Annotated in this window: 216 protein-coding genes, 5 tRNA genes, 1 other RNA gene and 1 pseudogene (2 of these 223 cut by a window edge); 144 read left to right on the top strand and 79 right to left on the bottom strand. The window is 54.9% G+C overall.

Annotated features, from left to right (window positions below; translation table 11 throughout):
- Positions 1-16 carry the beginning of a protein translocase subunit SecD gene (gene secD, locus JRC49_07295; GenBank protein QTE72592.1) on the bottom strand. It extends 1,310 nt beyond the left edge of the window, so 16 of the gene's 1,326 nt are visible here — the first part of the coding sequence; it begins with the start codon at positions 14-16; its stop codon lies off the left edge, out of view.
- 108 nt (positions 17-124) lie between these two features.
- Entirely contained in the window at positions 125-928 is an 804-nt protein-coding gene (locus JRC49_07290; protein ID QTE72591.1) for a GNAT family N-acetyltransferase, read from the bottom strand.
- A 20-nt stretch (positions 929-948) separates the two neighbouring features.
- On the opposite strand from JRC49_07290, the gene JRC49_07285 reads away from it, so the two are divergent.
- From JRC49_07285 to JRC49_07215, 15 genes are all read left to right on the top strand, one after another.
- Entirely contained in the window at positions 949-1,023 is a 75-nt protein-coding gene (locus JRC49_07285) for a hypothetical protein (protein ID QTE72834.1), read from the top strand.
- A gap of 286 nt (positions 1,024-1,309) precedes the next feature.
- On the top strand, positions 1,310-1,828 hold the full coding sequence (locus JRC49_07280; protein ID QTE72590.1) for a peptidylprolyl isomerase: 519 nt from the start codon (positions 1,310-1,312) through the stop codon (positions 1,826-1,828).
- Positions 1,829-1,935: 107 nt separating this feature from the next.
- Positions 1,936-2,208 carry a cell division protein ZapA gene (locus JRC49_07275; GenBank protein QTE72589.1) on the top strand — a complete coding sequence of 91 codons (273 nt, stop codon included), beginning with the start codon at positions 1,936-1,938 and terminating at the stop codon, positions 2,206-2,208.
- A gap of 155 nt (positions 2,209-2,363) precedes the next feature.
- Complete coding sequence (locus JRC49_07270; protein QTE72588.1) at positions 2,364-4,799, top strand: U32 family peptidase; 2,436 nt, start codon at positions 2,364-2,366, stop codon at positions 4,797-4,799.
- A 51-nt stretch (positions 4,800-4,850) separates the two neighbouring features.
- Complete coding sequence (locus JRC49_07265) at positions 4,851-7,205, top strand: endonuclease MutS2 (protein ID QTE72833.1); 2,355 nt, start codon at positions 4,851-4,853, stop codon at positions 7,203-7,205.
- Between the two features lie 188 nt (positions 7,206-7,393).
- Positions 7,394-8,089, top strand: a complete 696-nt coding sequence (locus tag JRC49_07260; protein QTE72587.1) for a response regulator transcription factor — start codon at positions 7,394-7,396, stop codon at positions 8,087-8,089.
- Between the two features lie 152 nt (positions 8,090-8,241).
- Complete coding sequence (locus JRC49_07255; GenBank protein QTE72586.1) at positions 8,242-9,684, top strand: HAMP domain-containing histidine kinase; 1,443 nt, start codon at positions 8,242-8,244, stop codon at positions 9,682-9,684.
- Between the two features lie 161 nt (positions 9,685-9,845).
- A complete protein-coding gene (locus tag JRC49_07250; protein ID QTE72585.1) occupies positions 9,846-10,358 on the top strand; it encodes a shikimate kinase in 513 nt (170 codons plus the stop codon).
- A 22-nt stretch (positions 10,359-10,380) separates the two neighbouring features.
- Complete coding sequence (locus JRC49_07245) at positions 10,381-11,208, top strand: uridylate kinase (GenBank protein ID QTE72584.1); 828 nt, start codon at positions 10,381-10,383, stop codon at positions 11,206-11,208.
- A 31-nt stretch (positions 11,209-11,239) separates the two neighbouring features.
- Complete coding sequence (locus JRC49_07240; protein QTE72583.1) at positions 11,240-12,427, top strand: beta-lactamase family protein; 1,188 nt, start codon at positions 11,240-11,242, stop codon at positions 12,425-12,427.
- Between the two features lie 150 nt (positions 12,428-12,577).
- Positions 12,578-13,063 carry a CtsR family transcriptional regulator gene (locus JRC49_07235; protein QTE72832.1) on the top strand — a complete coding sequence of 162 codons (486 nt, stop codon included), beginning with the start codon at positions 12,578-12,580 and terminating at the stop codon, positions 13,061-13,063.
- A gap of 310 nt (positions 13,064-13,373) precedes the next feature.
- A complete protein-coding gene (locus tag JRC49_07230) occupies positions 13,374-15,923 on the top strand; it encodes an ATP-dependent Clp protease ATP-binding subunit (GenBank protein ID QTE72831.1) in 2,550 nt (849 codons plus the stop codon).
- A complete protein-coding gene (locus JRC49_07225; GenBank protein ID QTE72582.1) occupies positions 15,916-16,479 on the top strand; it encodes a thymidine kinase in 564 nt (187 codons plus the stop codon). The genes JRC49_07230 and JRC49_07225 overlap by 8 nt, the downstream gene beginning before the upstream one ends.
- Before the next feature lie 91 nt (positions 16,480-16,570).
- The gene (locus tag JRC49_07220) at positions 16,571-17,272 is read left to right on the top strand and encodes an L-ribulose-5-phosphate 4-epimerase (GenBank protein ID QTE72830.1); all 702 of its coding nucleotides are present in this window, start codon (positions 16,571-16,573) and stop codon (positions 17,270-17,272) included.
- Positions 17,273-17,620: 348 nt separating this feature from the next.
- Positions 17,621-17,899 (top strand): zinc-ribbon domain containing protein, encoded by a 279-nt coding sequence (locus JRC49_07215; GenBank protein ID QTE72581.1) that lies wholly within the window; start codon positions 17,621-17,623, stop codon positions 17,897-17,899.
- Positions 17,900-17,965: 66 nt separating this feature from the next.
- On the opposite strand, the gene JRC49_07210 is transcribed toward JRC49_07215, so the two are convergent.
- From JRC49_07210 to ruvC, 9 genes are all read right to left on the bottom strand, one after another.
- A complete protein-coding gene (locus JRC49_07210) occupies positions 17,966-19,144 on the bottom strand; it encodes a DEAD/DEAH box helicase (GenBank protein QTE72580.1) in 1,179 nt (392 codons plus the stop codon).
- A gap of 110 nt (positions 19,145-19,254) precedes the next feature.
- Positions 19,255-19,494 carry a TIGR03905 family TSCPD domain-containing protein gene (locus JRC49_07205; GenBank protein ID QTE72579.1) on the bottom strand — a complete coding sequence of 80 codons (240 nt, stop codon included), beginning with the start codon at positions 19,492-19,494 and terminating at the stop codon, positions 19,255-19,257.
- Between the two features lie 67 nt (positions 19,495-19,561).
- Positions 19,562-20,776, bottom strand: coding sequence for an elongation factor Tu (tuf, locus tag JRC49_07200; protein ID QTE72578.1), 1,215 nt, complete (start codon positions 20,774-20,776; stop codon positions 19,562-19,564).
- 73 nt (positions 20,777-20,849) lie between these two features.
- Positions 20,850-20,923, bottom strand: a tRNA-Gly gene (locus tag JRC49_07195).
- A 66-nt stretch (positions 20,924-20,989) separates the two neighbouring features.
- Complete coding sequence (locus tag JRC49_07190) at positions 20,990-21,919, bottom strand: helix-turn-helix transcriptional regulator (GenBank protein ID QTE72577.1); 930 nt, start codon at positions 21,917-21,919, stop codon at positions 20,990-20,992.
- Positions 21,920-21,937: 18 nt separating this feature from the next.
- Positions 21,938-22,966 (bottom strand): tRNA preQ1(34) S-adenosylmethionine ribosyltransferase-isomerase QueA, encoded by a 1,029-nt coding sequence (gene queA, locus JRC49_07185; protein ID QTE72576.1) that lies wholly within the window; start codon positions 22,964-22,966, stop codon positions 21,938-21,940.
- A 5-nt stretch (positions 22,967-22,971) separates the two neighbouring features.
- Positions 22,972-24,000 carry a Holliday junction branch migration DNA helicase RuvB gene (ruvB, locus tag JRC49_07180; protein QTE72829.1) on the bottom strand — a complete coding sequence of 343 codons (1,029 nt, stop codon included), beginning with the start codon at positions 23,998-24,000 and terminating at the stop codon, positions 22,972-22,974.
- Between the two features lie 54 nt (positions 24,001-24,054).
- Entirely contained in the window at positions 24,055-24,663 is a 609-nt protein-coding gene (gene ruvA, locus JRC49_07175) for a Holliday junction branch migration protein RuvA (GenBank protein ID QTE72575.1), read from the bottom strand.
- Positions 24,664-24,722: 59 nt separating this feature from the next.
- A complete protein-coding gene (gene ruvC, locus JRC49_07170) occupies positions 24,723-25,217 on the bottom strand; it encodes a crossover junction endodeoxyribonuclease RuvC (GenBank protein ID QTE72574.1) in 495 nt (164 codons plus the stop codon).
- 250 nt (positions 25,218-25,467) lie between these two features.
- Here ruvC and argH point away from each other — a divergent pair, with 250 nt between their 5' ends.
- Complete coding sequence (gene argH, locus JRC49_07165; protein QTE72573.1) at positions 25,468-26,847, top strand: argininosuccinate lyase; 1,380 nt, start codon at positions 25,468-25,470, stop codon at positions 26,845-26,847.
- A gap of 102 nt (positions 26,848-26,949) precedes the next feature.
- On the opposite strand, the gene JRC49_07160 is transcribed toward argH, so the two are convergent.
- The 3 genes from JRC49_07160 to JRC49_07150 form a co-directional block, all read right to left on the bottom strand.
- A complete protein-coding gene (locus JRC49_07160; GenBank protein QTE72572.1) occupies positions 26,950-29,082 on the bottom strand; it encodes a radical SAM protein in 2,133 nt (710 codons plus the stop codon).
- Positions 29,083-29,153: 71 nt separating this feature from the next.
- Complete coding sequence (locus JRC49_07155; protein ID QTE72571.1) at positions 29,154-29,543, bottom strand: hypothetical protein; 390 nt, start codon at positions 29,541-29,543, stop codon at positions 29,154-29,156.
- A 474-nt stretch (positions 29,544-30,017) separates the two neighbouring features.
- The gene (locus JRC49_07150; GenBank protein ID QTE72570.1) at positions 30,018-30,836 is read right to left on the bottom strand and encodes an HAD-IIB family hydrolase; all 819 of its coding nucleotides are present in this window, start codon (positions 30,834-30,836) and stop codon (positions 30,018-30,020) included.
- A gap of 126 nt (positions 30,837-30,962) precedes the next feature.
- Here JRC49_07150 and JRC49_07145 point away from each other — a divergent pair.
- The 19 genes from JRC49_07145 (at position 30,963) to JRC49_07055 (ending at position 43,912) form a co-directional block, all read left to right on the top strand.
- Positions 30,963-31,035 (top strand) — tRNA-Thr (locus JRC49_07145).
- A gap of 10 nt (positions 31,036-31,045) precedes the next feature.
- Positions 31,046-31,119: transfer RNA gene (locus tag JRC49_07140), tRNA-Pro, on the top strand.
- A 383-nt stretch (positions 31,120-31,502) separates the two neighbouring features.
- Positions 31,503-32,456 carry an aminoglycoside phosphotransferase family protein gene (locus JRC49_07135; GenBank protein ID QTE72569.1) on the top strand — a complete coding sequence of 318 codons (954 nt, stop codon included), beginning with the start codon at positions 31,503-31,505 and terminating at the stop codon, positions 32,454-32,456.
- Positions 32,457-32,559: 103 nt separating this feature from the next.
- Positions 32,560-33,180 carry a GNAT family N-acetyltransferase gene (locus JRC49_07130; GenBank protein QTE72568.1) on the top strand — a complete coding sequence of 207 codons (621 nt, stop codon included), beginning with the start codon at positions 32,560-32,562 and terminating at the stop codon, positions 33,178-33,180.
- On the top strand, positions 33,119-34,918 hold the full coding sequence (locus JRC49_07125) for a hypothetical protein (protein ID QTE72567.1): 1,800 nt from the start codon (positions 33,119-33,121) through the stop codon (positions 34,916-34,918). Before JRC49_07130 ends, JRC49_07125 begins: the two co-directional genes overlap by 62 nt.
- Positions 34,919-35,126: 208 nt before the next feature.
- Positions 35,127-35,618 (top strand): helix-turn-helix transcriptional regulator, encoded by a 492-nt coding sequence (locus tag JRC49_07120; protein ID QTE72566.1) that lies wholly within the window; start codon positions 35,127-35,129, stop codon positions 35,616-35,618.
- 3 nt (positions 35,619-35,621) lie between these two features.
- Complete coding sequence (locus JRC49_07115) at positions 35,622-35,864, top strand: hypothetical protein (GenBank protein QTE72565.1); 243 nt, start codon at positions 35,622-35,624, stop codon at positions 35,862-35,864.
- 143 nt (positions 35,865-36,007) lie between these two features.
- Positions 36,008-36,568: a Type 1 glutamine amidotransferase-like domain-containing protein gene (locus JRC49_07110; protein ID QTE72564.1), complete on the top strand. Its 561-nt coding sequence runs from the start codon at positions 36,008-36,010 to the stop codon at positions 36,566-36,568.
- Positions 36,569-36,589: 21 nt separating this feature from the next.
- On the top strand, positions 36,590-36,946 hold the full coding sequence (locus tag JRC49_07105) for a VOC family protein (GenBank protein QTE72563.1): 357 nt from the start codon (positions 36,590-36,592) through the stop codon (positions 36,944-36,946).
- A gap of 167 nt (positions 36,947-37,113) precedes the next feature.
- Entirely contained in the window at positions 37,114-38,100 is a 987-nt protein-coding gene (locus JRC49_07100) for an effector binding domain-containing protein (protein ID QTE72562.1), read from the top strand.
- A gap of 214 nt (positions 38,101-38,314) precedes the next feature.
- On the top strand, positions 38,315-38,833 hold the full coding sequence (locus JRC49_07095) for an NUDIX domain-containing protein (GenBank protein ID QTE72561.1): 519 nt from the start codon (positions 38,315-38,317) through the stop codon (positions 38,831-38,833).
- A 32-nt stretch (positions 38,834-38,865) separates the two neighbouring features.
- The gene (locus JRC49_07090; protein QTE72560.1) at positions 38,866-39,564 is read left to right on the top strand and encodes a metallophosphoesterase family protein; all 699 of its coding nucleotides are present in this window, start codon (positions 38,866-38,868) and stop codon (positions 39,562-39,564) included.
- A gap of 32 nt (positions 39,565-39,596) precedes the next feature.
- The gene (locus JRC49_07085; protein QTE72559.1) at positions 39,597-40,028 is read left to right on the top strand and encodes an NUDIX domain-containing protein; all 432 of its coding nucleotides are present in this window, start codon (positions 39,597-39,599) and stop codon (positions 40,026-40,028) included.
- Positions 40,029-40,169: 141 nt separating this feature from the next.
- Positions 40,170-40,607, top strand: a complete 438-nt coding sequence (locus JRC49_07080) for a GNAT family N-acetyltransferase (GenBank protein QTE72558.1) — start codon at positions 40,170-40,172, stop codon at positions 40,605-40,607.
- A gap of 18 nt (positions 40,608-40,625) precedes the next feature.
- Positions 40,626-40,934 (top strand): MGMT family protein, encoded by a 309-nt coding sequence (locus JRC49_07075; GenBank protein ID QTE72557.1) that lies wholly within the window; start codon positions 40,626-40,628, stop codon positions 40,932-40,934.
- Between the two features lie 29 nt (positions 40,935-40,963).
- A complete protein-coding gene (locus JRC49_07070; protein QTE72556.1) occupies positions 40,964-41,908 on the top strand; it encodes an aldo/keto reductase in 945 nt (314 codons plus the stop codon).
- A gap of 24 nt (positions 41,909-41,932) precedes the next feature.
- Positions 41,933-42,340 carry a DUF3795 domain-containing protein gene (locus JRC49_07065; protein ID QTE72555.1) on the top strand — a complete coding sequence of 136 codons (408 nt, stop codon included), beginning with the start codon at positions 41,933-41,935 and terminating at the stop codon, positions 42,338-42,340.
- A 46-nt stretch (positions 42,341-42,386) separates the two neighbouring features.
- On the top strand, positions 42,387-43,265 hold the full coding sequence (locus tag JRC49_07060) for a radical SAM protein (GenBank protein ID QTE72554.1): 879 nt from the start codon (positions 42,387-42,389) through the stop codon (positions 43,263-43,265).
- 98 nt (positions 43,266-43,363) lie between these two features.
- Positions 43,364-43,912 (top strand): DUF2441 domain-containing protein, encoded by a 549-nt coding sequence (locus JRC49_07055; GenBank protein ID QTE72553.1) that lies wholly within the window; start codon positions 43,364-43,366, stop codon positions 43,910-43,912.
- A 60-nt stretch (positions 43,913-43,972) separates the two neighbouring features.
- On the opposite strand, the gene JRC49_07050 is transcribed toward JRC49_07055, so the two are convergent.
- A complete protein-coding gene (locus JRC49_07050) occupies positions 43,973-44,572 on the bottom strand; it encodes a GNAT family N-acetyltransferase (GenBank protein QTE72552.1) in 600 nt (199 codons plus the stop codon).
- 249 nt (positions 44,573-44,821) lie between these two features.
- Here JRC49_07050 and JRC49_07045 point away from each other — a divergent pair, with 249 nt between their 5' ends.
- The 11 genes from JRC49_07045 to JRC49_06995 all read left to right on the top strand — a co-directional run bounded on the left by JRC49_07045 (position 44,822) and on the right by JRC49_06995 (position 56,084).
- On the top strand, positions 44,822-45,406 hold the full coding sequence (locus tag JRC49_07045; protein QTE72828.1) for a hypothetical protein: 585 nt from the start codon (positions 44,822-44,824) through the stop codon (positions 45,404-45,406).
- Positions 45,406-45,792, top strand: coding sequence for a hypothetical protein (locus tag JRC49_07040; protein ID QTE72551.1), 387 nt, complete (start codon positions 45,406-45,408; stop codon positions 45,790-45,792). The genes JRC49_07045 and JRC49_07040 overlap by 1 nt, the downstream gene beginning before the upstream one ends.
- 20 nt (positions 45,793-45,812) lie before the next feature.
- Entirely contained in the window at positions 45,813-46,448 is a 636-nt protein-coding gene (locus tag JRC49_07035) for a class I SAM-dependent methyltransferase (GenBank protein ID QTE72550.1), read from the top strand.
- A 510-nt stretch (positions 46,449-46,958) separates the two neighbouring features.
- Positions 46,959-48,485, top strand: coding sequence for an aminotransferase class I/II-fold pyridoxal phosphate-dependent enzyme (locus JRC49_07030; GenBank protein ID QTE72549.1), 1,527 nt, complete (start codon positions 46,959-46,961; stop codon positions 48,483-48,485).
- Complete coding sequence (gene speE / locus JRC49_07025) at positions 48,428-49,282, top strand: polyamine aminopropyltransferase (protein ID QTE72548.1); 855 nt, start codon at positions 48,428-48,430, stop codon at positions 49,280-49,282. Before JRC49_07030 ends, speE begins: the two co-directional genes overlap by 58 nt.
- Positions 49,279-50,133, top strand: coding sequence for an agmatinase (gene speB / locus JRC49_07020; GenBank protein QTE72547.1), 855 nt, complete (start codon positions 49,279-49,281; stop codon positions 50,131-50,133). Before speE ends, speB begins: the two co-directional genes overlap by 4 nt.
- Before the next feature lie 27 nt (positions 50,134-50,160).
- A complete protein-coding gene (locus JRC49_07015; protein ID QTE72546.1) occupies positions 50,161-51,420 on the top strand; it encodes a saccharopine dehydrogenase family protein in 1,260 nt (419 codons plus the stop codon).
- Positions 51,420-52,622 carry a carboxynorspermidine decarboxylase gene (gene nspC / locus JRC49_07010; protein QTE72545.1) on the top strand — a complete coding sequence of 401 codons (1,203 nt, stop codon included), beginning with the start codon at positions 51,420-51,422 and terminating at the stop codon, positions 52,620-52,622. Before JRC49_07015 ends, nspC begins: the two co-directional genes overlap by 1 nt.
- A gap of 120 nt (positions 52,623-52,742) precedes the next feature.
- Positions 52,743-54,446 (top strand): M3 family oligoendopeptidase, encoded by a 1,704-nt coding sequence (locus JRC49_07005; GenBank protein ID QTE72827.1) that lies wholly within the window; start codon positions 52,743-52,745, stop codon positions 54,444-54,446.
- Positions 54,447-54,470: 24 nt separating this feature from the next.
- On the top strand, positions 54,471-54,866 hold the full coding sequence (locus JRC49_07000; protein ID QTE72544.1) for a (deoxy)nucleoside triphosphate pyrophosphohydrolase: 396 nt from the start codon (positions 54,471-54,473) through the stop codon (positions 54,864-54,866).
- Positions 54,867-54,911: 45 nt separating this feature from the next.
- Positions 54,912-56,084, top strand: coding sequence for a GNAT family N-acetyltransferase (locus tag JRC49_06995; protein QTE72543.1), 1,173 nt, complete (start codon positions 54,912-54,914; stop codon positions 56,082-56,084).
- A gap of 10 nt (positions 56,085-56,094) precedes the next feature.
- Here JRC49_06995 and JRC49_06990 read toward each other — a convergent pair whose 3' ends face one another.
- Entirely contained in the window at positions 56,095-56,589 is a 495-nt protein-coding gene (locus JRC49_06990; protein QTE72542.1) for a DNA-deoxyinosine glycosylase, read from the bottom strand.
- A gap of 156 nt (positions 56,590-56,745) precedes the next feature.
- On the opposite strand from JRC49_06990, the gene JRC49_06985 reads away from it, so the two are divergent.
- Positions 56,746-57,345: a uracil-DNA glycosylase gene (locus tag JRC49_06985; GenBank protein QTE72541.1), complete on the top strand. Its 600-nt coding sequence runs from the start codon at positions 56,746-56,748 to the stop codon at positions 57,343-57,345.
- A gap of 20 nt (positions 57,346-57,365) precedes the next feature.
- On the opposite strand, the gene JRC49_06980 is transcribed toward JRC49_06985, so the two are convergent.
- The 4 genes from JRC49_06980 to JRC49_06965 all read right to left on the bottom strand — a co-directional run bounded on the left by JRC49_06980 (position 57,366) and on the right by JRC49_06965 (position 60,497).
- Positions 57,366-58,151 (bottom strand): ABC transporter permease subunit, encoded by a 786-nt coding sequence (locus JRC49_06980; GenBank protein ID QTE72540.1) that lies wholly within the window; start codon positions 58,149-58,151, stop codon positions 57,366-57,368.
- Positions 58,148-59,053, bottom strand: a complete 906-nt coding sequence (locus tag JRC49_06975; protein QTE72539.1) for an ABC transporter ATP-binding protein — start codon at positions 59,051-59,053, stop codon at positions 58,148-58,150. The genes JRC49_06980 and JRC49_06975 overlap by 4 nt, the downstream gene beginning before the upstream one ends.
- 36 nt (positions 59,054-59,089) lie before the next feature.
- Entirely contained in the window at positions 59,090-59,701 is a 612-nt protein-coding gene (locus JRC49_06970) for a TetR/AcrR family transcriptional regulator (GenBank protein QTE72538.1), read from the bottom strand.
- A 235-nt stretch (positions 59,702-59,936) separates the two neighbouring features.
- Positions 59,937-60,497: an NUDIX hydrolase gene (locus JRC49_06965; GenBank protein ID QTE72537.1), complete on the bottom strand. Its 561-nt coding sequence runs from the start codon at positions 60,495-60,497 to the stop codon at positions 59,937-59,939.
- A gap of 165 nt (positions 60,498-60,662) precedes the next feature.
- Here JRC49_06965 and JRC49_06960 point away from each other — a divergent pair, with 165 nt between their 5' ends.
- The 4 genes from JRC49_06960 (at position 60,663) to JRC49_06945 (ending at position 64,519) form a co-directional block, all read left to right on the top strand.
- A complete protein-coding gene (locus tag JRC49_06960) occupies positions 60,663-61,895 on the top strand; it encodes an SGNH/GDSL hydrolase family protein (GenBank protein QTE72536.1) in 1,233 nt (410 codons plus the stop codon).
- A gap of 22 nt (positions 61,896-61,917) precedes the next feature.
- Complete coding sequence (locus tag JRC49_06955) at positions 61,918-63,525, top strand: alpha-L-arabinofuranosidase (protein ID QTE72535.1); 1,608 nt, start codon at positions 61,918-61,920, stop codon at positions 63,523-63,525.
- A 7-nt stretch (positions 63,526-63,532) separates the two neighbouring features.
- A complete protein-coding gene (locus tag JRC49_06950) occupies positions 63,533-63,721 on the top strand; it encodes a hypothetical protein (protein ID QTE72534.1) in 189 nt (62 codons plus the stop codon).
- Positions 63,722-63,808: 87 nt separating this feature from the next.
- Positions 63,809-64,519 (top strand): GGDEF domain-containing protein, encoded by a 711-nt coding sequence (locus JRC49_06945; GenBank protein QTE72533.1) that lies wholly within the window; start codon positions 63,809-63,811, stop codon positions 64,517-64,519.
- A 26-nt stretch (positions 64,520-64,545) separates the two neighbouring features.
- Here the strand turns inward: JRC49_06945 and JRC49_06940 are convergent, their stop codons facing one another.
- From JRC49_06940 to JRC49_06925, 4 genes are all read right to left on the bottom strand, one after another.
- Positions 64,546-65,478, bottom strand: coding sequence for an HD domain-containing protein (locus JRC49_06940; GenBank protein QTE72532.1), 933 nt, complete (start codon positions 65,476-65,478; stop codon positions 64,546-64,548).
- A gap of 135 nt (positions 65,479-65,613) precedes the next feature.
- On the bottom strand, positions 65,614-65,973 hold the full coding sequence (locus JRC49_06935) for a winged helix-turn-helix transcriptional regulator (GenBank protein QTE72531.1): 360 nt from the start codon (positions 65,971-65,973) through the stop codon (positions 65,614-65,616).
- A gap of 19 nt (positions 65,974-65,992) precedes the next feature.
- Positions 65,993-67,879, bottom strand: a complete 1,887-nt coding sequence (gene cadA / locus JRC49_06930) for a cadmium-translocating P-type ATPase (GenBank protein ID QTE72530.1) — start codon at positions 67,877-67,879, stop codon at positions 65,993-65,995.
- A gap of 42 nt (positions 67,880-67,921) precedes the next feature.
- Positions 67,922-68,140 (bottom strand): heavy-metal-associated domain-containing protein, encoded by a 219-nt coding sequence (locus JRC49_06925; GenBank protein QTE72529.1) that lies wholly within the window; start codon positions 68,138-68,140, stop codon positions 67,922-67,924.
- Positions 68,141-68,622: 482 nt separating this feature from the next.
- On the opposite strand from JRC49_06925, the gene JRC49_06920 reads away from it, so the two are divergent.
- The 3 genes from JRC49_06920 (at position 68,623) to JRC49_06910 (ending at position 71,341) form a co-directional block, all read left to right on the top strand.
- Positions 68,623-69,474: a hypothetical protein gene (locus JRC49_06920; protein QTE72528.1), complete on the top strand. Its 852-nt coding sequence runs from the start codon at positions 68,623-68,625 to the stop codon at positions 69,472-69,474.
- 128 nt (positions 69,475-69,602) lie between these two features.
- A complete protein-coding gene (locus JRC49_06915) occupies positions 69,603-70,631 on the top strand; it encodes an ATP-binding cassette domain-containing protein (GenBank protein QTE72527.1) in 1,029 nt (342 codons plus the stop codon).
- On the top strand, positions 70,628-71,341 hold the full coding sequence (locus JRC49_06910) for an ABC transporter permease (protein QTE72526.1): 714 nt from the start codon (positions 70,628-70,630) through the stop codon (positions 71,339-71,341). Before JRC49_06915 ends, JRC49_06910 begins: the two co-directional genes overlap by 4 nt.
- A 50-nt stretch (positions 71,342-71,391) precedes the next feature.
- Here the strand turns inward: JRC49_06910 and JRC49_06905 are convergent, their stop codons facing one another.
- A complete protein-coding gene (locus JRC49_06905; GenBank protein ID QTE72525.1) occupies positions 71,392-72,411 on the bottom strand; it encodes a 2-dehydropantoate 2-reductase in 1,020 nt (339 codons plus the stop codon).
- A gap of 212 nt (positions 72,412-72,623) precedes the next feature.
- Here JRC49_06905 and JRC49_06900 point away from each other — a divergent pair, with 212 nt between their 5' ends.
- From JRC49_06900 to lepB, 4 genes are read left to right on the top strand one after another with little or no spacing between them, the layout of a single operon-like run.
- Positions 72,624-74,894: a DEAD/DEAH box helicase gene (locus JRC49_06900; GenBank protein QTE72524.1), complete on the top strand. Its 2,271-nt coding sequence runs from the start codon at positions 72,624-72,626 to the stop codon at positions 74,892-74,894.
- Entirely contained in the window at positions 74,891-76,033 is a 1,143-nt protein-coding gene (locus JRC49_06895; GenBank protein QTE72523.1) for a ribonuclease H-like domain-containing protein, read from the top strand. Before JRC49_06900 ends, JRC49_06895 begins: the two co-directional genes overlap by 4 nt.
- A gap of 4 nt (positions 76,034-76,037) precedes the next feature.
- Positions 76,038-76,853, top strand: coding sequence for a hypothetical protein (locus tag JRC49_06890; protein QTE72522.1), 816 nt, complete (start codon positions 76,038-76,040; stop codon positions 76,851-76,853).
- A 1-nt stretch (position 76,854) separates the two neighbouring features.
- Positions 76,855-77,562, top strand: coding sequence for a signal peptidase I (gene lepB, locus JRC49_06885; protein ID QTE72521.1), 708 nt, complete (start codon positions 76,855-76,857; stop codon positions 77,560-77,562).
- Between the two features lie 64 nt (positions 77,563-77,626).
- Here the strand turns inward: lepB and JRC49_06880 are convergent, their stop codons facing one another.
- Positions 77,627-78,760: a hypothetical protein gene (locus JRC49_06880; GenBank protein QTE72520.1), complete on the bottom strand. Its 1,134-nt coding sequence runs from the start codon at positions 78,758-78,760 to the stop codon at positions 77,627-77,629.
- A 219-nt stretch (positions 78,761-78,979) separates the two neighbouring features.
- Between JRC49_06880 and JRC49_06875 the strand changes: the two genes are divergently transcribed.
- From JRC49_06875 to JRC49_06830, 10 genes are all read left to right on the top strand, one after another.
- Entirely contained in the window at positions 78,980-79,399 is a 420-nt protein-coding gene (locus tag JRC49_06875; protein QTE72519.1) for a hypothetical protein, read from the top strand.
- 220 nt (positions 79,400-79,619) lie between these two features.
- Positions 79,620-80,309, top strand: a complete 690-nt coding sequence (locus tag JRC49_06870) for a F0F1 ATP synthase subunit A (protein ID QTE72826.1) — start codon at positions 79,620-79,622, stop codon at positions 80,307-80,309.
- A gap of 59 nt (positions 80,310-80,368) precedes the next feature.
- A complete protein-coding gene (atpE, locus tag JRC49_06865; protein ID QTE72518.1) occupies positions 80,369-80,656 on the top strand; it encodes an ATP synthase F0 subunit C in 288 nt (95 codons plus the stop codon).
- A gap of 125 nt (positions 80,657-80,781) precedes the next feature.
- Positions 80,782-81,276: a F0F1 ATP synthase subunit B gene (atpF, locus tag JRC49_06860; GenBank protein QTE72517.1), complete on the top strand. Its 495-nt coding sequence runs from the start codon at positions 80,782-80,784 to the stop codon at positions 81,274-81,276.
- Between the two features lie 25 nt (positions 81,277-81,301).
- A complete protein-coding gene (gene atpH / locus JRC49_06855; GenBank protein ID QTE72516.1) occupies positions 81,302-81,832 on the top strand; it encodes an ATP synthase F1 subunit delta in 531 nt (176 codons plus the stop codon).
- Positions 81,829-83,322 carry a F0F1 ATP synthase subunit alpha gene (locus JRC49_06850; protein QTE72515.1) on the top strand — a complete coding sequence of 498 codons (1,494 nt, stop codon included), beginning with the start codon at positions 81,829-81,831 and terminating at the stop codon, positions 83,320-83,322. The genes atpH and JRC49_06850 overlap by 4 nt, the downstream gene beginning before the upstream one ends.
- A 3-nt stretch (positions 83,323-83,325) precedes the next feature.
- Positions 83,326-84,135 carry an ATP synthase F1 subunit gamma gene (atpG, locus tag JRC49_06845; GenBank protein QTE72514.1) on the top strand — a complete coding sequence of 270 codons (810 nt, stop codon included), beginning with the start codon at positions 83,326-83,328 and terminating at the stop codon, positions 84,133-84,135.
- Between the two features lie 98 nt (positions 84,136-84,233).
- On the top strand, positions 84,234-85,637 hold the full coding sequence (gene atpD, locus JRC49_06840) for a F0F1 ATP synthase subunit beta (GenBank protein ID QTE72513.1): 1,404 nt from the start codon (positions 84,234-84,236) through the stop codon (positions 85,635-85,637).
- 11 nt (positions 85,638-85,648) lie between these two features.
- On the top strand, positions 85,649-85,897 hold the full coding sequence (locus JRC49_06835) for a F0F1 ATP synthase subunit epsilon (GenBank protein QTE72825.1): 249 nt from the start codon (positions 85,649-85,651) through the stop codon (positions 85,895-85,897).
- Between the two features lie 68 nt (positions 85,898-85,965).
- Positions 85,966-87,225, top strand: a complete 1,260-nt coding sequence (locus JRC49_06830) for a M18 family aminopeptidase (GenBank protein QTE72512.1) — start codon at positions 85,966-85,968, stop codon at positions 87,223-87,225.
- A gap of 78 nt (positions 87,226-87,303) precedes the next feature.
- Here the strand turns inward: JRC49_06830 and JRC49_06825 are convergent, their stop codons facing one another.
- Complete coding sequence (locus tag JRC49_06825) at positions 87,304-88,230, bottom strand: carbohydrate kinase family protein (GenBank protein ID QTE72511.1); 927 nt, start codon at positions 88,228-88,230, stop codon at positions 87,304-87,306.
- A 177-nt stretch (positions 88,231-88,407) separates the two neighbouring features.
- Here JRC49_06825 and JRC49_06820 point away from each other — a divergent pair, with 177 nt between their 5' ends.
- The 9 genes from JRC49_06820 to JRC49_06780 all read left to right on the top strand — a co-directional run bounded on the left by JRC49_06820 (position 88,408) and on the right by JRC49_06780 (position 98,659).
- On the top strand, positions 88,408-88,956 hold the full coding sequence (locus JRC49_06820; GenBank protein ID QTE72510.1) for a 5-formyltetrahydrofolate cyclo-ligase: 549 nt from the start codon (positions 88,408-88,410) through the stop codon (positions 88,954-88,956).
- 72 nt (positions 88,957-89,028) lie between these two features.
- Complete coding sequence (locus JRC49_06815) at positions 89,029-89,922, top strand: 4-hydroxy-tetrahydrodipicolinate synthase (GenBank protein ID QTE72509.1); 894 nt, start codon at positions 89,029-89,031, stop codon at positions 89,920-89,922.
- A complete protein-coding gene (locus JRC49_06810; protein ID QTE72508.1) occupies positions 89,919-90,656 on the top strand; it encodes a 4-hydroxy-tetrahydrodipicolinate reductase in 738 nt (245 codons plus the stop codon). The genes JRC49_06815 and JRC49_06810 overlap by 4 nt, the downstream gene beginning before the upstream one ends.
- Before the next feature lie 86 nt (positions 90,657-90,742).
- Positions 90,743-91,720, top strand: coding sequence for a diaminopimelate dehydrogenase (locus JRC49_06805; protein ID QTE72507.1), 978 nt, complete (start codon positions 90,743-90,745; stop codon positions 91,718-91,720).
- A gap of 234 nt (positions 91,721-91,954) precedes the next feature.
- On the top strand, positions 91,955-93,604 hold the full coding sequence (locus tag JRC49_06800; GenBank protein ID QTE72506.1) for an extracellular solute-binding protein: 1,650 nt from the start codon (positions 91,955-91,957) through the stop codon (positions 93,602-93,604).
- Positions 93,605-94,054: 450 nt separating this feature from the next.
- A complete protein-coding gene (locus JRC49_06795; GenBank protein ID QTE72505.1) occupies positions 94,055-95,722 on the top strand; it encodes a sugar ABC transporter substrate-binding protein in 1,668 nt (555 codons plus the stop codon).
- A 72-nt stretch (positions 95,723-95,794) separates the two neighbouring features.
- Positions 95,795-96,751 (top strand): sugar ABC transporter permease, encoded by a 957-nt coding sequence (locus tag JRC49_06790; protein ID QTE72504.1) that lies wholly within the window; start codon positions 95,795-95,797, stop codon positions 96,749-96,751.
- A gap of 27 nt (positions 96,752-96,778) precedes the next feature.
- Positions 96,779-97,687, top strand: coding sequence for a carbohydrate ABC transporter permease (locus tag JRC49_06785; protein ID QTE72824.1), 909 nt, complete (start codon positions 96,779-96,781; stop codon positions 97,685-97,687).
- A 66-nt stretch (positions 97,688-97,753) separates the two neighbouring features.
- The gene (locus tag JRC49_06780) at positions 97,754-98,659 is read left to right on the top strand and encodes a helix-turn-helix transcriptional regulator (GenBank protein ID QTE72503.1); all 906 of its coding nucleotides are present in this window, start codon (positions 97,754-97,756) and stop codon (positions 98,657-98,659) included.
- A gap of 116 nt (positions 98,660-98,775) precedes the next feature.
- On the opposite strand, the gene JRC49_06775 is transcribed toward JRC49_06780, so the two are convergent.
- Positions 98,776-99,708 carry an AEC family transporter gene (locus JRC49_06775; protein QTE72502.1) on the bottom strand — a complete coding sequence of 311 codons (933 nt, stop codon included), beginning with the start codon at positions 99,706-99,708 and terminating at the stop codon, positions 98,776-98,778.
- Positions 99,709-99,941: 233 nt separating this feature from the next.
- On the opposite strand from JRC49_06775, the gene JRC49_06770 reads away from it, so the two are divergent.
- Together JRC49_06770 and JRC49_06765 are read left to right on the top strand one after the other, a co-directional pair.
- Positions 99,942-102,359, top strand: coding sequence for a ribonucleoside triphosphate reductase (locus JRC49_06770; GenBank protein ID QTE72501.1), 2,418 nt, complete (start codon positions 99,942-99,944; stop codon positions 102,357-102,359).
- A 131-nt stretch (positions 102,360-102,490) separates the two neighbouring features.
- Positions 102,491-103,405 (top strand): FAD-dependent oxidoreductase, encoded by a 915-nt coding sequence (locus JRC49_06765; protein ID QTE72500.1) that lies wholly within the window; start codon positions 102,491-102,493, stop codon positions 103,403-103,405.
- 173 nt (positions 103,406-103,578) lie between these two features.
- Here the strand turns inward: JRC49_06765 and JRC49_06760 are convergent, their stop codons facing one another.
- From JRC49_06760 to ybaK, 5 genes are all read right to left on the bottom strand, one after another.
- Positions 103,579-104,034 carry an Hsp20/alpha crystallin family protein gene (locus tag JRC49_06760; protein QTE72499.1) on the bottom strand — a complete coding sequence of 152 codons (456 nt, stop codon included), beginning with the start codon at positions 104,032-104,034 and terminating at the stop codon, positions 103,579-103,581.
- A gap of 231 nt (positions 104,035-104,265) precedes the next feature.
- On the bottom strand, positions 104,266-105,393 hold the full coding sequence (locus JRC49_06755) for a DUF362 domain-containing protein (GenBank protein QTE72498.1): 1,128 nt from the start codon (positions 105,391-105,393) through the stop codon (positions 104,266-104,268).
- A 28-nt stretch (positions 105,394-105,421) separates the two neighbouring features.
- Positions 105,422-106,513: a prolipoprotein diacylglyceryl transferase gene (locus JRC49_06750; protein ID QTE72497.1), complete on the bottom strand. Its 1,092-nt coding sequence runs from the start codon at positions 106,511-106,513 to the stop codon at positions 105,422-105,424.
- A gap of 48 nt (positions 106,514-106,561) precedes the next feature.
- On the bottom strand, positions 106,562-107,569 hold the full coding sequence (locus tag JRC49_06745) for a phosphodiester glycosidase family protein (GenBank protein QTE72496.1): 1,008 nt from the start codon (positions 107,567-107,569) through the stop codon (positions 106,562-106,564).
- 92 nt (positions 107,570-107,661) lie between these two features.
- The gene (gene ybaK, locus JRC49_06740) at positions 107,662-108,135 is read right to left on the bottom strand and encodes a Cys-tRNA(Pro) deacylase (protein ID QTE72495.1); all 474 of its coding nucleotides are present in this window, start codon (positions 108,133-108,135) and stop codon (positions 107,662-107,664) included.
- Positions 108,136-108,271: 136 nt separating this feature from the next.
- On the opposite strand from ybaK, the gene JRC49_06735 reads away from it, so the two are divergent.
- The gene (locus JRC49_06735) at positions 108,272-109,996 is read left to right on the top strand and encodes a DNA mismatch repair protein (GenBank protein QTE72494.1); all 1,725 of its coding nucleotides are present in this window, start codon (positions 108,272-108,274) and stop codon (positions 109,994-109,996) included.
- Between the two features lie 58 nt (positions 109,997-110,054).
- On the opposite strand, the gene JRC49_06730 is transcribed toward JRC49_06735, so the two are convergent.
- From JRC49_06730 to JRC49_06690, 9 genes are all read right to left on the bottom strand, one after another.
- Positions 110,055-110,267, bottom strand: coding sequence for a DUF1858 domain-containing protein (locus tag JRC49_06730; protein ID QTE72493.1), 213 nt, complete (start codon positions 110,265-110,267; stop codon positions 110,055-110,057).
- A 222-nt stretch (positions 110,268-110,489) separates the two neighbouring features.
- Complete coding sequence (locus JRC49_06725) at positions 110,490-111,884, bottom strand: alpha-glucosidase/alpha-galactosidase (protein QTE72492.1); 1,395 nt, start codon at positions 111,882-111,884, stop codon at positions 110,490-110,492.
- Positions 111,885-111,980: 96 nt separating this feature from the next.
- A complete protein-coding gene (locus JRC49_06720) occupies positions 111,981-112,820 on the bottom strand; it encodes a family 43 glycosylhydrolase (GenBank protein QTE72823.1) in 840 nt (279 codons plus the stop codon).
- Positions 112,821-112,847: 27 nt separating this feature from the next.
- A complete protein-coding gene (locus JRC49_06715) occupies positions 112,848-115,094 on the bottom strand; it encodes an AraC family transcriptional regulator (protein ID QTE72491.1) in 2,247 nt (748 codons plus the stop codon).
- 4 nt (positions 115,095-115,098) lie between these two features.
- Complete coding sequence (locus JRC49_06710) at positions 115,099-116,646, bottom strand: extracellular solute-binding protein (protein ID QTE72490.1); 1,548 nt, start codon at positions 116,644-116,646, stop codon at positions 115,099-115,101.
- 116 nt (positions 116,647-116,762) lie between these two features.
- Positions 116,763-118,268 (bottom strand): extracellular solute-binding protein, encoded by a 1,506-nt coding sequence (locus tag JRC49_06705; protein QTE72489.1) that lies wholly within the window; start codon positions 118,266-118,268, stop codon positions 116,763-116,765.
- A 51-nt stretch (positions 118,269-118,319) separates the two neighbouring features.
- Entirely contained in the window at positions 118,320-119,225 is a 906-nt protein-coding gene (locus JRC49_06700; protein ID QTE72488.1) for an AraC family transcriptional regulator, read from the bottom strand.
- Positions 119,226-119,238: 13 nt separating this feature from the next.
- Positions 119,239-120,177, bottom strand: coding sequence for a carbohydrate ABC transporter permease (locus tag JRC49_06695; protein ID QTE72487.1), 939 nt, complete (start codon positions 120,175-120,177; stop codon positions 119,239-119,241).
- Positions 120,178-120,193: 16 nt separating this feature from the next.
- Entirely contained in the window at positions 120,194-121,147 is a 954-nt protein-coding gene (locus JRC49_06690) for a sugar ABC transporter permease (protein ID QTE72486.1), read from the bottom strand.
- A 242-nt stretch (positions 121,148-121,389) separates the two neighbouring features.
- Here JRC49_06690 and JRC49_06685 point away from each other — a divergent pair, with 242 nt between their 5' ends.
- Positions 121,390-122,838, top strand: a complete 1,449-nt coding sequence (locus tag JRC49_06685; GenBank protein ID QTE72485.1) for a hypothetical protein — start codon at positions 121,390-121,392, stop codon at positions 122,836-122,838.
- Positions 122,839-122,885: 47 nt separating this feature from the next.
- Here JRC49_06685 and thrH read toward each other — a convergent pair whose 3' ends face one another.
- Positions 122,886-123,485, bottom strand: a complete 600-nt coding sequence (gene thrH, locus JRC49_06680; protein QTE72484.1) for a bifunctional phosphoserine phosphatase/homoserine phosphotransferase ThrH — start codon at positions 123,483-123,485, stop codon at positions 122,886-122,888.
- 15 nt (positions 123,486-123,500) lie between these two features.
- A complete protein-coding gene (locus JRC49_06675) occupies positions 123,501-123,653 on the bottom strand; it encodes a rubredoxin (protein QTE72483.1) in 153 nt (50 codons plus the stop codon).
- A gap of 209 nt (positions 123,654-123,862) precedes the next feature.
- Here JRC49_06675 and JRC49_06670 point away from each other — a divergent pair, with 209 nt between their 5' ends.
- Positions 123,863-126,499: a TetM/TetW/TetO/TetS family tetracycline resistance ribosomal protection protein gene (locus tag JRC49_06670; GenBank protein ID QTE72482.1), complete on the top strand. Its 2,637-nt coding sequence runs from the start codon at positions 123,863-123,865 to the stop codon at positions 126,497-126,499.
- A gap of 6 nt (positions 126,500-126,505) precedes the next feature.
- Here the strand turns inward: JRC49_06670 and JRC49_06665 are convergent, their stop codons facing one another.
- The 5 genes from JRC49_06665 to JRC49_06645 all read right to left on the bottom strand — a co-directional run bounded on the left by JRC49_06665 (position 126,506) and on the right by JRC49_06645 (position 131,326).
- Positions 126,506-127,516: a prolipoprotein diacylglyceryl transferase gene (locus JRC49_06665; GenBank protein QTE72481.1), complete on the bottom strand. Its 1,011-nt coding sequence runs from the start codon at positions 127,514-127,516 to the stop codon at positions 126,506-126,508.
- A 21-nt stretch (positions 127,517-127,537) separates the two neighbouring features.
- Positions 127,538-129,379, bottom strand: coding sequence for a phosphodiester glycosidase family protein (locus tag JRC49_06660; GenBank protein QTE72480.1), 1,842 nt, complete (start codon positions 129,377-129,379; stop codon positions 127,538-127,540).
- Positions 129,369-129,554: a hypothetical protein gene (locus JRC49_06655; protein ID QTE72479.1), complete on the bottom strand. Its 186-nt coding sequence runs from the start codon at positions 129,552-129,554 to the stop codon at positions 129,369-129,371. The genes JRC49_06660 and JRC49_06655 overlap by 11 nt, the downstream gene beginning before the upstream one ends.
- 93 nt (positions 129,555-129,647) lie before the next feature.
- Positions 129,648-130,574: a hypothetical protein gene (locus JRC49_06650; GenBank protein QTE72478.1), complete on the bottom strand. Its 927-nt coding sequence runs from the start codon at positions 130,572-130,574 to the stop codon at positions 129,648-129,650.
- Positions 130,575-130,780: 206 nt separating this feature from the next.
- Complete coding sequence (locus JRC49_06645; protein QTE72822.1) at positions 130,781-131,326, bottom strand: NADH peroxidase; 546 nt, start codon at positions 131,324-131,326, stop codon at positions 130,781-130,783.
- 241 nt (positions 131,327-131,567) lie between these two features.
- Here JRC49_06645 and rpsB point away from each other — a divergent pair, with 241 nt between their 5' ends.
- From rpsB to JRC49_06620, 5 genes are all read left to right on the top strand, one after another.
- Positions 131,568-132,326, top strand: a complete 759-nt coding sequence (gene rpsB / locus JRC49_06640) for a 30S ribosomal protein S2 (protein ID QTE72477.1) — start codon at positions 131,568-131,570, stop codon at positions 132,324-132,326.
- A gap of 59 nt (positions 132,327-132,385) precedes the next feature.
- Positions 132,386-133,312: an elongation factor Ts gene (locus JRC49_06635; GenBank protein QTE72476.1), complete on the top strand. Its 927-nt coding sequence runs from the start codon at positions 132,386-132,388 to the stop codon at positions 133,310-133,312.
- Between the two features lie 83 nt (positions 133,313-133,395).
- A complete protein-coding gene (mtnN, locus tag JRC49_06630; protein QTE72475.1) occupies positions 133,396-134,076 on the top strand; it encodes a 5'-methylthioadenosine/S-adenosylhomocysteine nucleosidase in 681 nt (226 codons plus the stop codon).
- 272 nt (positions 134,077-134,348) lie between these two features.
- A complete protein-coding gene (locus JRC49_06625) occupies positions 134,349-135,050 on the top strand; it encodes a hypothetical protein (protein ID QTE72474.1) in 702 nt (233 codons plus the stop codon).
- Positions 135,051-135,067: 17 nt separating this feature from the next.
- On the top strand, positions 135,068-136,087 hold the full coding sequence (locus tag JRC49_06620; protein ID QTE72473.1) for a GGGtGRT protein: 1,020 nt from the start codon (positions 135,068-135,070) through the stop codon (positions 136,085-136,087).
- A gap of 87 nt (positions 136,088-136,174) precedes the next feature.
- Here JRC49_06620 and JRC49_06615 read toward each other — a convergent pair whose 3' ends face one another.
- A complete protein-coding gene (locus tag JRC49_06615; GenBank protein ID QTE72472.1) occupies positions 136,175-137,422 on the bottom strand; it encodes a glycoside hydrolase family 27 protein in 1,248 nt (415 codons plus the stop codon).
- Positions 137,423-137,625: 203 nt separating this feature from the next.
- On the opposite strand from JRC49_06615, the gene JRC49_06610 reads away from it, so the two are divergent.
- Both JRC49_06610 and JRC49_06605 read left to right on the top strand, forming a co-directional pair.
- Positions 137,626-138,447 carry an SDR family oxidoreductase gene (locus JRC49_06610; protein QTE72471.1) on the top strand — a complete coding sequence of 274 codons (822 nt, stop codon included), beginning with the start codon at positions 137,626-137,628 and terminating at the stop codon, positions 138,445-138,447.
- An 8-nt stretch (positions 138,448-138,455) separates the two neighbouring features.
- On the top strand, positions 138,456-139,436 hold the full coding sequence (locus JRC49_06605) for a phosphodiester glycosidase family protein (protein ID QTE72470.1): 981 nt from the start codon (positions 138,456-138,458) through the stop codon (positions 139,434-139,436).
- 257 nt (positions 139,437-139,693) lie between these two features.
- On the opposite strand, the gene JRC49_06600 is transcribed toward JRC49_06605, so the two are convergent.
- A complete protein-coding gene (locus JRC49_06600) occupies positions 139,694-140,278 on the bottom strand; it encodes a hypothetical protein (protein QTE72469.1) in 585 nt (194 codons plus the stop codon).
- A gap of 546 nt (positions 140,279-140,824) precedes the next feature.
- Between JRC49_06600 and JRC49_06595 the strand changes: the two genes are divergently transcribed.
- A complete protein-coding gene (locus JRC49_06595; GenBank protein ID QTE72468.1) occupies positions 140,825-141,313 on the top strand; it encodes a QueT transporter family protein in 489 nt (162 codons plus the stop codon).
- A gap of 239 nt (positions 141,314-141,552) precedes the next feature.
- Here JRC49_06595 and JRC49_06590 read toward each other — a convergent pair whose 3' ends face one another.
- Entirely contained in the window at positions 141,553-143,037 is a 1,485-nt protein-coding gene (locus JRC49_06590) for a DUF1846 domain-containing protein (GenBank protein QTE72467.1), read from the bottom strand.
- Positions 143,038-143,175: 138 nt separating this feature from the next.
- On the opposite strand from JRC49_06590, the gene ffs reads away from it, so the two are divergent.
- The 10 genes from ffs (at position 143,176) to JRC49_06540 (ending at position 153,758) form a co-directional block, all read left to right on the top strand.
- Positions 143,176-143,383: signal recognition particle sRNA large type (gene ffs / locus JRC49_06585), an RNA gene on the top strand.
- A 69-nt stretch (positions 143,384-143,452) separates the two neighbouring features.
- Positions 143,453-144,688, top strand: coding sequence for a serine hydroxymethyltransferase (locus JRC49_06580; protein ID QTE72466.1), 1,236 nt, complete (start codon positions 143,453-143,455; stop codon positions 144,686-144,688).
- Positions 144,689-145,100: 412 nt separating this feature from the next.
- Positions 145,101-146,696: a ribonuclease J gene (locus tag JRC49_06575; GenBank protein QTE72821.1), complete on the top strand. Its 1,596-nt coding sequence runs from the start codon at positions 145,101-145,103 to the stop codon at positions 146,694-146,696.
- A gap of 114 nt (positions 146,697-146,810) precedes the next feature.
- Positions 146,811-147,161 carry a YlbF family regulator gene (locus JRC49_06570; protein ID QTE72465.1) on the top strand — a complete coding sequence of 117 codons (351 nt, stop codon included), beginning with the start codon at positions 146,811-146,813 and terminating at the stop codon, positions 147,159-147,161.
- A 3-nt stretch (positions 147,162-147,164) separates the two neighbouring features.
- Positions 147,165-148,340 (top strand): endolytic transglycosylase MltG, encoded by a 1,176-nt coding sequence (mltG, locus tag JRC49_06565; GenBank protein QTE72464.1) that lies wholly within the window; start codon positions 147,165-147,167, stop codon positions 148,338-148,340.
- Positions 148,340-149,572, top strand: coding sequence for a U32 family peptidase (locus JRC49_06560; GenBank protein ID QTE72463.1), 1,233 nt, complete (start codon positions 148,340-148,342; stop codon positions 149,570-149,572). Before mltG ends, JRC49_06560 begins: the two co-directional genes overlap by 1 nt.
- A gap of 27 nt (positions 149,573-149,599) precedes the next feature.
- Positions 149,600-151,360 (top strand): VanW family protein, encoded by a 1,761-nt coding sequence (locus JRC49_06555; protein ID QTE72462.1) that lies wholly within the window; start codon positions 149,600-149,602, stop codon positions 151,358-151,360.
- A gap of 45 nt (positions 151,361-151,405) precedes the next feature.
- Positions 151,406-151,488: transfer RNA gene (locus tag JRC49_06550), tRNA-Leu, on the top strand.
- A 461-nt stretch (positions 151,489-151,949) separates the two neighbouring features.
- Positions 151,950-152,282: a hypothetical protein gene (locus JRC49_06545; GenBank protein QTE72461.1), complete on the top strand. Its 333-nt coding sequence runs from the start codon at positions 151,950-151,952 to the stop codon at positions 152,280-152,282.
- 114 nt (positions 152,283-152,396) lie between these two features.
- Positions 152,397-153,758, top strand: a complete 1,362-nt coding sequence (locus tag JRC49_06540) for a hypothetical protein (protein QTE72460.1) — start codon at positions 152,397-152,399, stop codon at positions 153,756-153,758.
- 86 nt (positions 153,759-153,844) lie between these two features.
- Here the strand turns inward: JRC49_06540 and JRC49_06535 are convergent, their stop codons facing one another.
- The gene (locus JRC49_06535; protein QTE72459.1) at positions 153,845-154,459 is read right to left on the bottom strand and encodes a helix-turn-helix domain-containing protein; all 615 of its coding nucleotides are present in this window, start codon (positions 154,457-154,459) and stop codon (positions 153,845-153,847) included.
- Between the two features lie 278 nt (positions 154,460-154,737).
- Here JRC49_06535 and JRC49_06530 point away from each other — a divergent pair, with 278 nt between their 5' ends.
- Positions 154,738-156,660, top strand: a complete 1,923-nt coding sequence (locus tag JRC49_06530; protein ID QTE72458.1) for a hypothetical protein — start codon at positions 154,738-154,740, stop codon at positions 156,658-156,660.
- 107 nt (positions 156,661-156,767) lie between these two features.
- Here JRC49_06530 and JRC49_06525 read toward each other — a convergent pair whose 3' ends face one another.
- Positions 156,768-157,544 (bottom strand): hypothetical protein, encoded by a 777-nt coding sequence (locus tag JRC49_06525; GenBank protein QTE72457.1) that lies wholly within the window; start codon positions 157,542-157,544, stop codon positions 156,768-156,770.
- Positions 157,545-157,762: 218 nt separating this feature from the next.
- Complete coding sequence (locus JRC49_06520; protein QTE72456.1) at positions 157,763-161,158, bottom strand: insulinase family protein; 3,396 nt, start codon at positions 161,156-161,158, stop codon at positions 157,763-157,765.
- A 466-nt stretch (positions 161,159-161,624) separates the two neighbouring features.
- Between JRC49_06520 and JRC49_06515 the strand changes: the two genes are divergently transcribed.
- The gene (locus tag JRC49_06515) at positions 161,625-162,044 is read left to right on the top strand and encodes a hypothetical protein (GenBank protein QTE72455.1); all 420 of its coding nucleotides are present in this window, start codon (positions 161,625-161,627) and stop codon (positions 162,042-162,044) included.
- Positions 162,045-162,071: 27 nt separating this feature from the next.
- Here the strand turns inward: JRC49_06515 and JRC49_06510 are convergent, their stop codons facing one another.
- Both JRC49_06510 and JRC49_06505 read right to left on the bottom strand, forming a co-directional pair.
- Positions 162,072-162,875, bottom strand: coding sequence for a helix-turn-helix domain-containing protein (locus JRC49_06510; GenBank protein ID QTE72454.1), 804 nt, complete (start codon positions 162,873-162,875; stop codon positions 162,072-162,074).
- Between the two features lie 261 nt (positions 162,876-163,136).
- Positions 163,137-163,640 carry a TetR/AcrR family transcriptional regulator gene (locus tag JRC49_06505; GenBank protein ID QTE72453.1) on the bottom strand — a complete coding sequence of 168 codons (504 nt, stop codon included), beginning with the start codon at positions 163,638-163,640 and terminating at the stop codon, positions 163,137-163,139.
- A 127-nt stretch (positions 163,641-163,767) separates the two neighbouring features.
- Between JRC49_06505 and JRC49_06500 the strand changes: the two genes are divergently transcribed.
- Positions 163,768-165,111, top strand: a complete 1,344-nt coding sequence (locus JRC49_06500) for a GNAT family N-acetyltransferase (protein QTE72452.1) — start codon at positions 163,768-163,770, stop codon at positions 165,109-165,111.
- A gap of 69 nt (positions 165,112-165,180) precedes the next feature.
- On the opposite strand, the gene JRC49_06495 is transcribed toward JRC49_06500, so the two are convergent.
- Positions 165,181-165,915, bottom strand: a complete 735-nt coding sequence (locus JRC49_06495; protein ID QTE72451.1) for a MerR family transcriptional regulator — start codon at positions 165,913-165,915, stop codon at positions 165,181-165,183.
- Positions 165,915-166,781, bottom strand: a complete 867-nt coding sequence (locus JRC49_06490) for a creatininase family protein (GenBank protein ID QTE72450.1) — start codon at positions 166,779-166,781, stop codon at positions 165,915-165,917. The genes JRC49_06495 and JRC49_06490 overlap by 1 nt, the downstream gene beginning before the upstream one ends.
- A gap of 190 nt (positions 166,782-166,971) precedes the next feature.
- Here JRC49_06490 and JRC49_06485 point away from each other — a divergent pair, with 190 nt between their 5' ends.
- The 3 genes from JRC49_06485 (at position 166,972) to JRC49_06475 (ending at position 169,758) form a co-directional block, all read left to right on the top strand.
- Positions 166,972-168,333: a peptidoglycan-binding protein gene (locus JRC49_06485; GenBank protein QTE72449.1), complete on the top strand. Its 1,362-nt coding sequence runs from the start codon at positions 166,972-166,974 to the stop codon at positions 168,331-168,333.
- Positions 168,334-168,611: 278 nt separating this feature from the next.
- The gene (locus tag JRC49_06480) at positions 168,612-169,211 is read left to right on the top strand and encodes a DUF1349 domain-containing protein (GenBank protein ID QTE72448.1); all 600 of its coding nucleotides are present in this window, start codon (positions 168,612-168,614) and stop codon (positions 169,209-169,211) included.
- A gap of 61 nt (positions 169,212-169,272) precedes the next feature.
- On the top strand, positions 169,273-169,758 hold the full coding sequence (locus JRC49_06475; GenBank protein QTE72820.1) for a GNAT family N-acetyltransferase: 486 nt from the start codon (positions 169,273-169,275) through the stop codon (positions 169,756-169,758).
- A gap of 145 nt (positions 169,759-169,903) precedes the next feature.
- Here the strand turns inward: JRC49_06475 and JRC49_06470 are convergent, their stop codons facing one another.
- From JRC49_06470 to JRC49_06450, 5 genes are all read right to left on the bottom strand, one after another.
- Entirely contained in the window at positions 169,904-171,652 is a 1,749-nt protein-coding gene (locus JRC49_06470) for a Na/Pi cotransporter family protein (GenBank protein QTE72447.1), read from the bottom strand.
- Positions 171,653-171,793: 141 nt separating this feature from the next.
- Entirely contained in the window at positions 171,794-172,390 is a 597-nt protein-coding gene (locus JRC49_06465) for an HD domain-containing protein (protein QTE72819.1), read from the bottom strand.
- A 56-nt stretch (positions 172,391-172,446) separates the two neighbouring features.
- A complete protein-coding gene (locus tag JRC49_06460; GenBank protein QTE72446.1) occupies positions 172,447-173,808 on the bottom strand; it encodes a PAS domain-containing sensor histidine kinase in 1,362 nt (453 codons plus the stop codon).
- Positions 173,798-174,475: a response regulator transcription factor gene (locus JRC49_06455; protein QTE72818.1), complete on the bottom strand. Its 678-nt coding sequence runs from the start codon at positions 174,473-174,475 to the stop codon at positions 173,798-173,800. Before JRC49_06455 ends, JRC49_06460 begins: the two co-directional genes overlap by 11 nt.
- Before the next feature lie 1,213 nt (positions 174,476-175,688).
- A complete protein-coding gene (locus tag JRC49_06450) occupies positions 175,689-176,570 on the bottom strand; it encodes a hypothetical protein (protein QTE72445.1) in 882 nt (293 codons plus the stop codon).
- Between the two features lie 265 nt (positions 176,571-176,835).
- Between JRC49_06450 and JRC49_06445 the strand changes: the two genes are divergently transcribed.
- The 5 genes from JRC49_06445 (at position 176,836) to JRC49_06425 (ending at position 181,300) form a co-directional block, all read left to right on the top strand.
- A complete protein-coding gene (locus JRC49_06445) occupies positions 176,836-177,189 on the top strand; it encodes a hypothetical protein (protein QTE72444.1) in 354 nt (117 codons plus the stop codon).
- 43 nt (positions 177,190-177,232) lie between these two features.
- Positions 177,233-178,162 carry a hypothetical protein gene (locus JRC49_06440; protein QTE72817.1) on the top strand — a complete coding sequence of 310 codons (930 nt, stop codon included), beginning with the start codon at positions 177,233-177,235 and terminating at the stop codon, positions 178,160-178,162.
- Between the two features lie 225 nt (positions 178,163-178,387).
- Positions 178,388-178,963 carry a DUF308 domain-containing protein gene (locus JRC49_06435; GenBank protein ID QTE72443.1) on the top strand — a complete coding sequence of 192 codons (576 nt, stop codon included), beginning with the start codon at positions 178,388-178,390 and terminating at the stop codon, positions 178,961-178,963.
- On the top strand, positions 178,950-180,656 hold the full coding sequence (locus JRC49_06430; protein ID QTE72442.1) for an AarF/ABC1/UbiB kinase family protein: 1,707 nt from the start codon (positions 178,950-178,952) through the stop codon (positions 180,654-180,656). Before JRC49_06435 ends, JRC49_06430 begins: the two co-directional genes overlap by 14 nt.
- 206 nt (positions 180,657-180,862) lie before the next feature.
- Complete coding sequence (locus JRC49_06425) at positions 180,863-181,300, top strand: Hsp20/alpha crystallin family protein (protein ID QTE72441.1); 438 nt, start codon at positions 180,863-180,865, stop codon at positions 181,298-181,300.
- 471 nt (positions 181,301-181,771) lie between these two features.
- On the opposite strand, the gene JRC49_06420 is transcribed toward JRC49_06425, so the two are convergent.
- Positions 181,772-181,847 (bottom strand) — tRNA-Val (locus JRC49_06420).
- A 200-nt stretch (positions 181,848-182,047) separates the two neighbouring features.
- On the opposite strand from JRC49_06420, the gene JRC49_06415 reads away from it, so the two are divergent.
- Both JRC49_06415 and JRC49_06410 read left to right on the top strand, forming a co-directional pair.
- Positions 182,048-182,743, top strand: a complete 696-nt coding sequence (locus JRC49_06415) for an AzlC family ABC transporter permease (GenBank protein ID QTE72440.1) — start codon at positions 182,048-182,050, stop codon at positions 182,741-182,743.
- Positions 182,736-183,059: an AzlD domain-containing protein gene (locus tag JRC49_06410; protein QTE72439.1), complete on the top strand. Its 324-nt coding sequence runs from the start codon at positions 182,736-182,738 to the stop codon at positions 183,057-183,059. The genes JRC49_06415 and JRC49_06410 overlap by 8 nt, the downstream gene beginning before the upstream one ends.
- Positions 183,060-183,135: 76 nt before the next feature.
- Here JRC49_06410 and JRC49_06405 read toward each other — a convergent pair whose 3' ends face one another.
- Positions 183,136-184,020, bottom strand: a complete 885-nt coding sequence (locus tag JRC49_06405; GenBank protein ID QTE72438.1) for a LysR family transcriptional regulator — start codon at positions 184,018-184,020, stop codon at positions 183,136-183,138.
- Positions 184,021-184,145: 125 nt separating this feature from the next.
- Between JRC49_06405 and JRC49_06400 the strand changes: the two genes are divergently transcribed.
- The 11 genes and pseudogenes from JRC49_06400 (at position 184,146) to JRC49_06350 (ending at position 193,097) form a co-directional block, all read left to right on the top strand.
- On the top strand, positions 184,146-184,376 hold the full coding sequence (locus JRC49_06400; GenBank protein ID QTE72437.1) for a hypothetical protein: 231 nt from the start codon (positions 184,146-184,148) through the stop codon (positions 184,374-184,376).
- 16 nt (positions 184,377-184,392) lie between these two features.
- Positions 184,393-185,388, top strand: a pseudogene (locus JRC49_06395) (alpha/beta hydrolase).
- Positions 185,385-185,927, top strand: a complete 543-nt coding sequence (locus JRC49_06390) for a flavodoxin family protein (protein QTE72436.1) — start codon at positions 185,385-185,387, stop codon at positions 185,925-185,927. Before JRC49_06395 ends, JRC49_06390 begins: the two are co-directional and overlap by 4 nt.
- Before the next feature lie 26 nt (positions 185,928-185,953).
- Entirely contained in the window at positions 185,954-186,661 is a 708-nt protein-coding gene (locus JRC49_06385) for a hypothetical protein (GenBank protein ID QTE72435.1), read from the top strand.
- 14 nt (positions 186,662-186,675) lie between these two features.
- A complete protein-coding gene (locus JRC49_06380) occupies positions 186,676-187,557 on the top strand; it encodes a hypothetical protein (GenBank protein ID QTE72434.1) in 882 nt (293 codons plus the stop codon).
- Between the two features lie 15 nt (positions 187,558-187,572).
- Positions 187,573-187,749, top strand: a complete 177-nt coding sequence (locus JRC49_06375; GenBank protein QTE72433.1) for a hypothetical protein — start codon at positions 187,573-187,575, stop codon at positions 187,747-187,749.
- A gap of 15 nt (positions 187,750-187,764) precedes the next feature.
- Positions 187,765-188,556 carry an EFR1 family ferrodoxin gene (locus JRC49_06370; protein QTE72432.1) on the top strand — a complete coding sequence of 264 codons (792 nt, stop codon included), beginning with the start codon at positions 187,765-187,767 and terminating at the stop codon, positions 188,554-188,556.
- A 346-nt stretch (positions 188,557-188,902) separates the two neighbouring features.
- On the top strand, positions 188,903-190,249 hold the full coding sequence (locus JRC49_06365; protein QTE72431.1) for an MATE family efflux transporter: 1,347 nt from the start codon (positions 188,903-188,905) through the stop codon (positions 190,247-190,249).
- A 34-nt stretch (positions 190,250-190,283) separates the two neighbouring features.
- On the top strand, positions 190,284-191,252 hold the full coding sequence (locus tag JRC49_06360) for an NAD(P)H-dependent oxidoreductase (protein QTE72430.1): 969 nt from the start codon (positions 190,284-190,286) through the stop codon (positions 191,250-191,252).
- Positions 191,253-191,338: 86 nt separating this feature from the next.
- Entirely contained in the window at positions 191,339-192,481 is a 1,143-nt protein-coding gene (locus tag JRC49_06355) for an aldo/keto reductase (GenBank protein QTE72429.1), read from the top strand.
- Positions 192,482-192,548: 67 nt separating this feature from the next.
- Positions 192,549-193,097 (top strand): flavin reductase family protein, encoded by a 549-nt coding sequence (locus tag JRC49_06350; GenBank protein QTE72428.1) that lies wholly within the window; start codon positions 192,549-192,551, stop codon positions 193,095-193,097.
- Between the two features lie 139 nt (positions 193,098-193,236).
- On the opposite strand, the gene JRC49_06345 is transcribed toward JRC49_06350, so the two are convergent.
- Both JRC49_06345 and JRC49_06340 read right to left on the bottom strand, forming a co-directional pair.
- Positions 193,237-193,983, bottom strand: a complete 747-nt coding sequence (locus JRC49_06345) for an IS3 family transposase (GenBank protein ID QTE72816.1) — start codon at positions 193,981-193,983, stop codon at positions 193,237-193,239.
- 64 nt (positions 193,984-194,047) lie between these two features.
- Positions 194,048-194,620, bottom strand: coding sequence for a helix-turn-helix domain-containing protein (locus JRC49_06340; GenBank protein ID QTE72427.1), 573 nt, complete (start codon positions 194,618-194,620; stop codon positions 194,048-194,050).
- A gap of 428 nt (positions 194,621-195,048) precedes the next feature.
- On the opposite strand from JRC49_06340, the gene JRC49_06335 reads away from it, so the two are divergent.
- Positions 195,049-196,074, top strand: coding sequence for a helix-turn-helix domain-containing protein (locus JRC49_06335; protein ID QTE72426.1), 1,026 nt, complete (start codon positions 195,049-195,051; stop codon positions 196,072-196,074).
- A gap of 67 nt (positions 196,075-196,141) precedes the next feature.
- Here JRC49_06335 and JRC49_06330 read toward each other — a convergent pair whose 3' ends face one another.
- A complete protein-coding gene (locus tag JRC49_06330; GenBank protein ID QTE72425.1) occupies positions 196,142-196,300 on the bottom strand; it encodes a hypothetical protein in 159 nt (52 codons plus the stop codon).
- 369 nt (positions 196,301-196,669) lie between these two features.
- Here JRC49_06330 and JRC49_06325 point away from each other — a divergent pair, with 369 nt between their 5' ends.
- From JRC49_06325 to JRC49_06315, 3 genes are all read left to right on the top strand, one after another.
- Positions 196,670-196,855 carry a hypothetical protein gene (locus JRC49_06325; protein ID QTE72424.1) on the top strand — a complete coding sequence of 62 codons (186 nt, stop codon included), beginning with the start codon at positions 196,670-196,672 and terminating at the stop codon, positions 196,853-196,855.
- Positions 196,856-196,908: 53 nt separating this feature from the next.
- Positions 196,909-198,177, top strand: coding sequence for a hypothetical protein (locus tag JRC49_06320; GenBank protein ID QTE72423.1), 1,269 nt, complete (start codon positions 196,909-196,911; stop codon positions 198,175-198,177).
- Between the two features lie 146 nt (positions 198,178-198,323).
- On the top strand, positions 198,324-198,659 hold the full coding sequence (locus tag JRC49_06315) for a hypothetical protein (protein ID QTE72422.1): 336 nt from the start codon (positions 198,324-198,326) through the stop codon (positions 198,657-198,659).
- Positions 198,660-198,669: 10 nt separating this feature from the next.
- Here the strand turns inward: JRC49_06315 and JRC49_06310 are convergent, their stop codons facing one another.
- From JRC49_06310 to JRC49_06300, 3 genes are read right to left on the bottom strand one after another with little or no spacing between them, the layout of a single operon-like run.
- Positions 198,670-199,020 carry a cupin domain-containing protein gene (locus JRC49_06310; GenBank protein QTE72421.1) on the bottom strand — a complete coding sequence of 117 codons (351 nt, stop codon included), beginning with the start codon at positions 199,018-199,020 and terminating at the stop codon, positions 198,670-198,672.
- Positions 199,021-199,065: 45 nt separating this feature from the next.
- Positions 199,066-200,634 carry an autoinducer-2 kinase gene (gene lsrK / locus JRC49_06305; GenBank protein QTE72420.1) on the bottom strand — a complete coding sequence of 523 codons (1,569 nt, stop codon included), beginning with the start codon at positions 200,632-200,634 and terminating at the stop codon, positions 199,066-199,068.
- Positions 200,635-200,685: 51 nt separating this feature from the next.
- Positions 200,686-201,609, bottom strand: coding sequence for a sugar-binding transcriptional regulator (locus JRC49_06300; GenBank protein QTE72419.1), 924 nt, complete (start codon positions 201,607-201,609; stop codon positions 200,686-200,688).
- A gap of 275 nt (positions 201,610-201,884) precedes the next feature.
- Between JRC49_06300 and JRC49_06295 the strand changes: the two genes are divergently transcribed.
- The 8 genes from JRC49_06295 to JRC49_06260 all read left to right on the top strand — a co-directional run bounded on the left by JRC49_06295 (position 201,885) and on the right by JRC49_06260 (position 210,277).
- A complete protein-coding gene (locus JRC49_06295; protein ID QTE72418.1) occupies positions 201,885-203,417 on the top strand; it encodes a sugar ABC transporter ATP-binding protein in 1,533 nt (510 codons plus the stop codon).
- Positions 203,414-204,430, top strand: coding sequence for an ABC transporter permease (locus JRC49_06290; GenBank protein ID QTE72417.1), 1,017 nt, complete (start codon positions 203,414-203,416; stop codon positions 204,428-204,430). The genes JRC49_06295 and JRC49_06290 overlap by 4 nt, the downstream gene beginning before the upstream one ends.
- The gene (locus JRC49_06285; protein ID QTE72416.1) at positions 204,427-205,455 is read left to right on the top strand and encodes an ABC transporter permease; all 1,029 of its coding nucleotides are present in this window, start codon (positions 204,427-204,429) and stop codon (positions 205,453-205,455) included. The genes JRC49_06290 and JRC49_06285 overlap by 4 nt, the downstream gene beginning before the upstream one ends.
- Before the next feature lie 74 nt (positions 205,456-205,529).
- Entirely contained in the window at positions 205,530-206,594 is a 1,065-nt protein-coding gene (locus tag JRC49_06280) for a substrate-binding domain-containing protein (protein QTE72415.1), read from the top strand.
- 112 nt (positions 206,595-206,706) lie between these two features.
- Positions 206,707-207,585 (top strand): 3-hydroxy-5-phosphonooxypentane-2,4-dione thiolase, encoded by an 879-nt coding sequence (gene lsrF, locus JRC49_06275; GenBank protein QTE72414.1) that lies wholly within the window; start codon positions 206,707-206,709, stop codon positions 207,583-207,585.
- 112 nt (positions 207,586-207,697) lie between these two features.
- Positions 207,698-208,606 carry a hypothetical protein gene (locus tag JRC49_06270; GenBank protein ID QTE72815.1) on the top strand — a complete coding sequence of 303 codons (909 nt, stop codon included), beginning with the start codon at positions 207,698-207,700 and terminating at the stop codon, positions 208,604-208,606.
- 160 nt (positions 208,607-208,766) lie between these two features.
- The gene (locus JRC49_06265) at positions 208,767-209,777 is read left to right on the top strand and encodes a hypothetical protein (protein QTE72413.1); all 1,011 of its coding nucleotides are present in this window, start codon (positions 208,767-208,769) and stop codon (positions 209,775-209,777) included.
- The gene (locus tag JRC49_06260; protein QTE72412.1) at positions 209,774-210,277 is read left to right on the top strand and encodes a hypothetical protein; all 504 of its coding nucleotides are present in this window, start codon (positions 209,774-209,776) and stop codon (positions 210,275-210,277) included. Before JRC49_06265 ends, JRC49_06260 begins: the two co-directional genes overlap by 4 nt.
- 49 nt (positions 210,278-210,326) lie before the next feature.
- Here the strand turns inward: JRC49_06260 and JRC49_06255 are convergent, their stop codons facing one another.
- Positions 210,327-213,722 carry an insulinase family protein gene (locus JRC49_06255; protein QTE72411.1) on the bottom strand — a complete coding sequence of 1,132 codons (3,396 nt, stop codon included), beginning with the start codon at positions 213,720-213,722 and terminating at the stop codon, positions 210,327-210,329.
- Positions 213,723-214,467: 745 nt separating this feature from the next.
- Positions 214,468-215,112 (bottom strand): hypothetical protein, encoded by a 645-nt coding sequence (locus tag JRC49_06250; GenBank protein QTE72410.1) that lies wholly within the window; start codon positions 215,110-215,112, stop codon positions 214,468-214,470.
- A 450-nt stretch (positions 215,113-215,562) separates the two neighbouring features.
- On the opposite strand from JRC49_06250, the gene JRC49_06245 reads away from it, so the two are divergent.
- A complete protein-coding gene (locus JRC49_06245) occupies positions 215,563-216,894 on the top strand; it encodes a cation:proton antiporter (protein ID QTE72409.1) in 1,332 nt (443 codons plus the stop codon).
- Positions 216,895-216,953: 59 nt separating this feature from the next.
- Here the strand turns inward: JRC49_06245 and cysK are convergent, their stop codons facing one another.
- Positions 216,954-217,883: a cysteine synthase A gene (gene cysK, locus JRC49_06240; GenBank protein QTE72408.1), complete on the bottom strand. Its 930-nt coding sequence runs from the start codon at positions 217,881-217,883 to the stop codon at positions 216,954-216,956.
- 125 nt (positions 217,884-218,008) lie between these two features.
- Between cysK and JRC49_06235 the strand changes: the two genes are divergently transcribed.
- The 6 genes from JRC49_06235 to JRC49_06210 all read left to right on the top strand — a co-directional run bounded on the left by JRC49_06235 (position 218,009) and on the right by JRC49_06210 (position 224,964).
- A complete protein-coding gene (locus JRC49_06235; protein ID QTE72407.1) occupies positions 218,009-218,929 on the top strand; it encodes a C40 family peptidase in 921 nt (306 codons plus the stop codon).
- Positions 218,930-219,345: 416 nt separating this feature from the next.
- Positions 219,346-219,735, top strand: a complete 390-nt coding sequence (locus tag JRC49_06230) for a hypothetical protein (protein QTE72406.1) — start codon at positions 219,346-219,348, stop codon at positions 219,733-219,735.
- A gap of 423 nt (positions 219,736-220,158) precedes the next feature.
- Positions 220,159-221,040, top strand: a complete 882-nt coding sequence (gene metF / locus JRC49_06225) for a methylenetetrahydrofolate reductase [NAD(P)H] (protein ID QTE72405.1) — start codon at positions 220,159-220,161, stop codon at positions 221,038-221,040.
- Complete coding sequence (locus JRC49_06220; GenBank protein QTE72404.1) at positions 221,040-221,651, top strand: Vitamin B12 dependent methionine synthase activation subunit; 612 nt, start codon at positions 221,040-221,042, stop codon at positions 221,649-221,651. Before metF ends, JRC49_06220 begins: the two co-directional genes overlap by 1 nt.
- Positions 221,648-224,062, top strand: a complete 2,415-nt coding sequence (locus tag JRC49_06215) for a homocysteine S-methyltransferase family protein (protein QTE72403.1) — start codon at positions 221,648-221,650, stop codon at positions 224,060-224,062. Before JRC49_06220 ends, JRC49_06215 begins: the two co-directional genes overlap by 4 nt.
- A gap of 23 nt (positions 224,063-224,085) precedes the next feature.
- Entirely contained in the window at positions 224,086-224,964 is an 879-nt protein-coding gene (locus JRC49_06210; protein QTE72402.1) for a phosphodiester glycosidase family protein, read from the top strand.
- Between the two features lie 202 nt (positions 224,965-225,166).
- Here the strand turns inward: JRC49_06210 and JRC49_06205 are convergent, their stop codons facing one another.
- The 4 genes from JRC49_06205 to JRC49_06190 all read right to left on the bottom strand — a co-directional run bounded on the left by JRC49_06205 (position 225,167) and on the right by JRC49_06190 (position 230,393).
- Positions 225,167-226,603: a DEAD/DEAH box helicase gene (locus JRC49_06205; GenBank protein ID QTE72401.1), complete on the bottom strand. Its 1,437-nt coding sequence runs from the start codon at positions 226,601-226,603 to the stop codon at positions 225,167-225,169.
- Positions 226,604-226,606: 3 nt separating this feature from the next.
- Positions 226,607-227,719, bottom strand: coding sequence for an alanine dehydrogenase (gene ald, locus JRC49_06200; protein ID QTE72400.1), 1,113 nt, complete (start codon positions 227,717-227,719; stop codon positions 226,607-226,609).
- Positions 227,720-227,833: 114 nt separating this feature from the next.
- The gene (locus tag JRC49_06195; protein ID QTE72399.1) at positions 227,834-228,400 is read right to left on the bottom strand and encodes an NUDIX hydrolase; all 567 of its coding nucleotides are present in this window, start codon (positions 228,398-228,400) and stop codon (positions 227,834-227,836) included.
- 166 nt (positions 228,401-228,566) lie between these two features.
- Positions 228,567-230,393, bottom strand: coding sequence for an alanine--tRNA ligase (locus JRC49_06190; protein ID QTE72814.1), 1,827 nt, complete (start codon positions 230,391-230,393; stop codon positions 228,567-228,569).
- 206 nt (positions 230,394-230,599) lie between these two features.
- On the opposite strand from JRC49_06190, the gene JRC49_06185 reads away from it, so the two are divergent.
- A protein-coding gene (locus JRC49_06185) for an aconitate hydratase (GenBank protein QTE72398.1) crosses the window boundary here: on the top strand, positions 230,600-230,686 show its 5' portion. 1,926 nt of this gene lie beyond the right edge of the window; only the first 87 of its 2,013 coding nucleotides appear in the window; the start codon lies at positions 230,600-230,602; its stop codon lies off the right edge, out of view.

Here is a 230,686-nt window from a genome sequence, read left to right as displayed (position 1 = left end):
TATTGCCGGATTTCATATTGATCGTTTCCTCCTTCGAAAACACAGTTGAAGATATTATAAACGCCTGACGTTTTTACGTCAAGCGCTATTCAAGGTAAATCAAGGGGAAGAACCGGAAAAGAACTCAGTTCAGATACATGCCCGGGAAGATCATATTGACGCCCAGAACGGTGCCTCCGAAGTCCGCTGCCAGACGCTGCTGGGGAACACTGCGGCTCATGATCCGGGTGGTGATGCGGGTAACACCTTCAGCGGCCATGATGGCCATCAGCCGATGCAGGAGTGCTTTGCCCATGCCCTGGTTCCGGCTGCCGGGCTCAATATAGATGGCAACCAGTTCACAGTCCGTGCCCTGTCCGGCCATGATCGCTTCGCCGATGAGCACCGCATTGCGGTACAGGCCGAGGGTCATGAAGTGGGGCATACGCTGGAGGCTCTTGAGATAGTTCATATCCACAAAGGAGATTTCATTCATCTGGAGCCGGTAGATGAGGCTGTTCTGCTCGTCCCAGGTATTGAGGGGAGTGGGAGCAACAGTGCAGCTCATCGGAATGCGCCCGTCACCGAAGGGGATGGCCAGCTGGAGGACTTCATCGGTTTCGTTGCAGTCAAAACCGTTATGAGTATAGAAATCCTTCATCTGGATATCATTAGGGGCGATACTTGTGTACAGACGGCAGCGCATCTGCGGATTCACGTTCTGCAGAATGCGTGCGCGGGCAACCAGCGCGCCGAAAAGGAGATACCGTGAAGCAGGATCTCCGGCCAGCGAAAAATACAGATTGACAGGACAGTCCGGATACAGGCCGGGCTGGAGCTGATAGAGGATAAAGCCATATCCGGTTTGTGTTCCAAGGTCGTCGACCGCGTAGAACACGTCTTCCGGGTTCAGCCCGTTTACAGGCTGCTGGGGATGTACGATCGTCATAGCGTGTACTCCTTTCGGGAATCCCCTTATTATACAAAGTATGGAGAAGGTTGTCAAAAAAGGCGCAGAGTATGCTTTGTGCCTTTTTTGAATGAAATATTTGCCCGCTGGGCAAATATGAAATATCGCTTTCGCGATGTGAAATACAGAACCGCAGCGCGGTTCTGTGTGAAATATCCGCCCAAGGGCGGGTGTTATATTTACTTTTTACCTCTATGGTGTGATTGAAGGAAGGCTTCAATATCCCGGTGCTGTGGCACTGCTTGCCATGGGAGGGAAAAATCGTTATAATAGGGAAGCTTTCATTCTGAATGAAGGTAATTATATTTCAAAAACAATCTGGAACTGGAGCGGAGCTCCAAAGGGAGGAAAATCAGAAACATGGCACAGAATCCTGTGTTTACAATCACTATGAACGACGGACGTGTGATGAAAGGCGAACTGTATCCTGAAGTCGCGCCGCAGTCCGTTGGCAACTTTACCGCGCTTGCCAACAGCGGTTTCTATGACGGACTGATCTTTCACCGGGTCATTCCGGGCTTCATGATCCAGGGCGGCGATCCCAAGGGGATCGGCATCGGCGGCCCCGGCTACTGCATCAAAGGCGAATTTGCTGCGAATGGAGTTAACAATCCCCTGAAGCATACCTACGGTGTGCTGAGCATGGCCCGCAGCATGATGCCTGATTCCGCCGGAAGCCAGTTCTTTATCATGACCAGCGACAGTCCCCACCTGGACGGACAGTACGCTGCCTTCGGCAAAGTGCTGGAAGGAATGGACGTGGCAGAGGACATCGTGAAGGCAAAGCGGGATCGCTCCGATAAACCGCTTGAGCCGCAGGTTATGGCATCGATCCGGGTGGATACATTCGGACAGTGCTATCCCTTTGACCAGATCTGAGAAAAGCATTGAAGCGCGGAAAGGGTTGAACCCCTTTCTGCGCTTTTCACTTATGTACGGGATCATATGTACTCAATGAGGCGGTTGACAGAGACAGGAGGCAGGAAATGGAAAAGCAGAAAATCACCGTAACGGTTGCGGGCAAAAACTATACGCTGGTATCCGGCGACGCGCCGGAGTTTGTGAAGCGGGTGGCGTCTTTCGTGGACCGGAAACTGAACGAAACGGCAGCGGTAACCAACCTGCCTTCCGGGCAGGCGGCTGTGCTGACCTGTTTTAACCTGGCGGAAGAATTGCTGAAGGCGCAGGATGAGAATACGATGCTGCGCAGGCAGAACGAGCAATTGGCGCGGAGCGCCAAAGCAATTCAGAATTCATAATTCATAATTCAGAATTAAGTGCTGAGTTGATCCGGAAGATGACTTCCGACGTATGGATATAAAAGCTTTCAGCATGAAATTCAGGAGTATGCCGGTATATAATCATTATGAATTATGAATTGTGAATTATGAATTAATTCAAGGAGTGTAGCGACATGGAGAATCTGGCTCCGGCAGGGAACCGCGCGGCTCTGGAACGGGCAGACGCGGCAGGTGCGGACGCGGTATACCTTGGGTATTCCGCTTTCAGTGCGCGCGCCGGTGCAGGGAATTTTAACCGGCAGGAGCTGGAAGATGCCATCCGCTATGCCCATCTGCGCCATATGCGGGTTCATGTGACCGTGAACACGCTGGTGAAGGACGGGGAACTGGCACAGGTAACAGAGGTACTGCGGCTGCTGAATGATCTTCATGCGGACGCTGTGCTGGTGCAGGACCTGGGTGTGCTGCGAATCGCCCGGAACCTTTTCCCGGACCTGACGATGCACGCGAGTACCCAGATGGCCATTCACAACCGGACAGGAGTGGTATGGTGCGGAAAACACGGAATCCGCAGGGCGGTGCTGGCACGGGAGTGCTCCCTGGAAGAGATTCGCAAGTGTGCGGATACCGGTGTTGAGATTGAAGTATTTGTTCATGGCGCGCAGTGTGTGGCAGTGAGCGGACTGTGCCTGTTCTCCAGCATGGTTGGAGAACGAAGCGGAAACCGCGGCCGGTGTGCCCAGCCCTGCCGGATGGAGTATGACTATCGCGGACGCCGGGGCGCATGGCTGAGTCCCAGGGACGTATGCCTGCGGGATGAACTGCCGAAGCTGGCGGAGGCCGGTGTGGTTTCCTGCAAGATTGAAGGCAGACTGAAGCGGCCGGAATATGTGGCCACTGTGGCGGCCAGCTACCGGAAAGGCATGGACAGCCTTGAACGGGGAAGCTTTGAGAAGGCCGACGAAGCAGAAAAAGAGGGGCTGCTCCAGATCTTTAACCGGGGCGGCTTCATGAAGGGATATGCCCTGGGCTGCGAGGACGCGGGGGTGATATTCCCGGACACGGTGAATCACCAGGGCGTCCGGATCGGCCGGGTGACGGCTGCAGACGGAAAACTGGCAAAGGTACAGCTGGAAAAAGACCTGCGGAATGGTGACGGGCTTTCACTGCGGGGAGCACATGAGGAGATCAGCCTGGTTTATGCCGGACCGAACCTGAAGACCGGGGAGACGGCTATCCTGCGGCTGAGGCCGGACGTGAAGGCCAAAGGCGGGGATATCGTATTCCGCCAGACGGCTGTGGATCAGCTGGAAAAAGCGGAAGCGATGAAGGGCAGGACAGTGCCGGTGGATCTTTTCCTGAAGGCGATGCCCGGAGAAGCACTGCGCCTGACTGCTACGGACGGAGAGAATACCGTGACGGTCACGGGTGAAGTCGTGGAAGCTGCGAAAACCCGGGCGGTCACAGAGGAAGAACTGGGACGCAGCCTGGAAAAGACCGGGGATACGGTCTTTGTTCCGCGTGAGGTTAAAGCGAAGACGGCAGGCGCCTTTGTGCCGGTAAGCCGGGTGAACGCTATCCGACGGGAAGCGCTGGAAGCGCTGGCGGAGGAGAGAATAAGGGAATTCGAACAACGAATTTCCAATTCAGAATTTCTGCGATCGCTGTTACCAAAGGATCAAAGATCCTTTGACAGCTGTAGCATGGCAGCTGTTACCCAAATCAAAGATTTGGACAGCAGCTCAACAATTCAGAATTCAGGATTAAAAGATTGTGCGGAATACCTTCCTGCGGGAGAAGTGCCGCAGACTGCTTATGTTCGGACGACAGAGCAGGCTGAGTTAGCCAGAACAGCCGGGCTGCGGGTGGTCTGGTGTCCGGAGGATTACCGGACGGAAGCCCTGCAGGCACTGAAGGTGGTAATCCAGCCGGGAGACTGGCTGGCCCTGCCGGATGTATGTGAGGAAGAGACCCTGCAGGCCCTGCGGCGTTATACAGAAGAAAACAAGGAACTGCTCGGCGGCGTTGTACTGGGTTCTGTCGGACAGTTGGGAACGGACTGGCCGGTAGCTTATGCGGCAGGCGCAGGGGTTCCGGTGATGAACCGCCAGGCGGCTTCGCTGCTGATGGAGGAAGGGTGCGCGTTTGTGACAGCCTCACCTGAACTGACGGGACAGGAACTGAAGACGCTCCTGGCCGGGGGCGCGCCTGTTGTGACAACGGTTTACGGACGGACACGGCTGATGCTGCTGCACCACTGTCCGGCGCGGACTGCCCTGGGACTGAAGAAAGGACATGCAGGCTGCCGGATGTGCGATGAAGGACATCCGGACGCACTGAAGGACCAGGTGCTGGAAGACCGGAAGGGATACCGATTCCCGCTCCTGCGTCAGCGGCTGCCGGAAGGGTGTCTGGTACAGCTGATGAATGCCTTCCCGACGGACATAATCAATTCAGAATTCAGAATTCAGAATTCAGAATTAAACAGAGCGGTTGTCCTGACTACGGAGGATCCGGAAGACACAAGAATGGTTCTAAAGGCTTTCAAAGAAGGACGGAAGACGGATGGGGAAACTACATCCGGACATTGGAAAAGACCAGTAGAATAATTATGAATTGTGAATTATGAATTCATAATTCCGAAGGAATTAATAGCTATGATGAAAGAAAGAACACTGCGGGTGCTGGAGTTTACCAGGATCCGAGAGCTCCTGGCTGAGGGTGCACTGACGCCGGCAGGGGCGGAGAAGTGCCGGGCACTGGAACCGGCGGATGAACTGACTGCCGTGCAGGCACTGCAGGCGGAGACGGAAGAGGCAACCGTCATTCTTCAGTATACCGGCGGACATCCGATGATTGCGTTTCCGGATGTAAAACCGGCGCTGGTGGTTTGCGAGAAAGGCGGAAGCCTGAGTGCCGGGATGCTGCTGAATGTGGCTGAACTGTTGCGGGCGAGCCGCGCGGCCCAGGATGCGCTGGTAACGGAACGGGAAAATACTCCCATACTGCGGGCAAAGGCGGAGGGCCTTTTTGTTGCCCGGAATATTGAAAGGGATATAACGGACGCGATTATCTCCGAAGATGAAATAGCTGACCGGGCCAGCAGCGAGCTGATGAATATCCGTCGGCATCTGCGGGGAGCCCAGGACCGGATCCGGGATAAGCTGAATCAGATGATCCACTCCGCCACACTGCAAAAAGCGCTGCAGGATCCGATCATCACCGTGAGAAACAACCGGTATGTGCTGCCGGTGCGGGCGGAATTCCGCTCCAGCGTCCCCGGCCTGGTTCATGACCAGAGCTCTTCCGGCGCGACGCTGTTCATCGAGCCGATGGCCGCGGTGGAAATGGGCAATGAACTGAAACAGTGGGAACTGAAGGAACAGCAGGAGATTGCCCGGATCCTGGCGGCATTATCCGCTGAAGTGGCGCCCTATGCCGCGGCCATGGCGGAAACCCAGGAGCAGCTGGCGGAGCTGGATTTCATCTTTGCCAAGGGACTGCTGAGCCGCCGGTTTTTCTGCGTGAGCCCGAAGATGAACAATGAAGGACACCTGAAGATCATCCGCGGACGTCATCCGCTGATTGATCCGGAAAAGGTAGTGCCCTCTACAATATGGCTTGGAGAAGAGTTTACTTCCCTGATCATTACCGGCCCGAATACCGGCGGTAAGACAGTAACACTGAAGACCGTGGGTCTGTTTACCCTGATGGCCCAGGCGGGCCTCCAGGTGCCGGCGGATCCGGGAACAGAGCTAGCTGTATTTGAGCAGGTGTTTGCGGATATCGGAGACGAGCAGAGCATTGAACAGAGCCTGTCCACTTTCTCCGGACATATGACCAACATCGTGGAGATTATGCACGAGGTGACGCCCCGGGACCTGGTGCTGTTTGACGAACTGGGCGCCGGAACGGATCCCACGGAAGGTGCTGCCCTGGCCCAGAGCATCCTGACACGGCTGCTGCATATCAAAGTGCGGACCCTGGCAACGACCCACTACAGCGAGCTGAAGGCTTTTGCTCTGACTACACAGGGCGTTGAAAATGCCTCGGTGGAGTTTGACGTGGAGACGCTGCGGCCGACGTACCGCCTGTCCATCGGCGTTCCCGGAAAGAGCAACGCCTTTGAAATCAGCCGGCGGCTGGGACTGCCGGAAAACCTGATTGACGCAGCCCGGAAACTGCTGAGCGGAAACGCGATCCGGTTTGAAGACGTGATTGCCAACGCAGAGTATCACCGGCAGGTGGCGGAAAAGGAACGCCAGCTGGCTGAGGAAGCGAACCGTGAAACCATCAAGCTGCGCAATGAAGCGGAACAGCTGCGCCGGGAGATGGAACAGAAGCGGGAACAGGCGCTGCGCAAAGCCCGGGAGGACGCGAAGCATATTGTGGATCAGGCAAGACGGGAAAGTGAGAGCGTCATTGCCGAACTGAAGAAAATGAAGAAGAACGCTGCGCAGGGAGACGCCTCTGTGAACGACCTGCGCAGGCGGCTGGACAAGGAAAGCGACGCGCTGGCGGAGGGCCTCGGACAGGCTGCACCCGACGGCGGCGAAGCGCCGAAGACCGTCAAGGCCGGGGATAAAGTGAAGATTCTGACCCTGGGCGTAGAGGGAACCGTGCTGGCGCCTCCGGATGAAAAAGGCGAGGTACGGCTGCAGACCGGCATGATGAAGTTTACGGCGGAGCTTTCGCAGCTTCGGCTGATTAAGGAAGCTCCGGCGAAGGAGAAGACAACCGTAAAGGCGAAGACAGGCATGATGACCCGGACGGTGAAGAGCGAATGCGACGTACGGGGAATGAACCTGGAGGAAGCGTTGGACGCGGTGAGCCTGTACCTGGATGAAGCGGTGCTGGCCGGACTGAATGAGGTTTATGTCATTCACGGAAAGGGAACAGGGATCCTGCGGGCCGGGATCCAGCAGGACCTGAGGAAGAACAAGCATGTGAAGAGTTTCCGTCGGGGCATGTATGGTGAAGGAGAAGACGGCGTAACGGTAGTCACGCTGAAGTGATATGTAATTCAGAATTCAGAATTAAGAATTCAGAATTTATAGTAAGGGATTTCTCCACTTCGCCTTCGGCTTCGGTCGAAATGACACCTAGTGTATGTACGTATGTTTATGGAAAAGTTCAGGCCAAGCATCTCGAATTATGAATTATGAATTGTGAATTATGAATTGATAACGACGGAGGAGTTAGCGTGAAGGACAAGCCGTGTATTCTGGTAGTGGATGATGATCCGAATATCAGCAGGCTGGAGCAGCTGTACCTGGAAAAGGAAAACTATGAGGTGAAGGTGGCTGCGGACGGAAATGAGGCGATTGACTCTTTCCGGAAGATGCCGCCGGATCTGGTGCTGCTGGATGTGATGCTGCCGGGAACGGACGGATATGAGGTGCTGAAGACTATCCGGAAGAGCGGCAGTATCCCGGTCATCATGGTCACGGCAAAGGGTGAAACCTTTGATAAAGTGCTGTGCCTGGAACTGGGTGCGGATGACTACATTGTGAAACCCTTTGACGGAAAGGAACTGGTTGCCCGGGTGAAGGCGGTGCTCCGCCGGAGCCGCGGCAGCGAGGAGGAACAGGCCGGGGATCTGACCTTCCCGGGGCTGACAGTGAGCCTGAAAGAATACGACGTACACTATGAAGGAAAACGGCTGGAAATGCCGCCGAAGGAACTGGAAGTGCTGTATTTCCTGGCGTCCCATCCGAACCAGGTGTTTACACGGGAACAGTTGCTGAGCCAGATCTGGGGTTTTGACTTTTTCGGAGACAGCCGGACGGTGGACGTGCACATCAAGCGGCTGCGGGAAAAGTTGACAGAAAGCGAGAAATACGGCTGGAGCCTGTACACCGTACGAGGGATCGGGTATAAGTTTTCTACCGACAGATAATCAATAATTCAGAATTCAGAATTATTAGTCCGACGTTCCATTATCTTAAGCGGTGTATCCTGGTAGTGAATAGTTCGGCGATTTATTAGGATCCATATTTAATTCTGAATTCTGAATTCATCATTCTGAATTTGCTATAGGGGGGTGAGACTGTGTTTGCGCGGATTATGGCTGTGGTGATGGCGGCAATTCTGCTGACCACAGTCTGCCTTTCTGCGGTCTGGTGGCTGACATTGCGGAATCAGCAGATTGACGCCAGACTGGACCACCTGAGTTCCGAAGCGGAGGGAATCGCCTACCTGGCCGGGAACCTGTCGGGCGAGAGCCTGATGGATACCATGTGGGACCGGGACAGCGAAACACGAACTTACCTGAACCGGACCGCGGAAAAGGTAAGCCAGGAATTCAATGCGCTCATTATTGTAATGGACCGGAATCAAAACGGAATGATCTACAACGCGGTATCTTCCGGCCAGGAAGATCCTGCGTTTATAGACAGCCTGAACAGCGATGATATCAACGCGGCAATGGATCGCATCCTGAACGGGGAAATGATCCGCATGCGTTCCGAAAGCGGAGAAGCACCCATGTTCACAGTCGGCGTGCCTTTTACCTGGGGCGGAAAAGTGAACGGAGCGGTATTTATCCGGACGCGGGCCCAGAAAATCGAATCCGGACTCGGGGAAATTCTGTGGAGGATCGTGGCGCTTGCGGTCGTGGTGACGGTGTTGACCGGTATTGTGGTATTCCTGTTTGTGCGCCGGAGACTGAAGCCGCTCAAGCAGTTGGAAACAGCGGCGGCGACGATCGCCGAGGGCGACTTCTCCGTGCAGGTGGATGAAAAGAAGGGTGACCGGGAACTGCGGGAGCTGAGCGGAGCGTTCAATACCATGACGCACAAGCTGCAGGGCGTGGAAGCCGGACGAAGGGAGTTTGTGGCGAATGTGAGCCATGAGCTTCGCAGTCCGATTACAAGCATCAAGGGTTTTGCGGAAGGTATGGCAGACGGCGTGATTCCCGCGGAGGAACAGCCGAAATACCTGCGGCTGGTGGCGGATGAAAGCAAACGGCTGAGCGGGCTGATCGATGACCTGCTGGCACTGAGCCGGCTGGAGCGGGATGACGCAAAGCCGGAGATGACCACCTTTGATATCGATGAGATGCTCCGGCGGGCAGTCATCCGGCGGATGAATGACCTGGAAGCCAAAGAGATCGATATCAGCTGCGAGTTTGAGACGGATCCCTGTCCGGTGAATGCGGACAGCGACCGGATTGAGCAGGTGGTGATTAACCTGCTGGACAACGCCATCAAATTCACGCCTGAGGGCGGAAAGATTGTCCTCGAATCGGCAGCGGCGGAAGGCGTCGTGAAGGTCACGGTCAGAGACAGCGGCAGCGGCGTGGCACCGGAAGACCGGGACAAGATCTTTGACCGGTTCTTTACAGCGGACCGGGCGCATACCGCGGGCAAGGGAACGGGCCTGGGTCTGAGCATCTGCAAGCGGATCATGGATATGCACGGGCAAAGCATCCGCCTGCTGGATACAGACGAAGGAGCGGCTTTCCAATTTACTTTGGAAAGAGCGGAAAAATGAGGGAAGCCCGGAAGCGGGTGCTTCGTTATTTATTCGGAATGATGCCGGGAAAGAACCATGGAAGAACGGTTCGGAAGGCTTCCGGCACTTGACGAAAAAGGAAAAAGTTGTATCATCTTGAAGAAAGAATAACGGGAACGATACCGGCAGGAAGGGGGACCATGGCAGTGGACAAGCATCTGTTTCTGATCGGCATGCAGGGCTGCGGCAAAAGCAGTCTGGGCAAGCGCACAGCAAAAGAAACAGGCGTTCCGTTTGCGGACACTGACGCCATGGTGGCTCAGAGTGCCGGTGGAACGGTGAACGAGTTCTTTGAGAAATACGGGGAAGAAACCTTCCGGCGGGCAGAAACAAACGCGCTGGCCGCGCTGACCTATGCCCGGCCGATGATCATCTCCACGGGCGGAGGCACGGTGTTGAATCCGGTAAACCGTCATATCATGCGGTCCTGGGGTACGATTGTGCTGATTGACAGGCCTTTGGAAGACATCCTGAGTGACATCAAGCTGGACCGGCGACCTACCCTGCGGGACGGGGGCCTGGCTGAGGTGGAACGTGTTTATCATGAACGGCTCCCTATATACCGCGATTTGGCCGACATCACCCTGAGAAACGATCAGGGATATCATATGGCGGTGTATATTCTTACCCGGCTGGTACGGGAAAGACTCTGACCGCGGAAAGCAGGAACGGAGCATGGATTATCAGTTTGAACTGGTTGGCAAGATCGGCAGCATGGCGCTGATCCGGCAGGAAGACCGGGATATTGACTACAACATTTTTTCCAGAATCGGGGCTGAACTGAAGCCCGGCATGATCTGGGTGACCAGCGGCGCGACGGAAATCGGCCGGCTGGATTATATCAAGCGGACAGGATGCGAACTGAGCGGAGATCCGGATCAGGACAAGGCGGATTACGCTGCCCAGGGACAAACCATCCTGATGCAGAATTACCGTCAGTTTGTTTCACCGGAATACGGCATCCGCCAGATCCTGGTGGAGCATACCCACTTCAATGACCCGGAAAAGAGTGAGCATATCCGCTCACTGCTGATCCGCGCCGCACGGCAGAAAACTATCCCGATTGTGAATTACAACGACCCGGTATCCGACGAGGAAAACCGGAAGATGGAACTGGCTGCCCGGCGGGAAAAGGGTGAAGAGGTTCACGAGTGCGTGGACAATGATGAAACGGCAGCGGTGATTGCCGGCCTGGTGAAGGCGAAGACCCTGGTGCTGATGACCTCCACGGAGGGGATTTACCAGGATCGCCGGGATCCCAGCACCCTGGTGCGGGACGTGATCGGCAAGACTTATGAAGAAGTGGAACGCAAGGTGCGGGAACTGCAGAATGCATGCATCGGCGCCAGCCGCGCCGGGGCAAACGGCGCCCGCGCCAAGCTGGAATACGCGCTGAGCTGCGTGAAGGGCGGCACCACGGTGATTATCGGGCATGCCCGTCACCGGCTGAGCGACCTGAAAGAGGGAAGGGTGCCCTGTACCCGAATCGGTGTGGATGCCTGACCCGGGGAGACAAAGGATGAGCGGTTCATCAATGGACACAACCCTCCTGAACGGCCTCCGGTTTTTTACCCGGGAAACGGCCATCCTGGAAGGTGTTTCCGCGGCATGCGGCGCCGGAAACAGAACAGTGTCAGCCATGGACGGGGCTGTCCGGGAGGACAGCGTTTTTGACCTGGCCAGCGTAACGAAACTGTTCACGGGCCTGTGTGCCATGAAACTGAAAGAAGAAGGTCTGCTGGATCCCGGCAGGCCTGTTTTTTCATATGATTCCCGATTCCGGTTCCTGAAGGATACCACGGTGTGGGATCTGATGACCTTTGCGGTCACGGTCCGTACTCCTGTCCGCCTGGACGGGTGTACCGACCGGGAAAGCGCTATGGAAGCGTTGTTTGCATCCACAGCCGCGCCGCACGAGGATGTGCGCCGGATCTATTCTGATATTCCGGCCATGATCCTGAAATATGTACTGGAAGCAGCAGCCGGGATGTCTTTTATGGACTGCGCACGGAAGCTGGTCCTAGAGCCGGCGGGCATGTCAGAGACCTGGTCCGCGGTTCCGCCGGAACGCCGGAAAGACTGCCAGTGCTACGACCGGGAACACCGGATCGAGAACGGGCAGCAGATTCTCCGGGAAGGATGGAAACCCGGGGTTCCGCATGATCCCAAGGCGGCGGTACTGCAGGGCGATACAGGAGATCTTTGCGGGCATGCCGGCCTGTTTTCCACCCGAGGGGATATGGTGCGGTTCTGCCGGGCAGTGCTGGAACGGAAAATTGTCGGGGAGGAATCCCTGAGGGAAATGGCGGTCAACCGGACCGGACGGAAGCGTACGAACGGGGCCTGGACACAGTTCCTGGGAATTCAGTGCTATGTGCGTCACCCGGATCAGTACTATTCGGAAATACCCTGCTATATGGGGAAACAGGCCTTCGGAATCGGCGGTTTCACGGGCAACCATGTTTCCGTGGATCCGGAACATGATCTCTTTGCGGTCTTCCTGGGAAACCGGGTGCTGAACCGGCTGACGGTGCTTGTGCCGGAGGAGGGGAAAACCCTTGCGGATTACAGCCTGAACCCGGACGGGACGGGCTTCTTCCGCTGGAATGATGGGGAAGTAATCCCTTCCTCGGTGAAGTATGTGCATCAGAAGGATGAACACTTTCACAAATCAGTTGCGGAAGCGCTGCAGCTTCCGGCAATTGATTTCAATGAAGAATGAATAATGAAAAATGAATAATGATAAAGTGTTTTACTGTATTACAGGACTATTTGGACTAAAAGCAGTTGTTGAATAAGTTGAGTATGTGTGTTATACTCAATAGGTCAAAGATAGTCAGAAACTACAGACCCTTTGACGAGGGGAGGGTTAATCATGCGTTTGAGCGATTCGATAGAGCAGTTTATCAAGGAACTTCTGAATGAAGAATCCACGGAAGTGGAGCTGAAACGGAATGAACTGGCGGAGTATTTCGGCTGCGCGCCGAGCCAGATTAACTATGTGCTGGCAACCCGCTTTTCCCCGGATCATGGTTATCTGACGGAGAGCCGCCGGGGCGGCGGCGGGTATATCCGGATTGTGCGTGTTGTACAGGCCGGGTCACAGCGGCTGATGTATCTGGTGAACGACCGGATCGGCGACAGCCTGGGAGAAGAAGAATGCCTCCGGCTGATCAGCCAGCTGAAAGAACAGCGGATTGTAACCGCGGATGAAGCCGCACTGATGGCGTCGGCAGTCAGCACGCGTGCGCTGAGTGTTCCGGTTCCGGATTCATTGAAGAACGCGATGCGGGCGAAGATGATGAAGTCCATGCTGATGACCATTGCGTCACGGAACAGAAATCAAATTCAGAATTAAGAATTCAGAATTCAGAATTATCTGTTATGAATAAAACAAGCTAACGAATTGTTTGACTTTCAGGGAAACTTCGCTGAACTCCAATAAGAGAAAAGAGGCGAGAGAAATGCTGTGCGAAGAATGCCATGTGAATGAAGCGAATTTTACGGTTTCCGTAGTAGCCGGTGAAGAGACTACGGTCAGACATCTGTGTGCCGACTGTATGAGTAAAATGAACGCGGACCTGATGAAAGGAAACGTCAGGAGCCTGCTGAGCACGGTGCTCAGTGCCATCAGGGCAACAGAAGATGATAACAGAAAGGAATTTTCCATGCCTATATTCGGTCGTTTTACCCAGAGAGCCCAGCAGACACTGATGCTGGCCCAGCGGATCGCTGCGGAGCTGCAGCAGCCGTATGTCGGAACGGAGCATTTCCTGCTCGCCCTGCTGAAGACAGGCGCTTCCGTACCGGAAGCGGTTTCTGCCCGGATGAGCTATGATTCTGTTGTGACGGAGCTGCGGGAGCACCTGAAGGAAGTCGGTGATCCGGAAGAGGCCAGAGGAAACCGGATCGAGCTGAGCCCCCGGGCAAAGAAAACGCTGGAAAACAGCGTGCTGGAATCCCATAAGCTGGGACAGAATTATGTAACCGTTGAACATATCTGGCTGGCCCTGCTGGGGAACGACGACGGTGTGGCCGGCGGCCTGTTCCGGAAAGCCGGCGTTGACCTGTCCGCAGCGCGGGAGCAGCTGCTCCGGCAGATGCGGGAGAACGCAGGCAATGAAGAGGCACCCCGCAGGATGCCCGGCTTTCCGCCCTTTGCACCTGCCCGGGGCAGGAACGGGAATGAAAACAACAAGAGCGAGCTGGAGAAATACAGCCGGGATCTGACGGCAGCCGCGGAGAAAAATGAACTGGATCCGGTGATCGGCCGGGAGACGGAGATCCAGCGGATTATCCAGATCCTGATCCGCCGGACGAAGAACAACCCAGTGCTGATCGGCGAACCCGGCGTGGGCAAGAGCGCAGTGGCCGAAGGCCTGGCGCAGCGCATTGTGCAGGGGAATGTGCCGGAACTGCTGATGGGAAAACGGGTCATGAGCCTGGATATCGGCAGCATGGTAGCCGGTACGAAATACCGTGGCGAATTTGAGGAACGGCTGAAGAACGTGATGGACGAGCTGCACAAGGCCGGCAACGTCCTGCTGTTCATCGATGAAATCCATACGATTATCGGCGCCGGCGCCACAGAAGGCAGCCTGGATGCCGCGAATATCCTGAAGCCTGCCCTGAGCCGCGGGGAAATCCAGTGCATCGGCGCGACCACGCTGGATGAATACCGCAAGCATATTGAAAAAGACGCCGCACTGGAGCGCCGCTTCCAGCCGGTGGTGGTGGGAGAACCGACAGCGGAAGAGACCCTGTCGATCCTCTACGGCCTGCGTGACCGGTATGAGGCGCACCATAAAGTACGGATTACGGATGAAGCGCTGGCAGCGGCTGTGAAGCTGTCTGACAGGTATATTCCGGACCGGTTCCTGCCGGACAAGGCCATCGACCTGATGGATGAAGCGGCCAGCCGGGTGCGGATTGCTGCCTGCACAGCTCCGCCGGATGTGCGGGAGCAGGAGAAGCGCCTGGAGGCAGTGGTGATCGAAAAGAAAGAAGCCATCTCCCACCAGGACTTTGAAAAGGCTGCTGCCCTGCGGGATCAGGAAAGGAACCTGAACCGCGAGATCGAGGAAAAACGGGCGGAGTGGAACCGGGCCCAGAGCACCGCGCGGGATACCGTGACGGAAGAGGATATTGCCCAGGTGGTGAGCCAGTGGACCGGTATTCCGGTATCCCGGATGACGGAACAGGAAGCCCAGCGGCTGGTTCGCCTGGAAGAGACGCTGCATCAGCGGCTGATCGGCCAGGAAGAGGCAGTCAGCGCTGTGGCGCGGGCAATCCGCCGGGCGCGGGCAGGCCTGAAGGATCCGAAGCGCCCCATCGGCAGCTTTATCTTCCTCGGCCCCACCGGCGTCGGCAAGACTGAGCTGTGCCGCGCACTGGGCGAGGCCATGTTCGGAGATGAAGACTCGGTGATCCGCCTGGATATGTCCGAGTATATGGAAAAGCATACGGTTTCCCGGCTGGTTGGTTCTCCTCCCGGATATGTGGGATATGAAGAGGGCGGCCAGCTGACAGAAGCGGTTCGCCGGAAGCCCTACAGCGTGGTGCTGCTGGACGAGGTGGAAAAAGCACATCCTGACGTATTCAACATGCTGCTGCAGATCCTGGAGGACGGGCGGCTGACGGATAATACGGGACGGGTGGTATCCTTCAAGAACACCATCCTGGTAATGACCTCCAATGCCGGCGCGCACGTGATCGGCAACGGACGGACCATGGGTTTCGGCGCAGACCAGAAAGGCGAAGCCCGGAACTATGAAGCCATGAAGGAATCCGTGATGAAAGAGGTCAAGGAGATCTTCCGGCCTGAATTCATCAACCGGGTGGATGAACTGATTGTTTTCCACAGCCTGAATGAGGATGAGATCCATAAGATCACGGAGCTGATGCTCAAGCAGGTGGCGGACAGGCTGAAAGAACAGGAGATCCTGCTGACCTGGGATCCGCAGGTAACGGAGAAGCTGGCGAAGGATGGTTACGATCCAAAGTTCGGTGCCCGGCCGCTGCGCAGGCTGATCCAGCGCACTGTGGAGGATACCCTGAGTGAAGAATTGCTGGAAGGTCATGTTCAGCTGGGACAGGAAATCCGGCTGACGGTGAAGAACGATACAATCGTGCCTGTGGGTAAGAAGGCCGTCAAAAAGAAAGCGGATCCGGAAACAGCAGCCGCTGTGCCGGAAAAGGAGGAAGATCCGGTTGGCTAAACTGTATTTTCGCTACGGAGCCATGGGTTCAAGCAAGACAGCAAACGCGATCATGGTGCAGTACAACTACGGAGAGCGGCATCAGAAGGTGCTGATGGTTAAACCGCAGCTGGAAAACCGTGACGGCGCCCGGATTATCCGTTCTCGCAGCGGGCTGGAAACAGAGTGCGTATTCGCTGAAGAACTGGAAACAATGGACCTGACCGGTTATGACTGCGTGATTGTGGACGAGGCCCAGTTCCTGACCAAGGCCCAGGTGGAATATCTGGTTCACATTGTGGATGACCTGGGTATTCCTGTCATCGCATACGGCCTGCGGGCGGACTTCAAGGGCAACTTCTTTGAAGGCAGCCAGTGGCTGATGGCCTGGGCGGATACGATCGAAGAAGTGAAGACTATCTGCTGGTGCGGCAAGAAGGCTACCTGCAATGCCCGCGTGATTGACGGGAAGGTTGCCCGGGAGGGCGAGCAGATCGTGCTGGGCGGGGATGAGAGTTATGTATCCCTGTGCAGGAAGCATTGGATGAGAGGACAACTGGGTCCGAAGACCAATTAAGAATTAAGAATTCAGAATTCAGAATTATTTCTGCTTCGATGGGGATGAAATTATGAATTGTGAATTATGAATTTAGGAGGAATGACCCATGCTGGAGGAACTCAAAAAACAGGTTTACGAGGCGAACATGCTGCTGCCCGCCTATCATCTGGTGACGTTTACCTGGGGCAACGTGAGCGGAATCGACCGGGAGAAGGGCCTGTTCGTAATCAAGCCCAGCGGCGTTCCCTATGAGGAACTGAAGCCGGAAGACATGGTCGTGATCGACCTGGAGGGCAACAAGGTGGAAGGCAGTATGAATCCTTCTTCCGATACGCCGACCCATGCGGAGCTGTACCGCCGCTTTAAGGACATCGGCGGCGTGGTGCATACCCATTCCCGGTGGGCTACGATCTGGGCCCAGAGCGGAAGGGATATTCCCGCCTATGGTACGACCCACGCGGATTATATCTACGGCAATGTTCCCTGCTGCCGGGATCTGACCAAGGAAGAAGTGGAAAGCGCCTATGAGCTGGAAACCGGCCGGGTGATCGCTTCTCACTTTGAGCAGAACGGACTGAACCCGAAGCATGTGCCCTGCGTGCTGGCACGGCATCATGGTCCCTTTGCCTGGGGCAAGGACGCGATGGAAGCGGTGCACAATGCGGTAGTGCTGGAGGAAGTGGCCATGATGGCCTGGCATACTGAAGCGCTTCCCGAGACTCAGACCCGGATGAACCTGCCGGAGTATGTGAAGGAAAAACACTTCATGCGGAAGCACGGCCCGAACGCTTATTACGGCCAGAAAAAGTAAGAAAACCAACTTTTGACCAAAAATAATGCATTTCGATTGTCTTTATTTGTCAAAAATGGAAAAATATCTTGCGTTTTAGACATGGCGGTAATATAATGTCGCCGGTTGAATCCTTCGGGTCTGTGGTTGCAAGCCGATGCCAGTCGCAGGCAAAGCGGTCCACGTAATCCGTCCAAAGCGGCGGGGAGCATGGTGCGGTCTAGATGTAAGTCCGTCCGGGAGCAATTCCGAGAGAAGCTAGTGAGGGTGCGTAAAGCACAGAGCAAACTTCCAGGCGGCGTGTGTGGGGGCAAAGACCAGGTCAGCCGGAGGAGTCGCCTATCAAAAAGTTATGGGGGTTACCAGATCATGTACGAAGACAAAACGCTGGTATGCAAAGACTGTGGCGCTGAGTTCGTTTTCACTGCCGGTGAACAGGAATTCTATGCCGAAAAGGGATTCCAGAACGAGCCCACCCGCTGCAAGGCCTGCCGTCAGGCGCGTAAGGCCAGCCGTGCTGCCGGCGCTCCGCGTCAGATGTACGACGCTGTTTGCGCGGAATGCGGAAAGCCCACTCAGGTTCCCTTCGAGCCTAAGGAAGACCGTCCCGTATACTGCAGCGAGTGCTTTGCCGCCCGCCGCGTGTAAAAACCAGCAAACACAAGAAAATTCCCGGAAACCTGGTTTCCGGGAATTTTTTTATTCGTATTCAGATCAAATGTTTTCAAAGAATGCAGAGCCGTCTTCCCGGCGCAGCACGTCATCCTCAAACTTGAGGGGCGTCGGCGCGGTGAGCATATACTTCAGGATTTCATCCATGCGGACGCTCTCCCGGAAGGTGACCAGGGAGAAACTGACTCCGTGCTTATGGGCGCGGCCGGTACGGCCGATGCGGTGGAGATAGTACTCGTTCTCGTTGGGAAGATCGTAGTTGATAACGGCTTCCACATCATCCACGTCGATACCGCGGGCGGCAACATCTGTGGATACGAGAATCGGGAACTTGCCGCGTTTGAAATCATTCATAACGGTGTTCCGTTTGGACTGGGGGATGTCCCCATGGAGGCACTGGGCGTTATAGCCTTCCTTGATGAGCCGGCTGGTCAGCTTGTCGGTCATGAACTTGGTGTTGCAGAAGATCATGATCCGCTGATAAACGTTGGCGTCCAGCAGGTAGAGCAGGTTATCGGTCTTGCTGTCCTGTTCGGTGGCGATAACGTACTGGGTGATCTGGGGCCGGTCGGCCTTTGTGGCCTCAACGGTGATCTCCACCGGATCATGCTGGTATTTCCAGGCAATCGTCAGCACGTCCTGATTGGTGGTGGCGGAGAACAGCACCAGCTGGCGGTCGGAAGGGGTGGACTCGATGATCTTTGTCACGTCTTTGACAAAGCCCATGTTCAGCATTTCGTCCGCCTCATCCAGCACCATGGTGTGAACGGCATCCAGACGGATGTTGCCCCGCTGCATATGGTCAAGCAGGCGGCCGGGGGTCGCGATGACAATCTGCGGCCGGCGTTTCAGCGCGGTAATCTGACGGGAGATGGACTGACCGCCATAGATAACGGCAATACGCACGCCGTCGATGAACTTGGCCAGCTTGGTCAGTTCCTCGCCGATCTGGAGCGCCAGTTCCCGGGTGGGGGCCAGGACGATCTCCTGTACGCGGCTGTCCTTCAGCTGGACGTACTCCAGCATGGGAATGCCAAAGGCACAGGTTTTGCCGGTGCCCGTGGGGGCGATGGCATTGATGTCATGACCTTCCATCATCAGGGGAATGGTCTTCGCCTGAACAGTGGAGGGCTCTTTAAAGCCCATTGCCTGAACGGCACGGAGGATCTCTGAGGAGAGATCCATGGATTCAAAAGATACTGTAGTTGATTCGGAATTCATAATATAAATATCAGTTAATTCTGCGTGCAGAATATATGGTCCATAGTTAAAAAGTTAACCAGTTAAGAGTGATGAGTGAAGAGTGTAGAGTGAAAGCATATCACGACTGATCAGTCGTGATATGCTTTAATCGCCTGTGCGAGCTGATCAGGACAGGAAGTACCGCCGCGGCACTGAATGCCCTCGAGCATAGCGGCAACTTCTTCAGCGGGACGGCCGAGAGCCAGCTTGGCCACACCCTGGGTGTTGCCCTTGCAGCCGTCGTTAATCCGGCAGAAGGTGATGATGCCGTCCTGGATCTCCAGGTCAATGGAAGTGGAGCAGGTTCCTCTGCATTTATAGTTGAACATGATAACCTCCATAAACAGACAGAAAGGAACGCTCCCGCATCGGGAGCGTTCCGTTTAAGCGTTGAAATTACTCAATGACCTTGGCCACAACGCCGGAACCAACAGTACGGCCGCCTTCACGGATAGCGAAGCGCAGTCCCTGCTCCATAGCGATGGGGGTGATCAGGGTGATTTCCATGTCGATGTTATCGCCGGGCATCACCATTTCCACGCCGTCGGGCAGCTTGATGTTGCCGGTAACGTCAGTCGTCCGGAAGTAGAACTGGGGACGATAGCCGTTGAAGAAGGGGGTATGACGGCCGCCTTCTTCCTTGGTCAGCACGTACACCTGGCCGATGCAGTGGGTGTGGGGATGGATGCTGCCGGGCTTAGCCAGAACCTGGCCGCGCTCGACTTCGTTCCTCTGGATACCACGCAGCAGGGCGCCGATGTTGTCGCCGGCTTCCGCCTGGTCCAGCAGCTTGTGGAACATTTCAACACCGGTAACAACGGTGTTCCGGGGCTTGTCCATCAGGCCGACGATTTCGACCGGATCGGACACCTTAACGGTACCACGCTCAACACGGCCGGTAGCCACGGTGCCGCGGCCGGAGATGGAGAACACGTCTTCGACGGGCATCAGGAAGGGCTGGTCGGTTGCACGTTCGGGTTCGGGGATATAGCTGTCGACGGCGTCCATCAGTTCCCAGATGCACTTGCACTCGGGAGCGTTGTCAACGTCGGTGCCGCCAGCCTGCAGGTACTCAAGAACCTTCAGAGCGGATCCCTTGATGATCGGGATCTCGTCGCCGGGGAAGTCGTAGCTGCTCAGCAGCTCACGGATTTCCATTTCAACCAGCTCCAGCAGCTCTTCGTCGTCCATCATGTCGGTCTTGTTCATGAACACGACGATGTAGGGCACGCCAACCTGACGGGCGAGCAGGATGTGCTCACGGGTCTGGGGCATCGGGCCATCGGGAGCAGAAACCACCAGGATAGCACCGTCCATCTGGGCAGCACCGGTGATCATGTTCTTAACATAGTCAGCGTGGCCGGGGCAGTCCACGTGAGCATAGTGACGCTTTGCGGTCTCATACTCAACGTGAGCGGTATTGATGGTGATTCCACGTGCTTTTTCTTCGGGAGCCTTGTCGATTTCGTCATAGCGCATAGCCTGCGCTTCGCCCTTGATCGCCAGGGTCATGGTGATCGCAGCGGTCAGGGTGGTCTTGCCATGGTCAACGTGACCGATGGTACCGATGTTTACATGGGGCTTTGTCCGTTCATAACGTCCTTTTGCCATTTGGGGTCTCCTCCTTAAAGTTATCGTCGCTCAAAAGCGAGCCAATAATTGCTTCCGAGTCATTGATGCGGTCTGGAGCGGGCGATGGGAATCGAACCCACGTGACCAGCTTGGGAAGCTGGAGCTCTGCCATTGAGCTACGCCCGCATGCTCCGCATCAAGCCCTTGAAGACTTGCGAACAAACTGTATTTTATCCGGTTTTCCCTTGCGTGTCAACCCTTTGAGGGATGATTGGAAGGCGTTGCACGGGAAAAGGGGATCAGGGGTGAATGCCCCTGTATTTTCATCATGGAGCGGTACTGACCGGGGGTTGTACCGGTCATCCGGCGGAACTCCTTGACCATGTGACTGCAGTCGGTGTAGCCGGTCCGGTCACTGATGGAGGCAAGGTCCAGATCGGAGTATACGAGGTACAGTTCCACTGCCTCATTGCGGAGCTGCTGGATGAACTGCTTGCAGCTCAGGCCGTAGAACTCACGGAAACGCTTGGCGAACCAGGGATAGCTGAGGTTGCACTGTGCGGCCAGGTCTTCCACCTTCAGCGGCTCGGAGATGTGCTGCTCAATATAGGCCGGAATTTCCAGAATGGGATCCTGGGGCTGCGGCTTATAGTCCGTCATGGTATCCCGTTTACCCAGCCAGAAGCGGGAAAGACCGGTGATCAGCAGGTAGAGCATGGCACGGACTTCAAGATCCCAGGCGAAATCCTGCTTTTCACATTCGACCACGCACTCCTGGATGACTTTATCCAGCTGCCAGCGCTTGACATCCTCGGCGTTCATATAGGAGGACAGATGCGCATGGGAAACGTCCAGGGAGAAGGAACGCAGATCAGACAGATAGGAAGGAATCTCCCGCAGGCGGGTGGCGCTGAATTTGACCACGTCAAAGACAACGGGATTGCCGTCCGCAGATTCAACAGAGTGGCGAACCAGCGGCGAGATATAGATCAGCTCGCCCGGCTTCAGGATATAGGTGTAGCCTCCGCGGACAACCCGGCAGACGCCGCTGCGCATCAGCATGACTTCGCTGAAATAGTGGCTGTGCGGCACAACGGGGAAAAAGCTGCTGTTGGCAGGGGTATCCATGCGGTAGCACGCAAAGGCCTGGCAGAGGGAAGAATCCCGGATCATTTCGCTCAAGGGAGTGTACCTCCTGTTTTATTCGATAAACATGGCGTCGCCGAAGGAGAAGAAACGGTATCTTTCCTGAACGGCTTCACGGTAAACGCTCAATGCTTCATCCCGGCCTGTCAGGGCGCTGACAAGCATGAGCAGGGTACTCTGGGGAAGATGGAAGTTGGTGATCAGGGCATCCACCGCCTTGATTTTGACACCCGGGTAAATGAAGATGGCGGTGTCTTTGGCACCGGCATGGACGATTCCGTCCTCGGTGGCCATGGTTTCCAGCGTACGCACGGAGGTGGTGCCGACACAGACGATCCGGCCGCCGGCCTGACGGATCCGGTTCAGCGTTTCGGCCGCTTCTTCCGTTACCTGGCAGAACTCGCTGTGCATGACGTGCTCTTCCGCGTTCTCCACCTTCACGGGGCGGAAGGTGCCAAGACCCACATGGAGCAGGACAGGAACAACGGTGATTCCTTTGGCCTTGATCCGCTCCAGCAGCTCCGGCGTGAAGTGGAGGCCGGCCGTGGGGGCGGCGGCGGAACCTTCCTGTTTCGCGTAGACGGTCTGGTACCGGTTCGCGTCCGCCAGCTTTTCGTGAATATAGGGCGGCAGGGGCATCTCGCCCAGACGGTCCAGCACTTCCTCAAAGACACCGTCGCAGTGGAAACGGACGATCCGTCCGCCGATGTCCTCCACGTTGTCCAGCACTTCGCAGCGGAGCAAACCGTCCCCGAAGGAACAGATGGTCCCGGGACGAAGCCTGCGGCCGGGGCGGACGAGGGCTTCCCAGTCTGTGGCGTTGTGCCTGCGCAGGAGGAGAACCTCCACCGGAACGCCGGTGTCTTCCTTCACACCGAGCAGACGCGCGGGGATGACCTTGGTCTCGTTAATGACCAGGGCATCTCCCGGGTTGAGATAATCAATAATATCGTAGAAGTGCTTATGCTCAATCTGTCCGTTTTTCCGGTGGTATACCAGGAGACGGCTGTGATCCCGCGGTTCCACGGGGGTCTGGGCAATCAGCTCTTCGGGAAGGTCGTAGTTGAAGTCGGAAGTTTTCATTAGGGTCAGATCTCCATCCTGATTTGGGCTTCTGCGGAGGCAGGCATGTTCTTTTTCATATGGTTCCAGGCGGCGGGGGTGCAGACCCGTCCGCGGGGAGTCCGCATGAGGAAGCCCAGCTGCATCAGATAAGGCTCATATACGTCCTCAATGGTGACGGCGTCCTCGCCGGTGGTGGCTGCCAGGGTATCCAGGCCTACCGGGCCGCCGGCAAACTTGTCCATCATGCAGGAAAGAATGTTCCGATCCACCTTGTCCAGGCCAAGTTCATCCACGTCCAGCAGGGCCAGGGCTTCCCGAGCGATATCCCGGCTGATATGGCCGCCGGCTTTCACTTCGGCATAGTCCCGGACACGCTTGAGCATACGGTTGGCGATACGGGGCGTACCGCGGCTGCGGCGGGCAATCTCCAGCAAGCCTTCCGGATCCGCGTCCACACCGAGGATGCCGGCGCTGCGTTCCACGATCTGCCGGAGCTCTTCCGGCGTATACATCTCCAGGCGGAACAGCATACCGAAACGGTCGCGCAGGGGAGCGGAAAGCTGCCCGGCACGGGTGGTGGCACCCACCAGGGTGAACTTCGGCAGGTCCACGCGGATGCTCCGGGCGGTGGGGCCCTTGCCGATCATGATATCGATGGCGTAGTCCTCCATGGCGGGATAAAGCACTTCCTCCACCTGACGGGAGAGGCGGTGGATTTCATCGATGAAGAGTACGTCGCCTGCGTTCAGGTTGCTGAGGATGGAGGCCAGGTCGCCGGGCCGTTCAATGGCCGGACCGCTGGTGACACGGATATTCTGTCCCATCTCCGCCGCGACGATGCAGGCGAGGGTGGTTTTGCCCAGGCCGGGAGGACCGTAAAGCAGCATATGGTCCAGCGCGTCATGACGGGAGAGGGCTGCCTGGATATAGATATCCAGACTGCTCTTAACTGCCTGCTGGCCAACATAGTCCTTCAGCGTATGGGGACGGAGGGTCTGCTCCACAGAGCTGTCCTCCGCCATATAGGACCCGGTCATCAATCTGTCGTCCATCATTTGCTGTAACTCCTGCCTTTGAGATTGCTGTGCTGATGATTAGGCTTCAAATCAGAATCCCGCCATGGCCCTGAGTGCCAGGCGGATCAGTTCTTCCGGCTTGTCGGTCTGGTCTTTGATCTGGGAAATGGCGTTCCGCGCTTCTGTGGAGGAATATCCCAGGGCAATCAGCGCTTCGATCGCTTCGGTCACCGCGTCGGAACTGAGCGAAGGCGCGGCGGCGCCCTGCGACGGAGCAGCCGCGGCGGAAACATCCGCCTGGCTGATTTTGTCCTTCAGCTCCAGCGCGATCCGCTGGGCGGTTTTCTTTCCGATGCCCGGCGCACGGGACAGGGCATTGACGTCCTCGAGCAGGATCGCGAGGTTCAGATCCCGCAGGGGCATGGCACCCAGGACGCCCAGGGCGGTCTTGGGACCGATGCCCGAAACGGAGGTCAGCTGAAGGAACATCTCTTTCTCTTCCCGCGTGGCGAAGCCAAAGAGCTCCATTGCGTCCTCCCGGACGGAAAGATAAGTGTAGCAGCGCATCTTTTCCCCCACGGGCGGAGCCGCCTGCAGGGTGTTGTTGGAGCAGTTGAGCTGCCAGCCGACGCCGGAAGCCAGAAGGACGAGGCTGCCGTTCAGCTTTTCGCAGACTTCGCCTTCGATAAACGCGTACATATTGTTTCCTCCATAACGTGATCGCAATAAACCAACGATGAAAAACCGGAATCCGTTCCCTATTTCATCAGGAATTGGGATTTGGCCACGCCGGCCTGGCAATGGGTGATGGCACAGGCGATGGCATCAGCGGCGTCATCCGGCTTTGGGATTTCATCCAGCTTCAGCAGAAGCTTGACCATCTGCTGGATCTGCTTCTTATCGGCTTTGCCGTATCCGGTGATCGCCTGCTTGATCTGCATGGGGGTATATTCGTAAAGGTTCTGGGTGTATTCAGCCGCAGCGATGATTGCCGCGCCGCGGGCGGCGCCGACCATCAGGGCGGTGGTCACGTTCCGGGCGAAAAACAGCTCTTCAAACGCCACATCATCGGGGTGGTAGATGTTGAGCAGGTCCCGGACGCCGAGCTGCAGCGTGCGCAGGCGGTTCTGCATGGGGACGCCGGCTTTGGTCTCAATACAGCCGTAGTTGATCAGCTTCATACGGCTGCCTTCCGCCTCCACCACGCCCCAGCCCATCAGGGCATAGCCCGGATCGATGCCAAGAACGATCAAAAAACCGCCTCTTTCCTATATAAATACAAAAACATGGTAAACGTTACCCCACGGAATGTCAAGGCGAACAAAAGCTTGTTTTTGTTACAGATCCCTTGCTGCAGACCGTCTGCGGCTGACCGGGGTGCGGCACGCAGCCGGAGCAGGAAAGACAATCATAAAACGGTCTTTTTTCCGTACTGTTCTATTGCGTAAACGGTTGTTTTGTGTACAATGTTGATGTTATGTGAGACTGAAGGAGGCTTGTCGTATGAAGCTTTGGGGAGGACGGTTCGAAAAGGCAACCGACGGACTGGTGGATGATTTCCATTCCAGCATCTCTTTTGACAAGCGGCTTTTTGAGCAGGATATTACCGGTTCCATTGCCCATGCAACCATGCTGGGTGAGGAAGGCATCATCCCCGCGGCAGACGCGGAGAAGATCGTGGCCGGCCTGAAGGACATCCTGGAGGATGCCCGGGCCGGAAAGATCGAGTGGATGGTGGACGCCGAGGATATCCATATGAACGTGGAAACCCTGCTGACACAGCGCATCGGCGACGCCGGAAAGCGCCTGCATACCGGCCGGAGCCGGAATGACCAGGTGGCACTGGATACCCGGATGTATGCCAAGGTGGCCTGCCGGGATACGGAGGCGATGCTGGAGGAACTGATCGACGCGCTGCTGACCATCGCCCAGGAAAACCTGCATACAATCATGCCCGGATATACCCATATGCAGAAGGCACAGCCCATCACGCTGGCTCACCATATGATGGCTTACGTCCAGATGTTCCTGCGGGACAGGAACCGTTTCAGCAACGCCTACAAGGCAGCGGACGTCATGGTGCTGGGCTCCGGCGCGCTGGCAGGAACAACCTATCCCCTGAACCGGGAACGGGTGGCCGAACTGCTGGGTTTTGAAAAGATCTCCGAGAACAGCCTGGACGGCGTAGCCGATCGGGATTATATGCTGGATTATCTTTCCGCGGCTGCCATCTGCATGATGCACCTGAGCCGCTTCTGTGAGGAACTGATCCTTTGGAACACCAACGAGTTCCGCTTTGTGGAAATGGATGATGCTTTTGCCACCGGCTCCAGCATCATGCCCCAGAAGAAGAATCCTGACGTAGCAGAGCTGATCCGCGGCAAGACCGGCCGGGTCTACGGACACCTGATGGGCCTGCTGACCGTGATGAAGGGCCTGCCGCTGGCCTACAACAAGGATATGCAGGAAGACAAGGAAGCCTTCTTTGATACCCGGGATACGCTGGTGAAGGGCCTGACCGTTTTTACCGCGATGCTGAAGACCGTGACCTTCCGCAAGGATGTGATGGAACGCGGAGCATCCGGCGGATTCACCAACGCCACGGACTGCGCGGACTACCTGGTGAAGAAGGGCGTAGCCTTCCGCGACGCCCACAAGGTGGTCGGTGAGCTGGTGGCTCACTGCCTGAATGAAAACAAGGCCCTGCTGGACCTGACCCTGGAAGAGCTGAAACAATTCCATCCGGCCTTTGAGCAGGACGTGTTTGATGATCTGAGCATGATCTCCTGTGTGGAGAAGCGGAAGATCCCCGGAGCTCCCGCTCCGGAAATGGTACAGCGGGCAATCAACGCCGCCAAGGCAGCACTGAAAAACGATCAATAAGCAATTAAAAAACTGATTCCATTCAGGAATCAGTTTTTTACAAGCAGCATAATGGCTTCTGTACAGCCGCCGCGGACAATCCGGTCTGCGGCGGCTTTATATTCATGTTGCGGCAATCTGCAACCCGGCGGGGAATTCTGTCAATTCCTTTCCCGCAAAATTACCGGAATCAATCCAGATCAGCTTTTCTGATGGCTCATATGGCATCAATACCCTATTGCCGCTTTTTTCCTCTTTTGTATTCCGGGGCTTTCCGGCGTCAAAGCGAACGATCCCTTCGCTTCCCAGATCGACGATCTTTTTCATTAACGGTGATATATCTTTCGTATTGACTTTCTGCGAATTTGTTCCACTAATATTCAGCTGATCACCGGTGTGAAGCTGCTTCAGTACAGGAAGGATTCTGTTGTCGACAGAAGAGGCTTTCACACGCAATATCAGATGGCTTTTACTGTGCTGTGCTTCCTGCCGGATACGGAAATAGATATCGAGATCCTTATAGAGTTCAGTCCGTTCTTCCGGGGTGTCCGGGATGATAATCAAAACGTTCTGCAGACCGGACTGGAACAGTAAACGGACATATGCCTCATCCGTGAAAGCCATGCCGTTTGTTGATAAAACGGTTCCGGAGGACAGCTTTGCTGCTGTGCAGAGTAATTCCGGGAATCCGGGGAGCAATGTCGGTTCGCTGCCGCAGAAGAACACGGTATCGTGACGATTGATCCCGTGAAAACGCAGCAGCTCCGCGAACTCTTCTCCGTTCAGCTGTTCTTCCGGGTCGTCTTTGTCATACAAATCGAAGAACAGGGTCTTTTTCGGAACGGACCGGTGCTGGGCACCAAGAAGAACCGGAAGCTCCGGAATCTGTATAAATGTTTCAATCAGATAGGGGATCAGCTTTTTATAGAAACCACACATGGCGGTTTCTTCCACTCCGTTGGCACCGGAATAATAATCGGCGGAGTGACAGATACCGCCGCAAAGGCTTCTCCATATACAGTCTCTGCAACGCGGGAGCTCCGCCATGGAACGATTGCAGAGGGTGCGAATCACATCTGTATGGAGCAGCTGCTCTTTGACCGAACCCTGATCCAGGCTCCCGATCCTGAAATCCGGATCGTTGATAAAATCGTCACAGGTATAGAAATCACCGTTCATTCCAAATCCCAGAATGTCCCGCCCGGAGCCGCAGGGTGCACGCGTGCACATAAAGTCATGCTGGTTTGAGAATACCTTACGGGCTATTTGGGTCAGATGGTTTTCACTCAGGTCGCACGGGCGATCGGCGCGGGTATTAAACATAACAATGCGATCCAGAAGGCGTTTGTAAGCGTCGAAGAGGATATCCGGTGTTACGAAGTTCTCTTCATCGTTCATCCCACGTCCGACCTTCAGGAAAGGGGAAAAGGACAGATTGTATATCTGGTTTTCCAGGAAGAAATCCAGAACGTGATCGATCTGTTCCGCAAATCTTCGCGTCATAACCGAAATGACGCCCACGTTGATCCCGTGAGATTGCAGCATCCGGATACCGCGCATAACCTGCTCGAAGGATTCCCTGCCATTGGGAAACGGGCGGGTCAGATTATGGATTTCCGGCGGACCGTCCAGACTGACCCCAACAGACACTCCGTTATCAAGCAGGAAACGGACGCGCTCTTCTGTCAGCAGGGTTGCGTTTGTCTGGATGGATAAGTCAATCCTGTCGCGGCAGGGCTGTACGTACTGTGTCAGTTTTTCCACAACATCATAGTTCAGCAAAGGTTCCCCGCCGTGCATGACGATCGTGATCTTGCTTTTTTCATCGTCCGCATTCATGGCTAAGAATTCATCCACGATCCGGAAAGCGGTCTCCGGCTGCATCCATGCCTTCTTTTTCTCGCCGGCCCGTACATAGCAATAGGTGCAGTTCAGATTGCAGTCTTCGGTGAGATTCAGAACCGCAAGCCGTGGAAAACGTCCCTGATGACAGTCATCACAGTAATGAGCTGGACCGCAGTCCCTGACGGATCGGAAATCCATTTGTTTCATCGCGTTCAGCAGGCTGGAAATTTCATTACGGGACACAAACGGGAATTCGTTTTGCAGATCCAGGGGATCTTTTCCAGCCGCGGCAGCCAGAAACAATTTCTTCCCATCCGGATCTGCCAGGAGCCAGTCTCCGGTGGCGGGATTCAATGCCAGTTCTTTCTCTCCGATCGGTAACCAGACTACATTGAGTACGTCGTGATCCATGGATCATGCCTTCCTTAAAAAACCGGATTGCGGACATTTGACTGACCACAATCCGGCTGGCTTTTTATTCGTTATGCTTCGATTTTGAGATGTTTGTGCACTTCCGCTATTCTCTCCTGAGGAACAGAGAGAACTCCGTCTTCGATGGTGCAACCGCGACGAACGAGATACAGATAATCCTTGCGTGTCAGTATTCCCTTGATTTTGATCTTTTCAGGGGGCATAGGGAAAGGCCTGCCGGGGCGCCGCTTCGTATAATCCGGGATGGGCTTCACGACCTGGGCGTAAGTCAGGCCGGTGTCTTCCGTGAGAGAACCTTTGAAATAAAGGTCTCCTTCCGGAACGGCGACGGTCACCCTGCCGCGTCCTGGGATTACGACCATCGCAGTGTCTTTAGCTTTGAGGCCGGTGTCAAAGAATTCTGCGGTTGCTTTTTGAGCCTTGGTTGCTTTTGCTGACATGTCTTTTTCCTCCTTTTCATCGTGCAGATAAACTACAAACTTGCCAGAAAGGTCTGCGGGGACGTTTCTTAAGATGCCGGGTGTCTGCGATTCAAGAAGAATTGTTCATAATGGGGATTGTTTTTCCCCATAAAAACCAATAGAAGAGACAATCAAAAACTCAATGGTGCAAAACATGTTGTACAGGCTTTGGGAGTCAGTCGATACTGAACTGTCAGAGCGATCGGTAAGGCATTGTTATGATGGTTTCTTCACAACTATAGATTTATTAAACATTTTCCCATTCTCTATACTTATAAATATCATATGTAATACGGATTCGTCAACAAAAACCCGTAAAAAGTGCGGATTTTTGGTAAAAATACAATGGCGTAAAATTGGACTGATATATATTTGCGCAATACATATGTGATTGTATTATCGACCTGAAGTGCGGAGAAACGGAATCAAAAAAAGACTGATTCCATCCAGGAATCAGTCTTTTGCAAGCATCATTATGGCTTCTGTACAGCCGCCGTGGTCCTGATCGGAAACGATCCGGTCCGCGGCGGTTTTGACATAGTCCGGCGCGTTGCCCATGGCGATCCCAAGTCCGGCTGTCCGGAGCATGGGGATATCGTTGTCCGCGTCGCCTACGGCAATACAGGCTTCCAGCGGAATGTCCAGCAGGCCGCAGAGGCGCTGGAGCCCGGATCCTTTGCTGACGCCGGCGGCGGAACATTCCAGGGAGGATATTTCGGAATAGACCAGCTCCAGATCCGGTGTTTCCAGCTGTGCACGGGTGCGGATCCGTTCCTCCACTTCCGCGTGATACAGGTTGATCTTCAGGAAAGGCTCGGTGCAGGATTCGGCAAAGGCATAAATATCCGGCACCAGCGTCATGGCTTTTTCATACATAGGCCGGTAGACGCCCATGTTGTAATGCTCCAGCCGATCCATCTGGGAGGCCTGGATCACATCCCGGTCCGCCAGCACCAGCTGGGGCATGATATCCTTTGTGCGGGCAACGGACAGGATTCGTTTTGTCTGTGCGTCAGGAATAGGCTTCAGGCCGAAGGCCTTCCTTTCCCGGGTATCATACAGGCCTGCGCCGCTGCAGAAGATCGCGTACCGTACTTCCGGAAGCAGGGCAATCTGCTCGGCCAGTTCCGGTACAGCCCGTCCGGTATCAAAGACCACCGTCTTTCCGGCAGCACAGACCTTCCGGATGGCCTGGATGGCGTCCTCAGGGAGCTCCTTCCGGCTGTTGAGCAGTGTCCCGTCCAGATCCAGGGCGATCAGCTGGTACTTCATGCGCGATCTCTCTTTCTATCATAGTGCCGGAGCAGTTTACCATACCCTTTCCCGGATGTCCACAGGCGGCGAAAAAAAGGCTGGACAAACGAAAGTCCCTTTGATATAATAGCCTTTGCTGATCGTGCCGATGTGGCTCAGTTGGTAGAGCAGCCGATTCGTAATCAGCAGGTCAGGGGTTCGAGTCCCCTCATCGGCTCAGTTTATATCGAGGTGTAGCGCAGTTTGGTAGCGCGTTTGGTTCGGGACCAAAAGGCCGCGGGTTCGAATCCCGCCACTTCGACAGCAAAAAGGCACCCCAAATGGGGTGCCTTTTTTTGCTGTTTCCGAAATGGCAGGGATTCGGACCACGCGGCCTGTAAGGCCGTGGGGAAAGCCGCCGACGACTGCCAGTGGCAGAGATCTCGTCGGCGGCTTTCTCAACCGAAACGAGCGAGCTCCACAGTGTGGAGTCGCGACGATTGAGGTTGCGGCGCGAAGCGGAATCCCGCCACGAGACCAGTAACTATATCCGTTGCGGCGCAAAACGAAATCTCGTCACTTCGATCTCCGGCCAGTGGCGCGGAGTTTTTGCTGGATGGACACGGGCTGGCGGGTTTGATAAAATGTGAACGAGAATGTCATTGGCAAGGAGATTCCTTGTGAGAATAATTCAGATAAATGACCATGGAAGGACATAATCGCAAGGTGTGCTTTATGGGCAAAGCGGATGCGGCAATAGAAACAGTTAAACAAATTATCAGGACTCACTTTGGCTGTGATACGGATGAGATCGGGAAAATTCGGAATATAACCAATAATTCCGTATACTTCTTCACGATAGCAGGGAAACGTTATTATCTGAAACTGTACAGAAGTAAAAACTGGCCGGAAAAAGGGAAGGTTCCCTTTGTTTATCAAAGACTATCACAGAACCATATTCGCAGTGCCGAGTTAATTGCTTACAACCGGGATAATGAGATGTATCCGAATGGCTATCTGATCGAGTGCGAGATACAAGGCACGGCAGCAGATAAAATACTGCTTGACAGAGAACAGGAAATCGGGCTTTATATCAAATTGGCGGAACTGATGTCTTCTGTGCACAGTATATGCATCCCAAATTACGGATATATCGGCAGCGGTATAGCCAGCCATAATGGCATGATTGATTTCCTTGAAGACGAATTTGACGGAATCGATGACAGCCTAGAAGGCATAGTACCGGAAAAGCAGTTGAAAAAGATGAAGGCAATGGTCCTGGATACTATGCATAATTATGAGGACTTGCCATCGGTTTTGTGCCATGGCGATTTGTCAAAGAAAAATGTTATTATTTGTGATGATGGTGAAATATCGTTGATTGATTGGGATGATGCCATGGCCTTAAACTGGATGGCGGATGTTTCCCGACTGACATTCTGGATGAAGCAAAACTACAGCAACCAGGAATACAGCTTGTTTCGAAATGTGTTTTTGGACCATTATGGTGCTACTCATCGTAAAGCTCAGTTTGATGCTTTTGAAAGCGCTTATCATATCTACACAACCCTGGATTTTTTGATCTTTTCTATCAGAGTTGGAGACACGGAAACGGAGAACCGTTTGAAAAGTTGTCTTGACAGTTTTAATACACTTTGAACGGCTGGATTCGAAGAGAAAGGTATCCCTTTGTTTATCGAAATGCAACCGTAACTACTGGTTTCAGATAACAGATCCATGAAAACCGCCGGAGGCAACGAAAATGTTAATTGAAACAAAAAGGCTGACTGTTCGTACGTTCCGGGAGGAAGACGCAGACGCGCTGTACAGAATCAAAACCGATCCGCAGGTGACGGAGTTCTGTCCGGATTTTCTGGATGTTTGTGCTGACCGAACAGATATGCAAAGATATATCCGCACCTTTCAGCAGATTGAGGACACCGGCGATGCCGATGCGTGGCGATGCTATGCCATTGAAAGCAAGGATACCGGCGAGGTGGTAGGTGCTCTTACTTTCTGCAAACAGAATATGCTCCATGAATATGACCTGGGCTGGATGATGATCGGTGCGTATACCGGGAAAGGATATGCATCCGAAGCAGCAGAGGCGTTTGCAGAGTTTTTCTGCCGGACGAACGGGGTTGATTATCTGACTGCGGTCATGGACGTGGACAATCCGGCTTCCCGGAAAACGGCAGAAAAGTGCGGATTCCGGCTCTTTGAAAAAAGAACGGTTTACGATTATCACTATAACCGATATGCAGATGATTATTTCTATTTCCGCAGATATTGGTCCGGTTGTACGCTGAAAGACCGGTATTATGGGGATTCTCCATATAACGGACGTTCAACATCAGACAGAAAGGAAGAGCCGTATAGCTGATCAAAAAGACAATGAAGTATCACCCGTTCCCCCAAATCGCTTTTTTATTGTTTTTGGGGAATGGGTGATATTCAACAAAGGAGATGTTCTTATTTCTGCTTATCAAAGAATGATTTGGTTTCACAATAGAGTTGTGGAGAATGCATATCCGAATGCCGGAACTCTGGCAGCTCAATTTGAGATTTCTAACAGGCAGGCACAGCGAGATATTGAATATATGAGGGATTCCATGAACGCACCGCTTCTGTACTGTGCGCGGAAACGAGGATATCGGTATGAGAAAGAGTATGTGCTGCCGAGTTTCTTTCTGTCGGAAAGTGAGAAGGAGACAGTACGGTTGCTGGCAAAGCAGAGCAAGGAATTAAGTTCCTTTGGATACGGAAAGTATGAGGGACAGGCTGAGATTTTGTCCAAGATATCTGCAGAGTCGGGGAATGGTGAGGATAAAAGCGGTATGACAAGAGAACCGTACTTTGCGGAAATTGAGATGCTGGGCGGAAGAGCATCGGCAGCACCGTTGGATTATTTTCTTTGTGGGAAGGCGGAAGGACACACCTATACCTATGCGTTTTTTGATCCGGATGTTTTTGTCAGCGTTTTGATTGCCGGCGGTTTGGATTTTCGCATTATAAAACCAAATTGGTTAAGAGAGTACATGAAAGAAAGACTTTCCGGAATTTTAAATTGCTATGACATCATATGTCATACCTCCTGTGGGATAATAGGGTCAGAAAGAAAAAGGAGGCGACCAGCTATGGCAAAAAAGAAGCTGGACATTGAGGTATTTTCAGCGTGGAACACTTATGCGATCAGTATGATGAGTGTACTGGAGCACTGTGGAATGTGGAATAAGGAGTACACTTTTCAGAGGTTCTTAAGTGTAACGGGAATTGCATCGCAGTTTTGTGTGGATGAAAACTGCAGTGCGCTGCCGATTACGGATTATGACTGGATGGAGGAACACGCTTGTTTTACGGAGCGAATCGGTGTGCGGACGAAGAAGTATTATGCCGCACCGGATGCAGAGGAGTATTCAGTAAAGCAGAAGGAAGCAATTGAGGCAATCAAAAAAGGGATCGAGGATGGCAAAGCCTGCGTGGTATGGGGCATCGATACAGGTGAGTTTGGCGTGATTTACGGTTACGACGATGAGGACAAGGTGTTCTTTTCGAAAGGAATCGGGAGTCGGAATGTGAATGCCAGCATGCCGGTTTTATACAATAATCTGGGGAAAACCTTTGAATGGGCCCCGGTGTTGTATTGCGAAATTCCGGAAGCCGCACAAGAGGCAGATTGGAATCAAGCTTATGTGGAAGCGCTTCGTCTGTATGTACAGGGGATGAAAGCAATTTGTGAGAATGGACGATCATACGGTTTGGCAGTGTATGATACAATCGTGAAAGCAATACGGGAGGACAGATTGGATTCCTTTGGTTTTAAGTATTGCATCGGAATTTTTTATGAAAGAAAGGACGCATTACTATTGTATCTGGAGGAGCAACAAAAGGTACAGACGAATGAATTGTTGGAGAAGCTGACAGAGTCGTTCCGGACGACTGTTGAGTTATACCGCAGGTTAATGTTTGAGATACTCGATGGAGGAACCGAAGGATGGAATTCCCTGTTTGAACCGGTGGATAAGACATGTTATCCGGAGATTGTTAGTGTGCTGGAAAAGTTAAAAGCAAGTGAGGAACGGAATGTGGAGCTTGCAAAGTGTGTGGCGGACGGGAGATAGAACAAAAAGTATGTATATATGCCCGGCAGCACATTTCCAACCAATAGTTGTATAATATCCAACCTTTTGGAGAGCATTTCAACTTTCAATCGCTTCAAAACACTCTCCCGTCATCGTATCATCTGATTGCAGACAGAGAGCGGAACGTGTCAAACAAATGACACGGCACGTAACAGATGGTATACTTCAGAAAAGGGAGGAAACGATTATGAAGGAGACATTCGGACAGCGGCTCAGCCGGTTAAGGAAGCAGAGCGGCCTCACCCAGGAGGAACTCGCGGAAAAGTTCGGCATCTCCGGACAGGCTGTATCCAAGTGGGAGAACGACGCATCCATGCCGGATATTTCCATTCTCCCGGATCTCTCGGACGTGCTCAGGGTAAGCCTGAACGAGCTGCTGGGCAAAGAAGAAAACAAAGCCAGGATTGTCCCTGTCGGGGAACGCAAGGACACCAATGACCTGATCCTTAAGGTGCGCGCCAATCTGGCGGATGGAGACAAGGTGACGGTCAATCTTCCGATGGGACTTGTCAAGGCCGGAATGATGATGAACATGAAGATGCCCCAGATCAGCGGGAGTGAAGCACTGCAGAAGGTGGACTTCGAGGAGATCATCCGGCTGGTGGATCAGGGTATGGTAGGGGAACTCGTTACTGTGGAGAGTCCAGACGGCGACAACGTGCGCGTGTTCGTGGAGTAAGCCATGTGGATTAAAATCAAAACGCAGGACGGCCCAAACCTTTCATTTCCGGTGCCGCTTTCCCTCGCAGGCAGCAAACTGCTGCTCAGCCTTGCGGCGAAAAACGGTGATCCGCAGGCTGCTGAATATGCTCCTTATGCCGCGGACATTGTGCGCGAGCTGCGTGAGTACGTCCGCAGAAATGGTCACTTCATGCTTGTGGACGTGGAGCGTCAAAACGGGGATATCGTAAAGATTAAGGTATAAACAGAGAAACATATGTTCAGGCCCGGCAGATCCGAAACTGCCGGGCTTGTTTTGAACCCCAAAAGTTTTTTGTTCCCCTTGAGTATCGGGATGTCTCATGATACTGTAAGTTTCAGAGAACAAATCGGGGGAGGAACAGAATAATGCGGGTAATGCTGACATCCTGCGGCCTGGAGACGAAGAAGATCGAAGAAGCGTTCCTGAAATTCCTGGGTAAAGCGCCGGAACAGGCCAATGCGCTTTTTATTCCCACAGCCGCCATTGACGCGGATGCCATTGAAGTGCTGCCGAAGTGCATGGAAGACCTGCTGAAAGCCGGCATCCCGAAGAAGAACGTCCGGGTTTTTGACCTGCATCAGAATATGCCTGTTGAGGAACTGAAAACCTTTGACGTAGTGTATCTGTGCGGCGGCCGGACTTCATACCTGCTTGGCAGGATCAATGACACGGGTTTTCATGAAACGCTGATGGCCTATATCCGGGATAACGGCTTTGTAATCGGCGTCAGCGCCGGAAGCCTGATCTTTGCCAACAACCTTCCGGATAACCTGGGGCTGGTGGATACGAAGATGGACGTTCATTGTGAACAGGGAGATCTGCCGGGACGGGTATCTTTCCCACTGAAAGAAAACACAAAGCTTTCGAACACGGCGGCAATGCTGATCAGGAGCATTCCGGATGACGTTGAAATCATAGATGACTGATTACGACGGAGAATATATAAAATGACGATCGGTGAAGTATGCTTACTGACAAACGACGTACCCAAGCTGGCGGCGTTTTACAAGCAGCTGCTCGGCGTGGAAAACAACAGCAATGACGAAACCCATCAGTTCATCATTGCTGAAGAAATCATGCTGACGATCTATAATGACGGAACGGTCAAAAACAACCAGAACCAGAATATATGCCTGGCATTTACGGTGGATGATATTGACAGGGAATATGAAAAGGTCAAAGCGCTGGGCGCAAAGGTGATTGAACCGCCGACAAAACGTCCATGGGGTGCGGTCAATATGAGCATTTACGATCCGGACAACAATATGATTTACTTCAGGAGTTTTCCGGGCAAAGAAGAATAATCTGATCGGTTGTATCCTTCTATATATTTATATTTTTTCCAAAGAAAAAGCATTGACTCGTACACGGTGTCGCAGTTTATCCTCATTTCCGAAGGGACGGAGATGAGCGCTGCCGGTGGCAGAAAAGCAAGTCAAAAGCCCGATGAACAAGAGGAGGAGTGGATCCCGTGACGGACATGCTGACTGTTTCTGAAGTATCCAGAACATACGGCGTATCAGCAAGAATGCTGCGCCATTATGAAAAACTGGGGCTGATCGGCAGTAACCGGAAAGAAGGTTATGCCTACCGCGTATATCGTCCGGAAGATATACAGCGCCTGCGCCAGATCCTGGTTCTGAGGAAGCTGCGCCTTTCCCTGAAAGAGATCGGCGCAATCCTGAACGATCCCGGCCCGGCCACAGCCATCAGCGTATTTGAAAAGAACCTGGCGGAGATGAACGAAGAGCTCAGGTCACTGGGCGCAGTCCGCGATGTGATCGGGGAATTCTGCAATGCGCTGAAACAACGCAGCGCGCTGCCCGCCGGAGAGATGATCCTGCAGGACAGCAGGCTGCTTGCCCTTGCGGATGAACTTTCTCCCTCCTCAACACTGATACAGGAAGAGAGGAAGAGTATCATGGACAACCTGAAACAAGCCGACCAGGGCGGCAGAATGAAGGACATTCGCATTGTACACCTGCCGGAGAGCGACGTTGCCGCAGCACACGCGTTAGACGATGAACCGGAAGACCGGGCGGGCAAAATGATTGCTGAGTTTGCCCGCAAAACAAAACTGTGGGAAAAGCATCCCGGACTGCGGCTGTACGGCTTCAACCATCCGATCCCGATGGACGACACCGGGTACCACGGATACGAGTTCTGGATTACGATCCCGGAAGGAATGGAAGTGCCGGCTCCGCTGGTGAAGAAGCACTTTGCCGGAGGCACTTATGCCGCGCATATGATCCAGATGGGGAACTTTGAAGAATGGGGTCCTTTCTACGAGACGGTTGAAAAAAGTGATGAATACGAATATGCCGGAAGCGGAAATCCCGACGACATGTTCGGTAACCTGGAAGAGCACCTGAATTATCACGATCACATCATGGAAACAACAGACGGAGAACCTGAAACCCAACAGCTTGACCTGCTGATCCCCGTCAGGCGAAAATAAGGTTATAGTGGATTGGAACCCGGAAGCATTGAGTATCAATTGCTTTCGGGTTTTCTTTTTGATTCGGGGTGTGCGGCGGGCTGGGTTGTCATGTAAATCCTTTTTGTTCCCCTTTTATTCTCCGGGAGAGCATGATAAGATGACACCATGGATCCCATTTCTGAAGACGCGAAGAATGTGAAGTGTCGACCAATATTTGAAACGGAGACAGATTATGGATAAATGGGTGGAAACAAAGCAGCTTCAGGTACACTTTGTATCGGCTGCGGGTCTGGTATATAAAGACGGGAAGGTGCTGCTGATCAGATCCGCGAGAAGGGGCTGGGAGTTTCCCGGCGGCGTTGTTGAACAGGGCGAAGCAATCCTGGACGGCCTGAAACGGGAAATCTGCGAAGAAAGCGGGATCATCGCTGAACCGCGGTGCCTGGCCGGTGTCTATCAGAGGCTGACCATGAAAGAGGGATACGGACCGCTGGAAGGGATAATGATCCCGCCAAACGTGAGCATATTATTTATATGCGACTATGTGAGCGGAGAACTTCACACCTCCGATGAGAGCCTGGAAGCCGGATGGTTTACACCGGAGGAGGCAAAAGAGATGGTGACGCTGCCTCACTTTAAAACGGCGCTCACAACGATGCTGGAGTATAACGGAAAAGTACGGTTCAGCGCGCTGGAAAATGCTGAAGATGGGGGCATGAAGACGGTCAGGGACCAGTATGTCGGACTGTGACCGGATTTGAAAGAAACCGAGGTGAAAGACAGATGAAAATTGTGCTTTTGGCGGATCTCCACGGCAACATGGTTGCCACGGAGGCCATGGAACGGGAGCTGGAGCGGATCGAACCGGATGATATCTGGTTCCTGGGAGACGCGGTGGGCAAAGGGCCGGAAAGCGACAAAACCTGTGACTGGGTCAGGACCCACTGCAAACACTGGATTGCCGGGAACTGGGACCGGTCCATGAGCATGTATCCGGATTACAATGCCTTTTATATCAAACAGATCGGGCAGGAACGCATAGCCTGGCTGGATTCGCTGCCCCTGGAAGATGAGCTGGAAATCAGCGGGTTCCGTTTCCGCCTGGTGCACGGGCGTTTCCTGGACCCGCTGTACCTGAGTTTTGATCCGGATGAAAAGCTTCGGGAAGGCTTCCGCTTTCATGACGGCAGGCCGGAGGCGAACGGCATGATCTGCGCGGACAGCCACAGGCCTTTTATCCGGCCACTGGAAGGGGGATACGCGCTGAATACCGGCAGCGTCGGCAACAACCTGAGCCTGACCAGGGCTCACGCGCTGCTGCTGGAGGGAGAAGCCGGGCCTGATCCAGCACCCCTGCATATCACGACCCTGTCTGTTCCTTATGACAAACAGAAAGCTGCCGAGCGGGCGGATCTCTATCCGGACCTGCCCAATAAGGAGGCCTATCAGAAGGAAGTGCTGACGGGTCAGTATTCCCGGTAATGAACCATAAAAAGATGCTGAGGTACGAGTGAGTGGAAGTCAGGTTCTATGATTCGGTGGATGATGCGCTGCTGAAGTTTGCGGTGGTTATAGCCAAAGCTGAGGGGAAATGGGTGTTCTGCAAACACAAAGAAAGGGACACCTATGAAATACCCGGCGGACACAGGGAACCCGGGGAAGCCATTGACGATACGGCGGTCAGGGAACTGCAGGAGGAAACCGGAGCCAGGGAGTTTACCATAAAGCCTGTATTCGCCTACTCCGTGACCGGGAAAAACCGGGTGAATGATACCGGCGAGGAAATGTACGGCATGCTGTATTCTGCCGATATCACCGGATTTGATCAGGAACTGCACAGCGAAATGGAAAAAGTCTGCCTGTTTGACGAGCTCCCGGAAGCACTGACCTATCCTGAGATCCAGCCTAAACTTGTTCAGGAGGCTGGACGGAGAGGATACCTGTGAGGAAGGTATTCATACCGACGGGAGGATCCGGGAGGCGTTTTTCCATACAGCGGGTATGTTCCCTGTCTGCAAAGGAAAAAGTATAATCATTTTCAGTGTTCATGGTAGGATACTGTCCATGGACGGGGTGAGGTGTATTCCATGAGAGAGCTGGACTATCAGGAGACAGACAGGCTGGCGGAATGCCTGAAAGAGCTTGCGGAGCATCACAACGAGGTTTCCAATGGCTTTAAAGGCTGCTATCCGAAAAGGCCTTTTGCGGAAACCCTGGAAGCTTTCCGGGAAGACGTTCAGAGCGGGAAATCCAGGATCGCGGTTGTGGAAGAGAATGACAGGGTACTGGGCTTCTGCAAAACAGATGTTTGCGGTACGGAGGGGAAGATCGATTACCTGATCGTGCTGAAGGAAGCCCGGGGCAGCGGATACGGCAATGACCTGATGGACTGGGCTGTGGATACGCTGAAGCAAAGCGGCGTCAACAGAATTGAGGTCCGGGTGGTGGACGGAAACGACGCGATCCGGTTCTATGAAAAATACGGGTTCCGGATTAATGCGCAGATCCTGAGAATGAACGTGTAAAGTGCCGGAGAACGAAAGATGGGTAAAACGCTGAACACGGATCTGATCTATGAGGTGCTTTCTGTCGTGGAAGAAATTCCGGAAGGCTGTGTGGCAACCTACGGCCAGATTGCCAGGCTAACCGGCAGGGACAGGAACGCGAGACTGGTCGGAAAAATCCTGAGCATGTCGGAATACTATGGAAGCTATCCCTGCCACAGGGTGGTGAACCATGCCGGAAGAACCGCGCCTGCGTTCCGTACGCAAAGGGAACGGCTGGAGGCAGAAGGGGTCGGATTCAAGGAGAACGGCTGTGTGGACCTGGGAAAATACCAGTGGGACTGCTGATTTATCGGGAATGAGGAGAATAAACACAGATGATCAAGGGATACTCCGGGAGCGGTTTATCACGGCTGATTCTTGGTACACACCTGGGAGACTTTTCAGATGAGGTTTCCGGTCAGTATCAGGAAGCAATCGCATATGCATTGCAAAATGGTATCGCATCCATAGACGGTGCGATCAATTACAGGGGAATGCGCTCGGAAAAAGATGAAGGCGCAGCTATCCGGAAACTGATCAGTGAAGGGGCTCTTCAGCGGGAAGATTTTTGTATTACCTCCAAAGCAGGACTGCTCTTTGGCGATATCACGGAGAGAACAAACCCGCAGACGTATCTGGAAAAACACCTGAAACCCCGCGGGATTACCGGAGAGGATTTCTGTGAATATGACGGGCTTCTTCAGACGCTGAATCCTGCTTTCTTTGAGGTTACGCTGGAGAAGAGCCTTCAGAACCTGGGGCTGGAAACGATAGACATCCATTATATCCATATTCCGGAGATTACCCGGGCCGGGATCGGCGCCGAGGCGTTTTATGACCGGATGGAAGACCTGTTCCGCTGGTATGAAAGCAAAGTGACAGAAGGGAAAATCCGGTATTTCGGGCTTGCTCTCGAGTTTATGGGAAAGGAACCCGAAGAGGAGAAATGGCATTTTGAACTGGAAGAACTGAAGCGAAGGGCATTGAAGGCGGGAAACGGCGGCACTCACCTGAAATACGTGATCTATGAATACAACATCGGGTGCCCGTATCCTGTGACAACTGTCAGCCAGACGGTGGACGGACAGGCGGTAACGCTGGCGGAAGCGTGCCGCAGGCTGGGCTTTGAAACGGTTGCCAGTATGCCCTTTGCCATGGGAGAGGCACTCAAAGAGTATTCAGTCCGGGAATTGCTGGAGTTTGCACTGGGCGGTGCTGATCACGTGATTGTCGGAAGCAAAAGCACGGAGCATATCCGGGAGCTGCTGGCGTATGTATAAGGAAGATGTCAGGAGGAAATAACAATGAAAAGGGAACTTGGAATCGCACGCTGCGGACTGGCATGCTGCCTGTGTTCTGAGAACGTGGAATGTAAAGGCTGCAAGCAGGATGGATTCAAGGATCTTTGCTGGTGCAAGGACGCGGATTTCTGTGAAACCCGTAAATGTGTGCTCCGGAAAGGCCTGATGGGCTGCTATGAATGTGAGCCGGCAGGGTGCCGGATCGGCCTGTATGCAGATAAAATCAAACCGCGCGCTTTTGCAGAATATGCGCGCAGATACGGCGTGGAGGAGCTCCTGGACTGCCTGGAGCGGAACGAGCAGGCCGGGATTGTCTATCACCGGGAAGGAATCATGGGAGACTACGATGAGTTTGAGGACCTGGAAAAGCTGATTGATTTCATCAGGACCGGAGAACGCAGGGAATCATGAAGCCAGGCACTGACGGCAGGCAGCACGGAAGGATGGACGGAGAAAGATGCATTTTGTGGACGCAAAAGGAATCCTGACCGGCGGGAAAGGGCACTACGGGATGAACATCTACCGCGGATGTTCCCACGGCTGTATCTACTGCGACAGCCGGAGCAAATGCTATCAGTTTACCCATGCGTTTGAAGACATTGAGGTCAAACAGAACGCGCCGGAACTGCTGGAGCAGGCGCTGAAATCCAAACGACAGAAGGCGATGATCGGGACCGGATCCATGTCGGATCCCTATATGCACTGCGAAGAGCAGCTCGGCCTGACCCGGAAATGCCTGGAGATCATCAGCAAATACGGCTTCGGGGCTGCGGTACAGACCAAGTCTGACCGGATCCTGCGGGATATCGACCTGCTGGAGGAAATCAACCGGAAAGCCAAATGCGTGGTGCAGATGACCCTGACCACGTATGACGAAAAGCTGTGCGGAATCCTGGAACCGAATGTCTGCAATACCCAGCGGCGGATTGAAGTGCTGGAAGCCATGCGGGAACGAGGCATTCCCACGGTGGTCTGGATGACGCCGATCCTGCCGTTTATCAACGATACAGAGGAAAACATCCGGGCGATCCTGGAGGCCTGTGGCCGGGTGAAAGTGAAAGGGATCATCTGCTTCGATATGGGGCTGACGCTCCGCGAGGGAGACCGGGAATACTATTACGCGGCACTGGACAGGCATTTCCCCGGACTGAAGGAAAAGTACATCAGGACATACGGGAATGCCTACGAGGTATCCAGCCCGAACCGGGAACCGCTGATGCGCCTGTTCCGGATGTTCTGCCGGGAACACGGGATGATGTACAAACCGGATGAGTGCTTCAACTATATGGGCACGCTGCCTGACAGGTTTGAACAGATGACGTTCCTGGATCTGTAAAAAACATATAAGGAGAAACACTATGATGAGACTTCTCTTGCGCTGAACATCCTGAAGGATTTATACAAAATAAGAGTAAAACCTGAAAGGATAAACGCATGTATTATTATCACGTGATATCAGATATCCCCAAACATAAAGGGGAACATATCCTGCTGGATGAAAACCACCCCAACGGCGTTCACCAGCGGGTTTATGCACAGATGGAAACCGTGAAGGATATCTACAAGAACCCGGAAGCCTACCGGGGAAAAGAACTGACCCATGTGGTGGACGTAGCCCTGCGGGAACTGGCACTGGAAAAAGTCCGGAAAGAAAAATACCCCCACTATCCGTCCCGGATGGCCTCGCTGTATGTATCCCGGACCTATGAGGAAGCGGAACAGTGGGGAGACTATTTTGCAAAGATCGGCCGTCCGACCTACGGAATCGCGAAAATCAAGGTGAACGGAAACACGTTTACCGGCGACGCCTACAAATGCTTTGACGGTTCAATTGACGAAGAGGAAAACATCCGGCAGGCGGAAATTTACTGGCAGAACGGCCCGAACGAGGACGGGAGTCAACCCATTGTGGAGATCCTTGCGGACGGGGATATTGAAGTGGTGGAGATCATGAAGGAGATCAATGCCAATATTCCCGAATAAGGAACAGATGCCTGCAAAAACACACCCCGCCGGTTCAGGCGGGGTGTGTCTGTTCCTGATTTACTCGTCTGATTTCAGTTTGGCGTAGATCACCCGGTCATAAATGCCCTGGTTGTTTCGCCCGGCCTGGCGGAGGAGACCCTCCCGGCGCATGCCGACTTTTTCCAGGACTTTGCCGGAATTGGGATTGCTCACGTCATAACCGGCTTCAATCCGGTTGAAGCCTACCTGGTTAAACAGAAAGTCCATGACCTTTTGCAGGGCTTCCGCTGTAATCCCTTTTCCCCACCAGTTTTTGCCGATGGAGTAGGAGAGTTCCACCGCACGGGTATTTTTCCGGATGTTTGTGGCGGCGAGGGTGCCGATTACTTCTCCGCTTTCCTTCATCACGATGGCCCAGCAGTATCTTTCCGGGTCTTCATACCGCTGAATGAAGTCCATCATCAGCGCTTCAGTATCGGCAACGCTTTTGTCGTTTTCCCAGGTGAGGAAGCGGTTGACTTCTGGATCTGAAGTGACGTTTTTATAGAAATCCGGTGCGTCAGACAGCTGAAAACGCCGCAGGATCAGCCTTTCGGTTTCCAGCAGTACGGTTCCGCAATGGTTCATGACAGAACACCTCCCGGATTTAAGGAGATACTGATTAATTCCCCTGCCCATCTGCCAGCGCCTTTTTTGTCGGTATCTATGCACAGATTTCTCGATTTAGCGCCACTAAACCTTTGAAATCTGCGCTTGATCCCAACAAAAAATCCATCTGGCATCTGACAGACTCATTTAATCAGTCTCTCCTTAATTGTAAACTGATGCCAGGGGAAGTATAACACAGAACCTGATAAAGCAGAAGCAGGATCCTTTTCAAAAACGGCCTGTCCGGAGTATGATGGATCCATGCTGCAGAAAGAAGGAATGCCGGTGTATTATCACGCGTCACAGGTTCAGGGAATCACCACGCTGGAGCCCAGGATATCCAATCACGGTATCCCGCTGGTTTATTTTTCCCGGAAAAGGGAAAACGTGCTGGTTTACCTGAGCAATGCCATAGAGAAATACTGCCGGGAAACCGGCTTTGCCTACGACGGCGTATGGCAGAAGTGGGGACCGTACGGATTCGGACCGGACGGCCGGCTGTGCCTGGAGGAGTATTATCCGGATGCCATTGAACGCACTTATAAAGGGGTTTCCGGCTATATCTATCAGGCGGAGGAGATTGCCGATTCCGGATTTGAGGTGCAGATTCCCGACGCGGCTACCAGCAGCCTGCCGGTGAAGGTAACGGGCGTGGAATATGTACCGGACGCCTATGAAGCGATCCTCCTGGCAGAACGGGAAGGGCTGATCATTCTCCGGCGATATGCGGACTTGACCGACAAAAAGAAAGAATGGATCGCCGGGACGATTCGGGAGGAATATACTTCCGCGGCTGATCATCCTGAATACCGGCATTTTTTGCGGGGCTGTTTTCCGGAAATCCTGAAGGAGGAGAAAGCCTGATGAATAAAGCTGAAATGATCACAAAACTGAAAGCCTTCCCGTATGATCCGGCGGAATACTGGGTGATTACCGGCGGGGCGATGGTGCTCTATGGCATCCGGGAGGAATCCTCCGATATTGACCTGGGATGCACGGCCCAAATGGCTGATCGGCTGGAGCAGGAGGGATACCTGTACAAGGTCACGGACGACGGGAACCGGTGGTTTAAGCTGGGTGAGGATATTGAGGTGTTCGAAAACTGGCTGTTTGGCACGGTGGATCACGTGGACGGTATTCCTGTCATCTCGGTGCAGGGCCTGATCGAAATGAAAAGAGACCTGGGACGGGAAAAGGACTTCAGGGATATTGCCCTGATCAATGACTTCCTGGCCCGCAAGGCGAAATAACCATAAAAGAGGACAAACGAATGAAAAATCCCTGGGAAGAGATCAGCCTGGATGACTATGAAAACCATATGGGCCTGGATTCGGTAAGACAGCTTCAGGCGATGAATGCCCTGATGAAGGAACAGTTTGAAGCCTATCCGGTTCATACAGCCATGGTGCTCGGCGTAGCCGGAGGTAACGGCATCGAGCACGTCTGGCCGGAGAAGTACCGGGCAGTTTACTGCGTGGATATCAATGAAGAATACCTGAACGCGGTACGGGAACGGTATGCCGGAAAGCCAGCGGTGCAGTGCCTGCGGGCGGACCTGACGGAGAAGGCAGACAGGCTTCCTGATGCGGAGCTGGTGATTGCCAACCTGCTGATCGAATACATTGGATATCCGGCTTTCATAAGCGTGATCCGGAAGGTTAATCCTGAATATGTATCCTGTGTGATTCAGATCAATACGGACGAGAAGAACTGGGTTTCCGACTCTCCCTATCTCCACGTATTTGACGGACTGGACCGGGTGCATCACCAGATGGAAGAAAGCGCCCTGACCGCGGCCATGAAAGAGGCCGGTTATACAGGGATCCTGCGGGCGGAAGAGGCACTGCCGAACGGCAAGGCGCTGGTCCGGCTGGATTACCGAAGGACAGGAAAGGGAAAATTGTAAAAAACGCTGGAAGAAGACTGTATTTTTTTACATTTTCCCTTGACGGAAAAAAAGAAAATGATAATATAGTGCCAGTGCTTTCCTGAGAGAGGCAGGAAAGAAGGAATATTAAGACAAGGTGATCCTGTCATCAGCGTCTTAAGCAATTTACGGGACCACTCCGATAAGGAGTCGAGGCCATACGGACAGCCGGGTCCACTGCCGATGAGCGGTTTCCGCTCTATTGATTGAGTTAAAAGCTCAGTTTTATAAGTTGGTTACTTTATAACCGAAATGCGTAATCTGCGCAAACTTGTGAAATGGTCAATAAGAGTAGTAAAAGTAAGTATTGCTATATAGACTCTGTATGCCGAGCACCACTGATATTCCGTTCCGAACCTCTATGCCGTGCCCTGGGCGGCGGGATCTGATTCCCGTATGCCGCAGCAGACGGTAACCGGGACCTGACTGCATGTGGATAATAACGCAAGTTGTGTGATTACAGCTTGCGTTTTTTGTTTGAGGTGGAGTATGGGAAAGTACTTGTACGACCAGTCCAGGGCGCCGATCTATGAGGCGCTGGAGCGCTTCCGCGAAATGCGGGTGGTGCCCTTTGACGTGCCGGGACACAAGCATGGCAAAGGGAATCCGGAACTGACAGCCTTCCTCGGGGAAAAATGCGTGGGTGTGGACGTGAACAGCATGAAACCGCTGGATAACCTGTGCCACCCCGTATCGGTAATCCGGGAGGCGGAAATCCTGGCGGCGGACGCCTTCGGCGCGGCCAATGCCTTCCTGATGGTGGGCGGAACCACCAGCTCCGTGCAGAGCATGGTGCTGTCCACCTGCAAGCGGGGAGACAAGATCATCCTGCCCAGGAATGTGCACAGGAGCGTCATCAACGCGCTGGTGCTGTGCGGCGCTGTGCCGGTGTACGTTAATCCGGACGTGGACCGGAAGCTGGGCATCTCCCTGGGCATGAGTGTGGATCAGGTACGGAAAGCCATCCGGGAGAACCCGGACGCGGTGGCCGTGCTGGTAAACAACCCCACTTATTACGGCGTGTGCAGCGACCTGCGCACCATCGTGAAGCTGGCCCATGAAGCTGGGATGATGTGCCTGGCAGACGAGGCCCACGGCACCCACTTCTACTTCGGCGACGGCATGCCGGTGACTGCCATGGAGGCGGGCGCGGACATGGCCGCGGTCTCCATGCACAAGAGCGGCGGCAGCCTGACCCAGTCCAGCCTGCTGCTGACCGGGGAACGGGTGAATGCCGGCCATGTGCGCCAGATCATAAACCTGACCCAGACCACCTCCGGCAGCTATCTGCTGATGTCCAGCCTGGATATCAGCCGCCGGAACCTGGCCCAGCGCGGCAAGACCGTGTTCCGGAAGGTAACGGAAATGGCGGAATACGCCCGGGAGGAAATCAACGCGGTGGGCGGCTACTACGCCTACGGCCGGGAACTGATCAACGGCGATTCCATTTTCGATTTTGACCCCACCAAGCTGAGCGTGCATACAAGGGACATCGGCCTGGCGGGTATTGAAGTATATGACATTCTGCGGGATGAATATGATATCCAGATTGAGTTCGGGGATATCGGCAACATCCTGGCCTACCTGTCCATCGGCGACCGGATGCAGGAACTGGAGCGGCTGGTGAGCGCCCTGGCGGAGATCAAACGGCGCTACATGAAGGACCCCTACGGCCTGCTGAGCCAGGAGTACATCGCTCCGGAAGTGGTGTACAGCCCCCAGGAAGCCTTCTATGCCAACAAGAAGAGCGTGCCGCTGGCTGAAAGCGAGGGCTACATCTGCAGCGAGTTCGTGATGTGTTATCCTCCGGGAATCCCGATCCTGGCCCCCGGTGAACGGATTACCCGGGAGATCCTGGACTATATCGTCTATGCCAAGACGAAGGGCTGCTCCCTGACAGGACCGGAAGACCCGATGATTGAGAACATCAACATTATCAGGGAGGAGGAGAAGATCTCATGGAACTCTGGTTCAGTGAATGCCATGCCCCGGATGTTAAGCACAGCCTGCGTGTAAACCGGCACCTGTACTCCGGAAAGAGCGAATACCAGCAGATTGATATCTTTGACACCCCTGAATTCGGCCGGGTGCTGGCCCTGGACGGAAACGTGATGCTGACGGAGCGGGACGAGTTCATCTACGACGAAATGATCACGCATATCCCCATGTCTGTCCACAAGAACGTGAAGGATATCCTGGTGATCGGCGCGGGAGACGGCGGTGTGGTGAAGGAACTGACCCGCTATGACACCGTGGAACGCATCGACCTGGTGGAAATGGACGGCCAGGTGATTGAAGCCTGCCGGACCTACCTGCCGGAAAATGCCTGCAAGCTGGATGACAGCCGGGTGCATATTTACTTTGACAACGCGCTGCGGTTTATCCGGCGGTGCACGGATGAATATGACCTGATCATCGTGGACTCCAACGACCCCTTCGGTCCCTCCGAAGGCTACTTCACAAGGGAGTTTTACGGCATCTGCTACAACGCCCTGCACGAGGACGGTATTATGGTCAACCAGCAGGGAAGCCCCTTCTACAAGCATGACGCGGAAGCCATGCAGCGGAGCCACAAAAGGATCGTGAACACCTTCCCGATCAGCCGGGTATACCAGGCGCACATCCCGACCTACGCGGCGGGCTACTGGCTGTTCGGTTTTGCGAGCAAGAAATACCATCCCATTGATGATTTTGACGAAGAACACTGGAAGAGCCTGCACCTGAGCACGAAGTACTACACGACCAAGCTGCACATCGGCTCCTTCTATCTGCCGGCTTACCTGGAGAAAATGCTTGAGGAGGTGGAGGCATGAACAGGAATATTGAAACTTTTATCGGATGCGACGGGGATTATGACTACGCGCAGATCGTGCTGTTCGGCGCGCCGTTTGATTCCACCACCAGCTTCCGGCCGGGCGCGAGATTCGGTTCTTCCGCCATCCGCCATGAAAGCTTCGGGCTGGAGACCTACAGCCCTTACCAGGACAAGGACCTGAACGATATCAAGGTGTTTGACTGCGGGGACCTGGAGCTCTGTTTCGGTTCCGCGGAGGCGGCGCTGAAGGATATCGGGGAAAAGGCCGGGGAGATCCTGTTTGACGGCAAGACGCCCTTCCTGATCGGCGGCGAGCACCTGGTGACGCTGGGCGCGGTACGGGCTGTGGCCGAAAGGTATCCGAACCTGCACATCATCCACTTTGACGCCCACGCGGACCTGCGGGACGACTACCTGGGGGCACAGCTGAGCCATGCCTGCGTGATGCGGCGGTGCCACGAGCTGACAGGTGACGGCAGGATCCACCAGTTCTGCATCCGCAGCGGCGACAAGGCGGAATTCACCTTTGCCAAAGCGCATACGGACATGCATAAGTTCGGCTTTGAAGGACTGAAGGAGCTGACGGAGAAGCTGGCGGAGGAGCATACCCCGGTTTACCTGACCGTTGACCTGGACTGCCTGGATCCTGCCCTTTTCTGCGGAACGGGCACACCGGAAGCCGGCGGCGTGAGCTTCACGGAGCTGCTGAACGCCATCCTGACAGTGAGCAAAACCAACATCGTAGGCGCGGACGTGAATGAACTGGCTCCCATGCTGGACGCCAGCGGCGCGTCCACGGCGGCGGCCTGCAAGATTGTGCGGGAAATGCTGCTGGCCATTTACAAATAAGAAAGACCAAAACAGGAGGATACAGAAATGAGCAGAGTATTGGTAATCGGATGCGGCGGGGTGGCCAATGTGGCGATCCGGAAGTGCTGCCAGGCAGACGACGTGTTTACGGAAATGTGCATTGCCAGCCGGACGAAGTCCAAGTGCGACGACCTGGCGAAGGCGCTGGAAGGCAAAACCGCCACAAAGATCACAACCGCGCAGGTGGACGCGGACGACGTGGAACAGCTGAAGAAACTGATCACGGATTATCAGCCTGACCTGGTGATGAATATTGCCCTGCCGTACCAGGACCTGACCATCATGGACGCATGCCTGGCTTGCGGCGTGAACTATATGGATACCGCGAACTACGAGCCCGAAGACACGGACGATCCGGAATGGCGGGCGATCTACGAAAAGCGGTGCAAAGAACAGGGTTTTTCCGCCTACTTCGACTACAGCTGGCAGTGGGCTTACCGGGAAAAGTTTGAGAAAGCCGGCCTAACCGCCCTGCTGGGCTGCGGCTTTGACCCCGGCGTGACTCAGGCATACTGTGCCTACGCGAAAAAGCATGAGTTTGACACCATTGACACCATTGATATCCTGGACTGCAACGGCGGCGATCACGGCTATCCCTTTGCCACCAACTTCAACCCGGAGGTTAACCTGCGGGAGGTTTCCGCACCCGGAAGCTATATGGAGAACGGCAAGTGGGTGGAGATTCCCGCGATGAGCATCAAACGGGAATACAACTTCGAGGACGTGGGTCAGAAGGATATGTACCTGCTGCATCATGAGGAGATCGAATCTCTGGCCCAGAACATTCCGGAGGTGAAGCGGATCCGCTTCTTCATGACCTTCGGCCAGAGCTACCTGACCCATATGCGCTGCCTGGAGAACGTGGGCATGCTGTCCACTACTCCCGTGATGTTTGAGGGACACGAGATCGTGCCGATCAAGTTCCTGAAGGCGCTGCTGCCCGATCCGGCCAGCCTGGGTCCGAGAACCCACGGCAAGACCAATATCGGCTGCATCTTCACCGGCAAAAAGGACGGCAAGGAAAAAACCTACTACATCTACAACGTATGCGACCATCAGGAATGCTACCGTGAGGTGGAAAGCCAGGCGATCAGCTATACCACGGGTGTTCCGGCAATGTGCGGCGCCATGATGCTGCTGACCGGCAAGTGGAACAAGCCCGGTGTGTATACGGTGGAAGAGTTCGATCCCGATCCCTTCCTGGACGCGCTGGACCGCTACGGCCTGCCCCGCAGGGAGAACCATAATCCGGTTCTGGTGGACTGATGAAAAAGAGTGAAGTATTCAAAGGGCTTTCCGGCCGAAACGCGCCGGACTGCTTTGCCCCCCTCCGGACGCCATGCTATGTGATTGATGAAGAACGGCTGAAGGAAAACGGCAGGATCCTGGCCTCGGTGGCGGAACGCACCGGGTGCCGGATCCTGCTTGCCCAGAAAGCCTTCTCCAACTATGATTTCTATCCGCTCCTGGCTCCGTATCTTGCCGGAACTGAGGCCAGCGGCCTGTATGAGGCCCGGCTCGGCGCTGAGGAGATGCCTGGAAAAGAGGTGCACGTCTTCTGTGCCGCCTACCGGGAGGATGAATTCGAAGAGCTGCTGCGGTATGCGGACCATATCGTGTTCAATTCCGTGAACCAGCTGAAGCGGTTCGGGAAAAGGGCGAAAGACAGCGGAAAAAGCATCGGGCTGCGGATCAATCCGGAATGCTCCACCCAGGAGGGGCACGAAATCTACGATCCCTGCGCGAAGGGCAGCCGCCTGGGCGTGACGCGGGAAGCCTGGAACCGGGAAATGACGGAAGACCTGCTGGAAATGCTGGACGGCTTGCATTTCCATACGCTGTGTGAGCAGGATTCCGACGCCCTGGAAACGACCCTGGAGGCAGTGGAACGCGGCTTCGGCGACGTGCTGCCCCGGATGAAGTGGCTGAACATGGGCGGCGGGCATCATATTACCCGGGAAGATTATGACCTTCCGCGGCTGGAAAACCTGATCCGCCGGGCACAGGAACGGTGGCAGCTGCAGGTGTACCTGGAGCCGGGCGAAGCCGTGGCGCTGAACGCGGGTTACCTGGTTACCACGGTGCTGGACGTGACAGAGAACAGTGGAATCCGGACGGCTGTGCTGGATGTGAGCGCGGCCTGCCATATGCCGGACGTGATTGAAATGCCCTATATGCCGCCGCTGATGAACGGCGAAACGGAAGGGGAACTGAAGCATCCGTACCGGCTGGCGGGACCCACCTGCCTGGCGGGGGACGTGATCGGTGAATATGGCTTTGAAGCAGGGGTGAAACCGGGAGACCGGCTGGTGTTCGGAGATATGGCCATTTATACCACCTGCAAGAACAATACCTTTAACGGGATGCCGCTGCCGGACATTTACGGGATGGACCGGAACGGGCAGTTTATGAAACTGACCGCATTCGGCTACGCGGACTTCAAGGGCAGGCTCGGCAAAAACGGATAAAAGCCTGAAAAAGACGATTTCTCTGTATACAATCGCATAAACGAATTACAGATCATGGTTTTTATGATACAATCCGGGAGGATTCCCAATCCTCTACAGACTGAAGGAGTAAAAACCATGATTACTTTTCCTGAAATGCCCTATGAACGCCCGGATGCAGAACAGCTGAAAGAACAGTGGAAGAGCCTGACTGAACGCCTGAAGGCGGCGGCCACCTATGAGGAAGCAAAGGCGGTATTCCTGGAGAAGGATCAGATGGAACGCCATGTGGACACGATGGGCACACTGGCCAGCGTCCGTCATTCCATTGATACCCGGGACACCTTTTACGATGAAGAAAACAATTTCTGGAACCAGACCTGGCCGGAACTGCAGGAATATGACCAGGCATGGACAGCAGCCATGCTGGCTTCACCTTTCCGGGCGGACTTCGCCGCGGAATACGGCGACCTGATGTTTGTCAAGGCGGAGATGGACTTGAAAACCTTCTCCCCGGACATTATTCCGGAGCTGCAGCAGGAAAACGACCTGCGCAACGAATACCAGAAACTGATCGCTTCCGCCCAGATTCCCTTTGAGGGCGGGGTATATACCATTTCCCAGATGTCTCCCTTCAAGACCGACGCGGACGATGAGCGGCGGCTGGCTGCCTGGAAGGCTGAGGGACAGTGGTACAAGGATCACCAGGACAAGCTGGATGAAATCTATGATAAGCTGACGAAGCTGCGGGACGGCATGGGCCGGAAGATGGGCTATGAAGGCTTCACCCAGCTGGGATACTACCGCATGGGACGCAACTGCTATACCAAAGAGGATGTGGAAAAGTTCCGGGCGGCTGTGAGGACTTACCTGGTGCCCGTGGCGGACAGCATCTACCGGGCGCACGCAAAGCGCCTGTGCAAGGAATACCCCATGAGCTACGCTGACAATGCGCTGGAATTCCGCTCCGGCAATCCGAGACCCCAGGGGACAGCGGATGATATCCTGGCAGCCGGCAAAAAGTTCTATGACGAGCTTTCGCCGGAGACCAGCGCGTTCTTCCGGATGATGCTGGAAGGAAAGCTGATGGACGTGCTTTCCACCGAGGGCAAGGAAGGCGGCGGATACTGCACCGGCATTATGGACTACGGCGTGCCGTTTATCTTTGCCAATTTCAACGGAACCCAGCATGACGTGGAAGTGGTGACCCATGAAGCGGGCCACGCCTTCGCGGCATATATGAACAGGGACCGCGTGCCCATGGGCTACATCTGGCCCAGCATGGAATCCTGCGAGGTGCACTCCATGTCCATGGAATTCCTGGCCTGGCCCTGGGCGGAAAACTTCTTCGGGGATGATACCCGGAAGTTCCTCTACAGCCACCTGGCCGGCGCCCTGACCTTTATTCCCTACGGGACGATGGTGGACCATTTCCAGCACCTGGTGTATGAGAATCCGGGCTGGACGCCCCGTGAACGGCACAATGCCTGGAAGGAACTTTCTGCAATCTACACACCCTGGGCCCGGCTGGACGGGGACATTCCCTTCTACGGAGACGGAGAAGCCTGGCAGCGGCAGAGCCACATCTATGCCAGCCCGTTCTATTACATTGACTACTGCCTGGCACAGACTGTTTCGCTGGAAATCTGGGCGATGCTCCAGGAAAGCAGGGAGAAGGCCTGGAAGCACTATATGGCCTATACCAGGCAGGGCGGAAGCCGCACCTTTACCGAGCTGCTGGCGAATGCCGGACTGGTCAGCCCCTTTGATGAGGAGTGCCTGAAGACGGTCTGCAGCACAGCGAAGAACTGGCTGGAAAACTACGACATGACCGGAATTGAGTAAACAAGCAGAAGGCAGGATACAGGAATGAAAACCATTCAGGTGGTGGCAGCGCTGATCTTCCATGAGGGAAAGCTTTTTGCCACGCAGCGGGGATACGGCGCCTGGCGGGACTACTGGGAGTTTCCCGGCGGGAAAATCGAGCCCGGGGAAACGCCGGAGGAAGCATTGGTTCGGGAAATCCGGGAGGAATTGGACACCGGGATCACCGTGCTTTCCCACGTCTGTGACGTGGAGTACGACTATCCCGAGTTCCACCTTTCCATGCAGTGTTTCCGGTGCGAAATCACCTCCGGGGAACCGAAACTGCTGGAGCATGAAGCTGCAAAATGGCTGGGCAGGGAAGAACTGGACACGGTGGACTGGCTGCCCGCGGACTGGAATATCCTGCCGGATATAAAGGAAAACTGGCCGGCTGAATAAAAGACCGGCCTGGAATAAGAGAAACACACAACAGGAGAAAAAAGAATGGAAGTACGTCTACTGAAACCGGAAGAACATTTTGAGGCGAACCTGATTTCCACCGTGGCTTTCCATATGAAGATGGAAGATCCGGAGAAGAACCGGGAGGAGAGCCTGAAGAGCCAGGATGAGGACTGGGGTGCATTTTCCGAAGACGGAAAAGTGATGGCCCGGATTATCAATAACCACTATGAAACGCGCCTGGACGGGCAGCGGGTCCGGAACGGCGGAATCGGCGCTGTGTCCACGCTGCCGGAATACCGGAACACCGGCGCCGTGAAGGCGATCTTCGAAAAGCTGATTCCGGAAGCTTACCGGAACGGGGAGATTATCTCCGCCCTGTATCCCTTCAACCATGCGTTTTACCGTAAGTTCGGCTATGAAACCGTCCGGTGGCAGGATCATTACGAGTTTGTACCGGCCGTGCTGAGCGGCTACCGCTTTTCCGGGGACGCGGAACTGTGGAAGCCCGGTGATCCGGTAAGCGAGTATACAGCCCTGTACAACCGGTTTGCGGACAGCTTCAACCTGGCCATGTACCGGGATGACAAAATGATGCTGGATCTCATCAAGGGAGAATACTATAAGGACCGGAAGTTCTGCTACCTGCTTAAGGAAAACGGAAAAACCGTGGCTTACCTGATCTTCCAGGATGTGCGGAACGATCCGGCGGCGATCCTGACTGTGAAGGACATCGCCTGGGACGGCAAAGCCGGATTCTACGCGATCCTGGGCTTCCTGGCCCGTTTTACCGCGGACTACGGCACTATCCGGATGTTCCTGCCTTCCTGCCTGCAGCTGCTTTCCGTGATCCAGACGCCCCGGGCTTACGATATCCAGCAGACGGCTACCCAGAGTTATATGGTCCGGGCGATGAACGTGAAGCGGATTCTGGAAATTATCAAAAAACCGGATGACAGCCCATTTGTCATCCGGGTGGAAGGCGACGCGCAGATTTCTGAAAACAACGGAACCTGGAAGGTCTGCGGAAACAGCGTTGAACAGACAGAAGAGACGCCGAACCTGATGGTTTCCATCCAGGCCTTCGGCCAGATGGCGGTCGGCGCCGTGAACCTGGCTGAAGCAATGTACCGGCCTGACGTGACGGTGTCCGGCAACGAAGCCGTGCTCGAAAAGGTGTTTGTACGCAAGCCCATCCTGGTGGAGGATCATTTCTGATCCGGATGGATTATTCTTTCAGGACAGCCCAGGCGGCGGTCAGCTTTTCCAGCGACCACTGGGCGTTGGCCGGACTGGTGGAGGGAAGGCAGACGGCCTCCCTTCCCAGGGCGGGAAGAATATACCTGTTATACATTTCATGGGATTTCCGTCCGTTGCAGTAAATCCGCTCAATCGGACAGGAATCCAGGATGATCCTGAGATCATTGGCCCGGACCTCCCGGATGCTGGCATCCGAGGAACCGGTGATGACGCAGCTGGCGATGGAATCCCAGAGCGCCAGTCCATGACTCAGGATCAGTTCTTTTTTTTCGGGAATGGATGTCGGTACCGGCCGGTCAAACAGGGCGGCGATTACCTTCCAGAACCGGTTCTGCGGATGACCGTAGAAGAAGTTCTGCTCCCTGGATTTCACCGAAGGGAAAGACCCAAGGATCAGGATCCGGCTTTCCGGACAGAAAAGCGGCCCGAAGGGATGCTGGATTCTTTGCTCCTGTGCGCTCATCTGATGATATCCCCCTGTCTTTTTCTGGCAGGAAGAGTATAGCATACGGGAAGGATGTCAACAAGGAAGCCCCGGCGGGTGTCGCTTGTTGAGGCCTTTTTCCTGTGCTATACTTTGTACCATCAGAACACAAACCCGGAACAGGGAGGTTATATCATGCCGGAGATCACCTGGGAGCTTTTTGATAAGCAGGTGGCGGAATGCAGGCTCTGCCCCCTTTGCCAGCATATCCTGCACAAGGTTCCCGGACAGGGAGACCGGCAGTCCCCGCTGATGTTTATCGGAGAAGGCCCGGGACAGACAGAGGACGAGGAGGGGCTTGCCTTTGTCGGGGCAGCGGGACAGCTGCTGACAAAAATGCTGGAAGCGATCCAGCTGCCCCGGGACCGGGTATATATCTGCAATATTGTGAAATGCCGTCCGCCCCACAACCGGGTACCGACGCCGGAGGAGGCGGAAGCCTGCCGGATTCACCTGCGGATGCAGACCTGGCTGATCCGGCCGAAGGTGATCGTGCTGCTGGGCAGTACCGCAGCCCGGAACGTGCTGGATCCGGAAATCCGGATTACCCGGGAGCGGGGAAAATGGACGGAACGGAAGGGCGTGTGGATGATGCCGACCTATCATCCGTCGGCGCTGCTCCGGGATCCGGACAAGAAGAAGGAAGCCTGGGAGGATATGAAAAGCCTCCGGAACAAACTGATTGAACTGGGATTGTACCAGGATCTTTATTCCGGAGGGGAAAAGGAACTTTGATGATTGAGATATCCGGCGGATTACCGGATATCTTTTTGATTGTATTTCCAGTAAGCCAGGGCGACGCCAATGAGGGAAACCGCAAGGCCGATCAGCAGCTTGCAGCCGTCCAGGGCGCCTTTATTGAAAATCTCCGAGCCGTCGGCATAACCGAAGGGTGTGATGTATTTCAGCACGTCGGCCTTGCTGGTCAGGTTGCCGATGATATTCATGAAATACAGGGCGATGGCCAGTCCCAGCCCGATGCCGATGCCGCCCTTCCACAGGAAGGCGGAGATGCCGAAGCAGACACAGGCCAGTTCCACCTGCAGCAGGAAGTAGGCTGTATGAAGCAGCGTGATTTCCTTCCACGGAACAGGCTCGCCGATGACGGCGATGGAACCGACAGCCATGAGCCAGACGGCCCCATTCAGGATCAGGGTCTGGATCAGGACGGAGATGAGCTTGGCAGTGATGATTTCAGTGCGGCGCAGGGGATGTGTCAGCAGGAACTCCGCTGTGCCGTTCTTTTCTTCGTTTGCCAGGGCGGCAATGCCGATCAGTGCGGCAAACAGCGCGCCGCCGATGCCGAGGATGTTGCCGCATTCAATCCCGTAGAATCCCTTCAGGGAACCGAAGTCCAGCGTGTCCAGCCCGAAAGCGGAGGAGAACATGCCCATGGAGGAAAAGATGGAGCTGATGCTGTTCATCTGGCTCTTCATCTCGGGATACATAAACAGGCAGATGACGATAAACGCGCCGATGGACAGGGTCCAGATCAGAAGCGCTTTCCAGGCCTGCTTCAGTTCATGACGGATCAGGGTCATACCTGGTCACCGCCTTTCTCATAAAAATGGAGGACAATTTCTTCCAGATCCGGCTCCGCAACAGTCAGCTCGCGGATATCTGCGGCGGCCAGCGTACGGACCAGCTGATTCATATCCCCGTTGTAGAGGAAGCTGACCGCGCCGTCCGCTTCCTTCCAGTCCCGGGCTTCAGGCAGGGCGTCCGGTTTCAGGCTGCCCCGAAGGGTAACGCGGCGGGCACCGGTTTTGGCCAGCTTTTCCACGCTGTCGCAGGCGATAATCTTTCCCTCGCGGATAACAGCCGCCCGGCTGCAGTAACGCTGTATTTCAGACAGGATATGGCTGGAAAGGAATACGGTGGCTCCCTTCCGGTTATGCTCCTGGAGAATGCTGAAGAATTCGTGCTGCATCAGGGGATCCAGGCCGCCGGTAGGCTCGTCCAGGATCAGCAGCTCCGGATCGTGCTGCAGAGCGCAGACGATGCCGACTTTTTTCCGGTTGCCGAAGGACAGGTCTTCCACCTTCCTGTCCCGATCCAGCTGCAAGCGTTCACAAAGTTCCGCCGATGCGGCGCTGCAGTCTTTCCGGCGCAGATCCGCGGACAGTTTCAGCATATCCCGGACCTTCATGCCGTTATAGAAGGCGGTATCTGAGGGCAGGTATCCGACCCGTTCCAGAATGGCTTTTTTGTTCTTCACAATATCCATACCGAAAACCCGGCCTTTGCCGGCAGTCGGCGAAATCAGGCCCAGCAGGGTGCGGATGGTGGTGGATTTCCCGGCACCGTTGGGTCCGATGAACCCGAAGAATTCACCGGGGGCTACTTCCAGATTCAACCCGTCAATACCCCGGGCTTTGCCGTAAAACTTTGTCAGGTTTTCGGCGAAGATCGCTTTGTTTTCCAAGTGACTCCCTCTTTTCATACGGTTCATCCGGCTGATTGCAGCCTGAAACCGTGTTTAATCCTTTTTCTTGTAATTGTTTTTCCAGAAAGCCATCAGCTTCCGGAAATCCTTTTCAACCCGGTCAATGTCCAGATCGCCGGCCTGCAGCATTTCCCAGAGGTATCCTTCCGCGGCCCAGTACATTTCACGGTACATCATCGGAATATCCAGCCCGGGGACAAACTGGTCCGGTTCCAGATTGAGCCGGATCCGGTCAACCTTCAGGTTGAAATGCCGGTGATAGCTTTCCTGGATCTCTGAGCATACTTCCGGATCTTTTTCATAAAATGCTTTCACGGTGAAATTGCTCATATCCGGGTACAGCCGCATGATTTCCAGTTTGGCAATGGTTCCCAGTTCCATGGCGTCAAACAGGTCCGTCCGGTCATAGCAGCCGAAACGGGTCATGTACTCAATGGTGGTTTCGGCGCTTGTTTCCCAGAGATACAGGTACAGCTCCTTCTTGTTGTGAAAATAATGGAACAGCAGGGCTTTGCTGATACCTGCCGCCTCCGCGATCTCACTCATAGGGCTGTTCTTGTAGGCGTTCCGGGAAAAGACCCGGTATCCCGCATTCAGGATCGCCTGCTGCTTTTCCGCTGGCAGGGAAAAGAACTTTTCATTCATGGATGGTGCACCTCCGTTGACCGATCCGGTCAATGGCATCATAATTCCGTTGACCGATTTTGAGAAGACCCCTTTTTTCTTTTTTCTCCCGGAGAAACACCTCTTTCGGATAGTTCTTACAGGATTGATTTTACTTGCGTTTCGGCCTGGAAACAGAGTTGATCGGAAAGAAAAAACCGTTCTATCCTTCCAAATCCGGAAAAATAGAACGGTTCTTTAATGATGATATCCGGGGTTATGCCTGTTTTGACAGCAGCCAGGCCAGCGCGTGGACGGCCTGCGGGAAGCTGCCGCCTGCAAGCATGGCGTCAATTTCTTCTGCGGAATGCTTCAGCACATTGATCCGCTCCATCTCGTCCAGTTCCTGGACGGAGGTTTTCCGGCAGTTTTCAGCGGCAAAAAGCCAGGCGTAGTTATCGCAGATGGTGGCGTTGGCCGGGATCGTCAGCAGCGGGCGCCAGTGATCGGATTCATAGCCGGTTTCTTCCCGGAGCTCTCTTTTGGCGGCGCGCAGGGCGGCTTCCGCGGGATCCTCTCCATCCTTCTGTTCAATGGCACCGGCGGGGAACTCAGTGGTGACCTCCCTGATGCCGTGCCTGAACTGGCGGACGCACAGGAACTGTCCTTCCTCATCCGAGGCGACAATCACGACGTAGTTCCGGCGGGTAAAACTGTAATAAGGCTGGAAAATCCGGCCGTCTGGGGAACGGTAGGCGGATTTGCGGAAGTCAATCCACTCGTCCTGGACGATATGCTCTGTGGAGACTTCCTCCCAGGTAAGGTTTTCTTTTTCCATTATACGGGTCCTTTCTGTATCAACCGGCGGGGCTTGGGTACCACGCCGCAGTACATTGTAACGATGTTGCCGGAAATCCGCAAGGGGGAGCAAGATTGGTGCTTGACGCGCCTGACGGGCGCAGGTATGCTATGAACAAAGCATCTGAAACGGGGAGCCGGAGAGATGAAAGTGAAAAGATGGGCGGCGGCGCTGGCGGTGCTGGTGCTGCTGTGGACCAATACCGCATGGGGAGAAACAAAGAAAACAATGTTTGAAAAGGAATGGTACCTCCAGGCGCTGAAGGATTCCGTCATGAGCACGGGAAACAACGCTAGGCTGAAGAATGTCATCGCCCGGGCACAGCGCGGTGAGGTAGTCACGCTGGCCACCATCGGCGGATCCATTACGGAAGGCGCGGGAGCCGGCACTTATCAGGACTGCTGGGCAGCCCGGTTCCACGACAGGTTTAAGAAGGCCTACGGCGCAGAGGACGGCTCCAATGTGTGCTTTGTCAACGCGGGTGTGGGCGGAACGCCTTCTCCCTTTGGTTATATGCGTTATCAGCGGGAGATTGTGAACCGGGTACCGGGTACGGACGCGGACGGACTGCCGGATATCGTGGTGATTGAGTTTTCCGTGAATGACTGGCAGGAGCCGACCGGGCACCGGTGCTTTGAATCCATGGTGAAGGAAATCCTGGACGCGCCGAATGAGCCGACGGTGATCCTGCTGTTTGCGGTGTTCCGGAACGGGTTCAACCTGCAGGATGAACTGAAGAAGATCGGGAAGAACTATGACCTGATGATGGTTTCCATCAAGGACGGATTCTACGCCCACATCGGCAAGAAACTGACGCCGGAAGGCTTCTTTGCCGACGAATACCATCCGACCTCCCTGGGACACCGGATCATGACAGACTGCCTGATGCAGGCAGTGGAGGAGGCGGCAGGAGCGAAAACGGATGAAGCTCCGAATCTGGATGTGAAGCCGGTATACGGAACGGACTTCATGGGCCTGAAGACGATTTTCGGTGAAACGGAAACGGATGAGTTCATTGTGGAACGGAACGGTTTCCCGGGATCGGATTCTTCCAGTTACCGCAACCAGCCGATCGGTCAGGTCTGCGGGAAGAATTTCTATCATGATGTGAAGGATCCGATGGATCCGCTGACAGTAAAGGGTGTTTTCCGGAAATGCCTGGTTGCCTGGAAAGCTACCAACAACAAGGATTTCGGCACGGCGGAGATCCTGATCGACGGCAAGGTGGTCCGGAAGGTCCGGGGCGGCAATGATAAATGGGGCCAGAGCGAAGTAGCGCTGGTTCTGGATGGAAAAGAGGCCGCGGAGCATACGCTGGAAATCAGGGTGACGGAAGAAGGAAAGAAATTCACCGTTACAGCCATCAGCCTGCAATAATAAACAAAGGGAGACAGAAGAAATGAAAAAGGCCGGGATAACACTTCATCCGGAATTTAAAATCGGGGAAATATCCGGACGGCTGTTCGGCGCGTTTCTGGAACCGATCGGATCCATGGTCAACGGCAGTATGTATAACCCGAAGCATCCCGAGGCGGATGAACAGGGACTGCGGAAGGATTTCTACGAAGCGCTGAAGGAAACCGGGCTTCCGGCGGTGCGCCTGCCGGGCGGAAACTTTGTATCCGGCTGGCAGTGGAAGGATTCCATCGGCCCGAAAGAACAGCGGAAAACCCATCTGGACATGGCGTGGTTCCAGTATATTCCCAACGACGTGGGCCATGACGAGTACCTGCAGTGGGCGGAAAAGGCCGGAACGGAAGCAATCTATACCGTGAACCTGGGAACGGGGACGCTGCAGGACGCGGCGGACTGCGTGGAATATACCAACTTCCAGGGCGGAACCTGGTGGTCAGATCTGAGGAAGAAAAACGGCCACGCGGAGCCTTACAAGGTCAAGACCTGGTGCCTGGGCAACGAGATGGACGGACCGTGGCAGATCGCGTCCTGGGAAAAGGATCCCCGGGGCTACGGCGTGCTGGCGCATGAAACCAGCAAGGCCATGAAATGGGTGGATCCGTCTATTGAGACCATTGCCTGTGTATCCAGTTCTCCCTTCCTGAATCATTATCCGGACTGGGACCTGCAGGTGCTGGAACAGTGCTACGCGGCGGTGGATTATATCTCCCTGCATCATTACCATCCGGCTCCTCCGGAAATGCCGCAGGCGCTGCTGGCAGGATACCAGGCGTTTGAGGATTATATCCGTACGGAGATCGCCCTGTGCGATTTTGTGAAGACGAAGATCCGCTCCCCGCGGAAGATGATGCTGGCCCTGGATGAATACGGCAGCATGATCCGGCCGAAGGGAGAAATGCACCTGGGCCTGGCGGGACGGCAGAACGCGGACATGTTCGGCGTCTTTGTGCCCGGCAGGACCTATGTCCGGCATGATCCGGACGACTGGTCCACCCTCCGGAATCCGCCGAGGGACCATGAAATGCTCCAGACGCTGGGTATGGCCAGCACTATGCTGGTGATGCTGCGCCACGCGGACCGGATCAAGATCGGCTGCGCCACCGGCGGCCTCGGCGCACTGTGCGTAACGGACCGGGAGCATGTGTGGAAGGGTGCGGCCCATTATCCCTTTACCCAGATGATCCGCTGGGCGAAAGGCGTATCCCTGCAGTGTGAGGTCAGCTGTGATACCTATGACGTTCCGGGATATGCCATTGACGATATGAACCAGTATGGAGGCTTTACCGGCGTACAAACGGTGCAGGCGGCCGCGGCGCTGAACGAGGAAGCCGGGGAACTGACCGTGTTTGTGATCAACGGCGATCCGGCGGAGGAACAGGAACTGAAGCTGGACGTGCGCGGCTTTGAAGGCTGGAAGCTGGCGGAACACATTGAAATGTTCGCGGAGGATGAGCACGCGGCTAATACCTGGGATCACCCTGACCGGATCCTGCCCCGCAGGAATGAAGATACCCGGGCGGAAAAGGGAATTCTCACCGCAGTATTAAAGAAGGAATCCTGGAATGTATTCCGGTTTAAGTCGCAGGCTTAAATCGGAAATGAAATATCAGCCTGCGGCTGATGTGAAATATTCGACTTTGTCGAATATGAAATGTGCTTCACACATGAAATATCAGAGCGCCGGGTTACAGCCCGGACGCTCTGATGTGATGATTTGTTTTGCTGCATTTGACGGAATGCAAGGAAAATCCGGAAAGTTTTTCCGGATTTTTTGTTTTGGGTATTGACAGAAAAAGAATGATGTGATACATATTAGCAAACAGATATTATTTTAGAAATAATATCACAGAAAATTACCAAAAGGAGAATATAACATGGCAGCGAAGAACGAAAAGGTGAGACCGATTACCGCGGAAGAACATAAGGCACTGGGACGGATCCACGCGGAAAAGAAGATTTCAGCGGTGAACGATGCACTGCAGTTCCCGGTCGGAGACGCTTTTGACGAGGAACTGACCGGGATCCTGAATTCGGACGCGGAAGCGAACGGCGAAGTGGTGGCCATTGCCCTGATTGACTGTGACCGGTTTGACCATATCAACAAGGACTTCAGCCGGGAAACAGGAGACCAGATCCTGATCGAGGCAGGGAAATATATCCGGGACAACCTGCCGGAGGGCGCGAAGGTTTTCCGGATCGGCGGGGACGAATTCGGCGTCATCTTCCGGGGAACGCTGGAGAGGGAGGAAATCTTCCTGCTGCTGAACGACCTGAAGAACAACTACAGCGTAAAAACGCCGGACGGGGAACGGCAGACCATCACCATCGGCATGGCGACGGCATTTGAGGACGCCAGCCGTTGCGCGGAACTGATCCGGAAGGCGGACGGCGCGCTTTACCGGGCAAAGGTTGCCGGTGGTAACAAGGTGACCATGGCCAAGGAAGAAAAAATGGTGCCCAAGACCAGCCATTTCACCCAGGACCAGCTGCAGCGGCTGGCCAAGCTGGCGAAGCGGGAAGGCGTCGGGGAAGCCATCCTGCTGCGGGAAGGACTGGATCTGCTGCTGAAAAAATATGATATCTGAAGAAAGATAAACGAAAAGATCAGGCCTCAGGCCTGATCTTTTTTATGCTTCCGGGAAACATTATATTTGTCATCATTCTCCGGGAACCGGATAGTCGGCATGTCGGCCTCCTTGGCAGCGATCATGGCATCCCTTTCCAGGTCCGCCACCAGCGCCCGGTTGCGCCGGGCTGCATCGCCTGTTTCTTTTGCTTCCATTGCTTTTCTTACAGGAGCAGGGACGGCAGGTGCCGGTACAGGAGCCTCAAATTCCCCGTCAGCCTTCCATGCAGCACGGTCAGGCCTGCGGATCGCCACTTTCGTGCGGGGCTTCGCCGGGGCAGCTTTGGACTGTGCTTCGGGTTTACGGACCGGTTTTGGCGGACTGCTCTTTCCCGCTTTGTTTTCCTTCGTGAGCGGCTTTTCTGTCTCCATCTTCACCAGGGTATCCGCAAGGATTTCTTTCCGCAGGTTCATCAGCCAGTCGGAGAAGACCACGGTATCAAAGGCGTAGGTTTTGTTCAGCTCATACTCATTGTCCGACCAGGTGTTCAAGGGAGATTCATTATGCTGGATTAAAGCCTCCAGCTTGTCCATGGCTTTATAGACTTTGGATTCCATGGTCTCCTGGGCGTCCATTTCCCGGTACAGGGCAGCCAGGTCGGCGGACACTTCCGCCGGCAGGGATTTCACCCACTGATCCAGCAGCGAATCCTCGGTTTCCCTGTCCGCACTGGTCTTCAGGAAGGTCGGGATATCCCCGGTAAAGCATTCCCCCAGATCGTGGATCAGGCACATATCCACTACTTTATCCATATCGAGCTCCGGAAACTCGTGCCGGAGCAGGAATGCCATCAGGGAGATCCTCCAGCTGTGCTCGGCAACACTTTCCGTTCTTCCCTTCGACGTGGTGCAGTGCCGCGGGGTATCCTTCAGCCGTTCGGCCATATGCAGAATATCCAGAAATTCTCTCGCGTTCATCTTTTTCTCCTGCCGGGTTTTGTGCGTCTGTAAGCTGACGCCATTATACGACAGATCAGGCCAAACCGCTACAGCATTTTATGCGAAAGGGGACGGTTCTGAACCGTCCCCTCATATCTTTTCGCTTATTCAGGATTAATCCGGGCAGGCGATCTCCGCTACATGTTCGATGACGTGATGCAGTTCGGCAGCTTGCACATTGTCCGCGGCACGGTAATAGACTTCCTTGCCTTCCCGGCGGCTGACGATGAGCCCGCAGGCTTTGAGCAGCTTCAGGTGGTGGGAAAGGGCGGGGCTGGACATGTTCATCATCACAGACAGGTTCAGCACGCATTCCTCGCAGTGGCAGAGCAGCCAGAAAAGCCGGACACGGGTCGGGTCGCCCAGCAGCTTGAAGAGCTCGGCGGTGGCGCCGAAAGCTTCCGGGGCAGGCATATGATCGAACTGCTCTTCGATCCCGCAATGGTGGTCATGGGGCAGCTTTTTCTCTTCCATGTCGCATTCTCCTTCCGTGTTACAGGTTCCGGACAAACAGGGCGCGGATGGCATTGAGCACAGCCAGGATCATCACGCCCACGTCGGCAAAGACAGCCAGCCACATATTGGCGATACCCAGCGCTCCGAGTACCAGGCAGGCGAGCTTGATGCCCAGGGCGAAAATGATGTTTTCCCGGACGATGCCCATGCACTTGCGGGCAATCCGGATGGCTTTGGAAACCTTCAGGGGATCATCGTCCATGAGGACAACGTCCGCGGCTTCAATGGCGGCGTCCGAGCCCATGGCGCCCATGGCGATTCCCAGGTCCGCCCGGCTGAGTACCGGTGCGTCATTGATGCCGTCACCCACAAAGGCCAGGGTTTCACCGGGCTTCTTTGCACTGAGCAGTTCCTCTACCTTTTCCACCTTGTCACCCGGTAGCAGGTCGCTGTGGACCCGGTCGATGCCCAGGGCTTCCGCAACCTGGGCGGCAGCGGAAGGACCGTCGCCGGTCAGCATGACCGTGGAACGGACGCCGGCCCGTTTCAGGGCGGCAATGGCGTCTGCGGCATCGGGTTTGATAACGTCAGAAATGACGATGTGTCCCGCGTACGCATTGCCAATTGCCATGTGGACGATGGTGCCGGCGCTGTGGCATTCAATGGGTTCGATACCCAGATGGCGCATAAGCCGGCTGTTTCCGGCAGCCACCTGGCGGCCGTCAATCTCCACGACAACGCCGTTCCCGCCGATCTCCTCCACTTTGCCTACCCGGGACAGGTCGATGGGTTTGCCCCAGGCCTTCCGGATGCTGACGGCGATGGGATGGGAAGAGGCGCTTTCCGCCAGGGCGGCGTATTCCAGCATGGTTTCCCGGTCCAGCTCACTGTGATGGATGTCCACCACGTCGAAGACGCCCATGGTCAGGGTGCCGGTTTTGTCAAAGACCACCGTTCCGGTGCTGGCCAGCGCCTCCAGGTAATTGGAGCCCTTGACCAGGATGCCGGCCTTACCCGCGCCGCCGATACCGGCGAAGAAGCTCAGCGGGATGCTGATGACCAGCGCGCAGGGACAGCTGATAACCAGGAAGGTCAGGGCGCGGTAAATCCAGTTGCCCCATTCCGGTGACTGTCCGATGACCAGACGAACCAGGGGAGGAAGCAGCGCCAGCGCAAGCGCGCTGAAGACGACCACCGGAGTGTAATACCGGGCGAAACGAGCAATGAAGTTCTCGGAGCGGGACTTGCGGGAGGAGGCGTTCTCCACCAGGTCCAGCACCTTGCTGACGGTGGATTCCCCGAAGACCTTGGTGGTCCGGATGCGCAGCAGGCCGCTCATGTTGATGCAGCCGCTGATGACTTCATCTCCCGGCTTCACATCCCGGGGAACGCTTTCCCCGGTCAGGGCGCTGGTGTTCAGGCTGGATTCTCCATCCTCCACAATGCCGTCCAGCGGGATCTTTTCCCCGGGATTCACCGTGATGACGGTGCCGATTTCCACCTCGTCCGGATCCACCTTTACCAGTTGTCCGTCCTGCTCAACGTTGGCGTAATCCGGCCGGATGTCCATCAGCTCGCTGATATTCCGGCGGCTTTTGCCTACGGCATAGCTCTGGAACAGTTCGCCGATCTGGTAAAACAGCATTACGGCGACGGCCTCGTCATAATCGCCGGTTTTCAGCAGGCCGATGGCCAAGGCGCCGAGGGTGGCCACGGCCATGAGAAAGTTTTCATCGAAAACCTGGCGGTTCAGGATGCCCTTCCAGGCCTTTCGCAGGATATCATAGCCGATGATAAAGTAGGGAATCAGCCAGAGCAGGAACAGCGGAATTCCGGAAACCGGCAGCGGCACAAACCGAAGGACCAGCATCAGTGCTGCGGCGATGAGAATCCGGATCAGCATCTTCTTCTGCTTTTTTGTCATATGTCCGCTCCTTTACCCGGATGGTTTACCGGGGTGTATCCATTAAAGGTAGATTTCGCAATCCTCTTCCACCTTTTTGCAGGCGGAAAGCACATTCTTCATAACGGCAGAGGCCTCGGTGCCTTCGTCAAATTCAACAATCATTTTCTGGGCCATGAAGTTGACGGTGACTTCTTTTACACCGGCGGTGTTCCGGGCAGCATCTTCCATCTTATTGGCGCAGTTTGCGCAGTCCACTTCGATTTTATAGGTCTTTTTCATGATCAAGGCACCTCACTTTCATTACGATTAAACAATCGTTTAATCGTTTAACTGAATAATAGCAGAAGAAATGGAGACTGTCAACAGGGAAGCATTAACTGGTTAAGAATGGGCAAGTACAATTTGCAATCCCCACATTTTTACACAAATTCAGCACAATACTGCATATGTCATGACACAATATAAAAAAGATCGTCGGTTGATTGAACACAAAACGACACATAATCCCCACTTTAAGAGAAAAACAGGTTATAAGGATCAATCTTGTATACAGTATATATTATAGATTCAGCCTATAACAACGTATTGTTTACAGGTATTGGACAGGGGAAAATCCGGCGGCTATAATACGTACCATCAACGAACGAGGGAGGGAGACGCTGTGAAAGGAAAAACAACCTGGCGGGACGATCGAATGTGCCGATGTTGCCTGAATCGAATGCGTCGCCCCGATTAAACTGATTGAAACTATGTTTTGAAATATGAAAGGAGATACTCCCATGAAAAAGATCATTGCTCTGCTGGTTGCCCTGGTACTGACCCTGTCCCTGACTGCCGCTTTCGCCGACGGTATCAAGATTGCCGTTCCCAATGACGCTACCAACGAAGGCCGTGCCCTCCTGCTGCTGCAGGCATACGGACTGCTGAAGGTTGACGAAAACGCCGGTATCACCGCAACGGTGAAAGATATTACCGAGAATCCCCTGAACATCGAGTTTGTCGAAGTGGAAGCCGCGCTGGTTCCCAACGCCCTGCCCGATGTGGACTACGCCATCATCAACGGCAACTATGCCCTGGCTGCCGAACTGCCTGCCGCCCTGCTGTATGAGAATGCCGAATCCCCTTACGTGAACGTGATCAGCGTGAACGAAGCGGACAAGGACAGCGACAAGGCTAAGGCCCTGGCTGCTGCAGCGCTGAGCCAGAAGGTTGTGGACTACTTCGCTTCCTATGAAGGCCAGGCCATCTCCGTGGTGGAGAATCCCACCGACGGTTTCGATGCCACCGTGGACTACGACGCACTGAAGGGCGAGACCATCAAAGTGGTTGCCACGCTGGATCCCCACTCCTTTGTGCTGGCGATTGTCAAGGACATCCTGGCTGAGAAGGAAATCAACGTGGAAGTGACCGTGGTGGATGACTATGTGACTCCCAACACCGCTGTGAACGACGGAGACGCTTTCGCGAACTTCTTCGCCCATCAGCCCTACCAGGATGACTTCAACGCCAACAACGGCACCAACCTGGTGACCATCGCCGGTGTTCATGTGGAGCCCATGGGCCTCTATGCCGGACAGCAGGCTGACCTGGCTGCGCTGGGACTGGCTGAATAATCTTCAGGCTTTGAAGACAAAGGCATCCGGGAAAACCCCGGATGCCTTTTCCATCGGAAAAAGGGATTGCGCTTTGAAGCGGTTTCTTACTATAATAGGTTGTATTTCGGGAAGACGGAGGCTTTGACATGATTGAGCTGAAGAATCTGTCCAAGCAGTTTGAGACGATGGATGGGTCTGTGGACGCGCTGCGCCACATCAACCTGACGATCCAGGACGGGGATATCTACGGGATCATCGGCATGAGCGGCGCCGGTAAGAGTACGCTGGTACGGTGCATCAACATGCTGGAGAGACCCACGGAGGGTTCTGTGCTGGTAAACGGCAAGGATATCGGCGCACTGAAACAGAAGGACCTGCGTGCCATGCGGCGGAAGATCACCATGATCTTCCAGGGCTTTAACCTGCTGATGCAGCGGACCTGCCTGAAGAACGTGATGCTGCCCCTCCGGCTTGGCGGAATTGACCGGAAGACGGCGGAAGCAAAAGCACGGGAATTGCTGGCACTGGTGGACCTGCCGGATAAGGCCAACAGCTATCCGGCCCAGCTGTCCGGCGGCCAGCAGCAGCGTGTGGCCATCGCCCGTGCGCTGGCGACGGAACCGGATGTGCTCCTGTGCGACGAGGCGACATCCGCGCTGGATCCGAAAACAACGCATTCCATCCTGGAGCTGATCCGGGATATCAATAAAAAACTGGGGATCACCGTGATCGTTATTACCCACCAGATGAGCGTTGTACAGGAGGTCTGCAACCGTGTGGCAATCCTGGAAAACGGCGAAGTGGTGGAGGAAGGCGGCGTGGCGGAGGTCTTCTCCAATCCCCGTGCCAACGCGACCCGGAACCTGATCTATCCGGAAAGCGCGGACGGCGGTTCTGTTTTCCCGGAAGGCGGACAGCGTATACGGGTGATTTTCAACGGCGCTGTGGCGTCCCGGGAGCCCCTGATCGCAAAGATGGCAATAGACTGCGGCATTATGGCAAGTATTCTCGGCGCTTCCACCCGTTCGGTGGGAGACCGTGCCTACGGCTATATGCTGCTGGATATTCCAGGCTCACCGGAGAACCTGGCCAAAGCAGTTACCTACCTGAGCGCCACACCGGATATTACCGTACAGGTTGAAGCGGAATACGCCGCGAAGGAGGTGGAAGCATGAATAACTTTGCCAATGCTTTTACCCCGGAACGCCTGCAGGAAGCCTGGGAATGCCTGCAGAACGAATTCCCCTTTGCTATCTGGGAAACCCTTTATTCCACCCTGCTTGCCACACTTTTTGCCGTGATCATCGGCCTGCCGCTGGGTGTGCTGCTTGTGACAGGCGAAAAGAAGGGCATCCGGCCCCTGCCGGCCTCACTGATGGGATTCCTGAACGTGCTGATTAACCTGCTGCGTTCCATTCCGTTCATTATCCTGATGGTGATGATTATTCCGCTGACTCGTGTGATCGTCGGAACTTCTCTGGGTACGGTGGCTTCCATTGTCCCGCTGACCATTGCCGCGTTCCCGTTCATTGCGCGACTGGTGGAATCCAGCCTGCGTGAAGTGAATCCCAACATTATTGAGACGGCCCAGTCCATGGGCGCGTCCCCCATGCAGATCGTCCTGCATGTGATGCTGCCGGAAAGCGTCCCCAGCCTGGTGACCAATATCACGCTGGCGATTACAACCATCATGGGCTATACGGCCATGTCCGGCGCGGTAGGCGGCGGCGGTCTCGGTAAGCTGGCCCTGGCCTACGGATACCAGCGGTACCGTTACGCGGTACTGTACCTGGCGGTGATCGTGCTGGTGGTGATTACCCAGATCATCCAGTCTTCCGGAACCTGGCTGGCCGCACGGCTGGACAAACGGCTGAAGAACAAGTAAAAAAGAACCGGAGCAGTGTAAACTGCTCCGGTTTTATGATGATGCCGGGATCAGAGATTCGGGCACATTTCCAGTTCCTTCAGGTTTTCCCTGGAGGGCTTTCTTTTGCCTTCCTGGATTTCATGGATGATCTTTACGATCCGGTCGTTGAGCGGGGTGGGAATGCCTTCCAGGCTGCCTTTTTCACAGACCACACCGTTGATGGCGTCGATTTCGCAGGGCTTATGCTTCTTCAGGTCCTGCAGCATGGAGGGCTCGATGGCGGCATGCTTCTTCATGGCAATGGGCATGATCAGCTTGGCCAGCATTTTCTTGAAGGGATTGGACCAGTAGAAGAGGCTGACGAGATCCTTGCCCTGGACCGGGGCAAAAGTGACGCCGGCGGCACGGCCCACGTCGATCACTTCCTTCATGCAGGAGGCCGCGAGGTTCCGGGCTTCCGGATCCTTTGCCACATCCCCGAAGGTTCCGCCCATGACGGTGCCCAGGCCGGAGAAGGTGGCGTTGATCAGCAGTTTGGACCAGCGGGCGCCGGGGAGGTTGTTTTCAATGACCACGGGGCACATTTTCTCGAGCACGGATTTGACTTGCTCCAGCTTGTTATCCGGAATGCCGGGCATGCTGCCCATATGGAAGGAAAGGCTTTCAGGATCGGAGGTCAGCCGGCTGCTGCCGGGGGCGGTCATGGTGGCACCCCATTCCACGGTGACGCCGATGGTATGTTCAGGACCAACGATTTCCGCGATGCTGTCCTCGGGAATGCCGTTCTGCATGGTGACGATGACGCCGTCCCCGGCCAGGTAGTTTTTCAGGAACGCGACGGTTTCGTGGTTATTCAGCTGCTTGGTCATGAGGAAAATGATATCGTATTTGCCGGTCATATCCTCCGGCAGGAGGGCGTTGACCGGAACGGTCATATCAACGGTTCCCGTGATGTGGGCGCCGGATCGGTTCAGGGCGTCCACATGGGCGTGATTCCGGTTGATCAGGTCAACCGGGACGCCCTCCCGGGTCAGATAGGCTCCCATCACCGTTCCCAGGGAACCGGCTCCGTATATTGCAGTCCGCATTTGTATTGTTCACTCCTTACATCGGTGCGTTTTTGCGCACACGGGTGCCATTATAGCACAAAACAGGATGCAGACAAGAACGAAAAATGTTTTCTCTCCGGAATCAAAGATTCTGACAAATCCGTTTGTTCGCCTTGCATTGGCAGAATGATACTTTTATAATGAAGGCAATCGGTGAGAACAAAAAGCACAGGAAGAGGGAGGACGTAAAAATGAACGTGGCTCAGCTTGCGGAGCAGCTCAGGCGGGACAACCAGTTCATGAAGGATGTCACCCGGTGGGAGGTTATCCCTGCCCGGCCGGCAAAGACTGCCCCCTTCCCGGACAACCTGGATCCCAGGCTCATTCCCGTGCTGGCACAGCGGGGGATCCACAGCCTTTATACCCACCAGGCGAAAAGCCTGGAAGCCATTGCCCGCGGGGAAGACGTGACCGTCGTGACGCCCACGGCTTCCGGCAAGACGATGTGTTATAACCTGCCCGTGCTTTCCGCCATCCTGCAGAATGAGGACTCCCGGGCGCTCTATCTGTTTCCGACAAAGGCCCTGTCCGCCGACCAGGTCAGCGAGCTGTATGACATGATCGAAGGCATGGGTGTTGATATCAAAACTTATACATACGACGGGGATACGCCCGCCGCGGCCCGCCGCGCCGTGCGGCAGGCAGGCCACATCGTGGTGACCAACCCGGATATGCTGCATTCCGGCATCCTGCCCCATCACACCAAGTGGGTCAAGCTGTTTGAGAACCTGCGGTATATCGTGATTGACGAAATCCACACCTACCGCGGCGTCTTCGGCAGCAACCTGGCCAACGTGCTCCGCCGGCTGATGCGCCTGTGCGAGTTCTACGGCAGTCATCCGCAGTTCATTCTCTGCAGCGCCACCATCGCCAATCCGAAGGAACTGGCGGAGACGCTGATCGGCCGTACGGTGACCCTGATCGATGAAAACGGTGCCCCCATGGGCGAGCGCCATTTTGTGTTCTACAACCCGCCGGTGGTGAACCGGCAGCTGGGGATCCGCCAGGGCGCGATCCCGATTACCCGGGCCATCAGCGGGATGCTGCTCAAGAACGGCATCCAGGCCATTACCTTTGCCCGGTCCCGGCTGACGGTGGAAGTGCTGACCCGCTACCTGAAGGACATGGTCCGGGATCCGCTGGGCAATGCCGGCAAAGTCCGGGGCTACCGGGGCGGCTATCTGCCCGGGGAACGCCGGGAGATTGAAAAGGGCTTGCGGAACGGACAGGTGGACGCTGTGGTATCCACCAACGCGCTGGAGCTGGGTATCGACATCGGCGCGCTGGACGCCTGCGTGATGTGCGGGTATCCGGGAACCATTGCCAGCGCCTGGCAGCAGGCGGGCCGTGCCGGAAGACGGAAAGGGACCAGCATTGTGTTCTTTATCGCCTCTTCCGCGGCGATTGACCAGTATATCGTGAACCATCCGGATTATCTGCTGACCCAGAGCCCGGAGAACGCCCTGCTGAATCCGGACAACCTGTACATCCTGCTGAGCCATTTCAAGTGCGCGGCCTTTGAGCTGCCCTTTGCGGACGGAGACAAATTCGGCAACACGCAGTCCACCCAGGAACTGCTGGACTACCTGGACGAGCAGGGAATCCTGCACCATGTGGACGGGCGGTATCACTGGTCCGCGGAGGATTTCCCGGCCAGCGAGATTTCCCTCCGGTCCGCGGCGGCGGAAAACTTCATTATTATCGATATTACCGATCCGGCACACCACCGGGTGGTGGGCGAGATGGACCGGTTCACCGCGCCCATGCTGCTGCATGAGAACGCCATCTACATGCATGAGGGCCGCCAGTTCCAGGTGGAGAAGCTGGACTTTGATGCCTGCAAGGCCTTCATCCGCAGTGTGGACGTCGGGTACTACACGGACGCGGACCTGAATATCAACCTGAGCCTGCTGGATATCGAGAAGGAAGAGCAGACCCCGCAGGGCGGAATCGCCGGACTGGGCGAGATCAAGGTCACGGCCTTGGTGACGATGTTCAAGAAAATCAAATTTGATACCCATGAGACGCTGGGTTTCGGCCATGTACAGCTGCCGGAGACGGATATGCATACTACCTCCATGTGGTGGACCCTGCCGGAGAAGCTGGCGGCAAAGATTCCCAGCGACCAGCTGAAGAACGGGATGATGGGCATCGCAAACCTGCTGCGCATCGTATGTCCGCTGTACCTGATGTGCGCGCCGCAGGATATTGCCGTGGTCTACCAGGTCAAGAGCCCGATCACCAATGAGCCGACGATCCTGCTTTATGACAACACGCCCGGCGGCATCGGCCTGAGCCACAAGGCTTTCGGGATGAAGGAACTGCTGCTGAGCAAGGCGCTGCAGGTGGCGGAAGATTGTCCCTGCGCCTATGGCTGCCCCTCCTGTGTCGGCCCGGTGGGTGAGGTCGGGGAGGACGGGAAGCGTACAGCGATCCGCCTGCTGAAGGAGCTGACGAAATGAACCTTCGGGATAAGCTCAGGGCGGTAGGCGGCACCGGCGGAACCCGGCAGTCCGCCCCGGAAACGGAAGACAGGGACTGCCGCCACTTTGCCGTATACCGGCCGGCGGAGGAATTTCCCGGCGCGCTGGAGTTGTCCCGGGATACCCTGGCACTGATGAGTGAAAAGGAAATGCCGGAGGATTTTGATCCCCGGAGGATCCTGTATCTGGATACGGAAACCACCGGTCTGGGCGGAAGCGGCACGGTGGCTTTTCTCGTTGGAATGGGATTCCTGACGGACAACGGATTTGAAGTGCACCAGTTCCTGATGCGGGATTATCCGGAGGAACCTTACCTGCTGAAGCATGTTGCCGCCGGACTGGGGAAGTTTGACGTGCTGTGCACCTTCAACGGCACTACCTTTGACGTGCCGCTGCTGGAAAGCCGATTCCTGATGAACCGGATGAGCCGGAACTGCCTGGACCTTCCGCACCTGGACCTGCTGCATATGTGCCGGCGGCTGTGGAAGCTTCGTCTCGGACGCTGCAACCTGGGCCGGCTGGAGGAAGTGGTGCTGGGAAAACCCCGGGAGGACGACCTGCCGGGAAGCGAGGTGCCCCAGCGGTACTTTACCTACCTGAAAACCAAACAGATGTCCCTGCTGGAGGATATCCTGAAACACAACGCGCAGGATATTGCCAGCCTCTGCGTCCTGCTGAACCACATGGCGGAACTGTATCAGCATCCGGAAAAGATCCGTTTCAGCGAGGACGTCTATTCCATGGGCCGGGCGCTGGAACGGGTGAACCAGACGGAACCGGCGCGCAGGTGCTACCGGCTGGCCAGCCGGGGGAGAATGGGTGATCTGGCCTCCTCGGCGCTGGCGGTCAGCTACCGGCGGAGCGGACAGCGGGAAGAGGCCGCGGAGGTCTGGCGGCAGATGATCCGGGAAGGCCGGGGCGGCGTGACGCCCTATGTGGAGCTGGCCAAGTATGAGGAGCATGTGCTGCGGGACATCCCGGAGGCGCTCCGCCTGACGGAACAGGCGATTATCCGGCTCAGTGAGCCGGGTTTCGGACAGGACGATGCTGTACAAGCGGATCAAAATGAGTTACAATACCGCTGGCAAAGACTGAAACGGAAACTGAAGGAGCAATAATGACATGGGTTTTCTGACACCAATCAAAGCCAACAAGGCATACAGGCTTCAGCAGAAAGGCCAGAAGGAAGAAGCGCGGAAGCTGTATGAAGAGGCTTTTGCGGAGGGACTGAACGATCCCCGATACAACCTGGCCTATGCCCTGATGATTATCCGGGACGGAGAGTACCAGAAGGCGAAGGAGTTCCTGGTGAAGCACCAGAAGGCTCCGGGCATGACGCCGAGCCAGCGGGTTACGCTGCTGGTGGATTACGCGGCATGCTGCTTCCGGCTGGGAGACGTGGACAAGGGCATCAACACCCTGGAGCAGCAGTGCCAGAAGGGTGAGACCGGCCTGCTTTACCAGACCCTCGGTTATCTGTATGTGGAAAAATACGACGCGGCCAGGCGGCCGGACTTTGACCAGGTGACGGAAGCGGCTGCGGAGCCGGAAGAAGCCGCCGGAGAAGAAAAGACAGAAGAGACCGTCTCCCCGCGGGAAGCCTGGGAAGCCGGACAGAAGAAGGCGGAAGAGTTTATCCGGAAGTCGCTGGAATATGATGATGAGGATCCGATCTGCCTGGATAACATGGGGCAGTTCGTATACCGGGTGCTGGAGGACAAGGCGGGAGCGAAGGAATGGTTTGATAAAGCCTACGCCCTGAAGGACAGCCAGATCGACACGCTGTATTTCCTGAGCCGGTATGATGAGGAAGCCGGGGACAGGGAAGGGGCGCTGGAGAAGCTGGAGAAAGCGGCCGGCGGCCGGTTCTCCCCGCTGAATTACTGCAACCGGGAAACGATCCTGAAAGAGATTGAAAGACTGAAGGGAGCAAACTGAAATGAGCGAGACCAATCAGGCCGTTGAAACAGCAGCCGTTGAGAATAAACAGAAAAAGGGAAAGAAGAAGGAAAAGAAAACTGTGGGACAGGAGATTCTCAGCTGGGTGCTGACCATTCTGGTGGCCGTTGTGGCCGCGCTGGTCATTCGTTCCCTGGTGTTTGAGCCCGTGCGGGTGGACGGAGAATCTATGGATGACACCCTGGCAAACGGGGAAATCATGTTTGTCTCCAAGTATGACTATTCCAGCACCTGGCTGTGCCTGCCCTGGCAGAGCAACACAGACAAGGAAAACGCGCCCCGGTTTACCTTCGGCGGCAATCCGCAGCGTTTTGACGTGGTGATCTGCCGGTATCCCGGCCGCGGCGATACCAACTTTGTGAAGCGCGTTGTGGGCCTGCCGGGCGATACCATCCGCCTGGAAGACGGATACCTGTATGTGAAGGAAAAGGGCCAGGACGAGGAAGTCCGGTATGAAGAACCCTATATCAATGATGAGTATCGCACGGGAAGCCGGAATACTTTCGGACCCTATGAGGTTCCCGAAGGACAGTATTTCGTGATGGGCGATCACCGGAACAACTCCAATGACAGCCGCTATGTGGGCGCCATCAGCCGGGATATGATCGTGGGTCATGTACGCCAGGTGGTATATCCCTTCAAAGACTGGCGCGGTGTTCCGAACGGCCTGGACGTGAAGGCAGAGTAAAATATCAGATGATAAAGAATCCCCCGAAGCTTTCTGCTTCGGGGGATTTGTTTTACCAGCTTGTTTATTTTGAGACCCGCTTCAGTTCCACGAGTTTGTTTCCCTTTTCATCGGAGATGTAGGGTTCTGCACCGGAACGCCTGGCGGTGATGTAGATATTGTCATTCACGTTGATGTTCATCCAGTCGCTTTCCGCGAGTGTGTAGGTTTCAGCGGGCTTTTTCTCTTTGCGGTGTTCCACGGTGAAGGCATATGCTTCAGACCGCTGTCCTTCCCGCTCGTTTTCTCCGAGCTCCACTTCCGGCCAGGAAGTGTTGTGATCCTCGCCGGAGGCGGTCACATCCCGGGATGGGGTCCAGCGCCAGATATTATAGTAGTACTTTGTCTGATACCGGGGAACCTGGACATAGACGGGCTGCTGAACGGTTTCAGTATAGTATTCTGTCGTATAAATCGGACGCTCGTGGGGAACTTCGGTGAAGGTTCCGTTTCCGTTGTCAGAATAAGTGTAATAGGTTTCGTAGTGATCCACCACCTGACGGGAACGCTGCACCTCAACGCTTTCATAGTGATCCAGAACGCTGTCGTAGTGGTGAATTTCATTCCGCGCGTCGGTCTGTTCCGCTCCCTCGGGCAGCGTCCAGCCGGACTCGCTGAACATTTTGTTTTCTTCAATATTGATATTCCGGACCCACTGCAGGCCGGTTACCGTCAGGTCGCCGCTGGTTTTGTTTCCGTTCATCCAGACGAAGAAGGCGACGATGGCCAGCAGGATGACCAGGAAAACGGTCATCGGGCTGCGGCGCTTTGCCTGCGGGGCGGAAACCTGGGGCTGGGCGGCGGCTTCCGCCGCTTCCCGTTCCTTTTTCTTCTGCAGCATCTGGAAGTAGTTGCTTTCGGAATCTTCCCGGCTGGAACCGCAGTTGTTGCAGAATTTGGCGTTGTCGCTGTTCAGGGAGTTGCAGAAGGAACAGTACCAGTCCGGGTTCTTGCTGACGTATTTGGCCTGCTCTTCGTCCAGGTATTCAACATCGGACCGTTCGTCCTCTTCCCGGGTTTCGCCTTCGTTATATCCCTTCATATAGAACTGGACGTCTCCGCGGGCACGGCCGCAGGAAGGGCAGTTTGCCACATCCCCGCGGATCTCTTTGGTTCCGCAGACCGGACAGTCCCAGTATCCCATGACGAGTTTAGACATGATATACGCTCCTTTGATCAGACCCTGTATATTCGAAAAAATCCTGTATTCAATCACAGTCATTTTACATTGGAAACGGGATTTCCGTCAACGATTCTTTCATCCGGGGTTTATAAATTTTCAACGGCATTCGGGGCTTTGTATATATTGCAAAAAACAATTTCCTTTGATAGAATATTCTGTGGTTTGTTTATCTCGGAGAGGAGGCCGATGCCGGGCATGGATCCTGCAGTAAAAAAGGAAACCGGGTACATCGCCATATGGGTTGTACTGCTAAGCCTGGTCATGGAGGCCGTTTTTTTGCTTGTCCGGAAATGGGATTTTTCCGTGCTCTTCGGAAACCTGGGCGGGGCGGCAATTACAATCGGAAGTTTCTTCCTGATGGCATTGATGGTTGCCCGTGCACTGGAGAAGGGGAAACCGGAAGAAGCGGCTGCCAAAGTAAAGGCAACCGCCATGGTCCGTCTGGCAGGCTGTGCTTTGCTGTGCGTCCTCCTGATTGCCGTGTTTAAGACCAATATATACGCAACGGTGATCCCGTTGCTCTTTCCCCGGGTTGGAATTGCTTTCCGGCCGCTGATCGACCGGAAGCGCGGAGTGGAATCACCGGGGACGGAAGGAAGTGATCTGATTGACTGACGAAAGGGTGCCGGACATCAAAAGCACCCGGTTCCGGTTGACCGACTATGCCCTGATCGCGATGATGATTCTGCCGATCCTGGCCTGCATTGTACTGAAGGTGCTGTTCACTCCGGCATCTGAAGGCGTACACATTGCCGGTGCATTGGTATTCGCGGAATTTGAGGCTCCGCTGATGAACGCGTACATCTCCGAGAGCCAGGTGAACAGCTGGGCGGTCATGATTTCCATCTTCGGGCTCTGCCTGTACCTGACACACGGGCTGACAGCCAAGGCTGTCTGCAAACGTCAGCTGGCGGCGGAGTGGATTGTGGAAAAGTGTGAAAAGCTGGTCCGGGACAACATGGGCGGCTTTTTTGCGGAATGGGGACCCTTCATCGCCGCCATCATGGGACTAAGCGCGTTCTCCTCGCTGATCTGCCTGCTTGGCCTGTTCAGCCCGACGGGAGACGTGAACGTCACCTTCGGATGGGCGATCCTGGTTTTCATCCTGATTATGCACTTCAAGTTCCGCGGCGGACTGTGGAATTATTTCATCGGGCTGTTCAAGCCCATTCCCGTGTTCGCTCCGATGAACCTGATCGGCGAATTTGCGACTCCCGTGTCCATGGCTTTCCGTCATTACGGCAACATCCTGTCCGGCGCGGTTATCTCCGCCCTGATCGGATCGGCGCTGACGGGACTGAGCAATTCGCTGCTGGGCTGGCTGCCCGGCGTGCTGGGAGACATGCCGCTGCTGCGGGTTGGTCTTCCCGCAATCCTGAGTATCTATTTTGACGTGTTCAGCGGTGTGATGCAGGCGTTCATCTTTGCCATGCTGACCATGCTGAATATCTCCGGTGCGGTGCCGTGGGATGACTGGAACAAGAAGCGTGAGCGCCGCGGCAAAGAAGCGCTCTCCGCCAATTAATCAATCATCAATCAAATAAGGAAAAACAGCCTGAAGGCTGATTAACGGAGGAAAGAAAAATGTTGGAGCTTGCAATGGGTATCATGCTGGGACTTCTGGGACTGGGCGCCGGATGCGCGATGATCGCCGGTATCGGCCCTGGTATCGGTGAAGGTAACGCTGTGGCTAAGGCTTGTGAAGCCATCGGCCGTCAGCCGGAGTGCAAGAGTGACGTCACTTCTACCATGATCATGGGCTGCGCTATCGCGGAAACCACCGGTCTGTACGGTCTGATCGTGGCCATCCTGCTGATCTTCGTGGCGCCTGGCACCTTCACCGGCATTCTGATGAACGCCATCGGAAAGTAATTCAGAATTAAGAATTCAGAATTCAGAAAAATCCGCTGCGGCGGGGAATTGTTCCCGGGTCAGATCCGGGATGACGCCCGGCAGAATGCGGAGGATAATCTGATGGATGGACTGAGAGGAAAAGCATGCAGTTCTTAGATGTTATTTCCGTCAATGTCTGGGCGATTCTGGCCTCGCTGGCGAACCTGCTGCTGTTGACATGGATCATCAAGCGGTTTCTCTTCAAGCCGGTCAAGAAGATGATGGATGCCCGGCGTGCCGCCATTGACGAGGATTATGCACAGGCGAAAGCCGCCCGCGAAGAGGCGGAAGAGAGCCGGCTGAACTATGAAGCCGCCATGGCTGCGGCCAAGCAGACCGGCGATCAGATCATTGCTGACGCGAGCCGTACGGCTGAATACCGCAGCAACGAGATTGTTGCACAGGCACGGGACAAGGCTTCGGAGATTCGCCGCCAGGCAGAACAGGACGCCCTGCTGGAACGCAAGAAGGCAGAGGCCGAAATGAAGCACGAGATCGCCAACGTGTCCGCACAGCTGACCGGGAAATTGCTGCAGCGTGAGATCAACGAGGAGGATCATCGCGACCTGATTGATTCCTTCCTGAACGAGCTGGACTGAACGGCAGCAAGACGGGAGACAGACAATGACGACAACGAGTAGGGAATATGCCGAGGCGCTGTTTGAGCTGGCGGTTCAGGGCAACGTGACGGAGGAAACGTCCGAAGGCCTGGAGACCGTGATCAGCGCGCTGATGCAGACGCCGGAATACAAGGCGATGCTGGCCAGCCCCGCTATCGGCAAAGAAGAGCGGCTGAACGCTCTGGACAGCGCTTTCCGCGGGAAGATCCCGGATATTCTGCTGGCCATTCTGCGCATGATGATCTCCAGAGGGCAGATCGCGTCGCTGAACGGTATGGCCAGGAATTACGAGGAACTTGCCAGGGGATACCGCGGCGAGTCCGTTGCCCTGGTGACATCCGCCGTTGAACTGACGGAAGCCCAGGCAGTGGCGCTGCGCGCGAAGCTTGAAAAGAAGCTGGAGCGGAAAGTGACGCTTCAGTTCCAGGTCAATCCGGAACTGATCGGCGGTATCCGCGTGGAAGTTGACGGCCGTGTAATTGACGGCAGTATCCGGAATAAGCTTGATGAGATCAAGGAAGTGATGAACGCATGAGCTCCAAGGCAGGAGAAATCAGCAGTATCATAAAAGAACAAATCAAACAGTACGAATCCAAAATTGAAATGAAGGAGAACGGTACTGTTATTACCGTCGGCGACGGTATCGCCACGGTGTACGGTCTCCGTTCCTGCATGGCCAACGAGCTGCTCCGTTTTGAGGACGGCAGCTTCGGCGTGGCCCAGAACCTGGAGGAAGAGACGGTTTCCGTCGCTATCCTGTCCGACAAGGACAACATCCAGGAAGGCAGCTCCGTGTACCGCACGGGAGAGGCTCTTTCCGTTCCGGTTGGTGAAAACCTGCTGGGTCGTGTGGTGAACGCCCTGGGCGCTCCCATCGACGGCAAGGGCCCGGTGGAAACCACCGAGATCCGTCCCGTGGAAGCGATCGCGCTGGGTATCATTCAGCGCCAGAGCGTCAGCGTCCCGCTGCAGACCGGTATCAAGGCCATCGACAGTATGATCCCGATCGGCCGCGGCCAGCGTGAGCTGATTATCGGTGACCGTCAGACGGGCAAAACCACCATTGCCGTTGACACGATCATCAACCAGAAGGATACAGGCGTGCTCTGTATCTACGTTGCCATCGGCCAGAAACGTACCAGCGTCGTGCAGATTGCCCAGGAGCTGGAAAAGGCCGGTGCCCTGCCTTATACGATTATCGTCAGCGCGTCCGCGGCGGAAAGTGCTCCGCTGCAGTACATCGCTCCCTATGCCGGCTGCGCCATGGCGGAGTATTTCCGGGAAAAGGGACAGGACGTCCTGATTGTTTACGATGATCTTTCCAAGCACGCGGTGGCCTACCGCGCCCTGAGCCTGCTGATCCGCCGGCCTCCGGGACGTGAAGCCTATCCCGGCGACGTTTTCTATCTGCATTCCCGTCTGCTGGAGCGAGCGGTCTGCGTGGCGCCGGAATACGGCGGAGGCTCCATTACGGCCCTGCCGATCATTGAGACCCAGGCGGGCGACGTTTCCGCCTACATCCCCACCAACGTCATTTCCATCACCGACGGCCAGATCTTCCTGGAAACCGAACTGTTCCACAGTGGTATCCGTCCGGCTATCAACCCCGGTATTTCGGTCAGCCGCGTCGGCGGTTCCGCCCAGATCAAGGGTATGAAGAAGGTTGCCGGTGAGCTGAAGCTGCTGTATGCGCAGTACCGCGAACTGCAGGCATTTGCCCAGTTCGGCAGTGATCTGGACGCGGATACCAAGTCCCGTCTGGCCCTGGGCGAGCGCATCGTGGAAGTGCTGAAGCAGAAGCGTTCCTCCCCCGTGGACGTCGGCTGCCAGGTGGCGATCGTGTATGCTGTTATCAACGGCTACCTCAACGACGTGGAGCCGAAGGACGTGGCAGCGTACGAAGAGAAGCTGTTTGAATATCTGCAGTCCCGCTATCCCGATCTGCTTGAGCGGATTGAGATGGGCAAGTGGGATACCGAAGAAATCGAAGAGATGAAGCAGGCTCTGTCTGGCTTCAGGGGGTAACGGATGGGCGCTGATATCAAATCATTGCGGAGCCGCATCCGCAGCGTGGACTCCACGCTGCACCTGACCAAGGCCATGGGACTGGTTGCGGCATCCAAGATCCGCCGGGCGACCCGGACCATGAACCAGAGCCGGGAGTACGCTTCCGCCATGGATGACGTTGTTTCCGTGCTGAGTTCCTCGCCGGAATGTGCACGCACACCGTACATGCAGCCCAAGGGTGAAGGAACCCGGCTGATCGTGATTGCCGGCGACCGCGGCCTGGCAGGCGGCTACAATGCCAACGTATTCCGCCTGGCATCCACCGTGGAGGATGCGGAGGTGATCCCGATCGGCAAGCGCGCGTGCGAACGCTGGGGCAAGCCGGTGGTATCCTCCGAAAAGTTCCCGGCGACAGAGTCGGCCAGACTGGCCAATGAACTGTGCCAGGACTTCAGGGACGGCAAGTTCGGCCGGCTGGGCATCCTGTACACCCGCTACCGTTCCATGATGAGCCAGGAGGCGACCCTGCTGTGGGTGTTGCCGCTGGAGAAGAAGGAAAAGGATGCGGAGAACGCGGAAGCGGCGCCGGTATTTGAGCCGAATGAGCAGACCGTGCTGAACGCGGCGGTTCCCACCTATGTGAGCGGACTGCTGTCCGCCTGCATCCGGGAAAGCTACGCGTGTGAAGTGGCGGCCCGCCGTATGGCCATGGACTCCGCCGGCAAGAATGCCCAGGATATGATCGACAAGCTGCAGCTGCAGTATAACCGGGCACGCCAGAACTCCATTACACAGGAGATTACGGAAATTGTTGCCGGTTCCGGGCTGTAATCAATTCAGAATTCAGAATTCAGAATTAATTGTAAACTGGAAGTATAGAACAGATCCTTCGTGATTGTTCAGGAAGTAACAGGAAGGAGAAAACGACTTTGGATAAGGTGAACACGGGAGTCGTAGCGCAGGTCATGGGACCTGTGGTAGACGTTCATTTTTCGGAAGGAACGCTGCCTGCCATCTATAACGCCCTGACCCTGCCGGTCGGCGATCATACGCTGACGGTTGAGGTTGCGCAGCATATCGGAGACAATACGGTCCGCTGCATCGCAATGGGCTCCACAGACGGTCTGCAGCGCGGTGTGACCGTGACTGATACCGGAAAGGGCATTTCCGTTCCGGTCGGCCGCGAAACACTGGGCAGAATCTTCAACGTCCTCGGAGACGTGGTGGATGATGGTCCGGAGGTTGAGGCAAAGGAACGCTGGGATATCCATCGTCCGGCCCCCTCTTTTGAGGAACTGTCCACATCTACCGAAATCCTGGAAACAGGCATTAAGGTTATCGACCTGATCTGCCCCTACGCTAAGGGCGGTAAGATCGGTATGTTCGGCGGCGCCGGCGTAGGCAAAACCGTTATGATCATGGAACTGATCAACAACATTGCGAAGCAGCACGGCGGTCTGTCCGTGTTCACCGGTGTTGGCGAGCGTACCCGTGAAGGTAACGACCTGTACTACGAAATGAAAGAGAGCGGCGTTCTGGGGAACACCGCGCTGGTCTACGGCCAGATGAATGAACCGCCGGGAGCGCGTATGCGCGTCGGCCTGTCTGGTCTGACCATGGCGGAATATTTCCGTGATCAGGAGAACCAGGACGTTCTGCTGTTCATCGACAATATCTTCCGTTTCACCCAGGCCGGCTCTGAGGTTTCCGCCCTGCTGGGCCGTGTGCCTTCCGCTGTTGGTTACCAGCCGACACTGGCTACGGAAATGGGTATGCTCCAGGAGCGTATCACTTCCACCCACAAGGGATCCATCACATCCGTTCAGGCTGTTTACGTTCCCGCGGACGACCTGACCGACCCAGCTCCCGCAACGACATTCGCTCACCTGGACGCGACGACGGTTCTTTCCCGTTCCATCGCCAGCCAGGGTATCTATCCCGCCGTGGATCCGCTGGATTCCACCAGTCGTATCCTGAATCCGGATGTGCTGGGCGAAGAACACTACCGGATCGCCCGGGAAGTGCAGCGGATCCTGCAGCGCTACAACGAGTTGATGGACATCATCGCGATCATGGGTATGGACGAACTGGCAGAAGAAGACAAGCTGCTGGTTACCCGGGCCCGTAAGATCCAGCGCTTCCTGTCCCAGCCCTTCTTCGTCAGTGAGAAGTTCACCGGCCTGCCCGGTGTGTATGTCCCGCTGAGCGAAACCCTGAGAGGCTTCCGCGAAATTATCGAAGGCAAGCATGACGACCTGCCCGAGAGCGCCTTCCTCTTTGTCGGTACCATCGACGAAGCGGTTGAAAAGGCGAAGAAAGGCGGCAAAGCGTGAAAACCTTCCCATTGATCATTTCCTCCCCGGACGGAGACCTGTTCCGCGGGGAAGCCGAAATGCTGATCCTGCGCGGTACCGAGGGCGACCTGGCCATTATGGCAGGCCACGTGCCTTTCGTGACGGCTGTGGTCAGGAGCAACTGTGTTGTGATCACTGATACGGAAGAACGGAAGGAAGGCGTCATTGAGAGCGGCCTGCTGACCGTGGACGCTGAAAAGACGACTGTGCTGACGTCGGAACTGACCTGGAACAAATGATATTTTACGGCGGACGGGATACCCGTCCGCCGTTCGTTCAATCAACGGAAATACAGGAGGATAATGAAATGGACCGTCTGGAGCAATTTCTGAACTTCGCGGAGCAGTCTCCCACAGCCTTCCACGCAGCGGCAGGTTTCCGGGAAATGCTGAAGAACACAGGCTTTACCGAACTGAAGGAGACCGATCCCTGGCTGGTGGACGCTGGCGGAAAGTACTTTGTGGTACGAAATGATTCCGCCGTGATCGCCTTCGAGGTTCCGGAAACCGGTTTTTCTCCCTTCCGGATTGTGGCGGCCCATGGGGATTCGCCTGCCTTCAAGCTGAAAGAAAACTTTGAGGACGCCGGAGATCACTATGTGCGGCTGAATGTGGAACGGTACGGCGGGATGATCATGTCCTCCTGGCTGGACAGACCGCTGTCTGTCGCCGGCCGGCTGGCTGTCCGGGAAGGGGACGGCGTAGGCATCCGGCTGGTCAACCTGGACCGGGACGCGGTGCTGATTCCGAACCAGCCGATCCACTTTAACCGGGAGATCAATGACGGCTTCAAGTACGATCCCCAGACAGATCTGCTGCCCCTGTACGGAAACCAGGACGCCAAAGGCGGCCTGATGGAGGAAGTCGCGGAGGCGGCTGGTGTCCGCCGGGAGGATATCCTCAGCCACGACCTGTTCCTGTACAGCCGGGAGCGGGCAACGGTATGGGGCGCCGGGGACGCGTTCTTCTCCTGCGCGAGAATCGACGACCTGGAATGCGCCTGGGCAGGTATGGCCGCCCTGGCGGAAAGCAGCGCCAGGGACGCAGTAAACGTATGCGCCGTGTTTGATAATGAGGAAGTGGGTTCCTCCACCCGGCAGGGTGCGGATTCCTCCTTCCTGTATGACACCCTGACCCGGATGGGCTTTGCGCTGGGCGCCTCAGACGGGGAGATCCGCGCGGCGATTGCCGGCAGCTTCATGGTCTCCGCGGATAACGCGCACGCGGTACATCCCAATCATCCGGAAAAGTTTGACCGGCAGAACCGGTCCTATATGAATGAAGGCGTTGTGATCAAGCACAACGCCAACCAGAAGTATACAACTGACGCGGTTTCCTCCGCACGGTTTGCCCTGATCTGTGAGCGTGCCGGCGTGCCGGTACAGCATTTTGTAAACCGTTCAGACCTGCTGGGCGGCTCCACGCTGGGCAATATCTCCAATACCCATGTTTCCATGGATACGGTGGATATCGGTCTGCCGCAGCTGGCCATGCACTCCCTGTATGAAACAGCGGGCACAAAGGACCTGGAGTACCTGCTTAAGGCACTGGAAGAATTCTGGAAATAAGATGACGCAATTCAGAATTCAGAATTAAGAATTCAGAATTAATGCCCTTTTCCGGGATTGGATCCTGAACATTATGAATTATGAATTGGTCTTCAGGCCAAATTCTGATGGCAGGAAACGCGGGCAGGTGTTTTCCAGGGAACAGATGACGGAGGAAGCGAGCCGGACGCCGATACAGCAGGCTTCGGCCAGCGTCTTTCCGTAGGTCAGGCCGGCGGCAACACCGGCAAAGAAGGCGTCGCCGGCACCGGTGGTATCCGCCACCGGAACCTGCTGTGCCGCGCAGGTGCCGTATTCCCCGTTCCGGTCCGCCCAGATGGCACCGTCGCCGCCGAGGGTGACGACCATGGCGGGGATTTCCGCGTCAATCACCCGTTCCGAAAGCTGGCGGGCCAGCGCGTCCGGATTCTCCCCGTTGAATTCTGCGGAGAAGAGGACGCCTGCTTCCTGCCGGTTGCAGACAAAGCAGTCTGTCTGCTGCAGGAAAGCGCGCCGGTCCAGGGCAATATTGATGTTGGAAACGGCGGCGTAAATCTTCTTGTCATATTTATGCTTCAGCCGGAAGACTTCTTCCAGCAGCACCTCGTCCAGGTCCAGCTCCAGCAGGATGCTGTCGGTTTCCGCAAAGAGGGGATTGCCTTCCTCCTGAAGCAGGGGAAGCAGGGGTGAGAGATCCGGTCGGTGAGAGATGGAGGCACACACGTCGTTGTTGTTGTCAAACACGGCCAGCCAGGTGCCCATGCCATCGGGAACTTTCCGGATGAAACGGGTGTCCACTCCGTGCTCCGCGAGGCGCGTCAGCACATCCTCGCCGGTACCGTTGGGATCCACCAGGGACAGAAGCACCGGGTCAAGACCCAGGTTTCCCAGGTCCTCCGCGATATTCCGGCTGACACCGCCGTGGACATACCGGACCTTTCCGGCATTCCGGCCGCAGGGAATATAGGTGCGGGAGGGATATCCCTTGATATCCACAAAGACGCATCCAATGACAACAATACTCATGTGTTTCTCCTTTTCTGATCATTCATCTTCCTGAAAGAATGACACAACAAGAGAACCAGCTGGATTTATAAAATCGTTTTCCTTATTTTACCACAGTGAACTCATGAAAAACAACCGGAAAACAGCATAAACGGAAAGTGTATGATACAATACCAGACGGTAGTACGGAGGTATACTGTGTACGGCGGAGCGAGAGCGGAGAAGCAGCGGATCCGGCAGGAAGTACGGCAGACTGCCGCAAACCTGAGCCCGGAGTACCGGCAGGAAGCCAGCCGGGAAATCGCCCGGCAGGTGCTGGCACTTCCTTTCTGGAAACAGGCCCAAACCGTCATGATGTACAGCAGCCTTCCGGGAGAACCGGATACGCGGATTCTGATGGAAACCGCGCTGAAGGAAGGCAAAACGCTGCTGCTGCCCCGGTGCTATGAAGCCGGCCGGATGGAAGCATTTCCGGTGAAGGATCCGTCAGAGCTCAGGCCGGGTACGCTGGGTATTCCGGAACCGGTGGAGCGAATCGCGGAAAAACCGGAGCCTGACCTGATCCTGGTGCCCTGCATGGCAGCTGCGGCGAACGGGATCCGCCTGGGACACGGCGCCGGATATTATGACCGCTTCCTGGCAGAGCATACCGGGAAAACCGTCTGTCTCTGCTTCCGGAAACTGCTGCGGAGTGACCTCCCGGCAGAAGCTACGGATATTTCCATGGACCTTGTGATCTCTGATTGACAGCAGGGATTGACGAAGGTTTTTTCCTGAGGTAAACTGCATTCAATCGTTCAATTCTGGAGGTGTTCCGGTATGAAGCACACGATCTTTACGGGCGCGGCTACCGCGATTATCACTCCCTTTACTGAAGAAGGGATTGATTGGGATGCCTTTGGCCGGCTGATAGACTTTCAGCTCGCCGGGGGGATCAACGCACTTGTAGTCGCCGGTACGACAGGCGAGGGAAGCACTCTCACGGACCGGGAGCATGAAGACGCGGTCGTCTTCTGCGTTAAACGTGTTGCGGGCAAAGTACCGGTGATCGCCGGAACGGGCTCCAACAATACCGCCCATGCCATTGAGCGGACACAGACCGCCTGCAAAGCCGGCGCGGATGCTGTGCTGCTTGTGACGCCCTATTACAACAAGACCACCCAGCGGGGACTGATCGCCAGCTTTTCCGCCATCGCGGATGCCAGCGACGTGCCCTGCATCCTGTATAACGTTCCGTCCCGGACCGGGCTGAACATGCTGCCGGAGACCCTGGCGGCGCTGGCAAAGCATGAGAAAATTGCCGCGGTGAAGGAAGCCTGCGGTAACCTGAGCCAGGTTGCGAAGGAACGGCTGCTGTGCGGGGATGAACTGGATATCATCTCCGGCTGCGATGACCAGATCGTGCCCACCCTGAGCCTGGGCGGTACGGGCGTCATTTCCGTAGTAGCCAATATGATGCCGAAGGAAACGGCGGAAATCTGCTCCCGCTTCTTCAGCGGGGACGTGAAGGGCGCTGCCGCGCTGCAGCTGAAGCTGCTGTCCCTGATGAACCAGCTGATGATTGAAACCAATCCGATTCCTGCCAAGGCGGCTTGCGCGGCCATGGGCTTCGGTAAGAATCTGCTCCGTCTGCCCCTGGTGCCGATGGAGGAGGGCAACCGGCAGAAGCTGTTGCAGCTGATGCGTGAACTGAACCTGGAGGTAACGGAATGAGAATCATTCTGAGTGGATACGGCGGACATATGGGCAGGGAAGTCCGGGCCTGCGCGGAACGGATGGAAGATGCCCGGATTGTTGCGGGTGTGGATCCTATGGCACCGGTGGATGACATCTGTGTGAAATCCATTGCTGACTGCAAAACGGAAGCAGACGTGATTATCGACTTCAGCCATCATTCCGGAACCGGAGCACTGCTGGAGTATGCCATCGCGAAAAAGCTGCCGGTGGTGCTTGCAACCACAGGCCAGACCGAAGAAGAGAAAGCCCTCATTACAGAGGCTTCCAGACAGATCCCGATTTTCCTGGCAGCAAACTATTCCCTGGGAATTGCCACGCTGACGGATCTGGTGAAGCGAGCGACCGCCCTTTATCCGGATGCCGAGATCGAAATCGTGGAACAGCATCATGACCGGAAACTGGACGCGCCGAGCGGCACAGCCCTGTCTCTGTTCAATGCCATCAAGGAAGTCCGGCCGGAAGCCACTGCCAACTGCGGCCGTTCCGGACAGGGGAAGCGGACACAGGACGAAGTGGGCATCCACGCGATCCGGATGGGTAATATTGTAGGCATCCATGAGGTGATGATCAGCACCCAGAATGAGCGGATCAGCCTGAAACATGAGGCTTTCAGCCGGGGCGTATTCGCCGAAGGCAGCCTGAAGGCAGCGGCATTCATGGTGGGGAAGAAGCCGGGAATGTACGATATGAAGGACATGTTAAATGCTTAAGCATTTAATATGTAATGAATACTGAAAAATGAATACTTAAAACTTAAAAATATTTTTGTTATACAGACAGATAAGGGAGAAAAACAATGAAGATTGCAATTTACGGGTATGGTAATCTTGGACGGGGTGTGGAACTGGCGATCCGGCAGAATCCGGACGCGGAACTGTTCGGTGTATTCACCCGCCGGGATCCGAAGACGGTGACAACTTTGACCGGCGCGCCGGTGTATGCCGCGCAGGATGTGGAAAACTATGTCGGACAGATTGACGTGATTATCATCTGCGGCGGCAGCGCTTCCGACCTGCCGGAAATGACCCCCATGCTGGCGAAGAGCTTCAACGTGGTGGATTCCTTTGATACCCACGCACGGGTGCCGGAGCATTTTGCCAATGTGGATAAAGCAGCCCTGCTGGGCGCACATACCGCGATCATCAGCGCAGGCTGGGATCCCGGCCTGTTCTCCCTGGCCCGCCTGTACATGAACATCGTCCTGCCGGACGGCAAGGACTACACCTTCTGGGGCCGCGGCGTGAGCCAGGGCCACAGTGACGCTATCCGCCGGATCCCCGGTGTGAAGGACGCCCGCCAGTACACCGTGCCGGTGGAAGACGCCCTGGCAAAGGTACGCGCCGGAGAGAATCCGGAACTGACCACCCGCCAGAAGCATACCCGTGAGTGCTACGTGGTGGCGGAGGAAGGCGCGGACAAGACCCTGATTGAAAAGCAGATCAAGGAGATGCCCAACTACTTCGCTGATTATGATACGACGGTGACATTCATCACTGCTGAAGAGATGAAGCGGGATCACAGCGAACTGCCCCACGGCGGACAGGTTATCCGCTGCGGTGAAACCGGCAAAGACGGCAATCACAAGCATGTGATGGAGTTCTCCCTGAAGCTGGACTCCAATCCGGAGTTCACCGCTTCCGTACTGGTGGCCTGTGCCCGGGCGGTTGTCCGGATGAACAGCCGTCAGATTTTCGGCTGCAAGACGCTGTTTGACGTCGCTCCGGCGGATCTGTCTCTCATGGATCCTGCGGATATCCGGAAGAAACTGCTGTAAGTTTCCGGACACAAAAAGCATAAAATGATCAATGCCTCCCCTGCGCTGCGGGGGAGGCATTGTTGCATTCAGGACACAATCCCGGTATAATAGGGAATGAAAAGAGCACTGTTTTCTGAAGAACTGAATGATTCCTGAAAAACCGGCCGACGAGAATAACGACAGCGGAATCTGTTGTTGTTCCCTGGAAAAGGACATAATCGGCAAACATAATTGTTTACGGAGGGATGCGCCATGAAAAAGATGCTGGCTGTGCTGCTTGCATTGGCATTGATTTTCGGGACTGCTGCTGTGGCTGAGGACGGGACGCCTGAGCTGATCACCGTCACGGTGTTCCGGGGAGAAGCGGGTGAACAGCCCACCGCGGACAACCGGATTTACAGGAAGATCGAGGAAGAACTGGGCATCCGGTTTGACATCCGGTTCCTGACCGGAGATCTGGATGAGACCCTGCTGCAGATTCTGTCAGAGGATACATATCCGGATCTGATTGACGGCGCGAACAGCGATGAAATCCTGGAGGACGCGGGCATACTGATTGACCTGCTGCCCTATATCAGCGAGGAGAAAACACCGAACCTGTACAAGCATCTCTATACGGACAACCGGATCAACCAGCTGGTTACGGATGACGGAAAGCTGTACATTATTCCGAATTACGGGATTAACTATAATCAAAGGTCACTGACCTATGCCAACGGTCCGGCTTTCTTCCTGCAGAAGCAGGTTATAGCCTGGAACAATTACAAAGTTCCGACTACATTGAATGAGTATTTTGACCTGATTGAGCGCTTTATCGCGGCCAATCCGGAAACACCGGAGGGAGTTCCCTATACGGGTTTCGCGATTCTCTGTGATGACTGGCACCGCTACTGCCTGGTCAATCCGGTTCAGCACCTGATGGGCCGTCCGAACGACGGAGACGTGATTGTGGACGTCACTACGCCCGAATATAAGACCGAAACCTTTATCAACCAGCCTTACGCAAAGCATTATTATGCCAAACTGAACGAGATGTTCAACAAAGGCCTGATCCCGGAGGAAACCTTCCGCTGGAACCATGACCAGTATATCGAAAAGCTGTCAGGTGGTTCTGTGCTGGGCATGTTTGACCAGAACTGGAACGTGGCTCCCGTGAATGACGCCCTGTATATGTCTGTGAAGATCGAACAGACTTATCTGGCGCTGCCGCTGGTTTACGATCCGGAATACGTGGACGGCCGGGAGATTGAGGAACATTATGTGAACGGGGCCGTGATGAACAAGGACCGGGGCTTCGGCATCTCGGTTACCTGTCCCTATCCGGAACGCCTGGTGGCCATGATGGACACCTTCCTGTCGGATGAATGGCAGCTTCTGTTCCAGTGGGGCATTAAAGGAGAAGACTATTACATTGACGAAAACGGCCGGATGAGGATGACACTGGAACAGTTCCTGGCGCAGGCTGCTGATCCGGGGTGGAAGCTGGCCAACAAGGCGCAGGCCATCTGGGAGGGGTGCCCGAAGAAGCAGGGCACCATGGATGACGGTAATGCCTGGGCTCCCATGGAGCAGCCTGAAAACTACTATGACCAGATGACAGACTATGACAAGGCATTCCTTGCGGCCTGCGGAAAGACACTGCCGATTGAGTTCTTCAATCCGCCGATCGAGACTGCACCCTACGGGGAGGCCTGGCAGATTGACAAGGACCCGATTGATATGGACTACATGGACTTTGAACAGATCGAAGACGAGCGGCTGCCGGAGATCATTATGTGCGATCCGGCCGAGCTGGATGTTCTGTGGGATGATTTTGTGGATGAAATCAGCCACAGTGCCGCGGTTTACTCCGAATTCATGCAAGAGGAGATCCTGAAACTGGTGGAAAAGGCGGCAAAGTGACGCGTACAGGGATTTGTACCGCGACCGGCAAAAAATGTACAAATCCGGGGATGGAAAAAACAGGAAATCCGATCCGGCGGACAAAAAACATTGATCACAAGATGCTGTATACAGCAAGAAACTGAGCAACAACTTAGCATATTCCTCAAATAGTTGCGTAAGTTTTTGATGAGATGATTTGTGTAATCATCTCATTTTTTGTTGCACAATTATTGAGAATGGATACAATAGAAAATGGGCGTAGATATTGGCAAATAAAGGGATTCCGGATCGCACAATATGAGCACGCAAGAAATCGATTTCAAAAACGCTGAGCAAAAACTGATGAATAAAAGGGCAAAAACTTGTTAACAGTGACCGAATGTGCCATTGTGCAAGTACGTACATTTTGACACAATATATGCAAAGGCACGAGGTGCCAAAAAAAAGAAAAACTGGAGGAGAAACACTATGAGGAAAATCCTGGCGGCCCTGTTGGCTCTGGCGATGGTTCTCGCGCTCGTTCCTGCCGTTATGGCGGAAAACGCTCCCATCACTGTGACAGTCTTCAAGGGAGATCCCGGCGATCAGCCCACTGCTGACAACAAGATCTACAAGAAGATCGCTGATGAACTCGGCATCACCTTCGAGATTGAGTTCCTGGCCAATGACCTGAACCAGACCCTGTCTCTGAAGATTGCTGACGACAAGCAGCCCGACCTGTTCGACGGCGGTAACAGCGCTGAAATCCTGGAAGACGCTGACGTGCTGATCGACCTGCTGCCCTACATCAGCGAAGAAAAGACCCCCAACCTGTACAAGCACCTGCATGGCACCAACGTTCAGCTGGACCAGCTGCTGAGCAAGGATGGCAAGCTGTACATCATCCCCAACTACGGCGTGCTGTACAACAAGAACATCAAGCGCTACAACGGACCTTCCTTCTTCGCCCAGAAGAAAGTCATCGAGTGGAACAACTACGTTGTGCCGAAGACCGTTGATGAGTACTTCGCGATGCTGGAAGGCTATCTGGCCGAGCATCCCACCGCTGAAGACGGCACCCCCTACACCGGATTCGCCATCCTGTGCGAAGACTGGCGTCGGTTCTGCCTGATCAACCCCGTGCAGCACCTGATGGGCCGCCCCAACGACGGTGAAGTTATCGTCGATGTGGACGATCCCGAATTTGCTACCTGGACCTTCATCGATCAGGATTATGCGAAGCCCTACTATGCCAAGCTGAATGACATCTATCACAAGGGCCTCATCAGCGCTGACACCTTCGTTATGAACTATGACCAGTATATCGCTGCTCTGTCCAGCGGCTACGTGCTGGGTATGTTCGACCAGGCCTGGGACTTCGATACCGCTACCGCTTCCCTGCGGACTGCTGAGAAGTACGCTGAGACCTTCCTGCCCATCCCGCTTCTGTATGATGCTGATGACCTGGAAGGCATCGCGCTGCCCTCTGAAAACTGGAAGATCGAAGAACACTACATCAACGGCGACGTTATCAACCGTGACCGCGGCTTCGGTATCGCTGCTACCGCTGAGAATCCGGAACGCCTGGTTGGACTGCTGGATACACTGCTGTCCGACGAGTGGCAGGTTCTGCTCCAGTGGGGCGTTGAAGGTGAAGACTACTTCATCGACGAAAACGGCCGCATGAACATGACTCAGGAACAGTACAACAACCGTAACGACGCTGAATGGAAGCGCGCGAACAAGGCTGACGCCATCTTCACCTCCGCTCCCAAGAAGCAGGGCACCATGGATAACGGCAATGCCTGGGATCCCCAGAACCAGCCGGAAATCATCAGCGCCAACGAGCCTCAGTACGACAAGGACCTGTATGCCAAGCTGGGCATCAAGGCCATTGAAGAACTGTTCAACCCGGCCATCCAGCTGGCTCCCTACGGAGAAGCCTGGCAGATCAACAAAGAGCCCATCGACATCGATTATCAGAAGTGGCTGTCCATCCAGATGGAGTGGCTGCCCAAGATCATCATGTGCGATCCGAGCGAAATCGACGCCAACTTCGCCGCGTTCCAGGCAGAAATCAAGCCCTACTCCGAGATCTATGCAAACTTCATGCATGAAGAGATCCTGAAGCAGGTTTATCCGGAACGCTATCAGTAATCAATAGTATCCACGCGAGGGGGAGAGATTCGTCTCTCCCCCCCTTGCCGTTGTTGAGAGGAGAAGGAAAAGATGACCCTGAAGACATCCACCACGGGAGCAGTCTTGCCGAAAAAGAAGAAAGGATTCTTCCGGACGCTTGGGAAACAGTATCAGCTGATGATTATGTCTGTTCCCGTGCTTCTGTATGTCCTGCTGTTTAACTATGGTCCCCTGTGGGGCTGGCTGACAGCTTTCCAGGATTATAACGTCAAGAAGGGCCTGGCAGGCAGTAAGTGGGTTGGCTGGGACAACTTCAGATTCCTGTTTGGCGACAAGGATTTCCACCTGGCACTCCGCAATACGGTGGCTATGAGCGTGATTAACCTGGTGTTCGGTACACTTTGCGCTATTGTGCTGGCCATTCTGCTGAACGAGGTCCGGAACCGTAAATTCAAACGGACAGTTCAGACCGTGACATACCTGCCCCACTTCCTGTCCTGGGTTATCGTGGTTGGTATGGCGCAGGATATTTTCGCCAGCAGAGGCTCCATCAACGAGCTCCTTATGGCCCTGGGCGCGAAAGAACCCGTGTTCTTCCTGGGCAAGGGCGAATACTTCTGGTGGTTGTTCGGTGCAATCAACGTCTGGAAGGAAGTTGGATGGGGCACGATTATCTACATCGCAGCCATGACGGGTATTGACCCGTGCCTTTACGAGGCGGCGGAAATTGACGGTGCGGGACGCTTCCAGCGGATCCTGCACGTGACGCTGCCCGGTATCAAATCCACCTTTATGGTATTGCTGATCATGAATATCGGCCATCTGCTGGATGCCGGTTTCGAGGTTCAGTACCTGATGGAAAACCCCCTGATTATGAAATTCTCGCAAACAATTGACGTTTACGTTATGAAATACAGCTTCGGCGGCGCCAGACCGCGTTTCTCCATCGGTGTTGCCGCCGGTATGTTCAAGAGCCTTGTTGCCATTATCCTTCTGCTAGCCGCTAACGGAATCGCCAGGGCGCTCGATGAAGAGTCGCTGATTTAAGGAGGGATGAACATGACAACTGCTGCAATGAAATCCATTAAAAACAGAAAACGCCGGGATATTGTGTTTCCCGTTTGTAATACCATTATCCTGATTTTTGTAATGTTCATTACCCTTTATCCGGTTCTGAACACGATTGCCTATTCTTTCAACGACGCTATGGACGCTGTCAGGGGCGGCATCGGAATCTGGCCCCGTAAATTCAGTACGGACGCTTATGCCTCTGTCATCAAGGATCCCGCGGTCTATAAAGCTTTCGGCATTTCTGTGTCCAAAACAGTATTGACCACGGTGCTGAATCTTTTCCTGACCACCATGGTTTCCTACGCCCTCTCCCGGAAGGAATACGTACTGCGCAGGTTCATCACCACGCTGATGGTGCTGACCATGTATGTGAACGCCGGCCTGATTCCCGGATACCTGCTGGTTTCCAAGGTGCTGGGACTGAAGAACACTTTCTGGGCCTACATTATACCCTCCCTGTTCCAGTGCTTTAACATGATTGTTATCAGGACATACATTTCCAACAGTATTCCTGACGCACTGGTGGAATCCGGTAAAATTGACGGCGCGGGAGACCTGCGGTGCTTCTTCCAGATTATCCTGCCGCTGTGCGTGCCGGTGCTGGCCACGGTTGCACTGTTCATTGCGGTTGGTGCCTGGAACGACTGGTTCTCCACCTGGCTGTATAACAGCAGCAAGGCTGATCTCCATTCGCTGCAGTATCTGCTGAAGATGAAGCTTGAAACCACACAGAACCAGGCGAATGCAGCCATGACTACTGCTGACGCGCTTGCGGCCAAAGCTTCGAAGGTGGCACCGATTACGGTTCGTGCTTCCATCACCGTGGTGTCTGCGGTGCCGATTATGATTGTCTATCCTTTCCTGCAGAAGTACTTCGTAACCGGTATGGCGCTGGGTTCTGTTAAGGGCTGACAAAGAGCATTTAGTATACTGGGCTGATATATTCCGACAGAAATCGGATTTAGGAGGTGTGGACCGGTGTCACAGATGAGGAGCGCGGAGGTCTCTGCCCGGGCCGCGCGCTATGAAGACGGTTTCCGGGTGCTTCAGGGCAGGCGGGAATATGTTACCTACCTGGATGACTCATCGATCCGGATCTGGTATTCGGATATCCCGTGGCGGTATGAAACCCATGACCACTCAGCGGTGGAGATCCTCCTGACGCTGGAAGGCATGGTTACCTATACCATCGAGGATAAGATCTACCAGGTCCGTAAAGGGGAAATCCTGATTGTTCCGCCGGATACACTCCATTCCCTGACGATGGGAGAGGGAAGCAGCCGGTATCTGTTCCTGTTTGAGTCTGATGCAATCATGACCATGCGGGATATCAAATCCATGGCCATGTATTTCCATAAACCGTTCCATCTGCGGGACGGATCCGATGCCCATGTACGGATCCGCGAGCTGCTGCTCCGGGCCAGGGAGGCCTATGAGAAGCGGGAGCTGATGTGGAACACCATGTGCTACAGCTGCATCCTCCGGGTCTATGCCACGCTGGGACAGCGTTACCTGAGCGGTATCAAGCCGCGGACCGGGGAAAACATGCGGAACATGGATTCCGAAGTCATCAACGCGGTGATGACCTATATCAACAATCATTACCGGGAAGAGCTTTCCCTGGAGGATGTGGCGAAGTTCGCCGGTTTCAGCCGTTACTACTTCTCCCGTTCCTTCAAACGGCAGACGGGTTATTCCTTCAAGGATTACCTGTGCCAGAAGCGGCTGCAGGTAGCAATGGACCTGCTGATCCGGACGAACCGCTCCATGCGGGACGTGGCGATCGAAAGCGGCTTCGGCTCTGTGGCAACCTTCAACCGGGTATTCCGGGAAAAGAAGGGTTGTACGCCGACACAGTACAGGGCAATATATGGAACATATTAAGAAAATGGCATTCAGGAGAATCCTGAATGCCATTTTTAATGAATACTTAAAACTGAAAACTTAAGAATGAAAAATACAGCCTGGCTTTTGCAAAGCCAGGCTGTTGCTTCTATATATTATACCAGCAGGCTGAGCAGCGGAATGGTGAGGATGCTCAGCAGGGTGGAGAGGAGAGCGCAGTTGGCGGCCAGTTCCTGGCCGTTGTGATGGATCTCGGCGAGGTTCAGCAGGATGCTGGCACATGGAGTGCCGGCCAGGATCAGGATGCTGCCCTTGAATACAGGATCAAGCGGGAAGGGAAGCACAAGCAGGTAACAGAAGAGCGGGAACACCAGCAGTTTGCCGGCGGAGATCAGCCAGGCCAGCTTTGTGGTGAAGAGGGCTTTGAAATTCATGGTGGCCAGCCGGACACCGAGGATGATCATGCACAGCGGGGTGGACATGGCACCCAGGGTGCTGAAGCCGGTGCGCAGGATATCGGGAAGCCAGTCTTTGGCATTCAGGAGGCACAGGATCATACCCGTGAAGACGGCCAGCATGGAGGGGTTTACCAGGGCGGCCTTCAGGGAGATATGCTTTTTCTCCCCGGTCAGGGTGAAAACGCCGACAGTCCAGGCCAGGATATTCAGGGCGGCGTTAAACATGGAGGAGTAAACCGCGGCTTCCGGTGCCTCCGGGAAAAGGGCGCGGACCACCGGCATGCCGAAAAAGCCCACATTGCCCATGACGGCCGCGATGGACAGCATCCGCAGGGCGAATACCTTCCTTTTTTCCTTGCCCAGGATCAGGAGGATCAGCAGCATCAGCAGCGTTTCCCCGGCCAGGGCGAAGAGCAGGAAGAGCCCCATCTTCGCAAAAAGGGCGGGAGAAGGATCCAGCCCGTACAGGGCGTTCACATACAGGGCGTATCCGCAGATATAGAGCAGGATGACGCTGATACTGCTCAGATGATCTGGTTTCACTTTTTTGACTTTGCACATGAAAAAACCGGGCAGAAGATACAGGAGCATGAGCAGCACATTGCTGAAGGTGACGGAGAAACTGATCATCAAAAACCACCTCGTATCCAGTATTATATCATTGCTTTTTTTGTGCGTACAGCCATGAAAGCCTGGAAACCTTGAAAATCATGGGATGCACAAGATATAGGTATTTTTATGAAAATCTTTCACAACATATTGACTTTCCCGGGAGGGGCATGCTATATTTAGTGAGCAAAAAATATAGGGTATTTCTGACTGTCAAAAACAACAAATAAGAGGAAACAAGGGAGCGCTTAGTTATGTATCAGGTTGTCAAAAGAGACGGAAAAATCACGGATTTTGAGATCGGCAAAATCTCAAAAGCCATCACCAAAGCGTTCGAAGCTCTGGGAAAACAGTATCATCCCAGCGTGATCGACATGCTGGCCCTGCGGGTTACCGCGGAGTATGAACCGCTGATCCACGACGATAAAATCGCGGTGGAAACCATCCAGGACTGCGTCGAAAAGGTGCTGTCCGAAGCGGGTTATGCCGACGTGGCCAAGGCCTACATTCTGTACCGCAAACAGCGGGAGAAAGTCCGTAACGTCAACTCCGCCCTTCTGAACTATAAGGACCTGGTGGACAACTATCTCCGCATCAACGACTGGCGCGTGAAGGAAAACTCCACCGTCACCTATTCTGTCGGCGGCCTGATTCTGTCCAACTCCGGTGCCATCACGGCCAACTACTGGCTGAGCGAGATCTATGACAATGAGATCGCTGAAGCCCACCGCAGCGCCGCGATTCATATCCACGACCTGAGCATGCTGACCGGCTACTGCGCCGGCTGGAGCCTGAAGCAGCTGATCCAGGAAGGCCTCGGCGGCGTTCCAGGCAAGATCACCAGCTCTCCGGCCAGCCATCTGTCCACCCTGTGCAACCAGATGGTGAACTTCCTGGGCATCATGCAGAACGAGTGGGCCGGCGCTCAAGCTTTCTCCAGCTTTGATACCTACCTGGCTCCCTTCGTCCGGATTGACAACCTGTCCCAGAAGGAAGTCAAGCAGTGCATCCAGAGCTTCATCTACGGTGTGAACACCCCAAGCCGCTGGGGTACCCAGGCACCCTTCTCCAACATTACCCTTGACTGGACCTGCCCGAAGGACCTGGAAAACCTGCCGGCCATCATCGGCGGCAAGGAAATGGACTTCACCTATGGCGAGTGCCAGAAGGAAATGGATATGGTCAACAAGGCCTTCATCGAAATCATGATTGAAGGCGACGCCAACGGCCGCGGCTTCCAGTATCCGATTCCCACCTATTCCATTACCCGGGACTTCGACTGGTCCGAAACCGAAAACAACCGGCTGCTGTTTGAGATGACCGCCAAGTACGGCACCCCCTACTTCAGCAACTACATCAACTCCGACATGGAGCCCAGCGACGTGCGCAGCATGTGCTGCCGCCTGCGTCTCGACCTGCGTGAACTGCGCAAGAAGAGCGGCGGTTTCTTCGGCAGCGGCGAATCCACCGGTTCCATCGGCGTTGTGACCATCAATATGCCCCGCCTGGCCTATGAAGCCGCTGACGAGAAGGAATTCTACGCCAAGCTGGATCACCTGATGGACGTTGCGGCCCGCAGCCTGAAGACCAAGCGTACGGTGATCACCAAGCTGCTGGACGGCGGCCTGTATCCCTACACCAAGCGCTACCTGGGCACCTTCAGCAACCACTTCAGCACCATCGGCCTGGTGGGTATGAATGAAGCGGCCCTGAACGCCAACTGGCTGAAGAAGGACCTGACCCATCCTGAAGCGCAGAAGTTTGCCCAGGACGTGCTGAACCATATGCGGGAGCGCCTGAGCGACTACCAGGAACAGTACGGCGATCTGTACAACCTGGAAGCGACCCCGGCCGAATCCACCACCTACCGTTTCGCGAAGCATGACAAGGAGCAGTATCCGGACATCATCACCGCGAACATGAACGGTACGCCCTACTATACCAACTCCAGCCACCTGCCCGTAGGCTACAGCGAGGACATCTTCTCCGCACTGGACGTGCAGGATGAGCTGCAGACCCTGTACACCTCCGGTACTGTCTTCCACGCCTTCCTGGGTGAGAAGCTGCCGGACTGGAAGGCAGCCGCAAACCTGGTCCGCAAGATCGCGGAAAACTATAAGCTGCCCTACTACACGATGAGCCCCACCTACTCCGTCTGCAAGGACCACGGCTATCTGAGCGGCGAGCAGTACACCTGCCCCCACTGCGGACAGAAGACCGAGGTTTACAGCCGGATCACCGGTTACTATCGTCCTGTGCAGAACTGGAACGACGGCAAGGCCCAGGAATTCAAAGACCGCAAGGTTTATGACATCGGTCACAGCCGCCTGACCCATACCGGCCCTGTGATGGCCACCGCACCGGCTGCCGAACCCGTGAAGGAAGAGCCCGCTGCCCAGCCTGAGAAGGAAAACAAGGGCTGCAACTGTGCCCGCGCGATCCTGTTTGTCAGTGCCACCTGCCCCAACTGCAAGCTGGCAATCAGTATGCTGGAGAAGGCCGGCTTCCTGTTCAAGAAGGTGCTGGCGACGGACAATCCCGAACTGACCAACCAGTACGGTGTGAAGCAGGCGCCCACGCTGGTGGTGCTCGGCCAGAATCCCGATGAATACACCAAGTACAAGGGTGTATCCGAAATCAAGGGTATGCTGACGGCAAAACAGGTCGGATAATAAGAGGCATGAGGTAGGAAGTAGGAGGTAGGAAGTCGGAAACCGGATTATGGTTTTCGTTCCACTCCGATAGGATTACAAAATGAGAAAAAGGGACGCGGCGCGTCCCTTTTTCAAAGGATGGGTGAAAAATGACGGATATCATCGTGATCGGCGGAGGCCCCGCGGGCATGACAGCCGCGCTGTACGCGCAGCGGAACGGAAAGAACGCACTGGTGCTGGAAAAGCACGGTTTCGGCGGACAGATTACCTACAGCCCCAAGGTGGAAAACTGGCCGGGTACCGCCCAGATGAGCGGCAATGAATACGCCGAGGCGCTGCTGGACCAGATCATGAACCAGGGCGCGGAAGTGGACCTGGCGGAGGTTGTCCGGATCGAAGATCACGGGGACTATAAGCGGGTATTTACAGACGACGGCCTGGAGCGGGACGCAAAGGCTGTTATTGTGGCGGCGGGCGTGAAGCACCGGATGCTGGGCCTGCCGGGTGAAAACGAGCTGGTGGGCGAGGGCATCAGCTTCTGCGCCGTGTGCGACGGGGATTTCTATACCGGAAAAACCGTATGCGTGGCCGGCGGCGGAAACTCCGCCCTGCAGGAGGCGATCCTGCTGTCCGGCAAGTGTGAAAAGGTGATCATGCTGCAGGACCTGCCGGATTTCACCGGTGAAAAGAAGCTGCAGGAGATCCTGTTCAGCCGTCCGAATGTGGAAAAATACACCGGCGTGAAGATCACAGGCCTGAACACGGAGGAGGGCATTCTCCGGAGCGTGACCGTGAAGCCGCAGGACGGCGGGGAAGAACGGCAGGTTGCCTGTGACGGCCTGTTTGTTGCCATCGGCCTGATTCCGGAAAACGATGCTTTCGCGCATCTGGCGGATCTGAACAAGTGGGGATACTTTGACAGCGATGAGCGCTGCGAGACAAAGACCCCCGGCGTCTTTGTGGCGGGTGACTGCCGCAGCAAGACGGTACGTCAGCTGACTACCGCGGCGGCGGACGGTGCGACAGCAGCGCTGGCAGCCTGCAAGTATATCGATAGTCTGTGAAGAAGTCCGGTTGAAAATGAAATACTGCCTTCGGCAGTATGAAATATTGAGCCGCTTGCGGCTCAATGTGAAATATCGCTTCGCGATATGAAATATCCGGCTGACGCCGGATGTGAGAAAAACTGAAAAATAAAAGGAGCGGCTCAGAGAGCCGCTCCTTTGTTGGTTGGAGATTATGCAATGAGGATTTGTTTCTTTTCGGGATCCTTCTTGGCTTCCTTCTTGGGAAGCTTGACGGTCAGGACACCGTCTTCGTATTTGGCCTGCACATCCTCCTCTGTCAGGTTGTCGCCCACGTAGAAGCTGCGCTGCATAGTGCCGGTATACCGCTCCTGGCGGAGCAGCTTGCCGTTCTTTTCTTCCTTGTTCTCCAGGTTCTTCTGGGTGGAGATGGTCAGATAGCCGTTCTGAAGATCCAGATGAATTTCATCCTTCTTCATACCGGGCAGATCCACCGCCAGCTCATAGCCTTCGTCGGTTTCCTTCACGTCGGTTTTCATCATCCGGGCGGCGTTCTTACCGTAGAGCGCTCTTTCCGGACGGCCGAAGCCGCGGAAGAAATCACGGTCGAAGTCATCAAACAGATCCATCATATTTTCACCGAAAACAGCAGGCAGGAAAGTACTCATATAAAACCCTCCATTCTTTTGATCCGGTTCCGTTGCTTATTGCGGTTCCGGGGAATTACTTTTCGTGGTCACTGGCCACCGCACTCTCTTTCTTGTGCTGATTATATTATACTTAAAAGTCAAAGATAGTCAAAGACATAAATAGTCAATAAGAAGAGCTTTCTGCCGAAAACGGGCAGAAAGCTCTTAAATACTTCAAAATGCTGAATTTTTCTGATTATTTCGCGCTGATCAGATTTTGATCAGTTCATAGGTTCGGGTACCCAGGCCGATCTTTTCCCCGTGGGCGAGGGTTTCCCGCCAGCTGACGTTCGGGTTGCTGTCCTTGAAGTGATCGTGATGATGCTTCCAGCCGGGTTTTGCCAGGTTGTCAGACAGCTGGCTGTTGGGCAGCGGTTCCGCGGCCAGGCACAGATCCGCACAGGCCTGGTCCAGGGCTACCGGATCAAAGGAGGCCAGCATGCCGATATTCGGCAGGATGGGCGCATCGTTTTCCCCGTGGCAGTCGCAGTTGGGGGAAACATCCATGATCAGGGTGATATGGAAGGAAGGCTTCCCGGCACAGATCGCGGCGGTGTATTCTGCCATCTTGCGGCCCAGCATATCCGCCGCGGTGTCAAAAGACGGATGGATGGCATCAAAGGCACAGGCGCCGATGCACCGGCCGCAGCCCTTGCAGATATCCTGCATGATATAGGCCTTGCCGCTTTTATAGGTGATGGCGTCCGATCCGCACTCCCGGGCGCACTTGCGGCAGGAACGGCACAGGGCCTGGTCAACAACCGGCTTGCCGTCGCTGTGCTGCTGCATTTTCCCGGCCCGGCTGCCGCCGCCCATACCGAGATTCTTGACCGCACCGCCGAAGCCGGCCATTTCATGACCCTTGAAATGATTCAGGGAAATAATGATGTCCGCGTCGTAGAGGGCACGGCCGATATAGGCTTCCTTGCAGTATTCACCGCCGAGGACCGGTACGGTGATATCATCCGTCCCCTTCAGCCCGTCACCGATGATGATGTAGCAGCCGGTGGTCACGCTGTTAAAACCGTTGACTTCTGCGTTGTACAGATGGTCTACGGCGTTTTTCCGGCTGCCGGGATAGAGGGTGTTGCAGTCGGTAAGGAAGGGCTTTCCGCCCAGTTCCTTGATCAGGTCTGCCACTGCCTTGACATAGTTCGGCCGGAGATAGGCAAAGTTGCCCAACTCACCGAAGTGCATTTTAATGGCAGCGAATTTCCCGGCAAAATCGATCTTGTCTATTCCGGCCCGGCGGCAGAGCTTCTGGAGCTTGACGCCCTGGCTGACGTCAGCTACGGTCCGGAAATCGGTGAAATAGACGGGGGAAGACTTCTGGGACATAAGAGTTCCTCCTTTGTCAGGGTCATATTTACTTTTCCAGTGCAGATTCGGAATGGTACAAGGTCATTAAGGTGACGCCGATGGCGGTCAGGGAGGACAGCATCATCAGGTCCAGCAGAATGGTGTACAGGAATCCGGAGGAATCCGGATCGACCGTGGCCAGCAGGTAAAGCAGGATCAGCGTGCCGGTGAACAGGCCGAACAGGCCGGCGGGCAGCTTTCCGGCTTTCCCCCGGAAGGCGATGAGCATCAGGCCGAACAGCACGGCTGTGGCGGCCAGCGCGATATACAGCAGGGTTTCCATCTGGGGCTTGTCAAACACGAACTCAGCCATTACGACCGCGCCGGCAGCGGCAACGAGCACCGCAAAGCTCAGGATGGTCTTTTTCCGGTCGGGCCTGCGGCGGATGACCAGGACGATCATCAGGGCCAGCAGGGTCAGGACCGCGGCGATCTGGGTGAAACGAACGAAGGAATTCAGACGGACGAAGTTGTCTTTCCGGAACTGTTCCAGCAGGATCTGGCTGGTACCGAGCAGCGTAACGAACAGGACGGTAAGCTCTCCTTCGCGGGCGTTCTTCCGGCGGCACAGCAGCAGGATCAGGATGACCAGCGCGGCGATGGCTTCCCAGAACCAGACCGCGTACAGCCAGAAACCGGAATTCAGCCCTTCGCTGGCAATGGGGAAGAAGGAGAGGGATTCCAGCGCTTCAGCGCCGACACCCTCGCCGGTATAGTATTCTCCCAGACGGCAGAAAAAGAGGACTGCACAGGCTGCGGGAGCCAGGGTGTCCAGTGCTTCCAGGGGACGGATGCCGCTCAGCTTCGCACCGGCCAGCGCACCAAGGGTGCCGCCGATGAGGGCACCGTAAAGCGTATAGCCGCCCAGCCAGGGCTGGAACATGAAGGCGAAGGAACTGATTTCATCCATATAGCCGTCGAGACGAAGGAAAGTCCAGAAGGCATGCCCCAGGACGACCGCTCCCAGGATTGTCAGCGGCAGGAGCTGAAAGACCTTTTTGTTCAGCAGGCACAGCAATGCACCGGCCAGTACGCCGGCCAGCACTGCCAGTCCGTAGGGGGTCAGGTTCAGGGGTCCGATGGACAGGATGGTATTCATAGGCTGACGCTTCCTTTGTTGACGGTGGGCTGTGGGACAGCTCCTGGGTTATTCCGCGGGAACCGGTTCCGCTTCAGCAGTGACAAAGTAAATGATATCCTGAATATCCCGCTTCTTGCCGCGGGTGGCGTTGATCCGGTCGGTACCGAGCACCAGCCAGCTGGAGGAACCGCCGTCCAGGTTATAAGCCTGGACCGCACCGCAGTCATAGGCCAGCTGGGCCATTTCCTGGCCGGTGAGGCCGCCGTCCTTGGACTGTTCAGGACCTTCCGCAGTGATCATCAGGTAGGTCAGGTTATCCATCTGGCAGATGGCCTGGCGCTGCAGGTATTTATGGAGCCCCATGCCGGGGGAACTTGCATAATTGTTGCCGTCCAGAACCTGCATCTTGCCGTCGACGACAAGCGCGGGCCCGAAGATGAAGCTGTGGGCGATACAGCCTTCGTAAGGTTCGAAGTCGCTGGGATCGGGTTTCAGCAGGATATGGAAATTGCCGTTCAGGTCGATAATCAATGCATCATATCCGTAACCGGTATTGAAAACGCTGTTCCGCAGCAGTTCACCGTTCCGGTAGACGATGCCTTCCGTCCGGTCGCAGAAATAGTCGCCGTTGATGGCCAGGACGGAGCGTTCACGACGGGCGAGGGAGGTTGCGGCGACGAGCTGCTTGGAAGGATAAGGCTGGTTGGTGCTGGTGCGGAGCTGGGAAGGATCGGCAATCTTGACCCAGGTGAAATACACCGCGGTCTTGCCGCCGTTGCCGTTGACGACCGTTCTCTTCTCGATCTTTACGCAGATGGTACCGTCCTGGTATCCCAGGGGTTCGGACGTGAAGGCGTCCTTGTGCGGGGCATACCGGGAGACCATGGAATTCTTGTACTTGGGATTCGGCTCCAGCACGACCGGTTCCGGTGAGGGGTTAGCCAGCTCCACGGATGAGAAAACAGGCAGCTCTTCCGCTCCGGCATAGGGCAGGGCGGAAGGAACCAGGAACGGGATCAGCAGAATCAGCAGAATCAGCGGGATCAGCCACAGCAGGGTACGCTTTTTCGTCATGAGGAACCTCCATCAGTTAACGCCGGAAACGGCGGTAAAAATGCAAAAAAACATTACATTACAGTTTATCACTCCGCTTTGCGGAAAGTCAATCAAATCAGGGCGGCGGGGGTCAGGGCGGCAATCTGAATCAGATCCGCGGGAGCCAGTTCCACCTGGCAGCCGACGCGGCCCGCACTGACAAAAATCCGGGAGAGACCGGAAGCACTCTCATCAATAAACGAAGGGAAATGCTTCTTCATTCCGATAGGTGAGCAGCCACCATGCACATAGCCGGTCAGCGGAAGCAGATCCCGCTGGGGAATCATGCTTACGGATTTTTCACCGGCGGCAGCGGCGGCCTTTTTCAGGTTCAGCTCAGCGTTAACCGGAATTACGAACACATAATACTTCTGAGGCTTGCCGACGGTGACCAGGGTTTTGAAAACCTGGGAAGGCTCCTCATTCAGCAGGCGGGCGATATCCTCCCCGGTCAGGGTCGGATCCGCTTCATATAAATGAGCACTGTAGGCAATCTTTTTGCTGTCCAGTACCCGCATACAGTTGGTTTTGTCCTGTTTTCCCATGGCAGAGGCCTCCTTTCCGGCCGGGGATTATTGTACCATATTGCGTACGGGCTGTCATCCGCCGCGCAGACTTTACGGGAGCGGACGGATCAGATATAATCAGATCCGCAAGAACCGTTCAAATGAGGATAATGTAATGAAGCAGACGAAGCTGAGTATATTGTTTCCCCGGCAGGATGAAGTGACATACCGGGAGATTCCGGAGGAAAGCTGGCACGACCTGGGGATGGACGCGCTGACGGAGAAAGTGGCGGCGCAGCCCCAGGAGGAGCCGCTGCTCCGCCGGGTGATGATGAGCCTGACGGCGGATCCGGCGGTGGCCGCTTTCCGCAGCGACGTTTTTGACGACATCCTGCGCCATCCGGAAATCCGGGAGCGGCTGATGAAGCTGCTGGACAAGGTCAAAATGTTCTATGACTACGGAGTGGTTAACCGTCACGAGGGGGATGAGACCGGCATCTGGGATCTGATGCACCGGCTGGAGGAATACCATGACTATATCCTGACCGTGGAAGCCATCCGGGAGTGCCTGTCGGATAAGGACCTGGTTTCGGAAGGTCTGACCACGCTGCGGGACACCGTGGAGCAGATCTACCAGGAAAAAGGGTTTGCCGCACTGCGCAAGGACGTGGAGGAAATGCGGGTTGCCGCTTCCGAAATCCGGAGCCTGACGGTAGGCATCAACCTGAATGACCGCTTTGAGGCGATCAGTATGGGACTGGTTTCCGTCAACGCAAAGCCTTTTGTGAAGTCCAGCATCCTGAAGAACTTCCTGGCGTCCGTGTCCCCCAGGGATGAGATCCGGAAAGAGGCGGACTGGAGCGGAAGCTATAACTATTATCCCGCCAATACGGAGGTGGGGCTGCTTCAGTCTGTCGGTCAGTTTGTGGAGAGCTCGGTGATTCTCCGCAATCCGCTGGCGGCCATGTCCCTGTCCCGGATCCCCGCGGCGGACGGCACTGCCAATGTGCCGCGGCAGATGGACAGCGCGGCGTCCATGCTGACTTCCAGGATTGCCCGGAAGCTGCGGGACACACTGGGACAGTACCTGAATGTGAGCGTCAAGGAAATCGCCGACCTGATACCGGAACTGGTGTTTTATACCCGGTGGGCGGAATACATTGAGAAGAAACAGAAAGCAGGCTGGAAGTTCTGCAAGCCGCAGGCCAGGCTGAACCGGCAGGGGGCGGCCTGCATGAAGGCAGCGGGACTGTACAACCTGAAGCTGATTGCCACCGAAAAGCCGGAGAACGTGGTACCCAATGACCTGGTCTTTGATCCGGAAAAACGGGTATATGTCCTGACTGGCGCCAACCGGGGCGGCAAAACCACGGTGACTCAGGCGGTCGGCCAGCTGTTTATCCTGGCACAGAGCGGTATTCCGGTACCGGCGGAAAGCTTTGAGTATGACCCGGCGGACCGGGTGCTGACCCATTTCCCCGCGGATGAGGACAAGACGCTGGACCTGGGACGGCTGGGCGAGGAATGCCGGCGCTTCCGGGAATTGTTTGTCAGCTGTACGCCGGAAAGCCTGCTCCTCCTGAACGAGACCTTCTCCACCACATCCTTTGAAGAGGGATACTTTATTGCGGCAGACGCGGTCCGGGCCATTCTCGGCCGGGGCACCCGCACGATCTATAATACGCACATGCATAAGCTGGCCCAGGACCTGGACACGGTGATCAATACGGGCGAAGCCGAAGGGAAGGCGGTTTCCCTGGTGGCGGAAACCAGGGAAGGAAAGCATTCCTTCCGGGTTGTGATCGCTCCGCCGGAAGGACAGTCTTTCGCCAGGGATATCGCGGAAAAATACGGTGTGACCTACGAAAGCCTGACGGCTTCCGTGCCGTCAGAAAACTGAATCAGGGCATAACAAAGGCCGGAGGAAAAATCCCTCCGGCCTTATTGTCGGTCAGAACTTACTTGTTCTCAGCGATCTTTTCGTTGATTGCTTCGATGACCTGCTCCGCGGGAATGCCGTGAACCGCGCAGGCATCCTGCAGGGATTCATTGCGGGAAGCGGGGCAGCCCAGGCAGTGCATGCCGATGGACAGCAGGATCTCGATCGCTTCGGGGTACTTGGTAACAACTTCGCCAACCAGTGTTTCACCGGTAACATACTGTTCAGCCATGGTAAAATCCCTCCTACATACTGAGTTACTGGCTCATCATACACTATCCTTGAATAAAAAACAAGTCATATCCCTTATAAATCAATCGGTGAAAGAAACGGGGAGACGGGTGCTGGAGGGAAGGGCGATGGAGGAAACCCTCCAAATGAAGAATGAAGAATGACGGAAAAAACAGCTTCTGAGAAAACTCAGAAGCTGTTTTGTTGATCCTGATATTCAGGGTTATTCAAACCATTTTACCGGCAGGTAGGCGCGCTGGTTTTCCAGCATTTCGTTGAAGAGCTTTTCTCCGTCCGCCGGGGTGACGCCGGACAGCTGCGGATCATTCAGGAAAGTGGTCAGGCCGAGCTTCCGGTCGCAGCGGAGGGCGGCGGTCAGGGTGTTTTCCTGGTTCAACACATGCCGGGTGATGAGCGGAAGGATGGAGGCGGGCACCGGCCCCGCGTATACGGGATCAATGCGGTTCAGCCCGAAGAGGGCGTTGGTTTCCACAACGGCGCCCAGGGGCAGGTTGGGAATCTGGCCGCGGTTGGGGATGTTGACATTGGACACCATATCCCCGAGGCCGAGCAGGGCCTTCAGCAGCAGGTGGCCTTCCTCCCCGGAACCGTTCAGGGTGATTTCCTTCTTTCCGCTGACCAGGTCTTCCGACATCTGCAGTCTGTCCTTCAGGTCCTGCTTCCGCCAGGAAACGGGGGTCAGGCTGAATTTCCATTTCCGGACGGTTTCCGGATCCCGGGTATACCAGGGAGCCACAAACTCGGCCAGGTGCCGGTCTCCGGCTGCGGCGATCACGCCGTAGCGGCGGAAGAGGTCAAACTTCACCCGCTGGGCGCAGTTGAAGTGGGAGTTCATCCAGTTGTCGTCCCCGCCTTCATCATAGCCACTTTCCGCGTATTTCTCCACGAAGCGGGCATAGAGGGGGAACAGGTCGCGTCCCTGCCAGGTGGCAGAGGTCAGCCAGGTGAAGTGGTTGATACCGGTGACGGTGGTATACAGATCCTGGCGCTTCACGCCGTCGATTCCCTCTTCGGTTTTCAGCATGGAGCAGAGCAGCTTCTGGGTGCCGAAAACCTCATGGCAGCAGCCAAAGGCCCGGATCTCCGGAAAGACCTCGTAGAGGGTGCGCACGCAAAGGGACATGGGGTTAGTATAGTTGATAACCCAGGCTTCCGGAGCGTAATCCCGGATGGCTTCGCCGATGGTGACAAACATGGGGATGGTACGCATGGCGCGCATGAATCCGCCGGCGCCGACCGTGTCGCCCACCGGCTGCCAGATGCCGAGGCGCTCCGGCAGGTGGACGTCTGATTCCATTTCGTCAAAGGTGCCGGGCAGGATGGAGATGACAACAAAATCCGCCCCGGTCAGCGCTTCCTGCAGGGAATTGCTGACCTTGTAGGCCCAGCGGGACGCCGTGTCCGGGTGGGCGCTGATTTTTTCACCGATGATCCGGTTCCGCTCCGCGGCTTCCCGGTCAATATCATACAGGCGTACGGTACCGCAGATTTCGCCGTCCAGGGCAAGGTCCTTCATAAAGCCCCAGGCCCAGCCCCGGGAACCGCCGCCGATATAGGCTACCGTGAGTTCGCGAACATTCTTGGTTGTCTGATTCATATGCTGCCTCCTGAGAGTGATTGATGAAAACCGGAGGAAAGGCACTGATTATTGTTCGCCTTTCCCTCCGGATATCCTTTCAACGGAATAAGAATTTTACAGGCTGACCGGGATAAACCGGGGACGCTCCAGCAGGTGGGTGTTCGGACTGTGAAGGGTCAGGTACACGCCGCCTTCCAGGTCCCGGAAGAGCATGCCGTGGCCGCCGTCTTCCAGAAAGAGGGGATCGATCTGGGAAAAGTGCCCGTCTATTTCGCCGTTGTCCGAAACGGCCAGGCCCTGGGCATAGCCTTTTTCCGAGAATCCTGACCACAGGCAGAGCAGGGTTCCGTCCTTCCGGCGCCACAGGAAAGGTCCGTCCGTCACATAGCCGGTGATGCCGGAGGAGTGATGGACCGGCCGGGCCCAGGGAGCGTCAGAGCCGCGGAAGAGCAGGAAGGGCTTTTCCGCGGCAGCCTTCAGGTCCCCGGTCAGGCGCATGGCCAGGATTTCACCGTCTCCTGCCTGCACCCATTCGTGGCAGAACACGATATAGGGTACGCCGTCGGAGGAGACGTGGAAGGTGCCGTCGAGGCATTCCCAGTCTGCCGGGGTGACAGGGCCGTCGGACCAGGGTTCAAAGGGACCGAGGGGAGAGGCGGAACGCAGGATGGCGGTTCCGCGCCTGCGCGCGTCGCTTTTGAAGCTGGCGAACATATAGAACATGCCCTGCCAGGGATGCACCTCGGGCGCCCAGTAATTCCGGTCGGCCCAGAAGGTGCCGTCATTATGGAAACAGACGGCCGGACCTTCCCAGGTGTGCAGGTCCCGGCCGGTATAGACGTCAAAGCCGTCCGCAGGTCCCCAGCAGGTAGCCCCGCGGGTGCCGTACAGGTAATACTGTCCTTCGTGGACCAGCACAAACGGATCCCGGACGTTGATTTCCTCTGTGTGAATCATGGAAAACTCCTTGATGGATGATAATCAGTTTTTTCCGCCTTCCGGCGTTTCCTTTTTCAGGTTCCGGCTGCGGCGGTACTGGGCGGGCGTTTCGCCGGTGACCTGCTTGAAGCGGCGGATGAAGGAGCCGGAATCATAATAGCCTGCCCGGGCACTGATATCCCGGATGGTCAGGTCGGTCATTTCCAGCAGCTCCTTTGCGTGCTCCACCCGCAGGAGCGTCAGGTATTCCAGGGGGGACATGCCGGTCTTTTCCTTAAAGGAAAGACTGAAGCGGGTGGTGGAAAGCTCCAGGGAGTCTGCCAGGGCGGTGATGGACATTTCCGGATCGCTGAAGTGCTCCTCCATATAGTGGACCACCTGGCTGATCTCGTCCTCCTCCTCAGGCGCGATTTCGCAGGAATCCGGCTCCTCCAGGAGCAGGCGGTCGCAAAGCCGGCGCAGCAGCTCGTCCAGGTCGTCGATGGACTGGCAGGAAGTCAGCGTGAAGATATTGTAGATTTCCTGCACGGAGCCTTCCCCGGAAAGGGCGGCGGTATGGGTGTGGACCAGGGAACGGATCACTTCACTGTAGATCATCCGGAAAGCGAAGGGCGACATGTTGGTGTTCTTCAGGAAATGCAGCAGGTCGCTGATCCGGACATCCAGCACATCCCGGCTTCCCAGGGTCAGCGCCTGGCTGATGGAGTTGGTGATCTTCCGGGCCTGGGGAAGGATCTCCTCCAGGTTGGAGGAAATATCGTCGTAGCAGAGCACTTTCTGGCTGCCCATGACAAACCGGTTTTCATAGGCGGCAGCTGCTTCCAGGTAGGCGGAAGGAGCTTCCGTGAAATCGGAATGCAGGGCGGAGATGGAGGTGATACACCGCTCCCCGCCGGCGGCGCCTTCGCTGCGGAGCGTTTCTGCCAGGTCCGGCAGGGTCTCCGGATCATCGGAGAAGACCAGGTAAAGATTGGCTTTCAGGGCGACCAGTTCCACCCCCGCGCCGGAACAGCCGGGGAAACAGTCAAAGGGCGGGGCGCTCAGGTCGAAGGGATGGTCGTTTCCCCCGGAACCGCTGCACAGGATCACCGCGTAGGCCGGGCGGTCGATCTCCAGGCCCACGGCCTTTCCGGCCACCACTGCTTCTTCCCGGGTGGGGAAGCGGTCCTTGACAAATTTGAAAACAAAATCGTGCCGCTGGACGGGCAGGGCCCGGTCCAGGCGGGAGGTCAGCTCCTGGTTGCGGGAGGTGAGCCGGCTGATGCCGGTTGAAATCTGCTGGAGTTCATCCCGGGGCGTTTCGTCCGTTTCCCGTGAGAGCATGCCGGTGATCGCCCGGATGGGCTGGGCATGACGCCGCGCCATCCACAGGGCAAGCAGCAGGCTCAGGAAAACAAAGACCGGCAGGATGGCCAGGATGCTGAAAAGCTGCTGCATGATGGAGGAATTGATATCGGCGTTGCGGAGAACCGCCGTATAGGACAGCCCCCAGTTCCGGCCGGAGAAAGTAACCTGGGTCCAGTCCTGGTTGTCCCACCGGAAGAGGCTGGAGGCGGTTTCCTGGGCAACCTTCACCTGATCCCGGGGAAGGGACAGCTCCTCAGAGGAGGAGAGGAATTCATCGCCCTGGTGGATATAGGTGTTGATATGGTCGTTGATGGCATCGGCAAAGAGAGACTGGTAAACGCTGTCTTTGATCAGGAACAGCAGGACGCCCTTTCCGGAGCCGGGGGCGGAGCCCAGCGGCACCAGGAAGGTAACCACCCGGGAACTGTCCACAAGGGTGGAGGATACCTGCTGGGCCGGCAGAATGGTCAGCCGGTCGGTGTTTGCAATCCGGGAAACCAGGCTTTCCATCGGGATAAATTCATAGCGCATCATCCGCGCAAAAAGGGAAAGGCTCATGGAAGAAGAGGAAGAATAAACCCGGTCATCCCCGAAGAAGTAAAGGTATACCTGGTCGCAGAAGGTGCTGCTGGTGGTGGTATAGGGCACCATCTTCAGCTGCAGGTCATAGGCTTTCCAGGGCTCTTCCTCATAACGGAAAAACTCGATATCAGGACTGAGACCGATTTCCTCGGCAGTATTCAGCATGGCGGAGATATAGCTTTCGTGCTGGGCGGCAATCCGGGACAGCCGGTTGATCTGGTTGTCAATGATTTCCTCCCGGGTTTTGCTGCTGAGCCGGATATAGAGATAGCCGGTGATGCTCAGGAACAGCAGCAGCACAACAGCGATATACGACAGCGCATACCGGATAAAGACGGAGGTGCGGCTCTTTCTGATCACGGTTTTACTTCTCCTTCCAGCGGTCATAGATCTGCTGGTATACCTGGCGGTAGCCAGCGCTTCCGCCTGCCTTCAGGCTCTCACGGAATGCCGCGCGGCCTTCTTCCGTGACTCCCTGCGTGACCATGGACACGATTTCCGCATCCACCAGGGATTTCAGCTTCGCCTTCAGGCGGGTGGTTTCAGCGGACTGGTCGGTGGTCTTGGGTGCCACGGTGGTCAGCAGTTTGGCGGAGATGGGCTCCAGCACGCCGGAACGCTCATACAGGTCGCAGTAGGCTGCTTTTTCCAACCGGTGGGCGGCAGGCACATAAACGGAAGCGTAATAGTCCGCGGGCGCGAAAAACTGGCCGCAGATGACCGGAACAGCCTGGTACAGTTCATTGTCCGGGGGCACATAGCTGACCTCATAGCGGCCGTCTTCCCGCCGGATGAGCGTGTCCCCGACGGGGCCGTTCTGGGAAACCAGCATGTTTTCCGTTTCAAACTGGGCGTCCAGCCAGCGCAGGCTTGCTTCAATGTTCCGGTTGTCTTTGGTGAGGGCGGCGCCGAATTCAATGATGTCCATGTTCCGGGGCAGGCAGGCGGCCTTTCCTTCGGCATGAACCGGGAGCATGATCTCATAGTTTCCGGCGACGCCGGGATTCAGGGCGGTGTTCTGCAGCCGCCAGTAGCTGAACATGCCGGTGTTGCCCTCGTTGACTTTGGCAGCCCAGATACTGCCTCCCTGGCTGATGAAATCAATGTCCAGGAGTTTTTCCTGATACAGCTGGTGGAGCCAGGACAGCGTGTCAAAAAAGGCGTCCTCTTCCGGGGCAAAATGCACCCGGCCGGCCTTGTCCGCGTAAACGTAGTCCTCGTTCAGGGGCAGGCCGAAGAAGGAAAACAGGTTGTATATGCCGGTGGTGTTGTCATCCAGGGTAAACTCCAGGGGAATCTCGTCCTGGATGCCGTTGCCGTTGGGATCATCCTCCCGGAAGTGCCGGAGCACCTCCGTCAGCTGCTCCACCGTTTCGGGAACGGGCAGCTTCAGCCGGTCCAGCCAGGTTTTGTTGATGAAGAAATGTCCGTTGGTGTTGACGTCCTGGGAGATCAGGAAGCCCAGCTGGTAGATGTGTCCGTCCGAAGCGGTGAGCTGTTCCCGGAGGCCGGCCTGGTCCATGCGGGCTGCATAGTTGGGCAGGAAGCCTTTTTCAATATATTCATCCAGCGGCACCAGGAGATGCCGTTTCACACCGTATTCTTCCACGTCCAGGGAACCCCGGAGAATCATATCCGGCATTTTGCCCTGGGCAAACGCCAGGCCTACGGAGCTGCTCCATTCGGAATCCTTGACCTCGTTGAAATCCACATGGACGCCGGTCTGCTGTTCAATCTGCCGGAAATACCACATGCTGCTGAAATCCACGGCGATGTTTTCAATTTCGTACTGAAGGGCAGACAGGGATATGGCGGGGGCGGAGGAACCCTCGTCCCACGGAGGCGCGGAGCAGCCTGTCATCAGGAGCAATGCCGCGGCCAGCAGGCAGATGATTTTAACGGTACGCTTCATAGGTACTCCCTCTATACGGCAAAAGGGCATCGCCCCCGGAAACAAATCCTGCGGCGATGCCCGGCGGCTTTTCGGTGCTTCTATTCTAACATCACCAGCCGCGGTGTTCAAGATTCTTACTTGGCCAGGTAGGCGTCATAGGCGTTCTGGTACAGTTCGATGTAGCGCTCGGAACCGATCGCCTTGGCCTGCTCCTGGAAATTGTTCCAGCTTTCATCCGTGACGCCGTTGCGCACGAAGTTGGCGAAGGATTCTTCCACCAGCTTCTGCAGCTCGGTGTAGATGTCAGCAGCCTCAGTAGCGTCTTCGTTGCTCAGCTTGCTCAGGTCGCGCAGGTACTGGAAGCTCTTGGGCTCGAGCACGCCGGATTCAGCGTACCACTTGCTGTCTTCATAGCGTTCCACGCGGTGGGGCGCCATCTGGTAAATGGAGGTGTAGTAGTCGCCGGGGGCGAAGAACTGGCCCATGGTAACCGGAACGAACTGATACAGGCCGTTGTCCGCGGGGATATCGATGACTTCATACTTGCCTTCGTCGTTGAGCACGATCTGCTCGCCGACCTTGCCGTTCAGGGAAACCATCATGGTTTCGGTTTCCAGCTGGGCGTCGATCCACTTCAGGGCAGCCACGGGATCCTTGCAGTTCTTGGTCAGGTAGGCGCCGGCTTCCGGCACTTCCAGGATCTGGGACACGCAGGCCTTGAATCCGTCGGCGGCGGGAGGCAGGATGGACTTGAAGTTCTCCACGTTCTCAGCCTTGATGGCGGTGTTGATCAGGCGCAGGTAGCAGAAGTAGCCGACTTCGCCGTCGTTGACCTTGTTGGCCCAGAGGTTGGAGTCCTGGGTCAGGGATTCCGGATCCATCAGTTCCTCTTCATACAGCTGATGCAGCCATTCCACGCAGGCACGCCAGCCGTCCTGGGCGCAGGTGAACTGGACCTTGTTGTCAGCGTCGATGAAGTAGTAGTAGGTGTTTTCCGGTACGCCGAAGGAGGCGAACTGGTTCCAGATGGTTTCCGGCCCGAACTGGGTGTAGGACGCGGAGAAGGGCCACTTGATTCCGTCAGCCTTCATGGCGCGGAGCAGCTCGGTGGTTTCGGCAATGGTGGTGGGAGCGGTCTTGCCCAGCTTCTCCAGTTCCTTCTGGTTCACATACCAGGTGCCGGTATGGTTCACGTTCTGGGCCATCAGGAAGCCGATGTAGTAGGTTTTGCCGTCGCTGGCGGGGATGGAGTCGCCGGCGTTGTTGATGTTCAGGCGGCTGACATAGTTGGGCATGATCTCCTCGGTCAGGTATTCATCGAGGGGAAGCAGCAGGCCCTGGGAGACGCCGTATTCTTCCACATCCACCGCGTGGCGGAGGATCATGTCGGGCATCTGGTCCGGCACGGCGAACATCAGGTTGACGTTGGTTGCCCAGTCAGCGTCCTTCACCATCTGGAAGGTGACGTGGGTGTTGGTTTTCTTTTCCAGTTCGTCGAAGAACCAGAGGCCGTTGAAATCGGTGTTCTGGTTTTCCAGCGCGTACTGGAAGGCGGTGAGCTCTACCTTCTCTTCAGCGAAGGCGGCGCTCAGGCTGAGCAGCATACAGCATGCCAACAGCAGGGAAACGAGTTTCTTCATGGGTCTTTCCTCCTTTTTTATTTCAGGGCACTGTGCCCTTGATTACCAATCTCACGGGATTCCGTAAATCGTCCTGTACTGGGAGGGCGTGCAGCCTTTCTTTTCCCGGAATACCCGGTTAAAGGTGGCCACGCTGCCGAAGCCGCTCTCCAGCGCAACGTCCCGCATGGAACGGTTGGTCCGGATGAGCAGGTCCATGGCTACCTGTACCCGCTTCTGGCACAGGTACTCTTTAAAGGAATATCCCGTTTGCTTTTTGAAGGAACGGGAGAAATAGTAGCGGCTGAAGCCGGCAAACTGCGCTACTTCCTCCAGGGTAAGATCCTCCCGGTAATGGTTGTTGACATAGGTCATGACTGCGTTGATAACCTCGGCGTCCATGTTTCCCGTGCTGTCCCCGGTATGGGGCCGGACGCTGCCCAGGTAATGCTGTCCCAGGGTGGCGTAGAGCCGGAGAATGCAGCTGTAGCACAGGGTGTTCCAGAGCATTTCCCGCTTCTCATAGGCGTCGTTGGCCCGGAGCAGCAGATCCCGGATGCGCACATGGGCGTCCGATCCGTCCCGGAGATGGAAAGGCCTGTCGAAATAGGAAGCCATGTACTTGATATCCCGCATGGACATGATCGCGTCAGGCTCAAACAGGAAAAGATACCGGCTGCTGCCTTCACCCATGGAAAGGGAATGCAGGGTGTCCGGGGGGACGATCAGGATTTCCCCCTTGCGGACCTGGTAGAGTTTGTCCTCAACGGTGTAGGTCACCGTGCCCTCCAGCGTCAGGAGGATTTCCACCGCGGAGTGGTTATGGGCTTCGTAGCGCCAGGGAATGTCCGAATACCAGATCCGGATGGATGAGTCCGCCTGGTAGGTCACGTATTCCCGCCGGCCCTGCAGAACCCGGAAGCCGTCCTCATAGCGCGCGGCCCGGGCGGAATCGTTCGTGCTCCTGATCTGTGACACCGGTTTACCCCCTTTATCCCTTCAAAGACCCGATCATGACGCCTTTGACAAAGTATTTCTGCATGAAGACATACAGCACAACCGCGGGCACAGTGGCCACCACGATGCAGCAGTATTTGGCCACCTCGGCCTTGCGCAGCGCCGCCTGCAGGCCGCCCAGGTTATCCGCGTAAGCCGCGAAGAAGGTATCGGAGGAGCCTGTGGAGGTGAGGGAGGCCAGGATTTCCCGCAGCACCAGCTGCAGGGGATACAGGCTGCGGTCCCGCAGCATGACCAGACCGGTGAAATAATCGTTCCAGCGGGCAACGCCGTAGTAGACTGAAAGCACCGCGATGATGGTGCCGGACAGCGGTAGCACGCACTTGAAGAAATAGGTAAAGTGATCCGCCCCGTCGATGACGGCGGCTTCATACAGGTCGTTTGGAATGCTGGTCTGGATATAGGTCCTTGCAACCATCAGGTTCCAGACGGAAACCAGGTTCATCAGGATCATGACTGTCCGGGTGTTGTACAGCCCGAGATCCCGGATGTTCAGGAAGATAGGGATCAGGCCGCCGGAAAAGAACATGGTGAACGTGATGGCCAGGTTGACAAACTTTTTGCCCGCAAACCCGCGGGAGAGCGCGTAGGCGGCAGCCAGGGAAACGATTACGCTCAGGGCGGAACCGACCACCGTGTAGAAGACGGAGTTCACATAGCTGTTCAGCAGTTCGCTGTTCTGGAGCACCGCGTCATATCCCATCAGAGAAAAATCGACCGGCCAGATCAGGACCTTTGCCTGCAGGACCGCGTCCGGGTCTGAGACGGAAGCGATGAGGATCAGCCACAGTGGATACAGGACAAGGAACAGGACCAGGACCCAGAACAGGGTGTTGATTGCGTTAAAGATCCGGTCCTTCCGGGTTTCGCGGATCCGGTTTTGCTTTTTTGCTTTCACGGCCGTAACAGTCATCCTTCTTCCTCCTTTCTCAGAACAGGCTGATATCGCTCATCCTGCGGGAAATGCTGTTGACTCCCATGATGATGGCGAAGTTGATCAGGTTCAGGCACAGGCCAATGGCGGAGGCGTAGGAATACTGGGCCTTCTGGGCGGCGATGCCGACGCTGTACACGTAGACGCCGAAGATGTCCGAGGTGGCCATGTTGCCGCTGGTCTGCAGCAGCAGGGCCTTGTCCGTGTTGGAGGAGAGGAGCGATCCGCAGTTGAGGATCAGCATCATCACCGCGATGGGGATCAGGTGGGGAATATCAATATGCCGGATCTTTTCCCAGCGGGTGGCGCCGTCAATGGTGGCTGCCTCGTAAAGCTGGGGATCGATACTGGTCAGTGTGGCGATATAGAGGATGGTGTTCCATCCGGCGTTCTGCCAGATGTCCGATCCGATGAACAGCGGCCGGAACCATTGGGGTTCCATAATGAAATAGATGCTTTTCCCTCCGGCAGCGGTGATCAGGTGATTGATGATGCCGTTGGTGGGCGAAAAGAAAAGGTAGATCATGCCAGCCAGCACAACGGTGGAAATAAAGTGCGGCACATAGATGGCGGTCTGGGCAAAGCCCTTGAACCGTTTGCTGTTCAGTTGGTTCAGCATGATCGCCAGGAGGATCGGAATCGGGAAACCGAACAGCAGGCCGTAGAGGTTCAGCAGGAAGGTGTTCGCAAACATCCGCCCGCAGTAATAGCTGTTGAAGAATTTTTCGAAATATTTCAGTCCGACCCACTGGCTGCCGGTAATGCCGAAGGCGGCTTTATAGTCCCGGAAGGCAATCTGTACGCCGTACATCGGGAAATAACAGAATACAATGAAGAATGCCAGGCAGGGCAGCAGCAGCACCCACAACTGCCAGTCACGGCGCAGGGCTAATCCAAATCTGTACCTGAGTCCGCCGCGATGCGCGGGGGTGGATGCGGAAACACTCATCAGGAATCCTCCTTCGGGGTATTCGGGGCGATATGATTTTTCGTTGCTCAATTTTCGCTCTCATTATGACGGCAAATCTTCTGAAAGGGAAGAAGCTAAAATTTTGCATATTGTTGAAAAATAAAGGTTTTTGCGGATTTCGGGGGATGCGCATTTTTTTCGCATCTGTCCAAAAATCGCAATAAATGATAGAATTCAACCAGTGGAAATTCCGAATAAAAACCGGAAGGGAAGGCTGAAAAATGCTGCCTGAAACAAGCGTTTTTTTCCGCACGGAGGATGAAAAGCTTCAGCGTGTTTATGACGCGGCGGAAGAGAAATGCCGCTTTAACCTGAAGGATTTCGGCGGCGATACGGTGCTGGTGGAAGGCGGCGGATATGAAAAAATCTGGCTGGAAACCCAGCCCATGGGCGGCGAGATGTATGCCCTGCGCAGCCTGGAGGCGGCCCGGAACAACATCACCCTGTTCATGCGCCACCAGCGGGCAGATGGGCGCCTGCCGGGCTCCATCCAGTGCACCGGCGGCAAAGTGGAACCCCAGTTCAACAAATACCAGGGGTTCTGTTTTCCCTTCCCGGCCCTGAACCTGTATTACTTAATCGGAAAAGACAGGGATTACCTGGCAGAGCTGAAGGAGAGCCTGATCCGCTTTGACCGGTGCCTGTGGAATACGCGCCATGTTTCCGGCGACGGACTGCTTTCCTCCTTCTGCGTCTATGACACGGGGGAGGACCTGGCCCTGCGGTACGGGGACGCGCCCTGCTGGTGGGAAGGGGATGAACCGCCGGAAGGATATCAGGTGGTTCCCATGGCCAGCATGGACGTGACAAGCTGGAGCTTTGCGGCCCGCCGGACGGTGGCTGAAATCTGCCGCCTGCAGGGGGATCGGTCCGCTGACGCCTGGGAGCGGAAAGCCCGTATGGTGGCGGATGCGCTCCGCCGCCGGCTGTGGGACAGGAAGCGCGGCGCCCTGTATGACCGGGACCGGACGGGGAAAACGGTGGACATCCTGTGCCACAATACGCTGCGGTGCATGTACTGGGGCAGCATTTCCCGGGGAATGGCGGCCCGCTTTGTAAAGGAGCACCTGCTGAATCCCGCGGAATTCCGGACGCCTTTCCCGCTTCCCAGCGTGGCGGTCAATGATCCGGCTTTCCGCAACGCGCCGGAGAACAACTGGAGCGGCCAGCCGGAGGGCCTCACCTACCAGCGGGCGATCCTTGCCCTGGAACGCTACGGGTATAACCGGCTGGTGACGGGGCTGGGCCGGAAACTGATTGACGCGGTTTACGCGAACGGCTGCCGGTTTACCCAGCAGTATGATCCCTTCACCGGCAAAGCCTCCCTGGTACGCATGTCGGATCATCAGCCGGCGGAGGAAAACAGCGGGGAAGCGGTGCAGGACGCATACGGCCCCACCATGCTGGCCTGCCTTGAATATATTGCACACCATTACGGCATCCATCCGCACCTGGGACAGGTGTGGTTCAGCCTGGGGAGCGGCGCGCCCTGTGCGTATGAGGCTGCCTTCTGTGACCGTCATTACGCCATCCGGTCCGACGGGCAGAGGGCGGAAATCCGTGTGGACGGGAAAGCACTGGGCAGCTGGAAATGCGGCAGGCGCGTCATCACGGATGAAAACGGACGGTTCCTGCGGACGGAACCCATAGAGGACGCTGAAAAGACATAAACAAAAGGGAGAGTCATTGCGACTCTCCCTTTACTTTCGGGATGATTTTACAGTGCGGCACGGATCAGCGCCAGCAGCTCATCATAGGTTTCGCAGGCGGGCAGATCAGGATAATCCTTCTTGATCTGCTCGGTAGAGCGGAACAGGATGCCGGCCTTGCTGGCCTGGATCATGCCCAGGTCATTGTAGCTGTCCCCGGCGGCGATGGTTTCAAAGCCGATGCTCTGCAGGGCCTTGACGGTGGTCAGCTTGCTTTTTTCCACCCGGATGCGGTAACCGGTGATCATGCCGTCCTCACCGACCTCCAGCTCATTGCAGAAGATGGTGGGCCAGCCCAGCTTCTTCATCAGGGGAGAAGCAAACTGGGTAAAGGTGTCGGACAGAATGATCGCCTGGGTTTCACTCCGGAGGGTATCCAGGAATTCTTTCGCGCCGGGCATGGGATCGATGGTGGCAATGGTGTCCTGAATATCCTTCAGGCCCAGGCCGTGCTCCCGCAGGATGCCCAGCCGCCACTTCATCAGCTTGTCATAATCCGGCTCGTCCCGGGTGGTGCGTTTCAGTTCCGGGATGCCGCTGGCCTGGGAGAAGGCAATCCAGATCTCAGGCACCAGCACCCCTTCAAGGTCAAGACATACAATATTCATAGACAATAATCAGCCTCAGACGGGAGTGAAGGCATCCTTTCCGAGACCGCAGACGGGGCAGACCCAATCCTCCGGGACGTCTTCCCAGGCAGTGCCGGGAGCGATACCGCCTTCGGGATCGCCAACTTCAGGATCATAGATATAGCCGCAGGGACATTCGTACTTCATCGATTTTCATCCTTTCTTTTTATCTCAGTTGGAAGCGGCGAAACGCCGTTTCTTTTCTGGCTCCATCATAAGTGAACGGAAGGGTTTCGTCAAGCGTGAAAACAGCGGGAGTTCAAATGGACAAAGCCCCGGAATACTGATATACTTCATGCCATCAAAACCTGAATCCAAAGTCCATCCGGAAGACTATAAAAAGGAGGGAAACAGCCATGGCGGGAAAGCTGACGGTGGGTCTGGCGGCCCATGTGGACGCGGGCAAAACCACCCTGTCCGAAGCTATGCTGTTTCTCAGCGGCGCAGTGCGCCGCCAGGGCCGGGTGGACCACGGGGACGCTTTCCTGGATACGGAACAGATGGAGAAGGAACGGGGCATCACGATCTTCTCCAAGGAAGCCAGGCTGACCTGGGGGAAAACGGATCTGACACTGGTGGACACGCCCGGGCATACCGACTTTGCGGGGGAAACGGAGCGGGCTATCAGCGTGATGGACGCCGCTGTGCTGGTAATCAGCGCCACGGAAGGCGTCCAGTCCCATACCCGGACCCTGTGGAAACTGCTGGAGCGCAGCGGGGTGCCGGTGATCCTGTTTGTGAACAAAATGGACCGGTATGACGGAAACCGGAAGGAAATAATCACGGCGCTGGGCGCGCTGTCAGACCGGATCGCCGATTTTACCGGAGATCCTTCAGAGGCGGCTGCCCTGTGCGATGAGACCTGCCTGGATCTGTACCTGCGGGACGGCGCTGTGCCTGAAAAACGGATCCGCGCCCTGATCCGGGAACGGAAGCTGTTCCCCTGCTTTTTCGGGGCGGCCCTGAAGAACGAGGGTGTGGAACCGCTGCTGGATTTCCTGGCCGGGTTCGCGGAGGAAAAAGAGTATCCGAAGGAATTCGGCGCGCGGGTGTACAAGATTGCCCGGGATCCCCAGGGAAACCGGCTGACCTTCCTGAAAGTGACGGGCGGGGAACTGAAAACCCGGGACCAGGTGACCGGCGGCACCGGAGAAAACAGCTGGACAGAAAAGATTGCCGAAATCCGGCAGTATTCCGGGGCAAGATATAGCGCGGCGCAGCGGGCGGCGGCCGGAGAACTGTGCTGCGTGACAGGACTGAGCAAAGCTATGCCCGGGGATGGCCTGGGCGCTGAATATATCAAAGGGGAGCAGACCCTGCGCCCCTGCTATGCCTGCCGGGTGATTCCCGGCCCCGGGGAAGACCTGCACAAGGTGCTGGACTGCCTGAAGACGCTGACGGAAGAGGAACCGCTGCTGCAGACAGAGTTTGTGGAAGCCCGGCGGGAGATCCGGGTGCACTCCATGGGAGACGTGTACCTGGAGGTGCTCCGCCGGCAGATGAAGGACCGCTTCGGGATTGAAATCTCCTTCGGCGAGACCAGCGTGCTGTACCGGGAAACCATTATGGCTCCGGCTGAAGGCGTGGGCCACTATGAGCCGCTGCGCCACTACGCGGAGGTGCACCTGTGGATGGAGCCCCTGCCCGCCGGCAGCGGCCTGGTGTTTGACACGGACGTGTCCACGGACGACCTGGCGCTGAACTGGCAGCGGCTGATCCTGACCCACCTGCAGGAAAAGATTCACCGGGGTATCCTGACCGGCGCCCCGATCACGGATATGAAAATTACCCTGATCGCCGGAAAGGCTCACTTGAAGCATACGGAGGGCGGTGATTTCCGGCAGGCTACCTACCGGGCGGTCCGCCAGGGTCTGATGAAGGCCGGATGTGTACTGCTGGAGCCCTATCTGTCACTGGAAATTACCGTACCCCAGGAAGCCCTGGGCCGGGTGATGAACGACCTGACCCTGATGGGCGGCAGGCCGGAAGGACCGGAGGACGCGGAGGAAGGACTCCGGAAGATTCGGGCTGTGGTGCCTGCTTCCGCCTGTCGGAACTATGCAAGGGATCTCAGCGCGCGGACCGGCGGGGCGGGACGGATGACTGCTTCCTTTTCCGCATACCTGCCCTGCGCGGAGGCGGAAAAGGTGATTGCGGAAAAAGCCTATGATCCGCTCCGGGACGTGATGAATCCGGCGGATTCCGTATTTTGCTCCCACGGCGCCGGGGTTTCGGTTCCCTGGGACCAGGTGGAGCAGTATATGCACCTGCCTTTAAAAGAGGAAAGGAAAAAAGCGGAAGCCGCTCCGGCTGTCCGGACGGGCGGCGCCGCACCGTATCGGGGGACCGCGGAGGAAGAGGAGACCCTGCGGCACATCTTTGAAAAAACCTACGGACCGGTAAAGGCCCAGCGGCTGATGAACCCTGTGCCGAAGGAAACCCCGGCGGAAAAACTGCCGGAGGAGAAACGGACGCCGGCTCCGGAGGGCGAGATCCTGCTGGTGGACGGCTATAATGTGCTGTTTGCCTGGGATGAGTGGAAGGACCGGGTGCAGGAAAACTTCGACGCGGCCCGGATGCAGCTGACGGAGCTGATGTGCGACTACGCGGGCATGACGGGACGGGAGGTTATCCTGGTTTTTGACGCCTACAAGGTGAAAGGGAATCCCGGATCCGCGGAAAAATACAAGAATATCTACGTGGTCTATACCCGGGAGGCACAGACCGCGGACGCCTATATTGAAAAAACCACCCTGCTGGCCCGGAACCGGGCGAGGGTGCGGGTGGTGACCTCCGACCGGCCGGAGCAGCTGATTGCGCTGGGCAATGAAGCGCTGCGCACTTCCGCCCGGGAATTCCGGCGGGAGGTGATCGGCGTGCAGGGAAGCATTGCCGAATACCTGCAAAAAAACTACCGCCCCGGAACGGAACGTTCACTGGAGCGGCTGTATAAGGAAGCCTGGAAGAAATCCAGGGAGAATAATGACGCGTAGGGCCGGTTAAGCCGCAGGAGCCTCTCCTGCGGTTTTTGTTTCCTTCCGGCACAGGCACAGGTACAGGATCACCGTTACAATCGTGGTCGCCAGCAGCACGCAGGTGCCGAAGGAACTCAGGTTATAGGCAAGCCAGTTGTAGACGCCCTCCGGCAGCAGGGATTGAAAATGCCAGGGCTTGTCCATCGCGTACTGCATGATCCCGTTCAGCACATAGCTTATCAGGTAAATCACCAGGGCCCATCCCGGGAAATGCCCGCTCTGCTGTTTCACCCTGTATCCGGCGCGGATGAAAAGGATGAGCATCACCACCGCGGCCAGCACCTGGTCCACATGCACAAAGAAGAAAATCAGGCAGTCCAGCCGGGTCAGCTCCAGGAAGAGCCGCACGGCGCATACCAGGAAGACGAAGCGCTCAAAGCGCAGCCCCTCCGGCAGGGGGCGGCTCTTCCGTGCCCGCAGCGCCATGCAGCCGATGATCACGAGGATCATAAGCGCCGCGATGGTGCACACGGCCAGGTACCATACGCCCCAGCTGTCCTTCACCGCGAAGGGGAACCGCGCAAACAGATCCCCGTCCGTCATGTCCTGCAGGCCGATGTCGCGGAGATCTGCCAGTCCCAGTTCTCCCAGGAAAATTTCATCAAACCGCATCAGGGCTGCCAACAATCCGGCGGGAAAGGCCAGCTGGTCCAGATACGCGGGGATTTCCCTGCGCTTTTTTGCGCGGAACAGCACCGGCGCCAGGCAGAAACCGATTGCGCCGCCGACGAAGGAAAACTGTTCCGGCACCAGCAGAAACCATTTGCCGGCACCGTTGGCCTTCAGTGCGGACCAGTTCAGCGCTACATAGACGCCCTTGGCAAAAAAGTAAGCCAGCACAAGGCCGGCAATAAAAATGCCCGCTGCCAGGGGCACGGAAAGCCCGTGCTTCCGGACGCTCAGCAGGAAAAGGGAACCTGACACCAGGATACTCAGTGCCAGGATCGCACAATACAACGTTGTTGCAGAAAGCATATGGTTCACCAGCTCACAGGATTATTCAGCCGAGGCAAAATAGATGATATCGGTCAGTTTCCGCTGGGACTGATAACCCAGCTCGTTGACTTTGTTTCCGCCGAAGAAGAGCAGGGTGGAATCGCCGCCGTCCAGGTTGTAGGCGATCTTTACATCCAGCGTCGCGACAAAATCGGCGAACTGGCGGATGGTCATGCCGCCGTTCTTCTGGGAAGGTCCGGCACAGCATACGATCTTGTAGTGCAGGTGATCCACCTGGCAGATGCAGATCCGCTGGCGGGAATCCATCCAGGCCATATTGAACCAGCGGTCTGTGCCGCGGAAGTCATCCACGGGACGGCCGTTTTCCACCAGGATCGGACCGAAGGAGAAGGAATTCAGCACGCGCTTGCCGTTGATACGCGCAGGGACGGATCCCTCCTGGGGCTGGTGGATGCCGGTGAAATCGCCGTCTTCATCAACCAGGAGTACGTCCATGAGCAGTGCGTTCCACTTGCCGACAGGTTCCAGGTTGTTTTCATACAGGGTGCCCTGGCGGACGATGTATCCCAGGCCGCGCTTTTCACTACTGCTGAAGTAGTCGCCGTTGATGGCGAGTACGGCATTGGCACGTTCCGCCAGCCGGACGGCGTCCATCTGGCCTGTCGTTTCAAAAGAACCGTCCAGGCTGGCCGCAAGGGTGCGGAGCTGGGAAGCGTCCTTCAGGAGGATATCAGCCGTCCAGTATTCACATTCCTCATAGACGCCGCCGCCGATGGTGACGGTAATGGTGGAATCGGAATAGGTATTATTGCCGGTGTATCCGGAGGCCTTCGGAGCACTGCCGGTGGAATAATCAACGGGAAGCAGGTAGCCCTTGTCCGAGAAGTCCTGCGGAACCAGCAGCTCCAGCGGTTCACCCGACTCCTGCGTGACAACATCGTCAGAGGGCCAGCTGTCTTCGAAGGGGACGTACTCGTTCCGCGGATGGAGATGGTTCTCACCAAAGTTTTTCAGGATCACTTCATAATGGGGATCTCTTTCGCGCTGTGTGATCATACGCCAGCCGCCGAGGGTGGAATAATGGGTGGTATTGATGATGGCGTTCGGGAAGGCTGCCTTGATCGCGTCCACATCGTCACCGACGGGAACGGCGTTGGCTTTCCGACTGGAATACATCCAGAGCCGCTTCAGGTTGGGCAGCTTCAGCACGGGACTGAGATCCGCAATCCGGTTGAAGCACAGGTTCAGGTCCATCAGGTGATCCAGCCCTTCCAGCGGGGAGATATCCAGGATCCTGTTTTTAAATACCTCCAGGTATTCCAGATGCTTCAGGGAAGCAATAGGGGTGATATCCTCAACCGCGTTGCAGGCGACGATCAGGATCCGGAGGTTAGGCAGGTCATACAGGAAATCCAGGTTGGTGACGTTATTGTGGCCGACATCCAGCGCCATGAGGTTCCAGCAGTATTTCAGCACGGAAAAATCCTCGCTGTTGTGCTTGGCGCTGGTATTGTTATGCAGCGTTGACCAGGAGGTATAGTCTGTACGCACCAGGTGCTCATGGTCCCGGTTGCGGATGACCATGGTCCAGCCCCAGCGCATGCCGGGATAACGGGCAGCCAGCATATCGCACTGTGCGGCGGTCATCCGGTTCTTCCACATATCTACCTGTTTAAGGGCAGGCATCTGGTCAAGAAAAGCGGTAAAGGCGTCAAAATCTTTCACGACAAAATTGCCGAGGTCAATATACTCGGCGTCCTGGGGGTAATCAGTTCCTTCATAAGAAACGGTCGTTCCGTCTGCACTGGCGAAAAGCGGAAGAACCAGCAAAAGCAGCAGCAGAAATAACAGAACGGGGAAATAACAACGTTTACTGTCCATCTTGTTCCTGGTACCGTGCGCGGTTGAATCTGTCGCCCAGATCGGCCGCATTTTCAAGCACCTTGTCCGGGTCCCTGAGATCATTCGATGCGGGGTTTTTCTTCTTCATCCAGAGGCCGATGAGTGCCAGCACAGCGAGCACGGCAAAGAAAACAATCATGAATGTTCCGAACATCGTACGGTACACCTCCTGAATACAAAATTAATATGATTAACGCGGGTATTATAAGAGATCATCATAGTGATTTCAAGCTGACGCAGGGGAATGTCAGACTGCCGGGATCCCTTCCTCCGGCAATTCGGGTTCGTCCTTCGGATAGTCGAGGACATGCCTGTCGATCTTGTTCACATAGGCGGAAGAGGGATCTGCCGGATCATAAAAGACGGGAATTTTCCGGCCGAGGAAATTTTCCTTGCCGTATTTCCGAAGGGTAAAGCGGGTGGCATCTGCGTGCGTCTCATAGGAGACGTCATTCACCGTATACTGAATGGTGCAGTGAAACAGGGTGACAGGATCATCATCCAGATCCAGGTGGGTTTCCCCGATGATCCGGGTGAGAGTGCCCGTGGCCAAGCCGGTGGCCCTGCGGTGCAGCGCATGAACGCGGCAGGCAGAACGCAGCCTGGGAGCAGCGGCAGCCAGCAGCATGAGGATCAGGATGCCGAGGGTGAGCCAGGTGTCCCGGGTGACATGGCGTATCTCAATATCCCGGAGAATCTGCCAGAGAACGAAGAAGAGAACCACACCGAAGGCGATCCGCAGGCCGACAGCGAGCGCAAGCGCAGCCTTGGAGCCGCGGAAGGAGGCAAACCAGTGGCTGAGCACGAGCATGTACAGCAGCGCCAGGGAACCGCAGACCATGGCCAGGGTGGTGCGAAGGGCACTGGCCGTCGGAAGCGCTTCATGCTGAATAAATGCAGTGATCAGCAGGCACAGGATGCCATAGGAATAAACCAGGAGCGATGGCCACTTCTTTTGAACAGCCTTATATACCAGCCAGTTCAGGATGACTGCGGCCAGGGCGGCCAGCAGAACCAGAAAGACCGCTGTGCCGGAATGACAGGCAGCCCGGCCGATGGGCTGTCCAAGGAAAATGACACACAGTGCCGGAGCAAGCGCATAAAAAAGCAGAAATTTCGGAAGAACCGCCAGGAAGAACTTTTTCAGGGCTTGCAATAAATCGGATTTGTTCATAAAAACATCCTCCGTATGCTTTTTACTCTCTAACGAACACCTCATTCCGGACAAAGAATAACAGAGTTAACCAATATATAAAAGGTTTGAATCCGCAAAATAATTCCCGCTATTTCGCTTTTGTCCTATTTTTTTGCATGTTTTTTCATTGTACAGGCAAAAAAACAGGGCAGGACTTCTGTCCTGCCCTGCCGTAAATGCCGTTATTATTTGCCGAAATACCTTTCCAGCAGGCCTTTGAAGGCCTTTCCATGTCTCGCTTCGTCGCGGGCCATTTCATGCACGGTGTCATGGATGGCATCCAGGCCCAGTTCCTTGGCCTTCTTGGCCAGGTCAGTCTTACCCTGGGTGGCGCCGTTCTCGGCTTCCACGCGGACGCGCAGGTTTTCCTTGGTGCTGGGGGAGACCACTTCACCCAGCAGCTCGGCGAACTTGGCGGCGTGCTCGGCTTCTTCGAAAGCGGCGGTCTTCCAGTATTCAGCGATCTCCGGATAGCCTTCACGGGCGGCAGCACGGCCCATGGCCAGGTACATGCCGACCTCGGTGCACTCGCCCTCAAAGTTGGCGCGCAGACCGGCCTTGATTTCTTCCGGAACGTCCTTGGCAACGCCGATCACATGCTCGGCAGCCCAGGTCATCTCGCCTTCCTGCTTGATGAACTTGGAACCGGGGACTTTACAAACGGGGCACTTTTCGGGCGGTTCGGGCCCTTCGTGAACGTATCCGCATACGGGGCATACCCACTTCATAATGACTACCTCCATATTCTTAATAGTAAAAATGTCTTTTCCGGCCACTTGCCTGGTCAGATTATACCATTGAAAACATTGTAAAGTAAAGAAAGAAATCAGGTCAGAAAAACTTGCTTTTGGTTGAAATGTATGGTAAAATCCATCCGATTACGCACCTTTTCCCTGCGACTGCTTGTGCCGCACACCGCGGTGGCCGGCCGCACAAGGGAAAGGGGTGGAAAATAACAAGGAGGGAACCCCTATGGCAGTCATTTCCATGAAACAGCTTCTGGAAGCCGGCGTACACTTCGGTCATCAGACCCGCCGGTGGAACCCGAAGATGGCGCAGTACATCTTCACCGAACGTAACGGCATCTACATCATCGACCTGCAGAAGACAGTCCGCAAGGTTGATGAAGCTTATGCTTTCGTCCGCGACATCGCGATGGAAGGCAAGAGCATCCTGTTCGTCGGCACCAAAAAGCAGGCCCAGGAATCCATTGAATCCGAAGCCAAGCGCTGCAACATGTTCTATGTCAACAACCGCTGGCTGGGCGGTATGCTGACCAACTTCAAGACCATCCGCACCCGTATTGAGCGCCTGAACCAGATCGACAAGATGGAACAGAGCGGTCAGTTCGACGTGCTGCCCAAGAAGGAAGTTATCAAGCTGATCCACGAGCGGGAAAAGCTGGAAACCAACCTGGGCGGTATCCGCGAGATGAAGAAGCTGCCCGGCGCCCTGTTCGTTGTGGACCCCCGCAAGGAGCACATCGCCGTGACCGAAGCCCGCATCCTGGGCATCCCGATCGTGGGTATTGTTGATACCAACTGCGATCCTGACGAAATCGACTACGTGATCCCCGGCAACGACGACGCTATCCGCGCTGTAAAGCTGATCGCCGGCAAGCTGGCCGATGCTGTGCTGGAAGGCAAGCAGGGCGAGCAGGTTGAAGCTGAAGCTGAAGAAGCTCCCGCTGAAGCCGAAGAGAAGCCCGCCGAGGAAGCTACCGAAGCTTAATCATTAACGGCTTGAACCTCTGACAAATAGAATAAGTATATTAGAGAGGATTGATTAATATGGCAGCAATTACTTCCGCTATGGTTAAAGAGCTGCGCGAGCGCACCAGCGCCGGCATGATGGATTGCAAAAAGGCTCTGGTTGAGAGCGACGGAGATATGGACAAGGCCATTGAATGGCTGCGTGAAAAGGGACTGAGCCAGGCTGCCAAGAAGGCCAGCCGTATCGCCGCTGAAGGTGTTGTGGCCCAGTACACCAACGATGAAGGCACCATCGGTGCGATCGTCGAAGTGAACTGCGAAACTGACTTCGTTGCCAAGACCGATAACTTCATCGGCTTCGCCAACAAGGTTGCCAAGCAGGTTGCTCTGGCCAACCCCGCTGATGTGGACGCCCTGATGGCCCAGGCTTTCGTGGACGACAGCAGCAAGACCATTTCCGACCTGGTCAGCGATGCGACCGTTGCGATCGGTGAGAAGATTTCCGTCCGCCGCTTCAGCCGCTACGAGACCACCGGTGTGGTTTCCACCTACATTCACCTGGGTGGCAAGGTCGGCGTTATGGTCGAAGTTGCCGCTGATGCTGCCGGCCGTGCCAGCGAAGATGTGAAGACCTTCGCTCATGACCTGGCCCTGCAGATTGCCGCTGCCAAGCCCGAGGCTGTCCGCCGCGAAGAAGTGGACGTTGAGAAGCTGGAGAAGGAAAAGGAAATCCTTCGCGCCCAGGCTCTGAACGAAGGCAAGCCCGAGAAGATCGTCGACCGCATGGTCGAAGGCCGTATCGAAAAGTACTACAAGGAAGTGTGCCTGCTCGAGCAGCCCTTCGTCAAGGATCCCGATAAGAACATCAAGGGTCTGATGGGCGAAATCGCCAAGGCTGCCGGCGCTGAGCTGGATGTTGTGAAGTTCAGCCGCTTCGAGCGCGGTGAAGGCATCGAAAAGCGGAAGGATGACCTGGCCGCTGAGATCGCCGCGATGCAGAAGTAAGTTCTGAAATAAAGAAGGCTGTCTGATGACAGCCTTCTTTTTTCAACATTGAATACTGAAAAAATATTATGGGCGGTGAGAAAATGAAGATTGGTCTGTTGATTGCGGTTACCCGGGAGCTGGAAGCTTTCCTGCAGAGCGGGGAAGAACTGACTGAAGAGATTGTAGCGGGCAGAACCATCTATAAGGCCCGGATGGAAGGACATGAAATCTACGCTGTATGCTCTGGCTGCGGAGAGATTGACGCTTCCGCGGGAACCATGCTGCTGATCGTGAAATACGGCTGCGAGCTGATCCTGAACTTCGGCGTGACTGGCGCGCTGCTGGAAGACCTGAAGGTGGAAGATCTGTTTGTGGCGGAGAAGGCGTGGCATTACGATTTCGATATCACCGCCTTCGGCGGAACAACCAAAGTAGGCCAGTACTCGGAATATCCGGATGAGTTCATTCCCCTGGATGCCGGGCTGGTGAACCTGGTCACGGAGAAAATGCCCGGAATCCGGAAGATCGCTGTGGCAAGCGCGGATAAATTTGTGGAAGACCGGAACGAAAAACTGCGCCTGCGGGAATCCGGCTGCGGTCTTTGCGAAATGGAGCTGGCCGCGATTGCCCGGGTATGCGAGCGAAGCGGCGTGAAGTGCCTGTCCATCAAGTGCATCAGCGACGCGTTTGACGGAACCGGAGCGGACTTTGAAAAGAACGTGAGGAGCAGTGCGGCGAAGGCATTCGCAGCGATCAGGCTTGTGCTGAAAGAACTCGCCTGAGCGCAATTCACAATTCATAATTAAATAAACAAGGAACCTGTAGGCAACGGTGAAATCTGCCTGCAGGTTTTTTGTTGGTAAAGTCGTGCAGTATGACAAATGGAAAGAGACTTAGTATATATCATTATGAATTATGAATTGTGAATTATGAATTGAACCAGTGCTCTGTTCGTTTTATGAATTAAAGGTTGTACAGAATTCGGCGGATGTGGTATACTTAATCGGTTACCAATAACAATACTATCAACCTGAGACAGGAGGAACCGATTCACATGCAATACACCAAAGAAGTGGAAGAAATGGTCTGTGTTGCGAAGGGTCCGAATCATGGCCCCGCGCCTATTCCCGAAGAGGGAAAATGGATTCAGGCCAAGGAGATTAAAGACATCTCCGGTTATACTCACGGCATTGGCTGGTGCGCTCCCCAGCAGGGCACCTGCAAACTGAGCCTGAACGTGAAGAACGGCGTCATCGAGGAAGCACTGGTGGAGACCATCGGTTGCTCCGGTATGACCCACTCCGCCGCTATGGCCAGTGAAATTCTGCCCGGCAAAACCATCCTGGAAGCCCTGAACACCGACCTGGTGTGCGACGCGATCAACACCGCTATGCGCGAACTGTTCCTGCAGATCGTGTACGGCCGCACCCAGAGCGCCTTCTCCGATGACGGTCTGCGCATCGGCGCCGGTCTGGAAGACCTGGGCAAGGGTCTGCGTTCCATGGTCGGTACCATGTACGGCACCCGCGAAAAGGGCACCCGTTACCTGGAAATGACCGAAGGTTATGTTGTGAAGATGGCACTGGACAAGGACGATCAGGTCTGCGGCTACCAGTTCCTGAGCCTGGGCAAGATGATGGACGCCATCAAGAAGGGCATGTCCCCGAACGAAGCGTACGAAAAGAACCTGGGCACCTACGGCCGGTTCAAGGCTGAAGACGGCGCGGTCAAGTGGATTGACCCGCGTAAGGAATAAGGGGAGGTGTGAGACAAATGGCTTTGTTTGAAAACTATGAAGGCCGCATGCCTCAGCTGCAGCCTGTTCTGGACAAGTACGGATTCAAAAACTTCGAGGAAGTTAAAGCTTTTACCAACGGCAAGGGCGTTGACGCTTACTCCATCGTGGAGAGCACCCAGCCCATCTGCTTTGAAAACGTGAAGTGGGCCTATGAACTGGGCGCCGCTATCGCCATCAAGGAAGGCGCCAAGAACGCTGCTGAAGCCGCCAAGTGGATCGGCACCGCTCTGCAGGCCTTCTGCATCCCCGGTTCTGTTGCGGACCAGCGCCAGGTCGGTATCGGCCACGGCAACCTGGGCGCCATGCTGCTGGACGAGGAAACCGAGTGCTTCGCTTTCCTGGCCGGCCACGAATCCTTCGCTGCCGCTGAAGGCGCCATCAAAATCGCCCTGAACGCCAACAAGGTTCGTAAAAAGCCCCTGCGGGTTATCCTGAACGGCCTGGGCAAGGACGCCGCCATGATCATTTCCCGGATCAACGGCTTCACCTATGTGCAGACCAAGTATGACTATCTGTCCGCTGACGTGAAGGAAGATCACGCGCTGACCGTGGTCAAGAAGACTGCTTACTCCAACGGTGACCGTGCCAAGGTTAACTGCTACGGCGCGGACGATGTGCGTGAAGGCGTTGCCATCATGTGGCACGAAGGCGCTGACATCTCCATCACCGGTAACTCCACCAACCCCACCCGTTTCCAGCATCCCGTTGCGGGCACCTACAAGAAGGAACGCTGGGAAGCCGGCAAGAAGTACTTCTCCGTGGCTTCCGGCGGCGGCACCGGCCGTACCCTGCATCCCGACAACATGGCTGCCGGTCCTGCCTCCTACGGTATGACTGACACCATGGGCCGTATGCACTCTGACGCGCAGTTCGCCGGTTCCTCTTCCGTCCCCGCTCACGTGGAGATGATGGGTTTCCTGGGCGCCGGTAACAACCCCATGGTCGGTATGACCGTTGCTGTGGCTGTGGCTGTGCAGGAAGCAATGAACAAATAAGTCCAAATAAAAAGCTCTCCCGAAGATTGTCTTCGGGAGACTTTTTTGTTTGGAAAAAATCATGAAACAGCGTTTTTGATTCCCTTTTTATTCGATTTTCCAGACGGCGGCATCGTGCGGGGGAAGAACGGCGCGGAGCTGCTTCGCTTTGCGGGTGCCCTTTCCGCTCCAGAGCTCCGTTCCCGTGAAGGCGGGGAGTTCTGCTTCATCGGCGCCTGCGGTGATTGTGCGCTTTTTATCGCTCAGGTTGAACAGGGCAATATACAGGCCTTTTCCGTCACGGCGCGGGGCGATCCAGACACTTTCGTCCTCCGTTGTGCGCAGGGGATGGGCACACCAGGTGGTGCTCAGGATCCCGAGGATTTCCTGCTTTGTCAGCAGATCCAGGGTGAAGTCATCGTTCTTTGTCATCTCACCGCCGATCATCAGCGGGGAGCGCATCATACACCACAACGTCATCATTGTCCGCTGTTCCGCCTGGGTGAACCGGGTCCAGTTGCCCGGCCCGTCGCATTGCCGAAGGGCGCCTACAGGCAGCATGTCCGCGTCCGGCCAGTGTCCGGGAGCCGCGTGGATGCACCACTTTTCCGCACGTTCAAACATAGCCTTCAGCAGCCGCCAGTCATCCCAGAAATCGTCCGTGATCCGCCACATGTTCGCATAACGCTTCAGGTGCTCCGCCTGCTCCAGCGGTGCGGGTCCGGGGGAGAGGGACAGCACCATGTCCCTGCCGCAATTGCGGCAGGATGCGGAGATCAGTTCAATCTCCCTTTGGCAGTGGGGATATTCCCGGGCAATGTCATCACACTTGATAAAGTCTACTTCCCAGGAGGCGTACAGACGGAAAATGCTGTCATAGTACGCCGCGGCCTGCGGCAGATCGCAGCGAAGGCCGTACATATCCGGATTCCACATGCAAATGGAATGCGGATTTGCTGCCGTGTCACAGGTGTAATCACTGCCCTCGATCGGCAGCTTTTTATGGGCGGCAATCCGGGGCATGCCGCGCATGATGTGGATACCGAATTTCAATCCCAGTGAATGGACGTAGTCTGCCAGCGGTTTAAAGCCTTTTCCGCCTTTGGCGCTGGGGAAGCGGTTTACGGCGGGCAGCAGGCGTCCGTATTTGTCCATGGCCAGATCCGCAAAGGGTTCATATCCGTGGCCGGACGCATTTGCCCCGGCCCACTGGATATCCACTACAATGTATTCCCAACCGTAAGGCTTCAGGTATTTCGCCATGTATTCAGCGTTCTTCCGGACGGTTTCCTCCGTCACCTCGGCGCCGTAGCAGTCCCAGCTGTTCCATCCCATGGGCGGTGTACTTGCAATCATAGGTTTGTTCCTCCAACGCAGCGTTTATACTTGTGGCTGCATCATATCATACTATGGGAAATCTGTCATCGCTGACAGGATGACAGGCTGTCCATGAGCTCCGCACCTGCGTGCAGGCTTGCGTTATGACTGTGTGTATATTAAAATAGAAAAGATGGAAAGAATTCCTCACTGTGTCCAGAACGACCCTTGCGGAGGAGAACATGAGCGGACAGAAAACGGTCTGGGTGACCGGCGCTTCCAGCGGCCTGGGACTGCACACCGCGATGCAGCTGCAGAAAGACGGCTGGCGCGTGATTGCCGGGGCCCGCAGCTTTGAAGAAGGCGAAACCGACGGCATGTACCGGCTGAAGCTGGACGTGACGGACGAGGAAAGCGTCCGGCGCTTCTGCGAGAAGGCGGCTGAGATTGCGCCGCCGGATGCCTTGGTGCAGTGTGCGGGCATGCTGGTGCTGGGTTCCTGCGAGGAGACCGGAACCGAGGAGTTCCGCCGGGTGATCGACACCAACTACCTGGGCATGGTCCGGGTAAACCGGGCTGTGCTTCCGATCATGCGGGCACAGGGCGGCGGTAAGATAGTGATGTTTTCCTCCATCAACGGCCTGCTGGGCATTCCTTTCCAGAGCGCCTATACGGCGAGCAAGCATGCCATTGAAGGATATGCGGAGTGCCTGGCCCTGGAGGTCAAGCCTTTCGGCATCCAGGTGATGCTGGTGGAGCCCGGGGATCACCGGAGCGGAAGCGACAAGTATCGTCCCCACGCGGCAGCCATGAACGACAATTCTCCCTATGCCGCGGAATACGAAAGCTCGGTATCCGTCATTGCCCATGATGAGCATAACGGATCCGATCCGGATGTGCTGGGCCGGAAGATTGCCCGGACGCTGGATAAAAAGAAGATTCCCTTCCGGAAACGGATTGCCAGTCCGGACCAGCACCTGGCTGTATATGTGCACAAGCTGCTGCCGGCAAAACTGAATGCGGCGATCCTGAGACAATATTACATTCGAAAGAAGAAACCGTAATGAACATGATGAAACGACTGCTGGCCCTGACCCTGACCCTGCTGCTTCTGCTGCCCGGCCTTTCCGGCGCTGAGGGCACGGAAAAGGACGGCTGGCATTTTGATGAAAAAGGCTTCCTGACCGGGGACGATAATCCCGGGGAGGAATATATTCTGGAGGATGAAAAACAGGGCGTCTGGCAGTATGCTTCCAAAGACCTGTCCATCAAGGTGACCCGCTTCCAGGAGAAAACCAAGAAAAAGAAACAGCAGATCTACTGCGTGGCGGATATCTGGTGCTCCGAGGAATCCCCCCTGGGCGTCATCCAGTCCGCCCCCAAGGAAAGCCTGAAGCTGAAGGGCGTGGCCTATGCGGGTATTGAGCAGCGCCATGTGGAGGACCTGATTGAAAAGAATCCTTCCATCCTGGCGGTATCAGACGATATGTACGGCCTGCGGATTACCCCCATCGGCAAGGGAAAAACCAAGTATGACTATCATGGCGTCATCATCCGCAACGGCGAAGTGATCGCGACCAAGACGCGCAACAGCCAGAAGAAACGGAACTGGCCCAACCTGGACACCATGGCGGTGTATCAGGACGGCAGCATGAAGACCTATGACTGTGATGCCCTCACCGCGGAAGAGTACCTGGAGAAGGGCGCGGCGCAGGTGTTTGCCTTCGGCCCCTGGCTGATTTCCGAGGGGAAAGCGAACCCGAAGCTGGAAAAGATCAACAATTATTCCGAGCCCCGGGTGGCCCTGGGCATGGTTGAACCTTATCATTATATCCTGATCGTGACGGCCGGGCGCCCCACCAGCAAATACCAGGGCTACAAACTCCGGTGGCTGGCGGACAAACTGGAGGAATACGGCTGCACGGAAGGCCTGAACCTGGACGGCGGCGCTACCGTGGCCCTGGCCTTCAACAACAAGATCATTCTCCACGGAGACATGGGCTCCAAGACGCTCCGGAACCTGGGAAGCATGATCGCATGGGGAATAAAATAATGCAAATGAAAAGTAATCGGCCTGAGGAATGATCCTCAGGCCGATTGCTATGTAACAAAGGGGACAAGGCGCTGATGTGACAGAGGGACAGACCAACTGTCACGTTCCTTTGGAATGATGACAGTTGGTCTGTCCCTGCTGTCACATCCATGCTCCTCTCACAGACTTGGTTTTATGACATAAACAAACTAACACAGGTTATCACTGTGGACAATAACGTTCTTCTTTATTTTTTCAACGAATGGTTGAGTATCCTTTTATTTCTTCCCGAACATCTTCAGGGCTGCCCCGGCTTTTTTGCAAACCTCGGCCAGGAACAGGCAGATGGCGCCGTAAAGTATATAGGGAAGGAGCGTTGACAGGAATACGGAGAAAGAGAAATTGATTTGCTGGACGTCGTTAATGTAGTAGTTGGTCGGAAGACGACCCGCCATGATTGCAAGGATCAGGCCGCCGAGGGTGATGATGCCCGCTGCAACGGTGAGGAGTATGACTACCCAATCCTTTTCTTTTTTCTCAATCAGTTTTGCTGTGGGGATGGGAGAACTCTGTTTCAACTTGGTGAGAACGGATTCCGGAATCTGCTTTTCTACGGCGGCAAATTCCTCTTCACTCATTTCCACCGGAAGCTTTTTCAGGACATAGTATTTCCAGTCAGAATACTTGGTAAGGTTGTTGTCGGTTGCCTTGTAATATTCGTATTCTTCCCGGGTGACTTCAATATAATCCTTTTTGCTCTCCAGGAGACCTGCATACTCAAGCACCCTGTAGCGGTACCTGGCCTCAGCCAGTTCCTTTTGATGTTCGCAATCGTTCAGGTATTCCCGTACCTTATCCTGCATAGAGCTCACTCCTTATTTTTGTGTCGATGGGAAGATGGTTATGGGGCAGTATGGAAAAACGCAACTCTTATGTAATCATTATATAAAAATACATACAATTTGCAAGAAGTGAGTCCGGACTGGCTCCTGCTTCCCATCCGCAACCTCAAACGTCGCTGCTTTTCCGCAATCTCAATGGTCGCAACTCCACACTGTGGAGCTTGCTTCCTTTCGATTGACCTCTCGGGGCTGCCGCCCGTTTTATGCTGATAAAGAGCCACTGGCTCTTTATCCGGGCGCTCCAAACCCTCTTAGGAATTTCAGCCACTGGCTGCCCTCAGAGGTTCGCCCTGGAGCGCACTCGCCGCTCGTTTCGGTTGACTCGCTCAGGTCGCTTTTGCCTTACGGCAAATGACCCACTGGGTCACCGCTTCCTTCACTCCCCTCCTACCTGATCGGTATCCCTTGATTTATAACCGATCATGAGGTATAATGCGCAGGCGCCTTATGCGCGGTGAGTTCGAGACCTTCCTCACCTAAAACAAAACTAAAGGATGGTAAACTGAAATGAATAACATCAAAACCAAGCAGCTTGTAACCGGCGGTATGATTGCCGCCATCTATGTGGTGCTGACGGTGCTCGCGGCCCAGTTCAACCTGGCCAGCGGAGCAATCCAGGTCCGCTTTTCCGAAGCCCTGACGATCCTGCCGGTGTTCACCGTCGCGGCGGTGCCCGGCTTGGCGATCGGCTGCGTGCTGGCAAACCTGCTGACAGGCTGTGCCGTCTGGGACGTGGTGTTCGGAAGCGTTGCTACGCTGATCGGCGCGGTCGGAACCCGCCTTCTGAAGAATAAGCCCCTGTTGGCCTGGATTCCCCCGGTGCTCAGCAATATGGCGATCATCCCGATCATCCTGATCAAGGTGTATGCCGTGCCGGACGCCTGGTGGTTCCTGGTGCTGACGGTCGGCGCCGGAGAAGTGCTCTCCTGCGGCGTGCTGGGTCTGCTCCTGTGGAGATCCCTGAAGAACATTCCGGCGATCAAAGAAATGAAATAAGTTTGCTGAAACAAAAACCCCGCTTTTTCCCTAAGGTCTCGGGAAAGGCGGTTTTTTTTCTTTTACTGTTGAGGCAATGGAGAACGGGAAAATGACAGAGGGACAGACTTACGGTCACAGCCTGACGGCCGTGACGGATAAATCTGTCCCGCAGTCACATTCCCGCATTGCGCGACGGGGAAGACACTATATCATTGTTCATTGTGCATTATTAATTGTTCATTGCTGTATCACAAATATTATTTGTGATACAGCTTATGGCTCTGGTAGCTGGGATCACAGGTCAGGGTGACGCCCAAGCGGCGGAAGGTGTTGTCGTCCACCGCGGGGAGAATGACCGTGGAATGGGCTTCGCAGTTCTTCAGCTTCGGAAGCTTGCTCAGGGCCCGGGCCGCGTTGTAGTTGGTGGCGGCGGAAACGGACAGGGCAACGAGCACCTCATCGGAGTGCAGGCGCGGGTTGTGGTTGCCCAGGTACTTGCACTTCAGATCCTGTACGGGCTCGATAACCTCGGGAGAGATCAGGTGAGCCTTCTTCGGGATCCGGGCCAGCTTCTTCAGCGCGTTCAGGATGACCGCGGCGGAAGGCCCGAGCAGGTCCGTGGTCTTGCCGGTGACGATCTCGCCGTTGGGCAGCTCAATCGCCAGGGCCGGATGACCGGTGGTTTCCGCCTTGGCACGGGCGGCGGCCATCACGGGACGGAGTTCATCCTCATTCAGGTTCAGCTGCTTCATGAGCAGGAGGATCTTTTCAGCTTCTTCCTTAGCGGCATGACCCTGCAGGAAGGAACAGCGGGCGGTGTAGTACCGGCGGATGATTTCCTTCTCGGCAGCCTCACGGCAGGCATCGTCATCGGTGATGCAGTAGCCTACCATGTTCACGCCCATGTCAGTCGGGCTCTTGTAGGGGGACTTGCCCCACACATGCTCGAACAGCGCATTCAGCACCGGGAAGATTTCGATGTCCCGGTTATAGTTGACGGTCGTCTGGCCGTAGGCTTCCAGGTGGAAGGGGTCGATCATGTTCACATCGCTCAGATCAGCGGTGGCGGCTTCATAGGCTACGTTCACCGGATGCTTGAGCGGCAGGTTCCAGATGGGGAAGGTTTCAAACTTGGCATAGCCGGCTTTGATGCCGCGACGGTTTTCCTGGTACAGCTGGCTGAGGCAGGTGGCCATCTTGCCGCTGCCGGGTCCGGGAGCGGTAACCAGCACCAGGGGGCGGGTGGTTTCCACATAATCGTTCCGGCCGAAACCGTCATCGCTGACGATGTGTTCAATATTGGTGGGATATCCTTCAATGGGGTAGTGACGGTAGGTTTTGATGCCCAGGGAGTTCAGCCGCTGCTCAAAGGCGACGGCGGCGGGCTGTCCGGCCCAGCGGGTCAGCACCACGGAGCCCACATACAGGCCGATGCTCCGGAAGGCGTCAATCAGCCGCAGGGTGTCCAAGTCGTAGGTGATGCCCAGGTCCCCTCGGATTTTGCTGGTTTCGATATCGTTGGCGTTGACCGCGATCAGGATTTCTTCCTTGTCCTTCATCTTCAGCAGCATCTGGACCTTGCTGTCCGGCTTGAAACCGGGAAGGACACGGCTGGCGTGGAAGTCGTCAAACAGCTTGCCGCCAAGCTCCAGATAGAGCTTTCCGCCGAACTCGTCGATGCGCTGCATAATGCGCTCTGACTGCATCCTGGTATATTTGTCATGGTCAAAACCCAGCTTCATCTTCCGTCTTTCCCCCTTGTTCAGATCGAATAAAACAACAAAAGTTATTTTACGCTTTCAGGGCGTTTCCGGTCAAGGTGTATACGAATCATAAGGCAAAAAAATACAATGTAACCCGCCGGACAAAGAAATACAAAAACCGGCAGGGAAAGAAGCCGCCGGCTCTTGCTTTTCATGGCGGAAAACGGTATACTATGCATTGCCGTTTGCGCGATGAGGATTGGGTCCTGTGCGATCCTCCGGTGTGAACCCTGTCAGGTCCTGACGGAAGCAGCAGTAAGCGCTTGCGAGGATGTGCTGCAGGGGTGCCCGGTCTGAGCGCAGGCGGTTTTTTTTCTGTTCCGGGCATTGTATGCATATGGAAATATTGCTATACTTGCTTGGTGCAATTTTCTAGAGAGAAGGGTGATTTGCAATGGAACTGGAACTGATCCGTCAGGCTGATCCTGAAGTAGCCGAGGCCATCGGGCTGGAGCTGAACCGTCAGCGGACCCATGTGGAACTGATTGCCAGTGAGAACTTTGTTTCTCCGGCGGTTATGGCTGCCATGGGTACCTGCCTCACTAACAAATACGCGGAAGGCTATCCGGGAAAACGCTATTACGGCGGATGCGAGTGCGTGGATATTATCGAAGACCTGGCCCGCACGAGGGCCTGCAAGCTCTTCGGCGCTGAACACGCCAATGTCCAGCCCCACAGCGGCGCCCAGGCAAATATGGCTGTCTACTTCGCCATGCTGAAGCCCGGCGATACGGTCATGGGTATGGGCCTGTCCAACGGCGGCCACCTGACCCACGGCAGCCCCGTGAATATGTCCGGTTCCTATTTCAATTTCGTTCCCTACGGCGTTTCTTCCGAAACCGAGATGATCGATTATGAAGATGTCCGCCGCATTGCCCTGGAGTGCAAGCCGAAGATGATCGTCGCGGGCGCTTCCGCTTATCCCCGCGTCATTGATTTCCCGAAGCTGCGTTCCATCGCGGATGAAGTCGGCGCCCTGCTGATGGTCGACATGGCGCACATCGCCGGTCTCGTGGCCGCCGGTGAGCATCCCAGCCCCGTCCCCTTCGCTGATTTCGTGACCACCACCACCCACAAGACCCTGCGCGGTCCCCGCGGCGGCATGATCCTGTGCCGGGAAGAGTATGCCAAGGCTATCGACAAGGCCATCTTCCCCGGAACCCAGGGCGGCCCGCTGGAGCACGTGATCGCCGGCAAGGCTGTCTGCTTCGGCGAAGCGCTGAAGGAAGACTTCCGCACCTATCAGCACCAGATCATCCTGAACGCGAAGGCCATGGAAAAGACCTTCCGTGAAGAAGGCGTCCGCATGGTGTCCGGCGGAACGGACAACCACCTGCTGCTGCTGGACTTCACCGGTACGGAAATGACCGGCAAGCAGATGGAAAACCTGCTGGAAGCGGCCAACATCACGGTGAACAAGAACACCGTGCCCAATGAGACCCGCAGCCCCTTCGTGACCAGCGGTATCCGCGTGGGTACTCCCGCTGCCACTTCCAGGGGTCTGAAGGAAGCGGAATTTGCCAAGGTTGCCAGCTGGATCGCCAAGGTCCTGCGCGAGGGCGAAGCCGCCGTTCCGGAAATCAAGAAGCAGGTCGAAGCCATGATGGCCAACTACCCGCTCTACGCGTAAGAAAGATCACCCCACGGACTGCCGTTCGGCAGTCCGTTTTTTATTTGTACTTTATGAATAAGTTCGTACTTTTGTTGCACAAATGCAGCTTGTACGAAAACAGGTTGCGGCCCTGAGATGTAGATATTGTCTCATTTTTTGCCGTAAAAGACAGGGGAAAAATCCCTGAAACCTTTTTATTGTAAGGGGTAGCGCTTTTCCAAAAACTGTGATATAATGTGTCAAAGTGTGAGCTTCATAACAGCGAACCATTGAAGACACTAGGCTATCTTTATGCCTGCGGTGTTTTCTGAAATTGTTGAATATTTGTACGTACGAAAGGAGGTTCACTGTGGGCACGAAGAGTCAGGAAAAGGAAGCCTCACGGCTGCGGATTGTCTCTCTCGGTGGTGTGGACGAAATAGGCAAAAACATGTATGTTTTTGAATATGAAGACGACATCGTCGTTGTGGACTGCGGCAGTGTGTTCCCGAAGGAAGACATGCTGGGCGTGGACCTGGTGATTCCGGATATCACCTATCTGATGGGAAAGCGGGATCATATCCGCGGTTATCTCTTTACCCATGGCCATGAAGACCATATCGGCGCAACTCCCTATATCTTAAAACAAGCGCCTTCGCATATATACGGCACCAAGCTGACGATGGCGCTGGTGGATCTGAAACTGAAGGAATACCGGGTGGAAGGCATCCCGATGCACGTGGTGCAGCCCCGGGATACCGTCCAGCTGGGCCAGTTCACCTGCCAGTTCATTCACGTCAGCCACTCTATTGCCGGCGCCTGCGCCATTGCAATCACCTGCCCGGCGGGCACGGTTATCTGCAGTGGCGACTTTAAGGTGGACTATACGCCCATTGACGGACAGATCACAGACCTGCAGACCTTCGCCAAATACGGTGAGCAGGGCGTGCTGGCCTTCCTGTGCGAGTCCACCAACGTAGAGCGTTCCGGCTATACCATGAGCGAGCTTAAGGTCGGTGAGACCTTTGACAACCTGTTTGCGCAGGCCGGCGGCCGCGTAATCGTCGCCATGTTCGCCAGCAACATCCACCGTATGCAGATGATCATCGACAACGCGATCCGTTACGGGCGCCGCGTCTGCTTCATCGGCCGCAGCATGGTCAACGTCAGCCGCGTGGCAATGAGCATCGGGGAACTGCGGATTCCCGAAGGCTGGCTGATTGACATGGACGTGCTGGATGATTATCCGGATAACGAAGTCCTGGTCATGACCACCGGCAGCCAGGGCGAGCCGATGGCGGGCCTGACCCGTATGGCTTATGCCGAACACCGGAAGCTGCAGATCCGCCAGAGCGATATGGTCATCATCTCCTCCACGCCGATCCCCGGCAACGAGAAGTTTATCTCCCGCGTGATCAACCAGCTGTACCGGCTGGGCGCGCAGGTCATTTACAGCCGCATGGCTGAGGTTCACGTTTCCGGTCACGCCTGCCAGGAGGAAATCAAGCTCCTGCATGCGCTGGTCCGGCCAAAGTACTTCATCCCGGTTCACGGTGAATACCGCATGATGTGGCAGCACGCCATCCTGGCGGAAGCCATGGGCGTTCCCAGCCAGAATATCGTCATTCCGGAGCTGGGCCAGGTGATTGAGATGAACCAGGATGTCCTGGCCCTGGGCGAACAGGTGCCCGTGGGCGGCGTGCTGGTGGACGGCCTGGGCGTCGGCGACGTCGGAAACGTGGTGCTCCGCGACCGGAAGCACCTGTCCCAGGACGGCCTGCTGATCGTTGTCCTGGCTATCGACCGGGACGAGCAGAAGCTGGTCTCCGGCCCGGATATCGTTTCCCGCGGCTTCATCTATGTCAAGGAAAATGAAGATATCATCGACAGCACCCAGGAGCTGGTCCGTCAGATCCTGGCCAAGAGCAGCCTGGAAGGCGACAACTGGCCGGAACTGAAGAACAACATCAAGGACGAAGTGCACCGCTTCATCTTCGACAAGATCAAGCGGAACCCGATGATCCTGCCGATCATCCTGGACGTGTAAGCACCGTCCGGAGCGCCGGTTCGTTGCGCTTTAAAGGAAAAATGGATATAATAACGGTCAGGAGGAAGCGAAACGCTCCCCTGACCGTTGTTTATTACGAGGAGGATGAGGGGCATGGATTATTCATCGACATACCGCCTGGCGCAGGACATCCGCGACAGTGAAGAATATAAAACCTATCATGAGTTGAAGGAACAGGTCATGGCGGAAGAAACCACCGCGGCCCTGGTGAAGGAATACCGGAAGCTGCAGATGACCATCCAGATGTCCGCCATGAGCGGAAAGGCAGCGGATGAGGAGGATATGCAGCGGTTTTCCGGCATATCCAGCCTGCTGTTCTCCAAACCGGAGGTCAGCCGCTTCCTGCTGTCCGAAATGCAGCTGCAGCAGGCGCTGGCGGATATCTTCAAGATCGTGACCGAGGCGGCGGATCTGGATATCGCTGTTCCCGGAGTCGAGGGCTGAGCATTGAGTAAAAGGGACACATACCGCAGCGTGCGGGATGAACGGGAATACGGACTCTACTGGTACAGCGGGCTTTGGCACATTCTCCGCCCGATCCTGGTGGGGCTGACGGTTCTCATTCTGGTAATCGGCATCGGAATGACCGTATGGAATAAGCTGTACGGCAGTTTTCTTGCGCCTGTGGATCCGGATGATCCTACCGAATACAGCTTTGAGATCAGCAGTGGCGACAGCCTGAACAAGGTAGCCACCAACCTGGAAAAAGCCGGATTGATCCGGAGCAAGAGCCTGTTCAAATACTACTGTGACTTTGCCGGTATGGGCCAGAAGATCCAGGTGGGCAGCTATACCATGACCAAGGGGATGCAGATGACGGAGATCGCTGATCTGCTGACCACCGGCGACGGCAACCCGCTGGTCCGCAACATTACATTGATCCCCGGCGAGACGATCGAGGATTTCGCGGCACGGCTGGTTAAGAACGGCGTGCTGGAGAACTCGGATAAGCTGCTGGCGATCTGCAAGGACGGAAAGGCATTCCAGGACTATTACTACATCAAGGACGTGCTGGTTGCCGGCCAGCCGGAAAAACGCAAATACGTGCTGGAGGGCTACCTGGCTCCCAACACTTACGAAGTATATGTTTCCGCTACAGAAGAGGAAATCGTCAAAAAGCTGCTGAGCCAGACCGAGACAGTCTTCACGGAAGAAAACCAGGCGCGGGCGGAAGAACTGGGCCTGAACATGGACCAGGTGCTGACCCTGGCCAGCCTGATCGAAAAAGAAGCAAAGGCCAGCGACTTTACCAAGGTCAGCGCGGTGTTCCACAACCGCCTGAAGGAAAACATGAAGCTGGAAAGCGACGTTACGGTTCATTACATTACCGGCGTCCGGAAGATGTCCCTGTCTGACAGCGACCTGAACACAGACAGCCCCTACAACACCTACCGGGTGACGGGACTGCCGCTGGGACCGATCTGCAACCCCTCTGCCGACGCAATCCGCGCGGCACTCTATCCGGATGAGAGTATGGTGAATGAAAAGTACCTGTTCTTCTGCGCCAAGGAGCCGGAGAGCGGGGAACTGTATTTCTCCAAGACGCTGGACCAGCACCGCCGCGCGGTGGAAATCTACGCGCCTTACTGGAAGAAGTATGACGAGGAGAGGGGGATCCAGTAATGAGGATCCCGGAACTGCTCGCTCCTGCGGGAAATATGGACTCGCTGCGCGCGGCGCTGCACTTCGGTGCGGACGCCGTATACGGCGGGATGAAAAAATACGGCCTGCGGGCCTTCGCGGGGAACTTTGATCCGGATGCCCTGAAGGAAGCGGTGACGCTGACCCATCAGGCAGGAAAAAAGTTCTACGTGACCATGAACAGCTATCCCTTTGACGATGAGCTGGAGGGATTCGCACAGGCGGCCGCCCAGGCCGCGGAGATCGGCGTGGACGCCGCCATTGTGGCGGATCCCGGCGCGATCGTGACCCTGCGCAAAAAGGTGCCGCAGCTGCCGGTGCACGTCAGCACCCAGGCAAATACGGTGAACGCTCCCGCGGCAGAATTGTACCGGGAACTGGGATGTGAACGGGTGATCCTGGCCCGGGAAATGAGCCTGGAAAGGATCCGTGCCCTGCGGAAGATCCTGGGGGACAGCATCCAGATTGAGACCTTTGTGCACGGCGCCAGCTGCATGGCTTATTCCGGCCGGTGTATGCTGTCCGCCTACCTGACAGGCCGCAGCGGCAACCGGGGCGAATGCGCCCAGCCCTGCCGCTGGCAATACGCGGTGGTGGAAGAGAAACGCCCCGGGGAATACCTGCCGGTGGCGGAGGATGAAAAGGGAACCTACCTGTTTTCCGCCCGGGATCTTTGCCTGATGCCCCTGCTTCCCGATCTGTGTGAAGCAGGCGTATCCAGCCTGAAGATCGAAGGCCGGATGAAGACGGAATACTATGTGGCCGTGGTGACCGGCGCATACCGGCGGGCTCTGGACCTGCTGGCGCAGGGACGGGAAGCCTTCCTGGAAAAACTGCCGGAACTGACAGAGGAACTGCAGTGCGCCAGCCACCGGAAGAGCGATACGGGCTTCCTGGAAGGAAACCCGGAGATTCCCGGAGAGGCGGAGGGCTTCTGGCAGGCCCGGGAATACGTGGGCCGCGTTACGGAAGACGCCGGGGAGGACGGCACGGCCAGGATCCTCTTAAAGAACCGGTTCTTTGCCGGGGATGAGCTTGAGCTGATGACACCTTCCGGAGTCCGGAAGATTACGGCAAAACCGTTTATCCGTGAAAAGACCGGAGAAACCCTGGACACGCTGGGCGTGGCCGGGGAAATCATCCGGATGGAGCTGCCGGGAAGCCGCTGCGGGGATATGCTGCGGGGACCGGTCCGCAACCACCGGAAAGAATAACAAGGAACACTGGAGAAGAGTACTGAAATGGCGAAACTGAAACGGTATGACCTGTACGAGGGCGACGATGATATCATCTCCGACCCTCTGCCGGGGAAAAAACCGCTGGGCCGGGATGAAGGACTGAAGGCCCGGGATGCGTATGACCGCCGGGTGGAAGAGGAAGCCCGCAAGCGGCGCTATTTTGCGTCCAATGAAAAGGACGACGGTCTTGGCGCGCCTTCCACGCTCTTCGATGATTTCGATCGCTTTGAATCCCATACGCCGGTGAAAAACACCCGGCCGAAATATAAGAGAAAAGAAAAACACCGCGGCGCCTGGGCGGCGGTGATTGTGTTCTGCCTGCTTCTGCTGGCAGGCATGGCCATTGCCATAGTGCCCCAGATGACCGGCGTCCGTTACAAGTTCCTGCCGAACCTGGCGTTTGTGAACGGCAACCTGATCATCCAGGACGGCGGACGGGAAGACTTCTTCGACGAATGCCGGAAAGAAGTATATACCGGCAAGATCTATCCCGGAGTCTATATCGATGACGAGCATGTGGGCGGCCTGACCAAAGAGGAAGCGATCCGCAAAATCTCCAGTCTCCACAACGATGCTTCCGGCGCTTTTGACATTACCGTATCGGTGGGCAATGAAAGCTGGCATGTGAACAGTGAACGGGTTCCGGTTTCCCGGAACACGGAGGAGATTGTGGAAAAGGCCTGGGCGGTAGGCAGGAGCAACACCTCCGGCCTGAAGGGCGGGGCGGTTACGCCTTTCCAGGAACACGTCAACCAGGTGGCCGATCTCCGGACCCATCCATCGACTTTTGCCACGAAACAGGATTATGACCATGAGGCGCTGCGCAACCTGACCGACGGCATTGTAAACTATGTGAACCGGGATCCGGTCAACAGCATGGTTTACTCCTTTGATTTCAATACCAAAACCTTCACCTTTACGGATGACCAGCCCGGTGCCAGAATCGATCCGGACCAGCTGTATGCGCAGCTGACGCAGGAACTGGATTCCCGCACTACGCAGAAGGAACTGCGGGTGGTACCGGAAAAGGTGATTGCGGACCTGACCAAGGCTGAGCTGATGAACTCCTTCGGCCTGATTTCTGCCTATACCACCAATACCACAAAGGATAAAAACCGGAACACCAACATCGAGCTGAGCGCCCGGGCAATCAGCGGCATCACCGTCCAGCCGGACGAAATCTTCTCCTTCAACGGTGCCACCGGTGAGCGGACGGCTGCCAAGGGATACAAGGAAGCCCCTGCCATCTCCGGCGGCCAGAGCAAGGACGAGGTTGGCGGCGGTGTCTGCCAGACCAGCTCCACCCTGTTCAACGCCGTTGTGCGGGCGGATCTGGAGATTATCGAGCGTAACGCTCATGCCTGGCCTTCCAGCTATATTGAGAAAGGCTTTGACGCCACGGTCAACTGGCCGGGCCTCGACTTCAAGTTCAGGAACAATACGAATCAGCCGATCTTTATCGTTGCCGGATACAGCAACCGACAGGTAACCGTGAATATCTACGGCATGAGCCTCGGACCGGGTGTGAAGATTGACCTGGAAAGCGAGCTGGTCCGGACGATTCCCCAGCCGGAAGGCATCAACTACGTAATCAACACCAGCCTGGCTCCCGGTGAAACCAAGAAAACCGTCACCGGCCGGAAGGGCTATGAAGTAAACACTTGGAAAGTCTGGTACCAGGGCGATCGGGAAATCAAACGGGAAGTCCTGTTCAAGACCACCTACAAGGCCTACCAGGAAACCGTGGAATATAACCCGCAGTAAACTTTCATTGCATCGAAAAAGGGATTATGCTATAATCCCCTCGATGCCGAAGTGGCGGAATGGCAGACGCCGCGGATTCAAAATCCGTTGCCCTCAAAAGCGTGCGGGTTCAAGTCCCGCCTTCGGCACTTAAATGGACACTGGGGACAGTCCCCAGTGTCCGTTTTTTGCTGTCGGAACATTAAGGTTGGAATGTGACAATAGGGACAGACCAACTGTCATCATTCCAAAGGAACGTGACAGTTGGTCTGTCCCTTTGTCACGTTCCTGATTCTACGCTCCGTAGCCTCCACGCTGTCATCCTCCGGAGATGTTAACCTTCAATTCAAAGGAACACCTTTTGTATAGAATCCATACTAATTGTTGAGGAAGCATCCGTGCTTTAGCACGGCTAATGCTTCCCATGCTACAGCTGTCAAAAGGCTTTTAAGCCTTTTGGTAACAGCGATCGCAGAATTCTGAATCCCCTTCTTCCCGTAAAATATGTAACGTTTGAGTAACGTTTTCCCTAAAGCTATAGCATCCGCCATCCCCTCTGTTTATAATAGCAGTAACATGACCGATCAGCAGCGGCAGAGAGGGTAAACTCATGAATCAAGATCTGGCTGATATCCGTTCACTGGATCATCTTCTGCATAGTTTATACACAATCCTCAAAAACGAGAAGGATCCGGAGACCCGATATGCGGAACGGACAATAGGCCGTATGGGAAACAATATCGGAATTGCCTTATCAGATGAACTGGCTGACTTATGTGAATTATATACGATTCTGAAAGCGGACTACAAAAGTCTGTTTCCGCCAAGATCCGGCCTGACAGTTTTTTATATCCGGAGAGAGGATGCTTTTCTTCAATGCAGGCTCAATGCTGATTATAAAAACATCCTGTCTCAGATTAAAGAAATTCTGGACAGGCACTGATAAGATCAAACCACAGACCGGGAAAGGCGAAAGCGGAGAAGAAAAGAACACCGCGGACACCTGATCCGGCTGCGGTTCTGCCGCGGATAAAGAATCTGAAATGAGGGCACTCAAATGGGCGCGTCGTTCTGCAACCTGTATTGCAAAAATGAGCATGCGGACAGCCTGAGGGAAAGGCTGCCGAAGGGAAGCCGTCTGCTGACCGGATATGGTGACTGGTCTGTGCTGCTCCTGGAAGAGTTCAATACCCGGAAACTCATGTATCTGGCCCGGTTTATTCCCGGCGACGTCCTGATCTTCTATCTCTATGATGAAGAAGCTTTCGGCCTGTATTACTACCGGGATGGAAAAAAGCTTTCCTATCTGGACTGCGGTGAGTATAACTCAAAGGTCAGGATCATGGCGGAGAACCTTTTCCCGGATGATCCCCTGGCCCTGAAGAAGCTGTGGGCCATCAAACGCGGCATGTCGGTGGATGAAAAACTCGCCCTGCTTGAGGAGACCTTCGGGCTGCCTTTTGACGCTGCCTATGAACAGGAAGAGATTCCTCCGGTGGCAAAGAGCTCCGAAACCTACGACCGGATGAACGCGCGGGCCAAGGCCCTGCGCAGCCGGCCGAACCGGTATGAACCGGAACTGCTGCCCCGGGAAGAATGGCCTGTGAGCATGCAGGGTGGGGACGGCAAATTGTTTCCGGGGATTATGCGGGGAATCCGGGTACTCATGACGAACTCAAAGGGCCATGGGATCATTTACCGGACAGGGGAAGGAATTATCTGCTCGGATAAACAGGGACAGGAACAATGGTTTTTCCTGCCGGACCTGAGCGCGCAGAGGTTTCTGTATGAACCGATTGTCAGCAAAGACGGAATCGTGGTAATCCGGGGCGACCGGGAGGACAGTGCGCGGTACACGGCATGGCGGCTGTCGCCGGAGGACGGATCCGTCCTGGCGCAGCGGGATTTTGACGATGACAACGTCCGGTATATGCGCTGGAACGATGAAATGGACTGTTATGTGTATTCCAGCCGCAAAACCGGAGCGTTTGTCTTCCTGGACAGGGAGCTCAATGAGATCCGGACTGCCTTGCCTGAAGAACATGTTTGCGGGTTTGAGTATGGTGATTATGTCGGACACTGTGCCTATACGTCCCATGAAACAAATGACGGCGGCTGGGAGATTATTCGGACGGATCTTACCAGCCGCGAAGTAAGCAGGATCCGGCTGGAGCTTCCGGTTTATCCCCAGCATATGATCCTTTCAGGGGCGTGCCTCTGCTGCGGTGTGACAGGCTTTACCTTTGATTCGGTTGTTTTCTTTGGCTGGGACGGCAAGGTGATCTCCCGGCATCACCTGGAGCATATCTGGCATGTCTGGGAAGAAGCCGGAAAACTGTATGGCGCGGCAGTGGATGATAAAACCCATCACATCATCGGTGTCTACCTTTTCCTTGAAAAAGCAAAACTCCGGGGATAAATCCCCGGAGCTTCTTTTATACGAACCCTAATTGTTAATTGTTAATTCTTAATTGTTCATTTGGGCTTCGCCCATTGCTTCCTACCTCATCCTAAGAGTATCTTCCTCACATTCTCCTCAATCGCTGCGCCGTCCATGGCACTTTGAATGAGCGGCTGTATCACTTCCCGGCTCTCCCTCATATGCGGCAGCCGGGAGGCCAGGGCGTTGGCCTTATCTTCTTTTCCGGCCTTCAGGTACAGGAAGCATAACGCGGCCCGGATGGTGGCCTTCTGCTTTTCATTTGTGGAAAGCGGCAGGCCTTTTTCCATCAGCTCAATGGCTTCCGCGGTATCGCCTTGCAGCGCCAGGGCTCCGGCCAGCCCCAGCATCATGCCGGGGTCGTTCGGATAGGTCAGCAGTGCTTCCCGATAGGTCTTCGCGGCCGCCTCATAATCCTCCTCCTGCTGATATGCCACCGCTTTGGCGTGGATCCCCCGCCGGGTTTCTTCCGCCCGGATCGTATCCATCCCCAGCAGCAGGTCCACGCTGGTTTCAAAGATATTTGCCAGCGCGGGCAGGAACGTGATATCCGGACAGGATTCCCCCCGTTCCCACTTGGAAACGCTTTGCGCCGTAATCCCCAGATATTCAGCCACATCTTCCTGGGTCAGTCCCTTCATGATCCTGTACTTTTTCAGGTTTGCTGACAGATACATCATAAGTGTCCCTCCGTCTTTTTATTTCCGGAACGTTCCAGAAGCATCATACCATTTATGCGGCAAAATCCAATAACGCAGTGGTTGTGTTCAGCTCAACCGATTCGGCGGAGGTGCGTGTGGAAAAATAGACCCCTGTAATTTGCTTTTTTCATCCTGTTTACTGACCAATACAAATTATATACTTTTTTCAAAACGAGGGGTAGGGTAAAATATATCCTACAGAAACCGTTGTCGATATCCGATCAATACCTTCCAAAATGAAAAAGGAGCAGAATACTATGTTGAGAAAACTGATTTCCCTGGCACTGTGTATGATCCTGTGCGTGTCGGCGGCCGTGATTCCGGCGTGCGCAGAGGAAACGGCTCCTGTTGAAAAAAGGATTACTAAGATTCAGAAAGCCGTTGAAGAGGGCGGGGACAAAGCGCTGTGGGAACTGGTAAACACCCATTACACGACCAATGCTTACAAGGAAGAGGGTTGCTCAGAACTGTATATCTGGGCCCCGGACGGTCCGGTGCTTCCGTGTGTAGGCCGGGAAGATGAACACGTAAAGAACTATTATATGGTCGATATGATGGTGACCAACAATGTAGGGCTTATGCTGGAACAGGTGCTTTCCTATACAGTGCAACCTGACGGAACATGCGTGTTACAGGATCTGAGCCAGGATTTGCTTCCTGCCGGGCCGGAACGTATTGCTCCCGGTTATGTGTTTTCCTATCGCTCCACTTATCCTGCGGACGGGACCAGCAGGTATGAAATTGTTGCGGCCGTCGGCACAGATGATAACGGGCATGAGCTTGAGTTTTACGGTGTAATCCAACGATTGAACTACATACCATATGACGCTGCAGAGATTGTTCCGGTGAACCCGGACTATGACATAGACAGGGTTCGCTATGAAGCGGATTTCCGAATGATCCTTGCTGACGGCGTCTGGTGGGTTCCGATCAACACGCTGGGGAAAACACGCTATACCAACCGGGAAATTGCCGACATGGTGGAGCACAGTCCGGAGGAGAAGCAGGAAGAAATCTCTACCTTGTACGAAGCAATCCAGCTTTTCAGGATCAGCGGTTTCACTTATACAGAAGACAACGCAGATATCCTTGAGAACGAAATCAAGTGGGAACATCATAAACCCGGACGCGATGCGGTGCGCACCAATACAGGCTGCTGCGCGGCAGACAGCAACTGGCTGAATTATATCCTGAGCGGGGATTATGAGCAAATTGGTTTCCTGAGCTATTCCTGTGCAGACAACAACGGACATGTGTTCAACTTTATCTATCAGGACGGATACTATTACTTTATTGACCTGACAGGTTATGAGGACAGTTATGAGAACGGACTGGCACGGGAGAGCGGAATGCCCAGGGACTATATATATTCGGGCTTGGCTACAGGATGCCTGATTAAGGCCAGGTCGCCAGAAGACTTTGTGAATTATTATGTCGGGATCTGCGGGAATGCTCCGAATCTGTTTTTCCTTTACCAGGGGGAGAATAACCTGCCTATTGCTGGAATAGAAATAGACGGATTGATGACGATGACTTATCCGGAAGGATATGACATCCAGATCCTGGACGGCAATGAACCTGACAAGCTGGGTGTGCAGTTTGTCGAGGGACCGAAGAAAGAATATAAGTGGTCTGCCCTGAAGGATGCGAAAATCAAGGTAAAGGATAAATACCTGCGTGACGCGGAAAAAAACGCGGCTGAGCCGCTGACAGCCTGGCAGCCGGGAGACGTGCTTACGCTGGAGGATAACAGCGATAAGGGCCGGGCAGTGATTGACGGAATCAAATTCGGTACTTCCAAAAGGGACGAGGTCCGGGTTGGCTTTGAGGACAATCTGTACCTGGACGGCAAACATGCCAATGGTGTTTTCGATCTCAGCCTGCAGCTGGAACAGCACAGCGAAGCGATGAAGGATATGGACAGTCTGGTGCTCGGAGAGCTGAACATAGATATCGTCAGGACGATCCCCGAAACACAGCTGGTGATCTGTACGCGGGAAGGCGATCAGCTGACCGTACAGGAAGTGACAGACGGAAAGTACTACGAATCCCGGCAGATCAGTATCCGGAAGGATGAGAACGGCAACTGGACGGAAGCACCTGAGTACTGGTACCTGATCATCACAAACGGCAAGAAAATGAAATATGAATTCGGACGGTTCAAATGCGAGCTTAACTAATGAACAATGAACCGGCTGTGGCCGGAAAAACCCGCTGTGCATTTGCACAGCGGGTTTTTATATTGGACACTGGGGACAGTCCCCAGTGTCCATTTTTGATCATACACTCAGCGGAAGAAATCTTCCAGCTTTGCTTCCCGGAACATAAAAGCCTGGTGGTTCATATCCACGCCCAGGATCATACTTGTGATGCTGTTGACGGAAACCATATACCACCGGTCCCCGTATCGGGCCACGGTAGGCATGCATATAATTGTCCCATCGCCGACAAAGGCCGTGGCTACTATATTGACCAATTCGTCCGCCCCGTACTGAGCTGTCTGCTTTTTGAGGGCTTCCTGGTTCTGTTCAAGGGAAAACTTGTTATCTGTTACTGAATCCGGCGTCAGGAAAGTGATATCCGACATACCGGTCAGCGCTTCAAGTTTGCCGTTGTCAAACTTCTGCAGAAAAGCTTCCACATCTTTTTCCTGCAGGGGGATTGCTTTTCCGTCCGGGTAATCCTCGCCCAGGATATATGCCTCCAGGGCATTGTAGATCATCCTGACCTCCGCGGCGCGGAGGGAATGAAGCGTTGCGGAAACCATAAAATCATTGGCGGCGGGCATTCTGACATAGCTTGTCGGGATATAAGCCTTTATCCTCTGAAGGAACTTCTCCACCGAATAATGGCTGGCCAGGGTTTCCCAGGCATAGGCGCTCAGCATCTGTTCAAAGTCCAGGTTCTTCAGGCCGTTCATATAGCAGGCAACCGCGTCTTCCGGGGTGTCGAAGCCGGCACCCTCATAGCGGATGGCGGTATTTGCGGCAGGTTCCTCCGCAAAGGCGCAGAAGGCGGCCAGCAGGATGGTCAGGGCCAGGAAAAAGGATATGAGTTTCTTCATGAGGATCGCTCCTTTCATAGCTGTTATGCCATTGTATCATACCATACATCATAAAGACTACTGCTGGGGGATTGTTCCCGATGTCCATCCAAAATCAATAGAATATAAGGCGTAATAACCATATGTTCCGAAAAAGGCACAGAGGATAGACTGTGCTGTACAAACTGAAAGACGGCTTGCCTCCGAGGCGGCAGGCCGTCTTTTTGATTCGGGAAGGATCAGTTGCCGGAAAGCTGGACGAACAGATCCGCCAGGTCCGCACGGGTAACGGCGGCATCGGGGGTGTCTGTGGTCATTTCGGCACCGATGGCGGTCAGGAGACCGCAGAGCAGATCTTCATGCAGTTCGGCATTCAGATCCTGATCCGCAGCGACCAGGCCGTATCCAACCAGCGTTTCCTTGCAGGCGTCGGGATCATTGGAGCCGCCGCCGATCAGCATATACAGACCGCCGAGGAAGTCACCCACGGTGGCAGGTTCATCCGGCGCGAAGAGGCCTTCTTCCTTCGCTGCCATCATGCCACTGGTGAAGGCGGCATAGATGGCGTCATGGTGTTCATTGTCTTCTGCCACATCGGAGAAGGAAACCTGGGACAGGTCTTCGGTGTGGAAGGGGTTCTGGATCGCGTCATACAGGTCGCTGTTGGCCTGCAGGGTGCCGATCGGTCCCACGGTGCCGCGGCAGCCTTTTTCCATCAGCTTGGCATAGGCTTCGGCAGCGGCCTTCACGCTTTCGGGCGTCACGCTCTTGTAGGCGCGCATCTGCTGCAGCTTTTCATCCGCGGGCCTGCGGTGCAGGATATTGGTCATCGCGGTCACAGCGCCGCCCAGTTCGCCTGCGGGTTTTGCCAGGCTGGAATACTGCTGCATGATATAGCCGTCGATCTGTTCCTGGGTCAGCTCCATGGCGGCGAGCTTTTCCGGAATGGAATCATACAGGTCGAAGGTAGCCTTGACGTTGGGGTCCCGGTAGGAGATCAGGTACATGGCGTAATCGCCGTCCGTGCCGCACCAGACGGAGTAGGCGCCCATCTGGTCCCGCAGGACGGGAATGAGCAGCTGGTCCGCGATCAGGGAACCGATCACGTTGAGGGAATAGTCCGGTTCGACGCCGATCTGGCTGAAGGCGGCGCAGTTGCAGTTGTACTGGATGTTGCCGTCCACGGAAACAGCTTCCCGGATCGGGGGAACCGGCAGGTCGTAAGCCGGATACTCCCGTTCTTCGGATGCGATATCCGCGAAGAAGGTATCTACCAGGGGAGCGTTCACCGCGATGGAAGCTTCGTTGCCAGCAAAGGTGGCGACAGCGCCGCTGCGGTTGGTGAAGAAGGACTGGATGTTCTGCAGGCGGGCAACCACCGTTTCCGGTTCAGAGGCCATCTGTGCTTCCAGCTCTTCCAGGAAAGCGTAATAGGAAGTGTAGTTCAGATAGTCATAGTACCTGCTTCTGGGATCGCCGACGCCTTCCTGGCGGGAATAGAGCGCAACATATGGATTGTTGTTGATGGAGTTGCGCACGTAGGCTTTCTGGGCAGTGATCCGTTCGGAAAGGGTCTGGAGATCCGTAAACTGGGTATGGAACAGGATTTCCTTCATCAGGTCATAACCGGCGGCGAGATCGTCGTCCAGCGCGACCCATTCAGCAATCAGGTAAGCAATGACGTCATCCTTTTCCGGGGTGTTGCAGGTATCCACACCGATGGTGCGGGACATCAGGTAGCGATCCATCAGGACGGCCAGTTCTTCCTTGCTGTGGGCGTCGGTGTCCAGCTGGCCCAGCAGGCGGGTGAACAGGCGCAGGTAATGGATATCTTCCTGGGGAAGGGTACGGGCGTCAAAGTACAGGTCCACTTTGCCCACGCCGTCCACACCGGCCACGGCGTTCATGCGGCGGACGCCGTCTTCACCGGTTTCGTCGGTGATGGCGTATTCGCGGACTTCCTCGGGCAGGTCTGCCACGGTGACGGGGGTCAGGGCGGCGATCATTTCGGCGTTTTCATCTTCCTCGGGTTCGGCATGGGTAGCGTCGATGATCGCCTGCTTTTCCTCGTCCGTCATGCCGGCTTTGATCTCCGCCAGCTTTTCAGCCAGGGCGGCGTCCTGCTTTTCCTTCAGGCCGGGTTCGGGGTAGGTGGTGGTCAGGGTATACAGCTCGGGATCCACATACCAGTCGGAGATGGCGGCGGTCAGCAGGCCCTGGGCGTTTTCATTCATGATATTGGCCTGGTCCTCTGTGGACTCGACATAATCAAAGGGGTTGCCGGTGACGGCGTAAGCATACGCCAGGTTGTTTATGACGGTATCAACAGGTTCTCCGCTTTCCAGCGCCAGCTTGTTGTTCAGCAGCTTGGCGGTCACGATGGAATCCAGCTGAACCGTATCAAAACCGTCCTGCGCAATCTGCTTCAGGGAGTCGTTGACCACCGTGCGGAATGCTTCGGCGTCTTCCTTGTTGACATTGTTTGCCACAAACACAAGGGCGTCATCTGGGGCGGCCAGTTCACGGCCGCAGGAGAAGGAACCGGAGGGGAAGGCTTTCTTCAGGTTCTGCATGAGCAGGGAACCGCTGTTGCCCAGCAGCTCCCAGACATGGTCCGCGGCACGCTGCTGCGCCTTGTTTTCCTTCAGGCCGGGGCAGATGATGTAGTAGTAGATGGTGGACTGGTTGGCCGTATCGGTGCCTTCTGCCACAGCGTAGGGAACGCTGGTGACCACAGGCTCGGTGATCCGGGTATAGCCGCTGTCAGTGAAGGAGAAATCCTTCTTCTCATAGGGGCTGAAGGCTTCGTCCAGCAGCTTCAGGAAGACGGTGTAATCCTCAAAGGAACCGTACAGGTAAGCGATACAGTTGGACGGATGGTAATAGGTGTCGTGGTAGTTCTTCAGGGCGTCCCAGGTCATCTCCGGGATCGCTTCGGGCTTTCCGCCGTAGTTGAAGGTCAGGGCGGCGCCGGGGAAGGTGACCAGGTTCGCGTTGTCCAGAGCGCTTTCCCGCAGGTCCATGGCGCCGGTCATCTCGCTGTACACGGTACCGTTCAGTATCAGGGGGCTGTCCATGTCCTCCATTTCATAGCGCCAGGCTTCCGTGCGGTAGATGTCTTCCCGTTCCTTGACGATCGGATGCAGGCAGCAGTCCGTATAGAAATCCGCCAGGGCCAGCAGCTGTTCTTCGGAAAGGGATGCGATCGGATAACTGGTCATCGCGTCCATGGTGTAGGCGTTCATGTAGGTCTGGTAGGACTGATAGATCAGGTTGAACCACAGTCCGGTGCTGGGATATTTCGCGGAACCGGACAGGGTGCTGTGTTCAAATACATGGGGCAGACCGGTGTTATCAATCGGCCGCGTGGGGAAGGTCAGCTGGAAGGCACGGTTGGTATCCTCATTGGCGATATAGAGGAGCTTCGCGCCTGTCTTCTGATGCTCAAACAGCACCAGATCCGCGCCGACCATCTCAAAAGGCCGGATTTCCTTGACTTCAAAGCCTTCGACTACATCGCCGACGGCGGGCAGACCGACGGTCTCGTCAGTGTCGGCGGGAGCCGGTTCCGCAATCGCGGGCAGGACGCTGACAAACAGAGCCAGCGCAAGCAACAGGGACAACAGTTTTTTCATTTTCTTCCCTCCGTTATAGTGTGTATACTGCTCCGGGACGCGGAACAGTCAGAAGAGCGGGAACGCTCTTGCTGCGCGGAAAACAAACGGTTCATTGTCCGGATCCCAGCTCAAAACACCGGAATGGATCCGGCCGGAAATGAACCCTCCTCTATTCAGAAACTATGAACAGTGTAATATAACAGAGCAATATTTGCAACTTGTATGTAGCTTTGCGCACATAGTGATCAGGCTCGAACGATACCGGTGGGACGGTTCCTGCGGTATTATTCTGCATTCTTAATTCTTCATTTGGCATTGCGTTGCGATGCCACCACCTTCTCCCGCCTGCCTGAATATCCGCCGCGGCGGATATTTTTTATAAATCTGCTGCCATCCCTAACCGGAGCTTCGTACCAAATAGCGTAAATGAAATAAGCACGATGCAAGAAAAGCAGTGCAGCTTTTGAGAGAAGAGGAACCCATTATGAAGAAAGTAAATGTAAAGAAAATAATTGTGATTACAGCCCTGGTCCTGGTACTCGCCGCCGTCGCGATCGTATGCGGCTCCTGCGCGAAGAAGGAAGAACCCGCCTATGAAAAGGGCAAAGTTTCCTACACTGTCGTGAACAACACCGGCAAGAACGTGACCGAAATCGTCCTGTCCGACAACCGCAGCGAGAACAAAGTGGTCTCCAAGCCCGGTGAAGGCGGCCTGCCGGACGGCCAGTCCGTTGGAATTGAACTGCCCGCCATGCTGGAGAATAACGGCGCTGACGTGATGTTCACCTTCACGGTGGAAGGCGGCAACAACCTGTCCGCGCACATCGGCCAGACGACCGGCACCATCACCATGGTGATTGAGAACGGCAGCCTCGAGTTCAAAATTTCCGAGCCCGGGAAATAATCTGTACGGGACAGAAGACGACGGAGATCATTCTCCGGCGTCTTTTTTGCTGTCCCTGATTTTTCCGTGCAGTTTTTCCATTTCCTCCTTGCCCAGGAACGGCATCAGGCACTGCACGCCCAGGAGATAATCCTCCAGCGTGATCTGCTCCAGACGGTCGGCCATGCGGCACAGGGCGTCCTGCGAAAGGAAGGGCGCGACGCTGTTGAGGATGACCAGGTCCTCCGGGACCACCCGTTCAGAAAGCCGGTCCATCCTTTCCTGCGGCAGGAAAGGTCCCAGCGCGGATAACAGGCCCGTGTCCAGCTCAAAATCACCCTGCTGTTCCAGCCGCTCCACCCATTTTGCGCACAGCTCAGGTGAAACAAAAGGAGACATTCCGAGGACGTCCGCAATGTGCGCGGGGGTGAGCTCCGCGCCGATTTCCTCCGCCAGCGCCGCGTCAATGAACGGGGCGATCTGCATGAGCGTACTCAGATTACGGATATCCGCCTTTTTCGCCCGCACCAGCTCCTCCAGCTCCCGGGGCGGCAGCATGGGCGCGATGGCGGCAATGGCGTCAACGGGCGCGCTGTCCAGCCTGTCCGGACTCGCCAGCAGCTCTTCTGTCAGCTCCTGGCTCTGTGAGGCACCGACCAGTTTATACAGATCCAGCTCCAGAATTTCGCACAGCCTGGCCAGGTTGGAAATGTCCGGCACGGAGGTGCCGCGTTCCCAGTTGGAAACCGCCTGGTAGGTGACGCCCATCTGATCCGCCAGGGCGTTCTGCGTCAGATTCTTTTGAATGCGTGCTTCCCGGAGCATGCGGGAAACATCGTTGATATTAAACATGAGGGGGTCCTCCGTTTCGTTTGCTTTCTGCCGGCGCCTTTATCCTAAATTGTTTCGGTTTTGAAGTCAATCAAGCGTTGCTTGAGAGGGTGGAACGATAGGGACTGTCCCTATCGTTCCATTTGCGGTACGGGGAGACAGGGGACGGTTCTCTGTCTCCTTTTCGGGACTGCGTCGCATTAACGTTGACGAAGGATCCTGAACCCAATCAAAACTCCGCTGCGCATCTGCGCAACGGAGTCTTTTTTACGCTTCGCCCCGTCAGTGCTGCTGGAACGTGCCCACCATGTGCGCCATCTGCTCCGGGGTTTCGATACAGCCTTTTTTAAGCCACAGCAGGAACACGTTATAGACCCCGCCGGAGATAAAAGAGGTCTGGTAGTCGGTGTATCTGCCTTCATAGTGGGCCAGCATCACCCGGTCAAACTCTTCCTGCACAAAATGGATCAGCCCGGCCCGGTAAATCACCTGCAGCCGTTCCTTGTATTCGGTCACATGGCGGAACAGCTTCATCAGGTAATCCTCCCGGCTGTCCCGGAGGAAGTCGATCCCGGATTCAGCCATGAACTGATCCGTCACCTTGCCGATCCACTTCCGGAGCACATCCTCCTTGCCGGTAAAGCTGCGGTAAAAGGACATCCGGGTGACGCCGGCCTTCTCACAGATTTCGGTAACGGAAATATCCTGCCATTCCTTTTTCCGGATCAGGATCAGCAGCGCCTCAAGGATGTAATCTGAAACCCGCCCGTCTCTCTTCGGTTCCATGTTACAAACCATCCTCCTTTGTCACAATTCCGCGGCCGTGCCTTGACGCGGGATGACCATCATGTTACGGTTGTAACATGTTTTGCGAAAAGATGCAAGCACACTGCGGGAAGGGAGGCAGCACAGCATGATACGCTATGAGCAGATCCGCCGGGAGGACATTCCGGCCTGTACCGCGCTGGCGGCCCGCAGCTTCATGGATTATGAATACTTTGCCAACTATTTTCCGGATGCAAACCGCCGGAAGCGGTTCCTGGAAAAGATGCTGGAGATTGAGTTCCGCCTGTGCTTCGGTCAGACGGACATCTGGGGCGCCTGGGACGGGGATACCCTGTGCGCCGTGGCGCTGCTTTGCCCGCCGGAGTGGGTAAAACCTTCTGCCTGGCAGTATATGCGGGCGGGCTACGGAAAGGTGTTCCTGGCCGGCGGAATCCGCCGGGTTTCCGACTGGGACGATATGAATGCCGCGGCCATGAAACCCTGCCACGCGGAGAAGAATGCCTGGTACCTGAGCTCCCTTACCGTGGATGCGGATCAGGAAGGGCAGGGGATCGGCTCCCGGATGCTGCGGGAATGCCTGGTGCCCCGCGTCCGGTCCCGGGGCGGAAAGCGCCTGGTGCTGTTCACCAACTCTGAGGATAACCGGCATTTCTATGAAAAGAACGGCTTCTGGCTTTTCCGGGAGGAAAGCTACAGCTACCACGGCAAAACCATGGGCAGCTGGAGTTACGCGATGGATATCAGGGAGGAGCAGGGTATGATCTGGCAGGAGGAGACAAAACTCCGTCTCAACGATTTTGATCAATACGGCAATCTACGGGATGAAGCGCTTTTCCAGGTGCTGGAATCCGCGGGAAGCCATCACTCGGATTACGCCAACGACAGCGTGATCGCGGGCAGCCGGGCGGGGATCGTCTGGATCCTGTCCGAGTGGCGGGTCCGGATTACCCGGAGGCCCCGGAGCAATGAAACGCTGCATATCAACACCTGGGCCCGGGGCAAAGCCCCCGCGGCGATGATTTACCGGGACTTTATTGTCAATGACGATGAAGGGAATGAACTGCTCCGGGCGGAGGCCGCCTTTGTGCTCCTGGATACGGCAAAGGGCCGCCTGACCCGGATTACGGAGGAACTGTTCCAGGCCTACCAGCCGCGGGAGCAGACCGTGTTTGACGATAAACCCGGCCGGCTCCGGGCGCCGGAAGTCCCGCAGAGCACCTGCGCCCTTTCCCTGCGCCGCAGCGATATTGACTATAACGGCCATGTGCATAACACCCGCTACCTGGATCTGGCCCGGGAGGCGCTGCCGGAGGCAATCCTGCGGAAACAGTTTGAACAGATCCGCGTTCTGTATTCCAAAGCCGTTACCCCGCAGGATGACGTGACCGCGCAGTATACCGAGGAGAACGGGGTTTCCACCGTGGCCATCCTGGCAAACGGTACCGTCTGCGCCGTCCTGGAGTTTCAGTAAAACAACCCGGCCTGAGAGAAAAACATCCGCCCTGTGAACATTCGCTTCACAGGGCGGTTTCAGTTTCATTTATATCACGGGATAATACACGTCCGCCGAAAGATCCTTGTTGTATACTTCGTAAGCTCTGCCGGATAACTCCGTTTTGTTTCCCTCCGCATACCGGTGGATGATTTCGTGCGCCTTTCCGATCTTCGAAAAACCCCCGGTGAAATGCAGATGCAGGCATTTCGCTTCAGATACACAGATCACATTCCCGTTGCCGCCGCCGGAAACCGGCAGGCAGGTCCGCATGGAAAACCCTTCTTCACTGTTCAGGTTTTCATAGAGGACAAAATGGCTTCCCTGGGCGGAAAGTCCCTCCCGCGCCGCCTGTTCATACAGTCTGCCCACCGATACCCCCAGGTCTTCTTTCTCCACATTTTCATCAATATACAGGCAGGTTTTGCATTCAAACGGCCGGATGTCCGGAAGGGCGTCCCGGGCGGCCTCCTCTTCCTGCTCCCTGCCGGCGGCAAGCTCCTTTACAGCCTGGAGCTGTTCGTCCATTTCCGTGATTCGGCTCCGGACCGCTTCTTTCTCATCTGCTTTTCCTTCCAGCACCTGCCGGATTTCAAAGAGGGACAAGCCGATCTGTCTCAGCCTCCGGATCTTTTCCAGTACGGCGAGCTGCCCTTCCTCATAATAGTGATAACCGTTTTCTTCGTTGATACAGGCCGGAACAAGCAGCCCTTCCTCGTGATAAAGGCGCAGGGCTTTCCGTCCCACTTTTCCGATCACGGCAAACTGACCCCTGGTATACATCAGTCTTTCTCCTTTCTGTTTTTCGCTCTCCGGACTTTCCTGAGAAATCCGAGATGGAGCGGGAGAATCCTGTATAATGTGTAACGCGCATACGGCTCATAGCCGCTTCTGCGGTAAAATTTTACTACCGCGTCACAGAGGGAGGCAACACAATTCTCGTTCAGCATCTGTCCCAGTTCCGGGGAGGCGTGCCGGGGAGAGCCCATATGCCCGTATGCTCCCATGGCTCTCAGCTGTTTTTTCCGGAAGATCATATCCCTGTCCGTGATCCGGGTATCCGGCAGGTCCCGATATCCCTCCCGGACCAGGGCCGGATCCATATCCAGCAGGCTGGAGGTTTCCACCCATCCCGCATGGTAGTCATCCGGGTGCTTATCCTGGAAACTTTTCAGTTCTTTCTCTTCTTCCACACCCGTCCCCATAAAGATCGGTCCCATGGGGGCAATCGCCCGGACGCCGTATTTCCGGTTCACCTTCCGGACGGCTTTCTCAACGGCAATCTGGTGCTGGGGATCCGCGTGGGAAGCGATGACAACGATGTGCTTAAATCCCATGCAGCATAAACTTTCCAGGATTTCCCGGGCAACGGTACAGGTTGTCCTCATGGAAAAATGAATGGAGCCGTAGAATTCGTTCACGGATGCGGCGGCCACGGGAAAGGCCGGCAGGTAAAAGCATCCGGCGTCCAGTTCCTCCTCCGCCCGGGCCAGGGCGCCCCGGCTCCAGTGTTCCCCCTCCAACAGGTCGGTGGCCAGGGGCAGATGCCACCCGTGTTCCTCTATCGGTGCCAGCACAACGGAGACTATGCTTTTGTCCTTGTCCAGCTCCTTGATTTCCTTCCATGTCAACAGGCTCAGATCCTTCATAATCCGTCCTCCTTTCGGTTTTCGGGCAAAGGATAAACCCGGCCCTTGCGGCCAGGTCAATACCCCCTGAAAAAACAGGAGAAGGCGCCTGCCGGGTTTTGTGAAACAATCTGCCTGCCTCCTTCGTTATATTGTCAGGTGACGATCAACCCCCGATCCCGGGGCAGGCATGAAACAGGAGGCGAACAGGATGAAAGTACCGTTCCGGAGAATCATATGCGCGGCGCTGGCTGCCTGTTTGCTGCTGCCCTTCGGGCCGGCCCGGGCGGAGGGAACGGATATTGCCGCCCTGCAGGCGCGCCTGATCAGCCTGGGATATGAGATCGGCAAGGCGGACGGGATCATCGGCAAGAAGACTTCCGCAGCCATTGCCCTGGCCCAGAAGCTGCTGGCGGATGAGGGCATCGCTGTTCAGCCCACCGGCATTCCCGACGCAAAGACGGTGGAACAGATCATGAAGGAAGAAAACACTGCTCTCCTGAAGACGCTGGTCAAAGGCAGCTGGGGCAGCCGGGTCAAGGAAGCCCAGCAGACGCTGATCGGCCTGAACCTGCTGAAGGACAAGGCGGACGGACAGTACGGCGGCAACACGGAAACCGCAATGAAGGCCTTTGAAGAGTATATGGCCAAGCGGGAGCCGGAGAAGATCCGGCCGGACGGAAAGATTTCGGAGCAGGAATACCTGCTCCTGACGGGAGACCTGAAGGGCTATGGCTTTGAGGCGCCGCTGTGCTTTGACGAAGCACATCCTGAAAAGCTTTCAGGCGCGTACCTTTATGCTGAAAAAGTCTGCCTGATCAACGCCTCCACCGGGGAAGTGCTGCTGGAAAAGGCGGCGGATGAACCGGCGGAGCCCGCCAGCACAACAAAAATCATGACGCTGCTGACGGCCCTGTCCCTGTGTGATCCGGACAAAGCCGTTGTGATCCCGGAGGAAGCGAAGGATGTCCCGCAGGACAGCACCCTTGTGCCGGTCACGCCGGGGGAAACCATGGTGATGCGGGACCTGCTCTATGGCATGATGATCCGCTCCGGCAATGACGCGGCAAACGCGGTGGCTGTGCTTTGCTCCGGCAGCGTGGAAGCTTTTGCGGAAGAAATGAATCAAACGGCAAAGAAGCTGGGAATGGAACATTCCCACTTTGTGAATGCCCACGGCTATACGGCGGAGGGACACTATACCACCGCCAGGGACCTGGTAACCGCGGCCCGCAACGGCCTGACGCAGCCCCTGTTCCGTGAAATTGTAACCTGCCTGAAATACACCCTGCCCGCCACGGAGAGAAGGGGAGAACTTCCGGTCAACGTGAAATGGGAAATCTTCAATCCCCTGTCCCCATACTATATTTCCCATGCGGCTGGTGTGAAAAGCGGCTATACCTCCACCGCCGGTTTCTGCTATGTGGGCGCCTACCAGGAAAACGGCATAACCCTCATCGCCGCCGTCATGGGCGGCCAGACCCGCAACATGGCCTGGACTGATCTCCGGCGCCTCTTCGCCTACGGCATGGCGATGGAAACGGAAAACGACGATGAAGAACCCAAAGGCTGATCGGAACACCATCACGTCAAATTGTCATCATGTTCCCGCCGCAGCGGATTATTCTGCATTCTGCATTTGACCGAAGGTCACTGTCTCCCCGCCCGCCGACGTAATTTCCGCCGCTGGCGTTCTTCTGTTGATGAATGCCAGCGGCGAAAACTTTCTGCCAAAAATCCAGAGGATATGTTAAAATTGGGATCGGTAACCAGTATGGGCTTGCCAAAATATCTTTTGAAATTGTCGGCTATGGCGAGATAAGGGATCAGCCCCGCAATAGGAGGAATACGATGGATCTGAATTTATTTCATTGGACAAGAGAACCGAAAGCCTGTGTTATTCAGAATGGGATCATTCAGGTTACAACTCTGCCGCATACTGATCTCTGGCAGCGTACATATTATCATTTTAGAAATGACAATGCCCCGGTATTTCAGATGGAGACGGATGAGCAATACTTCAGTTTTGTTGTGAAAACCAGCTTTGAAGAAAGCCACCTCCGTTTCGATCAGTGCGGGATTGTTATGTACCTGGACAGTGAAAACTGGATGAAGGGTTCCATTGAGTATGAGAACGCGGTATTTCAGCATCTGGGAAGTGTTGTGACGAACCATGGATACTCCGACTGGGCCACTACAGAAATCCCGGCTGATGTGAAATCAATGTGGTATCGTTTCAGCCGCAGGGAGGATGATTACTGTATAGAGTGTTCAGAAGATGGCAGTACATGGAAACAGATGAGAATCTGTCACATGGCTGAAGGAAGTGGCAAAATCCGATTTGGGATTTATGCTTGTTCTCCTGAAGACTCATCATTCACAGCAGTATTCAGCGATATGCAGCTGACAGAATGCGCATGGAAAGCGCATGATGGTCAGCAACCGGACTGATGAAAGACAACACTGTATCTTTTGATTTTCTGTTTCATAATAACGATTCAACTGAAGGAGACTGGCAAAGCGAATCAGAGAATATACAGAGGCAGATCTGGAACAAATGATTCCGATATGGAATGAGATCGTCGAGGAAGGAATCGCCTTTCCACAGGAAGAATGTCTGGATATGGAAAGCGGAAAAGCCTTTTTTGCCTCCCAGAGCTATACCGGCGTAGCGGAAAATGACGGTAAGATTGTCGGATTGTATATCCTGCATCCTAACAACGTCGGGCGCTGTGGGCACATCTGTAATGCCAGTTATGCAGTATCATCCGCATGCAGGGGCCAGCATATCGGTGAGAAACTGGTGCTGGACTGCCTGAAGATCGCAAAGGAGCTTGGCTTCCGTGTTCTCCAGTTCAACGCCGTTGTTGAGAGCAATATCCATGCCCGGCATCTGTACGAGCGGCTGGGGTTTGTTCAGCTTGGAACAATCCCCGGCGGATTCAGGATGAAGGACGGGCGCTATGAAAACATTTGCCCTTATTATCACGTACTTTAACTTTTGAAATTGTTGACTAAGGCCAATCGGGATTTGCAGAAAGGGAAAAAATGATAATTCGAGATTTTGAACCGAAACATACAGAGGAAGCAGCGGAAATTGCCCTTGACGTATATAATTATCCATATCCATCAGAGCAAATAATTCAAATTGTCAGCCTGTACTTGTGCTGAAAGAAATTGTATTCCTGCTTATATTCCTCATCAGCATTTTTGAGAGCACGCTGGTTTTCGTGTATGTTCATAGTGTTGCCTGCCGAATCAAGGACACATCCCGAAATATTTGAACAATGATCGGACACCCTTTCAAGATTCGACAGAAGATCTGACCACACAAATCCCGCCGCCACGGAACATTCGCCCCTTTGGAGTCGTAAAAAATGACGGGTTCGAAGATCTTCTTTCAGTGTATCAATGACTTCTTCCAAAGGCTCCGTTTTACGTGCAGCTTCAATATCTTCGTTTGAAAATGCAGAAAAAGACAGATTCAGTATTTCTGTTACCGCGGCACATATCGTTCTGTATTCGGCTACGGCATCTTCGGAAAACACAACATTTTTGCTTACGATTTCTTCTGCTGACTCCAGAATATTCACTGCATGATCTGCAATTCGTTCATAGTCTCCGATCAGCTTCAAATATTCTGTTGCTTTCACACTTTCTTCATCTCCCAGATGGCGGGAGGTCAGTTTCAAAAGATACGTGCTGATCAAGTCTTCAAGATGATCCGTATTATCTTCTGCTTCACGGATACGATCTGCAATTACTTTATCATAGTTTAGAACGCATGCAGCGCTATCCCGAAATGCCCGGATTGACAATTCTGCCATGTTACCGAGCACCTGCCTGCATTGGTTCAGCGCAAGAGCAGGGCTTCCGAGTAAACGCTCATCCAGTTCCTGAATCTTCTCCGTTGTCTTGGCATCAGGAAGAATCCTGCAGACCATATGCTCAAGAACCTGGCTGAACGGAAGCATCAGTAAGGTGCAAAGAATGTTAAATACCGAATGGAAAACCGCGATCCCTATCAGACTGGCAGCCTGTGCAAGAAATACCGGAGCAAAAATTGTTTTTACCAGCCAGAAAACCGTCAGCCATACGGCGGCTCCCATGAAGTTGAAAGCAAAATGAACAAGCGCGGCTCTTTTTGCGTTTCTGGTTGTACCGATTGAAGAAAGTATTGCCGTTATGCAGGTACCGATATTCTGTCCCATAATGATCGGGATGGCCGCACCGTAAGAAACTGCTCCTGTGGAAGCCAGGGCCTGCAGAATACCGACGGAAGCAGAACTCGACTGAATGATCGCTGTAAGGACCGCACCGGCAAGAACGCCTAAAATGGGGTTGGTGAAAGTCAAAAACAGCTGTTGGAATTCCGGTACATTCCGCAGCCCCGAGACGGCGCCGGACATCGTTTCCATTCCAAACATAAGGGTAGCAAATCCAAGCAGGATCATCCCTGTGTCTTTACGCTTACTGTTTTTTGACATCATATAGAATACAATGCCGACTAACGCGAGAATCGGGGTAAAAGAAGATGGTTTGAAAAGGCGTACAAAGAAACTGCTGCTTTCTATTCCGGCAAGACTTAAAATCCATGCGGTTACCGTCGTACCGATATTTGCCCCCATGATCACATTGATGGATTGCCTCAGCGTCATGAGCCCAGAATTGACAAATCCAACTACCATCACAGTAGTTGCAGACGAACTCTGGATAATGGCGGTTACACCAAGTCCCGTCATGAGTCCGGCAAACTTATTCGCTGTAATACGCTCTAAAAGCGTTTTCAGTTTATTGCCAGCGCGTCGTTCAAGTGCCTGACCCATCAAAGTCATACCGAACAGGAACAGACATAAGCCGCCAATCAGGTTCAACGCATTAAATAAATCCATAATCATTCTCCACTCTGTTTCTTGTTACAGATCCAGAATAGAGATTCAATGTCAAAATCATTATCTCGCCTTAGTAAAATTCGTGTAAAGCGAAGGCTAAAAAAACGCAGGGGCCCGGTAACTCCTGCAAGATTTTCTGCACTATATCAACTGCTGTTCGTTAATCATCAACTTGAATTGAAGCCCAAGCTTTTCAGCTGCTTTCCTGCATAAAATCATACGCTGCATGAATATTTCAAAATAGTCCATCACAGAACCATAACGGGTATCAACGGAAAGCTTCAGTTTGATAATTGTATGTGCTTCATTGATTTTAAGCTCTGCTTTTTTGACTGAATAATTCACACGATCATGAATATCGAAAGTCGATATGTCCTGATTTCGTACACGGTTTCGCCGCACATCGCTTTTATCAGCAAGTATTAAAGCAGCTGCAAGCGGACTGACCGGAGTGCCTGTTCCTTCATCATGATTCCCGATTGCAGTAACAATCAATCCTACTTCCTCAGGAGGGAAGTCAAGATGATCCAGTATTCGGAAGGCAATAATGGCTCCGGATTGACTGTGTTCTTCACGATTGACGAGATTCCCGATATCATGAAGATAGCCCGCTATTTTTGCAAGCTCAACAAGCCGTTTGTCGTAACCGAGAGTCTGCAAAATATAGCCTGCTTTTTCTGCCACTATCGTTACATGCGCAAAACTGTGCTCAGTATATCCCAGGGCAGAAAGTGACATATCTGCCTGGCGGATATAAGTATTGATTTCTTCATTATCTCTTATTTCCTGATACGTCACAGCTTAATCTCCTCTGGATGGTTCGGTATCGTAACGATAAACTCTGACCCTTCCCCAACTGCGCTTTTCACTTCAATTCCTCCGTTATGAATCATAACCGCGTGTTTAACGATAGACAGGCCAAGACCTGTTCCGCCAACCTCTTTGCTGCGGCTCTTATCCACACGATAAAAACGCTCAAAAATACGTTTCTGATCCGCTTCAGGAATGCCTATTCCTGTATCTTTTACCGACAGTACGGTGCTATGCTCTTTTTGCGCAACCGTAACAATTACATTGCCTCCGGTATGGTTATACTTGATCGCATTATCACAAAGGTTATACACAATGCTGTACAGCAACTGTGGGATTGCTTTTACGGTCGCACTTTCTCCACCAATATCAATCGTAATATCCATCTCAGAAGCAGCAGCCTCCAGAGAATCGACAGCATTTTCTGCAATACGATACAGATCGCAGTCCTCCCACTTCATATCAACATCGCCACTGTCCAGCTTTGTCAGATCAATAATATCTTCGATCAGTTTCGTCATCCGCAGCGATTCTGCGTGAATCTTTTCGGCAAACGGCTTGATATCCTCCTCTTTTACCAACCCGGTTTCAATAAGCTCCGCATAGCCAGATATGGCATGGAGCGGTGTTTTCAGCTCATGTGACACGTTTGCACTGAACTCCTGCCGAATCCGGGCCGCTTTTTCGATCTCTTCCTGATCCTGTCTTAACTGTGCCTGCTGCACTGAAATATGGTGAAGCAGCGGCTCAATTTCTTTATAAGCTTCCTGCCCATAGTATTGGTTTGGATGTTCCAGATCGATTTCATTAATGGGCTTGACGATCTTTTTGGCGATCCGGGACGCCAGAATAAATGAAAGGATCAATGCGGCAAGGATGACAAAACATATCGGTTGAGCAAAGCCGAGGAGAAGGCTCCATACAGAAAGCTGAGCGATTGACATACGGAAAACCGACCCGTCAGGAAGTCTTTTAGCAGCATAGTACTGCTGATCTGCCAGGGTATAGGAATGTCTGGTAGATTCTCCGAATCCCTCCTTCAGGGCCTGCTGGATCTCCGGTCGTTCCAGATGATTCTGCATCGATGCTGTATCTGCTTCGTTATCAAACAGAACAGTTCCATCCGTGCTGACCCAGGTGATGCGATAGTTTTCTATGTTCAATTTGTCAAGATAGTCCATTCCGGACATGGCAACACCCTGTGCCGCCAATTCAGTCTGATTGCGCAGCAGATTTCTCTGTAAGGACGAAAAATAGTTGTATAGTGTTCCCATAATCAGCAACAGCGAGGCAAGGAAAACCGAGATGGCAACGATCCAGATTGCCTTAAATATCTTACTGCTCATTTTCTTCCTCCAACTTGTACCCAACCCCTCGAACGGTCCGGATATAGTCTCCCGCTTTCTCCAGCTTTGTCCTTAAAGTCCCGATATGAACATCCACTGTTCTTGTTTCACCTGCAAAACCAACGCCCCATACACTGGATAGTATATTGTCTCTTGTAAAGACTCTGCCGGGGCTTTCCATAAACAGCTTCAGAAGTTCATATTCCTTCAATGTGAGCAAAACCGCCTTCCCGTCAATGGTAACAGCGTGCCTGTTTTCATCGAGGACGATCATCCCATATGAAAGAATCACAGACTGTCTGTTGCCTGCCCTGCGAAGAACTGCTTTGATACGGGAAACCATTTCCATCATTCCAAACGGCTTAGCAAGATAATCATCCGCACCGGAATCGAGGCCGATCACTTTGTCATATTCACTGTCCTTTGCCGTAGCCATAATAACGGGAATATCTGTCGTTACAGGAGAGGAGCGCAGTTTACGGAGGATCGTCAGCCCATCTTCCCCGGGCAGCATCACATCCAGAATAATAAGTTCCGGCCTTTGCTCTTTCATGGCTGCCCAAAAGACAACATCGTTCTCAAAGCCTTGCGCATCGAATCCGGACACTTGCAGCGTGTAGACCATCAGATCCCGAATGGCGCTTTCATCTTCAACACAATAAATCATAGGAAAACCTCCTCTGTCACTCTTAAGCATAGTTTTATATTGTAAGTCCTGCAACCTCTGTATTGTAAAATCGGCGTAAAGTTATTTAGATCCTTTATCCTTTAGCCGTATATTTTTGCAGGACTATGCCTTTGTTAAAAAGATGATTATCCTTCTCACCGCTTTATGCTGTTTCTACAATTTATCTATGGCTGCTTGCAACCACGCCGTTCACACGTACGCAGGCGCTAAAGGCAGACCGATTGCGGGCAAAAAAGCCATACCGAATCCACCACAAAAGCTACTATACAATATGGTACTTTTGTGAGTGAGCACACTGTATACGCAACAGCCGTGTACCCCGGGGTACACTTTACCGGAAATGGACAAAAAGAAAGAAGCCCTTGATCTACAAGGGCTTCAGAGTGGTGGTGACAGTTGGACTCGAACCAACGACCCCATCGATGTGAACGATGTGCACTGGGCTACCGGTCAAGTTGTCAAACTGAAATGTGGACGTGAACACACCTGAAAAGCCTTTAAAATAAAGGCTTTTTCTATTTTTGGAGGTGTTCAATGAAAAGGTGTTCAGGGGTGTTCAGGGGGTGTTCACGGGCCAGGAGTGTAAAATACTCCCCATAGAATGGACAGATGAATTTAACCCGATCCCGGTTTGTGGACAGATAAAATAGCCGAAATCCTCAAAAATGGACAAGACTATTAACACAGAGTCCTCATACCTGGACAATGGAAATAGCACACTAACAAGAAAAGCAATGCAGAATGCTTGCTGGACAAAGGATGGAGGTGATATACCAAACGAAAGGAAGGATAGTTGACAATGGCTAGAGATTCAAAGTTTACAGAGGAAGAGATATCTATTGTAAAGAGTTCTAAGATTAGCCCCCTGTATTCATTTACGGTTTCATTATATACATTCTTCTTGTCAATACATACATCGCCATAAGTGATTGCTGCTTAAACCCAAAGATGACGAAAACCCGCAGAGCAGATTGTGATAAGCTCTGCGGGTTTTCACATGACACTCGAAGGGCAATTATTTACCCCGATTTATCCATACCGTTCATCTCAAAAAGGGAAGGGAACGGTACAGGATCATATGTATTCCCTTTGGCGACTCTCGGACAAGATTATATTCCGAGAAATATTTTGGTCTCTGAATGCGGAGACGCATCCTGTTTTTGATGAAGAATTTTTGTTCTAGAGGATGCCTTTATTTCCTGTGAGATTTTTCAATGCGGTTCGTGATCTCCTCCCCCGCCACGGCGTCGGCCAGGCCGATGCCGTACAGGTAGGCCGTGCATTTTCTGGCGTCCCGTTTATCCAGCAGTGTTTTAAAGGTATAGTCTTTTTCATCCCAGGGAAATTCATCCCGGAAATGAGCTTCCAGTTGTTCCGGGCTGTCCGAATAATTATCCCGGGTTTTCCGGAAGGATTCATCCAGGTAATACCCGCTATCCAGAACGATGATCAAATCCGGGCCCATCAGAAGGTTGGCGCTTATCATTTCCTCCCGCCTTGTGGCGGAAGTGCAGATAATCACGGTATCGCAGGCGTTAAGATGAATCATATCCTCCGTGTCATCCACTTTCGTTTTTCCGTTAACCAGCAGGAAATCCCCGATGTTCTTGTCGACGTTCCTTTTGCTTCCGCGGATTACGATTCCCAAGGGAGAGAAGCGCTCGCAGATTCCGATGCAGTTCGCTAGGTTCGTGCGGCCTGTCCCGATGAATCCCACGTTTTTCGGTTTTTTTCGCATCAGCTGTTCCATCGCGAAAACCGTCATCAGGGAACAGCGGTATCTCGTCAGCGCCAGATCCCTGTATTCGTGTTCACTTCCATCCCGCTCCCGAATATCAAGAATTTCCTCTGTTTTTCCGTTTACGTCATTTGTGTAGATTTTCTTCAGACTGCTGACGCCGTCGATCGTCAGCCCCCGAAGAAATCCCGTAGAAGCAGTCACGATGCCCGCCGCGTCCCGCTCGTCCACTTCCACATCTTTGATTGGACACATCTCCGTGTCGTATTTTCCCCCGAAGGCACGGATGTAATTTTCCCGCATCATCTTCAGTGAGTCAATAAAAAATCGATTCATAAGGCTGCCTCTCAAGAGTGTGAATCAGAATAAAAGGCCAACCGGACGGTCTTTCGATTCCGCTGAATCATTATACTTCTTTTCTCTGAAAAGGAAAGAAGGAAATATATTCCTCAGAGGTCAATTGCAAAAGGAAGTTTTGATTTGTCGACAGTTCTTTGAATTCAAAGTTAAGTGGTTTTTCAGATCCCGAGTTGTCGAACCGATGTTCCTAACCAGTATTCTGCCATCTTTCCCGAGTCTCCTGCAATCAAAGTGAAACTTTATGGCTGAAACCCTGCGCGAACTGGTAGTCGCGCTGTCGCTGGACTCCAGCAATTTCTCGCGCAATATGCGCACCATCAACCAGCAGATCAAGGAAGCCGAGCCCACCTTCCGTCTGGCCGGGGCTGGCGTTGAAAACTATGAAAAGACCATCGCGGGCACGGAAGCCAAGCTGTCCATGCTGGGCAACAAGCTCACCCAGCAGCAGCGGGCTGGACGTCATGTTTTCATGACGGAAAGCCGCTGGCATTCTTCTGTTGATGAATGCCAGCGGCGAAAATTTTCTGAAAAAATCACCAGGATATGCTATCATTGGAACCGGGAATCATTGTTAGGCATAAACAGACAACCTTGACTTCCGGTTAAGGAGGAGCGCCGTCATGAATGCGACAGGCACAATGCTGATAGATCTTGTTCTTCTGTTTTTCATTTATTCTCTTACGGGATGGTGTATTGAGGTTTGTCTAAAATATATCCAGTATCACCGTTTTATCAACCGTGGATTCCTTACAGGGCCGATCTGCCCTATCTATGGAACCGGGGCAGTACTGATCACCGTTGCGGTACACCTCTTGACTCCCTTTGAAGAAGCCTTTGGTACAACCTTTGTCATATCATTTCTATTGTGCGGTGGAGTAGAGTATTTTACAAGCTGGTATTTGGAGAAACGCTTTCATGCCCGTTGGTGGGATTATAGTCAAAAGCCCATGAATCTGCATGGTCGGGTGTGGATAGGAAATTTGATTCTGTTTGGATTGGGTGGTGTTGCGATCGTCCATTTCTTTAATCCGGTACTTTTTACAATACTGGATAGGATTGCTCTGCTGACAAAAGAAATTGCAGTTGGAGTGCTGGCCGCGGTCTGTGCTTCGGACTATGCCATGACTCACTTTATCCTGAAACTGGTGAAAACGAGCGTTGAGTGTAGTCAGGCAGACAATACAGAGGAAATTAGTTTGGAGATCAGACGTACGCTCACAGATAAATCTGTTTTTTATCGCCGCTTTGCTGAAGCCTATCCGGACGTGATTTATAGGACTGACCGCATAAAGGCGCGGTTGGCTGAAATAAAAGCAGAGACAGAAATGCTTAAGAAGGAGGCAGAACAAAGAGCACAGGACCTGACGAAAAAGGTTGGGCAAATCGCTGAGCCAACAGCTTTGGTTAAAGCCAGTCTGATTGAGCGACAGGGAAATTTGATTGCATTGTTATACGATGAAAAAACGGCGAACGAGGAAGTAAAAGCTCTGAAAGCGACAATAGATGCGGATCTGGAAAGGCTGGAGAACAGACCCATTACTAAGATCGAGAATATTATAAGGAAATAGAAGCATCAATGCAGTATGCCTTGAGTCCAAAGAAGTACTCTAAGGATACCACACCGAGTGTAAAAATATAAAAAAATAGTACTCACCTCTTGGCAGTGCTATAATATATGTCGAACAAAGGAACAATGATCTAATAAATTATCGTTCCAATGCCCAAAATCAACATGTCATGGCTGTCACAGCAGCCCAACACCCGAACCCAGATCAAATAAGGAGAGCTGGTGCATGCTATTTCAAACATTGGATAAACTCAAGCGGCAGTCAATACTGGCTACTATCCTCATGATGGCATTCGGCGTGTTTATATTGATTTGCCCCGAAAGCTATGTGAATACTCTTGTTGTGACTGTGGGTTATGGGATGGTCATCTTTGCGATCGTGGAGATGCTTGAATTCATTTCGAGCAAAAAAGCCCCGATCCACTACATCATTTTTACCGGTGCCTTGATCATCGCTTTCCTCGGCGTTTTCATACTTATTTACAATCAGGATCTGCTTAAAGCCCTAGGTTGGCTATTTGGATTCGTGCTGGTGCAGGATGGTCTTTTTACGCTGTTGAACGCTCTGTTGTTTGCTCGTCGCTCCAATCGGAAGGGCTGGTGGCTGCTGATCGTGCTGGCTGTCGTGCTCATGACGTTGGGCGTGCTGATCTTCGTGAACCCCTGGTGGGATTCCCCGACCATGCTCACGAAGGTCATCGGCGGTGCGCTCCTGTTCTCTGCCTTCGTGAGCACTCTCAGGCTCATTTGGGTGTGGCCGTTCAAAAACGGGAAGGAGAGTGCGGAAGATGCCTCTGAATGATAAGGCTCAAAAACTGGTGAACAAGCTTGAAAATGAAAAAGACCAGATCAAACACAACACGGAGGAAATGAGTGCGGAACTGAAACAACTTCTCGAAAGCGAGATCGAAGCGTTTCAGAAACGCGAGAAGCACCGTTCTGCCGAAATGGTCAATATCTTTGCCAAGCATAATTTCTACGCCAACGGCTTTACACCGCAGGAGCTTCGGTCAACCTTAGAAGATCTTGGACCTACTTATGTAAAGATCGGACAGATCATGTCCAGTCGGGTCGATCTGCTGCCAGCCGGGTATTGTAAGGAGCTGGCAAAACTGCGTGAAAACGTAAAACCTCTGGATCCGGCCGTGGCAAAAGCTGTCATCGAACAGGAAACCGGCAAAAAAATTAACGAGATCTATGCTGAGTTTCGGGATGAGCCACTGGGATCGGCATCAATTGCTCAAGCCCATTATGGTGTCCTCAAGGATGGCACCCGAGTTGTCATCAAGGTGCAGCGCCCTCTGATCGCCGACATGATGCGAAAAGATTTCGTTCTTCTCAACAAGCTGGCAGACCTGGTGAACATCGTCGAAGAAGATTCCGACGAACAGGTCATCGACTTCAAGTCAGTGATCGCAGAGGTTGAACGAGTCACCAAAGCTGAATTAGATTTCCGCATCGAGGCAGAGAACACCCGTCTTTTTAAGGAAAAGTGTATTGATGACGAAGAGCAGATCTCCTGCCCCACAGTCATTGACGAGCTGACCACCGAGCGCATCTTCACCATGACCTACATCGACGGCTACTCTGTCGCCAATACGGAAAAGCTGGTTGCGGATGGCTGCGACCTAGACGGGATCGGGCGTGTGATCGTAGATAGTTACCTGCATCAGGTGCTGGATGTGGGCACATTCCATGCTGATCCGCACCAGGGCAACATCCTGGTCAGCCACGGCAAGCCCTATTGGATCGATTTCGGGATGATCGGGCACGTCACAGACAAGGATATCGACCTCATCCAGGAAGCAGTCAAGGCGTTGCTGATTCAGGACGCTGACGCCTTGGTTAACGCGGTCATGGGTATGGGCGCTGCTTCGGAGAAAACCGACCGTACCAAGCTTACCCGGGACGCAGAAGTGTTCATCCAAAAGTATATGAACGTTAAGAGCGTCAGCGATATCAATGTGACCGAGGTGTTCGATGAAGTGATGAGTCTGGCCGCCCAAAACCACGTTTCCATGCCGGGCAGGTTCACCATGCTGGCCCGCTCTCTCACCACCATAGAAGGCGTTGTCGAGCAGCTTTGTCCCGATCTGAATTTATTCGATATTCTTTATGACAAGCTGAAGGAGCGTGCGCGACAAAATATGAACATTCCGCGCGAGCTTCTTGAGAAGGGGCAAGAGCTGGTCAATGCAGGGAAAAAGGCAGCAAAGATCCCTCTCCTCGCTTCGGAAGTTCTGGAGGGTATGGTGAAGGGAAAGACGAAGGTGCGCTTCGAGCTGTCCGGTTATGAGGAACCTCTGAACCGGATTTTCCACTTCTTACGGTACACTGTGCTGACACTGGTAGCCTTAGTACTGTTTATCGGCTCCTGCATCCTTTGCACCACCGATTTCAAGCCGATCCTGGCCAACGGAGTGCCCTTACTAGCCGTAGCTGGGATCATCTTTTCCATCGCGCTAGCGATATACTCGATCAAAAAACTGAAATAGCCGACATCCGACGTAGTATGACGATACTCTAAAGATTACAGGAAAAAATTTCTGCAAAATTAGCACTCACCTATTGACAGTGCTAACAATAGTGCTATAATATGTACCGAACAAAGGAACAGCGATCCAATAAACCACCGTCCCAATGCTCAAAATCAACATGGCGTGGCTGCCACAGCGGCCCAACACCCGAGGAGGTAAGAGTTATGTTGATGCCGAGTATTTTTGCTGAGAATTTGTTCGATGACTGGTTCGATTTCCCGTCTGTCCGGAACATGGATCGTCAGCTCTACGGCAGGCACTTTGCCCGTGAGATGAAGACCGATGTGCATGAGCATGATGACCATTATGAAGTGGACATTGACCTGCCCGGCTTCCAGAAGGATCAGATTCAGCTGAGCCTTGAGAATGGTTATCTGACCGTCACGGCCACAAAAGAGGTCGAGAAGGATAAGACGAAGAAGGGCAAGACCATTCGCCAGGAGCGCTACGACGGAACGCTGCAACGGAGCTTCTATGTGGGCGATGCGCTTACGGAAGAAGATATTACCGCAAAGCTGGAGCAGGGTGTGTTGAGCCTGAATATCCCGAAGAAGGCAGAGAAAAAGCTTCCTGAAAAGAAACTGATCGCCATCGAAGGATAATAAAGACGTACATCCCAAGCAAACTGAACCAATCGAGGGGCTCATCACCAACCGTGGTGAGTCCCTTTTCTTGTCAAAGCACGTGAGTTTATCAGGCGTTACGGTCTCCTAGCATAAGGTTGTATCATATTTGCACTTTTTATACAGTTGATTATTCTCTGATTCCAATGGAGTATAAGGAACGAATGCAATAGAAGTTTTCAAGAGGCAACATCGGAGAGACAACGTTATAGATGTGAACGAGTTGCCTCCAAGGGTACGCAGTTTTCTGACGATTTGCGTACCCTTTTTGCGTACCCCTCTGAAGAAAAAGTGCGTACCTCTGACTTCAAAAAGTGCGTACCCTCAGAGGGGTACGCATAATTTCATTAATGTTCGTATTTTGAAGACCCTAGCTTCTTCAGCGGCAGATCAAGCATTGTCAATCCCGGGCACAAGAAAAACCTTGCAAGTATTATCCTGCAAGGTTTATGGTGGTGACAGTTGGACTCGAACCAACGACCCCATCGATGTGAACGATGTGCTCTACCGACTGAGCCATGCCACCGTGTATATAAATTATGATGGCTATGCAACATATAGTATGACGTTCAAGCCCAAGGCGAAGGTTGGGTTAATGACAGCGGCGAAAGTTTTCTGCCAAAAATCCAGAGGATATGTTAAAATTGGGATCGGTAGCCAGTATGGTCTTGCCAAAATATCTTTTGATTTTCTTTTCCATCAACGCTGAGAATCGGGTGATTATTCATGAAAGAATTACGATTTGCAGTCAAAAACACGATCCCGATATTCTTCACTTATCTGTTCATCGGCATCGCCTTTGGCGTATTGATGAGTGACGCTGGATACAGTGTGTTGCTCACAACAGCTTCCAGCTTTTTCATTTTTGCCGGATCGATGCAACTTGTCATGGTACCCATGATGACATCCGGAGCCTCCCTTCTCTCGCTGGCAATCATGGCGTTTTTTGTCAATGCACGGCATATTTTCTACGGGATCGGCTTTATCGAAAAGTTCCGTAAAATGGGCTGGAAATACCCCTATATGATCCTGACTCTGACCGATGAAACCTATTCTGTTCTCTGCTCTGTAAAGTATGATGAAGGACTTGATGAAGATAAAGCAGCTTTCCTCATCGCCATGCTTGATCATTTCTACTGGGTCTTCGGGTGCTTTATCGGGGCATGTGCAGGACGGTTTTTGCACTTTGACATGCGTGGGATCGAATTCTCCGCCACAGCGTTTTTCCTTGTGGTTGTAGTGAACCAATGGCGTCAGTATCGTACACGGCTCCCTTTTCTGACCGCTGCAGTATGTGCTTTAGGGTTTTATCTGTTGTTGGGAAAAGAATATTTCCTGATTCCCACACTGGTTACCTGCCTGGCAGCGCTGTTATTCCTTCGTAAGCCTGTTGAACAGCAGGAGGGCATAAAGGATGAATAACACAATTTATCCCCTCGCGGTTATCGGAGTCATAGCGGTTGTTACCTGGGCTCTTCGCGCATTTCCGTTTCTGCTTTTCGGAAACAGGCCTTTGCCAAAGGTGATCCGGTATCTCGGAAAAGCGCTCCCGCCTGCCATTATGACAGTGCTTGTAATCTACTGTTTGCGTGATATTTCCTTCAGTCAGTCACCGTTTGGCATTCCGGAACTCGCAGCCTGTGCGCTGGTAGTTATCCTTCAGGCTGTACGTAAAAACATGTATCTGTCAATTATTGCCGGAACTGTATGCTATATGGTCCTGATTCGCGTCATGTAAAACGAATCTGTTCAGGATTGCAAATGAAACGTAATGGACACTGGGGACAGTCCCCAGTGTCCGTTAAGATAACTTTTCAAGAGTTTTCTGAAAAAGACAATCTCACCTGCTTCAGAAATCGTTCCGCAACAGGCGTAAAGCTTTGATACTTGTTCCAGATCAGATACATTTTCATCTCCAGATACGGGGTCAGCGGACGAAAAACCAGTCCACTTTCTTTGGATGTGTCAATCAGGTTATTCAGCGTCAGGAGAATACCCAGCCTCTCTTTTGCAAACATTGAACCGTTATAGGAAAGCCGGAAAGACCCTTCCAGATGCAGCTGGCTGAACTTCTCTTTTGCCCACGGGCGAATATCGTTTTCCCAGCTCTGCTGTGAGCAGAACAGCGGCTGCCCGATCAGGTCATTGACGGTAATCCGTTTTTTCTTTGCCAAGGGTGAATCATCCGGAAAAACAGCGCCGAAACAGTCTGCTTCAGGAAAAACGATATAGTTGTATTTCCGCTCATCCGGTACCTCGCAGATCACGGCGAAATCAAGCAGTCCCTTATCCAGCTTTTCCGTAACCTGTTCCGTATCTCCGCTTGTTATGTGATACTGGAGAGCCGGACATTTCTTTTTAAACTCATGGATTTCCCTGGCCAGGTAGCGGATCTGATAGGACTCTGCCAGACCAAAGTAGAGATTCCCCCCGGTGATATCGTCCAGCGAAAAGAACTCCTGCTCAATCTTGTCCGCCATAGATACCAGGTCTTCTGCCCGGTTCCTGAGGAGAATACCTTCTTCCGTCAGGCGGATACTGAAACTGTGCCGGGTAAACAGTTTTTTGCCAAGTTCCTCCTCCAGTGACCTCAGTGCTTTGGAAAGCGTGGGCTGCGTTACGTGTAGCTGTTCCGCGGCTTTTGTCATATTCTCTTCCCTGGCCACGGCCAGAAAATACCGCAGGATCCTGATATCCATATCATCCCTCCATGAAATGCCAAATCGGAATATCATGATATTCATTATAACCATTAGCGCGGTCTGATTCAAGATGCTATGATCGGTATGTCCTCAGGGACCAGCGAATGCTTCGGGAGGAGACTATGAATACCGGAAACGCAAAACAATGCCTGGCGGATGTCGGATGCAGCCCGTCAAAAGCGGAACGGATCATTACATTCCTGGAGGCTGACCAGCTTCCGGAAGTCCGGCAGGCGCTGAAATGCCTGCGCTGCGATCTGATGGAGGAGCTGCACAGGGCCCAGCGCCGGGTGGACCGGATTGACTGGCTGATCCGGGAAACAGAGAAACCACAGGCGGCTGCAACGAAATGAAAGGATGAAGAAAGCAATGATGAAAGCAGAATCCCTGAACATGACACAGGAATGGGACAAAACCTTCCCCCGGAGTGAAAACGTGGATCACCGTAAGATCAGCTTTGTAAACCACTTTGGGATCACCCTGGCTGCAGATCTGTATCTGCCGAAGAATATCACCGGAAAGCTGCCGGCCATCGCGGTCTCCGGCCCCTTTGGTGCCTGCAAGGAGCAGTCTTCCGGCCTGTATGCCCAGGAGATGGCGGAGCGCGGTTTCATCGCCATGGCCTTTGATCCGTCCTTCACCGGTGAATCTGGCGGGTATCCCCGGGCAATGCATTCCCCGGACATTGATGTGGAAGATTTCCAGGCAGCGGTGGATTATCTGTCATGCCTGGACTAGGCCGATCCGGCCCGGATCGGGATCATTGGCATCTGCGGCTGGGGCGGCATGGCGCTGCAGACAGCATGTATTGATACCCGGGTGAAGGCTACGGTGACATCTACCATGTATGATATGTCCCGTGTAGCCGGAAACGGCTATTTTGATTCCGCGGACAACGAGGAGGCCCGGCACCGGATGCGGGTGGATATCTGCACACAGCGGACAGCGGATTATCTGAGCGGCCAATATGCCCGTCAGGGAGGTGTGGTCGATCCGCTGCCGGAAGATGCCCCGTTCTTCGTGAAGGATTACTATGATTATTATAAGACCGCGCGCGGATACCATCCCCGTTCCCTGAATTCCAATGATGGCTGGACGGTGAATACACAGACGTCCCTGATGAATACCCGGCTGTTTACCTACTCCGGAGAGATCCGGAGCGCTGTGCTGATGATTCATGGGGAGAAAGCGCATTCCTGCTATCTGAGCCGGGATACCTACGCGAACATGACTCAGAACAGTCAATATGCTGACAACAAGGAGCTGATGATCATTCCGGGCGCTGTCCACACAGATCTGTATGACCGGAAGGATATCATTCCGTTTGACAGAATTCAGCAGTTTTTTGAGGAGAATCTGAAATGAGCAAAGTATTGGTGATTACTGCGAGCCTGAGAGCAAATAGCAATTCCGATATCCTGGCTGAAAAGATGATTGAGGGAGCGAAGGACGCGGGGCATCAGGTGGAACGAATCAGTCTGAAGGATAAGACAATCGCGTTTTGCGAAGGCTGCCTGGCCTGCCAGAAAACACAGAAGTGCGTGCTGAAGGACGATGCGATTGCTATCGCGGAAAAGGTGAAGGAAGCGGACACCCTGGTCTTCGTAACTCCGATTTACTACTATGAAATGAGCGGCCAGATGAAAACACTGCTGGACCGCATGAATCCGCTGTACGCTTCGGACTATCAGTTCCGCCATGTGTACATGCTCTCCGTAGCCGCTGAAGATGAGGCCTTCGTTCCGGGAAAAGCAATCAGCGGCCTGCGGGGCTGGACCGACTGTTTTAAAAAAACGGAGTTTGCAGGTTCACTCTTCTGCGGGGGAATCAATGCCCCGGGGGAAGCAGCACGCAAAACGGAAGAACAACAGAAGGCCTTTGACTTTGGCAGAATGCTTCAATAAAACATTGTGAGGGGAGTATCGCGGTCGTGAAAAACAGGTTGTTCATTATCCTCTTTCTTGTCATGATCACAACGGTCGGTTCATGCTTCGCGGAAGCGGATCCGGAGATCGAAAACTATACCCGCTACACGGATTATGAACCGCAAAAGGCTGATCCTATAGGCTTAATTCCCGGCGAGAATCACAATGTGCTGGTTGCCTGGTTCTCCCGTGTCGGCAATACAGTATTTGACCCGGATGTGGACGCGGTTACAAGAGCCACCCTGCAGTATGACAGCCAGGGAGAATTGCTGGGAAATGCACAGATGATCGCAGGCTGGATTGCGGAGGAGACCGGTGCGGATGTGTTTCCGATCCAGACAGCTTATACGTATCCGTCCGATTACAACCAGACAGTTGCCGTGGGAGAAGGTCAGGATATCGACTTCGTCAGTCTGAAGCTTGCCGCATATCTGGATGATGTGAGCGGTTACGACACAGTTTGGCTGGTGGCGCCAATCTGGCATTATACTGTATGCACACCCCTTCGTATATTCCTGTCAGAAACGGATCTTTCCGGTAAAACAGTGTATGTGGTAACGACTCACTGTGGCAGCCGTTTCGCGGATACAGTGGAAAGAATCCGGGAGATGCAGCCGGGTGCCAAGGTTATAAAAGCAGTTGCCGTGTCCGGCTCTGATCCCAATAGCTATGAAGAAGAAGTCCGCAAGTTTGTTCAGAACGCGATGGAATGAGGAGGAAAACAATCATGAAACGTATTTTCACTATGCTGATTGCTCTGATGCTGGTAATGTCCCTCTGCCTGAACTCCGCGTTTGCGGAAACCGGAAAACGTGTTGCCAAAGAAGACGCTGAAATGCAGGCTGATGATCCGACGATGCCCACCCGGCTCCCTCCGGAAAACGGCACAAAGATCCTGCTGCACTTTGGTGACACGGTGATCCCGGGAGTACTGAATGACAGCGAGACCGCCCGGGCATTGATCGCCAAGCTGCCCTACATCCAGCACATGAGCCGCTATTCCCATGACTTCTGCGGCGTGACTGAAGACCTGCCTTACAATGAGGAAGAAGAGCATTACGGCTGGCTGAACGGCGATATCGACTATGCCACCGATGCGCCTTACTTCACTATCCTGTTTGAGGATCAGGACGAATCAGAGATCTACGGCAGTCAGGTGAATATCGGCGTGATCACCTGCCCGCTGTCGGACATCGCGGCTCTGAACGGAAGCTATGACGTGCTGATCGAGCTTGACGGAAGCGAAGAGGAGGAGGAACCCATGATGCAGATGAAGATCAACGATACTCCGGTCACCGTGGCCTGGGAAGACAACGAATCCGTTTCCGCGCTGAAGGAACTGGCAGCGAACGACCTGACCATTCAGATGTCCATGTACGGCGGTTTTGAGCAGGTCGGCTCCATCGGTCAGCGCTTGCCCAGCAGTGATGTGCAGACCAGCACTTCTTCCGGAGACATCGTGCTGTATTCCAGCAATCAGCTGGTGGTGTTCTACGGCAGCAACTCCTGGGCCTATACCCGGCTGGGACACATCACTGACAAGACCCCCGAGGAAATGCGGACGCTCCTGAGCAACGGCGATGTGACCATCACCCTCTCGGTGCAATAACATGAAAAACAGAATGTGGAATGGACGATCAGCCAGTATTTTCACCCTGATTATCGTTATCCGCTGGCTGAACTGATTCTGGTGGAAAACGCCGGGCATGTTCAGCACAGCTGCAATGCCCGATATGCCTGGGATTTTTTCAAACACTTTGTCCGGACGGAAGATGGAAGAATCATTGAGCTGGCAGAATAAGAATTCTGTACAGAAATGAAAGGAGAGAATACCTTGCTTTTCTACTTTACAGCAACCGGAAACAGTCTCTATGTGGCCAAGCAGTTGGAAAACGATCCGATCAGCATACCACAGGAACTGAGGAAAGCGAACAGACACTATATTTCAGACAGCATCGGCATCGTATGCCCGTTGTTTGAATTTGAAATTCCAAATCTGGTGAAGGATTTCATTCAGGGATCTTCTTTCGAGACCGATTACTTTTATCTTCTCATCACGTATGGGTGCCATCATGGCGGCGTGGCGCAACGCACACAGGCCTGGTTGGAATCCATTGGCAGGAAAGCGGACTATGTGAATACGATCATTATGCACGACAATGCGCTGATCGTGTTTGATATGGATCAGCAAAGAAGCATCGAGGCGGAAAAACAGGTCGATGCGCACATTGCGGCAATCAAAGCGGATATTAGTGTGCGGAAGAGCTATGTGCAGGAAGCCGCTGCTGAGGAGATCGATTTTTATCAGCACTTCACTGAATGGATCCGGCAAACAGGTCCGATGTACAGCTTTCCGCTGTATCAGGTGATGGACAGCTGCATTGGCTGCGGCACTTGCGTCAGGGTATGTCCGAAAGGCTGCATCCGGATGGACAGCGGGAAACCGGTCTATGATTACCAGCATTGCGCCAACTGCATGGCATGCATCCAGGCCTGTCCCACCAAAGCGATTCAGTTTGCAACGGTCAAGGAGCCCAATCCCCAGGCGCGCTACAGGAATCCTCATATCAAGCTTGACGAAATCATCAGGGCAAACGAGCAAGCATGAAAAGCATACAGATTCATCCCTGAATCAGTTTTGCCTTGACGCTGACCATGGACGACTGAAGTATCCGAATGAAATGGATGCGCCAAACCGCATGATCCGACAGTTTCAGCGATATGGGAAGATGGAATGAGGAGACAAGGATGCTGAGCAGAAAATGGAATGACGGAAGACACTGGCGCAGGTTCGCTGCGCTGTTTTCATGTTCCTTTCTGATCATCTGTTTTTTGATTCACAAAGCAAAGGGAGAAAGCTCCATGCTATTGAAGCCTGAAATTAAACAGAATGGAACCTCTATAGAAGGTGTATTAAGAGGCTGCTATATGATAGCTTCAGGAGGGGAAACGCCATGACGATTGAGAACAGTATGGGGACGGAAAAAATCAGCAGGCTGGTTCTGAAAACAGGGATACCGCTCATGCTGAGTCTGCTCATCAATTCCCTGTATAATTTCGTGGATTCAATCTTTGTTTCCCGGGTCGCGGAAGACGCACTGACGGCACTTTCACTGGCGTCTCCGGTGCAGATCTTTGTGTCAGCGCTGGGGCTGGGCAACGCGGTCGGCCTGAACGCGGCGATTTCCAGGGCATTGGGCGAAAAGAACCGGGAACAGGTAAAGAAAACAGCCAATGCCGCGATCTTCCTGGCAGTCTGTGCCTGGCTCCTGATATCTGCTGTCTGCCTCCTTGGCGTCCGCTGGTATTTCTCCTGGCAGAGCGGCGGAAATGAAGTAATTGCGGCTTACGGCCGGGATTATCTGAGCATCTGCATGCTGTTTTCCCTGGGCCAGATGGGACAATGGGTATTCGACCGGTTTGTGATTGCCAGCGGCAAATCCCACCTGTTTCTGTTCACGCTTTCGGCTGCTTCGGTAACGAATCTTATACTGGATCCCATCTTCATCTTCACCTTCGGCCTGGGCACCAAAGGTGCGGCAATCGCGACAGTAATCGGGCAGTTTATGGGGCTGTTCGCCGGGATCCTGATCAACCGCAGATGGAACAGGGAGATCACATTCTCCTTCACTCTGAAACCGGACTGGGAAAGCGTCCGCACGATCCTCCGGGTTGGCATTCCTTCTGTGCTGGTCCAGGTGCTGACTTCCTTTGTAACGGTCATCATGAATACCATCCTGCTCGCTTTTTCTTCCACCGCTGTTGCGATCTACGGAGTGTGCAGCCGGATGATGGGGCTCTGCACGGTCGGTGTGCATGGCATCAACAACGGGCTGATCCCGATTGCCGCGTATAATTACGGAGCCCGTAAGGCAGGACGGATCCAGGATTCTGTGAAATGGGCGATGCTGTATTCCGGATTCATCTATCTTCCCATCCTGTTTGTTCTGGAAATGTTCCCTGACATGGTTCTTCGCCTGTTCAACGCTTCGGAACATATGATGGCCATCGGCATTCCGGCGGTACGGATTATGGCGGTTGCCTGGCTTGTGCTTATTCCGGGCCAGGTCCTTGCGGCAGCTTTGCAGGGACTGTCCATACCTAAACCCAGCATGCTTCTGACCATGCTGAGGCAGGCAATCCTGCCCGTGCTTCTTGCGTTTCTCCTGAGCCGGACCGGCTGGCTTCCTTCTGTCTGGCTGGCATTTGTGGCCGCCGAACTGGTCTGTATTCCGGTGGCGATGCTGTTCTGGAAAAGAAACTGGAGTTCTCTGCGGATTTCGATGGAAAGTGCTTCGTAAAAAAACGACAGAATTGGGAAAGGACAAAGTGAAAATGAAAAAAGCCATGGTTTTTCTGGCCGCCCTGCTGGTGATCTGCGGTATTTCCCTCGCAGAGGACGCTGTTACTTCCGCCACGCTTTCTGTTGACCGGCTTCCCGCTGTTGAATCAACCGGAAGCAGCATCCTGGTGGTGTACTTCTCCACAGACGATACAATCCGCGCGGCGGCGTATACAGTCGCGGAGGCCCTGTCCGCGGACCTGTTTGAGATTCAGCCTGCCGAGCCGTATACAACGGATGATGTCAATTACCATAACAGACAAAGCCGGACAAGCATCGAGCAGAATGATCCGCAGGCCAGACCGGCCATTGCTTCCCTGCCGGAAGACCTGCGCCGGTATGATACAGTCATCCTCGGATATCCGATCTGGTGGGGGCAGGCTCCGAGAATTCTGTATTCTTTTGTGGAAAGCGCTGACCTTTCCGGAAAGACAATCATCCCGTTCTGCACGTCCGGTTCTTCCGGTGCGGGAAGCAGCGCGTCCAACCTGCAGAAACTGACAGGCGGGAACAGTGTCTGGCTGGAGGCGAAGCGGATCAGCAACGGCAGCAGCGCGGAAGAAATCCGGGCCTGGGCGGAAAGCCTCGGCCTGGGCAGGGAGGAAATCGGTATGTTTTATATTCATGTCAACAGCGCGGTTCTGGCTGTCAAAACAGAAAACAATTCCTCATCTGAAGCGCTGTTACAGCTTCTGAAAACCGGTGATATCACGATCGCCATGCATGACTACGGAAGTTTTGAAAAGGTCGGTTCTCTCGGTGCAGATATTCCCCGCAATGATGAGGATATCACCACAGTCCCCGGGGATGTGATCCTGTACCAGGGGAATCAGGTCACCATTTATTATGACGAAAACCGCTGGAATTTCACAAGACTGGGACATATCGATATGGATCAGGATGAACTGAAATCCATCCTCGGCAGCGGTGATGTAACAGTCATTCTTTCGGTCAATCCGTAAAAAGAAAGAGTTTGCGGGACGGATTATGCTATAATCAAAGAACCACGAACATTCTTAAAGGATCATGACTCATGAGGAGGAACGCCATGATTACCAGACAGTTTCAGGAGCTTACGCTCTCCGCTCTCGGCTTTGGCGCGATGCGCCTGCCGGTGCTTGACGGCAAAGACAGCCGGATTGACAAAAAAGAAACCTTCCGCATGGTGGACGAAGCCATGGCGAAGGGGATCAACTACTATGATACCGCATGGGGATACCATGGGGGAAACTCGGAGATCGTCATGGGGGAAGCCCTGGCAAAGTATCCCCGGAACAGTTATTATCTCGCCACAAAGTTTCCCGGGTATGATGTTTCCAACATGCCGAAAGTGAAGGAGATATTTGAAAAGCAGCTTGAAAAAACCGGCGTGGAATACTTTGATTTCTATCTGTTCCATAATGTCTGTGAGATGAACATCAACGAATATCTGGATCCGAAATTCGGGATTTTCGATTATCTGATGGAACAAAAGCGTAAAGGACGCATCCGCCATCTCGGCTTCTCCTGCCACGGAGAGATGGATGTGCTGAAGCGCTTTCTCGCTGCCTACGGCGAGCATATGGAATTCTGCCAGATCCAGCTGAACTGGCTGGACTGGGAATTCCAGCACGGAAAAGAAAAAGTGGCTTTGCTGAACGAATGGAAGATACCGATTTGGGTTATGGAACCTCTGCGCGGAGGAAAACTGGCAAAGCTGGATGAAGCATCCGAAAAAACGCTGAAAGCCCTCCGCCCGGATGAAGAGATCCCGGCGTGGGCCTTCCGCTTTCTGCTGTCAGTTCCGGGCGTGACGATGATTCTTTCGGGGATGTCCACTTTCGAACAGCTTCAGGCAAACCTGAAGACCTTTGAAGAAGAGAAACCGCTGAAAACAGAAGAAAACGCAGCCCTGTCAAAGGTCGCGGAGAGGATGATGTCCAGGAAGTCCATTCCCTGTACCGCCTGCCATTATTGCGTGAGCCATTGTCCGCAGGGGCTGGATATTCCCCGGCTGATCTCCCTGTACAATGAACACCTGCTGACTGCAGAGGATGGCGGAATGGCGTTCATTGCGCCGATGGCCCTGATGGCAATCCCGGAAGAAAAGCGCCCTGTCTCCTGCCTTCACTGCCAGAGCTGTGAACAGGTCTGCCCTCAGCAGATTCATATTTCTGATTTCATGACCGATTTTGTGAATAGGATCGGATAATAACAGAGCCGCAGTGCCAATCTGCCTGCATATAAAACTATCAGCCAAAGAAGGAGAGTGAAGAATCATGGAATTCACAGGCAAGAAATCCGTTATTACCCCGGAGAGTGTATTTATCATCGGAACGTATGACGAAAATGGTGTACCGAACGCCATGAACGCGGCCTGGGGCATGCAGAGCAATATGGGCGAGATTACCCTGATGCTCGCGAAGCATAAGACCACCGACAATTTTGAGAAAACCGGCGCTTTTACCGTAGCCTTCGGTACAGCGGACACGATCCTGATTTCTGACTATTTCGGCGTGGAAACCGGGAACAAGGTCAACAAGATTGAAAAAGCCGGCTGCCATGTGCACAGGAGCGCGCATGTGAACGCGCCGATCATCGAGGAGTATCCGCTGACGCTGGAATGCAAGGTCAGGAACTGGGATCCGGAAACCGGTTACCTGATCGGTGAGATCGTGGCATCCCAGGTGGATGAAAGCATTCTGACAGATGGAAAAGTGGATCTGGGAAAACTGAAACCGATCATCTTCGATCCTTCCTTCAACGTATACCGCGAGGTCGGGGAAGCAGTCGGAAATGCCTTCCGGGACGGACTGAAGCTGAAATAACAAAAAACAATGACGGGCAGGAGTCGGAAAGCACTGCCCATTATTGTTATATGTGCTCCTCATGCCCAATGATCCTAAAGTGGACACTGGGGACTGATATGTACCCAGTTTCCTGGACACATTGAATTATGATCGAGGCTCAACCCATGGATGCCATCCTGTATTTTACGGGTGGCATCCATTTTGTTTTTGCCTGGATGCGCTCATTGTTGTAGTAGTCAATGTACCTCGCCATGGCTGAGGAGAACTCCTCATATGATTTGTAGTCTTTCTCGCATCCATAAAACATCTCGTTCTTTAGTCGTCCGAAGAATGTCTCCATAATACTGTTGTCATAACAGTTTCCTTTTCGGGACATGGACTGAATAACGCCACGTTTCTCAATCGTATTTCTGAAATAAGCATGTTGGTACTGCCAACCCTGGTCAGAATGAAAGATCAGACCATTAAGTGAGGAAAACCTGCTTAATCCTTTCTCCAACATCCGTCGGATCTGTTCCATGTTTGGACTTAACGAAAGATCGTATGAGATGACCTCGTTTGTGTGCATATCCAGAATTGGAGAGAGGTAGCATTTCCCCCAAGATAAATTGAATTGAGAGACGTCGGTTGTCCATTTTTGCAAAGGCTTTGTTGTACTAAAGTCTCGGTTAATGAGGTTATCTGCCACCTTTCCAACTTCTCCCTGATAAGAATGGTACTTTTCTTTCGGACGTTTACCTTTAAGGTCCATGCAATGCATTAAGCGCTGGACCTTTTTGTGGTTTACCTTATAGCCTCTGTTGATCAGTTCGTGGTGTACTCTCCGAACACCATATCGACCTTTGTTGTGTTCAAAGATTTCCCTGATCACACATGCGACTGCTTCGTTCCTTTTCGCTACCACGTCTTCTTTTGAAACTTCGTAATAGTACGTGGATCTGGAAAGGCCATCGCTTTAAGAAGGCACTTCAGTTGGTATCCTTCTTCTCTAAGTTCTTTGATGATCGCTGCTTTTTCGCCTTGAGTCGCGCAGCCTCTTTTTCTTCTCTCAAGGCGATCTCTTTTTTTATGACTTCGATTTCTGCTTTAATGTATGCGTTTTCGGCCCTCAGTCTCACAAGCTCTTCATACTCGGATTCATTGAGTTTCCTAGGGTTGTTGTAATTGATTTTCTTCATATGGGGCTCCTTTGATGGTCGGCCTTTTCTCATGTTTACCAGACCATTATACCCCTCGAGCTTATATTTGCGAACCCAGCGAGAAAGTAAGCCGTTGTGTATACCTGCCTCATTAGCTACTGACAGGATTGATGAACCTGCAATAACCTTGGCAACCAGCTCATATTTCTCTTCTGGAGTCCATTCCTTATTAGTCCCCCGGCGCTTGAGAACCTCCGGCCCATTTGCTTCTTCTGCATGGAACCATCGCAGGATCATCCTGTGAAAGTTTTTAGGATCTTTAATACTTGTGGGAGTCTCTGGCCACCTTCCTTCTCTGTACATCTCAACGCATTTCCTCTTGTACTCATAACTGTAATGCATAAAAATACCCTCCTTACTGGTGTCCAGTAAAGAGGGTACACATCAGTCCCCAGTGTCCACTTTAAATCAGAGGAGAACATGTAAACGAAAGGGACCTGAAAAAACATAAGTATGATGTATTCCGGCTCCTTCAGATTGCGGACAGAAGCCAGCCTGTGGCTGGTTCGGGTCAAGTCAGAGCAAATACCGCACGATTCCTGGAGGAAATTGCGGAAGAAAATATACCGTTCGCGCAACCGGGATTGCCATTCGATATGAACGAAGCGCTTGGATACCTGAAAGAGCTTTATGGAGAATAATGATATAAACCCATAACGATTTTCCCTTACTGGTTGAGTTCCATCACCAACCCGGTTATTGTTATTTCCTCCCGGTCACGCTATGATAAGCCTGTCATCTGATAATACTACCTGTGGAGGAACTCAACCATGGATTTAAATATGGGAAACGTCATCCGACGTCTGCGGACTGAACACTCGGTCACCCAGGAGGAACTGGCTGCACACCTGGGCATCTCTTTCCAGGCAGTCAGCAAATGGGAAACGGGAACCACCATGCCGGATATTACCCTGCTGCCGAGGCTGGCGGCCTTCTTCGGAGTCCGGATAGACGAATTGTTTTCCGTGACTCACGAGGATGAACTGGAACGCATTGACAATATGCTCAGGCGGGAGACTATGACAGACGCCAATTATGCCTATGCGAAACGTGTGCTGGACCGGATCCTGGAGGAAAACCGGCAGGATACCGGCGCCATGAAGCGGTACGCAAACGTCTATCTGGCCAAGACGAACACCGACCTGCTGGCAGCGGGATGCCTGCTGGAAAAAGCAATGGAGCTAACCCCGCTGGATGAGGAAGTATACTCCCTCTACCGGGCCGTGCGCGGCGGAGGGGAGTATGAGCAGCACAGCGGTAACGACTGGTTTATCCGGGTCTGTGAACCCTATGCCAGGAAGTATCCGCAGAACAGTAACCTGTATCGTATGCTGATTGAAGCGATGATCAGCAAGAAGTACTTTGACCGGGCGGAGGAACTGCTCTCCGCGGTATCCTTTGAAGGGGAAAACCGGTATATGAAGGAGATCCTCCTCGGCGATATCCTGCTGGCCAAAGGCGAAGAACAGAAAGCCAGGGAAACCTGGAACGGTATCCCCAAGGATGACTGGCTGGGCCAGAGTGAAGCGGGTGAGCGCTTCAACCGGATCAACGAGTATGAAAAGGCCATTGAATGCTTCAACAATGCCTATAGCGCCCAGCCAGCACCGCACAAGCTGGACATGGTATACTCCCTGGCTTTCCTGTACAAGAAGCTGGGACGGTATGCGGAGGCAAAGAGAGCTTGGAAGCTGATTGCGGAAACCTTGATCACGGAGTACGGAATGACAGAAGAGGACAATGACGTACAGTGGCCCAGGCGTGAGATTGTCCAGCTGGAAGCGTTGATACAATAACGGTTGATATAGGAAAGATGCGGATTGAATAAGCTCAATCCGCATCTTTCTATATATTAAAGTATGATCAAAGGAAGAAGTCGATAATGTCCAGGAGGGCGGAAGAAATCACGCCGATTATACTCTCTTTACGCTTTTCTGCCTTCTGGAATTCTGTGAATTCCTCATCGGTAAGAGGTTTGGGATCCGTTCCCTCGCGGGTCATATCGTAACTGTTGCTGTTCATTTTCTTTCCCTCCTGTGCAATGGATTTCAATCTATGTAAAAAGCCTCTGTGTGAGTGCTTTCATGAATATATACGTTCATTCGGAATGAATGGCAGTAATGAGTATTATTTTTGGCAGACATATTTTGGAGACTGGGAAAGGACGAATGATCAGGAATTCCGAAGAGGCTGCTGAGTTTATCCAAAGCCTGAAAGAGCTAAATCAGTCGATGACGAAAGAATAACTGCAGAGAAGGAAATCATAGTAAAGACGCGGATCAAACTGATCCGTGTCTTTTTTGAAACTTCCCGGTTTCCAGGATTTTTTTCCATACTATTCTCAGCGATAAAAAGAAAATTGCGAAAAACAGAGATATAGAAAAGCTCATTTTGCCAAATTGGTTATTTATACCTGAAATAAAAGAAAATAAAGTAGTTATAGAAAAGGGTAAGCAGCGTCAAAGGAATGAATATCTGCATGCCCTGCTCTATAATCATTTATTGTTATTGCGCCTTGGATTGAAAAATGGTATTGTAGGTGCAAACATTAGCTGCAAACATGAAAAACGGGTATGAGCTGATACCGGCATAAGGAAAGAATCTATTTTGCAAAAGCGGAGGAGACCGGAATGAAAAAGGGAACGACATTATTCATTGCGATTATCTGTATTCTGGCAATAACCACGGTTGGTTTATATACAGGGTATGAAGAAAAAAAGGAACAAGTTGAAACACTGCAGCAGGATATGCTGATCCGGGATGATATGGACGGTGCTTTCAGTGAGGAGATCGCAGAAAAGGACAAACGGATCCAGGGACTGGCAGACGTTCTTGAAGAGAAGGATCGGAAGATCCAGGATCTGAAAGACGATGTTAAGGAAATGGAACAGCAGATTACTGCACTGACGGATGACGCGAAACAATATGTGGAGCGTATCAATGCCTTAAGCGAAGATGTATCCTCCAGGGACAGCCGGATTGGGGAACTGGAAGCATCCATTACTGAGAAGAGCGGCAAAATCGGGGAGCTGGAGACAATTGTTGCCGGGAAGGACAGCAAAGTCGGGGAATTGGAGGCTGCCGTTGCTGAAAAGGACAGTAAGATCAGTGAGCTGGAAGCTGCGGTCTCTGAGAAGGATAACAAAAGCGGGGAGCTGGAAGGCAGTGTTTCTGCAGCACAGGAGCAGATAAATTCCCTGAGTACGGATCTTGCAGATAAGTCGAAGTCAATTGAGACGTTAAACGCGGATATCCAGAACAAGGACAGCCAGATTGAAGAGCTGACCGCGGAGGCGGCCAGCACGAAGGAAACGATACAGAACCTGGAAACGGAACTGAAGGGGAAAGAAGAAACTGTTGTAAGGCTGGAGACGCAGCTGACTGAGAAAGAGAAGACCATCAAAGAACTGAATGACAGTATTGCGGAAAAGGATAAGACCATTGAGGGCCTGGAGGTGAAAAACCAGAATCTGCAGACGCTGCTGAATACCTTTGCCCAGAACCAGGACCAGAATAAGGAGAGTGCAGAAACAAACGGAATGGCCTCCTTGCCTCCCAAAGTCACGATGGATTTTGACACAAATACACTGTCCGAGCCCGGAAAAATCCATGTCGTTATAACGGTGACCAATGCCGGTGAAGAAGACATGAATGAGCCTGTGACACTGTATTATCCTGATGACAAGAAGGTGGAGGAATTCGGTGACGACGGGCTTCCTGCCGGGGAAACAAGAAGCTGGACGGGCGAATGGGATGTGACGCAGGAACAGCTGGACGAAGGGAAAGTGGCCTTTATCATCCGGTACTCCATCTATGACGGTGAGGCCGGCGCGGATGGGCTGCCTGCACTCAGACAGCACAAAACGGTCTTTTCAAAGCATATTATCAAGGGCAAGTAAAAATATGGTGTGAAGGACGGTTTTATGCGGCGGATTCCCAAAGAACACACTCACTATTCATCCGTTATTCACATATTCATAAGCTGAAGATAAGGTAAGCCGGTTATGATACAGATGTCAAAGGGAGATGCGGCCGGCTCCCGCCAATGACGAACATCATCCCGCCGGTTTCCGGCAGTGATGTTTTGAAGATAGATGTTTACACCCACTCCTCTTTAGCGGTGCTGCACCATGCAGCACCGTCTTTTTGTCCTTGGGAAGCGGCAGGTGTTCCGCTGCGTTTGTTTAGTAACAGGGAAGGCTACGGAGAGCGGGAACGAGACAGAGGGGACAGACCAAATGTCACACTGCGCGTTACATTTGGTGCTGTCCCCGCAGTCACATTCCCGCAGGGCGTTGGGGTGTTGCAGCTTTCGGACGAAAAAGGACTGCCCCTGCGGGCAGTCCCTGGTTGTACCTTGGGGTATCTTATTTGCCGGTGAGCTGTTGTGCTTACCAGGTGTAGTTCTCCACATTTACCTTATCCGGGTCGGTAAAGGGTGCCAGGGTGGAAATCATCTTAACAGGCTTGTCGTACCGGTTGAGCACGTAGTGAATTTCGCCAGGCTCGATGTGGATCAGCTGGCCGGGGGTGAGGTGATTGACCACACCGTCCACGATCACATCGACTTCACCTTCCAGGATGAAGAAGTTCTCTTCCATGACGTTGTGATAGTGGGCCTTGAAATCCTGTCCCGGCTGGAACTGGACGATGGCGAAATTCATCCTGGGCCCCTTCATCAGGTACTTCGGGCCGCTGTCTCCGAAACGGTACTCCCTGTCGTTCTCATGAATAATATACATATGTGCTCCTCCAAATCTATATACCGGCCGATGGCTGGCCAGCGGTTACTGAAGTCCGGGTGCCGCCCACATATACCGGGTGATGCCGGCGTCGCTGAGGGCGAGCTGTGCGTCATAAATCTTTCTCCATACTCCATACATCCGGTCATAAACCTGATGGGCTTCCATATTCGGTTCAAACACCTTGGCCCATTTGACCAGCTGCCGGGAGGCGGAGCTGATGTCGCTGTAGATGCCCGCGCCGTAACCGGCAATAATCGCGGCACCGAGTGCAGTGGCTTCCCGCACAACAGGTACTTTTACGGGAAGACCGAGGACGTCGGCCAGGATTTGGCACCAGATATCTCCCTTGCTGGCTCCGCCGGCAAAGACCACTTCCTGCGGCGCGCCTCCGGTGGATTCCCGAACAAGATCCATATGGCCCCGGGCGATCAGGGCGGTGTTTTCCATGATGGCCCGGTAGAAGGTGTACTTGTTGTATTTCTCCGCGTCAAAATCGAAATTGGTGAAGGTGGGTGCCGCATGACGCCAGGCAATGAAATTCATTACGTCGCTGAAGGTGCACATCATGCCGTAGCAGCCGGCGGGAATCTTCTCCGCCTGCTCATTCATCAGCTGATAGGGATCGGTGCGCTTTTCCTTGGCCAGGCGGCATTCCTCCTGGCAGAAGGCGTCACGGTACCAGCGCATGGTCAGGCCGGGCTTGAAGGCCAGGGCCTCATACTGCCACATGTTGGGAACGGCGTGGCAGTTGACGCGGACGCGGCACTGCTCGTCCGTCTTTCCGTTGGGGGTGTTGAATTCATACTGCCAGAAGCTTCCGCCGAAAATGGCAGCCTGGCCGGGATCCACCACGCCGACGCCCACGCAGCCCAGCTGGGCGTCTCCGCCGCCGGTGACCACCCGGGTGCCTTCCGCCAGCCCGGTTTCCGCTGCGCCTTTCGCGTTGACCGTTCCGATCACCTGGCCGCATTCAGCTACGGGCGGGAAAATATCGTCCTTCAGGCCTACTTTGCGCATGATTTCCGGATCCCAGGAACGGCTCTGGAGATCGAAAATGCCGGTGGTGCTGCCGTTGGAAGGCTCCACAGCCAGCACGCCGGTGAGCTTGTAAATCAGCCAGTCGTTGAACATGCCCACGGTTTTGACTTGCTCATAGATCTCCGGCATTTTGTTTTTGACCCAGAGAATACGGGGCAGGGCACCCAGGGCGTAGGTCTGTCCGGATACCCGATAGATTTCCTTTTCCAGTTCGGGGTTCATCCGGATCAGCTCGGCAACCTCGTCGTTGCTCCGGGCGTCCACATTGGCGCAGGCCCAGATTTCCTCCCCTGCGGCGTTGTACAGCACAATGCCCTCCCGCATGCAGGTGGTGCTGACCGCGGCGATTGCCTTCGGATCAATCCCTGTTTCCGCCAGCACACCGCGGATGCAGGAGCTGGCCAGGTCCCAGTTGTGTTTCCAGTCAAAATCCATACTGCCGGGGAAACGCGGATCTTCCGCGTGCGTCCATTCCTGCTGGACGCAGCCCAACTGGTTTCCTTCCGTGTCGAAAAGAACCGCCCGGACGCTGCCGGTTCCGGCATCCACCGCCATCAGGTACTGTTTTTCCATCTGTGCTTTTCCCTCCCGTAAAAGATCCTGTATCTGTACTGTGTAGATTGCTTATTCCGCGTCATCCATTTCCTGAATGGCCTGCGCGGTATCCGTATCGGTGATCAGGATATCCAGGAAGTGTCCCTTCAGGGCGGAACGGATTGCTTCCGCCTTGACCTTGCCCGCCGCGACGCCGATCACATGGTGCAGGTTCCGCAGCTTGTCCAGGGAGGTGGCGATGAGACGGTCCTCGATGGGACTGCTGACCGGGTTGCCTTCGCTGTCCAGGAAATGGCTGAGCACGTCGCCCTTGGCCCCCTTCATGGACAGGTAGAGCAGGTCGTTATTGTTCAGTATGCCGGAATGGAAGATGGTGGCGCTCATATCCATGGAGCCGATGCCAACCACCGAGAGCTCCGCATGGGAAATCATCCGGCTGATCTGCTGCACGCTTTCCTCTTTCCGCATGGCCTCAGCCATCTCGCTGGTGGAGGCCAGCAGGGGAGCGGGAATCAGGTGAAGCTTGGCGTTGAACACGTTGCTGAGGGTGTTCGGCAGGTAATAGCTGACGCCGCCGGTGAGGGAAACGCAGGTGATGGTGCTTTCGGCCATGGTGGCCAGGTTGTTCAGCACCCGGCCGGGGGTGTCCCCGTAACCGATGTTGATCACGCTGTTTTCCTTCAGCCGTTCATTAATATACATGCTGGCGGCTTTGGCGATATTCGCGTTGGTGCGGGACGGGTCCGCGGGACCGGGCACCAGGAAGACGTCCTCCAGGCCGTAACGCTCCTTGAGGCGCTTTTCCGCCTCCAGCCGGTCTTCACTGCCCCGACGGAGGGAAAACTGGATCATGCCGGTTTCCCGGGCTTTTTCCAGCAGACGGACAACCCGGAGCCGGGTGACGCCGATCTGATCGGAGATCTGCTGCTGAGTGAGGTTTTCAAAATAGTAGTACCAGGCGGCCTTCGCCATCAGCGCTTCTTCATAATCCATATCGCTTCAGCCCTCTTCATACAAAAGTTTAAGTTGTAAACAAATGTTAATCAAGATGGAGTATAGCATCATCCTGTGCAGATGTCAATGGAATTCAGCACTTTCTTACTGTATTTCCTTATAAATATTGAATTACAAATGATCAAAGGCACGCAAACTGATAATGGAAAAAGCTGTTGACAAATGTTATGCCGGCATATATACTGTTTCGTGAGTGAACAAATGTTGCGTTGTGAAATAAAATATCTACTTCGCTGGGAAAGGAAAGAAAACCCGTGGCTAATGTAAACGCAGACAGCCGTGCTGTCTGCACACTTTCGGTCAGCAATATCCGGAAGGCCTTCGGCATCAATGAAGTGCTGAAGGGCGTCAGCATATCCCTCCGGGCCGGAGAGGTTCTTGCGCTGATCGGCGGAAACGGAGCAGGCAAAAGCACCCTCATGAAAATCATCATGGGGATCTATCGTGCTGACAGCGGCGCCATTGAAGTGGACGGCTGCCCCGTGAACATGGTCAATCCGTCCGCCGCCCTCTCGGCCGGTATTTATATGGTTCCCCAGGAACCGATGCTTTTCCCCAACATGACGGTGGAAGAAAACATCCTGATGGGATTTAAGGATAAGGTGCCGGAGCTTCGGAAACGCCTGGCCACCCATATGAAGGAACTGGATTTCCGGCTGAATCTCCAGCGGAAGGCCAACACCCTTTCCATTGCGGAGCAGCAGCTGGTGGAAATCCTCCGCGGCCTCCTGCGGGAAGCCAAGGTGCTCATCCTGGATGAGCCCACCAGCGCCCTGACCTTCGGTGAGGTACAGTCCCTGTTCAAGGTCATCGGGGACCTGAAGAGCAAGGGCATCAGCATGATCTACATCACCCACCGCCTGACAGAAGTTTTTGAGGTGGCAACGGATGTGGCCATCATGCGGGACGGTGTAATCACGCTGAAAGGCCCGGTAGGGGAGTTTAATAAGGAAATGCTGATCCGGGGCCTGCTGCCCTCGGACGTGGAAATGTGCACAAGCGGCAGATGCGCGTATGTGCCCGTGGATTACGAACACCTGGATCCGGTCATGGAAGTGCAGGGGCTGACGGGCTATGGTTTCAAGGATATTTCCTTCAAGCTTTATCCGGGCGAGATCCTGGGCATCGCCGGCGTGGTCGGCGCGGGACGCACGGAACTGATCAGCACCATTTTCGGCCGGGACAAGACGCTGGCCGGCAAGGTGCTGCTGGAAGGCAAGGATATTACGGGGCTGTCCACCGGCCAGCTGCTGAGGGCGGGCATCAACTTCGTTCCTGAAGACCGGCATTACCACGGCCTGTTCAAGATCCGCTCCATTTCCTCCAATACCACTTCCGCCCTCCTGAATACCCGGGAGATCGGCCGGGTGGATATCAACCGGAAAAAGCAGAAGCAGATTTCACAGAAATATGTGGACGATTTCCGAACCAAGATCGTTTCCCTGGAAGACCTGATCGGCAGCCTTTCCGGCGGCAACCAGCAGAAGGTGGTTATCGCCCGGGCACTTTCCACGCTGCCCAAGGTCGTGATTCTGGATGAGCCTACCCGCGGAATCGACGCCGGTGCCCGCGGCGACGTCTACAACATCATTCATCAACTGAAAGAGGCGGGAGTTGCGGTGCTGATGGTTTCCTCGGACATTGAAGAAGTGGTGGAAATCGCGGACCGCGCCGTCACGGTGTTCCAGGGCAGGATCAACGGGGAATTCAGCCATGATGAGATCAACCAGGACGTCCTGACCAGCGCATCCTTCGGGATCGTCGGCAGAAAGGCGGTGACGGAATGAGCATCGTGAAAAAACTGCTGAAGGCCCGCTGGAGTTCCAGCCTGATCTTCCTGATTCTCCTCTTCCTGATCACCGGCCTGGCCAATGCCTCGTTCCTGAGCTACTCCAATATCATTGCCTGCTTCAACACGGCAACCATGTATACCCTGCTGGCTATCGGGATCGCCTTCGTCATCATGACAGGGGAAATTGACGTTTCCATCGGTGCGGTACTGGGACTGGCGGCTTCGGTCACCGGCATGATCGCCCAGGAGGGCGGCAGCATCGGGAAGATGCTGGTCTGCGTACTGCTGATCGGCGCGGCGGTGGGACTGTTCAACGGCATTGGGGTTTCCTTCTTCGGTGTGCCGTCCCTGATTTTCACCCTGGGTACCAACGGCGTGCTCCGGGGCATCATCTACATGGTCACCGAAGGCCGGACCATTGAAAACTTCGGCGGCCCCGTGGCTGTCTATGGCAATATGTCGCTTTTCGCAGGGATTTCCCTGTATTACCTGATTGCGCTGGTGCTGGTGGTGATCGCCCACCTGGTAACCACCCGGACCCGCCGGGGCAAGTACTTCATCGCCGTGGGCGACAACGCGGGCGGCGCGACCCTGGTAGGTATTTCCGTGCTCCGCACGAAGATCACCGCTTATGTGATCTGCGGCGTCATGGCCGGTATCGCTGGTTATGTGTTCGCTTCCAAGTACGGCCAGGTGATGAATGTGGCCGGCAACGGCTATGAAATGACAGCCATTGCGGCCTGCGTGCTGGGCGGTATCTCCCTCAGCGGCGGCCTGGGCAACATGGTGGGCGCGGCCATCGGCGCGGTGATCATGTCCTCCATCAGCCGGCTGCTGGTATTCATCGGCCTGCCGTCCACCTACGACAATACGATTACCGGCGTGATGCTGATTGCCATCGTGGTGGTGGACGCCCTGACCCAGCGGCGCGCGATTGAAGCGGCCCGCCGCAAGCGGCTCCTGAACCGGACGGAAAGCAAACCGGAGGAAGGAGGGATCAAGGCATGACGATCCTGAAAAAACTCCTGAAACGCTGGGAAACTTTCCTGGTCCTCTTCCTGATCCTGGAGTTTGTGGTGTTCGGCGCGGCCAATCCGAAGTTCCTTCGCCCGGCGTCCATTATGACCGCCGTGGTGAACTATATCAGCGTCTGCATTATCACCCTGTTCGTGACGATGGTCATGATCGGCGGGGGCATTGATATCCAGGTGGCTTCCATCATCGGCCTGACCAGTATCATTGAAGGCGTGCTCTGGAGCGACGCGGGTTTCAATATCTGGGCGGCTGTGCTGTGTGCAGTGGCTGCCGCGGCCCTGTGCGGCGCGCTCTCCGGTTTCTTCGTGGCCTATTGCGGCGTGCAGCCCATGGTTGTGACCCTGGGCGGAAGCTTCCTGTATTCCGGCCTGGCACTGCTGGTTTCCGGCATGTCCGCCACGCCCGCCTACCAGGGCATCAGCGGCTTCCCGGAAAAGCTCAAGGGAAATATCTTCGTTGATTTCCGTTTCCTGGGCAAGGGAGAGCTTTTCGGCATTCCTTTCCAGATCATCATTTATGTGGTGCTGATCCTCTTCTGCGTGTGGCTCCTGCACCGTACCAAGTACGGCGAGCGGCTGTACCTCATCGGTGTGAACAAGGAAGCGGCAGAATACTCCGGTATCAATACCCGGGCTGTGATCATGAGCACTTATGTGCTGGCTGCGGTGAGCGCGGCGATCGCAGGCACGCTGCTGACTTCCAACGTCAACTCCGCCAAGTATAACCTGGGCAGCGGCTATACGCTGGCCATCATCACGGCGGTTGTGCTGGGCGGCACTTCCAATACCGGCGGCAAGGGAACCATCCTCGGAACGGTCCTGGCTTCCCTGATCATCTGCATCATGCGCTATGGCCTGCCGCTGTGCTTCGGTGTCAGTACTCAGAACCTGGATCTGCCTGTCGGCATCATCCTGGTCATTGTGGTGCTCGGACGGGAGATTGCCGGAAAGCATATGATTTCATCCATGTTCAGGCGGCTGAAAAGCCGGTCCGCCTGACCTGAAACGGTTGTTTCCCGGGGCTGTTGAGACCCCTGGAGATAAATAAATCACTTTTATAGGAGGAACCTATCATGAAAAGGATTCTGTCTCTTGTGCTGGCCCTGTGCCTGGTCCTTGGCATTTCCGCAGCGTTCGCGGATGGCAAGAGCCCTGTGGACGGCCTGACCGTTGCTTTCATCCCGAAAGTATCCGGTAACAGCTTTTTTGAAGCAGCCAACGACGGTGCCCAGAAGTACGCGGCCGATTGGGGCCTCACCGTGAAGTACATCGGCTCTCCCGATGCTTCCGTTACCACCCAGCTGGACCTGATCCAGCAGGCCATCGACCAGGGCGTGGACGCTATCAGCATTTCTTCTGTTGATGCGACCGCGCTGGATGAGAAACTGCAGGAAGCGCAGGCTGCCGGCATCTATGTCAGCACCTGGGACTCCGACGTCTCTCCCGACTCCCGTGCGCTGATGGTTTCCCAGGGCACCGCTGCCGTGCTCGGACCGATGCTCGTTGAAATGGGCGTTGAATCCCTGAAGGAACGCGGCGTGGACGTGAATGGCGAAGTCAAGTATGTGTGGCACTATTCCAACCCCTCCGTTGCGGACCAGAACTCCTGGTACGTAGCTGGCGAAGAATACATCAAGGCCACCTATCCCACCTGGGTAGCCATCCATGATCCCTACTATTCCGAGCAGGATGCCGCCAAGTCCGTGAACATCGGCGAAGCCGTGCTGGATGACAACCCTGACGTTGACCTGATCATCTGCAACGACTCCACCGCGCTGCCCGGACAGTGCAAGGCCGCCCAGAACAAGGGCCTGACCGCTGAAAACGTGACCATCACCGGTTTCTGCCCGCCCTCCGGTATGACCGAGTACCTGGAAGCCGGTGCCTGTACCCGCTGGGGTCTGTGGGACTGCGGTATCCAGGGCGCCATGGGCTGCTACCTGGCTGCTTACATCTCCGCCGGCAACACCGTGCATGTGGGCGACAAGGTTGACATCCCCGGCATCGGCGAAGTCGAAATCCTTGCCAACAGCGATTTGGTGGAAGGCCAGGAGACCGCTGAGGAAAACAACGGCGTCGTGCTGCTGCCCGAACGCGTTGTGTTCACCAAGGACAACGTTGCACAGTACAACTTCTGATCCCCATATTCCGGAAGGAGTCCCGCGGGACTCCTTCCATTGCGGCGGAAGCTGCGGCATGACGCGGCTTTTGCCTTTTCTTGCATCAACGTACGGAAAGGATGATTCTCTTATGGCAGATAAAGACGGCCTGAAAATCGCGAAAGACTATCATACAGAAACTCCCTTTGCCAACAACCGTGCCTTCCATGTGAAGGGCGCGGAGCACCTGGACTGGGGCATGAAAAAGCACCTGGCGAATATCTTTGATCCCAAGTCCGGCAATACGGTCATGTTTGCTTTTGACCACGGCTATTTCATGGGCTCTACCGCGGGCCTGGAACGGCTGGACCTGGTTGTGCCAAAGCTCATGCCGAACATCGACTGCCTGATGGGCACCCGTGGAGCGTTGCGTACCTGCGTGCCGCCGGAAAACCGGAAGGCGGTGGCGCTGCGTGTATCCAGCGGCTCCAGCATGCTCAATGACGACCTGAGCCATGAAGTGGTGGCGGTGGACATTGAGGACGCAATCCGGATGAATGCGGACTGCATGGCGGTTCAGACCTTCATCGGTGCGGACGGACAGCTTGCTTCCATTGATAACCTGAGCAAGGTCATCAACGCCGGCTTCCGTTACAGCATTCCTACCCTGGGCGTGGTGGCCGTGGGCAAGGACATGGAGCGAACCGACCGCTTCTTCAAACTGGCCACGCGGATCATTGCTGAAATGGGCGTGCAGATTGTCAAAACCTATTACTGTGAAAACTTTGAGGAAGTAGTTGCGGCATGCCCGGTGCCGATCGTGGTGGCCGGCGGCAAAAAACTGCCTGAAGATGAAGCTCTGACCCTGGCTTACAAGGCCATCCAGGGCGGTGCCCGCGGTGTCGATATGGGCCGGAACATTTTCCAGAGCAACCACGCCATCGAAATGAGCCAGGCGATCAGGAAGATCGTTCATGAAGGATATACAGACAAGGAAGCCTTTGAATTCTTCCAGGATGCGATCCACTGATCACGGGTATTTTCCGGGGAAGCCGGCCGGTTTTGGGCCGGCTTCTTTCACACTATCCTGCTGAACCCAACCGGATGAAGGAGGAATGACCATGTTTCTTTCCATTACCAGGATGGTCGTGCCGGTGCTGCTCATGTTCCTGCTTGGCTGGTTCTGCCACTGGCGGCGGATCATCAGCGCCGAGGGGCTGAAGGGAATCAAGGATCTGGTGAGTAGCGTGCTGCTTCCGGTGGTGCTGTTCAACGCCTTTTTTACCGCGGAATACTCCGGGACCATTGCCCTCACCTTCGGTACCGTATATGTGGCCTGTGCCCTGGGACTGGCTGTCGGTTTCCTCCTGCGCCGCTGTGCCGGGAAACATGGCCGGTTCCTGCCCTTCCTGGTCACCAATTTCGAGGGAGGCATGATGGGTTACGCACTGTTTGCCCTGCTGTATCCGGGACAAACGCATATCTTCGCCATGGCGGACATCGGGCAGACCCTGAATGCATTTACGGTGTTCCTGATTACGATGCAGGCGGTGAACTCCGGCAAAGTGAATCCCCGTGCGCTGGCAAAAAGCGCCGTGACCAACCCGGCATTGATTGGATCTCTGCTGGGTGTCCTGCTCGGTGCCACAGGTATTGGAAAAGCAGTGCTGTCGTCTCCGGCCGGAGGAGTTGTATCTGACGCTATTTCTTTTATTGCGGCTCCGGTATCCGGACTGATCCTGGTGATTGTCGGATATGAGCTGAACTTCAGGAAGAAACTGATGAAGCCCGTCCTGATCACCGCCGCACTGCGGATCGCGGTGGCGGCAGTATTGCTTGGGCTCAGTTCCCTGCTGATTTTCAGCATTATCCCGTTTGACAAGCAGCTGTTCACCGCACTCATGCTGGCCTGGTCACTGCCGGCGCCGTTTATTATTCCCCTGTTTGCGGATATGGGCGAGGACGCTGAATATATTTCCACGACGCTGTCCATGGAAACGATTCTTTCCATCCTGCTGTTTATCGGCGTCGCGGCGTACAGCATTGCGTAGAAAAGAGATATTTATCATGGCTGCCCCATACCTTTTTGCGGCGCCGCAGAATGCGGCACCGATTTTTTGTTATGATACGATTACTGTCTGAAGGGAACCGGCAGGCGCTCCACAACGTTTCTATAGTAACAGAGAAGGTAACAGGGGAGTGTGAAGTATCATGGCACGGAAAATTGTCAGGGGCCTGCTGATTGCTTTCTGTATTCTCGCTCTTCTGATGGCTGCTTTGTGGATCTGGACGGAAGAAACACCTGATCCGCTGACTGCATGTTATGGCAGTAAGGAATATGATATCGACCGGCTGGAGATCACTCCCTTTTTGCAAGGACAGTTGAACGACCCTGTACGGGTTACAGAAGACCGGACGATGATTGAAGAATATAAGAAGGCTTACGCCTGGAAAAACAGTAATGCCATATGCTGCGATGAAGATACTACTTATATCTTTACTGAATATGATGACGGGAAAGTGATAAGGAGGGAGTCCTATCAATCACTGCTGTTTTCCCAGTATCACAATATCGGATTCCGTTGGAAACAGTTCTGCCTGATTCATCAGATTGAGCCGCTGTATATATGGGGAGGCCTGATCTGTATCGGTCTGGTAATGGCGCTCTTCTATATCAGAAAGCATCAGAGGAAAACAGTTCCTGAAAATGAGGGAATGAACATGACAAAAAGGGCAAAATTCCTGAAAGAACTTCGAACAGACGCCTGGCTTGTTTTCTGGGGATTTGCGATGATCGTCATCACCGTGTGTGCGGGCGTGCATTTGTGTGGCGACATTGAACATTTCTGCAGAGAACCAGAAATAACGACCTGGGAAACGGATCCTTTTCTGCTGGAGGCACAGGACGGGGTTATTTGCGTAGGACTATTCGGCATCCTGGCCCAGCTGGTACTTGTCGGCCCACGGGCAATCAGAAAAGTAGCCAAGACTGCATGCGTAATGACCGTTATAGCCGCGGTTCTGTCGATTATTATTTCCTATCGGGTAATAAACCTGCCGCTGCCCTGGGGTGAAGGGATTCATGAAGCGACAAGAGATTCCAATATGTTCCTGGGCTTTGGCCTGAAAGCGGTCGGTATATGTGCCGTAAGCCTGGCACTGTATCTGGTTATCAGGAGAATACAGGGAAAGCGCGCGCTGACGACAGGAGAGAACGCATGATGGAGGTAACAGCATTCCGGGAAAGGTTTCGGAACGGTAGGCTTGTTTTCTGGTGGATTGCATTCGTTTTATCGGGAACGCTTTCGTGCGTCATGTTTCTCCTGTTTATCGCATTCGTCAGTGAGAGGCCGGGTATGACGACATGGGACATTGATCCCTTTATTCTTGATGCCCAGATTGGGGTTTGCTGTGTAATAATGTTCGCGGTTACCACAATACTGGCAATCCTGAGATATCCCCAAATGAAAAGAACAGCACAAGCAGGTATTGCCGCGACGGGCTTTACCGCGGTACTGGCGATTATCGTGTCATACTGTGTCATCTATCTGCCGTCGCCTTATATAAACCAGGTTGATTACAATGAACCCACAAAAGATCCATATGTATTTTTTGCACTGATCATGGGAGCTGTTGTTCCGTGGGCTGTGTGCCTGGTCTTCTATTCGGCGATCAGAAGAATCCGGGAAAAGCGTGGTGTAAAGTGTTCCAATGAACGATAAGAAAAAAGGACTGCTCAGGTGAGCAGTCCTTCTTTATATCTGGGAAAGATTACTTGCCGGTGAGCTGGATGAACAGCGCTGCCAGTTCGGCGCGGGTGACAGCCACATCGGGCGTCTCCGTGGCACCGGGAACACCCAGGGCGGCCAGGATGCCGCCGAGGAAGCCCTCATTCACTTCTGCGTTCAGGTCCTGATCCGCGGGGATCAGGCCGTTGGCGCTCAGGGCTGCCTTGCAGGCTTCCGGATCATTGGTTCCGCCGCCGATCAGCATATACAGTCCGCCGAGGAAATCGCCTGCAGTGGCGGGTTCATCCGGCGCGAAGAGGCCTTCTTCCTTCGGCTGCATCAGGCCGGCTGCAAAGGCGGTATAGACGGCATCATGATATTCACTGTCTTCCGCCACGTCGGAGAAGGAAACCTTGGACAGGTCTTCCGTATGGAAGGGATTCAGGATCGTGTCATACAGATCGCTGTTGGCCTGCAGGGCACCGATGGGGCCGGCAGTACCGCGGGCACCTTTTTCTACCAGCAGGGCATAGACGGCCGCCGCGTTTTTCACGGTTTCAGGCGTCACGCTCTTATAGGCGCGCATCTTCTGCAGCGTTTCGTCCTCGGGACGGCCATTCAGGACTGCGTTGATCTTAAGGATGGCTTCTGTCAGTTCGCCGGCAGGCGTCGCGATGGATGAATACTGGCGCATGATATAGCCGTTGATCTGGTCCTGGGTCAGTTCCATGTTGGCCAGCTTTTCCGGGATGGAATCATACAGGTCAAAGGTGGCCTTCACGTTGGGATCCCGGTAGGAGTAGATCATCAGGCCGAGGTCGCCGTTTGTGCCGCAGGAGGCACCGTAGGCGCCCATCTGGTCCCGCAGGATGGGAATCAGCACCTGGTCGGTGATGATCGAGCCGATGACGTCAAAGGTGTAATCCGGTTCAATGCCGAGCTCCCGGAAGGAAGCAGTCAGGCAGTTGTACTGGATGTTGCCGTCCACGGAAAGGCCTTCCTTCCTGTCGGCTGCCGGCACGTCATAGGCGGGATACTCCCGCTTTTCATTGGGGAGCTCCGCGAAGAAAGCATCCACCAGGGGCGCGTTGAGCGCAATGGAGTTCTCATTGCCGGCATAGATGGCCATGGCTCCGCTGCGGTTGGCCAGGAAAGACTGGATCGCCTGCAGGCGGGTAACAACCGCTTCCGGATCCGCTGCCATCTGCTGCTCCACGTTTTCCAGGAAGGTGTAATAAGGGGTGAAGCTCAGGTAGTCCTGCACCCTGGACTGGGGATCGTCAAGCCCGGCCTGGCGGGCTAAAACCACCGTATAGGGGGCAGCGGAAATGATGCTGCGGGCAGTGGATTTCAGGGCTGAGATCTTTTCGGCAAGCGTCGGGATGTCTGTAAACTGCGTATGGAACAGGATTTCCTGTTCGAGGTCATAGGCAGCCGGCAGGTCCCTGTCCAGGGCGACCCACTCGGCCGCCAGGTAGGCGGTAACGTCGTTCTTGTCAGCCGTATCGAAAGTTTGGATTTTGTAGCTTCCGCCCGTCAGGTAACGGCCCATGAGCAGGGCAAGCTCTTCCTTGGTATGGGCGTCAGTATCCAGCTGACCCAGCAGCTGGGAGAAAAGGCGCGCATACTGCAGGTCTTCCTGGGAAAGACCGCGGGCGTCCAGGAACAGGTCGATCAGTCCGATTTCATCCACGTTGGCTGTCATGTTCAGACGGCGGACGCCGTCGGCGCCGGTTTCATCCGTATACGGAATCTCACGGACTTCTTCGGGAAGGTCAGCCACGGTGACAGCCGTCAGGGAGGCGACCATTTCAGTGGTGTCTTCCTCTTCGGGCTTCGCATTGGTGGCATCGATGACGGCCTGCTTTTCCTCTTCCGTCATGCCGGCCTTGATCTCTGCCAGCTTTTCAGCCAGGGCAGCTTCCTGCTGTTCCTTCAGGCCGGGTTCCGGATAGGTGGTGGTCAGGGTATACAGCGCCGGATCCACCAGCCATTTTTCAATAGCGCCGGTGAGGAGACCTTTTTCATTTTCCTCCCGGATATGGGTCTGGGCTTCCATGTTTTCGCAGTATTCAAAGGGATTGCCGGTCAGGGCATAGCCGTCGGAAAGCTTGGCGACAACGCCTATGATCGGGCTGCCGCCTTCCGTTGCCAGCTTATTGGTCAGCTCCTGGCGGGTTGCGGTCGCGTCCACCTGCACAGGATCAAAACCGTCCTGCACAATCTGCTTCAGGGAGTCGTTGACGATTTGGCGGAAGGTTTCCGCGTCATTCGCGTTGACATTGTCTGCTGCAAAGAGCAAAGCGTCATCGGGTCCGACGGAGTCACGGGAGCAGGTGAAGCTTCCGGCAGGGAAGGCTTTTTTCAGGTTTTCAATCAGGAGAGAACCGGTGGTGGCCAGCATGAGATCCGCATGATCCACGATCCGCTGTTCTTCCTTGTTTTCCCTCAGGCCGGGGCAGAGGATATAGTAATATACGGAAGACTGATTGGTGGTATCCGTACCTTCTGCCACCGCATAGGGAACGCTGGTGACCACAGGCTCCGTGATCCGGGTATAGCCGCTGTCGGTGAAGGTGAAGTCCTGCTTTTCATAGGGAGCGAAGGCTTCATTCAGCAGCTTCAGGAAAGCGGTGTAATCCTCATAGGAGCCGTACAGGTAAGCGAGACAGTTGGACGGATGATAGAACCGGTTGTGGTATTCCTTCAGGGAATCCCAGGTCATATCCGGAATGTATTTGGGAATGCCGCCGGAGTTAAAAGCCGCCACGGAACCGGGGAAGGTGGCAGCCCTTGCGTTGTCACGGGCGCTTCTCTGCAGCGTGAGGGCACCGGTCATTTCACTGTACACGGTACCGTTCAGCGTCAGGGGACTTTCCATATCCGCCATTTCATACCGCCAGGATTCCGTGCGGTAGATGCTTTCATCCGTCATGATCATCGGATGCAGGCAGGAGTCTGTATAAAGATCTGCCATGGCAAGCAGCTGCTTTTCGGAAAGGGAACCCACCGGATAACAGGTCACATAGTCGTCGGTATAAGCGTTCACAAAGGTGGTATAGGACTGATAAAGAAGATTGAAAAACAGGGCTTTGCTGGGATACTTCTCTGAGCCCGACAGGGTGCTGTGTTCAAACACATGGGGCAGGCCGGTGTTGTCAATCGGCCGGGTCAGGAAGGACAGCTGGAAGGCGCGGTTGGTATCTTCATTGGCAATGTAAAGAAGCTTCGCGCCTGTCTTCTGGTGCTCAAAGGACACCAGGGTCGCGCCGACCAGGTCAAAGGGACGAAGCTCCTTGACTTCGAAGCCTTCGACCACGTCGCCCACGGCCGGCAGGCCGGCCGCTTCGGCAGCGCCTGACGGAGCCGGTTCCGCCAGGGCGGGCAGTGTGCTGACTACCAGCGCCAGCACAAGGAACAGGGACAGTATTCGTTTCATCTTTCTTCCTCCGTTTTGTTTTTCCGTTTTCCCGGATGCGGGAAAAACGGTTATACGAAGACAGCCGATCTCCATCCGGCCGGATTGCCGGACAGGAAACCAGATATCGACGAATCATTCATTGGTTTTTCGGGAAGATATGTCAGGGCAAGTCTTCTCGAATATTTATCGGAACCCCGCAGCACATTCAGGATGTCATCCTGAGCAAGCAAAGCGCGTCGAAGGATCCCTTACTACGTCCGAAGGACGCATGTGACAGAGGGACAGACCAACTGTCACGTTCCTTTGGAATGATGACAGTTGGTCTGTCCCTGCTGTCACATCCCGTTTCCACGTTCCGCAGCCTCCACGCTGTCATCCTGAGCAAGGGCGCTTGCGCCCGCGTCGAAGGATCTCCCAGCCTGTATGTAATCGGGAACCTGATCGGAACCTCACGATGTCCAGTATAGTGTGTCATCCCGAGCAAGCAAAGCGCGTCGAAGGATCCCTTACTACGTCCGAAGGATGAATGTGACAGAGGGACAGACCAACTGTCACGTTCCTTTGGAATGATGACAGTTGGTCTGTCCCTGCTGTCACATCCCGTTTCCATGCTCCGCAGCCTCCACGCTGTCATCCTGAGCGCAGCGCAGCGGAGTCGAAGGATCTCCCAGCCTGTATGTAATCGGGAACCTAATCGGAACCTCACGATGTCCAGTATAGTGTGTCATCCCGAGCAATGCAAAGCAGTGTCGAAGAGAACCCATTAATTCTGCATGCGGTATTCTCCATTATTCATTTCGTACTCTTCCCCAATACTGTTGCCTCTCTGCTTCAGTTCCCACATCACCCCTTCAATCTTATCGATCAGGGCGTCAATCCGGGCACGGCCGTCGTTGATTTTCTGCTGCACCAGCAGATCACTGAAGAAGTTGTCGCAGAAAATATCCAGCATGGTGACCAGCGATCCGGTATCGACCTGCAGGCCTTCGCCGTCTACATCCCGCAGCTCCTTCGCGAAGCGGCGCAGGTCCCGGTTGGCCTGATCCATCCATTCATTGGCCTGGTCGATTTTGCTGTGCTTGATCATGCTGGAGATCACGCCGCCGCCGAGCATGTCATAGATGCCCCAGTTCCGGGCGGAGTTCAGCTGGCTCTTGGCTTCCCGCAGGCTGTCCAGGGCTTGTTCACCGGCGCGGATGGCTTCGTTGATCTCCCGGATTTCCGCGTTGGGATCTGTGTTCCGGGGCTCTGCATAAGACAGGTTCCGGGTCGGGTATACGGGTTCCCGGGGCTCAAACCGGGCCTCTTCCTCATAATCATCGTCATAGTCTTCATTGCGGTTGCTGCGGTTTTTCCGGTACAGGGCGAGACCAATACCAATACCAATAATGACGGCTAAGAATTCCATTTCCGTATCCTCCTTGGGGAGAAGTGCCTCCCGATGCTCATATCCTAACTGACAGCCGAAGCAGAAAACAGATCGAATCAGGATAAATAAACCCGTCTATTTTTCCATGTGCCGGCCAGGAAGAGGGGCGCATGCAGGCTGGATGTTTTGATATTCAATGCCTGTGGGGCGCAAACGTGTATTTACAATTTGCGATCTTTTTTATAAAAATAAACAATATATTTTTTTCATCTGAAGGGGGATGAGTTACGGAGAATAAAGCAATACACTCCCTTGACAGCGCCGTTTTCGGGAATATAATAAGTGCCGAACAAAGGAACAGCGATCTAATAAACCACCGTCCCTGTGCTCGAGGAGACATCACCAACGGATGGGCGGCAGATCGCTGGATCAGACAGAACGGCATCACGGCTCATCATGGATACATGGTGGGCCTTTTCATATGAAAGGATGCGATCAATACTTATGCAAACGCTTCTGCTGATTGCGGTTGCCCTGTTCTCCGGACTATTGATGACCCGTCTGTTTGATAAGTTTCACCTGCCGGATGTTACCGCCTACCTGGTGACCGGCGTGCTGATCGGCCCCTGCGTCCTGGGACGGCTGGGGGTTTCGTGCCTGGGTTTCAACACCTTTGAGCAGGTGGATTCCCTTTCGATGATTTCGGACGTGGCCCTGGGCTTCATTGCCTTTGCCATCGGCCATGAGTTCCGCCTTTCCGCCCTGAAGCAGACCGGGAAGCAGGCAACGGTGATCGGTATCATCCAGGCCTGCTTTGCCACCCTGTGCGTGGACGCGGCACTGATTGCCCTGCACTTTATCATGCCGGACCTGCTGCCGATGCCCGTGGCTGTAACCCTGGGCGCGATCGCGGCAGCTACCGCCCCGGCTGCCACCCTGATGGTGGTCCGCCAGTACAAGGCCAAGGGGCCGGTGACGGACGTGCTGCTGCCGGTGGTTGCCCTGGACGACGCGGTAGGCCTGGTGATCTTCGCCATCTCCTTCGGCATTGCCCAGTCCCTGAAAGACGGGGATACCAACCTGGCAGCCCTGATCCTGGAGCCGCTCATGGAGGTGTTCCTGTCCCTCGCCTTCGGCGGACTGGTGGGCCTGGTGCTGACCTGGCTGGAGCGGTTCTTCCACTCCCACCGGAACCGGAACGCCCTCATTGTCGGCAGCGTCATCCTGACGGTGGCCGTCAGCCAGCTGAAGATCCCGGTGGGTCCTTTCACCTTCGGATTCTCTTCCCTGCTGGTCTGCATGATGCTGGGCACCATTTTCTGCAACTTCTGCCCCCTCAGCGAGGACCTGATGCTGCAGGCGGACCGCTGGTCCGGCCCGGCCGTGACCCTGTTCTTTGTGCTCAGCGGCGCGGCGCTGAAGTTTGAGGTCTTCGGCGATCCCGCCGTGCTCCTGATCGGCGTGGTCTATATTGTTGCCCGGTCGCTGGGCAAATACCTGGGCGCCGGCCTGTCCTCCTCCATGGTTCACAGTCCCGAACCGGTCCGGAAATACCTGGGCATCACCCTGCTGCCCCAGGCCGGCGTGGCCCTGGGCATGTGCGCCACAGCCTACCGGGTGCTGGGCGGCACGGAGGGTACGCTGGTCCGGAATATTGTGCTTTTCTCCGTGCTGGTCTATGAACTGGTAGGCCCGAGCCTGACCAAGTGGGCCCTGACCAAAGCCGGGGATATCCGGAAAATGCCGGACGAGGTCGCTTCCCGCCGGGAAAAGGAACTGCAGGAGACCGCCAAACCGGTGCCTGCCGCCTTCCGGAAATAACCTGTGACAGCAAAAAAACCCGCCTTTCCTTCCGGAAGGCGGTTTTTTGACGGGATTGATTATACGCCGAAGAGGGGTGTGGAATAATACCGCTCGGCGGTGTCGGGAAGCACGGTGACCACGGTTTTGCCGGGCCCGAGTTTCTTGGCCAGCTTCAGGGCGGCGGCCACGTTGGTGCCGCTGGAGATACCGCAGACCAGGCCTTCTTCCCTGGCCAGGCGTCGGGCGGTTTCCAGGGCTTCCGCGTCGGTAACCACGTAGATATCGTCATAGATTTCCCGGTTCAGGATATCCGGGATGATGCCGTCGCCGATGCCCATCTGGATATGGGTGCCGATGGTGCCTCCGGCGAGAATGGCGGCGTTTTCCGGCTCCACCGCCCAGATCTCCATATCCGGATACTGGGCCTTCAGCACTTCGCCGATGCCGGTGAGGGTGCCGCCGGTGCCGATGCCGCTGCAGTAGCCGTGGATCGGTCCGGCCACCTGGGCCATGATCTCAAGGGCGGTATGCTTTTTGTGGGCCAGGGTGTTGTTCGGGTTTTCAAACTGCTGGGGAACGAAGACCTTCGGGTTCTTCGCCTTCATCTCCATGGCGCAGTTCAGGCATTCTTCCATGCACTTGCCGATGTCCCCGGCGTCATGGATCAGCTTGACTTCCGCTCCGTAATGGCGGATGAGCTTACGGCGCTCTTCGCTCACAGAGTCCGGCATGATGATGATCGTCCGGTAGCCCTTGACCGCGCCGACCAGCGCCAGGCCGATGCCCTGGTTGCCGCTGGTGGGCTCCACGATGATGCTGTCAGGGGAGAGCTTGCCTTCCTTTTCCGCCTGCTCGATCATATTCAGCGCGGTGCGGGTTTTGATGGAACCGCCCACATTCAGGGCCTCCACCTTGACCAGGATTTCGGCGCTGCCTTCCTCCGGCATCCGGTTCAGCCGGACCATGGGCGTGTTGCCCACCGCTTCAAGAATCGTATTATATACCATAACCGTTCCACCTCCGGGAATTATCCTGTAACATGCAGGGTTTATTATATCGAAATCAGAGTGCTTTGTATACAGGATCATTCGTGGTATACTCTTTTAGAACAAACTGAGGAGGCTCCCTATCCATGACAGAAAAAACAATACTGCGAGGCAGGAGGACTGTCCGAAGAATCGCAGTGCTGCTGACGGTGATTTTGATGACGTTTACCGGTTCCGGGCAGGCGGTGGTAAAGGAATCGGCAATGCTGGAGGCGGCGTTTGAACTGCTGGAAGAGGCGAATCCTTTTGTTGCCCGGTATGAACAACTGACGGGACGGGTGATCAACACCCTGTACACCGACGGCGTTCCCTATTACTTCGGCGGACTGTCCGGGACCAAGTGGAACGGATATTTTTATATGTCCTATCCGAATTATCACGTGATCACCTGCGAGACCAAAACCGGATATTTCCAGCGGGGAAAAACGTATCTGTACGGCCTGGACTGCACCGGCTTTACCCGGCATGTGTTCAAAGCCTGCGGACGGGAGTCGCATCCGCCGCTGTCGGAAATCCTGAACAACTGGGACCAGCGGCCGTTCCATGTATTTGACAGCCGTGAAGGGTTTGAGGCGCCGCCCTATCCGGAACTGAAGAACACCCTGCAGGAGGGCGATCTGCTGGTCATCAAACACGAAAACTCCGAAACCCGGCATGTGATGATGTATATCGGAACCCTCCGGGATTACGGCTATAACACGACAGACGAACCGGAACTTGCCAGATGGCTGGATTACCCGCTGGTCATTCACTGCGGGCTCAGTCCCTTCTTCGGCGAGCGGTTTCAGCAGATCATCGATGAAAACCCGGATCTGTACGAAGGCTGCACAACAACGGACGGTGGCGTGGCCATCTCCATTGTGGGAGTGAACCCGGAAGACGCGCCGGTGCATGAGCATGTGCAGAAGACGGATTACGACTGGTTTGTAATGAACGACGGCGGATATGTGCTGTCGGTGGTAAACCTGAGCGACGTGAAGACTTATGCGTGGTACAGAAGCAATTAACAATTCTGCGATCGCCGTTACCAAAGTGCCTATGGCACTTTGACGGCTGTAGCATGGCAGTTGTTACCCAAATCAGAGATTTGGACAACTGCTCAACAATTCAGAATTAATGGGATCCAGACGCATGGGATTATTCGCAGCGAAAAGGTGTCATCCTGAGCAAGCAAAGCGCGTCGAAGGACGAATGTGACAGAGGGACAGACCAACTGTCACGTTCCTTTGGAATGATGACAGTTGGTCTGTCCCTGCTGTCACATCCCGTTTCCACGCTCCGCAGCCTCCACGCTGCCTTCCGGACGAGGAACCGCCCCCTGTCCGGAAAAGTGAAGAGTGTAGAGTTGTTGCGACGGTGACTGTTGTCACCGCGCCAACTGTATGGTATGATACAGACAACAAAAGGAAAGGAAGGGACGTTCATGCCCGCGAAGAAAGAAACCGTCAAAAAAGAAGCTCCCAAGACTGAAGCTGAAAAGAAGACCGTGAAGAAAGCCGCGGCAAAGGCCGCTCCCAAGGCTGCCGTGAAGGCCGCCAAGACCGCCGTGAAGGCTGCGGAGAAGGCTGTAAAGGCCGCTGCTCCCGCCAAGAAGGCTCCTGCGAAGAAGGCTCCCGCGAAGAAAACCGCGCCTGCCAAGAAGGCCGCAAAGACTCCCGAAGTGATCATCCAGTCTCCTCTGGGCGGCATTATCACCCCCGAAGAGATCCTGAAGAAGGTCGGCAAGGTGGACAAGGTGTACGTCCGCGTGGACCAGAACAAAGCCCACTGGGTCCGTGGAGACGAAGTCGGCAGCGTTGATCTGTGGGACTAAGACATTCAAACGACTGGCAAATGCCGCCGGAGTGAATACTCCGGCGGTATTTATATGGGCAGAAGGAACGAGAGAAAGACAGGATGCGGCGTCCGGGAGAATTGTGCACCGGCATTTCACAATGTATAATATAATAGCAATGATAGTGGCATCGCAAAGCGATGCCAAATGCATAATGCAGAATGCAGAATGCAGAATGATATAGTGTTTCCGCCTGTCACTTTGAAAACGGTGTAGTTCCGATTGGGTTCCCGAACGTGGACGGGCTGGGAGATTTCTCCACGCAGAATCCTACCGGATTCTTTGGTCGAAATGACAATGTGGAGGCAGTGGTTTAGCCATTGCGCTTGGATTCCAATAATTCTGAATTATGAATTATGAATTCTGAATTCTGAATTGAAGATTACGAGAGGACGCTGAGCTATGAGAATACTGGACACGGTCCGGAGTACGGATTTAAGTCTTTCTTTCGAGGTGTTTCCGCCGAAGACGGACGCGACCTTTGAGGAAGTGCTGAAGGCGACGGAGGAAATTGCGGCGCTGAAGCCCTCCTTTATCTCCGTGACCTACGGCGCGGGCGGCAAGGGCGGCAAATACACCCTGGAAATTGCCCGGACGCTGCAGAACACGGACGGGGTGGAAACCCTGGCCCACCTGACCTGCGTCGGCGCGGGAAAGGAAGACATCAGCTCCTACCTGCAGACCCTGAAGGCTGCCGGCATCCGGAACATCATGGCGCTGCGCGGCGACCTGCCGGAAGGCATGACGCCGGAGGACATGAAGAACAGTCCCTATCCCCATGCTTCCGACCTGATCCGGGAAATCCGGAAGGCCGGGGACTTCTGCATCGGCGCGGCCTGCTATCCGGAAGTGCATCCTGAAAGCAGCGTGCAGGCGGAGGATCTCCGCTACCTGAAGGAAAAGGTGGACGCGGGCGCAGACTTCCTGACCACCCAGATGTTCTTTGACAATAACCTTTTGTATAACTTCCTGTACAAGCTGCGGGAGACGGGCGTGACGGTGCCGGTGGTGCCGGGTATCATGCCGATTACCAAAGCCAACCAGGTGAAGCGTGCCCTGAAGCTGTCCGGCAGCTTTATGCCCCGGCGGTTTACCAGCCTGGTGGATAAATTCGGCTCTTCCCCCGAAGCCATGCAGCGGGCAGGCATCATCTATGCCTGTGACCAGATTATTGACCTGTATGCCAACGGCATCCGGCACGTGCATGTGTACACAATGAACAAGCCGGATGTGGCGGCGGCCATCCAGAGCCACCTGAGCGGCATGCTGGGGAGGACCTTCTGATGAAGGAAGGACTGCGGCTGGCCGAACTGGGGGAAATCCCCTTTGATGAAAAAGAAATCCTGCGTTACGCGATGCTGCCCTCCTTCGCGCCGGCTCCGGAAGAGCTGCCGATGAAGGAATGCCTGGCGGCGGCCAAAGGCGCGGTGCAGTGCCGGGCGGTCTGGTGCCGGTATCCCCTGAAGCGGGATGGGGAGGAACTGGACCTGGGCTTTGCCCGGACAACCTCCCGGGGGCTGAAAGAGCACCTGGAGGGCTGTGACGAGATAATCCTGTTTGCCTGCACGGCAGGCGCGGAAATGGACCGCCGGATTGCCCGGGCAAAGCTGCAGTCCCCGGCCAAGGGACTGCTGATGCACGCCATCGGGGCACAGCAGGTGGAAGGCGGCTGCGACCGGCTGTGCAGGCAGCTGGCAGAGCAGTTTCCGGACAAGCAGCTGACAGACCGGTATTCCCCGGGATACGGGGATTTGCCGCTGGAAATGCAGCGGGACGTAATGACTGCCCTGGACTGCGGGCGGACGGTGGGGATCACCCTGACGGACAGCCTGCTGATGACGCCGAGCAAGAGCGTGACGGCAATCATCGGAATGAAAGAGAGAAAGCCTGAATGAAACTGAAGGAATTGCTGCAAAAGGGCCCGTTCTTCCTGGACGGCGGCATGGGAACGCTGCTGCAGGAAAGGGGACTGAAGCCGGGTGAAGCGCCGGAGAAGTGGGGCATGACCCATCCGGACGTGATCACCGATATCCAGCGGAGCTACTACGAGGCGGGCACCGACATGGTGCTGACCAACACCTTTGGCGTGCATCCGCTGCGCTACAGCCTTTCCGAATGTGAAGAGATGGTCCGGACGGCCATCGGCTGCGCGGACAAGGCCCGGAAAGCCATCGCCGACGGGAAGGAACGGTTTGTCGCCCTGGATATCGGCCCCTGCGGAAGACTGCTGAAGCCGCTGGGGAGCCTGGACTTTGAGGAAGCGGTACAGGGCTTTGCGGAAGTGGTGCGCCTGGGCGTCAAATACGGGGCGGACTGCGTGTTTATTGAAACCATGAATGACGGGGCGGAAGCCCGGGCGGCCTTGCTGGCGGCGAAGGAAAACAGTGACCTGCCGGTGCTGGTTTCCTGTGCCTATGGCGCGGACGGAAAGCTGATGACCGGCGGTACGCCGGAATCGGTTGTGGCTATGCTGGAGAGCCTGGGCGCGGACGCCGTGGGCGTCAACTGCTCCCTGGGACCGGACGCGCTGGCGCCGATTGTGGAACGCTACCTGGCGGCGGCTTCAATCCCGGTGCTGATGAAGCCCAATGCCGGCCTGCCCCAGGAAAAGGACGGAAAGACGGTTTACAACGTGGGACCGGAGGAATTCTCCGCCGATATCGTCCCGCTGATCGAAAAAGGCCTGCGGATCATCGGCGGCTGCTGCGGCACGACGCCGGACTTCATCCGGGCGGTGAAGAACGCTTCGGCTGGCAGGGTTCCGCCGGCAGTGGAAAAGAAAGAAAAGACGATTATTGCTTCCCGGGGGCACGCCATTGAACTGGGGAAGGATCCGGTGATCATCGGCGAGCGGATCAATCCCACGGGCAAGAAGCGGCTGCGCAAAGCCCTGGAAGAGGGCGACATGGCCTATGTGCTGAACGAGGCCATTGTGCAGGAAGAACACGGGGCGGAAGTGCTGGACGTCAACGTAGGCACACCGGGTGTGGATGAGCCGGCCCTGCTGGAACAGGCGGTGCAGGAGCTGCAGGCAGTGACCGACCTGCCGCTGCAGCTGGACACCTCCGACCCGGAAGCGATGCGGCGCGCGCTGCGCGTATATAACGGCAAAGCCCTGATCAACTCTGTGAACGGCAAGCAGGAAGTCATGGACGCCATCTTCCCGCTGGTGAAGAAATACGGCGGGGCGGTGGTTGCCCTGACGCTGGATGAGGACGGGATTCCCGGCACGGCGGAAGGCCGGCTGGCCATTGCCGAAAAGATCCTGAAGGAAGCCGCGAAATACGGCATCGGCCCGAAGGATATCCTGTTTGATACCCTGACCATGACGGTCAGCACGGACGGGAACGCCGCGAAGGTGACCCTGGACGCGCTGAAAATGATCCGGGAAAAGACCGGGTGCGGAACAGTGCTGGGCGTGAGCAACGTCTCCTTCGGCCTGCCGGTGCGGGAGGTGCTGGGAAGCGTCTTCCTGACGCTGGCACTGGAGAGAGGGCTGTCCGGCGCGATCATGAACCCGCTGAATGAGCGGATGATGGGCGCGATGATCAGTTTCCGGACCCTGACGGGCCGGGACGAAAACTGCGCTGCTTATATCCAGTATGCCAACGATCTGCCCGCCATGCAGGCAGTGACGCCGGCGGCAGGAGCAACCGGCGGCGCGAAGGAAACCGAAGCGAAGGGCCTGCGCCGCGCGGTGGTGAAGGGCCTGTGCAAGGAAGCGGCCAACCTGACCCGGACAGCCCTGGAAGAAGGACGGGACAGCCTGGACCTGGTGAAGGAAGAGATTATCCCGGCCCTGGACGAGGTGGGCCAGGGCTTTGAAGCCAAGAAGATTTTCCTGCCCCAGCTGATGATGAGCGCGGAAGCCGCGGAGGCGGCCGTGGCGGAAATCAAGAAGAAGGCGGCAAACCAGGACGCGCAGGCCTCCAAGGGGATCGTGGTGCTGGCTACCGTGAAGGGCGATATCCACGACATCGGCAAGAATATTGTGAAGCTGCTGCTGGAGAACTACGGATTTACTGTGGCGGACCTGGGCAAGGACGTGCCGCCGGAGACGGTGCTGGAGGCTGTGGAGCGCCTGCATGCACCGATCTGCGGCCTGAGCGCCCTGATGACCACCACGGTACCGGCCATGGCGGAAACCGTGAAGCTGGTGCATGAAAAGGCACCCTGGTGCAAGGTAATGGTCGGCGGCGCCGTGCTTACCGAGGAATATGCCCGGGAGATCGGCGCGGACGGATACGGAAAGGACGCGATGGCGTCCGTACGCCTGGCGGAACGCTATATGCAGGAGCAGGCGTGAACGACCGGAAGGAGGGATTCCGGATGAAAAAACGGATATTCTGCCTCCTGTTGTGTTTGGCACTGATTCCTTTCACAGCCGGAGCAGAGGAAACGGCGGATTTCTTTGAAAAGATTGAGGCGGATACTGTCGGCAGGATTGTCCGGCGGTATGATTCGCCGACGCTGAAATACACGATTGAACGGTTTACCATGGAGGGCGAGAAGTGCTACCTGAGCCGGATCTGGGTTCAGGATCCTTCCCGCCAGATCCGGAAAGCCACGGCGGCCTGGAAGAAAAACATCAGCCGACCCGGGAATATCATCAAAAAGCTTCCGGAAGCAGCGCTGGCGGTGAATGGCAGCGGATTTGTGAGTCCCCTGTATCCGGAGATCCCGGAGAACTATCCGGGAACCAGCGAGGATTATTACTACACTCCGCTGGGCTCCCTGACGGTAACGGACGGGGAGGTTTTCCGCAACCTGGAGGGCGTGCCGTATTACGGCCTGGCGCTGGATGCGGACGGACTGCAGATGTATACCGGCGCGGACAACGGGGAAGTGCTGGCAACGGAACCCAGCCAGACCTGGTCCTTCTATGTGGGCTGCCCGATGCTGCGGAACAACGAGGACCTGCTGCCGGAAGAATGGAAATTTGCGGACCAGAAGGCCTCCCGGACGATCATCGGCCGACTGGACCGGAACAATTACCTGATCCTGACGGTGACCAAATCCAAGGGCAAGGGAGTATCCCTGCGCAGGGCACAGAAGTTCTTCCTGGAAAACTTTAATGCCGAATGGGTCTACAACCTGGATGGCGGGCAGAGCTATGCCCTGATGAGCCGCAAGCAGGGAAAGAAAAAAATAACCACCCTCGCCGGCGGAAGCGTGAGGGTGGTTGATGTGATGGGGTTTATGGAATAAGAATGCAGTTCTTATTCCGTAATGAAATACAGTCGATTGCGGCCAATGTGACAGAGGGACAGACCAACTGTCACGTTCCTTTGGAATGATGACAGTTGGTCTGTCCCTCTGTCACATCCCTGCGCTCCGCAGCCTTCACATTGTCTTTAATCATGAATTCTAAATATATCGCGCACCTGAAATCTTTCAGGTGCGCGATTGATTATCCGCGGCGTTTTTGACGATTTACGCGATGGACGGGACGGCCGGTGCCATGGCCGGAGGGGCGGGAATGCACCTGTCCGTCTCTGCCTATAGTCACTTTGCCGGTGGGGCGGGAGTGTACCTGTCCGTCGCGGCCGATGGTCACTTTACCCGTGGGCCTGGAATGAGCAGGACGTGCGGGCCGGGAAGCGGGCTTTGACGCCGCAACTACAGCCTGCCTCCGCTCCGCCAGCGCGTTGCCCTGCCGGTCCAGCCTGGCGGGCCGGGGTTCGCGGACCTTCGGCGGGGTGGGCGTGGTGACTTCCATGGGCCAGTCGCTTTCCTTCAGGGCCAGGCGCTTGCCGATAAGCTTTTCCACCTGGTTCAGCTGCTTCACCTCGTCGATGCAGCAGAAGGAGATGGCTTTGCCGGTTCTGCCGGCACGGCCGGTACGGCCGATCCGGTGGATATAGGCTTCCGGTTCCATGGGCATGTCATAGTTGAACACATGGCTGAGGCCGGCCACGTCGATGCCGCGGGCGGCAATGTCTGTGGCGACCAGCACCCTGCACTTGCCGCTGCGGAACAGGTTCAGGGCGGTCTGGCGAGCGTTCTGGCTCTTGTCCCCGTGAATGCCGGCGGCTTCGATGCCCTTGCGCTTGAGGTCCCGGACGATGCGGTCCACCCCGTGCTTGGTGCGGGAGAAGACCAGGGCGCTTTCCACGTCCGGGTCCTCCAGCAGCTGTGCCAGCAGGTGCTTTTTGTTGACCTTGTCCACGTAATACAGGCACTGGTCAATGGCGTCCACGGTGGAGGTAACCGGATCCACCTTCACGTTCTCCGGATCGGTCAGCAGGTCCAGGGCAAGCTTTTCCACTTCCGGCGGCATGGTGGCGGAGAAGAGCAGCGTCTGCCGCTCCTCCGGCAGGGTACGGACGATTTTGCGCACATCGTGGATGAAGCCCATATCCAGCATGCGGTCAGCTTCATCCAGCACGAAGATATCCACCCAGTCCAGGCGGACAAGTCCCTGGCCCATCAGGTCCAGGAGCCGGCCGGGACAGGCAATGACAATTTCCGCGCCCCGGTGGAGGGCTTCCACCTGGCCGCCCTGGCCGACGCCGCCGAAGATGACGGCGCTGTCCAGGCCTTCGCCCTTGCCGTAGAGCTGGAAGTTCTCCCAGGTCTGCATGGCAAGCTCCCGGGTGGGGGAGAGGATCAGGCAGCGGATCACCTTGGCGTTGCTCCGCTGCGGGGGGATCTCCTTCAGCCGCTGCAGGATGGGCAGGGCGAAGGCGGCAGTTTTGCCGGTGCCCGTCTGGGCGCAGCCCAGGACGTCCTTTCCCTCCAGAACCAGCGGGATGGTAGCCTGCTGGATGGGGGTCGGGGTTTCATAACCGGTATCGCGGATGTTTTTCAGAAGGGAAGGGGATAAACCGAGATCTTTAAATTCCATATATCAGATGAGTTCCTGCAATTCTGTAAATTCATAGCTGTGGGCAGCCGCCACGTTCCTGTTGGTCAGCTTCCCGGCATAGGTGTTGACGCCGGAACGGATCACTTCGCTCTTCCGGCAGGCTTCTTCCAGACCGACCGCAGCGATCTCCAGGCCGTATTTCACGGTGGCGTTGGTCAGGGCGATGGTGCTGGTCCGCGGTACGGCGCCGGGCATGTTGCCGACGCAGTAGTGAACCACGCCGTCCAGCTTGTAAACCGGATCGTCATGGGTGGTGACGTGGGAGGATTCGCCGCAGCCGCCCTGGTCGATAGCCACATCGACGAAGACCGCGCCGTCCTTCATTTCCTTCAGGTATTTCTGCTTGAACAGCTTCGGGGTGGAGCCGCCGGGGATCAGCACGGAGCCGATGACCAGGTCCGCGTCCTTCAGCACGCGTTCCACGTTGCTGTCATTGGAAACCAGGGTCTGAATATGGGCGCCGAACATGTTGTCCAGCTCCTCCAGCCGCTTCAGGCTGATATCCAGGATGGTGACGTTGGCGCCCATGCCGACGGCGATCTTGCAGGCGTTCATACCCACGGTGCCGCCGCCAAGGATGACCACGTTGGCCTTGGGGGTGCCGGGCACGCCGGCCAGCAGGATGCCTTCACCGCCGAACTTCTTCTCCAGGTACTTGGCGCCTTCCTGGATGGACAGGCGGCCGGCGATCTGGCTCATGGGAGCCAGCAGGGGCAGGGAGCGGTCCTTTTCCTGCAGGGTTTCATACGCCACGGCGTTGACCTTGCCCTTCAGCAGGGCGTCGGTCTGCTGCTTGTCGGCAGCCAGGTGCAGATAGGTGTAAAGGATCAGGCCGTCCCGGAAGAGGGGATATTCGCATTCCAGCGGCTCCTTGACCTTAACCATCATATCCACCAGGTGCCATACATCCGCGGCGTTGTCGATCAGGGAAGCGCCTGCGTCCACATATTCATTGTCGGTGAAACCGGAGCCGATGCCGGCACCCATTTCAATATACACATGATGTCCTGCTGCGATATAGGCGCGGACGTTGTCAGGGGTCAGGCCAACCCGGTATTCATTGTTCTTAATCTCTTTGACACAGCCGATCTTCATTTGCAATCTTCCTTTCCACTGCTTCGCAAAAGTAAGTTGTTATGCCAATAAAATAACAGAGCCGGCGAACAGGAACAAGTGACGGCTCTGTTTTTTTCCTGCACAGGAGATATTTTACAGACCCAGGATCCGGGCAGCTTTGAGGATACAGACCTGGGTTTTGGCGTCGGAGATCTTTCCGGCCATGACGTCTTCCACCAGTTCGGAAAGGGGAATGGTGTACACGTCCAGGAATTCATCCTCGTCCAGGTCCTGCTTTCCTTTATGCAGTCCCCGGGCCATATACATGGTGATGTACTCGTCGCTGTAGGCGGGAGCGGGATGGAAATCGCCGATTTCCGTCCACTCGTCCGCGGTGTAGCCGGTTTCCTCCCGCAGCTCCCGCTTGATGGCGGAGAGCCGGTCCTCATCCGGGGCGTCCAGCTTGCCGGCGGGGATCTCCAGGATGACCTTGTCCAGCGGATAACGGTACTGCCGCTCCATGATCACTTCGTTGTTCTCAGTGATCGGGATGACGCAGACCGCGCCGATATGGCGGATCACTTCCCGGATGGCGCTGCTGCCGTTGGAAAGGGTGACGGTGTCCCGCTTCACGTGAAGGACAATGCCGTTGAAGATGTCCTCGGAGGAGGCGGTCGTCTCGGAGAGACGATCAAATTCTCCGGAAAGGTCAAACTGCATGGATGCTCCTTTTAATTCAGAATTCAGAATTCATAATTCAGAATTAATGGCTGAACGGGCCTTCGGCCCTGACTGACAGAGCAGGAGACGGTGCAAACGTAATGAATAAAATCAACGAATCGGAATTCACAAATCACATTATGAATTATGAATTGTGAATTATGAATTATTCTTTCGGGGCAATCGTGGCCTTGATGCGGCGGACGCCGGCGGAAGAGGATTCTTCCTTGCGGATCTTGAAGGAGCCCAGGTCGCCGGTGTTGGCAGCGTGGGGACCACCGCAGATTTCGAAGGAATACTCGCCCATCTTGTAGGTCTTGACCTTCTCGCCGTACTTGCTCTCGAACAGGCCGATAGCGCCCTTTTCCTTGGCTTCCTGCACGGTCATCTCTTCCATGACGACCGGCACTTTGGCATCGATGGCCACATTGACCAGGCGTTCCACTTCGGCGATTTCTTCAGGGGTCATCTTCCGGCTGAAGGAGAAGTCGAAACGGAGACGCTCGGTGGTGATGTTGGAACCCTTCTGGGCAACTTCATCACCCAGAACCTTGCGCAGGGCAGCCTGCAGCAGGTGGGTGGCGGTGTGCAGCTTGGCGGTTTCTTCGTTCCGCTCGGTCAGACCGCCCTTGGCGGCGCCTTCCTGCTTACTGATGGCCTGGTGCTCCTTGAACGCTTCGGCGAAGCCGTTGGCGTCCACGGTGAGGCCTTCCTCGGCAGCCAGTTCTTCGGTCAGTTCCAGCGGGAAACCGTAGGTGTCGTAGAGACGGAAGGCCTGCTTGCCGCTGATTTCGGTTTCCGGCTTGTAGGACGGATCCTTCTGGGCCATGAACTCGTTCTTGCGGCGGATGCCGGTGATGCACTTGGTGAACTCCTTCATGCCGGTGGCCAGGGTCGCTTCGAAGCGGGCGGCTTCCTTCATGATTTCGTCCAGGATATAGTCTTTCTTTTCCACCAGCAGCGGATAGGCTTCATCGTAAATCTGCTCAATGAAGATCCGGCTGACCTCAGCCAGGACGGAGGATTCCAGACCCAGCTGGCGGGTGTAGCGGATGGCGCGGCGGAGCAGGCGGCGCAGGATGTAACCGGCGCCCACGTTGGAGGGCAGGATGCCCTTCACATCGCCGATGAGCATGGTGGAGGTGCGGATATGGTCCGCGATGATGCGCATAGCCTTCTGGGCTTCCGGATCATCATCGTAGCTCTTGCCGGACTTTTCTTCCAGGTGCTTGATGACCGGGATGAACAGGTCGGTCTTGTAGCCGTCGGTCACGCCGTTCAGGAAGGCCAGCATACGGTCGAGACCGAAGCCGGTATCCACGTTCTTGTTCGCCAGGGGAGAATAGCCGTCGGCGTTCTTGACGTACTGCATGTAAACGTCATTACCGATCTCGACATACCGTCCGCAGCCGCAGGCCGGCCCGCAGTTCGGGCCGCAGGGCTTGTTGTGACGGGGGTAGAACCACTCGTTGTCGGGACCGCAGGGGGTGCCGGTGGTGCCTTCCAGCTCCCACCAGTTATCGCTCTTGGGCAGGTAGAAGATGTGCTCCGGCAGGATGCCGACCTTCTTCAGCAGATCTGCGGTTTCATCATCCCGGGGAGCGGCGTCATTGCCTTCAAACACGGTGGAGCAGATTTCCTTGCTGTCCAGGCCGAAAACCTTGGTCAGCAGGTCGTAGCTCCACTGGGTTTTTTCCTGTTTGAAATAATCGCCCAGGGACCAGTTGCCCATCATCTCAAAGAAGGTGAAGTGGGTGGGGTCGCCGACGCTTTCAATATCCACCGTACGGACGCAGCCCTGCACGTTGCACAGGCGCTTCTTTCCGGACGGATGCTCCTTGCCCAGCAGATAAGGCATCAGGGGCTGCATGCCAGCCACGTTGAACATGACGCCGGTGGTCCCGTCGCCGATCAGCGAGACGGCTCCGATATTGATATGTCCCCGTTCTTCATAGAAACGGATCCAGGCATTTCTCAGTTCCTTGGACGTGATTCCTTTCATAACTCCCAACTCTCCTTTTGGTGATGAAGAATACAACCGTTTTCCCACACGGGCTGCAGCCTTTCCGGGCATGAGCGCCGTGACGTGCGCGATAACTTCAATATTATAGCAAACAGGGGATCGGTTTGCAAGGCTGCTTTTCCTGTGTTCTTTCGTGCTCAATCCGTTGACTTTCACCGTTTCTGGCAGATAATGGTATGGTAACAACAACACAGTTGCGGAGAGCTCAGCCGCATCTCCGGCAGAGCGCCGTGGCTGGTTATTTTTTTCGGAGGAATGGTATG

Source organism: Clostridiales bacterium FE2011 (assembly GCA_017569305.1).
Classification (GTDB): Bacteria; Bacillota; Clostridia; order Christensenellales; family Aristaeellaceae; genus Aristaeella.
This window is presented reverse-complemented; position numbering and strand designations above follow the sequence as displayed.

Excerpts from the sequence above, each read along its gene's own strand:
- JRC49_06350 (QTE72428.1), top strand. The coding sequence starts at position 192,549 with ATGGAATTCACAGGCAAGAAATCCGTTATTACCCCGGAGAGTGTATTT.
- JRC49_06950 (QTE72534.1), top strand. The coding sequence starts at position 63,533 with ATGAAATATCAGCCTGCGGCTGATGTGAAATATTCGACTTTGTCGAAT.
- JRC49_06300 (QTE72419.1), bottom strand. The coding sequence starts at position 201,609 with ATGGATTATGAAGAAGCGCTGATGGCGAAGGCCGCCTGGTACTACTAT.
- JRC49_06660 (QTE72480.1), bottom strand. The coding sequence starts at position 129,379 with ATGGACAGTAAACGTTGTTATTTCCCCGTTCTGTTATTTCTGCTGCTG.
- JRC49_06425 (QTE72441.1), top strand. The coding sequence starts at position 180,863 with ATGTTGATGCCGAGTATTTTTGCTGAGAATTTGTTCGATGACTGGTTC.
- JRC49_06535 (QTE72459.1), bottom strand. The coding sequence starts at position 154,459 with ATGATGTATCTGTCAGCAAACCTGAAAAAGTACAGGATCATGAAGGGA.
- JRC49_06825 (QTE72511.1), bottom strand. The coding sequence starts at position 88,230 with ATGAGTATTGTTGTCATTGGATGCGTCTTTGTGGATATCAAGGGATAT.
- JRC49_06205 (QTE72401.1), bottom strand. The coding sequence starts at position 226,603 with ATGGAATTTAAAGATCTCGGTTTATCCCCTTCCCTTCTGAAAAACATC.
- JRC49_07070 (QTE72556.1), top strand. The coding sequence starts at position 40,964 with ATGATCAAGGGATACTCCGGGAGCGGTTTATCACGGCTGATTCTTGGT.
- JRC49_06945 (QTE72533.1), top strand. The coding sequence starts at position 63,809 with ATGGCAGCGAAGAACGAAAAGGTGAGACCGATTACCGCGGAAGAACAT.
- JRC49_06470 (QTE72447.1), bottom strand. The coding sequence starts at position 171,652 with ATGGATTTATTTAATGCGTTGAACCTGATTGGCGGCTTATGTCTGTTC.
- JRC49_06455 (QTE72818.1), bottom strand. The coding sequence starts at position 174,475 with ATGATTTATTGTGTTGAAGATGAAAGCGCCATTCGGGATCTGATGGTC.
- JRC49_06290 (QTE72417.1), top strand. The coding sequence starts at position 203,414 with ATGAGCATCGTGAAAAAACTGCTGAAGGCCCGCTGGAGTTCCAGCCTG.
- JRC49_06875 (QTE72519.1), top strand. The coding sequence starts at position 78,980 with ATGGATCCTGCAGTAAAAAAGGAAACCGGGTACATCGCCATATGGGTT.
- JRC49_06615 (QTE72472.1), bottom strand. The coding sequence starts at position 137,422 with ATGATTGCAAGTACACCGCCCATGGGATGGAACAGCTGGGACTGCTAC.
- JRC49_06775 (QTE72502.1), bottom strand. The coding sequence starts at position 99,708 with ATGATCAGTTTCTCCGTCACCTTCAGCAATGTGCTGCTCATGCTCCTG.
- JRC49_06500 (QTE72452.1), top strand. The coding sequence starts at position 163,768 with ATGATACGCTATGAGCAGATCCGCCGGGAGGACATTCCGGCCTGTACC.
- atpE (QTE72518.1), top strand. The coding sequence starts at position 80,369 with ATGTTGGAGCTTGCAATGGGTATCATGCTGGGACTTCTGGGACTGGGC.
- JRC49_06220 (QTE72404.1), top strand. The coding sequence starts at position 221,040 with ATGAAGGAAGGACTGCGGCTGGCCGAACTGGGGGAAATCCCCTTTGAT.
- lsrF (QTE72414.1), top strand. The coding sequence starts at position 206,707 with ATGGCAGATAAAGACGGCCTGAAAATCGCGAAAGACTATCATACAGAA.
- JRC49_07015 (QTE72546.1), top strand. The coding sequence starts at position 50,161 with ATGAGCAGAGTATTGGTAATCGGATGCGGCGGGGTGGCCAATGTGGCG.
- JRC49_06655 (QTE72479.1), bottom strand. The coding sequence starts at position 129,554 with ATGTTCGGAACATTCATGATTGTTTTCTTTGCCGTGCTCGCTGTGCTG.
- JRC49_07105 (QTE72563.1), top strand. The coding sequence starts at position 36,590 with ATGACGATCGGTGAAGTATGCTTACTGACAAACGACGTACCCAAGCTG.
- JRC49_06330 (QTE72425.1), bottom strand. The coding sequence starts at position 196,300 with ATGAACAGCAACAGTTACGATATGACCCGCGAGGGAACGGATCCCAAA.
- JRC49_07000 (QTE72544.1), top strand. The coding sequence starts at position 54,471 with ATGAAAACCATTCAGGTGGTGGCAGCGCTGATCTTCCATGAGGGAAAG.
- argH (QTE72573.1), top strand. The coding sequence starts at position 25,468 with ATGAAGCTTTGGGGAGGACGGTTCGAAAAGGCAACCGACGGACTGGTG.
- lepB (QTE72521.1), top strand. The coding sequence starts at position 76,855 with ATGAGCGAGACCAATCAGGCCGTTGAAACAGCAGCCGTTGAGAATAAA.
- JRC49_06510 (QTE72454.1), bottom strand. The coding sequence starts at position 162,875 with ATGTTTAATATCAACGATGTTTCCCGCATGCTCCGGGAAGCACGCATT.
- atpG (QTE72514.1), top strand. The coding sequence starts at position 83,326 with ATGGGCGCTGATATCAAATCATTGCGGAGCCGCATCCGCAGCGTGGAC.
- JRC49_06915 (QTE72527.1), top strand. The coding sequence starts at position 69,603 with ATGATTGAGCTGAAGAATCTGTCCAAGCAGTTTGAGACGATGGATGGG.
- JRC49_06540 (QTE72460.1), top strand. The coding sequence starts at position 152,397 with ATGGGCGCGTCGTTCTGCAACCTGTATTGCAAAAATGAGCATGCGGAC.
- JRC49_07280 (QTE72590.1), top strand. The coding sequence starts at position 1,310 with ATGGCACAGAATCCTGTGTTTACAATCACTATGAACGACGGACGTGTG.
- JRC49_06405 (QTE72438.1), bottom strand. The coding sequence starts at position 184,020 with ATGGATATCAGGATCCTGCGGTATTTTCTGGCCGTGGCCAGGGAAGAG.
- JRC49_06635 (QTE72476.1), top strand. The coding sequence starts at position 132,386 with ATGGCAGCAATTACTTCCGCTATGGTTAAAGAGCTGCGCGAGCGCACC.
- JRC49_06755 (QTE72498.1), bottom strand. The coding sequence starts at position 105,393 with ATGTCCCAGAAGTCTTCCCCCGTCTATTTCACCGATTTCCGGACCGTA.
- JRC49_06610 (QTE72471.1), top strand. The coding sequence starts at position 137,626 with ATGAGCGGACAGAAAACGGTCTGGGTGACCGGCGCTTCCAGCGGCCTG.
- JRC49_06760 (QTE72499.1), bottom strand. The coding sequence starts at position 104,034 with ATGAGTACTTTCCTGCCTGCTGTTTTCGGTGAAAATATGATGGATCTG.
- JRC49_06520 (QTE72456.1), bottom strand. The coding sequence starts at position 161,158 with ATGAAAAAACTGTTGTCCCTGTTGCTTGCGCTGGCTCTGTTTGTCAGC.
- mtnN (QTE72475.1), top strand. The coding sequence starts at position 133,396 with ATGAAGATTGGTCTGTTGATTGCGGTTACCCGGGAGCTGGAAGCTTTC.
- JRC49_06460 (QTE72446.1), bottom strand. The coding sequence starts at position 173,808 with ATGAGCAGTAAGATATTTAAGGCAATCTGGATCGTTGCCATCTCGGTT.
- tuf (QTE72578.1), bottom strand. The coding sequence starts at position 20,776 with ATGGCAAAAGGACGTTATGAACGGACAAAGCCCCATGTAAACATCGGT.
- JRC49_06515 (QTE72455.1), top strand. The coding sequence starts at position 161,625 with ATGAAGAAAGTAAATGTAAAGAAAATAATTGTGATTACAGCCCTGGTC.
- JRC49_06805 (QTE72507.1), top strand. The coding sequence starts at position 90,743 with ATGAAGATTGCAATTTACGGGTATGGTAATCTTGGACGGGGTGTGGAA.
- JRC49_06340 (QTE72427.1), bottom strand. The coding sequence starts at position 194,620 with ATGCATTACAGTTATGAGTACAAGAGGAAATGCGTTGAGATGTACAGA.
- JRC49_06590 (QTE72467.1), bottom strand. The coding sequence starts at position 143,037 with ATGAAGCTGGGTTTTGACCATGACAAATATACCAGGATGCAGTCAGAG.
- JRC49_06250 (QTE72410.1), bottom strand. The coding sequence starts at position 215,112 with ATGGAATTCTTAGCCGTCATTATTGGTATTGGTATTGGTCTCGCCCTG.
- JRC49_06430 (QTE72442.1), top strand. The coding sequence starts at position 178,950 with ATGCCTCTGAATGATAAGGCTCAAAAACTGGTGAACAAGCTTGAAAAT.
- JRC49_06670 (QTE72482.1), top strand. The coding sequence starts at position 123,863 with ATGGCGGGAAAGCTGACGGTGGGTCTGGCGGCCCATGTGGACGCGGGC.
- atpF (QTE72517.1), top strand. The coding sequence starts at position 80,782 with ATGCAGTTCTTAGATGTTATTTCCGTCAATGTCTGGGCGATTCTGGCC.
- JRC49_06365 (QTE72431.1), top strand. The coding sequence starts at position 188,903 with ATGACGATTGAGAACAGTATGGGGACGGAAAAAATCAGCAGGCTGGTT.
- ruvA (QTE72575.1), bottom strand. The coding sequence starts at position 24,663 with ATGTACGCGTTTATCGAAGGCGAAGTCTGCGAAAAGCTGAACGGCAGC.
- JRC49_07275 (QTE72589.1), top strand. The coding sequence starts at position 1,936 with ATGGAAAAGCAGAAAATCACCGTAACGGTTGCGGGCAAAAACTATACG.
- JRC49_06735 (QTE72494.1), top strand. The coding sequence starts at position 108,272 with ATGAAGCAGACGAAGCTGAGTATATTGTTTCCCCGGCAGGATGAAGTG.
- JRC49_06525 (QTE72457.1), bottom strand. The coding sequence starts at position 157,544 with ATGAAGAAACTCATATCCTTTTTCCTGGCCCTGACCATCCTGCTGGCC.
- JRC49_06570 (QTE72465.1), top strand. The coding sequence starts at position 146,811 with ATGGATTATTCATCGACATACCGCCTGGCGCAGGACATCCGCGACAGT.
- JRC49_06320 (QTE72423.1), top strand. The coding sequence starts at position 196,909 with ATGAAAAAGGGAACGACATTATTCATTGCGATTATCTGTATTCTGGCA.
- JRC49_06280 (QTE72415.1), top strand. The coding sequence starts at position 205,530 with ATGAAAAGGATTCTGTCTCTTGTGCTGGCCCTGTGCCTGGTCCTTGGC.
- JRC49_07115 (QTE72565.1), top strand. The coding sequence starts at position 35,622 with ATGTGGATTAAAATCAAAACGCAGGACGGCCCAAACCTTTCATTTCCG.
- JRC49_07135 (QTE72569.1), top strand. The coding sequence starts at position 31,503 with ATGGAAGGACATAATCGCAAGGTGTGCTTTATGGGCAAAGCGGATGCG.
- JRC49_06880 (QTE72520.1), bottom strand. The coding sequence starts at position 78,760 with ATGTCTAAACTCGTCATGGGATACTGGGACTGTCCGGTCTGCGGAACC.
- JRC49_06725 (QTE72492.1), bottom strand. The coding sequence starts at position 111,884 with ATGAATCAGACAACCAAGAATGTTCGCGAACTCACGGTAGCCTATATC.
- JRC49_06955 (QTE72535.1), top strand. The coding sequence starts at position 61,918 with ATGAAAAAGGCCGGGATAACACTTCATCCGGAATTTAAAATCGGGGAA.
- JRC49_06210 (QTE72402.1), top strand. The coding sequence starts at position 224,086 with ATGAAAAAACGGATATTCTGCCTCCTGTTGTGTTTGGCACTGATTCCT.
- JRC49_07215 (QTE72581.1), top strand. The coding sequence starts at position 17,621 with ATGTACGAAGACAAAACGCTGGTATGCAAAGACTGTGGCGCTGAGTTC.
- JRC49_06770 (QTE72501.1), top strand. The coding sequence starts at position 99,942 with ATGTATCAGGTTGTCAAAAGAGACGGAAAAATCACGGATTTTGAGATC.
- JRC49_06360 (QTE72430.1), top strand. The coding sequence starts at position 190,284 with ATGAAAAAAGCCATGGTTTTTCTGGCCGCCCTGCTGGTGATCTGCGGT.
- JRC49_06575 (QTE72821.1), top strand. The coding sequence starts at position 145,101 with ATGTATGTTTTTGAATATGAAGACGACATCGTCGTTGTGGACTGCGGC.
- metF (QTE72405.1), top strand. The coding sequence starts at position 220,159 with ATGAGAATACTGGACACGGTCCGGAGTACGGATTTAAGTCTTTCTTTC.
- rpsB (QTE72477.1), top strand. The coding sequence starts at position 131,568 with ATGGCAGTCATTTCCATGAAACAGCTTCTGGAAGCCGGCGTACACTTC.
- JRC49_06265 (QTE72413.1), top strand. The coding sequence starts at position 208,767 with ATGGCACGGAAAATTGTCAGGGGCCTGCTGATTGCTTTCTGTATTCTC.
- JRC49_06685 (QTE72485.1), top strand. The coding sequence starts at position 121,390 with ATGCTGCCTGAAACAAGCGTTTTTTTCCGCACGGAGGATGAAAAGCTT.
- JRC49_06530 (QTE72458.1), top strand. The coding sequence starts at position 154,738 with ATGTTGAGAAAACTGATTTCCCTGGCACTGTGTATGATCCTGTGCGTG.
- JRC49_06410 (QTE72439.1), top strand. The coding sequence starts at position 182,736 with ATGAATAACACAATTTATCCCCTCGCGGTTATCGGAGTCATAGCGGTT.
- JRC49_06415 (QTE72440.1), top strand. The coding sequence starts at position 182,048 with ATGAAAGAATTACGATTTGCAGTCAAAAACACGATCCCGATATTCTTC.
- JRC49_06260 (QTE72412.1), top strand. The coding sequence starts at position 209,774 with ATGATGGAGGTAACAGCATTCCGGGAAAGGTTTCGGAACGGTAGGCTT.
- JRC49_07075 (QTE72557.1), top strand. The coding sequence starts at position 40,626 with ATGGGTAAAACGCTGAACACGGATCTGATCTATGAGGTGCTTTCTGTC.
- ruvB (QTE72829.1), bottom strand. The coding sequence starts at position 24,000 with ATGGACGACAGATTGATGACCGGGTCCTATATGGCGGAGGACAGCTCT.
- JRC49_06690 (QTE72486.1), bottom strand. The coding sequence starts at position 121,147 with ATGAGTGTTTCCGCATCCACCCCCGCGCATCGCGGCGGACTCAGGTAC.
- JRC49_07040 (QTE72551.1), top strand. The coding sequence starts at position 45,406 with ATGAATAAAGCTGAAATGATCACAAAACTGAAAGCCTTCCCGTATGAT.
- JRC49_06390 (QTE72436.1), top strand. The coding sequence starts at position 185,385 with ATGAGCAAAGTATTGGTGATTACTGCGAGCCTGAGAGCAAATAGCAAT.
- JRC49_06605 (QTE72470.1), top strand. The coding sequence starts at position 138,456 with ATGAAACGACTGCTGGCCCTGACCCTGACCCTGCTGCTTCTGCTGCCC.
- JRC49_06995 (QTE72543.1), top strand. The coding sequence starts at position 54,912 with ATGGAAGTACGTCTACTGAAACCGGAAGAACATTTTGAGGCGAACCTG.
- JRC49_06235 (QTE72407.1), top strand. The coding sequence starts at position 218,009 with ATGACAGAAAAAACAATACTGCGAGGCAGGAGGACTGTCCGAAGAATC.
- JRC49_07035 (QTE72550.1), top strand. The coding sequence starts at position 45,813 with ATGAAAAATCCCTGGGAAGAGATCAGCCTGGATGACTATGAAAACCAT.
- JRC49_06195 (QTE72399.1), bottom strand. The coding sequence starts at position 228,400 with ATGCAGTTTGACCTTTCCGGAGAATTTGATCGTCTCTCCGAGACGACC.
- JRC49_06490 (QTE72450.1), bottom strand. The coding sequence starts at position 166,781 with ATGAAGGATCTGAGCCTGTTGACATGGAAGGAAATCAAGGAGCTGGAC.
- JRC49_06940 (QTE72532.1), bottom strand. The coding sequence starts at position 65,478 with ATGAACGCGAGAGAATTTCTGGATATTCTGCATATGGCCGAACGGCTG.
- JRC49_06620 (QTE72473.1), top strand. The coding sequence starts at position 135,068 with ATGGCTTTGTTTGAAAACTATGAAGGCCGCATGCCTCAGCTGCAGCCT.
- JRC49_06730 (QTE72493.1), bottom strand. The coding sequence starts at position 110,267 with ATGGCTGAACAGTATGTTACCGGTGAAACACTGGTTGGCGAAGTTGTT.
- JRC49_06960 (QTE72536.1), top strand. The coding sequence starts at position 60,663 with ATGAAAGTGAAAAGATGGGCGGCGGCGCTGGCGGTGCTGGTGCTGCTG.
- JRC49_06750 (QTE72497.1), bottom strand. The coding sequence starts at position 106,513 with ATGAATACCATCCTGTCCATCGGACCCCTGAACCTGACCCCCTACGGA.
- queA (QTE72576.1), bottom strand. The coding sequence starts at position 22,966 with ATGAAAACTTCCGACTTCAACTACGACCTTCCCGAAGAGCTGATTGCC.
- JRC49_06560 (QTE72463.1), top strand. The coding sequence starts at position 148,340 with ATGAGGATCCCGGAACTGCTCGCTCCTGCGGGAAATATGGACTCGCTG.
- JRC49_06895 (QTE72523.1), top strand. The coding sequence starts at position 74,891 with ATGAACCTTCGGGATAAGCTCAGGGCGGTAGGCGGCACCGGCGGAACC.
- cysK (QTE72408.1), bottom strand. The coding sequence starts at position 217,883 with ATGGTATATAATACGATTCTTGAAGCGGTGGGCAACACGCCCATGGTC.
- JRC49_06215 (QTE72403.1), top strand. The coding sequence starts at position 221,648 with ATGAAACTGAAGGAATTGCTGCAAAAGGGCCCGTTCTTCCTGGACGGC.
- lsrK (QTE72420.1), bottom strand. The coding sequence starts at position 200,634 with ATGGAAAAACAGTACCTGATGGCGGTGGATGCCGGAACCGGCAGCGTC.
- JRC49_06710 (QTE72490.1), bottom strand. The coding sequence starts at position 116,646 with ATGAAGCGTACCGTTAAAATCATCTGCCTGCTGGCCGCGGCATTGCTC.
- JRC49_07030 (QTE72549.1), top strand. The coding sequence starts at position 46,959 with ATGGGAAAGTACTTGTACGACCAGTCCAGGGCGCCGATCTATGAGGCG.
- JRC49_07230 (QTE72831.1), top strand. The coding sequence starts at position 13,374 with ATGCCTATATTCGGTCGTTTTACCCAGAGAGCCCAGCAGACACTGATG.
- JRC49_06970 (QTE72538.1), bottom strand. The coding sequence starts at position 59,701 with ATGAATGAAAAGTTCTTTTCCCTGCCAGCGGAAAAGCAGCAGGCGATC.
- JRC49_06900 (QTE72524.1), top strand. The coding sequence starts at position 72,624 with ATGAACGTGGCTCAGCTTGCGGAGCAGCTCAGGCGGGACAACCAGTTC.
- JRC49_06355 (QTE72429.1), top strand. The coding sequence starts at position 191,339 with ATGATTACCAGACAGTTTCAGGAGCTTACGCTCTCCGCTCTCGGCTTT.
- JRC49_06230 (QTE72406.1), top strand. The coding sequence starts at position 219,346 with ATGCCCGCGAAGAAAGAAACCGTCAAAAAAGAAGCTCCCAAGACTGAA.
- atpH (QTE72516.1), top strand. The coding sequence starts at position 81,302 with ATGACGACAACGAGTAGGGAATATGCCGAGGCGCTGTTTGAGCTGGCG.
- JRC49_07080 (QTE72558.1), top strand. The coding sequence starts at position 40,170 with ATGAGAGAGCTGGACTATCAGGAGACAGACAGGCTGGCGGAATGCCTG.
- JRC49_07245 (QTE72584.1), top strand. The coding sequence starts at position 10,381 with ATGGATTATCAGTTTGAACTGGTTGGCAAGATCGGCAGCATGGCGCTG.
- JRC49_06920 (QTE72528.1), top strand. The coding sequence starts at position 68,623 with ATGAAAGGAGATACTCCCATGAAAAAGATCATTGCTCTGCTGGTTGCC.
- JRC49_06580 (QTE72466.1), top strand. The coding sequence starts at position 143,453 with ATGGAACTGGAACTGATCCGTCAGGCTGATCCTGAAGTAGCCGAGGCC.
- JRC49_06785 (QTE72824.1), top strand. The coding sequence starts at position 96,779 with ATGAAATCCATTAAAAACAGAAAACGCCGGGATATTGTGTTTCCCGTT.
- JRC49_06445 (QTE72444.1), top strand. The coding sequence starts at position 176,836 with ATGGCTGAAACCCTGCGCGAACTGGTAGTCGCGCTGTCGCTGGACTCC.
- JRC49_06980 (QTE72540.1), bottom strand. The coding sequence starts at position 58,151 with ATGACCCTGATCCGTCATGAACTGAAGCAGGCCTGGAAAGCGCTTCTG.
- nspC (QTE72545.1), top strand. The coding sequence starts at position 51,420 with ATGAAAAAGAGTGAAGTATTCAAAGGGCTTTCCGGCCGAAACGCGCCG.
- ald (QTE72400.1), bottom strand. The coding sequence starts at position 227,719 with ATGAAGATCGGCTGTGTCAAAGAGATTAAGAACAATGAATACCGGGTT.
- JRC49_06870 (QTE72826.1), top strand. The coding sequence starts at position 79,620 with ATGATTTCCATCTTCGGGCTCTGCCTGTACCTGACACACGGGCTGACA.
- JRC49_06650 (QTE72478.1), bottom strand. The coding sequence starts at position 130,574 with ATGAACAAATCCGATTTATTGCAAGCCCTGAAAAAGTTCTTCCTGGCG.
- JRC49_06545 (QTE72461.1), top strand. The coding sequence starts at position 151,950 with ATGAATCAAGATCTGGCTGATATCCGTTCACTGGATCATCTTCTGCAT.
- JRC49_07065 (QTE72555.1), top strand. The coding sequence starts at position 41,933 with ATGAAAAGGGAACTTGGAATCGCACGCTGCGGACTGGCATGCTGCCTG.
- JRC49_06765 (QTE72500.1), top strand. The coding sequence starts at position 102,491 with ATGACGGATATCATCGTGATCGGCGGAGGCCCCGCGGGCATGACAGCC.
- JRC49_06555 (QTE72462.1), top strand. The coding sequence starts at position 149,600 with ATGGCGAAACTGAAACGGTATGACCTGTACGAGGGCGACGATGATATC.
- JRC49_07150 (QTE72570.1), bottom strand. The coding sequence starts at position 30,836 with ATGAAGTACCAGCTGATCGCCCTGGATCTGGACGGGACACTGCTCAAC.
- JRC49_07240 (QTE72583.1), top strand. The coding sequence starts at position 11,240 with ATGGACACAACCCTCCTGAACGGCCTCCGGTTTTTTACCCGGGAAACG.
- JRC49_07125 (QTE72567.1), top strand. The coding sequence starts at position 33,119 with ATGGGGATTCTCCATATAACGGACGTTCAACATCAGACAGAAAGGAAG.
- JRC49_06935 (QTE72531.1), bottom strand. The coding sequence starts at position 65,973 with ATGGAAGAGAAAAAGCTGCCCCATGACCACCATTGCGGGATCGAAGAG.
- JRC49_06990 (QTE72542.1), bottom strand. The coding sequence starts at position 56,589 with ATGAGCGCACAGGAGCAAAGAATCCAGCATCCCTTCGGGCCGCTTTTC.
- JRC49_06745 (QTE72496.1), bottom strand. The coding sequence starts at position 107,569 with ATGACGAAAAAGCGTACCCTGCTGTGGCTGATCCCGCTGATTCTGCTG.
- cadA (QTE72530.1), bottom strand. The coding sequence starts at position 67,879 with ATGACAAAAAAGCAGAAGAAGATGCTGATCCGGATTCTCATCGCCGCA.
- JRC49_06625 (QTE72474.1), top strand. The coding sequence starts at position 134,349 with ATGCAATACACCAAAGAAGTGGAAGAAATGGTCTGTGTTGCGAAGGGT.
- JRC49_06815 (QTE72509.1), top strand. The coding sequence starts at position 89,029 with ATGAAGCACACGATCTTTACGGGCGCGGCTACCGCGATTATCACTCCC.
- JRC49_06285 (QTE72416.1), top strand. The coding sequence starts at position 204,427 with ATGACGATCCTGAAAAAACTCCTGAAACGCTGGGAAACTTTCCTGGTC.
- JRC49_06270 (QTE72815.1), top strand. The coding sequence starts at position 207,698 with ATGGTCGTGCCGGTGCTGCTCATGTTCCTGCTTGGCTGGTTCTGCCAC.
- JRC49_06310 (QTE72421.1), bottom strand. The coding sequence starts at position 199,020 with ATGTATATTATTCATGAGAACGACAGGGAGTACCGTTTCGGAGACAGC.
- JRC49_06480 (QTE72448.1), top strand. The coding sequence starts at position 168,612 with ATGGATCTGAATTTATTTCATTGGACAAGAGAACCGAAAGCCTGTGTT.
- JRC49_06370 (QTE72432.1), top strand. The coding sequence starts at position 187,765 with ATGAAAGGAGAGAATACCTTGCTTTTCTACTTTACAGCAACCGGAAAC.
- JRC49_06675 (QTE72483.1), bottom strand. The coding sequence starts at position 123,653 with ATGAAGTACGAATGTCCCTGCGGCTATATCTATGATCCTGAAGTTGGC.
- JRC49_07210 (QTE72580.1), bottom strand. The coding sequence starts at position 19,144 with ATGAATTCCGAATCAACTACAGTATCTTTTGAATCCATGGATCTCTCC.
- JRC49_06695 (QTE72487.1), bottom strand. The coding sequence starts at position 120,177 with ATGACTGTTACGGCCGTGAAAGCAAAAAAGCAAAACCGGATCCGCGAA.
- JRC49_07130 (QTE72568.1), top strand. The coding sequence starts at position 32,560 with ATGTTAATTGAAACAAAAAGGCTGACTGTTCGTACGTTCCGGGAGGAA.
- JRC49_07045 (QTE72828.1), top strand. The coding sequence starts at position 44,822 with ATGCCGGTGTATTATCACGCGTCACAGGTTCAGGGAATCACCACGCTG.
- JRC49_06910 (QTE72526.1), top strand. The coding sequence starts at position 70,628 with ATGAATAACTTTGCCAATGCTTTTACCCCGGAACGCCTGCAGGAAGCC.
- JRC49_07290 (QTE72591.1), bottom strand. The coding sequence starts at position 928 with ATGACGATCGTACATCCCCAGCAGCCTGTAAACGGGCTGAACCCGGAA.
- JRC49_06705 (QTE72489.1), bottom strand. The coding sequence starts at position 118,268 with ATGAAGAAACTCGTTTCCCTGCTGTTGGCATGCTGTATGCTGCTCAGC.
- JRC49_06255 (QTE72411.1), bottom strand. The coding sequence starts at position 213,722 with ATGAAACGAATACTGTCCCTGTTCCTTGTGCTGGCGCTGGTAGTCAGC.
- JRC49_07250 (QTE72585.1), top strand. The coding sequence starts at position 9,846 with ATGGCAGTGGACAAGCATCTGTTTCTGATCGGCATGCAGGGCTGCGGC.
- JRC49_06905 (QTE72525.1), bottom strand. The coding sequence starts at position 72,411 with ATGCGGACTGCAATATACGGAGCCGGTTCCCTGGGAACGGTGATGGGA.
- JRC49_07120 (QTE72566.1), top strand. The coding sequence starts at position 35,127 with ATGAAGGAGACATTCGGACAGCGGCTCAGCCGGTTAAGGAAGCAGAGC.
- JRC49_07050 (QTE72552.1), bottom strand. The coding sequence starts at position 44,572 with ATGGGCAGGGGAATTAATCAGTATCTCCTTAAATCCGGGAGGTGTTCT.
- JRC49_06435 (QTE72443.1), top strand. The coding sequence starts at position 178,388 with ATGCTATTTCAAACATTGGATAAACTCAAGCGGCAGTCAATACTGGCT.
- speB (QTE72547.1), top strand. The coding sequence starts at position 49,279 with ATGAACAGGAATATTGAAACTTTTATCGGATGCGACGGGGATTATGAC.
- JRC49_06245 (QTE72409.1), top strand. The coding sequence starts at position 215,563 with ATGCGATCAATACTTATGCAAACGCTTCTGCTGATTGCGGTTGCCCTG.
- JRC49_06810 (QTE72508.1), top strand. The coding sequence starts at position 89,919 with ATGAGAATCATTCTGAGTGGATACGGCGGACATATGGGCAGGGAAGTC.
- JRC49_06440 (QTE72817.1), top strand. The coding sequence starts at position 177,233 with ATGCTGATAGATCTTGTTCTTCTGTTTTTCATTTATTCTCTTACGGGA.
- JRC49_06485 (QTE72449.1), top strand. The coding sequence starts at position 166,972 with ATGAAAGTACCGTTCCGGAGAATCATATGCGCGGCGCTGGCTGCCTGT.
- JRC49_06665 (QTE72481.1), bottom strand. The coding sequence starts at position 127,516 with ATGCTTTCTGCAACAACGTTGTATTGTGCGATCCTGGCACTGAGTATC.
- JRC49_06850 (QTE72515.1), top strand. The coding sequence starts at position 81,829 with ATGAGCTCCAAGGCAGGAGAAATCAGCAGTATCATAAAAGAACAAATC.
- JRC49_06450 (QTE72445.1), bottom strand. The coding sequence starts at position 176,570 with ATGAATCGATTTTTTATTGACTCACTGAAGATGATGCGGGAAAATTAC.
- JRC49_07110 (QTE72564.1), top strand. The coding sequence starts at position 36,008 with ATGCGGGTAATGCTGACATCCTGCGGCCTGGAGACGAAGAAGATCGAA.
- JRC49_06890 (QTE72522.1), top strand. The coding sequence starts at position 76,038 with ATGGGTTTTCTGACACCAATCAAAGCCAACAAGGCATACAGGCTTCAG.
- JRC49_06380 (QTE72434.1), top strand. The coding sequence starts at position 186,676 with ATGAAACGTATTTTCACTATGCTGATTGCTCTGATGCTGGTAATGTCC.
- JRC49_06975 (QTE72539.1), bottom strand. The coding sequence starts at position 59,053 with ATGAAAAGAGGGAGTCACTTGGAAAACAAAGCGATCTTCGCCGAAAAC.
- JRC49_06600 (QTE72469.1), bottom strand. The coding sequence starts at position 140,278 with ATGCAGGATAAGGTACGGGAATACCTGAACGATTGCGAACATCAAAAG.
- JRC49_06505 (QTE72453.1), bottom strand. The coding sequence starts at position 163,640 with ATGGAACCGAAGAGAGACGGGCGGGTTTCAGATTACATCCTTGAGGCG.
- JRC49_07205 (QTE72579.1), bottom strand. The coding sequence starts at position 19,494 with ATGTTCAACTATAAATGCAGAGGAACCTGCTCCACTTCCATTGACCTG.
- JRC49_06985 (QTE72541.1), top strand. The coding sequence starts at position 56,746 with ATGCCGGAGATCACCTGGGAGCTTTTTGATAAGCAGGTGGCGGAATGC.
- JRC49_07090 (QTE72560.1), top strand. The coding sequence starts at position 38,866 with ATGAAAATTGTGCTTTTGGCGGATCTCCACGGCAACATGGTTGCCACG.
- JRC49_07155 (QTE72571.1), bottom strand. The coding sequence starts at position 29,543 with ATGTCAGCAAAAGCAACCAAGGCTCAAAAAGCAACCGCAGAATTCTTT.
- JRC49_06495 (QTE72451.1), bottom strand. The coding sequence starts at position 165,915 with ATGTATACCAGGGGTCAGTTTGCCGTGATCGGAAAAGTGGGACGGAAA.
- JRC49_06925 (QTE72529.1), bottom strand. The coding sequence starts at position 68,140 with ATGAAAAAGACCTATAAAATCGAAGTGGACTGCGCAAACTGCGCCAAT.
- JRC49_06465 (QTE72819.1), bottom strand. The coding sequence starts at position 172,390 with ATGTCACTTTCTGCCCTGGGATATACTGAGCACAGTTTTGCGCATGTA.
- JRC49_07265 (QTE72833.1), top strand. The coding sequence starts at position 4,851 with ATGAAAGAAAGAACACTGCGGGTGCTGGAGTTTACCAGGATCCGAGAG.
- ybaK (QTE72495.1), bottom strand. The coding sequence starts at position 108,135 with ATGGGAAAACAGGACAAAACCAACTGTATGCGGGTACTGGACAGCAAA.
- speE (QTE72548.1), top strand. The coding sequence starts at position 48,428 with ATGGAACTCTGGTTCAGTGAATGCCATGCCCCGGATGTTAAGCACAGC.
- JRC49_06965 (QTE72537.1), bottom strand. The coding sequence starts at position 60,497 with ATGGAAAAAGAAAACCTTACCTGGGAGGAAGTCTCCACAGAGCATATC.
- JRC49_07095 (QTE72561.1), top strand. The coding sequence starts at position 38,315 with ATGGATAAATGGGTGGAAACAAAGCAGCTTCAGGTACACTTTGTATCG.
- JRC49_06795 (QTE72505.1), top strand. The coding sequence starts at position 94,055 with ATGAGGAAAATCCTGGCGGCCCTGTTGGCTCTGGCGATGGTTCTCGCG.
- JRC49_06335 (QTE72426.1), top strand. The coding sequence starts at position 195,049 with ATGGATTTAAATATGGGAAACGTCATCCGACGTCTGCGGACTGAACAC.
- JRC49_06400 (QTE72437.1), top strand. The coding sequence starts at position 184,146 with ATGAATACCGGAAACGCAAAACAATGCCTGGCGGATGTCGGATGCAGC.
- JRC49_06800 (QTE72506.1), top strand. The coding sequence starts at position 91,955 with ATGAAAAAGATGCTGGCTGTGCTGCTTGCATTGGCATTGATTTTCGGG.
- thrH (QTE72484.1), bottom strand. The coding sequence starts at position 123,485 with ATGAATATTGTATGTCTTGACCTTGAAGGGGTGCTGGTGCCTGAGATC.
- JRC49_07270 (QTE72588.1), top strand. The coding sequence starts at position 2,364 with ATGGAGAATCTGGCTCCGGCAGGGAACCGCGCGGCTCTGGAACGGGCA.
- JRC49_07055 (QTE72553.1), top strand. The coding sequence starts at position 43,364 with ATGTATTATTATCACGTGATATCAGATATCCCCAAACATAAAGGGGAA.
- JRC49_06830 (QTE72512.1), top strand. The coding sequence starts at position 85,966 with ATGGACCGTCTGGAGCAATTTCTGAACTTCGCGGAGCAGTCTCCCACA.
- JRC49_07160 (QTE72572.1), bottom strand. The coding sequence starts at position 29,082 with ATGGATCACGACGTACTCAATGTAGTCTGGTTACCGATCGGAGAGAAA.
- JRC49_07060 (QTE72554.1), top strand. The coding sequence starts at position 42,387 with ATGCATTTTGTGGACGCAAAAGGAATCCTGACCGGCGGGAAAGGGCAC.
- JRC49_06790 (QTE72504.1), top strand. The coding sequence starts at position 95,795 with ATGACCCTGAAGACATCCACCACGGGAGCAGTCTTGCCGAAAAAGAAG.
- JRC49_06315 (QTE72422.1), top strand. The coding sequence starts at position 198,324 with ATGACGAACATCATCCCGCCGGTTTCCGGCAGTGATGTTTTGAAGATA.
- JRC49_06595 (QTE72468.1), top strand. The coding sequence starts at position 140,825 with ATGAATAACATCAAAACCAAGCAGCTTGTAACCGGCGGTATGATTGCC.